General features: G+C 41.9%; 245 protein-coding genes, 22 tRNA genes, 3 rRNA genes, 5 pseudogenes and 2 riboswitches (2 of these 277 cut by a window edge). Of the genes and pseudogenes, 72 read left to right on the forward strand and 203 right to left on the reverse strand.

Annotation, left to right across the window (positions count from 1 at the left end):
- On the reverse strand, nt 1-475 hold the 5' portion of the coding sequence (ytkD, locus tag AAYR28_RS13830; RefSeq protein WP_120208859.1) for an RNA deprotection pyrophosphohydrolase. 2 nt of this gene lie to the left of the window's left edge; the window shows 475 of its 477 coding nt (coding positions 1-475); its start codon is at nt 473-475; only part of the stop codon is in view: it crosses the left edge, with 1 base visible at nt 1.
- A gap of 248 nt (nt 476-723) precedes the next feature.
- Between ytkD and AAYR28_RS13835 the strand changes: the two genes are divergently transcribed.
- Nucleotides 724-1,335: a TerD family protein gene (locus AAYR28_RS13835; RefSeq protein ID WP_046312174.1), complete on the forward strand. Its 612-nt coding sequence runs from the start codon at nt 724-726 to the stop codon at nt 1,333-1,335.
- A gap of 22 nt (nt 1,336-1,357) precedes the next feature.
- Nucleotides 1,358-2,143 (forward strand): AIM24 family protein, encoded by a 786-nt coding sequence (locus tag AAYR28_RS13840; RefSeq protein WP_120208861.1) that lies wholly within the window; start codon nt 1,358-1,360, stop codon nt 2,141-2,143.
- Nucleotides 2,144-2,171: 28 nt separating this feature from the next.
- Here the strand turns inward: AAYR28_RS13840 and AAYR28_RS13845 are convergent, their stop codons facing one another.
- From AAYR28_RS13845 to AAYR28_RS13860, 4 genes are all read right to left on the reverse strand, one after another.
- Entirely contained in the window at nt 2,172-2,480 is a 309-nt protein-coding gene (locus tag AAYR28_RS13845) for a hypothetical protein (protein WP_034279400.1), read from the reverse strand.
- A gap of 43 nt (nt 2,481-2,523) precedes the next feature.
- A complete protein-coding gene (locus AAYR28_RS13850) occupies nt 2,524-2,928 on the reverse strand; it encodes a phage holin family protein (protein WP_034279395.1) in 405 nt (134 codons plus the stop codon).
- Between the two features lie 154 nt (nt 2,929-3,082).
- On the reverse strand, nt 3,083-3,274 hold the full coding sequence (locus tag AAYR28_RS13855) for a hypothetical protein (RefSeq protein WP_024424925.1): 192 nt from the start codon (nt 3,272-3,274) through the stop codon (nt 3,083-3,085).
- Between the two features lie 126 nt (nt 3,275-3,400).
- Complete coding sequence (locus AAYR28_RS13860; RefSeq protein ID WP_024424926.1) at nt 3,401-3,838, reverse strand: Dps family protein; 438 nt, start codon at nt 3,836-3,838, stop codon at nt 3,401-3,403.
- A gap of 131 nt (nt 3,839-3,969) precedes the next feature.
- On the opposite strand from AAYR28_RS13860, the gene ytzI reads away from it, so the two are divergent.
- Nucleotides 3,970-4,116 (forward strand): YtzI protein, encoded by a 147-nt coding sequence (gene ytzI, locus AAYR28_RS13865; protein ID WP_003217544.1) that lies wholly within the window; start codon nt 3,970-3,972, stop codon nt 4,114-4,116.
- An 8-nt stretch (nt 4,117-4,124) separates the two neighbouring features.
- Here the strand turns inward: ytzI and AAYR28_RS13870 are convergent, their stop codons facing one another.
- Entirely contained in the window at nt 4,125-4,562 is a 438-nt protein-coding gene (locus AAYR28_RS13870) for a FixH family protein (protein ID WP_120208864.1), read from the reverse strand.
- Nucleotides 4,563-4,681: 119 nt separating this feature from the next.
- Nucleotides 4,682-5,155, reverse strand: coding sequence for an S-ribosylhomocysteine lyase (locus AAYR28_RS13875; protein WP_003217624.1), 474 nt, complete (start codon nt 5,153-5,155; stop codon nt 4,682-4,684).
- A gap of 126 nt (nt 5,156-5,281) precedes the next feature.
- Between AAYR28_RS13875 and yidD the strand changes: the two genes are divergently transcribed.
- Nucleotides 5,282-5,506 (forward strand): membrane protein insertion efficiency factor YidD, encoded by a 225-nt coding sequence (gene yidD / locus AAYR28_RS13880; RefSeq protein WP_041107381.1) that lies wholly within the window; start codon nt 5,282-5,284, stop codon nt 5,504-5,506.
- 1 nt (nt 5,507) lies between these two features.
- On the opposite strand, the gene AAYR28_RS13885 is transcribed toward yidD, so the two are convergent.
- Entirely contained in the window at nt 5,508-6,074 is a 567-nt protein-coding gene (locus AAYR28_RS13885) for a beta-class carbonic anhydrase (RefSeq protein ID WP_061109516.1), read from the reverse strand.
- A 214-nt stretch (nt 6,075-6,288) separates the two neighbouring features.
- On the opposite strand from AAYR28_RS13885, the gene AAYR28_RS13890 reads away from it, so the two are divergent.
- Nucleotides 6,289-7,272 (forward strand): metal ABC transporter solute-binding protein, Zn/Mn family, encoded by a 984-nt coding sequence (locus tag AAYR28_RS13890; protein WP_345808860.1) that lies wholly within the window; start codon nt 6,289-6,291, stop codon nt 7,270-7,272.
- A 77-nt stretch (nt 7,273-7,349) separates the two neighbouring features.
- Here AAYR28_RS13890 and AAYR28_RS13895 read toward each other — a convergent pair whose 3' ends face one another.
- Nucleotides 7,350-7,592 carry a type B 50S ribosomal protein L31 gene (locus AAYR28_RS13895; protein WP_024424931.1) on the reverse strand — a complete coding sequence of 81 codons (243 nt, stop codon included), beginning with the start codon at nt 7,590-7,592 and terminating at the stop codon, nt 7,350-7,352.
- Nucleotides 7,593-7,768: 176 nt separating this feature from the next.
- Between AAYR28_RS13895 and AAYR28_RS13900 the strand changes: the two genes are divergently transcribed.
- The 4 genes from AAYR28_RS13900 to AAYR28_RS13915 all read left to right on the forward strand — a co-directional run bounded on the left by AAYR28_RS13900 (nt 7,769) and on the right by AAYR28_RS13915 (nt 10,613).
- Nucleotides 7,769-9,100, forward strand: coding sequence for a cytochrome ubiquinol oxidase subunit I (locus AAYR28_RS13900; RefSeq protein WP_041116879.1), 1,332 nt, complete (start codon nt 7,769-7,771; stop codon nt 9,098-9,100).
- 22 nt (nt 9,101-9,122) lie between these two features.
- The gene (locus AAYR28_RS13905) at nt 9,123-10,169 is read left to right on the forward strand and encodes a cytochrome d ubiquinol oxidase subunit II (protein WP_170825870.1); all 1,047 of its coding nucleotides are present in this window, start codon (nt 9,123-9,125) and stop codon (nt 10,167-10,169) included.
- Nucleotides 10,170-10,237: 68 nt separating this feature from the next.
- Nucleotides 10,238-10,396 (forward strand): DUF1540 domain-containing protein, encoded by a 159-nt coding sequence (locus tag AAYR28_RS13910; RefSeq protein ID WP_008360682.1) that lies wholly within the window; start codon nt 10,238-10,240, stop codon nt 10,394-10,396.
- Between the two features lie 25 nt (nt 10,397-10,421).
- On the forward strand, nt 10,422-10,613 hold the full coding sequence (locus tag AAYR28_RS13915) for a hypothetical protein (protein ID WP_034279382.1): 192 nt from the start codon (nt 10,422-10,424) through the stop codon (nt 10,611-10,613).
- Between the two features lie 106 nt (nt 10,614-10,719).
- Here the strand turns inward: AAYR28_RS13915 and menC are convergent, their stop codons facing one another.
- The 6 genes from menC to AAYR28_RS13945 all read right to left on the reverse strand — a co-directional run bounded on the left by menC (nt 10,720) and on the right by AAYR28_RS13945 (nt 18,161).
- Entirely contained in the window at nt 10,720-11,844 is a 1,125-nt protein-coding gene (menC, locus tag AAYR28_RS13920) for an o-succinylbenzoate synthase (protein ID WP_342489576.1), read from the reverse strand.
- Nucleotides 11,831-13,291, reverse strand: a complete 1,461-nt coding sequence (locus AAYR28_RS13925) for an o-succinylbenzoate--CoA ligase (protein WP_345808861.1) — start codon at nt 13,289-13,291, stop codon at nt 11,831-11,833. The genes menC and AAYR28_RS13925 overlap by 14 nt, the downstream gene beginning before the upstream one ends.
- Before the next feature lie 71 nt (nt 13,292-13,362).
- On the reverse strand, nt 13,363-14,181 hold the full coding sequence (gene menB, locus AAYR28_RS13930; protein ID WP_024424937.1) for a 1,4-dihydroxy-2-naphthoyl-CoA synthase: 819 nt from the start codon (nt 14,179-14,181) through the stop codon (nt 13,363-13,365).
- A gap of 14 nt (nt 14,182-14,195) precedes the next feature.
- Nucleotides 14,196-15,023, reverse strand: a complete 828-nt coding sequence (gene menH / locus AAYR28_RS13935; RefSeq protein WP_034279373.1) for a 2-succinyl-6-hydroxy-2,4-cyclohexadiene-1-carboxylate synthase — start codon at nt 15,021-15,023, stop codon at nt 14,196-14,198.
- A complete protein-coding gene (gene menD / locus AAYR28_RS13940) occupies nt 15,005-16,750 on the reverse strand; it encodes a 2-succinyl-5-enolpyruvyl-6-hydroxy-3-cyclohexene-1-carboxylic-acid synthase (protein ID WP_120208877.1) in 1,746 nt (581 codons plus the stop codon). The genes menH and menD overlap by 19 nt, the downstream gene beginning before the upstream one ends.
- A complete protein-coding gene (locus AAYR28_RS13945; RefSeq protein ID WP_041116869.1) occupies nt 16,743-18,161 on the reverse strand; it encodes an isochorismate synthase in 1,419 nt (472 codons plus the stop codon). The genes menD and AAYR28_RS13945 overlap by 8 nt, the downstream gene beginning before the upstream one ends.
- 383 nt (nt 18,162-18,544) lie before the next feature.
- Here AAYR28_RS13945 and AAYR28_RS13950 point away from each other — a divergent pair, with 383 nt between their 5' ends.
- The 3 genes from AAYR28_RS13950 to AAYR28_RS13960 all read left to right on the forward strand — a co-directional run bounded on the left by AAYR28_RS13950 (nt 18,545) and on the right by AAYR28_RS13960 (nt 20,898).
- Entirely contained in the window at nt 18,545-19,483 is a 939-nt protein-coding gene (locus AAYR28_RS13950) for a 1,4-dihydroxy-2-naphthoate polyprenyltransferase (RefSeq protein WP_034279366.1), read from the forward strand.
- A 117-nt stretch (nt 19,484-19,600) separates the two neighbouring features.
- Nucleotides 19,601-20,335, forward strand: a complete 735-nt coding sequence (locus AAYR28_RS13955; protein ID WP_120208879.1) for a TraR/DksA C4-type zinc finger protein — start codon at nt 19,601-19,603, stop codon at nt 20,333-20,335.
- Between the two features lie 86 nt (nt 20,336-20,421).
- The gene (locus AAYR28_RS13960; RefSeq protein ID WP_061109521.1) at nt 20,422-20,898 is read left to right on the forward strand and encodes a TspO/MBR family protein; all 477 of its coding nucleotides are present in this window, start codon (nt 20,422-20,424) and stop codon (nt 20,896-20,898) included.
- A 75-nt stretch (nt 20,899-20,973) separates the two neighbouring features.
- On the opposite strand, the gene AAYR28_RS13965 is transcribed toward AAYR28_RS13960, so the two are convergent.
- The 24 genes from AAYR28_RS13965 to AAYR28_RS14080 form a co-directional block, all read right to left on the reverse strand.
- Nucleotides 20,974-21,045: transfer RNA gene (locus AAYR28_RS13965), tRNA-Glu, on the reverse strand.
- 7 nt (nt 21,046-21,052) lie between these two features.
- Nucleotides 21,053-21,143, reverse strand: a tRNA-Ser gene (locus AAYR28_RS13970).
- A gap of 3 nt (nt 21,144-21,146) precedes the next feature.
- Nucleotides 21,147-21,221 (reverse strand) — tRNA-Asn (locus AAYR28_RS13975).
- 6 nt (nt 21,222-21,227) lie between these two features.
- Nucleotides 21,228-21,304, reverse strand: a tRNA-Ile gene (locus AAYR28_RS13980).
- Between the two features lie 17 nt (nt 21,305-21,321).
- Nucleotides 21,322-21,395: transfer RNA gene (locus AAYR28_RS13985), tRNA-Gly, on the reverse strand.
- A gap of 11 nt (nt 21,396-21,406) precedes the next feature.
- Nucleotides 21,407-21,482 (reverse strand) — tRNA-His (locus AAYR28_RS13990).
- Nucleotides 21,483-21,507: 25 nt separating this feature from the next.
- Nucleotides 21,508-21,580: transfer RNA gene (locus AAYR28_RS13995), tRNA-Phe, on the reverse strand.
- 18 nt (nt 21,581-21,598) lie between these two features.
- Nucleotides 21,599-21,675: transfer RNA gene (locus AAYR28_RS14000), tRNA-Asp, on the reverse strand.
- A gap of 4 nt (nt 21,676-21,679) precedes the next feature.
- Nucleotides 21,680-21,756, reverse strand: a tRNA-Met gene (locus tag AAYR28_RS14005).
- Between the two features lie 22 nt (nt 21,757-21,778).
- A tRNA-Ser gene (locus tag AAYR28_RS14010) sits at nt 21,779-21,871 on the reverse strand.
- Between the two features lie 7 nt (nt 21,872-21,878).
- Nucleotides 21,879-21,955 (reverse strand) — tRNA-Ile (locus AAYR28_RS14015).
- Between the two features lie 4 nt (nt 21,956-21,959).
- Nucleotides 21,960-22,033 (reverse strand) — tRNA-Met (locus AAYR28_RS14020).
- Nucleotides 22,034-22,058: 25 nt separating this feature from the next.
- A tRNA-Ala gene (locus AAYR28_RS14025) sits at nt 22,059-22,131 on the reverse strand.
- Nucleotides 22,132-22,139: 8 nt separating this feature from the next.
- Nucleotides 22,140-22,216, reverse strand: a tRNA-Pro gene (locus tag AAYR28_RS14030).
- Nucleotides 22,217-22,223: 7 nt separating this feature from the next.
- Nucleotides 22,224-22,300: transfer RNA gene (locus AAYR28_RS14035), tRNA-Arg, on the reverse strand.
- Between the two features lie 10 nt (nt 22,301-22,310).
- A tRNA-Leu gene (locus AAYR28_RS14040) sits at nt 22,311-22,396 on the reverse strand.
- A 12-nt stretch (nt 22,397-22,408) separates the two neighbouring features.
- Nucleotides 22,409-22,480 (reverse strand) — tRNA-Gly (locus AAYR28_RS14045).
- 30 nt (nt 22,481-22,510) lie between these two features.
- Nucleotides 22,511-22,593: transfer RNA gene (locus AAYR28_RS14050), tRNA-Leu, on the reverse strand.
- Nucleotides 22,594-22,601: 8 nt separating this feature from the next.
- Nucleotides 22,602-22,677 (reverse strand) — tRNA-Lys (locus tag AAYR28_RS14055).
- A 37-nt stretch (nt 22,678-22,714) separates the two neighbouring features.
- A tRNA-Thr gene (locus tag AAYR28_RS14060) sits at nt 22,715-22,790 on the reverse strand.
- A gap of 33 nt (nt 22,791-22,823) precedes the next feature.
- Nucleotides 22,824-22,899: transfer RNA gene (locus AAYR28_RS14065), tRNA-Val, on the reverse strand.
- 521 nt (nt 22,900-23,420) lie between these two features.
- Nucleotides 23,421-23,536: ribosomal RNA gene (gene rrf / locus AAYR28_RS14070) — 5S ribosomal RNA — on the reverse strand.
- Nucleotides 23,537-23,597: 61 nt separating this feature from the next.
- A 23S ribosomal RNA gene (locus AAYR28_RS14075) occupies nt 23,598-26,528 on the reverse strand.
- A 182-nt stretch (nt 26,529-26,710) separates the two neighbouring features.
- A 16S ribosomal RNA gene (locus tag AAYR28_RS14080) occupies nt 26,711-28,259 on the reverse strand.
- Together the 16S, 23S and 5S rRNA genes form the textbook arrangement of a ribosomal RNA operon.
- A 435-nt stretch (nt 28,260-28,694) precedes the next feature.
- A riboswitch (TPP riboswitch) is annotated at nt 28,695-28,796 on the forward strand.
- Nucleotides 28,797-28,894: 98 nt separating this feature from the next.
- On the opposite strand from AAYR28_RS14080, the gene thiT reads away from it, so the two are divergent.
- Nucleotides 28,895-29,470 (forward strand): energy-coupled thiamine transporter ThiT, encoded by a 576-nt coding sequence (gene thiT / locus AAYR28_RS14085; RefSeq protein ID WP_098677641.1) that lies wholly within the window; start codon nt 28,895-28,897, stop codon nt 29,468-29,470.
- A 92-nt stretch (nt 29,471-29,562) separates the two neighbouring features.
- The gene (locus AAYR28_RS14090; protein ID WP_024423229.1) at nt 29,563-29,751 is read left to right on the forward strand and encodes a hypothetical protein; all 189 of its coding nucleotides are present in this window, start codon (nt 29,563-29,565) and stop codon (nt 29,749-29,751) included.
- Here the strand turns inward: AAYR28_RS14090 and AAYR28_RS14095 are convergent.
- The 3 genes from AAYR28_RS14095 to AAYR28_RS14105 form a co-directional block, all read right to left on the reverse strand.
- Entirely contained in the window at nt 29,711-30,265 is a 555-nt protein-coding gene (locus tag AAYR28_RS14095; protein WP_034284309.1) for a GNAT family N-acetyltransferase, read from the reverse strand. The two genes, AAYR28_RS14090 and AAYR28_RS14095, sit on opposite strands and share 41 nt — an antisense overlap.
- 142 nt (nt 30,266-30,407) lie before the next feature.
- On the reverse strand, nt 30,408-31,955 hold the full coding sequence (locus tag AAYR28_RS14100) for a flotillin family protein (RefSeq protein ID WP_034284308.1): 1,548 nt from the start codon (nt 31,953-31,955) through the stop codon (nt 30,408-30,410).
- Nucleotides 31,956-31,966: 11 nt separating this feature from the next.
- The gene (locus AAYR28_RS14105; RefSeq protein WP_034284306.1) at nt 31,967-32,497 is read right to left on the reverse strand and encodes a hypothetical protein; all 531 of its coding nucleotides are present in this window, start codon (nt 32,495-32,497) and stop codon (nt 31,967-31,969) included.
- A gap of 206 nt (nt 32,498-32,703) precedes the next feature.
- Here AAYR28_RS14105 and AAYR28_RS14110 point away from each other — a divergent pair, with 206 nt between their 5' ends.
- Complete coding sequence (locus tag AAYR28_RS14110) at nt 32,704-33,183, forward strand: DinB family protein (protein ID WP_024425883.1); 480 nt, start codon at nt 32,704-32,706, stop codon at nt 33,181-33,183.
- 39 nt (nt 33,184-33,222) lie between these two features.
- Here the strand turns inward: AAYR28_RS14110 and AAYR28_RS14115 are convergent, their stop codons facing one another.
- Nucleotides 33,223-34,431: an iron-containing alcohol dehydrogenase gene (locus tag AAYR28_RS14115; RefSeq protein WP_025094230.1), complete on the reverse strand. Its 1,209-nt coding sequence runs from the start codon at nt 34,429-34,431 to the stop codon at nt 33,223-33,225.
- 27 nt (nt 34,432-34,458) lie between these two features.
- Nucleotides 34,459-35,928, reverse strand: coding sequence for a betaine-aldehyde dehydrogenase (betB, locus tag AAYR28_RS14120; protein WP_120207570.1), 1,470 nt, complete (start codon nt 35,926-35,928; stop codon nt 34,459-34,461).
- 206 nt (nt 35,929-36,134) lie between these two features.
- Between betB and cudC the strand changes: the two genes are divergently transcribed.
- Together cudC and AAYR28_RS14130 are read left to right on the forward strand one after the other, a co-directional pair.
- The gene (cudC, locus tag AAYR28_RS14125; RefSeq protein WP_034284303.1) at nt 36,135-36,692 is read left to right on the forward strand and encodes a choline uptake/conversion transcriptional regulator CudC; all 558 of its coding nucleotides are present in this window, start codon (nt 36,135-36,137) and stop codon (nt 36,690-36,692) included.
- 72 nt (nt 36,693-36,764) lie between these two features.
- Nucleotides 36,765-36,837 (forward strand) — tRNA-Ala (locus AAYR28_RS14130).
- A 53-nt stretch (nt 36,838-36,890) separates the two neighbouring features.
- Here AAYR28_RS14130 and AAYR28_RS14135 read toward each other — a convergent pair.
- From AAYR28_RS14135 to AAYR28_RS14210, 16 genes are all read right to left on the reverse strand, one after another.
- Entirely contained in the window at nt 36,891-37,073 is a 183-nt protein-coding gene (locus AAYR28_RS14135) for a hypothetical protein (protein ID WP_120207572.1), read from the reverse strand.
- A gap of 117 nt (nt 37,074-37,190) precedes the next feature.
- Nucleotides 37,191-37,994: a peptidoglycan recognition protein family protein gene (locus tag AAYR28_RS14140; RefSeq protein WP_120207574.1), complete on the reverse strand. Its 804-nt coding sequence runs from the start codon at nt 37,992-37,994 to the stop codon at nt 37,191-37,193.
- A 19-nt stretch (nt 37,995-38,013) separates the two neighbouring features.
- Nucleotides 38,014-38,277, reverse strand: coding sequence for a phage holin (locus tag AAYR28_RS14145; RefSeq protein ID WP_120207577.1), 264 nt, complete (start codon nt 38,275-38,277; stop codon nt 38,014-38,016).
- Between the two features lie 11 nt (nt 38,278-38,288).
- Nucleotides 38,289-38,501: a BhlA/UviB family holin-like peptide gene (locus tag AAYR28_RS14150; RefSeq protein ID WP_017367922.1), complete on the reverse strand. Its 213-nt coding sequence runs from the start codon at nt 38,499-38,501 to the stop codon at nt 38,289-38,291.
- Nucleotides 38,502-38,635: 134 nt separating this feature from the next.
- Nucleotides 38,636-39,721 carry a pyocin knob domain-containing protein gene (locus AAYR28_RS14155; protein ID WP_120207580.1) on the reverse strand — a complete coding sequence of 362 codons (1,086 nt, stop codon included), beginning with the start codon at nt 39,719-39,721 and terminating at the stop codon, nt 38,636-38,638.
- A 94-nt stretch (nt 39,722-39,815) separates the two neighbouring features.
- Entirely contained in the window at nt 39,816-40,973 is a 1,158-nt protein-coding gene (locus AAYR28_RS14160; RefSeq protein WP_120207582.1) for a hypothetical protein, read from the reverse strand.
- A gap of 15 nt (nt 40,974-40,988) precedes the next feature.
- The gene (locus tag AAYR28_RS14165; protein WP_024423249.1) at nt 40,989-41,372 is read right to left on the reverse strand and encodes a phage tail protein; all 384 of its coding nucleotides are present in this window, start codon (nt 41,370-41,372) and stop codon (nt 40,989-40,991) included.
- 11 nt (nt 41,373-41,383) lie between these two features.
- Nucleotides 41,384-42,307 (reverse strand): YmfQ family protein, encoded by a 924-nt coding sequence (locus tag AAYR28_RS14170; RefSeq protein ID WP_025094225.1) that lies wholly within the window; start codon nt 42,305-42,307, stop codon nt 41,384-41,386.
- Nucleotides 42,291-43,340 (reverse strand): baseplate J/gp47 family protein, encoded by a 1,050-nt coding sequence (locus AAYR28_RS14175; protein WP_025094224.1) that lies wholly within the window; start codon nt 43,338-43,340, stop codon nt 42,291-42,293. Before AAYR28_RS14175 ends, AAYR28_RS14170 begins: the two co-directional genes overlap by 17 nt.
- Nucleotides 43,333-43,755, reverse strand: a complete 423-nt coding sequence (locus AAYR28_RS14180; protein ID WP_024423252.1) for a DUF2634 domain-containing protein — start codon at nt 43,753-43,755, stop codon at nt 43,333-43,335. The genes AAYR28_RS14175 and AAYR28_RS14180 overlap by 8 nt, the downstream gene beginning before the upstream one ends.
- Nucleotides 43,756-43,769: 14 nt before the next feature.
- Complete coding sequence (locus tag AAYR28_RS14185) at nt 43,770-44,036, reverse strand: DUF2577 family protein (protein WP_024423253.1); 267 nt, start codon at nt 44,034-44,036, stop codon at nt 43,770-43,772.
- Complete coding sequence (locus AAYR28_RS14190; protein WP_120207584.1) at nt 44,033-45,043, reverse strand: XkdQ/YqbQ family protein; 1,011 nt, start codon at nt 45,041-45,043, stop codon at nt 44,033-44,035. The genes AAYR28_RS14185 and AAYR28_RS14190 overlap by 4 nt, the downstream gene beginning before the upstream one ends.
- A gap of 12 nt (nt 45,044-45,055) precedes the next feature.
- Nucleotides 45,056-45,724, reverse strand: coding sequence for a LysM peptidoglycan-binding domain-containing protein (locus tag AAYR28_RS14195; protein WP_025094222.1), 669 nt, complete (start codon nt 45,722-45,724; stop codon nt 45,056-45,058).
- Nucleotides 45,717-49,799: a transglycosylase SLT domain-containing protein gene (locus tag AAYR28_RS14200; protein ID WP_183002018.1), complete on the reverse strand. Its 4,083-nt coding sequence runs from the start codon at nt 49,797-49,799 to the stop codon at nt 45,717-45,719. Before AAYR28_RS14200 ends, AAYR28_RS14195 begins: the two co-directional genes overlap by 8 nt.
- Nucleotides 49,800-49,937, reverse strand: coding sequence for a hypothetical protein (locus tag AAYR28_RS14205; protein ID WP_095357030.1), 138 nt, complete (start codon nt 49,935-49,937; stop codon nt 49,800-49,802). It abuts the gene before it with no gap.
- Between the two features lie 41 nt (nt 49,938-49,978).
- Nucleotides 49,979-50,419, reverse strand: coding sequence for a phage tail assembly chaperone (locus tag AAYR28_RS14210; RefSeq protein WP_012011040.1), 441 nt, complete (start codon nt 50,417-50,419; stop codon nt 49,979-49,981).
- Nucleotides 50,420-50,604: 185 nt separating this feature from the next.
- On the opposite strand from AAYR28_RS14210, the gene AAYR28_RS19070 reads away from it, so the two are divergent.
- Nucleotides 50,605-50,661, forward strand: a complete 57-nt coding sequence (locus AAYR28_RS19070) for a putative holin-like toxin (RefSeq protein ID WP_350223447.1) — start codon at nt 50,605-50,607, stop codon at nt 50,659-50,661.
- 283 nt (nt 50,662-50,944) lie between these two features.
- Here AAYR28_RS19070 and AAYR28_RS14215 read toward each other — a convergent pair whose 3' ends face one another.
- The 18 genes from AAYR28_RS14215 to AAYR28_RS14300 form a co-directional block, all read right to left on the reverse strand.
- On the reverse strand, nt 50,945-51,388 hold the full coding sequence (locus tag AAYR28_RS14215) for a phage tail tube protein (RefSeq protein ID WP_024423257.1): 444 nt from the start codon (nt 51,386-51,388) through the stop codon (nt 50,945-50,947).
- 1 nt (nt 51,389) lies between these two features.
- Nucleotides 51,390-52,736, reverse strand: a complete 1,347-nt coding sequence (locus tag AAYR28_RS14220; protein WP_120207586.1) for a phage tail sheath family protein — start codon at nt 52,734-52,736, stop codon at nt 51,390-51,392.
- Between the two features lie 3 nt (nt 52,737-52,739).
- Entirely contained in the window at nt 52,740-52,952 is a 213-nt protein-coding gene (locus AAYR28_RS14225) for a hypothetical protein (RefSeq protein WP_041115867.1), read from the reverse strand.
- Nucleotides 52,939-53,394, reverse strand: coding sequence for a phage tail terminator family protein (locus tag AAYR28_RS14230; protein ID WP_039180991.1), 456 nt, complete (start codon nt 53,392-53,394; stop codon nt 52,939-52,941). The genes AAYR28_RS14225 and AAYR28_RS14230 overlap by 14 nt, the downstream gene beginning before the upstream one ends.
- A 4-nt stretch (nt 53,395-53,398) precedes the next feature.
- A complete protein-coding gene (locus tag AAYR28_RS14235) occupies nt 53,399-53,896 on the reverse strand; it encodes an HK97 gp10 family phage protein (protein WP_024423260.1) in 498 nt (165 codons plus the stop codon).
- The gene (locus AAYR28_RS14240) at nt 53,893-54,249 is read right to left on the reverse strand and encodes a YqbH/XkdH family protein (RefSeq protein ID WP_024425903.1); all 357 of its coding nucleotides are present in this window, start codon (nt 54,247-54,249) and stop codon (nt 53,893-53,895) included. The genes AAYR28_RS14235 and AAYR28_RS14240 overlap by 4 nt, the downstream gene beginning before the upstream one ends.
- Nucleotides 54,246-54,629 (reverse strand): protein YqbG, encoded by a 384-nt coding sequence (gene yqbG / locus AAYR28_RS14245; RefSeq protein WP_024423261.1) that lies wholly within the window; start codon nt 54,627-54,629, stop codon nt 54,246-54,248. Before yqbG ends, AAYR28_RS14240 begins: the two co-directional genes overlap by 4 nt.
- Before the next feature lie 13 nt (nt 54,630-54,642).
- The gene (locus AAYR28_RS14250; protein WP_024425904.1) at nt 54,643-55,566 is read right to left on the reverse strand and encodes a phage major capsid protein; all 924 of its coding nucleotides are present in this window, start codon (nt 55,564-55,566) and stop codon (nt 54,643-54,645) included.
- A 22-nt stretch (nt 55,567-55,588) separates the two neighbouring features.
- A complete protein-coding gene (locus AAYR28_RS14255) occupies nt 55,589-56,677 on the reverse strand; it encodes an XkdF-like putative serine protease domain-containing protein (protein ID WP_034624551.1) in 1,089 nt (362 codons plus the stop codon).
- Between the two features lie 38 nt (nt 56,678-56,715).
- Entirely contained in the window at nt 56,716-58,173 is a 1,458-nt protein-coding gene (locus AAYR28_RS14260; RefSeq protein WP_345808862.1) for a phage portal protein, read from the reverse strand.
- Nucleotides 58,170-59,483, reverse strand: a complete 1,314-nt coding sequence (locus tag AAYR28_RS14265) for a PBSX family phage terminase large subunit (protein ID WP_412056638.1) — start codon at nt 59,481-59,483, stop codon at nt 58,170-58,172. The genes AAYR28_RS14260 and AAYR28_RS14265 overlap by 4 nt, the downstream gene beginning before the upstream one ends.
- Complete coding sequence (gene terS, locus AAYR28_RS14270; RefSeq protein ID WP_024425907.1) at nt 59,480-60,124, reverse strand: phage terminase small subunit; 645 nt, start codon at nt 60,122-60,124, stop codon at nt 59,480-59,482. Before terS ends, AAYR28_RS14265 begins: the two co-directional genes overlap by 4 nt.
- A 152-nt stretch (nt 60,125-60,276) precedes the next feature.
- The gene (locus AAYR28_RS14275; protein ID WP_024423267.1) at nt 60,277-60,795 is read right to left on the reverse strand and encodes a sigma-70 family RNA polymerase sigma factor; all 519 of its coding nucleotides are present in this window, start codon (nt 60,793-60,795) and stop codon (nt 60,277-60,279) included.
- A 131-nt stretch (nt 60,796-60,926) separates the two neighbouring features.
- Complete coding sequence (locus AAYR28_RS14280; RefSeq protein WP_024423268.1) at nt 60,927-61,133, reverse strand: XtrA/YqaO family protein; 207 nt, start codon at nt 61,131-61,133, stop codon at nt 60,927-60,929.
- Nucleotides 61,130-61,531: a holliday junction resolvase gene (locus AAYR28_RS14285; protein WP_345808863.1), complete on the reverse strand. Its 402-nt coding sequence runs from the start codon at nt 61,529-61,531 to the stop codon at nt 61,130-61,132. Before AAYR28_RS14285 ends, AAYR28_RS14280 begins: the two co-directional genes overlap by 4 nt.
- 50 nt (nt 61,532-61,581) lie before the next feature.
- The gene (locus AAYR28_RS14290; RefSeq protein WP_345808864.1) at nt 61,582-61,824 is read right to left on the reverse strand and encodes a hypothetical protein; all 243 of its coding nucleotides are present in this window, start codon (nt 61,822-61,824) and stop codon (nt 61,582-61,584) included.
- Nucleotides 61,802-61,954, reverse strand: a complete 153-nt coding sequence (locus AAYR28_RS14295; protein WP_162860191.1) for a hypothetical protein — start codon at nt 61,952-61,954, stop codon at nt 61,802-61,804. The genes AAYR28_RS14290 and AAYR28_RS14295 overlap by 23 nt, the downstream gene beginning before the upstream one ends.
- A 45-nt stretch (nt 61,955-61,999) precedes the next feature.
- Entirely contained in the window at nt 62,000-62,215 is a 216-nt protein-coding gene (locus tag AAYR28_RS14300; protein WP_259455901.1) for a helix-turn-helix transcriptional regulator, read from the reverse strand.
- Between the two features lie 159 nt (nt 62,216-62,374).
- On the opposite strand from AAYR28_RS14300, the gene AAYR28_RS14305 reads away from it, so the two are divergent.
- The 3 genes from AAYR28_RS14305 to bioB all read left to right on the forward strand — a co-directional run bounded on the left by AAYR28_RS14305 (nt 62,375) and on the right by bioB (nt 64,467).
- Complete coding sequence (locus AAYR28_RS14305) at nt 62,375-62,752, forward strand: helix-turn-helix domain-containing protein (RefSeq protein WP_024425910.1); 378 nt, start codon at nt 62,375-62,377, stop codon at nt 62,750-62,752.
- 217 nt (nt 62,753-62,969) lie between these two features.
- Nucleotides 62,970-63,320 carry a hypothetical protein gene (locus tag AAYR28_RS14310; protein WP_120207590.1) on the forward strand — a complete coding sequence of 117 codons (351 nt, stop codon included), beginning with the start codon at nt 62,970-62,972 and terminating at the stop codon, nt 63,318-63,320.
- Between the two features lie 151 nt (nt 63,321-63,471).
- Complete coding sequence (gene bioB, locus AAYR28_RS14315) at nt 63,472-64,467, forward strand: biotin synthase BioB (protein WP_024425912.1); 996 nt, start codon at nt 63,472-63,474, stop codon at nt 64,465-64,467.
- Nucleotides 64,468-64,502: 35 nt separating this feature from the next.
- On the opposite strand, the gene AAYR28_RS14320 is transcribed toward bioB, so the two are convergent.
- The 4 genes from AAYR28_RS14320 to AAYR28_RS14335 all read right to left on the reverse strand — a co-directional run bounded on the left by AAYR28_RS14320 (nt 64,503) and on the right by AAYR28_RS14335 (nt 67,912).
- Entirely contained in the window at nt 64,503-64,976 is a 474-nt protein-coding gene (locus tag AAYR28_RS14320) for a hypothetical protein (RefSeq protein ID WP_024423274.1), read from the reverse strand.
- Between the two features lie 374 nt (nt 64,977-65,350).
- Entirely contained in the window at nt 65,351-66,184 is an 834-nt protein-coding gene (locus AAYR28_RS14325; protein ID WP_025094210.1) for an undecaprenyl-diphosphate phosphatase, read from the reverse strand.
- Nucleotides 66,185-66,311: 127 nt separating this feature from the next.
- Entirely contained in the window at nt 66,312-67,454 is a 1,143-nt protein-coding gene (locus AAYR28_RS14330; protein WP_024423275.1) for an AI-2E family transporter, read from the reverse strand.
- A gap of 65 nt (nt 67,455-67,519) precedes the next feature.
- On the reverse strand, nt 67,520-67,912 hold the full coding sequence (locus tag AAYR28_RS14335) for a DoxX family protein (protein ID WP_120207592.1): 393 nt from the start codon (nt 67,910-67,912) through the stop codon (nt 67,520-67,522).
- 197 nt (nt 67,913-68,109) lie between these two features.
- Here AAYR28_RS14335 and AAYR28_RS14340 point away from each other — a divergent pair, with 197 nt between their 5' ends.
- Nucleotides 68,110-69,102: a Gfo/Idh/MocA family protein gene (locus AAYR28_RS14340; RefSeq protein ID WP_120207594.1), complete on the forward strand. Its 993-nt coding sequence runs from the start codon at nt 68,110-68,112 to the stop codon at nt 69,100-69,102.
- Between the two features lie 84 nt (nt 69,103-69,186).
- Here AAYR28_RS14340 and AAYR28_RS14345 read toward each other — a convergent pair whose 3' ends face one another.
- The 9 genes and pseudogenes from AAYR28_RS14345 to AAYR28_RS19110 all read right to left on the reverse strand — a co-directional run.
- Nucleotides 69,187-69,711, reverse strand: coding sequence for a type 1 glutamine amidotransferase domain-containing protein (locus AAYR28_RS14345; RefSeq protein WP_024423278.1), 525 nt, complete (start codon nt 69,709-69,711; stop codon nt 69,187-69,189).
- 90 nt (nt 69,712-69,801) lie between these two features.
- Nucleotides 69,802-70,755: a methyl-accepting chemotaxis protein gene (locus AAYR28_RS19075; protein WP_369877314.1), complete on the reverse strand. Its 954-nt coding sequence runs from the start codon at nt 70,753-70,755 to the stop codon at nt 69,802-69,804.
- Nucleotides 70,747-71,793, reverse strand: a pseudogene (locus tag AAYR28_RS19080) (HAMP domain-containing protein); the annotation flags it as partial. The gene AAYR28_RS19075 and the pseudogene AAYR28_RS19080, both read right to left, overlap by 9 nt.
- Before the next feature lie 167 nt (nt 71,794-71,960).
- A complete protein-coding gene (locus AAYR28_RS19085; RefSeq protein ID WP_369877313.1) occupies nt 71,961-72,908 on the reverse strand; it encodes a methyl-accepting chemotaxis protein in 948 nt (315 codons plus the stop codon).
- Nucleotides 72,900-73,937, reverse strand: a pseudogene (locus AAYR28_RS19090) (HAMP domain-containing protein); the annotation flags it as partial. The pseudogene AAYR28_RS19090 and the gene AAYR28_RS19085, both read right to left, overlap by 9 nt.
- Nucleotides 73,938-74,110: 173 nt before the next feature.
- On the reverse strand, nt 74,111-75,061 hold the full coding sequence (locus AAYR28_RS19095; RefSeq protein WP_369810484.1) for a methyl-accepting chemotaxis protein: 951 nt from the start codon (nt 75,059-75,061) through the stop codon (nt 74,111-74,113).
- Nucleotides 75,056-76,102 (reverse strand): annotated as a pseudogene (locus tag AAYR28_RS19100) (HAMP domain-containing protein); the annotation flags it as partial. The pseudogene AAYR28_RS19100 and the gene AAYR28_RS19095, both read right to left, overlap by 6 nt.
- Nucleotides 76,103-76,227: 125 nt before the next feature.
- Nucleotides 76,228-77,178 (reverse strand): methyl-accepting chemotaxis protein, encoded by a 951-nt coding sequence (locus tag AAYR28_RS19105; RefSeq protein ID WP_375153290.1) that lies wholly within the window; start codon nt 77,176-77,178, stop codon nt 76,228-76,230.
- Nucleotides 77,170-78,219: pseudogene (locus AAYR28_RS19110) on the reverse strand (cache domain-containing protein); the annotation flags it as partial. The gene AAYR28_RS19105 and the pseudogene AAYR28_RS19110, both read right to left, overlap by 9 nt.
- Before the next feature lie 156 nt (nt 78,220-78,375).
- Here AAYR28_RS19110 and AAYR28_RS14370 point away from each other — a divergent pair.
- A complete protein-coding gene (locus AAYR28_RS14370; protein WP_041115839.1) occupies nt 78,376-79,116 on the forward strand; it encodes a protein-glutamine gamma-glutamyltransferase in 741 nt (246 codons plus the stop codon).
- Between the two features lie 21 nt (nt 79,117-79,137).
- On the opposite strand, the gene AAYR28_RS14375 is transcribed toward AAYR28_RS14370, so the two are convergent.
- From AAYR28_RS14375 to AAYR28_RS14400, 6 genes are all read right to left on the reverse strand, one after another.
- On the reverse strand, nt 79,138-79,386 hold the full coding sequence (locus AAYR28_RS14375; RefSeq protein WP_034282525.1) for a hypothetical protein: 249 nt from the start codon (nt 79,384-79,386) through the stop codon (nt 79,138-79,140).
- 24 nt (nt 79,387-79,410) lie between these two features.
- The gene (locus tag AAYR28_RS14380) at nt 79,411-80,442 is read right to left on the reverse strand and encodes an NAD(P)H-dependent flavin oxidoreductase (protein ID WP_254001422.1); all 1,032 of its coding nucleotides are present in this window, start codon (nt 80,440-80,442) and stop codon (nt 79,411-79,413) included.
- A gap of 16 nt (nt 80,443-80,458) precedes the next feature.
- The gene (locus tag AAYR28_RS14385) at nt 80,459-80,860 is read right to left on the reverse strand and encodes a secondary thiamine-phosphate synthase enzyme YjbQ (protein ID WP_034282527.1); all 402 of its coding nucleotides are present in this window, start codon (nt 80,858-80,860) and stop codon (nt 80,459-80,461) included.
- A gap of 113 nt (nt 80,861-80,973) precedes the next feature.
- The gene (locus tag AAYR28_RS14390; protein WP_024423287.1) at nt 80,974-82,266 is read right to left on the reverse strand and encodes a hemolysin family protein; all 1,293 of its coding nucleotides are present in this window, start codon (nt 82,264-82,266) and stop codon (nt 80,974-80,976) included.
- Nucleotides 82,267-82,314: 48 nt separating this feature from the next.
- Nucleotides 82,315-82,989 carry a zinc metallopeptidase gene (locus AAYR28_RS14395; protein ID WP_024423288.1) on the reverse strand — a complete coding sequence of 225 codons (675 nt, stop codon included), beginning with the start codon at nt 82,987-82,989 and terminating at the stop codon, nt 82,315-82,317.
- Between the two features lie 80 nt (nt 82,990-83,069).
- Complete coding sequence (locus tag AAYR28_RS14400) at nt 83,070-83,294, reverse strand: hypothetical protein (protein ID WP_070325959.1); 225 nt, start codon at nt 83,292-83,294, stop codon at nt 83,070-83,072.
- A gap of 126 nt (nt 83,295-83,420) precedes the next feature.
- Here AAYR28_RS14400 and AAYR28_RS14405 point away from each other — a divergent pair, with 126 nt between their 5' ends.
- The gene (locus AAYR28_RS14405) at nt 83,421-84,407 is read left to right on the forward strand and encodes a potassium channel family protein (RefSeq protein WP_034282528.1); all 987 of its coding nucleotides are present in this window, start codon (nt 83,421-83,423) and stop codon (nt 84,405-84,407) included.
- Here the strand turns inward: AAYR28_RS14405 and AAYR28_RS14410 are convergent.
- The 5 genes from AAYR28_RS14410 to AAYR28_RS14430 all read right to left on the reverse strand — a co-directional run bounded on the left by AAYR28_RS14410 (nt 84,404) and on the right by AAYR28_RS14430 (nt 89,103).
- Complete coding sequence (locus AAYR28_RS14410) at nt 84,404-84,805, reverse strand: YugN-like family protein (protein WP_024423291.1); 402 nt, start codon at nt 84,803-84,805, stop codon at nt 84,404-84,406. The genes AAYR28_RS14405 and AAYR28_RS14410 overlap by 4 nt on opposite strands.
- Nucleotides 84,806-84,834: 29 nt before the next feature.
- Entirely contained in the window at nt 84,835-85,053 is a 219-nt protein-coding gene (locus tag AAYR28_RS14415; protein WP_046313371.1) for a spore germination protein, read from the reverse strand.
- A gap of 111 nt (nt 85,054-85,164) precedes the next feature.
- A complete protein-coding gene (locus AAYR28_RS14420; protein ID WP_081124733.1) occupies nt 85,165-86,520 on the reverse strand; it encodes a glucose-6-phosphate isomerase in 1,356 nt (451 codons plus the stop codon).
- A gap of 126 nt (nt 86,521-86,646) precedes the next feature.
- Complete coding sequence (locus AAYR28_RS14425; RefSeq protein WP_047203925.1) at nt 86,647-87,819, reverse strand: iron-containing alcohol dehydrogenase; 1,173 nt, start codon at nt 87,817-87,819, stop codon at nt 86,647-86,649.
- Nucleotides 87,820-87,939: 120 nt separating this feature from the next.
- Entirely contained in the window at nt 87,940-89,103 is a 1,164-nt protein-coding gene (locus AAYR28_RS14430; RefSeq protein ID WP_034282535.1) for an iron-containing alcohol dehydrogenase, read from the reverse strand.
- A gap of 144 nt (nt 89,104-89,247) precedes the next feature.
- On the opposite strand from AAYR28_RS14430, the gene AAYR28_RS14435 reads away from it, so the two are divergent.
- The gene (locus tag AAYR28_RS14435) at nt 89,248-89,484 is read left to right on the forward strand and encodes a DUF378 domain-containing protein (protein ID WP_151284668.1); all 237 of its coding nucleotides are present in this window, start codon (nt 89,248-89,250) and stop codon (nt 89,482-89,484) included.
- A gap of 234 nt (nt 89,485-89,718) precedes the next feature.
- Here AAYR28_RS14435 and yugI read toward each other — a convergent pair whose 3' ends face one another.
- The 3 genes from yugI to AAYR28_RS14450 form a co-directional block, all read right to left on the reverse strand.
- Entirely contained in the window at nt 89,719-90,111 is a 393-nt protein-coding gene (yugI, locus tag AAYR28_RS14440) for a S1 domain-containing post-transcriptional regulator GSP13 (RefSeq protein WP_007500519.1), read from the reverse strand.
- A 198-nt stretch (nt 90,112-90,309) separates the two neighbouring features.
- Nucleotides 90,310-91,503, reverse strand: a complete 1,194-nt coding sequence (locus AAYR28_RS14445) for an aminotransferase (RefSeq protein ID WP_034282537.1) — start codon at nt 91,501-91,503, stop codon at nt 90,310-90,312.
- Entirely contained in the window at nt 91,504-92,004 is a 501-nt protein-coding gene (locus AAYR28_RS14450) for an Lrp/AsnC family transcriptional regulator (protein ID WP_003213765.1), read from the reverse strand.
- A gap of 175 nt (nt 92,005-92,179) precedes the next feature.
- On the opposite strand from AAYR28_RS14450, the gene AAYR28_RS14455 reads away from it, so the two are divergent.
- A complete protein-coding gene (locus tag AAYR28_RS14455) occupies nt 92,180-93,004 on the forward strand; it encodes an alpha/beta fold hydrolase (RefSeq protein ID WP_098677619.1) in 825 nt (274 codons plus the stop codon).
- Here AAYR28_RS14455 and AAYR28_RS14460 read toward each other — a convergent pair.
- Entirely contained in the window at nt 93,001-93,261 is a 261-nt protein-coding gene (locus AAYR28_RS14460; protein ID WP_034282542.1) for a DUF1871 family protein, read from the reverse strand. The two genes, AAYR28_RS14455 and AAYR28_RS14460, sit on opposite strands and share 4 nt — an antisense overlap.
- Before the next feature lie 83 nt (nt 93,262-93,344).
- Here AAYR28_RS14460 and AAYR28_RS14465 point away from each other — a divergent pair, with 83 nt between their 5' ends.
- Both AAYR28_RS14465 and AAYR28_RS14470 read left to right on the forward strand, forming a co-directional pair.
- Complete coding sequence (locus AAYR28_RS14465) at nt 93,345-94,520, forward strand: MalY/PatB family protein (protein ID WP_254001426.1); 1,176 nt, start codon at nt 93,345-93,347, stop codon at nt 94,518-94,520.
- A 330-nt stretch (nt 94,521-94,850) separates the two neighbouring features.
- Nucleotides 94,851-96,143: a sensor histidine kinase gene (locus AAYR28_RS14470; protein ID WP_034622120.1), complete on the forward strand. Its 1,293-nt coding sequence runs from the start codon at nt 94,851-94,853 to the stop codon at nt 96,141-96,143.
- On the opposite strand, the gene AAYR28_RS14475 is transcribed toward AAYR28_RS14470, so the two are convergent.
- Nucleotides 96,144-96,320 (reverse strand): hypothetical protein, encoded by a 177-nt coding sequence (locus tag AAYR28_RS14475; protein ID WP_162860193.1) that lies wholly within the window; start codon nt 96,318-96,320, stop codon nt 96,144-96,146. It lies immediately after the preceding gene.
- A gap of 91 nt (nt 96,321-96,411) precedes the next feature.
- Here AAYR28_RS14475 and AAYR28_RS14480 point away from each other — a divergent pair, with 91 nt between their 5' ends.
- The gene (locus tag AAYR28_RS14480) at nt 96,412-96,804 is read left to right on the forward strand and encodes a kinase-associated lipoprotein B (RefSeq protein WP_025094193.1); all 393 of its coding nucleotides are present in this window, start codon (nt 96,412-96,414) and stop codon (nt 96,802-96,804) included.
- Here the strand turns inward: AAYR28_RS14480 and kapD are convergent.
- On the reverse strand, nt 96,801-97,418 hold the full coding sequence (kapD, locus tag AAYR28_RS14485; protein ID WP_103131550.1) for a 3'-5' exonuclease KapD: 618 nt from the start codon (nt 97,416-97,418) through the stop codon (nt 96,801-96,803). The two genes, AAYR28_RS14480 and kapD, sit on opposite strands and share 4 nt — an antisense overlap.
- 218 nt (nt 97,419-97,636) lie before the next feature.
- Between kapD and AAYR28_RS14490 the strand changes: the two genes are divergently transcribed.
- The 3 genes from AAYR28_RS14490 to AAYR28_RS14500 all read left to right on the forward strand — a co-directional run bounded on the left by AAYR28_RS14490 (nt 97,637) and on the right by AAYR28_RS14500 (nt 101,253).
- Nucleotides 97,637-98,815: an MFS transporter gene (locus AAYR28_RS14490; protein WP_220396324.1), complete on the forward strand. Its 1,179-nt coding sequence runs from the start codon at nt 97,637-97,639 to the stop codon at nt 98,813-98,815.
- A 107-nt stretch (nt 98,816-98,922) separates the two neighbouring features.
- Nucleotides 98,923-100,824, forward strand: a complete 1,902-nt coding sequence (locus tag AAYR28_RS14495; protein WP_046313357.1) for a transglycosylase domain-containing protein — start codon at nt 98,923-98,925, stop codon at nt 100,822-100,824.
- Nucleotides 100,825-100,842: 18 nt separating this feature from the next.
- Nucleotides 100,843-101,253: a thiol-disulfide oxidoreductase DCC family protein gene (locus AAYR28_RS14500; RefSeq protein ID WP_024425932.1), complete on the forward strand. Its 411-nt coding sequence runs from the start codon at nt 100,843-100,845 to the stop codon at nt 101,251-101,253.
- A 41-nt stretch (nt 101,254-101,294) separates the two neighbouring features.
- On the opposite strand, the gene AAYR28_RS14505 is transcribed toward AAYR28_RS14500, so the two are convergent.
- A complete protein-coding gene (locus AAYR28_RS14505) occupies nt 101,295-101,852 on the reverse strand; it encodes a YufK family protein (protein WP_024423305.1) in 558 nt (185 codons plus the stop codon).
- Nucleotides 101,853-102,038: 186 nt separating this feature from the next.
- On the opposite strand from AAYR28_RS14505, the gene malK reads away from it, so the two are divergent.
- From malK to AAYR28_RS14540, 7 genes are all read left to right on the forward strand, one after another.
- The gene (malK, locus tag AAYR28_RS14510) at nt 102,039-103,637 is read left to right on the forward strand and encodes a malate sensor histidine kinase MalK (protein WP_024425933.1); all 1,599 of its coding nucleotides are present in this window, start codon (nt 102,039-102,041) and stop codon (nt 103,635-103,637) included.
- A complete protein-coding gene (locus AAYR28_RS14515; RefSeq protein WP_024423307.1) occupies nt 103,630-104,337 on the forward strand; it encodes a response regulator in 708 nt (235 codons plus the stop codon). Before malK ends, AAYR28_RS14515 begins: the two co-directional genes overlap by 8 nt.
- A 394-nt stretch (nt 104,338-104,731) precedes the next feature.
- A complete protein-coding gene (locus AAYR28_RS14520; RefSeq protein WP_345808865.1) occupies nt 104,732-105,814 on the forward strand; it encodes a BMP family protein in 1,083 nt (360 codons plus the stop codon).
- Nucleotides 105,815-105,973: 159 nt separating this feature from the next.
- Nucleotides 105,974-107,509 carry an ABC transporter ATP-binding protein gene (locus AAYR28_RS14525; RefSeq protein WP_046313354.1) on the forward strand — a complete coding sequence of 512 codons (1,536 nt, stop codon included), beginning with the start codon at nt 105,974-105,976 and terminating at the stop codon, nt 107,507-107,509.
- Nucleotides 107,502-108,548, forward strand: a complete 1,047-nt coding sequence (locus tag AAYR28_RS14530; RefSeq protein ID WP_061110016.1) for an ABC transporter permease — start codon at nt 107,502-107,504, stop codon at nt 108,546-108,548. Before AAYR28_RS14525 ends, AAYR28_RS14530 begins: the two co-directional genes overlap by 8 nt.
- Nucleotides 108,549-109,508, forward strand: coding sequence for an ABC transporter permease (locus AAYR28_RS14535; protein ID WP_024423311.1), 960 nt, complete (start codon nt 108,549-108,551; stop codon nt 109,506-109,508).
- A gap of 176 nt (nt 109,509-109,684) precedes the next feature.
- Nucleotides 109,685-111,022, forward strand: coding sequence for a 2-hydroxycarboxylate transporter family protein (locus tag AAYR28_RS14540; RefSeq protein ID WP_046313348.1), 1,338 nt, complete (start codon nt 109,685-109,687; stop codon nt 111,020-111,022).
- A 74-nt stretch (nt 111,023-111,096) separates the two neighbouring features.
- On the opposite strand, the gene AAYR28_RS14545 is transcribed toward AAYR28_RS14540, so the two are convergent.
- Nucleotides 111,097-111,306, reverse strand: coding sequence for a hypothetical protein (locus AAYR28_RS14545; RefSeq protein ID WP_024423313.1), 210 nt, complete (start codon nt 111,304-111,306; stop codon nt 111,097-111,099).
- 218 nt (nt 111,307-111,524) lie between these two features.
- Here AAYR28_RS14545 and AAYR28_RS14550 point away from each other — a divergent pair, with 218 nt between their 5' ends.
- The 7 genes from AAYR28_RS14550 to mnhG are packed head-to-tail and all read left to right on the forward strand — an operon-like array spanning nt 111,525 to nt 117,295.
- Nucleotides 111,525-113,930 carry a Na+/H+ antiporter subunit A gene (locus tag AAYR28_RS14550; protein WP_254001428.1) on the forward strand — a complete coding sequence of 802 codons (2,406 nt, stop codon included), beginning with the start codon at nt 111,525-111,527 and terminating at the stop codon, nt 113,928-113,930.
- The gene (locus AAYR28_RS14555; protein WP_024423315.1) at nt 113,927-114,358 is read left to right on the forward strand and encodes a Na(+)/H(+) antiporter subunit B; all 432 of its coding nucleotides are present in this window, start codon (nt 113,927-113,929) and stop codon (nt 114,356-114,358) included. Before AAYR28_RS14550 ends, AAYR28_RS14555 begins: the two co-directional genes overlap by 4 nt.
- The gene (locus tag AAYR28_RS14560) at nt 114,358-114,699 is read left to right on the forward strand and encodes a Na(+)/H(+) antiporter subunit C (RefSeq protein WP_024423316.1); all 342 of its coding nucleotides are present in this window, start codon (nt 114,358-114,360) and stop codon (nt 114,697-114,699) included. The genes AAYR28_RS14555 and AAYR28_RS14560 overlap by 1 nt, the downstream gene beginning before the upstream one ends.
- Complete coding sequence (locus AAYR28_RS14565; protein ID WP_024425940.1) at nt 114,692-116,170, forward strand: Na+/H+ antiporter subunit D; 1,479 nt, start codon at nt 114,692-114,694, stop codon at nt 116,168-116,170. Before AAYR28_RS14560 ends, AAYR28_RS14565 begins: the two co-directional genes overlap by 8 nt.
- Nucleotides 116,171-116,176: 6 nt before the next feature.
- Nucleotides 116,177-116,656 carry a Na+/H+ antiporter subunit E gene (locus tag AAYR28_RS14570; protein ID WP_024425941.1) on the forward strand — a complete coding sequence of 160 codons (480 nt, stop codon included), beginning with the start codon at nt 116,177-116,179 and terminating at the stop codon, nt 116,654-116,656.
- A complete protein-coding gene (locus AAYR28_RS14575) occupies nt 116,656-116,937 on the forward strand; it encodes a Na(+)/H(+) antiporter subunit F1 (RefSeq protein ID WP_024425942.1) in 282 nt (93 codons plus the stop codon). The genes AAYR28_RS14570 and AAYR28_RS14575 overlap by 1 nt, the downstream gene beginning before the upstream one ends.
- The gene (gene mnhG, locus AAYR28_RS14580; protein WP_024423320.1) at nt 116,921-117,295 is read left to right on the forward strand and encodes a monovalent cation/H(+) antiporter subunit G; all 375 of its coding nucleotides are present in this window, start codon (nt 116,921-116,923) and stop codon (nt 117,293-117,295) included. Before AAYR28_RS14575 ends, mnhG begins: the two co-directional genes overlap by 17 nt.
- A gap of 92 nt (nt 117,296-117,387) precedes the next feature.
- On the opposite strand, the gene AAYR28_RS14585 is transcribed toward mnhG, so the two are convergent.
- The 6 genes from AAYR28_RS14585 to degQ all read right to left on the reverse strand — a co-directional run bounded on the left by AAYR28_RS14585 (nt 117,388) and on the right by degQ (nt 122,263).
- A complete protein-coding gene (locus tag AAYR28_RS14585) occupies nt 117,388-117,777 on the reverse strand; it encodes a hotdog fold thioesterase (protein ID WP_024423321.1) in 390 nt (129 codons plus the stop codon).
- A gap of 23 nt (nt 117,778-117,800) precedes the next feature.
- Entirely contained in the window at nt 117,801-118,442 is a 642-nt protein-coding gene (locus tag AAYR28_RS14590) for a response regulator transcription factor (RefSeq protein ID WP_034282566.1), read from the reverse strand.
- Nucleotides 118,443-118,522: 80 nt separating this feature from the next.
- Nucleotides 118,523-120,835 (reverse strand): ATP-binding protein, encoded by a 2,313-nt coding sequence (locus AAYR28_RS14595; RefSeq protein ID WP_120207602.1) that lies wholly within the window; start codon nt 120,833-120,835, stop codon nt 118,523-118,525.
- Nucleotides 120,836-120,892: 57 nt separating this feature from the next.
- Nucleotides 120,893-121,060 (reverse strand): competence pheromone ComX, encoded by a 168-nt coding sequence (locus AAYR28_RS14600; RefSeq protein ID WP_080696376.1) that lies wholly within the window; start codon nt 121,058-121,060, stop codon nt 120,893-120,895.
- Nucleotides 121,057-121,971 carry a polyprenyl synthetase family protein gene (locus AAYR28_RS14605; RefSeq protein WP_034282569.1) on the reverse strand — a complete coding sequence of 305 codons (915 nt, stop codon included), beginning with the start codon at nt 121,969-121,971 and terminating at the stop codon, nt 121,057-121,059. The genes AAYR28_RS14600 and AAYR28_RS14605 overlap by 4 nt, the downstream gene beginning before the upstream one ends.
- A gap of 151 nt (nt 121,972-122,122) precedes the next feature.
- Nucleotides 122,123-122,263 carry a degradation enzyme regulation protein DegQ gene (gene degQ, locus AAYR28_RS14610; protein WP_003213123.1) on the reverse strand — a complete coding sequence of 47 codons (141 nt, stop codon included), beginning with the start codon at nt 122,261-122,263 and terminating at the stop codon, nt 122,123-122,125.
- A 505-nt stretch (nt 122,264-122,768) separates the two neighbouring features.
- Between degQ and AAYR28_RS14615 the strand changes: the two genes are divergently transcribed.
- Entirely contained in the window at nt 122,769-123,125 is a 357-nt protein-coding gene (locus tag AAYR28_RS14615) for a hypothetical protein (protein WP_034282571.1), read from the forward strand.
- Between the two features lie 35 nt (nt 123,126-123,160).
- On the opposite strand, the gene AAYR28_RS14620 is transcribed toward AAYR28_RS14615, so the two are convergent.
- The 9 genes from AAYR28_RS14620 to AAYR28_RS14660 form a co-directional block, all read right to left on the reverse strand.
- The gene (locus tag AAYR28_RS14620) at nt 123,161-124,387 is read right to left on the reverse strand and encodes an EAL and HDOD domain-containing protein (protein ID WP_061110020.1); all 1,227 of its coding nucleotides are present in this window, start codon (nt 124,385-124,387) and stop codon (nt 123,161-123,163) included.
- Between the two features lie 137 nt (nt 124,388-124,524).
- Entirely contained in the window at nt 124,525-125,997 is a 1,473-nt protein-coding gene (locus AAYR28_RS14625) for a nicotinate phosphoribosyltransferase (RefSeq protein ID WP_041115814.1), read from the reverse strand.
- Between the two features lie 17 nt (nt 125,998-126,014).
- Nucleotides 126,015-126,566 (reverse strand): cysteine hydrolase family protein, encoded by a 552-nt coding sequence (locus AAYR28_RS14630; RefSeq protein ID WP_024425949.1) that lies wholly within the window; start codon nt 126,564-126,566, stop codon nt 126,015-126,017.
- A 60-nt stretch (nt 126,567-126,626) separates the two neighbouring features.
- Nucleotides 126,627-127,034, reverse strand: coding sequence for a YueI family protein (locus tag AAYR28_RS14635; protein ID WP_034282575.1), 408 nt, complete (start codon nt 127,032-127,034; stop codon nt 126,627-126,629).
- Between the two features lie 27 nt (nt 127,035-127,061).
- Nucleotides 127,062-127,310, reverse strand: a complete 249-nt coding sequence (locus tag AAYR28_RS14640) for a YueH family protein (RefSeq protein ID WP_061110359.1) — start codon at nt 127,308-127,310, stop codon at nt 127,062-127,064.
- 96 nt (nt 127,311-127,406) lie between these two features.
- Nucleotides 127,407-127,628: a spore germination protein gene (locus AAYR28_RS14645; RefSeq protein WP_024425952.1), complete on the reverse strand. Its 222-nt coding sequence runs from the start codon at nt 127,626-127,628 to the stop codon at nt 127,407-127,409.
- Nucleotides 127,629-127,726: 98 nt separating this feature from the next.
- Nucleotides 127,727-127,948: a spore germination protein gene (locus tag AAYR28_RS14650; RefSeq protein ID WP_003213446.1), complete on the reverse strand. Its 222-nt coding sequence runs from the start codon at nt 127,946-127,948 to the stop codon at nt 127,727-127,729.
- A 66-nt stretch (nt 127,949-128,014) separates the two neighbouring features.
- The gene (locus AAYR28_RS14655) at nt 128,015-129,118 is read right to left on the reverse strand and encodes an AI-2E family transporter (protein WP_034282578.1); all 1,104 of its coding nucleotides are present in this window, start codon (nt 129,116-129,118) and stop codon (nt 128,015-128,017) included.
- A 183-nt stretch (nt 129,119-129,301) separates the two neighbouring features.
- On the reverse strand, nt 129,302-129,538 hold the full coding sequence (locus tag AAYR28_RS14660; protein WP_034282580.1) for a YuzF family protein: 237 nt from the start codon (nt 129,536-129,538) through the stop codon (nt 129,302-129,304).
- 175 nt (nt 129,539-129,713) lie between these two features.
- On the opposite strand from AAYR28_RS14660, the gene AAYR28_RS14665 reads away from it, so the two are divergent.
- The gene (locus AAYR28_RS14665; protein WP_242025997.1) at nt 129,714-131,201 is read left to right on the forward strand and encodes an esterase/lipase family protein; all 1,488 of its coding nucleotides are present in this window, start codon (nt 129,714-129,716) and stop codon (nt 131,199-131,201) included.
- Here the strand turns inward: AAYR28_RS14665 and AAYR28_RS14670 are convergent.
- From AAYR28_RS14670 to AAYR28_RS14705, 8 genes are all read right to left on the reverse strand, one after another.
- Complete coding sequence (locus AAYR28_RS14670; RefSeq protein WP_024423336.1) at nt 131,198-131,731, reverse strand: HD domain-containing protein; 534 nt, start codon at nt 131,729-131,731, stop codon at nt 131,198-131,200. The two genes, AAYR28_RS14665 and AAYR28_RS14670, sit on opposite strands and share 4 nt — an antisense overlap.
- Before the next feature lie 144 nt (nt 131,732-131,875).
- Nucleotides 131,876-132,619: a (S)-benzoin forming benzil reductase gene (locus AAYR28_RS14675; RefSeq protein WP_254001746.1), complete on the reverse strand. Its 744-nt coding sequence runs from the start codon at nt 132,617-132,619 to the stop codon at nt 131,876-131,878.
- A 99-nt stretch (nt 132,620-132,718) separates the two neighbouring features.
- Nucleotides 132,719-133,204 (reverse strand): type VII secretion protein EssA, encoded by a 486-nt coding sequence (gene essA, locus AAYR28_RS14680; RefSeq protein WP_041115809.1) that lies wholly within the window; start codon nt 133,202-133,204, stop codon nt 132,719-132,721.
- The gene (gene esaA, locus AAYR28_RS14685; RefSeq protein WP_120207608.1) at nt 133,194-136,079 is read right to left on the reverse strand and encodes a type VII secretion protein EsaA; all 2,886 of its coding nucleotides are present in this window, start codon (nt 136,077-136,079) and stop codon (nt 133,194-133,196) included. Before esaA ends, essA begins: the two co-directional genes overlap by 11 nt.
- Entirely contained in the window at nt 136,076-140,551 is a 4,476-nt protein-coding gene (essC, locus tag AAYR28_RS14690; RefSeq protein ID WP_070325972.1) for a type VII secretion protein EssC, read from the reverse strand. The genes esaA and essC overlap by 4 nt, the downstream gene beginning before the upstream one ends.
- A gap of 51 nt (nt 140,552-140,602) precedes the next feature.
- Nucleotides 140,603-141,913, reverse strand: coding sequence for a type VII secretion protein EssB (gene essB / locus AAYR28_RS14695; protein WP_041115803.1), 1,311 nt, complete (start codon nt 141,911-141,913; stop codon nt 140,603-140,605).
- 14 nt (nt 141,914-141,927) lie between these two features.
- Nucleotides 141,928-142,167 carry an EsaB/YukD family protein gene (locus tag AAYR28_RS14700; RefSeq protein WP_003213579.1) on the reverse strand — a complete coding sequence of 80 codons (240 nt, stop codon included), beginning with the start codon at nt 142,165-142,167 and terminating at the stop codon, nt 141,928-141,930.
- A 95-nt stretch (nt 142,168-142,262) separates the two neighbouring features.
- Complete coding sequence (locus tag AAYR28_RS14705; RefSeq protein WP_003213769.1) at nt 142,263-142,556, reverse strand: WXG100 family type VII secretion target; 294 nt, start codon at nt 142,554-142,556, stop codon at nt 142,263-142,265.
- A gap of 406 nt (nt 142,557-142,962) precedes the next feature.
- Here AAYR28_RS14705 and AAYR28_RS14710 point away from each other — a divergent pair, with 406 nt between their 5' ends.
- From AAYR28_RS14710 to AAYR28_RS14720, 3 genes are all read left to right on the forward strand, one after another.
- The gene (locus AAYR28_RS14710) at nt 142,963-144,192 is read left to right on the forward strand and encodes a PucR family transcriptional regulator (RefSeq protein WP_034282592.1); all 1,230 of its coding nucleotides are present in this window, start codon (nt 142,963-142,965) and stop codon (nt 144,190-144,192) included.
- Between the two features lie 110 nt (nt 144,193-144,302).
- On the forward strand, nt 144,303-145,439 hold the full coding sequence (gene ald, locus AAYR28_RS14715; protein WP_065215222.1) for an alanine dehydrogenase: 1,137 nt from the start codon (nt 144,303-144,305) through the stop codon (nt 145,437-145,439).
- A 116-nt stretch (nt 145,440-145,555) separates the two neighbouring features.
- Nucleotides 145,556-146,152, forward strand: coding sequence for a biotin transporter BioY (locus tag AAYR28_RS14720; protein WP_345808866.1), 597 nt, complete (start codon nt 145,556-145,558; stop codon nt 146,150-146,152).
- A 38-nt stretch (nt 146,153-146,190) separates the two neighbouring features.
- On the opposite strand, the gene AAYR28_RS14725 is transcribed toward AAYR28_RS14720, so the two are convergent.
- The 3 genes from AAYR28_RS14725 to AAYR28_RS14735 form a co-directional block, all read right to left on the reverse strand.
- Nucleotides 146,191-146,967 (reverse strand): sporulation protein, encoded by a 777-nt coding sequence (locus AAYR28_RS14725; protein ID WP_101676441.1) that lies wholly within the window; start codon nt 146,965-146,967, stop codon nt 146,191-146,193.
- Nucleotides 146,968-147,126: 159 nt separating this feature from the next.
- The gene (locus AAYR28_RS14730; RefSeq protein WP_034282597.1) at nt 147,127-148,455 is read right to left on the reverse strand and encodes a Na+/H+ antiporter family protein; all 1,329 of its coding nucleotides are present in this window, start codon (nt 148,453-148,455) and stop codon (nt 147,127-147,129) included.
- 140 nt (nt 148,456-148,595) lie between these two features.
- Entirely contained in the window at nt 148,596-150,086 is a 1,491-nt protein-coding gene (locus tag AAYR28_RS14735; protein WP_345808867.1) for a leucyl aminopeptidase, read from the reverse strand.
- Nucleotides 150,087-150,410: 324 nt separating this feature from the next.
- Here AAYR28_RS14735 and AAYR28_RS14740 point away from each other — a divergent pair, with 324 nt between their 5' ends.
- Nucleotides 150,411-150,887 (forward strand): divergent PAP2 family protein, encoded by a 477-nt coding sequence (locus AAYR28_RS14740; protein WP_024423347.1) that lies wholly within the window; start codon nt 150,411-150,413, stop codon nt 150,885-150,887.
- Between the two features lie 40 nt (nt 150,888-150,927).
- On the opposite strand, the gene AAYR28_RS14745 is transcribed toward AAYR28_RS14740, so the two are convergent.
- From AAYR28_RS14745 to AAYR28_RS14760, 4 genes are all read right to left on the reverse strand, one after another.
- Complete coding sequence (locus AAYR28_RS14745; protein ID WP_034282599.1) at nt 150,928-151,572, reverse strand: 3D domain-containing protein; 645 nt, start codon at nt 151,570-151,572, stop codon at nt 150,928-150,930.
- Nucleotides 151,573-151,671: 99 nt separating this feature from the next.
- On the reverse strand, nt 151,672-151,992 hold the full coding sequence (locus tag AAYR28_RS14750; RefSeq protein WP_024423349.1) for a YuiB family protein: 321 nt from the start codon (nt 151,990-151,992) through the stop codon (nt 151,672-151,674).
- Nucleotides 151,993-152,073: 81 nt separating this feature from the next.
- Nucleotides 152,074-152,199: a YuiA family protein gene (locus AAYR28_RS14755; protein WP_157840088.1), complete on the reverse strand. Its 126-nt coding sequence runs from the start codon at nt 152,197-152,199 to the stop codon at nt 152,074-152,076.
- A gap of 135 nt (nt 152,200-152,334) precedes the next feature.
- A complete protein-coding gene (locus AAYR28_RS14760) occupies nt 152,335-153,552 on the reverse strand; it encodes an NAD(P)/FAD-dependent oxidoreductase (RefSeq protein WP_024423350.1) in 1,218 nt (405 codons plus the stop codon).
- Between the two features lie 391 nt (nt 153,553-153,943).
- Between AAYR28_RS14760 and yumC the strand changes: the two genes are divergently transcribed.
- Complete coding sequence (yumC, locus tag AAYR28_RS14765) at nt 153,944-154,942, forward strand: ferredoxin--NADP reductase 2 (protein WP_034282604.1); 999 nt, start codon at nt 153,944-153,946, stop codon at nt 154,940-154,942.
- Between the two features lie 46 nt (nt 154,943-154,988).
- Here the strand turns inward: yumC and AAYR28_RS14770 are convergent, their stop codons facing one another.
- Nucleotides 154,989-155,195 (reverse strand): hypothetical protein, encoded by a 207-nt coding sequence (locus AAYR28_RS14770; RefSeq protein ID WP_024425965.1) that lies wholly within the window; start codon nt 155,193-155,195, stop codon nt 154,989-154,991.
- Nucleotides 155,196-155,391: 196 nt separating this feature from the next.
- Between AAYR28_RS14770 and AAYR28_RS14775 the strand changes: the two genes are divergently transcribed.
- On the forward strand, nt 155,392-155,808 hold the full coding sequence (locus tag AAYR28_RS14775; protein WP_098677600.1) for a hypothetical protein: 417 nt from the start codon (nt 155,392-155,394) through the stop codon (nt 155,806-155,808).
- A gap of 121 nt (nt 155,809-155,929) precedes the next feature.
- Here the strand turns inward: AAYR28_RS14775 and AAYR28_RS14780 are convergent, their stop codons facing one another.
- The 3 genes from AAYR28_RS14780 to AAYR28_RS14790 form a co-directional block, all read right to left on the reverse strand.
- On the reverse strand, nt 155,930-156,292 hold the full coding sequence (locus AAYR28_RS14780; RefSeq protein ID WP_024423354.1) for a HesB/IscA family protein: 363 nt from the start codon (nt 156,290-156,292) through the stop codon (nt 155,930-155,932).
- 73 nt (nt 156,293-156,365) lie between these two features.
- Nucleotides 156,366-157,220: a diaminopimelate epimerase gene (gene dapF, locus AAYR28_RS14785; protein ID WP_345808868.1), complete on the reverse strand. Its 855-nt coding sequence runs from the start codon at nt 157,218-157,220 to the stop codon at nt 156,366-156,368.
- Nucleotides 157,221-157,490: 270 nt separating this feature from the next.
- Complete coding sequence (locus tag AAYR28_RS14790) at nt 157,491-157,727, reverse strand: YuzB family protein (protein WP_008346813.1); 237 nt, start codon at nt 157,725-157,727, stop codon at nt 157,491-157,493.
- Nucleotides 157,728-157,982: 255 nt separating this feature from the next.
- Between AAYR28_RS14790 and AAYR28_RS14795 the strand changes: the two genes are divergently transcribed.
- Nucleotides 157,983-159,050, forward strand: coding sequence for an NAD(P)/FAD-dependent oxidoreductase (locus AAYR28_RS14795; RefSeq protein WP_034282611.1), 1,068 nt, complete (start codon nt 157,983-157,985; stop codon nt 159,048-159,050).
- 50 nt (nt 159,051-159,100) lie between these two features.
- Here AAYR28_RS14795 and AAYR28_RS14800 read toward each other — a convergent pair whose 3' ends face one another.
- Together AAYR28_RS14800 and AAYR28_RS14805 are read right to left on the reverse strand one after the other, a co-directional pair.
- Nucleotides 159,101-159,331 carry a hypothetical protein gene (locus tag AAYR28_RS14800; RefSeq protein WP_065215216.1) on the reverse strand — a complete coding sequence of 77 codons (231 nt, stop codon included), beginning with the start codon at nt 159,329-159,331 and terminating at the stop codon, nt 159,101-159,103.
- 101 nt (nt 159,332-159,432) lie between these two features.
- Nucleotides 159,433-159,762, reverse strand: coding sequence for a YuzD family protein (locus AAYR28_RS14805; protein WP_024423358.1), 330 nt, complete (start codon nt 159,760-159,762; stop codon nt 159,433-159,435).
- A gap of 121 nt (nt 159,763-159,883) precedes the next feature.
- Here AAYR28_RS14805 and AAYR28_RS14810 point away from each other — a divergent pair.
- Nucleotides 159,884-160,183: pseudogene (locus AAYR28_RS14810) on the forward strand (NifU family protein).
- Nucleotides 160,184-160,399: 216 nt separating this feature from the next.
- Here the strand turns inward: AAYR28_RS14810 and AAYR28_RS14815 are convergent.
- The 6 genes from AAYR28_RS14815 to yutH all read right to left on the reverse strand — a co-directional run bounded on the left by AAYR28_RS14815 (nt 160,400) and on the right by yutH (nt 168,053).
- Entirely contained in the window at nt 160,400-162,370 is a 1,971-nt protein-coding gene (locus AAYR28_RS14815; protein ID WP_111926661.1) for a S9 family peptidase, read from the reverse strand.
- A 102-nt stretch (nt 162,371-162,472) separates the two neighbouring features.
- Nucleotides 162,473-163,405 carry a homoserine kinase gene (thrB, locus tag AAYR28_RS14820; protein WP_345808869.1) on the reverse strand — a complete coding sequence of 311 codons (933 nt, stop codon included), beginning with the start codon at nt 163,403-163,405 and terminating at the stop codon, nt 162,473-162,475.
- Nucleotides 163,402-164,463: a threonine synthase gene (gene thrC, locus AAYR28_RS14825; RefSeq protein ID WP_034282619.1), complete on the reverse strand. Its 1,062-nt coding sequence runs from the start codon at nt 164,461-164,463 to the stop codon at nt 163,402-163,404. The genes thrB and thrC overlap by 4 nt, the downstream gene beginning before the upstream one ends.
- Complete coding sequence (locus tag AAYR28_RS14830) at nt 164,460-165,764, reverse strand: homoserine dehydrogenase (RefSeq protein WP_041115785.1); 1,305 nt, start codon at nt 165,762-165,764, stop codon at nt 164,460-164,462. The genes thrC and AAYR28_RS14830 overlap by 4 nt, the downstream gene beginning before the upstream one ends.
- A 223-nt stretch (nt 165,765-165,987) precedes the next feature.
- Nucleotides 165,988-166,956 carry a 2-hydroxyacid dehydrogenase gene (locus tag AAYR28_RS14835; RefSeq protein ID WP_111926663.1) on the reverse strand — a complete coding sequence of 323 codons (969 nt, stop codon included), beginning with the start codon at nt 166,954-166,956 and terminating at the stop codon, nt 165,988-165,990.
- A 74-nt stretch (nt 166,957-167,030) separates the two neighbouring features.
- On the reverse strand, nt 167,031-168,053 hold the full coding sequence (gene yutH / locus AAYR28_RS14840; RefSeq protein WP_120207617.1) for a spore coat putative kinase YutH: 1,023 nt from the start codon (nt 168,051-168,053) through the stop codon (nt 167,031-167,033).
- A 132-nt stretch (nt 168,054-168,185) separates the two neighbouring features.
- Here yutH and AAYR28_RS14845 point away from each other — a divergent pair, with 132 nt between their 5' ends.
- Complete coding sequence (locus AAYR28_RS14845) at nt 168,186-168,686, forward strand: phosphatidylglycerophosphatase A family protein (protein ID WP_025094161.1); 501 nt, start codon at nt 168,186-168,188, stop codon at nt 168,684-168,686.
- Between the two features lie 39 nt (nt 168,687-168,725).
- Here AAYR28_RS14845 and AAYR28_RS14850 read toward each other — a convergent pair whose 3' ends face one another.
- Genes AAYR28_RS14850 through AAYR28_RS14860 form a run of 3 tightly spaced genes read right to left on the reverse strand, consistent with a single transcriptional unit; the run spans nt 168,726 to nt 170,247 of the window.
- Nucleotides 168,726-169,499 carry a TIGR01457 family HAD-type hydrolase gene (locus AAYR28_RS14850; protein ID WP_120208032.1) on the reverse strand — a complete coding sequence of 258 codons (774 nt, stop codon included), beginning with the start codon at nt 169,497-169,499 and terminating at the stop codon, nt 168,726-168,728.
- 18 nt (nt 169,500-169,517) lie between these two features.
- The gene (locus tag AAYR28_RS14855; protein WP_034282630.1) at nt 169,518-169,952 is read right to left on the reverse strand and encodes a DUF86 domain-containing protein; all 435 of its coding nucleotides are present in this window, start codon (nt 169,950-169,952) and stop codon (nt 169,518-169,520) included.
- Between the two features lie 19 nt (nt 169,953-169,971).
- Nucleotides 169,972-170,247: a YutD family protein gene (locus AAYR28_RS14860; protein ID WP_024423368.1), complete on the reverse strand. Its 276-nt coding sequence runs from the start codon at nt 170,245-170,247 to the stop codon at nt 169,972-169,974.
- Nucleotides 170,248-170,367: 120 nt separating this feature from the next.
- Between AAYR28_RS14860 and AAYR28_RS14865 the strand changes: the two genes are divergently transcribed.
- Nucleotides 170,368-171,003 (forward strand): YhcN/YlaJ family sporulation lipoprotein, encoded by a 636-nt coding sequence (locus AAYR28_RS14865; protein ID WP_120207619.1) that lies wholly within the window; start codon nt 170,368-170,370, stop codon nt 171,001-171,003.
- A 38-nt stretch (nt 171,004-171,041) separates the two neighbouring features.
- On the opposite strand, the gene lipA is transcribed toward AAYR28_RS14865, so the two are convergent.
- A complete protein-coding gene (lipA, locus tag AAYR28_RS14870) occupies nt 171,042-171,938 on the reverse strand; it encodes a lipoyl synthase (protein ID WP_120208034.1) in 897 nt (298 codons plus the stop codon).
- Nucleotides 171,939-172,264: 326 nt separating this feature from the next.
- Between lipA and AAYR28_RS14875 the strand changes: the two genes are divergently transcribed.
- On the forward strand, nt 172,265-173,209 hold the full coding sequence (locus AAYR28_RS14875) for a M23 family metallopeptidase (RefSeq protein ID WP_259455921.1): 945 nt from the start codon (nt 172,265-172,267) through the stop codon (nt 173,207-173,209).
- A gap of 26 nt (nt 173,210-173,235) precedes the next feature.
- On the opposite strand, the gene yunB is transcribed toward AAYR28_RS14875, so the two are convergent.
- The 4 genes from yunB to AAYR28_RS14895 form a co-directional block, all read right to left on the reverse strand.
- Nucleotides 173,236-174,000, reverse strand: coding sequence for a sporulation protein YunB (gene yunB, locus AAYR28_RS14880; protein WP_034282711.1), 765 nt, complete (start codon nt 173,998-174,000; stop codon nt 173,236-173,238).
- Between the two features lie 75 nt (nt 174,001-174,075).
- A complete protein-coding gene (locus AAYR28_RS14885; RefSeq protein ID WP_034282637.1) occupies nt 174,076-174,381 on the reverse strand; it encodes a YunC family protein in 306 nt (101 codons plus the stop codon).
- 67 nt (nt 174,382-174,448) lie between these two features.
- Nucleotides 174,449-175,822, reverse strand: a complete 1,374-nt coding sequence (locus AAYR28_RS14890) for a bifunctional metallophosphatase/5'-nucleotidase (RefSeq protein WP_061110035.1) — start codon at nt 175,820-175,822, stop codon at nt 174,449-174,451.
- A 66-nt stretch (nt 175,823-175,888) separates the two neighbouring features.
- Entirely contained in the window at nt 175,889-176,740 is an 852-nt protein-coding gene (locus AAYR28_RS14895) for a DUF72 domain-containing protein (protein ID WP_034282640.1), read from the reverse strand.
- Between the two features lie 305 nt (nt 176,741-177,045).
- On the opposite strand from AAYR28_RS14895, the gene AAYR28_RS14900 reads away from it, so the two are divergent.
- Complete coding sequence (locus AAYR28_RS14900; RefSeq protein ID WP_120207623.1) at nt 177,046-178,215, forward strand: PucR family transcriptional regulator; 1,170 nt, start codon at nt 177,046-177,048, stop codon at nt 178,213-178,215.
- A 64-nt stretch (nt 178,216-178,279) separates the two neighbouring features.
- On the forward strand, nt 178,280-179,437 hold the full coding sequence (locus AAYR28_RS14905; RefSeq protein WP_034282645.1) for an oxalate decarboxylase family bicupin: 1,158 nt from the start codon (nt 178,280-178,282) through the stop codon (nt 179,435-179,437).
- A gap of 64 nt (nt 179,438-179,501) precedes the next feature.
- On the opposite strand, the gene AAYR28_RS14910 is transcribed toward AAYR28_RS14905, so the two are convergent.
- The 3 genes from AAYR28_RS14910 to AAYR28_RS14920 all read right to left on the reverse strand — a co-directional run bounded on the left by AAYR28_RS14910 (nt 179,502) and on the right by AAYR28_RS14920 (nt 183,097).
- Nucleotides 179,502-180,230: an NPP1 family protein gene (locus tag AAYR28_RS14910; protein ID WP_345808870.1), complete on the reverse strand. Its 729-nt coding sequence runs from the start codon at nt 180,228-180,230 to the stop codon at nt 179,502-179,504.
- Between the two features lie 273 nt (nt 180,231-180,503).
- The gene (locus AAYR28_RS14915; protein WP_120207626.1) at nt 180,504-181,703 is read right to left on the reverse strand and encodes an MFS transporter; all 1,200 of its coding nucleotides are present in this window, start codon (nt 181,701-181,703) and stop codon (nt 180,504-180,506) included.
- Between the two features lie 158 nt (nt 181,704-181,861).
- Nucleotides 181,862-183,097, reverse strand: coding sequence for a pyridoxal-phosphate-dependent aminotransferase family protein (locus AAYR28_RS14920; protein ID WP_120207628.1), 1,236 nt, complete (start codon nt 183,095-183,097; stop codon nt 181,862-181,864).
- 171 nt (nt 183,098-183,268) lie between these two features.
- Here AAYR28_RS14920 and AAYR28_RS14925 point away from each other — a divergent pair, with 171 nt between their 5' ends.
- Nucleotides 183,269-184,147: an endonuclease I family protein gene (locus AAYR28_RS14925; RefSeq protein ID WP_120207631.1), complete on the forward strand. Its 879-nt coding sequence runs from the start codon at nt 183,269-183,271 to the stop codon at nt 184,145-184,147.
- 13 nt (nt 184,148-184,160) lie between these two features.
- Here AAYR28_RS14925 and AAYR28_RS14930 read toward each other — a convergent pair whose 3' ends face one another.
- The 11 genes from AAYR28_RS14930 to AAYR28_RS14980 form a co-directional block, all read right to left on the reverse strand.
- A complete protein-coding gene (locus AAYR28_RS14930) occupies nt 184,161-184,904 on the reverse strand; it encodes an IucA/IucC family C-terminal-domain containing protein (protein ID WP_034282655.1) in 744 nt (247 codons plus the stop codon).
- A gap of 21 nt (nt 184,905-184,925) precedes the next feature.
- Nucleotides 184,926-185,963 carry a FecCD family ABC transporter permease gene (locus AAYR28_RS14935; protein WP_061110041.1) on the reverse strand — a complete coding sequence of 346 codons (1,038 nt, stop codon included), beginning with the start codon at nt 185,961-185,963 and terminating at the stop codon, nt 184,926-184,928.
- Entirely contained in the window at nt 185,956-186,972 is a 1,017-nt protein-coding gene (locus AAYR28_RS14940; RefSeq protein WP_034282660.1) for a FecCD family ABC transporter permease, read from the reverse strand. The genes AAYR28_RS14935 and AAYR28_RS14940 overlap by 8 nt, the downstream gene beginning before the upstream one ends.
- A gap of 73 nt (nt 186,973-187,045) precedes the next feature.
- Nucleotides 187,046-187,999, reverse strand: coding sequence for an ABC transporter substrate-binding protein (locus tag AAYR28_RS14945; RefSeq protein WP_120207633.1), 954 nt, complete (start codon nt 187,997-187,999; stop codon nt 187,046-187,048).
- A 139-nt stretch (nt 188,000-188,138) separates the two neighbouring features.
- Nucleotides 188,139-188,624, reverse strand: a complete 486-nt coding sequence (locus AAYR28_RS14950; protein ID WP_259455904.1) for a hypothetical protein — start codon at nt 188,622-188,624, stop codon at nt 188,139-188,141.
- Nucleotides 188,605-188,898: an alpha/beta hydrolase gene (locus tag AAYR28_RS14955; protein ID WP_345808871.1), complete on the reverse strand. Its 294-nt coding sequence runs from the start codon at nt 188,896-188,898 to the stop codon at nt 188,605-188,607. Before AAYR28_RS14955 ends, AAYR28_RS14950 begins: the two co-directional genes overlap by 20 nt.
- Before the next feature lie 65 nt (nt 188,899-188,963).
- Nucleotides 188,964-189,875, reverse strand: coding sequence for an alpha/beta hydrolase (locus AAYR28_RS14960; protein ID WP_345808872.1), 912 nt, complete (start codon nt 189,873-189,875; stop codon nt 188,964-188,966).
- Between the two features lie 320 nt (nt 189,876-190,195).
- Nucleotides 190,196-190,996, reverse strand: coding sequence for an HAD family hydrolase (locus tag AAYR28_RS14965; protein ID WP_345808873.1), 801 nt, complete (start codon nt 190,994-190,996; stop codon nt 190,196-190,198).
- 195 nt (nt 190,997-191,191) lie between these two features.
- Nucleotides 191,192-191,620 carry a phosphate-starvation-inducible protein PsiE gene (psiE, locus tag AAYR28_RS14970; RefSeq protein WP_012011173.1) on the reverse strand — a complete coding sequence of 143 codons (429 nt, stop codon included), beginning with the start codon at nt 191,618-191,620 and terminating at the stop codon, nt 191,192-191,194.
- Between the two features lie 37 nt (nt 191,621-191,657).
- The gene (locus tag AAYR28_RS14975) at nt 191,658-192,965 is read right to left on the reverse strand and encodes a HAMP domain-containing sensor histidine kinase (RefSeq protein ID WP_024425993.1); all 1,308 of its coding nucleotides are present in this window, start codon (nt 192,963-192,965) and stop codon (nt 191,658-191,660) included.
- Nucleotides 192,952-193,647, reverse strand: a complete 696-nt coding sequence (locus AAYR28_RS14980) for a response regulator transcription factor (RefSeq protein ID WP_224426606.1) — start codon at nt 193,645-193,647, stop codon at nt 192,952-192,954. Before AAYR28_RS14980 ends, AAYR28_RS14975 begins: the two co-directional genes overlap by 14 nt.
- A 249-nt stretch (nt 193,648-193,896) precedes the next feature.
- Between AAYR28_RS14980 and AAYR28_RS14985 the strand changes: the two genes are divergently transcribed.
- Nucleotides 193,897-195,102 (forward strand): DUF418 domain-containing protein, encoded by a 1,206-nt coding sequence (locus tag AAYR28_RS14985; RefSeq protein ID WP_345808874.1) that lies wholly within the window; start codon nt 193,897-193,899, stop codon nt 195,100-195,102.
- A gap of 78 nt (nt 195,103-195,180) precedes the next feature.
- On the opposite strand, the gene AAYR28_RS14990 is transcribed toward AAYR28_RS14985, so the two are convergent.
- A complete protein-coding gene (locus AAYR28_RS14990; protein WP_345808875.1) occupies nt 195,181-196,113 on the reverse strand; it encodes a helix-turn-helix transcriptional regulator in 933 nt (310 codons plus the stop codon).
- A gap of 82 nt (nt 196,114-196,195) precedes the next feature.
- Here AAYR28_RS14990 and AAYR28_RS14995 point away from each other — a divergent pair, with 82 nt between their 5' ends.
- Nucleotides 196,196-196,840 (forward strand): FMN-dependent NADH-azoreductase, encoded by a 645-nt coding sequence (locus tag AAYR28_RS14995; protein WP_345808876.1) that lies wholly within the window; start codon nt 196,196-196,198, stop codon nt 196,838-196,840.
- A gap of 166 nt (nt 196,841-197,006) precedes the next feature.
- Here the strand turns inward: AAYR28_RS14995 and AAYR28_RS15000 are convergent, their stop codons facing one another.
- The 21 genes from AAYR28_RS15000 to AAYR28_RS15100 all read right to left on the reverse strand — a co-directional run bounded on the left by AAYR28_RS15000 (nt 197,007) and on the right by AAYR28_RS15100 (nt 216,822).
- Nucleotides 197,007-198,863, reverse strand: a complete 1,857-nt coding sequence (locus tag AAYR28_RS15000) for an alpha/beta fold hydrolase (protein ID WP_345808877.1) — start codon at nt 198,861-198,863, stop codon at nt 197,007-197,009.
- A 57-nt stretch (nt 198,864-198,920) separates the two neighbouring features.
- Entirely contained in the window at nt 198,921-199,487 is a 567-nt protein-coding gene (locus AAYR28_RS15005; protein ID WP_041115746.1) for a TetR/AcrR family transcriptional regulator, read from the reverse strand.
- 196 nt (nt 199,488-199,683) lie between these two features.
- On the reverse strand, nt 199,684-201,081 hold the full coding sequence (gene sufB, locus AAYR28_RS15010; RefSeq protein WP_007500362.1) for a Fe-S cluster assembly protein SufB: 1,398 nt from the start codon (nt 201,079-201,081) through the stop codon (nt 199,684-199,686).
- Nucleotides 201,082-201,098: 17 nt separating this feature from the next.
- Nucleotides 201,099-201,545 (reverse strand): Fe-S cluster assembly sulfur transfer protein SufU, encoded by a 447-nt coding sequence (sufU, locus tag AAYR28_RS15015; protein ID WP_041115744.1) that lies wholly within the window; start codon nt 201,543-201,545, stop codon nt 201,099-201,101.
- Complete coding sequence (locus tag AAYR28_RS15020) at nt 201,535-202,755, reverse strand: cysteine desulfurase (RefSeq protein WP_046313268.1); 1,221 nt, start codon at nt 202,753-202,755, stop codon at nt 201,535-201,537. The genes sufU and AAYR28_RS15020 overlap by 11 nt, the downstream gene beginning before the upstream one ends.
- Nucleotides 202,755-204,068 carry a Fe-S cluster assembly protein SufD gene (gene sufD / locus AAYR28_RS15025; protein ID WP_034280840.1) on the reverse strand — a complete coding sequence of 438 codons (1,314 nt, stop codon included), beginning with the start codon at nt 204,066-204,068 and terminating at the stop codon, nt 202,755-202,757. The genes AAYR28_RS15020 and sufD overlap by 1 nt, the downstream gene beginning before the upstream one ends.
- A gap of 18 nt (nt 204,069-204,086) precedes the next feature.
- Entirely contained in the window at nt 204,087-204,872 is a 786-nt protein-coding gene (gene sufC, locus AAYR28_RS15030; RefSeq protein ID WP_034280842.1) for a Fe-S cluster assembly ATPase SufC, read from the reverse strand.
- Nucleotides 204,873-205,085: 213 nt separating this feature from the next.
- Complete coding sequence (locus AAYR28_RS15035; protein WP_254965641.1) at nt 205,086-205,220, reverse strand: hypothetical protein; 135 nt, start codon at nt 205,218-205,220, stop codon at nt 205,086-205,088.
- Between the two features lie 215 nt (nt 205,221-205,435).
- Nucleotides 205,436-205,804: a carboxymuconolactone decarboxylase family protein gene (locus AAYR28_RS15040; RefSeq protein ID WP_003212803.1), complete on the reverse strand. Its 369-nt coding sequence runs from the start codon at nt 205,802-205,804 to the stop codon at nt 205,436-205,438.
- A gap of 307 nt (nt 205,805-206,111) precedes the next feature.
- Nucleotides 206,112-206,933 (reverse strand): methionine ABC transporter substrate-binding lipoprotein MetQ, encoded by an 822-nt coding sequence (metQ, locus tag AAYR28_RS15045; RefSeq protein ID WP_024423400.1) that lies wholly within the window; start codon nt 206,931-206,933, stop codon nt 206,112-206,114.
- Between the two features lie 14 nt (nt 206,934-206,947).
- On the reverse strand, nt 206,948-207,616 hold the full coding sequence (locus AAYR28_RS15050) for a methionine ABC transporter permease (protein WP_034280845.1): 669 nt from the start codon (nt 207,614-207,616) through the stop codon (nt 206,948-206,950).
- Nucleotides 207,609-208,634, reverse strand: coding sequence for a methionine ABC transporter ATP-binding protein (locus AAYR28_RS15055; protein ID WP_034281436.1), 1,026 nt, complete (start codon nt 208,632-208,634; stop codon nt 207,609-207,611). Before AAYR28_RS15055 ends, AAYR28_RS15050 begins: the two co-directional genes overlap by 8 nt.
- 154 nt (nt 208,635-208,788) lie before the next feature.
- A riboswitch (SAM riboswitch) is annotated at nt 208,789-208,897 on the reverse strand.
- Between the two features lie 102 nt (nt 208,898-208,999).
- Nucleotides 209,000-209,341, reverse strand: coding sequence for an SCP2 sterol-binding domain-containing protein (locus AAYR28_RS15060; protein ID WP_024423403.1), 342 nt, complete (start codon nt 209,339-209,341; stop codon nt 209,000-209,002).
- 120 nt (nt 209,342-209,461) lie between these two features.
- The gene (locus AAYR28_RS15065) at nt 209,462-209,764 is read right to left on the reverse strand and encodes a thioredoxin family protein (RefSeq protein WP_024426005.1); all 303 of its coding nucleotides are present in this window, start codon (nt 209,762-209,764) and stop codon (nt 209,462-209,464) included.
- Between the two features lie 12 nt (nt 209,765-209,776).
- Complete coding sequence (locus AAYR28_RS15070; protein WP_034281437.1) at nt 209,777-210,121, reverse strand: toprim domain-containing protein; 345 nt, start codon at nt 210,119-210,121, stop codon at nt 209,777-209,779.
- Between the two features lie 131 nt (nt 210,122-210,252).
- Complete coding sequence (locus AAYR28_RS15075; protein WP_024423405.1) at nt 210,253-210,489, reverse strand: YusG family protein; 237 nt, start codon at nt 210,487-210,489, stop codon at nt 210,253-210,255.
- A gap of 44 nt (nt 210,490-210,533) precedes the next feature.
- Complete coding sequence (gene gcvH, locus AAYR28_RS15080) at nt 210,534-210,917, reverse strand: glycine cleavage system protein GcvH (RefSeq protein ID WP_008347039.1); 384 nt, start codon at nt 210,915-210,917, stop codon at nt 210,534-210,536.
- Between the two features lie 66 nt (nt 210,918-210,983).
- On the reverse strand, nt 210,984-211,340 hold the full coding sequence (locus AAYR28_RS15085; protein WP_024423406.1) for an arsenate reductase family protein: 357 nt from the start codon (nt 211,338-211,340) through the stop codon (nt 210,984-210,986).
- A 110-nt stretch (nt 211,341-211,450) separates the two neighbouring features.
- Nucleotides 211,451-213,232, reverse strand: a complete 1,782-nt coding sequence (locus AAYR28_RS15090; RefSeq protein WP_070326002.1) for an acyl-CoA dehydrogenase family protein — start codon at nt 213,230-213,232, stop codon at nt 211,451-211,453.
- Between the two features lie 14 nt (nt 213,233-213,246).
- A complete protein-coding gene (locus AAYR28_RS15095; protein WP_024426007.1) occupies nt 213,247-214,422 on the reverse strand; it encodes an acetyl-CoA C-acetyltransferase in 1,176 nt (391 codons plus the stop codon).
- A gap of 12 nt (nt 214,423-214,434) precedes the next feature.
- Nucleotides 214,435-216,822 carry a 3-hydroxyacyl-CoA dehydrogenase/enoyl-CoA hydratase family protein gene (locus AAYR28_RS15100; protein WP_061110057.1) on the reverse strand — a complete coding sequence of 796 codons (2,388 nt, stop codon included), beginning with the start codon at nt 216,820-216,822 and terminating at the stop codon, nt 214,435-214,437.
- A 199-nt stretch (nt 216,823-217,021) separates the two neighbouring features.
- Between AAYR28_RS15100 and AAYR28_RS15105 the strand changes: the two genes are divergently transcribed.
- From AAYR28_RS15105 to AAYR28_RS15115, 3 genes are read left to right on the forward strand one after another with little or no spacing between them, the layout of a single operon-like run.
- The gene (locus tag AAYR28_RS15105; protein WP_003212904.1) at nt 217,022-217,159 is read left to right on the forward strand and encodes a YuzL family protein; all 138 of its coding nucleotides are present in this window, start codon (nt 217,022-217,024) and stop codon (nt 217,157-217,159) included.
- Nucleotides 217,160-217,203: 44 nt separating this feature from the next.
- Entirely contained in the window at nt 217,204-217,437 is a 234-nt protein-coding gene (locus tag AAYR28_RS15110; RefSeq protein WP_224426662.1) for a hypothetical protein, read from the forward strand.
- A gap of 11 nt (nt 217,438-217,448) precedes the next feature.
- Nucleotides 217,449-217,796: a spore coat protein gene (locus AAYR28_RS15115; protein WP_024423410.1), complete on the forward strand. Its 348-nt coding sequence runs from the start codon at nt 217,449-217,451 to the stop codon at nt 217,794-217,796.
- Between the two features lie 33 nt (nt 217,797-217,829).
- Here the strand turns inward: AAYR28_RS15115 and AAYR28_RS15120 are convergent, their stop codons facing one another.
- The 3 genes from AAYR28_RS15120 to AAYR28_RS15130 all read right to left on the reverse strand — a co-directional run bounded on the left by AAYR28_RS15120 (nt 217,830) and on the right by AAYR28_RS15130 (nt 219,576).
- On the reverse strand, nt 217,830-218,081 hold the full coding sequence (locus tag AAYR28_RS15120; protein WP_024423411.1) for a YusU family protein: 252 nt from the start codon (nt 218,079-218,081) through the stop codon (nt 217,830-217,832).
- A gap of 71 nt (nt 218,082-218,152) precedes the next feature.
- The gene (locus tag AAYR28_RS15125) at nt 218,153-218,983 is read right to left on the reverse strand and encodes an ABC transporter ATP-binding protein (protein WP_008347057.1); all 831 of its coding nucleotides are present in this window, start codon (nt 218,981-218,983) and stop codon (nt 218,153-218,155) included.
- A gap of 146 nt (nt 218,984-219,129) precedes the next feature.
- Complete coding sequence (locus AAYR28_RS15130) at nt 219,130-219,576, reverse strand: YusW family protein (protein ID WP_176544474.1); 447 nt, start codon at nt 219,574-219,576, stop codon at nt 219,130-219,132.
- Between the two features lie 113 nt (nt 219,577-219,689).
- On the opposite strand from AAYR28_RS15130, the gene AAYR28_RS15135 reads away from it, so the two are divergent.
- Complete coding sequence (locus AAYR28_RS15135; protein WP_101676461.1) at nt 219,690-220,532, forward strand: oxidoreductase; 843 nt, start codon at nt 219,690-219,692, stop codon at nt 220,530-220,532.
- 46 nt (nt 220,533-220,578) lie between these two features.
- On the opposite strand, the gene AAYR28_RS15140 is transcribed toward AAYR28_RS15135, so the two are convergent.
- Nucleotides 220,579-221,985, reverse strand: a complete 1,407-nt coding sequence (locus AAYR28_RS15140; RefSeq protein WP_034280859.1) for a S1C family serine protease — start codon at nt 221,983-221,985, stop codon at nt 220,579-220,581.
- Nucleotides 221,986-222,312: 327 nt separating this feature from the next.
- Here AAYR28_RS15140 and AAYR28_RS15145 point away from each other — a divergent pair, with 327 nt between their 5' ends.
- Nucleotides 222,313-222,987: a response regulator transcription factor gene (locus AAYR28_RS15145; protein WP_034280861.1), complete on the forward strand. Its 675-nt coding sequence runs from the start codon at nt 222,313-222,315 to the stop codon at nt 222,985-222,987.
- Nucleotides 222,984-224,315 (forward strand): HAMP domain-containing sensor histidine kinase, encoded by a 1,332-nt coding sequence (locus AAYR28_RS15150; RefSeq protein WP_061110059.1) that lies wholly within the window; start codon nt 222,984-222,986, stop codon nt 224,313-224,315. Before AAYR28_RS15145 ends, AAYR28_RS15150 begins: the two co-directional genes overlap by 4 nt.
- Nucleotides 224,316-224,335: 20 nt before the next feature.
- Here AAYR28_RS15150 and spxO read toward each other — a convergent pair whose 3' ends face one another.
- A complete protein-coding gene (gene spxO, locus AAYR28_RS15155; RefSeq protein ID WP_003212782.1) occupies nt 224,336-224,500 on the reverse strand; it encodes an anti-adapter protein SpxO in 165 nt (54 codons plus the stop codon).
- 192 nt (nt 224,501-224,692) lie between these two features.
- Between spxO and AAYR28_RS15160 the strand changes: the two genes are divergently transcribed.
- Nucleotides 224,693-225,571: a TetR/AcrR family transcriptional regulator gene (locus AAYR28_RS15160; protein WP_034280864.1), complete on the forward strand. Its 879-nt coding sequence runs from the start codon at nt 224,693-224,695 to the stop codon at nt 225,569-225,571.
- Nucleotides 225,572-226,052: 481 nt separating this feature from the next.
- Here AAYR28_RS15160 and fumC read toward each other — a convergent pair whose 3' ends face one another.
- Both fumC and AAYR28_RS15170 read right to left on the reverse strand, forming a co-directional pair.
- Nucleotides 226,053-227,447, reverse strand: coding sequence for a class II fumarate hydratase (fumC, locus tag AAYR28_RS15165; RefSeq protein WP_342492065.1), 1,395 nt, complete (start codon nt 227,445-227,447; stop codon nt 226,053-226,055).
- Nucleotides 227,448-227,536: 89 nt separating this feature from the next.
- Nucleotides 227,537-227,704: a YvzF family protein gene (locus AAYR28_RS15170; RefSeq protein ID WP_003213147.1), complete on the reverse strand. Its 168-nt coding sequence runs from the start codon at nt 227,702-227,704 to the stop codon at nt 227,537-227,539.
- Between the two features lie 112 nt (nt 227,705-227,816).
- Between AAYR28_RS15170 and AAYR28_RS15175 the strand changes: the two genes are divergently transcribed.
- Nucleotides 227,817-227,898, forward strand: partial view of a spore germination protein gene (locus tag AAYR28_RS15175; protein WP_070326006.1) — the 5' end (the start) only. The gene runs 1,343 nt beyond the window's last position; the window shows 82 of its 1,425 coding nt (coding positions 1-82); it begins with the start codon at nt 227,817-227,819; the stop codon falls past the right edge of the window.

Genomic DNA, 227,898 nt, shown 5'->3' on the forward strand with positions numbered 1-227,898 from the left:
AACGAATCAAACCGTTCTTTTCTAAATAAGCAAGACTTTGTCTTAACACATCATCTTTCATAATAAAACTGAAATTCTTATTTTTTGCGATGGATCTTGGCAAGTCTGCGAAAAGAACGGGTCCTTTCGTTTCAAAATACGTGTCTTGCTTCACTAGCTTTTCAATATCAGCGAAATAAATATTCTTGACAATGACCTTTTCTCTGCCCAGCACCTGATATTGACCAATATACGTTAATTCACGAACAACAGCACCCGTCTCTTCTTGAATCTCCCGTATAGCGGCTTGGTCTGCTTCTTCATCCGGCTCAACTTTCCCTCCTGGAAACTCATAGCCCCGATCCTCATGTTCAGTGAGCAGCCATTTCCCTTGGTAGCGGCAGATGGCCCAAACATGCTTAGGATGAGTTGAAAAAGGCTTCTCCTCAAAAGAGAGCTTGACCGTATTATGATAATAGTCTTTAAATACATGCATGTGAAATCCCTCATATCCTGTCCTTGCTTCTTGTAAAACATCATACCACAGATCACATTTATCTGAAGAATTTTTATCAAAAGTGAAACAAACGAGTGGTTCCAACTCGTCTGTATCTAAAATGAGGTATTGTTTCTAAAACCTTTTTATCATCTCCAACTTCACCCAATTTTAATCATGAAACCTTTTATCCCTATATGACGTAAATGAATCAGTGTTTGTCCTATGACAACGAGGAGGAAATCAGCATGAGTATAAAAAATGGGTCAAAACAAAACGCACCCCATGAGGTGATCAAGAAACACCTCGTGAAAGGGCAAAAGTTAGATTTAACAAAAGACAATCCAGCGGTCGACCAAATTCATATCGGGCTTGGCTGGGACCTTGCTGGTCAGCCAATTGATTTAGATACGCAAGTGTTTCTTTTAAATGAAGAGGACAAGCTGTTGTCTCCTAAGCATCTGATCTATTATCACCAGCAGCAAAGCTTAGATGGAGCTGTGCGTCATCTTGGGGATCATCAATTTGGCGGAGGGTATCGAGACAATGAAATGATTATTATGCAATTAAGCAGAGTCTCACCTGACATTCATAAAATTGTTGTCACAGCCACAATACATGATGCACACGAACGCCAGCATCATTTTGGACAAGTCACCAATGCCTACGTGCGACTTACGGATCAAATCTCGCAGCAAGAGATTTGTACCTTTCAGTTAACAGAGGATTATTCGTATTGTACATCCATTATATGCGCTGAACTCACGAGAGATCAGGAGGAATGGAAAATCACCGCGACCGGGCAAGGGACTACTCTAGATTTAAATGATTTATGCCGCATCTACGGATTTACATCTTGACGCAGGAAAGGAGCCGGCACCTATGGGATTTCATTTCAACACAATAGAAGAACTTACCTTACAAGCAGAAGGCAGCGGAATCTTTTTTGCCAAAAAAGGCGCCATGATTGCGGATCAAGGAAGTTTCCAATACCGCAAGCGATTACTTGGAACGAATAAAGGAAATATGGTCAGCCAAGTATTTAACCATATCAGCAGGAAATTCACAGGTGAAAACCTTGAGATGATGGAAGTGAGTGGACAAGGTACTTGCTACTTGGCGGATGCAAGCGAGCATGTAACTGTGATTAACCTTGAGCCAAGCGGACCTTGGCAGCATGTAAGTGTAGAAAGTGAAAATTTACTTGCCTTTACTGAGGAATGCCATTACGGCGTCACACCAGTAGGCGTTGGTATTTTATCACAGAAAGGTCTGTTTACATCAAAACTCTCTTATCAAGGGCACGGAGCGCAGGTCGCCATCAAAACGAATGGAAATCCGCTCATTTTAAAAGCCCCCTGCCGTGTAGACCCTGACGCAATTGTTGCTTGGACAGGCAAAGCACCGAAGGTCAAACTAGATGTGAACTGGAAGACTTTCATTGGACAAACATCTGGTGAATCCTACTTATTTGAGTTCCAGAAACAAGATCAAATCGTCATTATCCAGCCATCTGAGCGCACATCTGGGTTACGGGTGGGTTTAGATGATAATCGCTACAAACCTCAGAGCCAGAGCTCCTCTCATGAGTTCACCAATTCACAGCAGGAAAATAGAGGCGGCGGGATCAGCGATTTGATCGGAGGCATTTTACAACCGCGAAAATAAAGCATGTAGAGATTCTCTACATGCTTTTTCAATTCATCAAACCATTTGTCTCAATAAAGCTCCTTGTCTCTTCATTGCCGAGCTCATAAATCATTGTGTAAATCTCTTTACTTTTTCTATCCATTTCATCATTTGGACTATCATAATGATATTCAAGAAACGGAACATGCGCCCGAAAGAAGCCTTTCCAATCTGTCATATACTGTTCATCGAAATAGTCTCTCAGCTGCAAAATTTGATCATCATCTGCTTCTATTTGAAATTGCCAAGCCGCTGCATCTCTATGCTGCGATATCGATCCATCTTGTACGGATACATAGTACGTGTGTCTCGCCATCTGAATCATCCTTTTTCCTTTAGTATGACCAGATATGAGGAAATTACGGCTTTTTGCGCAATTTATTTTTCAACATGTCCAATACATCAATAAACAACTGTGGAATGGGAACTCCAAGGGCTCTGGCTGTCGAGACGATTTGGTAAGATTCATAAATAATATAAAAGATGATCGCTAAATCCTTAATCGTCCCATTTGTCTTCAGCATGACATCGAAGAAATGCGCCATCGATATTAAGGAAACTGTCACGATCTTTCGAACAAGCCGCGTAAAAAACCGCTTCATTGTAAGCTGCCCAGTCAAAGATTCTCTTAGGCTTGAACAAATTAATTCAATAGCCATCAACGTCACTAAAATCATCAGTAAATATCCTGCTCCACCAAACAGAAAGCCCATCGCCGACAAACTCACTGTAACCAACGAAAAGATGCCTAAATCCTTGCTCACTTGGCATCAACATCCTTTCAAAGTGGAACTCCTTACCTCAATAGTATATGCCGAATTCTCGCAATAGCTTGGACGACAAAAAATAAAGGCGCTGTTATGTCCTCAGGGAGACGAATGAAACCAAAAAAGCCGCCCCATGAGGCGGCTTCTCTTTTTAGACTCTGACATCAATAAATGAAGCATCTGAATCCTTTGGCTGAACAGCTTGAGGCTGCTGCTGCACTTGATCCAGCATCACCATAGCTTGTGCTGTATTCGTAGCAAGCTGTGAATTCAACAAACTAATATTGAGTGTCTTTTGAATGCTCGCTACTTGCTGACTCATCATTCCTGCAATAGAAGACATCTTCTTCCCTCCCTTCTCTTTTCTCTTCGGCTGAAAGCCCTATGATTTCAATGGGCTGTCTGTCCCGATTCCAATAAAAAAGAATGTCGGTCTATTTATGACCGACATTCTTTTCACATACGTGTATTATCCTAAATATGCTTTAAGCATCCAGTTGTGTTTTTCAATGGATTGATGAATCGCAAGCAGCATATCACCTGTAGTTTCATCGCCAACCTCTGCAGCCAGCTCCATTCCTTGCTTTAATTCCTCAGCGATATTGGAGAAATCATCATATAGATTTTTCACCATTTGCTCCGCTGATTCTTTGCCCTCTGCTTCTTGAATGCTGGAAATTTCTAAGCACTCTTTCATTGTCGCAACAGGCTGTCCATTTAAAGCAAGCATACGCTCAGCCAAATCATCAATATATGTAGCTGTTTCTGTATATAGTTCCTCAAATTTCTCATGGAGTGTAAAGAAATCTTTCCCCTTTACATACCAATGATAGTTATGTAATTTCACGTAAAGCACAGTCCAATCAGCTACTTGTTTATTGACGACGTTTAATAATTGTTCAGACATATTTATTCCTCCTTATGTAATTGCGTTTAGTATGAGAATACCCTTTTCTTATTATACTGAAACCTGCCGTCAATTTCTTCTATTTTGACTGCATGAAATATATGTTAATATGGAAATAAGGAGGGAGTTAGATGCTGTTACTTGGGATTATCAGCTTTATCATTATCTCAATCGTTGTCTTTTTATCATTGTGGACGACATCGAAGGCTTATGAATATAAGCATAAAGTCGATTCACCACAGGATGCAGAACCAAATCAACGTCCTAACCCAAAATAAATCCGCTTTTAATGATGTGAGGTTTCTTCTTCTTCAGTAGATGAACTCTCTTTTTTCACCTCACCTACGTGGATGTTCGTTTTCGGCATATTATGCTGCTGTTTAGCTGTCACATGGACTTGTATGATATAAAGGCCATTTTTTTTGAAGGCTGTGTGCAATTCGTATACACCCTTGTTTTCTTTCTTTGGCTGAATCATCTTGCTGTTATCCTTGTCGCCATCTTTCCACACTTCAAATTGAACATCATCTGCATCATCAACAGGCGTATCACCGTATGTGACAGCTGCTTTTACTATAACGCTTTCATTTTTCTCCACTTGCTCAGGTCCTGTGAGCTTTACTTCTAATAGCTCAGGCACTTCCCCTTTGCCGCTATTTGCTGCAGAGTTTCCACATGCACTCAATAACGTGAGCATCAGAATCATTCCCAACATTTTTCGCATCCTGCGTTTCCCCCTTCTTTTACTGACATGTCCATTTTAACAAATATCCCCTATTTTGACATCTCTGATTGAATTCAAATAAAAAAACCGGACATCTAAATGTCCGGTTCATCCTTCTATTAACCAAATACTTTTAAAAGCTCTTCTTGATCCTGAGAAAGCCAGAAACGCATTAAACGTTTTGCTCCTTCAAGATCATGAAGCTTCGCTTGTCCGCATTGCTCTTCGTTTGCAGCAGGAATTTCTGTTACTTCAACCGCATCCTTGAATGTTGCATCAAGAAGTTCAACGATCTCTTTTGGAGTTGGTGCACCACTGACAACTAAATAGTAGCCTGTCTGGCAGCCCATTGGAGAAATATCAATGATATCAAAATGATCATATTTCTCTGAGTGTGTTCTAATATTAAACGCAAGCAAATGCTCTAATGTATGAATCGTATCAGGTTTCATCGCCTGCTTGTTGGGCTGACAAAAACGAATATCAAATTTATTTACTTCCCCATCTGATCCCACTTTATGAACGCCGCAATGACGAACATATGGCGCTTTTACAGCATTATGATCAAGTTCAAAACTTTCGACTGAAGGCATAATCACCACTCCTATAATTGCAATTTCCTATATTATAACATATTTCTCCGACCAATTTAGTTTATAAAACTTTCCTTCCTTGTCCTTTTTTCTTATACTGTGGAAGACAGACAAGGAGGAACCTCTATGAAACAAATTTTTATCGGCATGATACGCTTTTATCAAAAATGTATTTCCCCTCTTACACCGCCAAGCTGCCGGTTTTATCCAACATGCTCAAACTATGGACTAGAGGCGATCAAAACGCATGGCGCGATCAAGGGCGGCTGGCTCACCATAAAACGGATTTTGAAATGTCATCCGCTTCATCCTGGCGGCATCGATCCTGTTCCGCCTAAAAAGGAAAAATAACTTACTTTTCTTCATATCCGTTGACAACTAAGTCAAGCTTCCCTGTTCCAGGATCAATGACAAGCCCGTGTACAGGTACACCTGATGGAAGAAGCGGGTGATTTCTCACTACGGACACACTGTCCTTCACGCTCTCTTCGACTGAACTAAAGCTTTTGAGCCACTGTTTAAAATCAATTCCTGAGTATTCCAGTACTTCAATACGTTTTTCTGGAATACCGCGCTCAACGGCTTTATTTAAAAGTGTCTGGCTGTCTATTTTGCTCATCCCGCAATCATGATGCCCAATGACATATACCTCGTCAGCATTTAATTCGTAAACAGCAACTAAAATGCTTCGCATAATACTTCCAAATGGATGAGAAACAAGCGCCCCAGCACTTTTGACAATCTTAATATCACCATTTTTCATGTTCATGGCACGCGGAAGCAGTTCAACAAGTCTTGTATCCATACACGATAGAATGACAGCTTTTTTCTGTGGAAACTTTGTTGTTGTAAATTCTTCGTATTTCTTTTCTTCAATAAATTGTTGATTATATTCGATGATTTCATCTAAAAGTTTCATACGTTTGTCCATTCCTTTATCTTTTTTTAAAAATAAATATAGCACAATGTAAGAAATTTCGTCACGTTTTGCAGCTTATTTTTTTAGAGGAAACATCTGCTGACGAAAATTTTTTATTTTCCTCTTTTCAAATCGTAATTATTACGATACAATAACTCAGGACATTAAATCGTAATCATTTCTATCTATTAGATTGAGAGGAGACATTTTCTACATGAAAAAAATCTTTTTTATTTTAACAGCTGCTTTATTCGCGATCGGTCTTGCCGCTTGCTCAAGCAGTGCGAGCACGAATGCTTCAAAAGGTAAGGCAGACGGGAAACTAACCATTTACACCACGATCTTCCCAATCCAAGATTTTACTGAAAAAATTGGCGGCTCTCACGTTCATGCCCAAAGCGTGTATCCTGCAAATGCAGATGCACACAGCTTTGAACCAAGTTCAAAAACAATGGTTGAAATGGCTGAAGGTGATGCCTTTATCTACAGCGGCACAGGGGCTGAAGCATTCGCAGCCAAAACAGCTGCCACTTTAAAAGACCAAGGTGTGAAAACAGTCAAAGCAGCCGAAGGCATCAAATTGTTATCGACAAATGAAGAACATGCACATGAAGAAGGCGAAGATCATGACCATGAAGGTGAAGACCATGATCATGACGGGCACGATCACGGAGATAAGGACCCTCATGCATGGTTAGACCCGGTTTATGCGCAGCAAATGGCGAAAAACATTAAAGACACACTCGTCTCATTAGATCCAGATCATAAAGATGAATACACAAAAAACTATGAACATCTAAAAAAAGATTTACAATCATTAGATCAAGAATTCAAAACAACGTTATCTAAAGCGAAACATAAAGAAATCCTTGTTTCTCACGCAGCTTATGGTTATTGGGAAAAGCGCTATGGCATTGAGCAAATCAGTGTTTTAGGATTATCCGCTTCTGAAGAGCCATCACAAAAACAGCTCGAAAACATTGTACAAAAAGCGGAAAAGCATCACATTCAATACGTTATTTTTGAAAACAACGTCAGTAGCAAAGTATCAGATACAATCCGCAGTGAAATTGGGGCAAAAAGCTTGACCCTTAAAAATCTAGAATCCATTACTGAAGATGATGCCAAAAACGGCGAAAGCTACGTCAGCTTAATGAAACAAAACTTAAAGACCTTAAACACCGCTTTAAATGATTAATGCTTTGAACCCCGGCTGATCACCCGGGGTTTTTTACTGTCAAAAAAAGCACACCGTTATCAGGCGTGCTTTTTTGATTACATTTGATATTTTTTCTTAAACTGCTCGGCTCTTCCGCCTTTTTCTCCGAATTTTTGGCGCCCTGTATAAAAAGGATGCGTATCAGAGCTTGTTTCTACTTTAATGACAGGATACGTTTTCCCATCTTCCCACTCTACTGTCTCGTTTGATGTCTTTGTTGATCTACTCAAGAAGCGGTAACCGCTGTTTACGTCCATAAATACAACTTCATGTGAGGTTGGATGAATATCTCTTTTCAATGTCAAAACTCCTTTCGTTAATAAAACGTAATGGTTACGTTTTATATTTATATTCTACTCCCTCTTTTACAACTTGTCAAAAAACAAGCTTTCTTAGTCAGGAAGAATAATCTAAAAATGGTGGAGAATAATAAGCATCATGAAAAAGAGAAGCGATAAGAAAGGCGGAGAAAAAATTGACTGATCTCGTTTTAGCTAGAAGCCTGTTCGGCACAACCATGGGCTTTCATATTATTTATGCCTCGCTTGGCGTTGGCATCCCGCTAATGATTTTGTTAGCTGAACTCATCTTTCAAAAAACGAAGGACCCTCATTATGCCATCATGGCCAAGCGGTGGACAAAAGCACAGGCTGTTCTGTTAGGGGTCGCCATTCCAACAGGTACAATTGCTGGTACGCAGCTTGCCCTTTTATGGCCAGGTTTTATGGAGGTCATCGGAAAGGTCATGTCACTGCCATTCCAGATTGAAATTTATGCGTTCTTTATAGAAGCATTATTTATGTCTATTTATGTGTACGCAGCGGATCGCCTATCAAATGCAATGCGCATCATTACCGTTATTTTTATCGTCATTGGTGCAGCTGCATCAGCGATTCTAATTACAAACGTACATGCTTTTGAAGGGACACCTGCTGGCTTTCAGATGGTGAATGGAGAAATCACAAATATCGAGCCTTGGAAGGCCTTTTTCAATCCAAGCTTTGCTGTAACTGCTACACATGTTGTGCTGTCTGCTTTTACAACAGGTGCTTTTGTGATTGCTTCAGTTGCAGCTTTTAAAATGCTCAAAACGAGAAAAAATGAGAAGCTCTATACATTTCATCGAAAAGCCCTTTTTCTTGGACTCATTGTAGGAGGACTTTTCTCCTTTCTAACAGCCTTAAATGGCCACGAATCCGCTCAGCTTCTGTATGAATATCAGCCTGAAAAGCTGGCTGGAGCTGAAGGTTTATTTGAAACGCAATCACATGCGCCTCTTGCAATAGGTGGTTTTACGGATGCTGATTCGCAGGAAATTAAAGGTGCGATCGAAATTCCTTGGGCGCTCAGTTTTCTGGCAGGAAATAGCTTTGATACAGTGGTCAAAGGCTTAAATGATTTTCCTCGTGACGAGTGGCCGCCTTTATTTATACACACATTATTTAACGGCATGGTCATTATTGGATCGGTGCTCATTCTATTTGCGGTATTAGCCCTGCTTTACCGTAAAATTTTAAAACGGGACAAATTTCCGAAGTGGCTTCTTTTTCTTTACTTATTCGGCGGGCCTCTTAGTCTTTTGGCTATTGAATTTGGCTGGATCTTTGCTTGTACAGGCCGCCAGCCATGGGTCATTTATCGAATGCTCAAAACCTCCGAGGTTGTCACATCATCTGGCTCGATCGGAACACTTTTTATCCTTTTTGCCATTGTCTATCTCATCTTAGGCATAGCAACCGTTATTGTGCTGACGTACTACTTTAGAAAAAATACGATTGAAGAAGACCTACGGTTAACAGAATCTTAAAAAAGGAGCGATCTTGATGCAAATGGATGTTACAACTGATGCGCTCATTGCAATCACCATCTTATGGGGATTCGTTTTTATCTATGCAGTGATGGCATCAATGGATTTCGGAGCAGGATTTTGGTCGATGATTTATATGAATAGAGAACAAACAAAAGCCGCTAATATCGCAAATAAGTACCTTTCTCCAACATGGGAAGTGACAAACGTCTTTATTGTCGCCATCGTTGTCGCATTGTTCAGCCTGTTTCCAGGTGCGACCTTTGTACTTGGCACCGTTTTATTAATACCCGGCAGCATCATATTATTACTTCTTGCACTGCGAAGCGGGTTTCTCGTGTTTTCTCATTCACTGCCTAAGAAATACCGAAAAGCGGTGACGTATATTTCAGGGATCAGCGGCTTTATCATTCCGTCCATCCTGATCATGGTTCTCCCAATCACCCATGGTGGCTTTATCTTTCAGGAGAACAACGCCTACTCATTAGATCTTGGACTGGTCTTTACAAGTGCAAATGTCTATTCTTTTGTCGGCTTTGCCATTTTCAGCACCCTTTTCCTTTCGTCCTTGCTTTTAGCTGATTTCTCTAATGTAGCTGATGAAGATGAAGCTTACAGCATTTATAGAAGAGGAGCGCTCATTACGGGTCCACTTTCACTTATGATGGCCTTTTTTATCATGCTGACATTACGAAGCGAGGCCAATTGGCTGTTCACAAAAATGATGCAGAACATCCCTATTCTTCTTGTATCTCTCCTAATGTTTCTGCTCGCAGGACTGGCTCTATTTTTACCAAACAGCCGGTTTAAGCACCGGAAAGGAAGACCACGCCTTGCCGTCATTGCGATTACCATTCAATATTTCTTAGCAAGCTATGTGTATGGACGTGCCCATTTGCCTTACATGGCTTATCCAGATATTACAATCATGTCTGGATTTACAGACCCTGTCACATTTAGGGCATTATTTATCACCTATATTGTAGGTTTTATCATCTTGTTTCCCGGATTTTATTTCTTCTGGAAATTATTTATGAAGGATAAGCGCTATATTCGTCAGGAAGATTAACATGAATGGACGAGCTTCATTTCGGTTACATTATAGATGAAAGACATACTCAAAAGGAGGTCATCTGTATGAGTCAAAAAATCCTTTGTGAAGTCAATAACTGTTCCTATTGGAATGCTGGAAACCGCTGTGGTGCAGATGCAATCTATGTCGTCAGCCACACAGGAAATACGGCTGAGAAAAGCGAAGAAACGGATTGTAAAACGTTTAAACCACAAGACCTTTAAGTCTCATTAAAGGAGGCGCTTCATTTTGAAACATGATCGGCTGCTTCAAACGTTTTTTGACGAAATTCATGACGCGGATGAAGACGCATTCCACCAAGCCGCTCACTCCTTTTTAAATCTTTGGGATTATGAATATGGACATGCATCAAACATGCCAAATGAAATTCATCAGTATATCGGACAGCTTGCTTATGACAGCGAGCTGGTTGAAGAGTAAGAAAGAGCGGATCATCGCTCTTTCTTTTTTGTTCAGACAGGAAGGAAAAACTTTCTCTCACTATACCTAGATTCTATTGTGGATACAAAAGGTGATTCCTTCGTTTTTATCTCACAAAATCATGTTTTGTAAACACGTCGATTTTATCTGAAAACGAACGGAGCGCTTGGTAATCAACTTCCACGCCCATTCCTGGGGAGCGAGGCACCTCAATAAACCCATTTTCAACCTTAATTTCAGGAAAAATGATATCCTGCTCCCAAAATTTTGACGAAGCTGAAATATCACCGGGAATCGTAAATTGAGGAAGCGAAGCAAGTGCCACGTTCTGCGCTCGGGAAATACCTGTTTCAATCATCCCTCCGCACCATAACGGAATTTGATTCTCCTTACTGAACGTATGAATTTTAAGAGCCTCTGTCAGTCCGCCAACTCGTGAAGGCTTCACATTAATAATTTGACAGCTGCCAAGCTCTACAGCTTTTCTAGCATCATCTAAAGAACAAATACTTTCATCTAAACAAATCGGCGTTTTTAAATGCTTTTGCAAATGGCGGTGGTCCACAATATCATCTGCAGCTAGAGGCTGTTCAATCATTAATAAACGAATATCATCGAGCTGCTTAAGCTTGCTAATATCTTTTAATTCATAAGCAGAGTTTGCATCTGCCATTAATGGCAGATCAGGAAAAGACTCTCTGATCTTTTGAAGAAGTCCAATATCTTGTCCCGGTTTAATTTTCACCTTCACCCGCTGATAGCCTTGATCAACAAATTGCTGAATTTGCTCAAGCATATCGTCAATTGGGCCTAACCCCGCCACAACACCAGATGGTATTCTATCTTTTGTACCGCCTAATACATCGCGTAAAGACTTATTCTCACGCTTCGCATAAATATCCCAAACAGCCGCTTCAATGCCTGCTTTCGCCATCCTATTGCCTTTAAAATGATACAGACTGTCAGGGATTTCTGAAGGATGTGTAAAGGTGCGCGTCAGCACGTTCGGGATAAAGAAAGCCCTCAGCATATGATAGCAAGTCTCAATTGTTTCTTCTGTATACCACGGAGAAGAAAAAGCAGATACTTCTCCCCATCCAGTCAATCCTGTCTGATCTTTTACTTCAACAATAATAAACTCACGCTCTGAAATGGTTCCAAGACTTGTTGTAAATGGCTGTTTAAGCTTCATCGTGACATGATATAAAATTACTCGTTCAATTTGAATCATTTGAAAACCCCTTTGATCTGAGTCTGTGCCTTTGCAATTTATTCGACGCATTTCTTGGCAGCTCGTCCACAAAGTGAAAAGCGGCGGGCCATTTATATTTGGCTAAATGCGACCCACATAAAGCATAGAGCTCATTCTCCGGTATCTTATCATCTGTTACAAGGAAAGCAGCAGGTACCTCTCCCCACCTATCATCATACATACCCGTTACTCCGGCTTCCTTTACATGCGGATGTGTTAGCAGAACCGCTTCAATTTCCGCAGGATAAATATTTTCTCCGCCAGAAATAATTAAATCTGAACGGCGGTCAAGCACAAATAAGAACCCTTCCTCATCCACATAGCCAATATCACCCGTTTTCAGCCAGCCCTCATCAAAGGCAGCCGCGGTCGCTTCTTCACGGTAAAGGTATCCTTTCATCACATTTGCACCTTTCACTATAATTTCGCCATGCTCAAAAGGACGGCAAATGCGATCACCATCTTGAATTTTCAGCTCACACCCAAAAAGAGGTTTTCCCGCTGAACCAAGCTTCTCTACACTAAATTCGGGCGCAAGGGTCACAATTTGTGAACAGGTTTCCGTCATCCCGTACGATTGAAAGACAGGAAAGCCCTTTTCTTTGCTTTCTTGGAGCATCGCATAAGGCGCAGGGCCTCCTCCTAATAAAAGACAGCGCAAAGAAGATGGACATTCTGCCAATCTGCTTAATAAACGAGATAACATCGTCTGCACAACGGAAATCATCGTCACACGATGCCGTTCAATAGAATCCTTTACTTCATCGACGTCAAACTTCTGATGAAGCACGACTGTCATTCCATATATCACAGACTTAAATAAAGCAGATAAGCCGCTAATATGAAAAAGAGGCAGGGCAATGAGCCAGCGGTCATCCTCTCTGAGACCCAGATTCAGTGCAGAAGAAACAGCACTATGAAAATGATTGCCATACGTTTGCTCTACCCCTTTTGGACGTCCTGTTGTCCCAGATGTATACATGATGGTCGCTGTTTCATTCAAATCAAATTCACTCTCGATCTTGTTGATATGGCCTTGCCCTGGTTCAGGTAAAGTTTCCATTGTATAAACGGGTAAATCACCCTCATGATCGCTTGCATAACTAGATTCTGTTAATAACGCCGCGGCTTTTGCATCTTCTAGCTGATAGCGCCTTTCAGCTTTTGTCAGCTTATTATTCAATAGCACAATTTTTAACCCTAATAAAAAACAGGCATGTACAAGCATCACCATATGAGGATGATTGTTCATCAAAAGCGCAACCGTTTCCCCTTTTTTCAATGATGCCTGAGCAAGTCTATTTGAAAGCACTTCCGCTTCTTGAGCTAATTCGTGAAATGTCCACTCCTTCTCTTGATAAATGAGTGCGACTCGATCTGGCGTTAAATAGGCACGGTGCAGCAGCCAATTAGGTTGCTTCATCATGACACCTCCTTTTTGTAAAAGAAAACAGCTTAGTCTGATGCACTAAGCTGTTGTTCATTGATATCATTGAATCAAGGGAAACGCGGGAACTGGCCGAAGTCCGGCTTGCGTTTTTCCTTAAAGGAATCGCGTCCTTCTTTTGCTTCATCTGTTGTGTAATAAAGAAGTGTCGCATCTCCTGCAAATTGTTGAATTCCAGCTAATCCATCCGTATCTGCGTTAAATGCAGCCTTCAAGAATCGTAAAGCAGTCGGGCTCTTTTCTAGCATCTCCTCACACCACTTCACCGTTTCCTCTTCAAGCTGATCTAATGGGACAACTGTGTTAACAAGTCCCATATCAAGCGCTTCTTGTGCATTGTATTGACGGCATAAGTACCAGATTTCTCTTGCTTTCTTATGACCAACAATACGTGCAAGGTAGCCTGAACCATAACCAGCATCAAAGCTGCCTACTTTTGGACCTGTTTGTCCAAAAATCGCATTATCTGCTGCAATCGTCAGGTCACACACAACGTGAAGAACGTGTCCTCCGCCAATCGCGTAACCTGCTACCATTGCGATAACTGGTTTTGGAATGACACGAATCAAACGCTGCAAATCTAATACATTTAGACGTGGAATTTGATCGTCTCCTACATAACCGCCATGGCCGCGAACTTTTTGGTCTCCACCAGAACAGAATGCTTTTCCGCCAGCACCTGCAAGAACAATTACACCAACTTCTGAATTATCACGAGCCCGTGAAAATGCATCAATTAATTCACTAACAGTCTTTGGGGTAAACGCGTTATGTACGTGTGGACGATTAATCGTAATCTTTGCGATCCCATTGTACGTTTCATATAAAATTTCGTCATACTGACGCTCTGTTTGCCATTCAATAGCCATCAATATTTCCTCCTCTAATCTTGCTCTAAAATAAACTCACTTACTATTTTACCAAAAAAATGTGGTTGTTCCACATGAACTGTATGCCCGGCATGCTCAGCCAAAATGAATTGACTTCCTTTCAGCTCCTGCTGCATACGTTTGCCGATATGGCAGAACTTTTCATCAAGCGTTCCGCAAATGAACAAAGCAGGCAAATGAATATGCTTTAACGCCTTCCAAACAGACGGCTGTGAACCTGTTCCAATTCCTTCTAAGCTGCGAGCCAGTCCAAGAGGATTGGCTTTGAGTCTTCCCTCTCTCAGCTCAGTCTGCCTTTCAGCTGATAAAGTTTTCTGAGACGCAAACAAAGGAATGCTTTCCCAAAAATCCACAAACTTCACTAAGCCTTCATGTCTAATCTTTTGAGCAAGCTGATGATCATGCTTTAGTCTTGCCATCCGCTCTTTAAAAGTGCGAAGCCCAGGAGACGTACTCTCAAGGATCAATTTATTGACACGATCTGGATAACGAGCGGCAAATGATAAAGCAATACGTCCTCCCATAGAATATCCGAGAATATTCACTTTGTGAAGCTTCAATTGGTTTAAAATCTCTACAAGATCTGCCAGCTGCTGAGACATTGCATATCTTCTCACACTTTCTGGCGAGTCCGTACGCCCATGTCCGAGCAAGCTGACCTGAATCAGTCTTGTATTCTCCAAATAAGCATTCAAGAACGTCCAAGACGCTGCACTTCCAGTGAATCCGTGTAAGCATAGTGTAGCATTTGCTGCCGAAGGGTTCTGGTCCACCACTTCGTACGCTACCCCATCACGCATTCTTATGATGAGAGAAGGCATTCTTTTTTCACTTCTTCCAATATGTCATCCATCATTTGACGATGCTTGTCTACACGGGAATGACGATCTGTTTCAATTTCAATTAAATGAAGACCAGGTTCATCGATATGCGCCATGTACACATCATGTAACTCTTGTTTCGTTGCCGGTTTCGAATAGGTTCCCCCATATAACTTCGATGCATACTCAAAATTCAGTCCTGTCGGCGTACCGAAGAGCTTTTCATAATACGGTTCATCAGACGCCTGCGGAAGGAAAGAAAAGATACCTCCCCCATCATTGTTTATCAAAACAACTGTCAGCGGAATGTCCATCAGCTTAGCTGCAAGCAGACCGTTCATATCATGGTAAAATGATAAATCTCCAATGACTAAAGTGACTGGCTGCTTCAATGCTGCATACGTGCCAAGTGCTGTGGACACAACGCCGTCAATGCCATTTGCTCCGCGATTGGCCATCATTCGAAAAGGCTTGGACTGAGTTTCAAAAAATGTATCTACATCACGTATCGGCATACTATTTCCGATAAAAAGGACACTCTCCTTTGGCAAGAGGTGCTGAAGCTGACGATACACATTCCCTTCAAAGGACAAATCCTCATCTGAATAGCGGGCTGCATGCGTTCTGAATGAAGAATTAACATTCTGCCAGCAGTTTAAGAAACTTGTCTCTTTACGTTGTACTGCTTGATTTAATGCTGCTTCTACAAAAGCAGACACAGTACTTTCAATGACGTATGAAGCACTTAACCCAGGATCACGAAAACCTCCGGCTGCATCTACAACAATCTGCTTCACTTCCGCATGTTTTTCCAGCCACTTGAATAAGGGCTTAGATACAGGCATCGGTCCAAAACGAATGATCATATCCGGTAATAGATGCTGCTGCAATGCTTCATCTTTCAATAAAGAATCATAAGCGTCGATAATTAGCTCTTTATTCTCATGTCCGTTGCGCAAAAGAGACAGCGGGTCAGCTAAAATAGGTAAATGCAGAGCTTTCGAAAGGCGTAAAACTGCCTCTATTTCTTCCTGTGTATGAAGTTCACCAGCCACAATCAGTCCCTTTTTGGAATGGTTCATGACGGTTACGATTTCAGACATCACTCGATCATTTGGGAATGTCTGACCTGATGCTAATACCTTTTTCGTGTCTGATTCTTCTCTCGCGAAAGGATCAATAGACAGATCAGGAAGCAATGGTTCTCTCAGAGGTACATTAATCTGAACAGGCCCCTTTGGCTCCTGCATCGACATGTGATTTGCTCTCGCAGCTGCTGTCTGAACATATCGCAGCATTGTTTGACTTTCCTCTGGCAATGCTAAGTCTGTGAACCATTTAACAAACTTACCGAATAAGAATTGCTGATCAATCGCTTGAGGTGCTCCAACTTCCCTCAATTCGTGCGGCCGATCAGCAGTTAAAACAATAAGAGGTACACGAGAATAATGCGCCTCTACAATGGCTGGATAAAAGTTAGCAGCTGCTGTACCTGATGTACAAATAAGCAGCACTGGTGATTGACTTGCTTTTGCAAGACCAAGCGCATAAAAAGCAGCAGACCGTTCGTCCACTAAAACATGGACATGGATGTCTTGATGAGCAAGAGCCAGCATCGCAAGCGGAGTTGAACGAGAACCTGGACAGACAACTGCCTCTTTCACACCACCTTGGACGAATTCATCCATCAATCTGCCTATATATGTTGTCATGATGTGATTATTCAATAGGATGACCTCCAAGAGCAGACAGCATTGGTCTTAACTTCACTTGTGTTTCCTCATACTCCTGCTTTGCAAGGGAATCCTCTACAATTCCGCAGCCAGCGAATAAACGAACATGATCTTCCTCAATAAGACCTGACCGAATGGCTACAGCAAATTCTCCATTATCCTGAGAATCAATCCAGCCTACCGGCGCTGCATACCAGCCGCGCTTAAGCGGTTCGATTTCACGAATCACTTCTATAGCCTTTTCCTTCGGATATCCGCCTAGTGCCGGCGTCGGATGAAGCTGCTCAATTAATGAAAAAAGGGAACAGCTGCTTTTAATTTCTCCCACAATCGGTGTAAACAAATGCTGAATGTTTTTTGTTTTATAAAGACTTGGTTGATTTGGTTTATGCACATGAAGGCAATTCGCTTTAAATGCTTGCTCAATCATATTGACGACAATTTGATGTTCAATCAAATTCTTCTCATCATGCAGCAGTTCCTCGCCTAATGCGTGATCCTCCGCTTCATCTTTTCCGCGAACAATGGAACCTGCTAAACAGGATGAAAAGACCTCTCCGCCGCTTTTTTTCACTAAGCGTTCCGGCGTTGCTCCGACAAATGCTTGTCTTCCCTGTTCAACTGCAAATACATAACTCGTTGTTTGATGCTTTAATAATTCTGCTAATAGTGGAGCAAGTTCAATTTGATTTTTATAGTGAAGCAAGACTTCTCTTGCTAAAACAACCTTTTCATATTCGTTTGCACGAATGTGGTCTGTCGCTTCTTGGATCGCCTTCATCCATTCGTTCACATCCAGCTCTTCCATATGAACAAGTTCAGCTTGTCCACCAGTTCGTACTGGCAATGTCTCGAAACGAGAGGCCTTTTGTTCTAATTCTTGAATAAGCTGATGAACATTCCCGTCCACCTGCTTCCACTCATTGATCGTAAGAAAGCTGCCTTCTTTTGAAACAGTCAGCATGATCGATGGCACAAAAAAATGAGCCTCGCCAAATGCTTCCCAATGACGCGCCTTCTCTTCGTGCGGATCAAACGAGAATCCTCCAAATAAAAGCGGACCAACAGCCGCTTGCTTTAACTCCTTCTCATCATGAAAATGGAACATGTGCTGCTTTAGCTGTTCCCATTCTTGATGGACTATATCGAATCGTTCCTTGCCTTGCTCAGATGATTTAATGACGGCCGCTCTGCCAAGTCCAGAAAATATCATTTGGCTTTCTGGATCAGACCAAAAAAACCGCTCGCCTAAAAAATCCGCTTCGCCGCTTTGGAAAAAGGCAAGAGGATCCAGATCGTCAACTCTTCTGGAGTAGCTTATCAAAACAGCATGGTTGACGTTATTCGCTTCTTCTAATGTCGCGAGCGCTTCCTGCCGGAAAGTACTTTGCACTGTTGTCACCATGATACATTCCTCCAAAATCCATGAAATAACATAAAAAAATAAAACCCATAATGAAAAAATACATGAACATTCGAATATGTCGAATGACCTGCTTTTCTATTATAAACCTTAACAGATGAACTTAGTAAAGAAAACAGCTTTTAAAACCTCGAATCCTTATTATATCACGCTTTCAAGATTTTTTCGCTCCTGCTTATTGAAACGAGAGCATCTAAGGTAAAATGGCAGGACCTGTTTCTAAAATCAAGCTTTCCTTCGATATGGCAACGATTAGCAAACATCTTTTTCCCGATTCATCGCATCAATATATTGACACCTTTTTGAACTTTGCTAAACTGGAATTTGGACGTGTACGTATTTTTTTATTTAAAGGAGTATATTTTATGCAGCATCAATCGATATCAGATCAGCTTTCACCAATAAAGCCTGATAAAAACTGGCGAATTTGGTGGAATTTACTACGACCGCATACACTAACAGCGGCATTTATTCCCGTTACTTTAGGAACTGTTTTAGCACTTCCAAGTGGTCAAATACATGGTGGGCTATTTTTAGCCATGCTGTTCGCATCTATGTTTATCCAAATCGCAACAAACATGTTTAATGAGTACTTTGATTATGTTCGCGGGCTGGACAACGAGAAATCTGTCGGCATCGGCGGAGCCATTGTAAGAAACGGTGTGAAGCCAAAGACAGTCCTCACCCTTGCTTATGCACTATTTGCGGTTTCTTTATTACTTGGGGTATATATTTGCATGATGTCTAGCTGGTGGATTGCACTAATAGGTCTTATTTGTATGGCAGCAGGCTATTTCTATACTGGCGGCCCTGTACCAATTGCATATACACCGTTTGGAGAACTTGTTTCAGGTGCTTTTATGGGATTAGGAATCATCCTGATTAGTTTCTATATCCAAACAGGCACACTGACGTCTAAAGCTGTTCTCGTCTCACTACCAATTTCTATTTTAGTTGGTGCCATCTTACTGTCAAACAATATCCGTGATTTAGACGGGGACAAGGAAAATGGACGAAGAACACTTGCCATTCTTGCTGGACGCAAAGCTGCAGTGAACATTTTACTTTCCATGTTTTTGGTATCATATGTACTCATTTTTGTTTATATCTTCACAGATATCGTCGGCCTTTGGAGTCTTCTTGTATTACTCAGTGTGCCAAAAGCCTATACAGCCATTAAAGAGTTTAAACAAAAAGAAAAACCGATTGAATTAATGAATGCCATGAAATCTACAGCTCAAACCAATACATTTTTTGGTTTTCTGCTGACGATCGCTTTGATCTTACAATACTATATCGCGTAACAAAGAACGCCTGCAGCCGCAGGCGTTTTTTAATAAGGAATTGCTTCAAATTGGAACTAGTCTTACATACAAAATTGCTCATACTAACAATATGTTTGATATGAAAGGATGATCGCTTTGTTGTCTAAAGACGAATTACATCATTTGAAGCAGCGCCTTCTCGATGAAAAGAAAGAACTTGAAGCCAAAAGCCATGACGATGAACAGAAAGTATCCTTTCCTTACGATTCGATCGGTGAATTGTCTGCCTATGATAACCACCCGGGTGATCAAGGGACAGAGCTGTTCGAGCGGGGGAAAGATATTGCTTTAAACAGCTTGGATCATGAACATATGTTAGACATCAATGAAGCACTCCAAGCCATTGCAGACGGCTCTTATGGTCTGTGCAAGGTCTGTAAAGCCCCTATTCCAAAGGAACGCTTAGAAGCCCTGCCTACTGCCGTCACATGCACAGAGCATTCAAAAGAACAGACCGTTTCACAAAACCGTCCGATTGAAGAGGATTTATTAAGTCCTCCCGCGGGACAATTTGAAAATGAAGAAAGTGCTGCGTACGATGGAGAGGATGCCTACCAAGACGTAGAACGCTACGGAAACTCTGAGACCCCCTCTGATATGGAATTCCCTCCTCTAACATACGATGATGTGTATACACAATCAGAAGATGAAGATTATGTGGAGGACTACGAAGGATTCGCAGCTGCTGATATTGAAGGAAAAGCCAGCAAGGTGTATCCGAACAAAGCACACGAGGCCTATGAAGAAGCATTAGACGAAGAAGGTGTCATGACGGTATTTGGTGACTTGAAACCGTACGAGGAAGAACCTTATACAGAAGAAAATCATTAGTCCCCTCATATTGGGGGCTTTATGTTTATATCATGTAATTATTGGGAAATCATTTTAAGAGTGAATTTGATTGGAGGAGATTCTTGATGGCTAGAAAAAGTATCATTTGGGCGATTGTCGTCTTCTTTATTACATACGCACTATTCTCTATTGCCGGATTCTTGTTCCCCATCGACAGAGAATGGTATGACGCATTGAATAAACCAGAATGGACGCCTGGTGGCGGTGTCATTGCTGCTGTGTGGGCTGTCTTATTTGCACTCATCTCATTGTCCGCAGCGATCATTTATGGAAAGTATGGATTTCAAAAAATTACATTACCATTTTGGATTCTTTTTCTTTTAAATTATGTATTCAATCAAGCCTTTAGCTTTTTTCAATTTACACAAAAGGATTTGTTTGCAGCTACAATCGACTGCCTGCTCGTCGCACTGACAGCACTTGCACTTGTCATCGTCTCACGTAAACTAAGCAAAGTCGTTCCAATTTTACTGATTCCTTATGTCTTATGGGGCTTCTTTGCCACATACTTGTCTTATACGATCTATTCCATGAATATGTAAAAAAAGACCGCCATGATGCGGTCTTTCGTTTGGAGAAAATAAAAAAGAGATCTTTGACAAGATCTCTTTTAAAAATGACCCGTACGGGATTCGAACCCGTGTTACCGCCGTGAAAGGGCGGTGTCTTAACCGCTTGACCAACGGGCCAGATCAATGGCGGAGAAGGAGGGATTTGAACCCTCGCGCCGCTTACGCGACCTACACCCTTAGCAGGGGCGCCTCTTCAGCCACTTGAGTACTTCTCCATTTGGCTCCGCAGGTAGGATTCGAACCTACGACCGATCGGTTAACAGCCGATAGCTCTACCACTGAGCTACTGCGGAAGGTCATGGTGGGCCTGAGTGGACTCGAACCACCGACCTCACGCTTATCAGGCGTGCGCTCTAACCAGCTGAGCTACAGGCCCATGAACAGATATACAAATGGAGCGGGTGATGGGAATCGAACCCACGACATCAGCTTGGAAGGCTGAGGTTTTACCACTAAACTACACCCGCAAAAATATGTATGGGGCGATTGATGGGAATCGAACCCACGAGTGCCAGAGCCACAATCTGGTGCGTTAACCACTTCGCCACAACCGCCATACTATGAATATTTTGATAAAAGTGGCTCGGGACGGAATCGAACCGCCGACACACGGATTTTCAGTCCGTTGCTCTACCAACTGAGCTACCGAGCCAAGTATTCTTTTGAAAAATGGCGGTCCGGACGGGACTCGAACCCGCGACCTCCTGCGTGACAGGCAGGCATTCTAACCAACTGAACTACCGGACCATTTTGGTTGCGGGGGCAGGATTTGAACCTGCGACCTTCGGGTTATGAGCCCGACGAGCTACCGAACTGCTCCACCCCGCGATGATATGGGTTTTAAAAAATATGGCGGAGGAAGAGGGATTCGAACCCCCGCGGGCTTTGACACCCCTGTCGGTTTTCAAGACCGATCCCTTCAGCCGGACTTGGGTATTCCTCCGTATAGATGGTGGACCTTGTAGGACTCGAACCTACGACCGGACGGTTATGAGCCGTCTGCTCTAACCAACTGAGCTAAAGGTCCTTTATAGCGGCGGAGGGGATCGAACCCCCGACCTCACGGGTATGAACCGTACGCTCTAGCCAGCTGAGCTACACCGCCATGATCAAAATAATCTTTTAAAAAGTGGAGCCTAGCGGGATCGAACCGCTGACCTCCTGCGTGCAAGGCAGGCGCTCTCCCAGCTGAGCTAAGGCCCCATAAAAGATGGTCGGGAAGACAGGATTCGAACCTGCGACCCCTTGGTCCCAAACCAAGTGCTCTACCAAGCTGAGCTACTTCCCGATCTTAATGGCGCGCCCGAGAGGAGTCGAACCCCTAACCTTTTGATCCGTAGTCAAACGCTCTATCCAATTGAGCTACGGGCGCTTATTTATAATGCCGAGGGCCGGACTTGAACCGGCACGGTAGTCACCTACCGCAGGATTTTAAGTCCTGTGTGTCTGCCAATTCCACCACCCCGGCGTGGATGGTATAAGCGGAAGACGGGATTCGAACCCGCGACCCCCACCTTGGCAAGGTGGTGTTCTACCACTGAACTACTTCCGCATTACAGGATTTCTTTATTTTATTTGGCAATGCGGGTGAAGGGACTTGAACCCCCACGTCATAAAGACACTAGATCCTAAGTCTAGCGCGTCTGCCAATTCCGCCACACCCGCATGAAACATGGTGAGCCATGAAGGACTCGAACCTTCGACCCTCTGATTAAAAGTCAGATGCTCTACCAACTGAGCTAATGGCTCGCTTTAAAAGCGACTTGTCTATCTTACCATATGAAAGTGGTGCCGGCAAGAGGACTTGAACCCCCAACCTACTGATTACAAGTCAGTTGCTCTACCAGTTGAGCTACACCGGCTTTATCTATCCTAACATTATGTAAGAATAAATATGGTGGAGGATGACGGGCTCGAACCGCCGACCCTCTGCTTGTAAGGCAGATGCTCTCCCAGCTGAGCTAATCCTCCACTATGTAGGAATCTCTCGATCCGACAAAGATTATTATATACAGGTTTTAATCATTTGTAAAGGCTATATTAAAAAAATTTTATTTCAATTTTCATTGCGTATTTCTTTTAACAAATGATCGTCATTTCTCCTATTCAAACAGCTGCTGTTCCACGTTTTGCAGCTGAACTTCTCTCTTCTATATTCTCTTTTAAAACGTTCGATTCCTTCAGAAATATTAGCAGTCCCTCATTTTTATACTTTAATGATATATGTATCTCTTTAGCCGTAAGCATTTATAAAAAATCATAGAGGCTTATACATTTTTAATTTCCCTATATAAGCTGATACTCTGTCTCTCTATTGTTTTTTTATAGATAATGGTTTATGCGATAGACTCTTTTTCTCTTTATATCCAAGTATTTCACACGCTGCTTGTGGACATAAAATGAAGCCACGATCTTTTATCAAACAAGTGAATGTATGTACCCTCAACTTGCACAAAAAAGACCAGTTCCGACTGGAACTGATCCTAATAGAAGCTTGGCGGCGTCCTACTCTCACAGGGGGAAACCCCCAACTACCATCGGCGCTGAAGAGCTTAACTTCCGTGTTCGGTATGGGAACGGGTGTGACCTCTTCGCTATCGCCACCAAACCTGATGGAGAGAATGTTCTCTCAAAACTAGATAACAATGTTCATGCTTCACATTAGAATATAGGTTAAGTCCTCGATCTATTAGTATCTGTCAGCTCCACGTGTCACCACGCTTCCACCTCAGACCTATCAACCTGATCATCTTTCAGGGATCTTACTTCCTTGCGGAATGGGAAATCTCATCTTGAGGGGGGCTTCATGCTTAGATGCTTTCAGCACTTATCCCGTCCGCACATAGCTACCCAGCGATGCCCTTGGCAGAACAACTGGTACACCAGCGGTGCGTCCATCCCGGTCCTCTCGTACTAAGGACAGCTCCTCTCAAATTTCCTGCGCCCGCGACGGATAGGGACCGAACTGTCTCACGACGTTCTGAACCCAGCTCGCGTACCGCTTTAATGGGCGAACAGCCCAACCCTTGGGACCGACTACAGCCCCAGGATGCGATGAGCCGACATCGAGGTGCCAAACCTCCCCGTCGATGTGGACTCTTGGGGGAGATAAGCCTGTTATCCCCGGGGTAGCTTTTATCCGTTGAGCGATGGCCCTTCCATGCGGAACCACCGGATCACTAAGCCCGACTTTCGTCCCTGCTCGACTTGTAGGTCTCGCAGTCAAGCTCCCTTGTGCCTTTACACTCTGCGAATGATTTCCAACCATTCTGAGGGAACCTTTGGGCGCCTCCGTTACATTTTAGGAGGCGACCGCCCCAGTCAAACTGCCCACCTGACACTGTCTCCCTGCCCGATAAGGGCAGCGGGTTAGAAGGTCAATACAGCCAGGGTAGTATCCCACCAATGCCTCCACCGAAGCTAGCGCTCCGGTTTCCAAGGCTCCTACCTATCCTGTACAAGCTGTACCAACATTCAATATCAGGCTGCAGTAAAGCTCCACGGGGTCTTTCCGTCCTGTCGCGGGTAACCTGCATCTTCACAGGTACTATAATTTCACCGAGTCTCTCGTTGAGACAGTGCCCAGATCGTTGCGCCTTTCGTGCGGGTCGGAACTTACCCGACAAGGAATTTCGCTACCTTAGGACCGTTATAGTTACGGCCGCCGTTTACTGGGGCTTCAATTCGCACCTTCGCTTACGCTAAGCGCTCCTCTTAACCTTCCAGCACCGGGCAGGCGTCAGCCCCTATACTTCGCCTTACGGCTTCGCAGAGACCTGTGTTTTTGCTAAACAGTCGCCTGGGCCTATTCACTGCGGCTTCTCGGGGCTTTAACACCCTAAGAAGCACCCCTTCTCCCGAAGTTACGGGGTCATTTTGCCGAGTTCCTTAACGAGAGTTCTCTCGATCACCTTAGGATTCTCTCCTCGCCTACCTGTGTCGGTTTGCGGTACGGGCACCTCTCACCTCGCTAGAGGCTTTTCTTGGCAGTGTGGAATCAGGAACTTCGCTACTAAATTTCGCTCGCCATCACAGCTCAGCCTTTACGGGAAACGGATTTGCCTATTTCCCAGCCTAACTGCTTGGACGCGGATATCCAATACCGCGCTTACCCTATCCTCCTGCGTCCCCCCATTGCTCAAATGGTGAGGAGGTGGTACAGGAATATCAACCTGTTGTCCATCGCCTACGCCTTTCGGCCTCGGCTTAGGTCCCGACTAACCCTGAGCGGACGAGCCTTCCTCAGGAAACCTTAGGCATTCGGTGGACGGGATTCTCACCCGTCTTTCGCTACTCATACCGGCATTCTCACTTCTAAGCGCTCCACCAGTCCTTCCGGTCTGGCTTCACAGCCCTTAGAACGCTCTCCTACCACTGTTCGTAAGAACAGTCCGCAGCTTCGGTGATACGTTTAGCCCCGGTACATTTTCGGCGCAGAGTCACTCGACCAGTGAGCTATTACGCACTCTTTAAATGGTGGCTGCTTCTAAGCCAACATCCTGGTTGTCTAAGCAACTCCACATCCTTTTCCACTTAACGTATACTTTGGGACCTTAGCTGGCGGTCTGGGCTGTTTCCCTTTCGACTACGGATCTTATCACTCGCAGTCTGACTCCCAAGGATAAGTCGTCGGCATTCGGAGTTTGACTGAATTCGGTAACCCGGTAGGGGCCCCTAGTCCAATCAGTGCTCTACCTCCGAGACTCTTACCTTGAGGCTAGCCCTAAAGCTATTTCGGAGAGAACCAGCTATCTCCAGGTTCGATTGGCATTTCACCCCTACCCACACCTCATCCCCGCACTTTTCAACGTGCGTGGGTTCGGGCCTCCATTCAGTGTTACCTGAACTTCACCCTGGACATGGGTAGATCACCTGGTTTCGGGTCTACGACCACGTACTCATGCGCCCTATTCAGACTCGCTTTCGCTGCGGCTCCGCATCTTCTGCTTAACCTTGCACGGGATCGTAACTCGCCGGTTCATTCTACAAAAGGCACGCCATCACCCGTTAACGGGCTCTGACTACTTGTAGGCACACGGTTTCAGGATCTATTTCACTCCCCTTCCGGGGTGCTTTTCACCTTTCCCTCACGGTACTGGTTCACTATCGGTCACTAGGGAGTATTTAGCCTTGGGAGATGGTCCTCCCGGATTCCGACGGAATTTCACGTGTTCCGCCGTACTCAGGATCCACTCTGGAGAGAACGACATTTCAGTTACAGGGCTGTTACCTTCTTTGGCGGGCCTTTCCAGACCTCTTCGCTTATATCGTTCCTTTGTAACTCCGTATAGAGTGTCCTACAACCCCAAGAGGCAAGCCTCTTGGTTTGGGCTGTTCCCGTTTCGCTCGCCGCTACTCAGGGAATCGCATTTGCTTTCTCTTCCTCCGGGTACTTAGATGTTTCAGTTCCCCGGGTATGCCTTCTCATACTCTATGTATTCAAGTATGGATACTACTCCATTACGAGCAGTGGGTTTCCCCATTCGGAAATCTCCGGATCAAAGCTTGCTTACAGCTCCCCGAAGCATATCGGTGTTCGTCCCGTCCTTCATCGGCTCCTAGTGCCAAGGCATCCACCGTGCGCCCTTTCTAACTTAACCATTTCTTACTTTAGAAAGAATCACTATGTGTGATGAACTTTGCATTGCATTCAATGTGAATGTATTACTTATTGTTATCTAGTTTTCAAAGAACAATCCTGTCTCGCTAGAGACATGTTTTGAAGGAATGATCCTTCAAAACTAAACAAGACGAAAACGTACGCTGCTCCATATATCCTTAGAAAGGAGGTGATCCAGCCGCACCTTCCGATACGGCTACCTTGTTACGACTTCACCCCAATCATCTGCCCCACCTTCGGCGGCTGGCTCCATAAAGGTTACCTCACCGACTTCGGGTGTTGCAAACTCTCGTGGTGTGACGGGCGGTGTGTACAAGGCCCGGGAACGTATTCACCGCGGCATGCTGATCCGCGATTACTAGCGATTCCAGCTTCACGCAGTCGAGTTGCAGACTGCGATCCGAACTGAGAACAGATTTATGGGATTGGCTAAACCTTGCGGTCTTGCAGCCCTTTGTTCTGTCCATTGTAGCACGTGTGTAGCCCAGGTCATAAGGGGCATGATGATTTGACGTCATCCCCACCTTCCTCCGGTTTGTCACCGGCAGTCACCTTAGAGTGCCCAACTGAATGCTGGCAACTAAGATCAAGGGTTGCGCTCGTTGCGGGACTTAACCCAACATCTCACGACACGAGCTGACGACAACCATGCACCACCTGTCACTCTGTCCCCGAAGGGAAAGCCCTATCTCTAGGGTTGTCAGAGGATGTCAAGACCTGGTAAGGTTCTTCGCGTTGCTTCGAATTAAACCACATGCTCCACCGCTTGTGCGGGCCCCCGTCAATTCCTTTGAGTTTCAGTCTTGCGACCGTACTCCCCAGGCGGAGTGCTTAATGCGTTAGCTGCAGCACTAAGGGGCGGAAACCCCCTAACACTTAGCACTCATCGTTTACGGCGTGGACTACCAGGGTATCTAATCCTGTTCGCTCCCCACGCTTTCGCTCCTCAGCGTCAGTTACAGACCAGAGAGTCGCCTTCGCCACTGGTGTTCCTCCACATCTCTACGCATTTCACCGCTACACGTGGAATTCCACTCTCCTCTTCTGCACTCAAGTTTCCCAGTTTCCAATGACCCTCCCCGGTTGAGCCGGGGGCTTTCACATCAGACTTAAGAAACCGCCTGCGAGCCCTTTACGCCCAATAATTCCGGACAACGCTTGCCACCTACGTATTACCGCGGCTGCTGGCACGTAGTTAGCCGTGGCTTTCTGGTTAGGTACCGTCAAGGTGCGAGCAGTTACTCTCGCACTTGTTCTTCCCTAACAACAGAGCTTTACGATCCGAAAACCTTCATCACTCACGCGGCGTTGCTCCGTCAGACTTTCGTCCATTGCGGAAGATTCCCTACTGCTGCCTCCCGTAGGAGTCTGGGCCGTGTCTCAGTCCCAGTGTGGCCGATCACCCTCTCAGGTCGGCTACGCATCGTCGCCTTGGTGAGCCATTACCCCACCAACTAGCTAATGCGCCGCGGGTCCATCTGTAAGTGACAGCCGAAACCGTCTTTCATCCTTGAACCATGCGGTTCAAGGAACTATCCGGTATTAGCTCCGGTTTCCCGGAGTTATCCCAGTCTTACAGGCAGGTTACCCACGTGTTACTCACCCGTCCGCCGCTAACATCCGGGAGCAAGCTCCCTTCTGTCCGCTCGACTTGCATGTATTAGGCACGCCGCCAGCGTTCGTCCTGAGCCAGGATCAAACTCTCCGAGGTATGCAGGATGCATATCACACATGCGTTGCTACACGATGTAGCGAACTTAGCATGTGATCATTTCCTGCCTCGCCAGTTTGACTGACTACCTATGAAGTTTCATAGGATTTTTTTATAAAAACTCGAATTAACAGGTACGTTTTGTCTTGTTTAGTTTTCAAAGATCATCTTCGTCGTCTCTCAGAGGCGACTTTATTAATATAACATTCTATCAAGATAAAGTCAACAACTTTTTTCTTAATGTTATTTATCAACCGCGCTGTTTCAGCGGCGAATACAAATATAACACCTTTTGAAAGAAGAAACAAGTATTTTTTCTAAATAATTTATTTTTCCTTATCTCTTCCTATATATTGATACAAATGCTGCTTATCTCGGGAATTGTCTATTGTTGATCCTGCAGGTCTTTAGTATATTTATAATAGATTGAAACTAAATAACCGCAGGGGGAGCTTTGTGCTGAGAGTGAACATTCGTTGTTCTGACCCTTTGAACCTGTCAGTTAATACTGAAGTAGGAATGTGGAATCACTTGAATACATACGGTGTATTCAAATCGATATGTTTTTCTATGAATAACATACTCATCCTTACACGGTCTCTCCTTGCTCAATTCATGAAAAAGGAGATTTTTTTATGCAGCAATCAAATCAATTGGTACGACTGATGGAAATCGCGATTATGACTTCACTTGCTCTTGTATTAGATTACTTATCAGGTCTCTTTTTAAGAATGCCCAATGGCGGTTCTCTTGCGCTGATTATGATTCCCGTTATTCTCATGTCTATTAGATGGGGAATATCTACCGGATTTATCATCGGTGTGTTAATCGCAGGTCTTCAGCTGATGAATAGCCCGATCATCGCTACACCTGTTCAAGGATTCCTCGATTACTTCGTTGCATCCGTTGTCATTTCTTTAAGCGGCCTGTTTTCTGGACTGATCAAAAAAGCCATTCAGGATCAAAAGCGAAAACAGCAATTCTTCTATATTACCTTAGCTGTTTTTGTTGCTAGTTTATTCAGACTGCTGACGTTCTTTATTTCTGGCGTCGTTTTCTTCTCTCAATATGCACCGAAAGGAACACCAGGATGGGTCTACTCTTTAATTTATAACAGCACATATATGGTTCCTTCATTTATTATTTGCAGTATCGTTCTTTGTATACTCATCCCAAGTGCATCTCGTTTGGTTTTTCCTCGTCAAAAATAACCGGCTGATTTCAGCTGGTTATTTTTTTATGCATAATTTGCTGCTCTATGGAATCTATTAATAATAGAAGATTTCATGCTGGAGGTACGACAATGAGCCCTTACTCCATTATGCTGTGCTGCTATATTCTCAGTCTTGCTTATTTTTTGGCAGGTTTCTATGAAGCTTTAAAAATAGCAGGCGTGAAAGGAAAAGTAGAAGCTTCACCGTTTATTTCTTACATGCTGCTTGCTGTGCTCTTCACTTTTTTCTCTCATTATTACTGGAAGCTGACGATTTAATCCGCTGTACATGGTTATTCAATATAGAGAGCTCCCATCCATACCCTATTTCATTATGGTTCTCGCCAGCCAGCTCGAACTGGCTGGTAACGACAAAACTAGGTTGAAGTTTTTGATAAAATTGTTTTGCCGAATTTTGCTCAAACACCCATAGCATCAACCTCTGATACCCTTTTTCTATTAAATAATCGACACCTTTAGCAATTAAAGCAATACCCGCACCTGATTTCTGTTTCTGTTGTAATAAATAGATGGCATACAGCTCTCCATCATATGTAGAATAACGTTCGTCACGTTGTTTTCCGAAAGAAGCAAAACCAAATACGCCATCCGCATCTTCTGCGACAAACGTGCCTTCAAGCGATCTTTTTCTCCAGCTCTCTTTCCGATCTTTTATATTTAAACCATCCAAATAATCCTGATTAATAATGCCTTGATAAGTCGTTTGCCAGCTCTTCACATGTATTTCGGCGATTTTAGGAATATCTTGATGTACAGCATGTCTCACCTTCATCCGCACCACTCCTTTTAGTTTTTTACACCCTATCTTCATTATCATAAATTCCTATTACGTAGAATTCAATGGTCTGTATTTCAATGGTTAAAACTTCTTCTATAAAAAATAGACACCTTCTGCTGGAAGGTGTCTATTGATTTTATTCTTCTATTTGAGTATCAGCGATCTCTTTTTTTCTTGGCTGTTTGATTTCGTTTGTCAGCTCTTGAATGCTTTGCTTCACATTTCCTTTGCCGGAAAAGTTCTCAATAATTTCTTTCACATCTATTCCAGAGGATGCTTTCAGACTTTCTTGCAGACTGGACATGAGGTTTGTGGCATAGCCTGTAACTTTATTGGCACCGCTGCCTTCCCCGTTACCGCCCGTATCCACAACAGTAATTTTATCAATGTTAGAAAGTGGTGCAGATACTTGCTTCGCATATTCAGGTAGCATTTTCACAATCATATCAAGGATCGCTGCCTGACCATACTGTTCGAATGCTTCAGCGATTTTCTCTTTCGCTTCCGCTTCTGCAAGTCCTTTTAGTCTAATGACTTCTGCTTCTGTTTCCCCTTTTGCACGATCCGCTTCCGCTTTGGCAAGTCCGTCAATACGAACTTTCTCAGCTTCTGCTTTGGCCATTGCTTCAATGCTGTATTTCTTCGCATCTGCTTCAGCAAGGCGTTTCGCTTTTTCCGCAGCAGCCGACTGCTCAACAGCATAACGGTCCGCATCTGCTTTCTTTTTCACTTCAGAATCGTATTGACGTTCACGACGCTGAATCTCTTTTTCTTCTAATTCAATTTGTTTCTGACGCTCAATGATTTTGACTTGCATTTCTTGTTCAGTTACGTGCTGACGGTTACGAGCTGTTTCTAGATCGTACGCTTGGTCAGCACTTGCTTTCGCCGTATCCTGTTCACGTCTAAATTCTGCTCTTTTCAGCTCATTGATCTTTTCTGCTTCAGCGATTTCAGTAGCACGCTCAAGCTCAGATTTCTTCGCATCTTTATCTGCTTCGGCACGTTTGATACGTGTTTCTTTATCTGCTTCAGCTGTTGCAATATCTGCATCGCGTTTTACTTGGGCAATTCTTGGTTTACCTAGAGATTCTAAATAGCCATTTTTATCACGAACATCTTTAATCGTAAACGATACAATGACAAGACCCATTTTCGCTAAATCTTGAGAAGCGACACGTTGTACTTCTTGAGAAAATTTCTCTCTGTTTTTATAAATCTCTTCAACTGTCATTGATCCTAAGATGGAACGAAGGTGACCTTCTAATACTTCTCTCGCTTCGTTTTCGCGGTCTTCTTTTGTTTTCCCTAAAAATTGCTCTGCAGCAGTCGCGATTTCTTCAATCGATCCGCCAATTTTTATGATGGCCGTTCCATCCGCCATGACTGGTACACCTTGTTCGGTATAGACTTCAGGTGTTGAAACATCTAGCTTGCTAGATAGTAAGCTGAGCGGCTCTGCTTGTTGAAAGACTGGAAGTACAAAGGTACCGCCGCCTCTTACAATCTTAATCTTGTTTCCACCTTCATCCACGTGGACATTTTTACTTCCTAGGTAACTTCCTGTAACAATTAATGCTTCATCTGGACCTGCTGTCCGGTATTTAGAAACAAATACACCAATAAGTGCAATAAGAATCACAAGCACAATTCCAATGATCACTAAAATAGTTGTTCCTGGCATAGCATTCCCTCCTAGATTTCTTCATTTGGTATAACAGATAAGACGCCTTTGTTCACTTCGACAACTAGCACACGGGTTCCATATGGAATCTCCTCTTGGTCGAAACTGACAGCTGGCTTTGAGATTTTCCCGCTATTACTGATTAACAGCACTTCTCCAAATCCGTCTTTTGGAACAGATACAATGATCTCCCCAGTTCTTCCTTTTAAATCGGCCTCCGTATAAGAGAGAGATTCTTCAGCAGAGGAAAGCGGGACTAATACAAATACATTTAAACAGGTCACAAGAATCACTGCGAGGATGGCAGATAATACTGCGCCAAGTCCACTTCCTACAATTGCTGTTTTTTCAGAGATAAACCCTCCAGCTGAGAAAAAGGTAAGAAATGCGAGGATCAATGTTGGTTGAAGGAATGGAACAGGGATCGCTTCAAATAATCCATCAAATACATCGCCGAAAAAGACGAAAACAAGTGTCAGGATTCCTGATATCATTAATATGTATAAATACAGCGTCTGAAGAGGCAGCCCGAACACATCCATCTTCCTCATCCTTTCTTCATGAAATGAACATCTTTTGTTTCATTTAGACCACACCCACCTCCAATGTATTCCTTCTAACAGGTAATACGAACCACTTTTGTAAAGGTTTCATATTTCATCACAATTCTTCAAAGGGATTTTCGGATAGCTCAAGAATGATTGTCATGTACCATTATGTTAAAATTTGATCTTGAGGTGATGAGAAAATGAGTATATTACATGAAGCGAGACAAGAATTGTGGCACGAGCTGCAAGGTTTGAGCGAAGAACAATTGAACCAAAAATTATCTGATGATACTTGGAGTATTCAAGAGGTAGCAGATCATTTAAAGAAAATGGACCTAGTTGCAGCAAAACATCTAGCTGCTGAGGGTAAAAAAGCACCGATTAAAGAATATGAACCAAAGCCGGTAGAAATGGCAGAGGACCGTTCGAAAAAAGCCACTGCGCCTAGTATTGTTGAGCCTGAACGCAAGCATGTAACACCTACACATTTAAAGGATGAGCTCGATACTGCACGTGAGCAGCTCAATCAAATTTTATCCACATTTACTGAGGAAGATTTCAAACGCGTCATTGCACATCCTGTGTTTAAAGAGCTATCCCTTAAGCAATACCTTGATTTTATCGGCGCACACGAAAAACGCCATATTCATCAAATCAAAGAAATTAAAGAACAACTATAGGCATAAAAAAGACTCCCTTTTGGGAGCCTTTTTTCATTGTTACACCGTTTTAGGTGTTAACTCAAAGCAGCGAGCATAAATCCATTTGTACGCTTTTTCGTTTAAATCTCTTGGGTTTCCAACTGTTTGCGGATCTTTCATTGCTTCTTTAGATAAACGATCAATCATATCTTTTGATACACCTTGTTCTTCTAATGAAGGAACTTCTAAATCCTCTACTAAATCATACATCCAGTTCACAGCTGCTTTGGCTGCTTCCTCTGTTGTCATTCTGCTTGTATCAATCCCAAACGCTTGCGCAATTCGAGCGAATTTTTCCGGATACCCTTTCCAGTTATACTCCATCACTGGTCCCATCATCGCTGCAACACACTGACCGTGAGCGACAGGAATAATACCTCCGAGTGTTTGACTCATCGCATGTGCAGCTCCAGCTGATTCACTTCCATAAGAAAGCCCGGCAAGCATCGCAGCTTGTGCCATTCCATATCTTGCTTCTAAGTCCTCGCCATCAGCAAAGGCACGGCGAATATAATGAGCTGCATATTCAATTGCCATGAGCGCTACCGCATCTGTAATCGGCTGAGCAAATTTCATCGTATAGCATTCAATCGCGTGAGCAAGCGCGTCAATTCCAGTCATTGCTGTCACATGAGGCGGCATGGACACATGAAGCTCTGGATCAATGACTGTTAGATGAGCTGCAATGAGAGGTCCACCAGTATTGAATTTGAATTCTCTTTCTTCATCAGTAATGACCGCCCACTGCGTTACCTCTGAACCTGTACCAGCTGTTGTCGGAATAGTGGTTAAAGGAGGGATTCTGTTTTCTAGCGGTTTTTTTCCCTCTGCCGCTTCGTAATCAAGGACTGAGCCTTCATGAGTCGCCTCTACTCCGATTGCCTTTGCTGTATCCATTGAACTGCCGCCGCCTACTGCGACTAATCCATTACAGCCTTCTTTTTCATATAAAGCAGATCCTTCGTTCACTAGACGGACTGGCGGATTTGGCTCTACTTTATCAAATAGAACGACATCGATTTGTGCTTCTTTTAATGAAGCAATTACTGGGTCCACCACGCCGGCTTGATAAATACCAGGGTCTGTTACAAGCAATACCTTTGAAACGCCGTATGCTTTTACTTCTTCCCCAACATGTTTCACTGCACCAATGCCGTGTTTGATAACAGTCGGAATTTCAAATGTGTGGAATTTCTGCATGCTTTCAATTTTCATATTTAGTGTCATAAAGAATCTCCTCCAAATGCTTAATTTTTATTTAAACCAATGAACCGCTTCAGGTTTTGTATTTCGATATAAATGCTTCAGTTCGGTATATTCTTCAAGCCCCGTGCGTCCTAATTCGCGCCCAATGCCTGATTGCTTGTAGCCACCCCAAGGTGCTTGAGCGAAATAAGGATGGAAGTCATTGATCCAAACCGTGCCCAATCTTAATTGTCGAGCCACTCTTTCGGCCTTGCTGATATCAGAAGACCACACAGCTCCTGCTAATCCATAAATCGTATCATTTGCCAGCTTGATGACTTCTTCCTCTGTACGGAAGGATTCGACTGTCAGGACAGGTCCAAAGACTTCTTCCTGTACAATCCGCATATCTGACGTGCAGCCTGAGAAAATGGTCGGCAAGTAGAAGAACCCATTTTGCAGCGCCTCTGCGTCAGGTCTTTTTCCGCCTGTCTCTAACTTAGCGCCTTCTTCTAAACCGATGCTGACGTATTTTTCTACTTTTTCTCGATGCTCAGCTGAGATGAGCGGCCCGCTCTGGGTGTGTTCATCAAAGCCGCTACCTAGCTTGATTTTTTTCGTACGCTTCACCAGTTCTTCTAAAAATTCATCATGAATGGATTCTTCCACCAGCAAACGTGAACCTGCTGAACACACTTGCCCTGCATGGAAAAATACAGCATTCATTGCCTGGTCAACCGCTACGTCTAAATCAGCATCTTGAAACACAATATTCGGATTCTTTCCACCAAGCTCAAGGGCTATTTTTTTCACATTCCCGCTGGCTCCCTGCATAATTTTCTTCCCTGTTTCAATACCGCCTGTAAATGAAATCAAATCTACTTGATCATTTACAGCAAGCTCATCACCAACGGTTGCCCCAGGTCCAAGCACTAGGTTTGCAACGCCTGCTGGAACGCCCGCTTCTTCCATGAGTTTAAATATTTTTATTGTGGTGAGTGGTGTGATTTCACTTGGCTTTAGAACGATTGTATTTCCCGCCGCAAGTGCAGGAGCGATTTTCCAGCTTGCTTGAAGCAATGGATAGTTCCAAGGAGTGATTTGTCCGCATACACCGACAGGCTCTCTGACTAATTCACTTTTCGAGTTTGGAATTGGTGATGCAATGATTTCCCCGCCATCTTTATCAGCCAGACCTGCGTAATATTGGAACACGTTCGCAATATCGTCCATATCTGCCTTGCTTTCCTCTAATGTTTTGCCTGTATCAAGCGATTCCAATTTGGCTAGTTCATCAAGATCACGTCTAATCAATTCAGCTATCTTAAACACAATATTTCCTCTTTCAAGTCCAGGCAGGTTTGCCCAGTCCCCTTGATCGAAGGCTTTTCTCGCTGCTTTAATGGCTAGCTGCGCGTCATTTCTAGATCCTTCGCTGACTGTCGCGATCACTTCTTGATTGAACGGATTGATGATATCCCGTGTGTCGCTACTTTTAGCGCCAACCCATTGTCCGTCTATAAATAGCGTTTGACTCATAGAAGGAACCTCCTCTGATTCTCTTTGGTAAGTTTGTTAAATAAAAATTTAACGTTTTGAACATAATTAACTTATCATGTTCAAATTTTTCTGTCAAAGGGAGATATGCTTCATTTATTTTGACATTTTGTATTCTTTCGTTAACATATAGTCCATAAAGATTTTTTTGAACGGATTGAATTTTCTTAATAGAAAGCAGGGACAAAATGAAAAAGCAGGAAAAGCCGCAAGCAGAAGATCGTATATTAGCTGCTAAAGATCTAGTCATTGATTCCATAGCTGAAACGATGGATCTCTATGGCATTACAAGAAGTGCAGGTATTCTATATGGAACGATGTATTTAAATGAGGAAATGACACTGGATGAAATGCGTGAAGAGCTGCAAATGAGTAAGCCGAGTATGAGTACGGGTGTGAAAAAGCTGCAAGACATGAATATTGTCAAAAAGACGTTTCACCGTGGCCGAAGAAAACACAGCTTTGTTGCGGAAAAAGACTTTTTTAAGTTTTTCACGAACTTCTTTCCGCAAAAATGGGAACGTGAGGTCGAGGTCAATTTAGCGGCAATTGAAGAAGCGCAAGAGCGGCTTCAAGAGGTGTCGCGTGATGATCAGCTGGAGGAACATGTAAGAGAGGAAGCGCAGCAGCTCATTGAGCAGCTTGAAAGCTCAAAAGCCTATTATGACTGGCTGAGACGATTAGCCCATTCTGTTCATTCTGGCGAAATTTTTGACTATATTCCAATTGAGCAGAAAGAAAAATAGACGATGTGTTTACGTTTTACAGCTTGAATTTCAGAGGAGGATTGATTATAATAAATTATGTCGTCATACATCGGGGCATTAGCTCAGCTGGGAGAGCGCTACGCTGGCAGCGTAGAGGTCAGCGGTTCGATCCCGCTATGCTCCATACGAAAAACCATTCTTGTAAAATCAAGGATGGTTTTTTTATGTACATATCTCTTACAGTTCTGTTTGTTCATTGTTTTTTCTTAATAACCTTATGATGCGATATGTAATCACAGAAAGATAAGTTAGGATGAGAATGATTGTGTAGGACACAGGGAAATCGCTCGTCATTCCGTGATAAATGAAATAGATGAGCAGCACTGACAGCATGATGATCTGGAACAGTCCTTTTTTCATTTTTCTCCCCTCTTATGATATTGATTTGGTTGATTATATCACAAAAGATGTTATTTTTTGTTAGCTATCAGCAAGGTGGCATTTCCTCACTTGCTGATAGCTCTTTTTACCAAATCATTACTTCTTCAGCAATTGTTCGATTTTGTTCTTCGTCTTCGGTCCGTAAATTCCGTCTGCAGTTAAGCCATTCATGAGCTGGAACCGCTTGACCGCATTCGCCGTTTTCGGTCCATAATAGCCGTCAATCCCGTTGTTTTTTGCCCCTTTGTCTGGGTAAAAATAGAGAGAAGATAAGGCTTTTTGCACAGCTGTGACTTGAGGGCCTTTTGTTAAGGGCTTGGAGACTTTTAAAATGCCAGATGGCAGATTTGACGATTTCTGTTTTGAAACGGGTGCTTTGTGGTTCAAGTTTTCTGCCTGAACTGTTTTTCTTGTACTTTTGCTGCCGGTATGCGCTGTGGCTATTCCAGCTTTAAACTGATCCCACCGTCCGAGAAGTTTCCTTGGACATTCTTTCCCGCTCCAATGTTTATGAGGCACTACATTTGATAAAGGAATTCCGAAATCTCCTATCAGCTTGCGAATGAGCCATTGGGCATTTTCGACTGCTTGTTCAAAATTACCGTCTGCATTTTCACAAATTTCAATTCCAATTGACTTCATATTGCCGGTGCCTCTGCCATCCCCTGCGTGCCAGCCGTTTTCGTTTAACGGTAAATGCTGATAAATCACCTGATCATCAACAGTGTAATGCCAGCTGACACCGGTACTTGAACGTGCAACAAACGCTGCATGACTGGCCGCATTAGCACCTTTTGCACTGTTTGACGTATTATGCACTGTAATATAGAGCGGCTTCATCGTGTTTCCTGGTCTGTTGCGATGTTGTTTTGGAATCAATGCTTGAATGATTTTTACCATGTCGTTTCTCCTTCAAGTATTATTTTGTTAGCCCTCTTTGTTTCAGAGCATCTTTTTGTAATTTGCCTTTGTAGGTCACATAATTGTTTTTAAACCAAGCTATTACCGCTGTGACCATAGTGAAAATTGTAGAACCTGCCACATATAGTGCCTCACCTGCGGTTTGTACTTGCTCCTCACTAATCGGAAGCACCGTCTGTCCAAACATGATAAACGTTTGATTGATCAGAGCAATAAAAAGAAGCACTGTGCGAATCACAGTGCCTTTGTCGAATGTTTTCATGAGTTTTCCTCCTATTTTAAATTTCGTTCTATTTTGTCGAGTTTGTCGATCACGACGTCATACTTTTCACTAAACTTGGCTAGCACATCATTTTGCGCCTCGATTTGCTCATTGAGTTTGTTTTCTCGTTCTTTTGTTGTGTTGAGAACATAGAACAGAATCCAGCAAAAGAGAACGGCAAATGGGCCTTGGGTCATTAAGTTTTGAACAACATCTACTTCCATTGGAATCACCTTCTTTCCGGCAAAAAAATAAAGCCATTAGGCTTCGTATTTGTCTCCTGTTATGTCTTGGTAGTGATCTGTGAGTATCCATATTAACTACACAAAAAAGCTTTAGTAGTTTCATTATATGATGACTACCATAGTGGAATTTCCTCATTAATTTCAATACGTGTTACCTTTGACGGATCGTTTGCAATTAATCCATCAAATTTTAGACTACCATCTTTAGATAAAGACATCCTTGCAGACCCGTATGAACCAACCGTCGCACAAGTGAAAACAGTTAAAGAGGAAGGTACATGCGTTAAACGTGCAATTTCTGTTTCATTAGCCGAAACTATTTCAAATGATCCTCTCAAATATAAAATATTTTGTCTGACAGAATATTTCAATGGGTTGGCTGAATATTGTTTTATATTACTATTGAGATTTACATTATACCAGGCAGCATTTAAATCTGAAGACGTGAGATGTTTTTCCCATTCAGTCCATGTATAGTCAGTCTTCCTAATTCTATAAAAAGAGTTCAGACCATTCACTGCATCATATATAGTTTGTAACAGGGTATTCCCATAACTGATAACAATCATAAATGCCCTTTTGATCTCTTTTGGACCATTAAGGCCCGCATTATAAATGAGATACATTCCTGTTTCTATAATTTCGTTATAGTCGGTGGTCTCACCTATACTTTTATAAAAGGGTTGACCGTTATCCCTTGTTATTTTATGAATCTGACTGTTATTCCACTTATCTTTTTCAGCTGCTGTCGGAAGCTGCGTCCAAGTGATAGATATGTGACTAGAATAATAGTAGAAGTAATATGCATTTCCGAATGTATCTATTGCAAAACCTGTTCCAATATTATTTTGTCCCACTGTCTGTATCCCTCTAATGGCATATTGTGAAGGGCTATCCTCTATTCCACTGGGAGCATAGAATGTACATGTCCCTTTGTCTTTAATTGAGTCATAAATTTTTGTGCCGGCAGGAATATTTATAAGATGTACTCCGTCATCACCTGTAATTTTATACAGCTGCGACTCATTCCATTTCTTTTTTTCTACTTCTGAAGAGTGCTGTCTCGAATCATCGATATGATTAGTTAATTGTTCTGATATACCAGTGTCGTTATGAATCAGTATTTTCAACATATCGTTGAATAGATCAGCATGAGCTTTATCACTCGTTTCAAAAGAACGAGGAGTTTTTATATCCAATGTGTTCTCTCCTTTGTACCATTACGTAAGCTGTTTCAACTAGATTGACGAGGCTTTATAGACTTAAAAGTTTTTTAACGTTTTAAAATCTTTGTTATCTTGTTCTAAATCTGAAACCAAACGTGATAAATTCATTAGGGTTCAGATCATTAGAACAATATTGAACGCAGACTTTTCCATCAGTACCTATATATGTTCTATGAATTTGTGGCGTGTTACCTTTTCCCATGCTTGATGCTACACCAATAAAGTGAGTCGATTGCATTGGTCTGAATCCTTCTTTTAAGGTAAAAACAACAGAGTCAAAACCAACCTTACCACCGGCAATTGATCCAATAATTTCAACAACACCAAATGAATCTATACTATATTGCAAGGTATGGGGGTTACCATCAACAGAATTATATATTTTCCAACCATTTTCGAGTTGCGAAAGGTCTACCTTGTTCCACTTCACCTCTGCATCTGCATCGGACAGTAATCTACGCCAGCCTTGCCAGCCCAAATTTAAATCAAGATAATTTGTAAAGACGTTATTACGATAATCCACAGCAATCACCCATCCAAAAGTTCCCTTGTTATTATTATCAGCAGATGTAAAGTGATAAAAACCGCGTGCAGATAAAGCAGAAGGATTGTCTAGTACTCCAACTGGTGAATAAAATGTACCGAATGTTTTCCCTGCTTGAATAATTTTATCGAGTAAGCTTTCTGTAGCTGCTACAGATACACGAACGCCACCCGTATCATTTGTAATTTTAATGAGCTGACTGCCATTCCATTTATTTTGATCAGACATGTTTGGCAGAGGCGTCCACGTTATAGAAAGATCACTGGAACCATATAGAAAAGTATAAGCATTTCCCGCTGTATCGATCGCTAAGCCTGTTCCTGCATTCGCTTGGCCAACCGTTTGGATACCTCTTAATGCATTGGTTGTTGGACTATCTTCCGTGCCACGAGGAGCGTAAAATGTACATGTTCCTTTATCCTTAATAGCATCATAGATCTTACTAGCAGCTGGGATGCTGATTAAATGTGTGCCGTTGTCTGCCGTTATTTTATAACTTTGAGAATCATTCCATTTTTGTCTCTCTGCTTCAGTTACATGTTGTTTCGTATCATTTTTATGGCGAGTGAACTGTTCCAACAGTTCAGTGTCATTTTCAAGTAAGACTTTAACCATTTCATTAAACAGGTCCGCATGGGCCTTATCACTAATTTCAAATGTTTTCGGTGTTTTCAAATCCATTTTGGACTCCCTCCATTAATAAATATCATCAATCTCAAAAACAAATTCGATGTCGCCATCTTTTTGTTTGTCTGTCATGGTGCGGATGGCGGTGAATTTACCGTCTTCGTCGACAAGTGCTAGTTCGTTGATCACTTCTCCTGCCAGTTCTCCCTCGGCGATCGTGCAGGTGTAGCGGATTTTTGCTGGTTCCATGAAAGTAAACGAATCAATATTTTTTTGAACTAGTTCTTTTTTGAGTTTTTGTTCAGTGCCGTCTAGAGAGATCGGTTTTCCATCCTTCGTTCCCCCATTTCCAAAGGCCATTTTGACGACTTTTGTGAGTTTTGTTCCTTCGGCTCTTGCCTTTGCCATTTGTTGACGTGCATACAGTGTTGTTACGGTTAATTGATCAGCCATTGTGATCCTCCTTATAACTCTATTTTTTTAGAAGTTGCTGCTAGCATTTTTGATCCGTCCAGCGGAACAGATCCATCGAGAATCCAGTAATGATCCTTGATCAGTAAGCTTCCACCCTGCTCAGTTTGGACATGTACTGGCAGACGGAACGTCATCTTCTTCTTGGTTTGATGCTGGAGCTGATTTTTTGTGCGTAAAGTTAATGCCGCTCCTTGCTTCGTTTCATGTACCGCTCCAGTCATGACATAGTTCATGCGATGTGCTGTTTCTGAATGATGTTGGAGCCGCATTCTCATGTTTAATGAATGCCGAAAACGAGCAGGCACATCCGTTGTACCTCGTGTTCCGCTGAGATAGAACGTACCATTTAAAACAAACTCACCATTGAGTAAAATCGGAATATGATCGAAAAAACCCACCCTGCTTCGCAGTGTGAGCCTTTGATGATGTTCATTTTTTTCATGTACATCAGTATGATGCAAAGCCGTAAACGTATAAACCAAGTGTGCAGGTTTTAACGTTTCAAGTATTTCTACAATATATCTCGTGTTTTGCAGATCATCTAAGTTCACACGTAAGGCGAAATGATAGCGATTGGTTGTGAGACGGATGATAGCACTTGGATTTTTGAGAAAGCGATTGACTGATTTCTCTAATGAAAGATACGTGATTGGCGGAATATTTGACATCATATTGAGTAAGCGTGCCCTGCGCAGTTCAATTGAATCATCTGATTCCCGCTGCACCTTCAGCATTCTTTCCCATCTGTTTAATCCCCATGTCGCAGTTAAAGGAAAGAACTGATCCGTTAAGTCGAAAATGGATTCGTCCAATTCCTCAAATTCCGGTGCCTCTGTCTTGAGTAGATGATCCACTTCATAAATCTCTGTAAAATATGGCGGCAGGTAGTTTTTCATTTCATCCTGTTTGCTCAATAACCTTCACCTGCCTAAGACGCGGAATCTCAATGTCCTGTAATACTAAGTTTTTCGACTCTCCATTCAATAACACATCTGCATAATCTGACACACTTTCTGAATGGTACAGAATATCATTTAAGGCGGACATTCGAATGGTACTCTTTTCAAATGCGATTGATTTCAACAGTGTCTTGACCTTTTCTTCTATTTCTTTCTGAGCGCCTTCAAGGGTCCAGTCCATTTGAAGTTCGACAGCCACTTCTATGTCGATATCCAGCCATTTGGCGCTTTCAACGGTTGCTTTCGAGCCTATAGGCGCTTGTCCTTCTCCTTCACCTGGCACTGGGTCGATATATTCCTGTACTCTTTTGACAAGAAGGTCTGATGCAACATCTAGATTGCCATCTGTGATGACAATTTTGACTGTCCCTTCTCCGTTCCAAAGCGGGAACACTTTTGCTCTGCCAACACCGGGCACTTCCTCAGCCCATTTTTTATAATGCGCCCTGTTGGCACTGACAGCCTCCCGCCTCGCACGTATTAAATATCGATCATATAAAGAAGCGTCATCTTCCTCCTCTTGACCTGGTATCACCAGTTCTTTCATCTTAATCGATTCAAGTCCTGGAATTGTATCAAGTGACAGCAGCGGCTGATCTGTTAATTGAACATTGCCGGCTTTACCAGGTGTCTCGCATTCTAGCGTACCATCCTTCGAATACTGGAAATAAACGTCTTCAATAAAAAAACGTGAGCCAGCTGGAATGTTGATATTGTTTGGCTGAATGACCGCTGACCAAACCGCTTTAGTGGCTGGTTTTCTTTCAATTCCTACTTCAGCAGCCCGCCGATCTAGAAACTCTCCTTGTGCTGTATCTGCAAAGACCAGCTCAAACACTTGGTCAAGCCAAATATAGGACTGGGCCAGTTCAGCGGCAGCAGGTGCCAAGGCATTCCAAATGACGCTGTTTTCTCTTTTATCTATATCATCTGGCAGTCTGTCCAGCATTCTTTCCATTAATGCTTCGTACGTCTGTTCCTCAAACATCGCCCTCCATCACCTCCTCTATTTCTAATGTGCCCTCATCTGTGACAATCGCTAGTTTGACATGAAACGAGTCATTTTGTTTTGTGACCTCTAACTCTTCAATATGATCAATCCGTTCGTCAACGAGCAGTGCTTCCTCTAGCAGCCTTGGAATCTCCATTTCTTTGTATTCATCCGTAGCTTCTGTATCCGTCAACAGCTCCTGAATTTCAGTGCCAATGTCGTGACTGTAGATAGGATGTGCATACCGCTCTGTCCTAAGTGTCATATAAATGAATTGCCGGATTGCCTCAATACCTGAAATGGTTTCGCCTGTCAGTCTGCCAGTTTCAAAATCTATTCGATACGTCGTTGAGGTTTCGACCTCTTCATCTTCTTCTATTTCCTCGATTTCTTCCTCTGGTGAAAGTGCCACGTTCATCACCTCCCTTACAATTTGTCGATGATGTAAAAGGACTGGCCTCCTGCCATTGCAAGCACCATAATACTGTCTCCCCTTTTCAGCTCATCATCCTCACCCTTATTTAAGCGCTTCGGCCAAATCAGTAATTCTTCTGGAATGATCAGCTTATGATTTTCATTTAATCGGATGCTCAGAGGGGAAACTGCCGTGACTTCTCCGATGACAAGATCAATTGGCGATTCTGCGTCTACTGCATTCACTGCTAATCGTTTAATCGCTTCACTTAATCTCACGCTTGATCACCCTTTGGCATGGAATTTTTCTCAACAACATCAATGGTCATGGTGTGTTTCACCCCACTGAATTCATGTTTGTCTTGATCGATCCAGTAAGTTTTTTTTACGTTGATTTCAGGAATTTTCAAATAGATCGGGAGACCGCTTTGCAGCTCAGGAATTCCTAGGGCTTGTATGCTTTTGACTTCTTGTTTGACGCCTTTTTTCTCTGCCAGCCGTACTTTGGCTCTTTTTTGCAATTGCGGCTGGTTGATTTGCCCAGTGACTGTCTCAACATGCTGTAAAATACCGTATTTATTCTGACTGGCTTTATCCTGTTCAATCACCACAATCTCGGATTTACTGCCTTTTTTCTTATTCTTCCCCTGTTCATCAGCAGACGTACGCATCTTGACACGAGTGGCTGTCCCTTCGATCGAGGTGCTGTATTGATAGCTGATGAGATTGACGCCTGATTCAATGACCCAGACGTCCTCTGGATCAGGCCAGGCTCTCAGCCCCATCTTGCCTTTAGCAGAATAGATTTGATAGTTTCTTCCTGTTTGCCGCTTCGTTTCTTTCAATGCTTTCAATATCATGTCATACAAGCTTGTATCATTTTTAAACACTAGTGATTTTATGACATGTCCTGTATTGGAGATGGAGGTCATTGGAATTTGAAAGTCAGCTCCAATCCGCCTTAAGATTTGATCTGCTCTTTGATTTGAAAAAACATAGACATCTTGGTTTTTCACCAAATATTGAAGCATATCGTATGCAGTAAAGGTCAGCTTTCCTTCAACCGGCGTCCGGGAAAAAACGATACCCCTGAACAGCTCTTTCCCTTTCCATTTAAAAAGAACCGTGTCCCCTTCTGAGACACGGTAATATGTTTGACTGCCTTGCTTTGTGATAATATTTGCCTGAATTGAGCGAGGGGCTTGATACCTTTGCCCCTGAAGTGTCACACTCTCTGTGACAAGCTCATACATGGTGCCGCTTCTGATGGCAAAAAGCTCAATCAATGCCAGCCCCCCTTATTGTGGTATTTTTAATTTTTGTCCAGGAAAAATCCAATGCCCTGGCTGCTTAATATTGCGTTTACTTCGTTTAATCATCGCTGCTTTATTGGCATTCCAAATACGCCGCCATTTTGTACTGTCACCATAAAATCGGCCTGAAATGGCCCACAACGTATCACCTTTTTTGACGGTATACAATTTTGGTGGTGTTTTTGATGGCCGTTTCTTTTTCGTTTGTTTTGCTTTTTTCTTTCGCTTGATTTTCCTAGGCGATGCGGTTTTATATTCCTTTAACTCGATCGTAAATTCACGATCTCCAATATCATATGACCCTTCCTTGTGGGTAAAGCTTTCAATGCTGCACGTCATATTGATTTTTGTTCCAGTTACAATCAACCGCACGGATTTCTTTGAACGCATCATTCGTTCAATTTTCGCGATCGCATTCTCTGGTGATGGAATGCTTTTATATTCAGCAATCGGCGAATATTTCTTAGGAAATAATGAGGTGAATGATACTTGTTTCGCCGATGGTACGTCAATAAAGGTCAGTTCTCCAAAAGAGGCGACCTTTACCGTTTCATTTTGTACGTTATTTGTGATTTCGAGTTCGGATGGAAGGACAGGGAATCGCAACTTGTCCTTTCCTTGGGAAATCCACAATTGATACACTGATTTACCCATCAATTACGACCCCCTTCGTTCCTGTATGAATCTCTACTTCTAGTTCATCAACAAGCATTTGTTTAATTTTTTCGACTAGCGATTGCTGATCTTGTCCATTATGGAAATGCTGATCTCCATTGAATTGAATCGTGATTTGTTTATTACCTGGCGATGTTGTACTGCCAGTAGACTGAACTGAGGTAACTTGCTGCATCTGTGCTTCTGGTAAAGGAGCAGATGCATTTGATGGATCATATACTTGCATCCCAAGTGCTTTAGCTGCCTGCGTCAATAAATACCTTCCGCGAATGCCTCTTTCCTCAGGAATAATCCATTCGCGCTTGTTTCCTTCACCGACTCTAGCAACCTGCTCTTGAGTAATCAATCCGCCATTTGCATAGCCTTTATAAGGGCCGCCTCTTCTCATACTTCGTAATCCCGGTGTGTTGAAGACTGTTCCATATCTTCCCTTAATGTAGTTAATGGCTGCTACGGCATTATGAATTGGGTTCCAAATGTCATTCATGCCTTTGCCTTTATTGGCGTTAAACGTCGTTCCAATGGTTTGCATTAAGCCTTTAGAAGGGGTTCCCTTTTTGGCGTTGGAATCCCATAAGTTGATCGCTCTCGGATTTCCATTTGATTCATGCTGCGCGATGGTCATCAGACCTGGAAGCCAGTTCATAGATGTGCCAGTTGCCATCAGAGCTGCCATCAGCCATTGCTGAACACTAAGACCTGAAGCCCCCATCCCGCTGAAGGCACCAATCAATGAACCAGCCTGATTTTCAGCAAATTTTTTCACATCAACTGAGTCAAGCCCTTTGACGACACCGATTGATGCAAATTTCCCAAGACTCATCATGACGCGTGAAGGGGAATGAATGTCTAATTCCTCTCTAAACGCCTGTTCTACTTTCTTCGCCATTTCTTTGGCCGCTTGCGTGACTTCGCTTCCTTTGGAACGCATGCCGCTGTTAAAGGCGTCAATCATTCCAGAACCCCAGCCTGGTGATTCTTGTTTTGCTTGCAGGAATGGTTGTTTGATGTTTTGATCTACGTATTGGCTCGTGCCAATTGATGTGGCATTTTGGCCTGCTGCAAAACCACTAACCGTTCCAGAACCCCAAGTGGGTGATGCTGTCATCACTTGTTGGTAGGGTGCTTTTACACGACTTTGTAAAAAGCTATCTGTTCCAGTTGGTGTCATCTGCTGACCGTTTGCAAAGGCAGAAACCGTTTGCTGACCATACTTTCCTGAGTCTGATGTCAATTGACCAAAAGGCTGCTGAATATTCTTTTGTTTCCATTGATCAAGAGAGATGACTTTACGATTTAATCCTTGTTCAAAATCGTTATTAAATTGCTCGCCAATGCTAGAGGCTTGAATGTTCGCATTCAATGAGACTGATCCGCCTCCGCTCATTGAACCTACAGAAGATGATGGAGTTGTAGGATCTGGGGAGCTTGAAACTTGAGTTCCTGCCGCTCCGCTCGGTACAACAGACATTCCAAGTTGAGAAGCAGCCTGAGCAAGCAGCATCTTTCCGCGTCCTCGGTTATTTTGAGTTGGAATAACAAATTCGTTACCTGCTTCACCGACCCATGATAAGGTTGGCTGGGTGATATAGCCGCCTGTGGCTTTTTTACCAGGTTTAAAATCCTTTTTCCCGTTTTCTCGACCTTTTTCAAATTTCACAATATGCCTACCAACGAGTTTTGCGCCTTCACTTTTGAGTAAATCCCATGAATCTCCTAAAATATTTTTACCCCAAGATTGAACATTACTCCACTTACTTGACCACCAGTCTTTATTAAATAAAGTTGAAGAAATAGTTGTTTTTGCAGTTGACCAAATTGTTTTTGATTGTTCCCATTTACTTTTTGACCAACTTTTTACGTTATCCCACTTTTCCCCCCACCAATCTTTGTTAAAGACCGTTTCACGAATTTTCCCTTTAATTGAATTCCATATGTCGACTGCGCCATCCCATTTTTCTCTGGTCCATTTTTTTACATTATCCCACTTCTCTCCCCACCAATCTCCGTTAAAAACAGTCTCACTAAGTTTCCCCTTAATAGAATCCCATATTTCGACTGCACCATCCCATTTTTCTTTGGTCCATTCCTTTACATTATCCCACTTCTCTCCCCACCAATCTCCGTTGAAAACGGTCTCACTAAGTTTCCCCTTAATAGAATCCCATATTTCGACTGCACTATCCCACTTTTCTTGAGTCCAGTCTTTGATAGCATCCCATTTTTCACTCCACCATTCGCCATTAAAGACAGTAGATTCTAAAACTCCTGTAACGTATCCAGCTTGTTCTGCCCACCATTCTGAATTGAACAGTGTATTCGATGCTGTAGTTTTTATATCTTCCCATTTCTCACTTAAGTTTCCTAAAGACGTTTCTGCAGAAGTTTTAACACTCCCCCACTTTTCACTCCACCATTCGCCATTAAATAAAGTGTTTGAAATATTCTCTTTAAGTTTTGAAGTATCAAATATCTCCCCTAATTTTGATCCACCATAAGTGCCAGCCATGCTTCCAGCAACACCACCAATTGCAGCTCCTACAAATGGTATTGGAATTAGAGCCTGACCAATTGCAGCTCCACTAACTCCTCCTGCAAGACCTCCAGAGAAACCACCTACTTTTTCCCCAACGTTTTCTTTGGTTGTTCCTATTAAATCTGTTGCACTTAATAAGTTCCCCAATACAGGCACTCTTTTTAATAACTTACTACTTCCTCTACCTATATTTTTTAATGAATCGCCTAAACTACTTAACCCGCCGCTACCTTTCATCAGTCCAGCAAGTCCCGCAACTGAGGCTACTATGCCTGTAGTTTTCTTCAATCCACTAGGGATTTTTTCAAAAATCTTACCTGCATTTGTTTTCAGTTTTCCTAGTCTACCTGAAGGTCTTCTATTTCTTTCAGCTCTAGAAATGGCGGTAGGATTTGTGGGCTGCCTTTGAGCACGGCCATTTCTATTTCTAGTTCTATTAGAACCACGCCTGCTTAACCCTCGAGCACAACAAGGGCAACAGCTATTACGAAACAAACCTTTTCCTTTTTGTTTATTTTGCTGCGTATTAGGAGTTGGATTTGTTGATGCTTCAGTCGTTGGACTTTGAGCTGAAGAGTTACTGTTGTTCTCGCTTGATGGATTTTTCGGGCCAAGGATCAAATCTAAGCCTTTGTTAAACCATTTATCTAAATACTCCTCAGGATTGATTTTAATCTTCTCACTAATTCGTCCGATCACTTCTTGTTTGTAAGCGTCGATTTTCGTTTCAATCCAAGGGAGTGCATTATTATCCCAAAAGTTTCTAGGACTCAATTTTTCTTTCAATTTATCTGAAACGTCACCTGCATATTTTTCAATTTCTTTTAGGGCCTTATTTCCCAAATTACCTAACCAGCTCTGTTTGTTTTCATTCGTTTTTGTAGCAGCAGTTGCATTAGGTTGCTTTTTTACTTTCTTTTCTTTCACAACAGACTCTGCCTGATCTCGTTTTTTCAGCTTACTTTTTGCATTGTCTTGAACAGACACTCTGATTTCGTGTTTGGACATCGTCAAGCTTTTGAGTGTCTTTTTGATTCGTTGAATTGCAGCGGTGGCTTGGTCAACCATGTTTAATCTCATATAGTACGTTCTGTTGATGAGCTGAAGGATTGATTTTTTGATCGATGACATTTTCGCTGACAATTGATCGTTTAGTTTAAACGTCAGCATAATGGGACTTGTCCCCATTTGTTTCAAACGATCTATGTTGGATTTAATGACATTCAGCCCCTTCGCTTGAAAGGATATGACCAGATGATTTGGAATCATATTTAACTGATTGTTCAATGCTTTTAGATCCCGATAGATTCCTTGATCCAGCCTCATAGAAAATACTGAAACTTTCCGCAGCGATAAAGTGAGGTTTCTTAATTTCTTTTCATCCATTTCCAGACTTATTTTCACTGGTTTTCTAAATGGTTTGAGCTGCTTCTCAAACGTTTGAAATCGTTTTTGAATGCGTAATAACTTCTTCGACACCCGGTCTTCTAATTCAAATCGTGCTGTAAGTTTCGCCAATTATTTACCTCCTTTCTTTGCTTCTTTTTCTAGCATGTCTAGCTTGTAGCTGATGAGTCCGAAAAGGAATGCTTTGAACGGTCTTGGGGATTCGTATAATTCCAGGAGTTCAGATGGGGAGTAGTGAAGCTCGTGCATTGCGTAATATAAAAACACCGCTTCTTTATCCCCATCTTTTATTAGTTTTTTGCTGCTTCTTCTAAATCTTCAATTTCATCTTCGAATCCGTTGATTTCGATCGCTTTGTTTAACCAGTTCGCATATTCACCGCCGACTGACAGGACCCGTTTTGCTACTTCAACTGGATCTTGTGTGCTGTAGGCTTCTCTTAATTCCTTTGAGCGGAAATCTGGGTAAATCGTCGATTCAATCGCAATACGTGCGTAGAAGCGCTGGCTGTCTAAGTCTTTCACACGTCCTCTGCCTTTGACATTTTTGAAGGTTGTGTTTTCTTTTTCCAATTCATCAATACGTTCAGTTGTAATGGCTTTAAAGACAAAAGGAATGACATTCCCTTTTTTATCAACAAAACGCTTAGAAATCGGTACTTTGACTTCTTCCGCTTCTACTGTTTGTCCTGGCATAAAAAATGAAAGATCAAATGTTTGTTTTTCACTCATGTTTAAAAACTCCCTTTGTTATGTTTTTTTGAATGCAAAAAAGCACATCCATTTTTTGAATGTGCTTTCCAATCTTTTCATGTATAATTTAAATTGTACAATTGAACGGCTTGCTCAAGGGCGTCTGGCTCATCCCCGATAGGAAGGGGGTGATGCATATGTCAACATTTGAAGCGATTTCCCTTATGCTTTTATTCGGGATGTTTATCTTTACTTTGTTGACGTATATAGACAAAAAATAGACTCCCCTTGAGCTGTGGAAGGTTAAAGGGAAGTCTACCTAAAGAACCTATTCGAAAAGCCAGCCCCTTGAAGGGCCTCATTGTACATTGCCGGGATGTTAGAGCATCCTGGCTTCTTTTTATTTTATGCAAATCGCTTTGCATGTAAACATATTTTAATGAATCGAATACAAGACGTCACCAGACGAAATTTAGACGGCTTCAAGACGGTTGTATTACAACTGCATTATAGCATATTCAGTTATTATTTTGCTAATTAATTAGCTAATTTCCTCCACTTTTCTTAGAATGTATTCTTCAGCTTTTCAGGCAGATCAAAGTCCTCGAATGTGAAAGGAACTTCTTCTTCAAGCGCCTCTGAATCAACATCCAATCCAGCGATTTTAGCAGAATCAAAGTTGACATCAAATAATGTGACACGCTCAGTGCCACGGCCTGATGATTTATCGTCAATGACAGCTTGAAGAGTGAAATATGGATCTTCTCCTTTTTTCACATAATTGAGCATTAATTGAACGAAACGGGACGTAACTTTATAGAATGTTGCCGTTCCTGTTCCGTTTGCTCCCGTTGTTTTATGTCCAGTCATTCGGCGGCCCATGACGTTGACTTCTGATTTGTTTTTCTCCACGTTTGCTTCGAAGGTTTTGATAAATGCAAGCTCCTCACCTTCTAAGAAAAGACGACCTTCTTTACCTGAAATTGTATTTTGCGCTTTAAAAGCCATCTTACTTCACCTCCACATTGAAATAGAATTTTTCTGCTGCATCTACTGGTTGAACCGCTAAATCGATGATAAATCCATCACGATCTTCATTGAGCCCGATTACGATATCTGTTTCTGAATTAAAGCCTGTAATGCCGCTGCCATCTTGAAGCTGTGTGAGATACTGGGTAATCAGTGTTTTCACAAGCTGTACTCCATCATCTGATGCTGGAATGTCATTGCCATTGGCTTTGCGTAATTTAATCAGATTTTTTAATTCGAATGTTAAATCATTGTTGATCGCATCAAGCACACGAATGATTTTGTTTTTCGCCATTTGCTGGTTCTTTTCAGCTGTGAAGCTTGTCAAGGAGTTAATATCTTTTTCAACACTCACGGTACGATCTCTCGCATCAAAGGTGAAAAGGAACTCCCCTTGCGATAATCGGTATTCTACTTGATCATTGTCAAGACGTTCTAATGTATCGACCGCTCCTTCGTATTCAACAAAGGTCAGTGACTGATTGAAATTTGCTCCGGCACTTGCACCTGCGACCCATGCTGTTGTTTGAGCAGGTGTTAGTTCGGTTCCATCTTCGAGTACAACGCCGCTTGTCACATTGATGATTCCTTCTTGGTCCGCTGCATAATTCGCCACAACTCCTTGCACCTTACGTCCTTGCTTATCACGTAAACGTTCGATAAATGAAGCGAAGGTTGCTTTTAATTGCTCACTATTATCGACTGGAAGGGCAATGACATCGAAGTATTCTGTTTCTGCTGCTTCTAGGAAAGCTGTATAATCTGCGACACTTGCCACCCCGTTTTTACCGCCGCTTAGTGCCACACCAGCTGTGATGACAGCTTCACCTTCACCAGAAAATTGAACGTATTTGTTTTTCACAAGATCTTTGACATCAGTGACAACCTGTTTATCCACAATGTCTGTTCCAAGATAAGTGATCACATCGCGTTTTGTGCTATCAAGTACATTTTCGGCGACTTGTACTGTGATCTCATTTCCTTTTTGGCCGCCATAATTTGCTGTGACGACAAAATTTTCAGCAATTTCGACTTTGGCCGGCTCTCCTTCATTGAGGCGGTAAAGCAAGACTGTTTGCGCTTTTTTCTTTGCTTCACGGAAAAGAAGAAGTGACTTATCATCAATGTTGAGTCCAACCTTTTTATTTAAATCTTCCATATTTGAAACGGAAATAAAGGTTTTTGGTTCTCCCCAGCTCATCACAAGGGGAAGTGCCACCGTACCTCGATCGCCTAAAGTAATTCGCTGCTCTGCTGTTGTTTTAAAATTAAAGTAAATACCAGGACGCTTTTTCTCTGTACCTGGTGTAAAAGTGCCTCCGTTCATCCTTTAAACCTCCTTGGACAAAAAAGCATTAATGTGCTTTTTCGCTTCTGTTTTTGTAATTGGTTGATGTTTGATATAAAAAAGAGCACCTTCAAGGATTTCTGGTTTGACCCCAAAAAGATCCTTACTGTGCTCCTTTAAGGCTTCAAATGAAAAGCCAAATTCTTTTTCTTCGCCGGCTGTTTGAGCGGGCTGTGCATGTTTAGTCTTGCTCACGTTTGATCACCCCATCTGAAAAGTTGATATCTTCAAGGCTTGCCTGTTTGTCACGGTTGTACCAATAGCTGCTATCCCACGTCAGGACAATCGCTGCTACGCCTTGATCTATCATTCTTGTTTCCACTCTCTTTATGCGGACATAATCATCAAGCACCTCTCCGTCTTCACTCATCATCTGAATGATTTGACGATCAGCAAGCAATGCATCAACGATTGTTTCTGCCGCATCATGTGCTTTTTCTGTATCAATATGAAAGACTTTCACTTGCAGCGAATAAGATTTCATAAAGGTAGAGACCGTATCTGGACCACTGATTACTGTCACAGGTGGCACATAAACGGATGGCACTTGAAAGCGTTCTGGCAAAAGACGATCATACATTGTCACAGGAAAGTGTGTGTAGATATAATGCATGATTGCCCCGACTTCTTGATTCATTCCATCACCTCCCAAAATGTCGATCGAACCAGCTTTGGAGCTTTCGATCCAGCGACTGTTCAAACATTTGCTCATAGAGCATGACAGCATGATCCCAGTAGCCATTGCCATCAATCCATTGAGAGGCAAGCATCATTCCGGTACTTGCATTCGGATCATATTCAAATCGGCTGCCAGTCCATCTGCCAGGCACCCATCTTCGCTCTCCACTTGAAGAAGTGGCATGTCCGTCATTGACATAGGAGGCATATTCAAGCTGCGTTCCCACTTCAAGTGTGAGACCGCCTTTTGAAATGAGAAAATGATTCTCCTTATCGCCTTGTGTAAAGGATCTAAGAAGCCGGCCTGTATCGACAGCATTCTCCTTGATTAATTCATCCTGAATGATGTCTAAAAACTGCAGGCCCATGTCCTCCAGCCAATCTTGATATTCTGCCTTTAAGCCGCCATCACCCGCTGTCTGCAGCTGTGAAATCAGCCGGTCAAGTCCATCAATTTTCATAGATTTTCCTTCCTGACTGCTATCACTTCGATGTGATGATTTTTCACTTTTTTAGGCTGCTGTAATTTGAGTGACACGCCATTCCACACCATTTTGTCATGCAAGCGAATATCACTTCCTAAAGGAAAATGAACAAGATAGGATTGATAAATGACTGTATTCGGCTCTTCTTGCACAAGTGACTGGTTCTTTTCTATGACATAACAAGCTAGATCAGTCAGGCTGGGAGCATCGGGATAGGAAAGTGTTATTTGTAAATCATCAGCTGGAATTCCAAATTTCCCGCGGGCGGACTCCTGCTGTTCAAGGTGAAAAAGATCACAGCGGTCTGTTAATAGAGATTGATAGCTCATAATGACCTCACCTTTAACTTGGCACTGCCGCCGGTCAATGTTGGTTCAATGTAATCTACAAGCAGGGCATATACATAGGGTCTGCCTTTGACTTGATCAGCTGCCTTCGCATATGAATAATCGCCCATTTTCTCTGACGTAAAGCCTTTCATCATAGATTCATCATCATTCAGCATGGCAAAATATTGGGCCATTTTTAATAATGCGATTCTTGCTTTTTCAGGGAGGGGCTGATATTTTTCGCTTGAGAAATCGTGACCTACGATCTGAAATACCGCAGCTTCTGCTTCGATAATATCTGCTGTCAGTCTTTCCACAGATCGATTTTTCACACGATCAAAGACAGAATAGGCTTGCAGTTCTTCAGCAGAAATGATCATGGCCTGCCGTCACCTACTCTTTCACTTTCATCACTTTTGCTACAGCATCCTCTTCCTCAAATTTGCTGTCTAGCTTCGCTGTGAGGACAATAATAAATTTACGGCTGCGAATATCTTTTTCTACTTCAATTCGAATATTACGAGAGAAACCTACGATAATATTTTTAGGGTGTGTCAACAAAATATCTGATACGTCTGTTCCCGCTTCGTCATATGGCTGCATATTGGCAAGACCTTTGACCGGCACACCAAATGCAGAAGAGAGTCCGCCTTGAATGGCCGCATCTCCAAGGCCTGTCTGGCGGTTTGCTACTTGATCCTTCCATTCAACTTCTAAGCTTGGGGATGTGTAGAAACGGAAATCCTGAGGTACACGTAAATATTTTGACGGCATCGCTTTATAGGCTTGCTTAAACATTTGGCGGCTGATTTCCGCTCCGTTTGCATCTACGATATGAGAGACTGCTTGTTTTCTCACGCCATCCATTTGAGCTAAAAATGGATCTGCTGAAGTCGTATCGCCATTGACGATGAGCTCTTCAATGTCAACGGCTGCTCGTTCAGCGAGCATTTGCATAATCGTCTGCTGAATTCCGTCTTTCTCAATATTGTTTTCAATGCTGTCATAGGTCATATGAATCTCTGCGATGACCTCTTTCGCATTTAGCTGGACAGTGCTTGTCGCTGGGACAACACGGTCTTTCGCATCAAGTGCTTTGCCTTCTTCTGCTGGGCGCAAAATACGCTGGCCAAAGCCAATTTTTTCGATTTTTTGTGAATCACTTTCCATTGGAATGATACGTGCATCATTTAAAACGGTTGGTGTATTTTGCATCATTCTAATGAATGTGTTGGATTGGGTTGCGTTCATGAGACCGCCGGTTTTTAAGCTGGCAAGTGTCATTTCGGCCTTGCGAATCAACTCTTGATTTCTCACACTGTTTCCTCCTTATTTAGGCTTATAGTAAGCCATCCCATATGGGCTTTGTACTGTCGTTTTGTGTATCGTGGATTGTTTGTTTTGACATACCGCGCGCTTTTTCAAGCATGTGAATCCGCTCTGAAATAGGCAAAAGCTGCTGCTGAAGCACTTGCTCAAGCGCTGCTTTTTCTCTGCTGGCTGATTTCTCTAAGGAAGAAAGCTGATGACGAATCGGTGCAACGACTTGCTCAAGCACCTTTTGGACAGGTTCTTCCTCTGTTTGATCTGTTTCCTGCTGTTCTGCCTGCTGTAAGACGTGTTCAATGGCCATTTTTGCTTTTTCAAGCTCTTGTACTTGCTCCGTTGTCAGAGCGGCATCTTGTTTTTGTACGGAGGCTGGCCTTTCACCAATCGTTTGAAGCACATCCTCTGTCTTCAAAATGTCCTGCACGATTGGCAGCAATTGCTCAAGCGCTGATCTTACACCCGCCTCATCACCATCACTTGACTGTAAGGCTTCCAGCAGATGGTCTAAAACGCTCCAAAATTGTTGTGACATGTTTGCACCTTCCTCTTTCAAAAAGAAATTTTTCAGCAAAGAAAAAAGCCCTCTCTCATTTGTGCTTTGAGATAGGAGCTGATCTTGTTCTTCTATTGCTACGATGTCCGCCGTTCCAGCCATTGAATACCCTGTAATGTGGCCTTTCTGAATTTGATCCCAAATCTCTTGGGAAGCCTTTGTTACAAGTACCCAAGATCCTTTTCGAATCAGCTCACCGCCTACCTCAAAATCAGCGGGGGCAATGTATGATTCAACAACCTCGCCCACACCATGTTGAAAATCATGCTGCTTGTCAATGTGGCGGGCATCCTTCATAAAACCATGTGCCGCTCTTTCAATTTCTTTGGCAGACATAAAGTCTTGATGTGCATCAGGTGTATTCGGTTCATACACGACACCATACACAAGGCGATGAGCATCTTCTGCCTTTGTCAGCACACTAACCTCCTTTTGAAAGTCAGGCTGGCTTTTCTTTGCCTTCATCAAAAAGAATTTCTTTTTGTTTGCGGCTCTGTCCACATAGGAAACATGCGTAATTTTTGCGTTTTTTAATTCTCTTGGCATATGTTCACCCCCTTTCAAAAAAGCGCATGCGCTTCGGTTTATTTCTTCAACTGATTGGCCTCTCGTTGAGGCTCTTGTTCGGCTGATGTCATGCGGCTTTCTAAAGGTCTGTGATAGAGATCCTCCGGCCATTCCTCTAACGTTTTCCCAAGGATACGTCCTGCTAGATCTCGCAAATCGTTTGGTGACACTGCCCCAGCCTGAATAAACGGTGTCAGAACCTTGGCAATCTCTAATGGATCTCTAAAGTCAGGACCATTTAATAGGAAACGAACATGCCAAATATCAAGATCCGGCAAGAAAAGGGTATTGAGCTTTCCTGTGATGAGATGCCGTTCAGGCTGAAATACCTGTTCTTCTGTTGTTTTTCGCGCCGTATCGGCTGTCGCTTTGTTATAGTCTTGAGACTCACCTGTGTAAATAGGCGGCAGGCGAAAAGCAGATCGGATTTTGTTTCTTGTTTTTTCATCGTATTCTAAAAAGAGTGCATCTTCTTGCAAGATCTCTGCTAGGGATTTGAAGTTCACTTTGACATTTGAGACATCTTCTTCTCCAGTTAACCCTTTTTCCGTCGGGAGACCTTCGACTTCAAGCAATAGAAATTTATGTGCATGATCAGAGCCTTCAATATCGTCCATATAATCCTGAAGCTGCTGATAGGAAGACTCAGACAGCATTCCATTTTCGACAATGATGGCACCAGGTACATGCCGCCCTTGTTTAAAATAAAGATAGTTCAATTCTTCTGCCTTGCGTGCCCCATACATATTGACGATGTTGCCAATCCAGCGGGGAATCCCATACGTTCCACTGCCTATTTTAAAATGAATCACTTCTGTTGCGCGCAGCGGCTCTGGGGTGGTGTCATCGTATTTGCCTGTTTCACAATGTAAAATGCGCGGATCACCATACTCCTTGAAGAAGACTTTCTTTTCATTGATCACCTGCACATATTTACGGAATCGTTTCTTTCGATTCATTGTTTTCAATTCGCCGTTTTCTGTATGCCGGAATTCAACGTCAACTGGCTCACTAAGCTTGCAAATACGGATATGGAGCGCATCTAAATACTCGATTCCTGCCGGCTTTCCCTGACCATCTCGGAGAACCTCTAAAAAACCATTCCCCGTTTTCTCCCGGTCTTCGATGACATAGCCAAGCACCACATCAGCAGACTCATCATAGTTCATGTATTTCGTAAACTCTTCAAGCCTTGTCCATTCCTTCTCTGCTGCTTTCTTTTTTGCCGGTTTCACACCTTCTGCATTAAAGTCAAAGGCATATTCTACACCAAAACCAAAGCCTAAAATATTGGTCTTATACGCATCAATACATTGCTGAAGAATGGTTGAATATTCTGCCATGCTTTTTAATTCATTGATATTGTAAGGCGGGGGAACAATGTCATCTTTTTCGTAGGAAAATTCATCTGCATACATTTGTTTTGTATGATCAGACATGTTTGCCTTCATAATGGTTGCTTTCAATTGTTTCATTGTATGGACCTCCTCTCTCTGTGTGGACGGACACGCTCTGAGGCGGTCTGCTTCAAATCTGTCACTTCATAATCATCCAGCGCATACCAGATGGCTGATAAAGTGTGCGGATCGATTTGAAATTCATCTTCCTCTAGACGTCCATCCTTATCTGCCTTATAGGTTAGTGATTGAAGTTCATAGATGGTATATGGACAAGCATCAGAACAAATAATTTTCTTAAACCGTTTGATTTTTTTTGTATACTGCAAACGTGAGCCTTGGAACTTATGTGCCGCTACCATTTGAAAGCCGCGCTGCCGAAAATAGTGAATGGTTTTAGGTTCGGCTGCGTCGGCTTTAATCAGTTCCTTTGATTCAATGAACTCTTTCAAGTCAGTGGCTGTTTCATCATCTGTTTTCCCGCGGTCGTAATATTCCCAATAAATATATAAGTACTTTTTTTCATGATCGACAGCTAACCGAATGAGCGCATTGTATGATTCAACAAATCCAAAATCCATGCCTGCTCGTTTCAGCGGTCTGTCAATCTGCTGAATGGCTTCTAATACATCAGAATGGCTTCTCACCTCAAATTGAGGAAAAACCTTTGTGCCATTAATGCCGAAATACCCCTTCCTCGCAATGCGATAGAGATCTGGATCATACTCTTTCAGCTCATCCAGCTGCTTCACGTAGCTTTTAGGAAGGAATAGGTTATCTTCCGCCGTGGAGTGATGGTAATACGTATCCTTGATGACAACGGTTCGCTTTTTGTATAATGTTTCGTCATCTAAAACAAATCGCTTCAGCTGTTCATCTCGAAAAAAATGTCTGTACGTCCAATTATCCTGACCAACAGGATTCGTCGATAACATCATATAAAGCGGTAAGGATGGATGCCTCAGCCTTCCAAGCAGCTCTTTAAAGCCTTCATAAGAAACCTCTGAACATTCCTCAATCCAAATGATCGAAATGTTGTTGATCGATTTCAATTTTTCAGGCTTGTCCAGTCCTTTAAATAGGATGCTGCTGCCGTTTCGAAATGTTAGTGCAAGCGGCGAACTTCGGCACTTTACCACGTGGTCGATGCCGAGGTCGCTGACGATCTCTTGTAATAAAGAAAAGGTTGATTCGCGGTGCGTATCATACACCTCTCGAATGACAAGTGCTGTCCGCTTTTCTTCCAGCAGTTTTAAGACAAGCTTTAAAGCAATGTGATAGCTTTTGGATGAGCCATAGCCTCCTACTAAAAATTGAAACTTTTGATTCCAATCGAATAGAAAGTGTTCAAAATGAGGATTGACTTCTTTTTCAATCAATGGCGTCATGAGTCGTCCTCTTTTCGCTTGATCATGATTTGAAGATCTTCCTCTTTTTCTTCACGCACTGCTTTTTTCGTTTTTTCGATTGTCAGTTCAATTTGCTTCAGCCTTAATCTTCGTTCATCCTTCGCATGTGCGAGCTCTTCAAACTGTTTTATTAAACGCCTGAGTTCACCCATTGCACGGGATTGTGCATTTAAAAACGTCGCATGCCGATCCCATGAAAATTGAAACGAATATTCTTCTGAGGTGATGTCTAGTTCTGTCTGAATGCCTTCTCCTGTTTCTTCTAATGAAGAAGGCATGTATGCCGCCTTTTTCAGCTCTTTGATCATGTCCTCTTGATCTGCTACATACATGATTCGCTGCGCCCGAATAATGGCTGCATATTGAATTTGAATTTGATCCCAGATTAAATCAAGCGATGTGCGTCCATCCATTTTCTCCATGATTTCAATCGTTTCATCTGAAAGAAATTGATTGAAAATCGAGTGTGCTTGCTTTGACGAAGTTTTTTGTCTTTGCCATCCGTATCGCCTTTTCCACGATTTGACGGTATGGATCGAGACATTGTAATGATCAGCAATTTGCTGGTACGTCATCCCCTTCATATAATCCTGCTTGGCCTCTATCCGTTTATCTTTCATTTACATTCACCTGCCGCCTCCTTTTAATTCGAATGATTCCCTCTGAAGGAATCATTTGTGTAGGGCTAGCAAACATTCGTTTGGTCTTTCTAACTATAGGTGGCAACTGTAAGACAAGCTTTCACTGATTTATTTTCGGATAGAAAAAACGCCTATTCAGCAGCTCTGAATAGGCGTTCTTGTACTTTTTTGGACATCTTCGTCCGCGCTCTTTCCATATGTTTTTGGACAGTTCCTTTTTTGACATCCAGCATAACCGCAATCTCGCTAAACGATAACCCTTGTGTTGTGTGCATAAAGAATACGTCCTTTTCTCGATCTGTTAAAACAGACAAAGCTTCATCAATTCGTCTTTTGTCTCTCTCACTGACTTCTCTTTCTTTCTCTTGAATAAGGGTATATTCATGTGATAAAGCCTCTAACACTTCTGGATTTGCGAGAATGGTACGCTGATAGACTGAACGTCTGTCTAATCCTCTGCGCGCACCTGGCTCTCTTCCGATTTGAAGCCATTCTACTACGTATTCCAGATCGCTTACCATACTGGCGATCATTTTTTTATCATGCTTGTCTTGAACGGACAGCTGATGTTCTTCTTTTTCTTTAAATGGTTCATATTGTTTTCTAGCATTCTTTAAAGCTCTTTTATATTCAATGAGTAAATCTTGCATATTGGCTCTCTCCCTTTTTTTAAGAAAATAAAAAACGGACACCAATCAGGCCCCCTTTTAGCAGGGTCTTGATCAGTGTCCGCAGGCTTTCCGTCTTGGACATAATATTGTGCTTTGATGTGTTCAGTCAGTTAGCTGATTTTAAAACCAATCTCGTGATCTACTCTTGCAAAATGACCTTTTGCCGTTTGAATAATGGTTTTTCCATGTTCAGGTACATCCATTTTATAAGCCGTTCCTACATTCCCATCTAACACGATGACTTGAATTTTTCCTTTTTCCATCTCACCGACAAATGTTTGGTTTTCTTGAATGAATAGTTGTTTTGGCTCGTTCATCTGCTTGTCTCCTTTTTTGGTGATGGCCTCGTGCCACCACCTACCGTATTGATAATGATTTCAACTCTTGGACACATACTATAAAACTGGGAAACTCTTAAATCGACCATCTGCAGAGGGACTTCATCAGCTATAGAATGAAGTGCTTCTTGAATATGCTGTAGATTCGGCTGAAAGATGCTGACGTGTACTGGGCGTATCAACCCTTTTTCTGCGTATGTACGCTTTTTTTGGCAGTCAGCTATGTCAAATGGCATGTGATCAAATAAACGAATTTCAAGTGATAGTGCGCCTTTTAATTTTTGCGGGCATTGCCCTTTTGCAGCTGATCGTAATCTTTTCATCAATGTCTCTTTTGTTAACAAATGCTCATGTTCAATAATTAAATGGATGACCATGTTATGATCTCCCGTCATCCTTTGACCACTGGCGGATGTCTTGTTCGTTTTTACTCGCTTTGAGCAAGCATTTCAAAAATGTCATGATTTGCTTCCATCGTTTCACGTTGCCCTGATTCCTCCTTTTTTGTATCATCGACCTTAGCCTCCAGGAGGGTCATATATGTCTCTTTCTCTTCTGCTGTGGCAAAAACAAACATTGGTTTCTGACGATGAAAGGCGATACAGCCGCCAGCTTGGTCTAAACAAAGCTGCGCTTCTTTTCTAGCATCAAACGTCAGCTGATGTCTCATCTTCTTCAGCTCCCTCCAAGCTGTCCTCAATTTCTGTTTGGTATCCATATCGTTTCATGTCATATAACCAATAGCTTTTTGGATAACCAAAGTCACTCATCTGAGTCACCATTGGATGTTCAATATTCATTCTGCTCGTCTCCCCTTTTCTAAGAACCGATCTTCTTTTAAAGGATTACTCTTTTCGTGTAACTTTTGGCCAAAAAAAAAGCTCTTGAACCCCGGTATTCAGCAGATCTGCAATATGCTTTGCTATTTCTAAGCTAGGCTTCGTTCTGCCCATTTCGATATTCGCATAGCCGCTTGTGTACTTATATCCCAATTTTTTCGCCATATAGGTTTGTGTTTTTCCTTGCAATATGCGCTCTTCTCGTAAATTTTCAAGTTTCATCTTTCCACCTCTTACTCAATATGTGTAAGTTATATTCATTATGATAATATACACGAAACGAGTAAGTCAACCGCATTTTTATTCTTTTTGTGTATTTATTTATCTTTTCCGTGTAATTCATGATAAAATTTATTCATAACATGAAAAAAGGTGTTTCTGATGGATAATTTGACTGGGAAGATTCTAACTGAATTAAGAGAGAAGCATGGATGGAGCAAGTCAACAGTTGCTAAAAAACTCGGATTAAAGGCAATGTCCACTTATGCAAACTGGGAATACGGCTTGAGAAAACCCGACGGTGAAATGATTGTGAAAATTGCCGAGTTATATGGGGTCTCAACCGATTATCTTCTCACAGGTAAGGACAAAGGCAGACCCGATGACGATCTTGCAGACGATCCTGATTTGCAAATTGCGTTTAAAGCAGCCTCAGATTTTTCCGAAGAAGCACGAAGACAAACCATCGATTTTATTAACTACATTAGAGAGAAAGAGAAGCAAAAAGGTCGTCAGCCAAAAAAGCGTGACGACAATTGATCATCTCTTTTCATCTGCTTTACGCTGGGACAAACCCAGCTTTTTTTATACCTCTTTTTCCCTTAAAAAAGAAATAGCATATGAATAAAAAATCATGTCTTTTCCAACAAATATGTGACAATTTTCACCATAATTACTCTTTTTTTCATATATATTAATTGACAAATAATTCTATTATTATTAATATATGTATATACCAAAAAAAGGAGTGTTACCGATGAAAAAATTCATGAAAATCTGTACATTGTCTTTAGCTGCTGTAGGTGCTCTTACGTTCTCTCAAACTGAAGGTGCTCATGCAGCTGCACAGCCAAAAGAACCAGTCATAGCAAAAGCTCCTATTATGAATAAAGTAATTACGGTGAACCGTACACTTTCTGTAGGTTCTTCAATCGCCGTCTCTCTTCCAGCAAACCAAATTTCTGTGTCGGGTGCAACGTATGCGATTCAATTAGATCAAACAGCTCCAAACTTCACTTGGATTCGCGCTGTACAACGCGGTTCTGTAACAGTTTCCTACTATAATTCACTAGGCGAGCTTGTGATTAACTATATTACTGTTCGATAAACAATCTAGCTTTACATATCTAAAGGCGATGACATGAAGTCATCGCCTTTTGGTGTTTAGAGTTGGTTTCATCTGAATCATGATTGCCAACATCCGCCCAATATGTTAACTTTTAATAAATATAAGTTAACATATTAAGGGGGCATTCATGATGAGAGAGCAGCTGTCTTTGTCTTGGGAAGCAATAGCGGAGAAGGCGATGAAAAATGAACCGATCACGGCGCAAGAGGGTCTAGACATTCTTGAAGCTGACGATAGAGAATTGTTACCTATTATGCATGCAGCCTATCAAGTGCGATTTCATTTTTTTCAAAAAAAGGTGAAATTAAATATGATTTTTAACGCGAAAAGTGGATATTGCCCTGAGAACTGTGGATATTGTTCACAGTCGATGATTTCAAAAGCACCAGTTGAAAGATATACAATGCTTGATCAAAAGACCATTGTAGCTGGTGCGCGTGAAGCTCTCAAAAGAAAAGCCGGGACTTATTGTATTGTGGCAAGCGGGAGAGCGCCTTCTCATAGGGAATTAGATGAAGTCACAGCAGCAGTCAAGGAGATCACTGAAACAATGCCTTTGAAGGTGTGTGCCTGTCTTGGGTTATTAAATGAAGAAAAAGCGAAGCGGCTGAAGGAAGCGGGTGTTCATCGGTATAATCACAATATCAATACACATCATGATCATCATGCTCACATTACGACAACTCATACATACGATGACCGCGTGTCGACCATTGAGCAGGTCAAACAATCTGGCATGTCACCTTGCTCAGGGGTCATTATTGGAATGGGTGAAACCAATCAGCAAATTGTTGAAATGGCTTTTGCGCTCAGAGCACTTGATGCGGATTCAATTCCAGTCAACTTTCTTCATGCCATCGAAGGAACACCGCTTGAGCATCAAAAACGAACACACCCGATCAAAGCATTGAAAGTGCTGGCAATGATGAGATTTGTCAACCCAACAAAAGAAATTCGGGTATCCGGAGGCAGAGAGTTTAATTTACGGACACTCCAGCCGCTCGCACTGTATGCCGCAAATTCCATTTTTGTTGGTGATTATTTAACAACAAAAGGCCAGCAAGTCCAAACGGATCATCACATCATTGAGGATTTAGGGTTTGAAATAGAAGAATGTGCGTTATAAAAGAAGTCTGCCGATTCACCGGCAGACTTTTAAGATTAGAATCTTTTATGAAAATCGACAGTTCCGCTTCCATCTTCTCGGTCAAAGCTGCCAACAAACGTCCAGTTAATATATCCACCGTCACCATTGTTGACAAACGTACCATCTTCAAATACCCAAATACCAAACGTAATACCGTCATATTCAACACTATCATAGTAGACAACATTGTTCAGACCGCTAAAGTCGTGGTCTTGGCTTAAGTTTTGGACAACTACGTTGTAGTTTTGACCTGCTTCATAGAACGCACTGTATGCCGCATTTTTTACGAATCCATCACGATTTTGAGATGATTTTACTGCTTGTTCAATTTTATCGGCAATGGCTACTGGATCAATTGAGACACTTCCATCAACACCTGTTGTTGTAGCAGCTTCAGCCGTTTGACCAAAAGTCGTAAGAGATAGAGGGGCAGCAATCATTGACGTAGCGATGACAGAACCAACAAACATTTTGCTTGTTTTTCTCATTATTTCTAACTCCTCCTTTAATTGGTATGTTTATGTACTACCCCCTCATCTGTCTCTTAAACACTAATTTATGAAAAAAATTCTTATTCTACCAATTAAGAGGGTATTTTTACTGTTTAATTAGGCGAAATCACAAAAAAACTACTCTTATAAAAGAGTAGTTTTTTCAGATTGTTGACAAAGGGCTAAAATGATGTTTATTTTAGCTCTTTGTCTTTTTTTCAGCATGATAGAAAACCTTTGCAGTCTAGGAAGGATGAGCACTGGCGCGGAGCGAATTTGACATTCGTGAGCACCAGCGCGCAGGACTGACAAAGAATGCGAGGGTTTGTCTACACGCTGAAACTACTCTTATAAAAGAGTAGTTTACAGTATTACATGAACAGGATAAATAAAATCACACCTAGGATAATTCGGTATATCGCAAAAGGCACCAGTTTGATTTTATTGATCAGTTTTAGGAAGAATCGAACAACAAAGAGAGCCACAACAAACGCACTCACAAAGCCGACGATAAAGAATGGCAGCATATCCGGTGTTAAATATTCGGCATTTTTCACAAGGGTTAACAAGCTTGCTCCTGCCATAATCGGCATCGCCATGATAAATGTAAAGTCTGCCGCAGCACGGTGATTCAAACCAAGAATAACCCCGCCTGCGATCGTTGAACCTGAGCGCGAAAATCCTGGCCATAATGCTAAACATTGAAACAGTCCAATATAAAGCGCCTGTCTGTAAGTCATGTTATCGACAGAGCTTGTTTCTGTTTTCCGTTTATTGATCCAGTCAGCGACAAGCATCAGAACTGCCCCTAAAATCAAACCGACAGCGACTGTTCTGACGTCAAATAAGTATTTATCAATATAATCTTCAAATAAGAATCCTAAAATGACGGCTGGAACAAGTCCAACTGCAATTTGGGCGATAGTCAGTTTATGCCCGCTGCGCTTTTGCTCTTCGGTGATATTTTTCTTTAAGCCCAATAAGTTTAAAATACGATCTTTAAACACGATCATGACAGCTAAAATTGAGCCTAACTGAATCACGACTTTAAATGTGTTGGCCGCTTCTGGCGTAATAATTTCCTTTGATTTTAACCAAAGATCATCGACAATGATCATGTGACCTGTAGATGAAACAGGTGCGTACTCTGTTAATCCTTCGACAATTCCTAAAACCAGTGCCACGAATAAATCCCATAGATTCATGATTTTCTTTCCTTTCAATTCTGATCTTTTGAACACGCCAAACATCTATGTCCACATAAAGACAAGCTTCCTTCATCGAAAGCTCGTCTTTATGATACTATATTTTTTTCAAAAAAAGATTATGACATCAAACCTTTTCTTCTTTATACAAATTAGACCGCATTTTGAACCAATCAAATAAGTGAGTCGTGATGACCTTCAGAACGGCATACGTCGGAATAGCGACAATGATGCCGACCACGTTGAACAATTTACCAGCTGTTAATATAACAAAAATAATCGTAATGGGATGAATATGAAGGTTTTTCCCCATCACCTGAGGAGAAATGAATTTCCCTTCAACGAGCTGAACCACTGTCCAGACTATAATGAGTTTTAGCAGCATTACTGGTGACGTCACAAGTGCAATCACAATCGCTGGTGTAATCGCAATTGTTGGACCAAGGTAAGGCACTATGCTTGTACATGCAGCAATGATAGCGAGCAGCAGCGCATAGTCAAGTCCAATGATCATATAACCGATTAACAGAAGAACACCGATACAGAAGCTGACAATGATCTGTCCGCGAATATACGAGCTTAGACGGTGGTTCATTTCGTGAAGCATGATATGTGTATGTTCCCTCATTTTACTTGGGAAAAATTTCAATAGATAGTCAGGCAGCTTTTTACCGTCTTTTAATAGATAAAACAGAATAAACGGCACAGTCACGATCGAGATGATGACTTCTGTGAGCGCCCCTAAGAATGTTCCTACACCGGTAAAGGTGCTTTCCAAAATCTTCGTCGCTTGACTGGATGCTTTACTTACTAATTCAGACACGTTAAAGTTCATCGAGTTTTGCACTTGATTAATAAAGTTACTTCCTGTTAATTGTCTAATTTGATCTTCTACTGTATCGACGTATTTCGGAAGATTATGAAAGAGACTCATGGTTTGAGCTTGTAAAAAAGGAATAATGGACACGATGGTCACTGTAATAATCCCAATAATGACAATATATAAAAGCAAAATGGAATAGATCCGCTTGATTCTTGCTTTCTCTAGCAAGTTGACAATTGGATTTAATAAATAATACACGACCCCCGTTAAAATAATCGGTAAGGCAATGGTTTTGACGAGTACAATGAGCGGTGTGAAAATAAATGATGTTTTCATGAAAACAAGGATATTCAATCCAATTAATAACAGGACGAGTAAAAAGAGAACAAACTTGTTATCAAGAAAAAATTTTCTAAATCGACTGCTCCACATTTGCATAGAGTTCATATCGTTCCTCCAAACACGGGCTATTTTATGAGTAAATTGTACACTACTTGATCATGATATGGTGGTCATTGTTTCAGCTTTTTTTCCCATTTTGCAATAGACATCACCCATACAATGAGAATCGGCTGTCCAACAAGCCTTATCCATAGCAAGGCTTGTTCTGTATTTTCTTGACCTGGAAATGGTATTCCCTCACGAGCAGCAAATAAGTTTGCAGGGAAAATGAGTACAAGATAGACAGCAATGGATTTTGCCGCTGTAATCCTGACATTTGGCAAAAGCAGCAGCACGGCCAGCAGCCATTCAAAACATGCAGTCGCATAGACCATTACATATGGAAATGGCCAGCCTGGCATCATGCGGGCAAAGCCGCTCGGCTCTATCACATGAAAAATACCAGCCGCTATGAATAAAAGCGCAAAGATGTATGTACTTCCTATATGCAGGACGCGCTTCATGTTTCCTTCTCTCCCTTCTATCCTGAGTATTACCCGAAGAAGGAAGAAACTACCCACTTTTCGTACATTTATATCCTTTATGTAAGACGTTTCAGCCTATATAAAGGTTTCATCCGCTTATCAATAAAAAGAATATTCTTTCATACAAACGCTTTCAAAGCATGTATAATCAGAGAAAAGCAGAAGGAGGGAATCACATGATTCGATTTGCTGTCATCGGAACGAACTGGATTACAGATCGGTTCTTACAAGCTGGTGAAGAACTAGCTGATTTTACATGTACAGCCGTCTATTCACGGTCCGCTGAAAAAGGACAGGCCTTTGCCGAAAAATATGGGATTGATACGGTTTTTACGAACTTACAACAAATGGCGGAAAGTGATACGTTTGATGCCGTGTATATTGCGAGTCCAAATGCCCTTCATAAAGAGCAAGCCATGTTGATGATGGAGCATCAAAAGCATGTTTTATGCGAAAAACCATTCGCCTCTCATCGAAAAGAAGTGGAAGAAATGATTGCCACAGCGAAAAAACATCACGTTTGTTTGATGGAAGCGATGAAAACGACATTTCTGCCTAACTTCCTTCAAATCAAACAGCATCTTGATCAGCTTGGACCTATCAGGCAAGTGGTCGCGCATTACTGTAAATATTCTTCAAGATACGATGCCTATCGAAGCGGCGAGCTTCCAAATGCCTTTAAGCCTGAGCTATCCAATGGTTCTTTAATGGATATCGGGGTGTACCTCGTTTACCCAGTCATATCCTTATTTGGTCTGCCGAATCAAATCACCGCGAGAGGCTATAAGCTTTCTTCTGGTGTGGATGGGAACGGTTCAGTCCTTTTACAGTATGACGGGCATCAAGCACTTCTTTTTCATTCTAAGATTTCAACGTCTCATTTATCGGCTGAAATTCAAGGCGAGGATGCTACAATGGTGATTGATCAATTCCACCGTCCTTCACAAATTACGATATATGACCGTGACGGACATCAAACTGACATCTCTCTCAAAGATGATCAGCCAGCTATGTCTTATGAAATGAATCATTTTATTGAGTGTATTCAGCAGGGAATGGGGCAGTCTCCGGTCAATACATTTGCCTTATCTGTTCAAACCATGTCCGTCATGGACGAAGCGAGAAGACAAATGGGCGTGATGTATCCTGCCGACAGACAAAATGTATAGGGCATGGTAGGGCATGAAATGATGAACAAAGGGCGAATGATTGATTTGTTCGCCCTTTGTTTTTTTACGTTTTGTGTCAGTTATTTATTTTGCCGCTAACACATCCGCAAATGCTTTCACATACGGCGGAAGGTCAGGAGGGCGTCTGCTGGAGATGAGGTGGCCATCTGTGACGACTGCCTCATCGAACCAGTCCGCACCAGCATTTGTCATATCATCTTTAATACCAGGTGTACTTGTCACTTGTCTGCCTTTCAGGATTCCTGCTGATATCAGCACCCAGCCGGCATGACAAATCTGACCGATTGGTTTTGCCTTCGCATCAAATGTACGGACGATGTCTAATACTTCTGGATAACGGCGCAGTTTATCAGGCGCCCATCCACCAGGGACAAGCACAGCATCATAATCATCAGCTTGAATGGAATAAAAATCTGCATCGGATACCGCCGGCACACCATACTTCCCGATGTACTCATGATTTGCTTTTTCACCTACAAGATGGACAGTTGCTCCCTCTTCTCTTAATCGCAGAACCGGATACCACAGCTCTAAATCTTCAAAATCATCGCTGACAAACGCAATGACCTTCTTATCTGATAAACGCATACTATCTCTCCTCTTCTTTCGATTTCCTCTATTGTACGAGATGTCCTGTTAAAAAGAAAAGCGGTTCCCCTTGAGGAGAACCACTTAACCTTATTCACTAATCTTGAATTTTTTAATTAAATCACGTAATTCTTCCGCCATTTGGGAAAGAGTCGTAGATGAAGAACTAATCTCTTCCATAGAAGCAAGCTGCTCTTCAGCAGATGCTGCGATATCTTGGATGCTTGCTGAACTCTCTCTTGATACATCTGCAATTTCATTCACTGCTTTAGAAATTTGCTCAGATCCTTTCGACAGCTCGCGCACCGTTGTATTCATTTCATTCATTCTTGCTGCGATTTCCGCTGTTTGTTCATTTATTTGTGAGAAGCTTTCTTTCGTTTGATCTGTAATTGTAAGACCATTCTTCACTTCTTCATTCACTGCTTTGAACATATTTTGAGATGTTTCAATTTCAGTGACGATTTCATTTACAAGCTTTTCAATTTCTTTTGCTGAATCCGATGATTGAACCGCTAGTTTACGCACTTCTTCGGCAACAACAGAGAATCCTCTGCCTGACTCGCCTGCGCGTGCTGCTTCAATGGCGGCATTTAGTGCAAGTAAATTCGTTTGATCCGCAATACCGTTAATCACGCCTAAGATGTTTGTGATATCTTTTGATTTATGCTCTAGCCCGTTGATCACGCCTTCAGCTTCTTTCACTGAATGGTCAATCGTCTTCATTTGGCCAACAGTTTGCTCCACAAGCTGTCCGCCTGTTTCCGCAACTGTTTTTGATTGAATAGATGACGATGTGATAACATCAGACGTTTCGGCAACTTCGTTCAGACCCTCATTCATTTGTTTTAAATGAGCCGCGCTTTGCTCCACCATTTCGCTTTGATTTTCGTTGCCGTTTGAGAATGTTTCAATAGATGATGTAATATGTTCGGTTGCTTTTGTTGTTTGACCTGCGCTCGCCGTCAGTTCTTCAGATGATGAAGCGACATTCTCAACAGATGTTTGTACAGCTTGAATGACATCTCTTAGGGACTCACTCATTTCATTAAAGCTTGTGCCAAGCTGTCCAATTTCATCTTTTGAGCGAACATCAATTTTTTCTGTCAAATCTCCCTGACTGATCTTCTTCGAAGAAGAGACAAGAGTGGAAAGTGGTTTTGTAATGGAACGGATGATAAAGAAGATTAGAATCCCGCCAATGATAAGCGCGCCTGTTAAAATAATAGCGGCCATGTTAAAGACTGGCTGTGCAGCTTCTTCTACTTCACTGACAAACATCGTCCCGACAATCTTCCAGCCAGTCGCCTTGTTTGTGGTGAACTCCATTTGCTTTTCTTTTCCTTCAAACATGTAGCTCATAGCTCCGTTATCTTGTGAATACAGTTTTTCTAACCATTCACCACCAGATATTTTTGTTCCTGCTTTTTTCTTTGGATGCGCCACATATGTGCGATCTGGACTTCCAATAAAGGCAAAGCCTTGTTTCCCAATGTTAATGCTATTGGACTCTTTAACTAGATTCGCAATGTCTAGGTTCATCGCGATGACGCCTGATCCATCCTCTAATTTTTTAGAGATGGTCACCACAAGTGTACCGGTTGAAGCCGTTGCATATGGTGCTGAAACAGACAGCTCACCGTTTTTCGCCCAGCCGTCTTTATACCAATCACGCTCAGTTGCGACATAATCGGCAGGCATTTTTTGATTAGGATATCTTGAAAACACTTTACCGTCACTTGAAGCGACAAAAATGCCTTCTGTGTCATCATTCATGCTCATGAACTGCTCAAAGCGTCCTTGAATATCGGTCGTTCCTTTTTGCTTGAGCTTTTTCTCCGTGATCCATTTGCTAAAGAAATCGGCTGCGTCTGTTTTCACTTTTACAACCTTCGTAATATTTTTATCTAGCTGCTCTACGTTTTCCTTAGCGCTTTGCATAATTTGATCATTTAAGGAGGTGCTTGCCGTATGGTATGAAGAGAATGCCAATACGATGATTGGGCATAAAAGAATAAATAAGAAAGAGAATACGAGCTTTTTTGAAATAGATGGCTTTCTGAAATACTGTATGAATTTCATAAAAAAGAAAACTCCTTTTAGTAAGATAGTATATATATCGGAAGTACTACTAGGTTCTTTACTTTTTTAACTTATTAAAGTCTAAATAAGTCCAAATTACCCAATTTATATGCATCGAATGGAAAAACACCTGACGTTTTGACGTCAGGTGTTTCGCTACTCTCCTCTTACATTTTAAATTGTTTAATGAGCTCCCTTAGTTCTTCTGCCATCTGAGATAAAGTGGCAGAGGATGAGCTGATCTCTTCCATAGATGCAAGCTGTTCTTCTGCTGATGCCGCGATATCTTGGAAGCCTGCTGAGCTTTCTCTTGAGAGCTCTTTGATTTGATTCACCGCATGAGAAATATCATTTGAGCCATGCGATAGCTCTTTGGCTGATCCGTTCATTTGTTTCATTTGTTCTGTCATTTCTGATGTTTTATCAGTGATTTTCTCAAAACTCACTTTCGTTTCATCTGTAATGTTTAATCCAGATTGTACTTCACCTGCTACTTGTTTAAACATTTTCTGCGATTTTTCTATTTCCTCCACAATTTCGTTCGTCAGGCTTTCAATTTCTTTTGAAGAGCTTCCTGACTGCTCTGCCAATTTGCGGACTTCTTCTGCGACAACAGAGAAACCTCTGCCTGCTTCACCTGCTCGTGCGGCTTCGATCGCAGCGTTTAAAGCAAGGAGATTCGTTTGATCCGCAATACCGTTGATGACCCCAAGAATGTTTGTAATATCCTTTGATTTCTGCTCCAAGCCTGCAATGACAAGCTCTGCTTCTTTTACTGCCTGCTCTATGGTTTGCATTTGACCTGCTGTTTTTTGAACGAGTTCTCCTCCAGCCTGAGCGGTTCTGCTCGATTCGATCGACGATTCCATCATATGAGAGGTTGTGTCGACCATATGCGATAAGCTCCGATCCATTTCGTTTAACTGGACTGAGCTTTTTTCGATCATATCATTTTGATGTTCAGTGCTGTTTGAGAACTGTTCAATAGATGATGTGATATGCTCAGTCGCTTGAGCTGTCTGTCCTGCACTTGCCGTTAACTCTTCAGACGAAGCAGCCACATTTTCAATGGAATTTTGGACAGCTTGAATGACTTGCTTCAGCTTTGCTGACATGTCGTTAAAGCTCTGCGCTAGCTTACCAATTTCATCGTGCGTACGAACTTCAATATGCTGGGTCAAATCACCTTGACTGATTTTCTCAGCCGATTCAGAGAGCTCTATCAGTGGCTTTCGAATCGATTTAATAATAAAATAAATCGCGATTCCGCCAATGGCAATCGCAGCCGCAAGGATAATCATTGTTAAGTCGAGCACTGGCTGTGCGGCTTCTTTTACTTCATTCACATACATCGTTCCAGCTAGCTTCCAGCCGGTTGCTTCATTTGTGGCAAAAAACATTTGCTTCGGCTGGCCATTGTATTCATATTCAAAGCTGCCTTCTTTTTTATCATATAGTTTTGAGATGAAGTCACCAGTCAGCTTTGTCCCCGCCTTATCGGTTTTATGGGCCACATAACGCTGATCTGATGTGGCGATAAACGCATAGCCTTCTTGGCCAATTTTGATGCTGTTTGTATCTTTTACAACCGTATTTAAGCGTACATTCACCCCGATCACACCAGATCCATCTGCTAGCTGTTCTGATATTGTGATGAACAGGTCATCTGATGACTTATCGGCAAAAGGATCTGAAATGATGAGTTTCTTCTCTTCCATCGATTTCTGAAACCAAGTTTCATTTTTTGCGCTCTTTGCATTACCTTTGTGAATCTCCGAATATTCAGTTAGTTTACCATTTTGATCTGCAACAAATACTTCTACTACATCGTCATCTGTTTCCGATAATTGCTCTAATTTCACTTTGAGTAAATCTTTGTTTTTAGCAGTCAATTCACCCTTTTTGATCGATTTAGATAAGTATGAAACCATGTCAATTTTAGGCTGTATATCTTTATTAATGAGTTCGTTTAATTGTTGAACACCATTTGCAGCACTAGACATAATCTCATCATTAAGAGACTTTGATGCCACTTCATAAGAAAATGCAGCCAATACGAGAATTGGCACTAGGAGAATCGCTAAGAATGCAGTAATTAATTTCTTCGACATCGTAAAGTGCTTAAAAAAGTTGATTTTTTTCATGACTCTACTCCTTTTGATTTATGATTTGTGGTCTTCCTCTTCTATTCTTAGGTAATATGAATTATTTTTCAAGGAATAATGTTCAAAAAATCCAAAAAATAAGTATAATTACCCATTTCTTTTGATTTACTCAATGAAAAAGAGCCTCTATCTGGAGGCTCTTTTCTTCCTGTCTATTCAACCTTAAATTTGCTAATTAAATCGCGTAATTCTTCTGCCATAGAAGAGAGTGTGGCAGAGGACGAGCTGATTTCTTCCATTGATGCCAGCTGTTCTTCTGCTGAAGCAGCAATGTCTTGAATATTTGCCGAGCTTTCACGTGATACGTCTGCGATCTCACGAACAGCCTCTGACACATGTGCCGAGCCTTTTGAAAGCTGAACAACGGTTTGATTCATTGTTTGAAGCTGGTCAGAAATTTCTTTTGTCATTTCGAAAATATTGTGGAAGCTTACTTTCGTTTGTTCAGTGAAGCTTAGGCCTGATTGAACTTCTCGATTCACCGCAGTGAATACTTCCTGTGATACGTCGATGTCTTGCACGATTTCTTTAATCAAATTCTCAATTTCTTTTGCCGAGTTGGCAGATTGAACCGCCAGTTTTCTTACTTCTTCTGCTACAACGGAGAAGCCTCTGCCAGATTCACCAGCTCTTGCTGCCTCAATCGCTGCATTTAGCGCAAGTAAATTCGTTTGATCGGCAATTCCATTGATGACACCCAGAATTTGGGTAATGTCTTTCGATTTACTTTCAAGTGCACTGATGACATTTTCTGCTTTTTTCACGGACTGATCAATGACATTCATTTGAGAAGCGGTTTTTTCAACAAGCTGGCCGCCTTCCCCTGCGATATCTGTTGATTTGATCGATGAAGCAGTAATGGATTCAGCCGATTCATTCATATTCTGAAGACCGCGGTTCATTTCCTCTAACTCTTCTGAGCTCAATTCGACTTTATCATTTTGGCTTTCATTTCCGCTGGAGAATTGTTCAATGGCTAGTGTAATATGCTCTGTTGCTTTACTTGTTTGTCCTGCGCTGGCAGTCAGTTCTTCTGATGAAGATGCGACATTCTCGACTGAAGTTTGAACGGCTCCAATGAGAGATCGCAATGAGTCAATCATCGTATTAAAGCCTTTACCAACTTGTCCAATTTCGTCATCTGACTGGATCTGAAGCTTATCGCGTAAATCACCTTCGCTGACTTTTTTCGAGAAGCGGGCAAGATTGGATAATCTTTTTGAAATAGAGCGGACGATAAAGAAAATGAGGGTTCCTGCAACAATGAGTGTGACACTGAATACGATAATGGCTGTATTGAAAACGGGCTTTGCCGCTTCTTCTACTTCAGATACGAGCATCGTTCCACCAATTTTCCAGCCAGTTAATTCATTGGTGACATATGCAACCTTTTTATCTGTTCCTTTGAGGGTATAGCTGCCGCTTCCTTCTTTATTTTTAAAAATAATACTGGCTAGATTTTCATTGACTTGACTTCCTGGCTTTTGGGTTGGATCTGCTAAAACTGTTTTATCTTTCTCCATGATGAAAGCATAGCCTTTTTGCCCAATTTTGATTTCTTTTAGTTTTTGGAGCAGGCTGTCAATTTCCATATCAAGACCAATGACACCTGAACCATCTTTCATTTTTTGGGCAATTGTGATAACCATTTTGCCTGTGGATGCTGCTACATATGGTTTTGTGATGACTTGTTTGCCGTTTTCTGCTTTCAATGCCTCTTGATACCATGGACGTTCTCTTGGATCGTAGCCATCTGGCATCTTTTGAACTGGATATTGCATAAACAATCCCTTTTCAGAGCCTGCATAGATTGCGGATACATCTTTTTCATTAATTTTTCCAAATTGCTGTAATTCTTTAATGGTCGCATTTCTATTTTTTTCTTGAAGATTAGACGCTTTGAGCGAGTCTGAAAACAGTGTCACAGCATCTGATTTGTTGCCAATATTCTCATTGATTAAGGTATCAAATGCATTAACCTGACTCATCGCACTGCCCATAATCTGTTTGTCTAGCTCTGTCTTTGATGTAAAAAACGCACTAATTGTCAGTGCCACAGTTGGCAGAATAAGGACGACCAAAAAGGCAATGATTAATTTCTTTGAAATGGATGGTTTTTTGAACCATTGGATCATTTTTCCCATTTTAACTTTCCCCCTTTACTTCTCTAAAGTTATTATCGGATGAAAGGTGTATTTTTAGAGGCTGGAAATGACGTTTAAAAATAAAAAAAATACCCAGACAATTCTGGATACTTTTTCATCATTATTTAATTAATTTTAAATTGATTTGTGAGCTCTTTTAGTTCCTCTGCCATGTTGGCAAGTGTCACAGAAGAAGACGTAATTTCTTCCATAGATGCTAGCTGCTCTTCTGCAGAAGCCGCAATGTCCTGAATGTTTGCTGCGCTTTCTCTCGAGACTTGGCGCATCTCCTGCATCGCTTGTGAAACAAGCTTTGAACCGCTTGATAGGTCAATGGCTGTATCGTTTAATTGCGACAGTTTTTTCGACATTCCTTCTGCTGCCTCATAAATGTGCTGGAAGCTTTCTTTTGCTTCCTCTGTCATACCGAGTCCTGCGTTTACTTCTCGATTGACTGCTTTGAACATATCTTGAGATTTAGCAATTTCTAGTACAATTTCTTGGATGAGCTTCTCAATTTCTTTCGCTGAATCTGCGGATTGGACTGCTAGTTTTCTCACTTCTTCTGCAACGACGGAGAATCCGCGTCCTGATTCACCTGCTCTTGCTGCTTCAATTGCTGCATTAAGCGCAAGTAAATTCGTTTGATCCGCGATGCCATTAATGACATTTAAAATACTCGTAATATCTTTAGACTTGTATTCTAATTCTTTCATGACCTGCTCTGCTTCTTGTACAGATGTATCAATATGTTTCATTTGGCTTGCTGTGCTTTCAACAATTCGGCCGCCTTGACCAGCAGCTTCTGTTGATTGAATAGAGACAGCAGCCACTTCAGATGAGGTTTGTGACATATCTTGTAATCCTTCGTTCATTGCCACAAGCTGATTCGTACTAGATTCGACTTTCTCGTTTTGTGCTTCATTTCCATTTGAAAATTGTTCAATTGACATCGTGATATGCTCTGTTGCTTGACTCGTTTGGCTGGCACTTGCCGTCAGCTCCTCTGAAGCCGAAGCCACGTTGTCGACAGATTGCTGTACAGCGCGAATGACGTCACGAAGAGATTCACTCATCTTGCTGAAGCTTCTTGTGAGATCTCCTATTTCATCCTTCGATTTGGTTTCGAGGGTTTCTGTTAAATCCCCTTCACTCACTTTTTCTGAGAAATCAACAAGCCTTCTCAGTCCAATGGTAATCGAGCGAACAATGAAGAAGATAGCGACACCGCCAAAGATAAATGAAGAAATTAAAAGAATAATGGCAGAATTCCAAACTGGCTGTGCTGCTTCTTCTGTTTCTGATACAAACATCGTTCCAGCAATTTTCCAACCTGTTAAATCATTTGTGACAAAAACGATACGTTTTTGTTCTCCTTTATTCTCATAAGTTGATGTTCCTTCTTTGCCGCTGTAAAGGATTGATGAAATATTTCCTGTGACCTCAGATCCTGACTTTTCTTCTGGATGGGCTACAATTTGTTTGCTTTTATTTGCAATAATTGGATATCCTTCTCGTCCAATTTTAATTTCTTTGATTTTATCAACAATGTCTTGCACATCAATGTCGATTCCGATCGCTCCCGACCCGTCCTTCAGGCGCTGGGCAATCGTGACCACCATGCCGTTTGTTGTAGCAGAAATGTATGGATTGGTGACAACTGGCTCACCTTTTTCATCCTGCATCGCTTGCTGATACCAATCGCGTGTTGTTGGGTCGTAGCCTTTTGGCATGTCTACTTTAGGAAACTGAATGAAATCACGATTTTTACTTGCTGCATAAAATCCAACTACATCATCTTCGTTGATTTTGCTGTATATTTCAAAATGCTCATACAGTTCGTCCTGGTTTTTCTTTTTAAAGTCTGCAGCAGTAGTTGTTTGAGTAAAAAGTTTCACCGCGTTTTCTTTATTCAAAAGCTTTTGCTCGATCATGTCATTCATATCATTGACTCTTGCTTTTGCTCCGTACATGATTTCATGATCTAATTCTTCTTTGGCAATCTGATATGAAATCGTACTGAGTGTAATGATTGGCAAGACGAGAACAAGTGTGAATGAAATAATCAGTCTTTTGGAAATCGATGGTTTTTTCAACCATTTTATTGCACTTTTCATGTTTTTCCTCCTTTTAAACGATATGTTTTATATCGGACATCTTCATAGTATTTTCATGTTTTTCAAATAAAAAGGATGCTATTTTGTTTATTTTCACAAATTGATTCCTTGCCCAAGCACCCTGCATACGCTAATACAAAAGGGGGCGCTTTTCATATGATTATCCTTTCAGGACAGCCAGTGACAAATGAGCAGCTGGCATCGTTTCAGCTAGAGGGACAAAAGCGGATCATTTTGATGCAGTTACAGGCCTCGAATGATACGTTCCGCTATAGGCAAGCATCTGATTTGTTATTTGAGGTCACTTTAAGATCGAACATTATGAATGCTGCAAGAGATTTGAATAAAAGCGGTGCCTCATTCGCCATCTTTCAAAGGTCGCGTGCAAATGATGCGTTTTGGCGTGTGTCGGAAGCAGGAGCACTAGAGCTGCGTTATCAAGTGGAGCCATCAAGAGGTATTCAAGACATTTTTGAAAATGGTTCAAAATATGCATTTGAATGCGCAACAGCGATTGTCATTGTGTTTTATATGGGAGTTTTGCAAACAGTAGGAGAGGAGAAGTTTAATCGAAGACTTCGCAGTTTAACACTGTATGACTGGCACTATGATACTTTGTCGATTTATACAGAGCGCGGGAATGATTTTATCTATGGGGATTGTTTATATTTCGAAAATCCAGAGTTTAGCTATCAGCAGTCGCAATGGCGCGGGGAAAATGTGATTTACTTAGGAGAAGATCAATATTACGGTCATGGACTTGGAATTTTAACAGCAGCAGAAATTATCGACAAACTGAATAAGAGAAGACGGCCAGGTGCGGTTCAATCCGCTTATTTATTACCGCAGACTACCCGGATGGATGTAATTTATCTCAGGCAAATGTTTGGCAGCTAAAAAAAGCCTCTTGTCTATTGGTTATGACAAGGGGCTTCTGTATGCCTTGCGTTTACGATAATTTTGGAGTGTGCCAAGCATCGTGTTCGCAAGGACCTCCATTTCTTCTAAATCTTTTCTTGTGACCGGCGAGTCGTGCCGGCTCCATTTCACGTATCGAACAAAATAGTAATGACGAATGGGCGTAAGGACAGCAGGAGAATGAGGGAAATCATCAAACCAAAATTCAATCTGGCCTTTTTTTCGGTAGGAATGTTTTAAGATGTCCATCCTGTCACACCACCCATCATGATTTTATGTCTGCGTCAGTTCGTGCATGATGTCTTCAACGCTTAAAATCGAGTGAATACGTCCAACGCCCTGTCCTGCCCACAGAGCCATTTGATCAGGGTTACCTCCGGCAGCAGCTGCTTTTCGCATCGGTGTTGTGCATACATGCTGAACTGGGTAAGGAAGAACCCTATCTTCATGCAGACTTTCATCCTCCATCCACTGATTCACAATACCTCTCGCTCTTTTCCCAGAAAAAAGCCTTGTCACCCTCGTTTCACTGCCTTCTGCCTGTAAAATGGCTTTCTTGTATACCTCTGCCGCAGCACTTTCCTGGCTGGCTAAAAATCGTGTGCCGATTTGAACCGCATCCGCTCCAAGCGCTAGCGCTGCTTTCATACCTAATCGGTCCGTGATGCCTCCTGCTGCTATCAAAGGCACACGGCAGAGCGGTTTGACGTCAGAGATCAGACTGATCAGCCCCACCAAGGCGTCTCCTTTTGCATGTAAAAATGTGCCGCGATGTCCCCCTGCTTCACTTCCTTGCAGCACAATGGCATCCATTCCTTTTTCCTCTAGAAGCAGTGCTTCCTCTTTTGTTGTCGCCGTTCCGATTAAAAAGATTCCCTTTTGTTTTAGGTGGTGAATCGTTTGTTCATTTGGACAGGCGAATGTAAAGGAAACGATCGGAACGTCTTCTTCCAGAAGAATGTTGATTTTCCGTTCAAAATCATCCCACAACTCTTCTTCGCTTGGCATCCTATGAGCTTCGGGCCATACAGGCAGTCTCTTCTCCCAAAACGCCACATCCTCTTTTTTCACATCTGGAATTGGCTCTGGTACAAACACATTGACCTGAAACAGGCGAGATGTCAGCTGTTTGACCTGTCTAATCTGCTGTCTCAAATCGTCAGGCTGCACATATCCACTTGCCAAGCTGCCAAGCCCTCCGTAATTTGAAACAGCGGCTGCCAGCTGCGGTGTCACAGCTCCTCCTGCCATTGGTGCTTGGATGATTCCATGTTCGATTTGCAGTAACTTTTTGATGTCCCCCATTTATTTCCCCCATCTCTTACTCGTTTGACGACACTTGTACATAAAAATGACGATGCCTCGGCCCGTCAAACTCACAGAAATAGATTCCCTGCCACGTGCCAAGCACAAGATCTCCATCATGAATGAGAACATGCTGAGACGCCCCCATATAACTCGCTTTCATATGTGCAGCCGTATTTCCTTCCATATGGCGATCCTTTGGATGTTCCCACGGAAAAACTTCATCAAGCCGGCGAAGCATATCTCGTTTCACATCTGGATCCGCATTTTCATTAATGGTGATCCCTGCTGTCGTATGTGGACAATAGACGATGACAGTTCCGTTTTGTATGCCTGTTTCCCTGACATATTGGAGAACCTCATGTGTGACGTCGATCATATCATCGCGTCTGTCTGTTTGTAGATTGATTTTTTTCATATGAGCTGCTCCTTTTTCACGTTTCTATAAAAACCTTACCCTTTTTATGTGAAACAAATCTTCTTATCTAAAGTTTACCAAGCAAAAAAACCTCGTCAAGCAATGCGAGGTTTTTAAGAAAAGTGAACCTTTTTGACTTCAATGGTTCGAATATGGTGGTCTTCAGCATCAATGATCGTAAATTCACAGCCTTCTGCTTCAATCGTATCCCCAATGTCAAAATCAAATTTATGCGTCATCATCCAGCCAGCAATTGTATCAACATCATCATTCTCAATGGCTAAATCCAATAAATCATTTACTTCATCAATCAATGCTTTCCCATCCATCACATAATGAAAATCACCTTTTTTAACGATGTGAGGTGTTTCATCCTGATCATATTCATCTCGAATCTCTCCGACAATTTCCTCTAATATGTCCTCCACTGTGACAAGTCCCGCTGTACCTCCGTATTCGTCTACGAGCACTGACATATGAATCCGTTCCTTTTGCATCAAAATGAGCAATTCTTGAACAGGGGTGCTTTCAATCACTCGGATCACCGGACGCATTAAGTCTTCAATCGATACATCTTGATTTAGAAAGCTGGCCTTAAATACATCTTTGCTGTTAATAACACCAATCACATGATCTTTGTCTTCTTTAATAACAGGGTAGCGTGTGTACCTTTCGTTCAGCATATAATGGGTCACGTCTTCTAATGTCTGTTCAATCTCTATAGCTGAAATTTCTGTACGCGGAATCATGATCTCTCTTGCCACTCGGTTATCAAATTCAAAGATTTTATTCACATATTTGTACTCAGATTGGTTAATCTCACCCTTCTCATAGCTTTCAGATAAAATGAGACGCAATTCTTCCTCACTGATCGCCACTTCATGTTCTTTGACAGAATGATAACCAAATAATTTCACGATGCTTCGTGCAGCCCCATTTAATGCCTTAATAAACGGGTACATGACTTTATAGAAAAAGATGAGTGGTTTTGCTGTCACAAGGCTGACCGCCTCTGCCTTTTGAATGGCAATTGTTTTAGGCGCGAGTTCTCCCACAACGACATGTAAAAATGTAATGATCACAAATGCGATGATAAACGAAAGGATGTCAGTCAATGCAGAATGAAGCCCGATTTTTTCAAACAGCGGATGCAGAAAATGCTCCACCGTCGGCTCACCCAGCCACCCTAGACCTAAAGCCGTGATGGTAATGCCAAGTTGGCAGGCGGATAAATACTCGTCAAGATTTGATATCAGCTTTTGAACATGAATGGCTCTCTTATCCCCGCTTTCGATCAGCTGGTTGATTTTAGAGCCTCTAATTTTCACAATCGCAAATTCAGTGACAACAAAAAATGCTGTCGCAGCAATGAGTAATATGACTAAAAATACGTTTAAAATGTACAAAAAAACCCTTACCTAACAATGGTAAGGGCTCACCTCCTCTGGCATCAATTAATCATTACGGCCATTTAGGAAGATCATTACAAAACGGAGCAATTCAAACAGGGAGACAAGGGCCGCTGCTACGTATGTCAGAGCTGCAGCATTTAACACCTTGTTCACGCCTCTTTCTTCACTGCTTCTAATGATTCCTTCTGAAACAATGATATCTTTTGCACGAGAACTTGCATTAAACTCGACAGGCAATGTCACAAGCTGAAAGAATACAGCTGCTGAGAACAAAATGATCCCAAGCCCGATTAAGTTAAGGCTGCTGAGCAAAATTCCACCAAGGAAAAGAAGCGGAGCAACACCAGATGCAAAGTTCACGACAGGAAAGATCTTATGTCTCAAAACAAGCGCACCATAGGATTCCTGATGCTGCAAGGCATGTCCAACCTCGTGTGATGCGACTGAAATGGCCGAAATGGAGTGGCCGTAGTACACAGGTTCAGATAAACGAACCACACGCTGCGTCGGGTCGTAATGATCAGTCAAAGTTCCTCTTACCGGTTCAACGGGCACGTCATATAACCCGTTGCGATCTAAAATATATCGAGCGGTTTCAGCACCTGTTTTCATACTGGATGCTTCCACCTTTGAATACTTTTCAAAATTATTCTTCACTTTAAATTGTGCCCAAAATGATAATCCCAATGCGGCAAACGTTAAAAAATAAAAAAACAGCATGCTCATCAGCTTCCTTTTATTTTATATATTTATTTACAATTTTAATGACTTTTATGTACCATGTACAGCAAAAAGCACTAGGTCTTTTTCAGGGGGATAACCGCACCAACGAAAAAGAAGAACACACCTAAGCAAGCTGTATAAAAGGTTCCCGTACCATAAAGGTCTTGAAAAAAGTGCAGCCATGAAAAATCATTCATAAAATGATTCACAGCATTTAAATCAAACACGAGTAAGATGACAGCTGATGATAAAAAGTGCACACCAATAAAAAGAAGTACGGTCTTTTGAACAAACGACATTCGAATTCCCTCCTTCTTCTCCCTTATTTTAAGATATGGGTTCTATTTCAATACATGACGAAGATGAAAAAATGTTTCCTCAATCGGGCATACTGACATTAGCAGCCTCCTGAAAGGAAGAGTCCGATGAAATCAAACCGTATCTTTATCGCTTGGCTAAGGTGGCCACTTTATCTTCGAATTGCCATTATCATCTGTTTCTTGCTTCTCTTTTTTGGACAATTAATCGTTTTACTTGAACCGAAGCAATATCATACGATCTTTGATGGGATCTGGTGGGCGCTTATTACAGTCTCTACGGTTGGTTACGGTGATTTTGTGCCGCAAACCATGCCAGGGCAGGTGGCAGGTATGGCGCTCATTTTTATCGGAGCCAGCTTTGTCACCGCTTATTTCGCCACACTTGCCGCCGCTGTATTCAGCAAGCAGCACCATTATGTTGAGGGCAAGGTAGCCTTTAAGGGGAATGGACACCTCATTATCGTCGGCTGGAATGAGAAGACAAACAAACTGCTTCAGTCGTTTCAAACGATTGATCCAGCCATGCCGATTGTGCTGATTGATGACTCCTTGAAAGAAGGGCCTCTTTTGGAAAATGTTCATTTTATTAAAGGACATGGGACCGAAGATGTCACACTTCGTAAAGCCAACATTACCGGTGCAGATGCAATCATGATTACCGCGGATCAGCATGAAAATGAAGTGACAGCCGATATGCAGAGTGTTTTAACCTTACTTGCAGCAAAAGGATTAAACCCTTCTCTATATTGTTTAATTGAAATCTTAACAGATCGTTACGTGAAGAATGCCGAGCGTGCTGGCGCCAACCAAGTCATTCATACCTCTGATGCTGTCAATCATTTAATGGTTGAACATTTTCTGATAAAGGAACAGCTTACGGCGTTTAAGAAAAAACGACATATGACGCTGCATAAACACGTCACCATCATACCTGTACCGGCTTCATTGGCTGGAGAAACATTCTTAACGGCGCTCCATCACTTTCTAGAGCATCATGTAATTATCGTTGGCGTACAAAAAAAAGAAGGACCCATGATGAATCCTCCCTTTGGCTATGAGCTTCATCCAGAGGATGAATTGATCAGCCTTTAAAGCAGTGCGTCTTCTAATTCCTTGACGAGCGAAAAGCCAATCTCAGCATAAGCCTTTGATACATCCCCATCTTTCTCTTTTGGTTCTTGGAATTGATTAAAGGATGCACCCACATTTCCAACCATCGCATGATCATCTAACTTATCTTGATAGACATGCTTTAAGAGAAATGGATGTCCCATTTTCACCACAACACCTGGCTGATCGAGCTGGCCTTTCTCGGCTGTAAAAGGAACTCTGAGAAAGGTATAGCCATCACGGTTATCAATTTTATAATCAAAATACCCGTGATCATAATCCCAGTTGCCATTAATGACATAACCGAGCGGCTTCATCGTTTCTTCTAAATGGTAAAGTGAAAAGCTTTCACCAGGCAACCTGGATGGTACATGAATCATACGAAACCCTCCTTTTTGTATAGGGTTCGTTAAAGAGAGGAATTCATACATTTCCCCCTCGTGATTTGTACATTGTTTGTAAAAGCGGCATCAAACAGGCTTTGATTGGATGATTGATTCGTCTCGTTATCACTGCCGGAACCCGCTGTTTCCTTCGTAGCACTCTTAGAACAAATGCGTCCGACATTGCCAAAGTTAACGATCGCCTGCCCAGAAATATCATGAATATATATATGATTCGTCCTCATTTTTCACCCTCCTCCATTCATTATTCTATGTACAGCACACAGGAAAGCTTGCACAGGAACCTGAAGAAAACAAAAAAGGCACACCTTTATGAAAAGGTGTGCTTTTTGTTCTTATGATTGTTTTAAACGGCTTTCAAGCTCTGCTTTTTTCTCTTCGAAGCCTGGTTTTCCTAGTAAAGCAAACATATTCACTTTATAAGCTTCTACTCCAGGCTGATCAAATGGATTGACGCCTAGTAAATATCCTGACATCGCACATGCTTTCTCAAAGAAGTACACGAGGTATCCGAATGTATAAGCATCCATCTCAGGAATTGTCACGATAAGGTTCGGTACTTTTCCATCTGTATGGGCAAGCATCGTTCCTTCAAATGCTTTTTTATTGACGAAATCAACCGTTTTTCCTGACAGATAGTTCAAGCCATCAAGGTCTTGTTCTTCTGCTTCAATTACAAGCTCATGTCGAGGCTTGTCTACACTCACGATTGTTTCAAACAAGTCTCTTCTTCCTTCTTGAACATATTGGCCAAGTGAATGAAGATCTGTTGAGAAGTTAGCAGATGAAGGATAGATTCCTTTTTCATCTTTCCCTTCACTTTCACCGAATAATTGCTTCCACCATTCTGCGAAATATTGCAGACCTGGCTCATAGTTAATCAGCATTTCAATCGTTCTGCCTTTATTGTAAAGGACATTGCGGACGACAGCATATTGGTAAGCCGCATTTTCAGAAAGCTCCGATGAAGCGAAGTCTTCGCTTGCTTTTGCTGCACCTTCCATCATCTGATCAATATCTGCACCGCTCACAGCGATTGGCAAAAGACCGACTGCTGTTAATACTGAATAGCGTCCACCAACATCATCCGGGATGATAAATGATTCGTAGCCTTCTTCAGTTGCTAATGTTTTAAGTGCACCGCGTGCCTTGTCAGTTGTCGCATAAATACGTTTTTTCGCTTCTTCAGCACCGTATTTTTCAATGAGGAGCTTTTTAAAGATGCGGAACGCAATGGCTGGCTCTGTTGTTGTACCAGATTTTGAAATCACGTTAATGGAGAAATCTGCATCTTCCAATAGATCCATTACATCTGTTAAATAAGAAGAACTGATGTTGTTTCCAATAAAAATGATTTGCGGTGTCTTGCGCTTGCCTTTTGGCAAAGTGTTATAGAAAGAATGGTTCAAAAATTCAATCGCGGCACGTGCCCCTAGATATGACCCGCCGATTCCGACAACGAGCAGGACGTCAGAGTCAGATTTAATTTTGTCTGCACTTTTTTTAATGCGGGCAAATTCTTCGCGGTCATATTGCTTCGGCAAGTCCACCCAGCCTAAATAGTCACTGCCTGCACCCGTTTGTTCATGAATATTATGATGGGCTACCTTCACAAAATCTTTTAAATATGTAAGCTCATGTTCTTGAAAGAAAGGTAACGCTTTCGAGTAGTCAAATTGAATATGTGTCATCGCTTGTAAGCCCTCCATTACGTTAGTTCTGTCCCTTTCACTTTAGCGGAACTAGCTTTTGAAATCAAGTGATCGTCACTGGCATGGCAAAAAGCCGCTTCTCTTGATGAGAAGCGGCAATCTGGATTATAAAGAAGCTTTCAAAATCGATAGAATATCATCACGGTTAAGTTTCATAAAGTTACCAAAACCACCGTATTCCATTTCTTTTGCTGCAATGTCGGCAATTTTGTCCAGCTGATCTTCACCAATATCATAATCCGCTAAACGGCTTGGTGCACCGAGACTTGTCCAGAACGCTGACAGTTTGTCGATCCCTTCTAATGCGATGTCACGATCTGACTTTCCTTCTGTTTCGATGTCAAACATGTTCAGCATAAGGTTTTTAAAACGTTCTACATTATGATCGAGCGTGTGGCGCATCCAGTTTGGGAAGAGGATAGCAAGCCCGCCTGCATGCGGAATGTCATAGACAGCCGATACAGCATGCTCAATCGTATGAGACGCCCAGTCGCCAAAGTAACCCATTTGCAGCGTGCCATTTAAAGCAATCGTTCCTGCATATAGAATCGTTTCACGATGCTCATAGTTTTGTAAGTCTTCCAGCAGTTTTGGTGCTGTCTCGATGACTGTTTGAAGAACAGCAAAACACATCCGGTCCTGTAAAGGCGTGTTTTTCACATTATGGAAGTATTGCTCAAAAACGTGGCTCATCATATCGACCATACCATACACCGTCTGGTTTTCTGGCACAGAATACGTATGCTCAGGGTCTAGAATTGAAAAAGCTGGGTGAGTGACAGAGCTGCCCCACACATATTTTTCATTCGTTTCCCAGTTTGTGATGACAGAGTCTGGATTCATTTCTGAACCAGTTGCTGCAAGTGTCAGTACTGTGCCAAACGGCAATGCTTTTTGAGCGGTTGTTTTCTTTGAAATAATATCCCACACATCACCGTCATACTCTGCTCCGGCTGCAATCGCTTTTGTACAGTCGATCACACTTCCGCCGCCGACGGCTAATAAGAAATCAATGTTCTCCTTTTGGCAGATATCGATTCCCTTTTTCACTGTTGTGAGGCGCGGGTTTGGTTCAACGCCAGACAGCTCAAACACTTCAGCATCTGCTTCATTTAACGCTCTGATGACATTGTCATAAAGACCATTTTTCTTAATACTGCCTCCGCCATATACAAGTAACACTCGTTTTCCATAACGAGCGAGTTCGCTTTTGAGTCCTTCTAGCTGTCCTTTTCCAAACATCAATTTTGTTGGATTATAGTAAATAAAATTTTCCATCTGTTCTACATCTCCTTAAAACATTTATATCCAAAAACATGAAAGACTACTGTAACATATGTACACGATGAACTCAAAAAAAGATAACTGCCCGCAAGCAGCTATCCCTTTGGTGTTCAATTATAAAGAAGCGTTTAAAATAGCTAATACATCTTCTTTGTTTAGCTTTTTAAATTGACCAAATTCACCGCGTGCCATTGCACGGTCTGCAATTAAATCAATTTTCTCATCGTTGATGTCATAATCCGCTAAACGGCTTGGTGCACCAAGACTTGTCCAGAAAGCTGACAGCTTGTCGATTCCTTCTAAGCCAACTTCTTCGTCTGTTTTGCCCGCAGGGTCTACATCGAATACACGCACCGCTAATTGTTTAAAACGGCCTGGGTTTTCTTGAATCACATGTTTCATCCAGTTCGGGAACAAGATCGCAAGTCCGCCTGCATGAGGAATATCATAGACAGCAGATACTGCATGCTCAATGTTATGGGAAGCCCAGTCACCACGTGCCCCCATTGAAAGCATTCCATTAAGCGCAATTGTGCCAGTGAATAAAATCGTTTCACGGAGCTCATAGTTCTCTAGATCGTTGATCAACTTCGGTGCCGTTTCAATGACAGTGCGAAGAAGTCCTTCACACATACGATCTTGGTAAGGTGTATTTTCTGTGTGATGGAAATATTGTTCGAACACATGTGACATCATGTCAACCATACCATAAATCGTATGGTTTTTAGGCACAGTGAATGTGTTGACTGGATCAAGAATAGAGAATTTCGGGAAAACTGCTGGACTTCCCCAGCCATACTTCTCATTTGTTTCCCAGTTTGTGATGACTGATCCAGAGTTCATTTCAGAGCCTGTTGCGGCAAGTGTTAACACAGTACCGAACGGAATAGCTTCCATTGGGACGTGCTTGCGTGTCACGATATCCCAAGCATCTCCATCGTACTTCGCACCAGCTGCGATTGCTTTCGTCGCATCAATGACACTGCCGCCGCCAACTGCCAAAATAAAATCAATGTCGTTCTCTTTGCAAAGTTCGACCCCTTTTCTTACTGTTGTTAAGCGCGGGTTAGGCTCCACACCAGCAAGTTCAGTGATTGCAGCTCCTGATTCTTTTAGGATGCTGACAACTTGGTCATAAAGGCCGTTTCGTTTAATACTGCCTCCACCATATACAAGTAATACGTTTTTTCCGTAGTGTTTGAGTTCATCTGAAAGGGCTGATACTTCTCCCTTTCCAAAAATTAATTTCGTTGGGTTCCAATAAGTAAATCGATCCATGTGATCTCCTCCTCGCGCTACATTATGCGCCTCATTCATTCCAAAAGTAAAGTAATTTGCTTTCATCCATTTTCTTACGCATAGTTTGGCTAAAAATCTGCAAAATATAAATGTATTGATGCTGTAGCGAAAGGAGGAATCACGATGAGTGCTATTCAGCGTATTGCCCTCGTGCTCACGATTATCGGTGCTATTAACTGGGGACTAATCGGCTTTTTTCAATTTGACTTAGTAGCAGCGATCTTTGGCGGACAAGGTTCTGCATTATCACGTATTATTTATGGTCTTGTTGGAATTGCAGGTCTTGTCAACCTTGGTCTGTTGTTCAAACCAAACGAAGAAGCTGTTCGCCGTGACGAGCCGAACCCAGAAGTTCGTTAAATAAAAAGACATAAAAAAGGCTGCCTACATGAGGCAGCCTCAGCATGTAGACAAACCCTCGCATTCTTTGTCAGGTCTGCGCGCTGGTGCTCACGAATTCTAAATTCGTCCGCAAAAGTAGCCGCTCTTCCTTGACTTCAAAGGTTTTCTATCACGCTGAAAAAGAAGACAAAGGGCTAAAATTTTAGCCCTTTGTCAACAATCTAAGGCACCGTTTGAAGCGGTGCTTTTTTATTATTTCTTGATAAGGTCTTTACGGTTTGATTGCTCAATCCACTCTTCAAGTTTATCTTTAAGCGTATTGAAACCTTGTGGTGCAGCAGCTTCTTCTTTCACTTGCTGTGGTCTTTGTTTCTTTGGTTTGCTTTCTTTTCTTTCAGGTGCATCTTGTGTCGCACGGATAGAAAGGCTGATTTTACCTGCATTTTCATCAACAGAAAGAACTTTTACTTGTACTTCGTCACCAATTGAAAGGTGCTCGTTGATGTCTTTTACAAAGCCATGTGTTACTTCAGAAATATGCACAAGTCCTTGAGTTTCTTCATCTAATGCAACAAACGCACCATACGCTTGTAATCCTGTTACTTTACCAGTGTAAACACTGCCTACTTCAAACTTTGTCGCCATGATAACAACTCCTAAATAAATGTTTTAATATTCGTTTATACGCAATTAAAAACTATATCACAGAACAGGCAGTTACGCAAAATATTTTTTAAATGGGTTTAAATGAGATCAAAAGGGGGAATACCTGAAAACAAGAATGCTTTCTAGTATTCCCCCCTAATTTGTGAGGCATGAGTCCATTTGGATTGATGCCTTTTTTTATTTTAAGATGGCTGATGCTTCTTCCTTTACTTGTCGAGCCTGTAAAAAGCGCTGAATTCTTGAAAGTGATTCCTGAAGATGATCAAGTGACGAAGCATATGAACAGCGTATATGACCTTCACCGCTCGGTCCGAATACATTCCCAGGAACAACGGCCACTTTTTCGCTTAGGAGCAGCTCCTCAGCAAATTGTTCTGACGTCATGCCTGTGCTTTTAATCGATGGGAACGCGTAAAACGCTCCATTTGGCTGATGGCATGTAAGTCCTAGTTCATTAAGGGAGCCGACAAACAAATTACGGCGTCTTCTATAGCTTTTCTTCATTTTCTCTACATCTTCAAGCCCATTTTTTAATGCTTCTTCTGCCGCATATTGTGCCATCGCCGGCGCGCACATCATAGAATATTGATGTATTTTCAGCATGGCATCGCGCAGTACAGGTGGTGCTGCCACATATCCTAAACGCCAACCCGTCATGGCAAACCCTTTAGAAAAGCCTGAGATCAAGATCGTTCTTTCCTTCATATCTTGAATAGCCGCCACGCTTGTAAAAGCTTCATCGTATGTCAGCTCTGCATAAATCTCATCCGTAATAATGAGCAGGTCATGCTCTTTCGCAAATTGAGCAATATCTTCAAGCTCTTCCTTTGAATAAACAGACCCAGTCGGATTTGATGGCGAGCAAAGCAAAATGGCTTTTGTCTTCGGCGTCAGCTTTGTGCGAAGATCAGCAGAATCTGCTTTGAAATCTTTTTCAGCGGTTGTACTTAAATAGACAGGCACGCCGCCTGCAAGTGTCGTAAGTGCCCCGTATGCTACGAAACAAGGCTCTGGAATGATCACTTCATCCCCGCTGTTTAAAATCGCACGAAAGGCCAAATCAAGTGCCTGGCTTCCGCCAACTGTGATAATGAGTTCTTCTTCTGGACTGTAGTTAATGTGAAACCGCTTATATAAATAGTGGCTCAGTTCTTTTCGCAAAGAAATTAAACCTGCATTCGCCGTATAAGAGGTCAGCCCTTGTTCTAATGACATAATACTTGCCTCTCTGACATTCCAAGCTGTCACGAAATCTGGCTCGCCGACACCAAGGGAGATTACCCCCTCCATTGTGGCAGCCAAATCAAAGAATTTCCGAATACCTGACGGCTGAATGCTTTGTACCGTTTCAGATAAATAAGACTTTTTCATTTAAGGAGACACCACGATTCTTTTGTCATCGTCTCCTGTTTCAAACACTTTCCCATCATGTTTATATCTTTTCAAAATAAAGTGGGTAGTTGTTGAAACAACGGAATCAAGTGTCGATAATTTTTCAGATACGAAGCGGGCAATATCAGACATTGATCTTCCGCGGATCACAACGGAAAGATCGTAAACACCTGACATGAGATAGACAGACTCCACTTCCTGAAACCGATAAATCCGTTCAGCAATTTCATCAAATCCGACGCCTCTTTTTGGTGTCACTTTTACATCAATCATTGCTGTAACGCCTTCATGACCATCCACTTTTCGCCAGTCAATCATGGTTGAATAATCAATAATGACTTTTTGATCTTCAAGTTTTTGAATGATGGCTTCGGCTTCTTCTGTTGTCACGCCTGCCATTTTTGCAATTGTATTTAAATCGGCGCGGCTGTTTTCATCTAAAATCTCTAATATTTCAGTTTCTTTTTCTGTTAGTTTCATTTGATTTCACACCTCAGATTATAAAAGCTAGTTTTAAAAAATCTTCTGAACATTATAGCACGTTTTTCCCATTATGCTAAGCAGGGAAAAGATTCTATTAATAGCTTAAAATCCACTTTTTAGGGTACAATACAGTCACCTAACAGAGAGAGTATCAAGTATCGGAGTGAAGAATGTGGACATTGTTCAGCCAGCTTATATGAAAAGTACATTCGGTTTAGATATCTATTACGAGCACTATCCAAATGAAGGCAAAAAGACATTGATCTTAATTCACGGTCTCTTCTCTTCTACCTTCAGCTATCGAAAGCTCATCCCGCTTCTGAAACAGGATTTCAATTTAATTGCAATGGATCTGCCGCCATTTGGACAGTCCGAGAAGTCGAATACGTTTATTTACAGCTATCGCAACATGGGAAAAATTATTATAGAGCTAGCTGGTTATTTACAGATTCGGCATGCGATTCTAGTGGGTCATTCAATGGGTGGACAAATCGCCTTATACGCTGCATCTGAACGGCCGGACCTATTTGAAAAGGCGGTTCTATTGTGCAGCTCTGGCTATTTGAATAAGTCAAAAAGATCACTTGTTTACAGCACATATATTCCTTATTTTTATCTGTATCTAAAAAGAAAGCTTTTAAAACAGGGCATTATGAAAAATTTAACGGCTGTTGTGCATGATCATTCCATCATTGATCAAGAGATGGTCGACGGCTATTTAAAGCCGTTTTCAGATGATCAAATCTTTCGGGGGATATTTCGTTTGATTCGGCACCGGGAAGGAGATTTGACCTCGGACGTTTTAAAGAAAATGGAAACACCCGTGCTGCTCATTTGGGGCGAGGAAGATCGAATCGTTCCCATTCAAATAGGCGAAAGACTGCACAAAGATCTGCCAAATTCAACCTTGCATGCATTAAAAAAAACCGGGCACCTCATTCCTGAGGAAAATCCGGTCCTTGTGTCTGATCAAATCGGACAGTTCAGCCTGTCTTAGCGTGAACAGGAGCTGCTGTCTCTTATGGCAAAAAGCTGATTCGCTGTATGCTGACAGCTCTCTAGCGGAAGAAGCTGTTCAAATGAGTGATGGTAGATGGCTTGAATCTCTTTTGCTAAAGATAACGGGTCTTCTGCGTCGTATAATGCACTGATGACGTCAGCAGGCTCCGTTTCATAAAAATCCTCTCCATAATGAAAAGGGTCCCATGCCTTAATGAATTGAATCATCTCTTCTACAGCTTGACTATCTTTCATCGGTATCACCGCTTATAATAAATTTTGTGATGTTTATTTTAGCACAACCAAGAATGGTTGAAAAACAGCTAGAGGTGGGTTTCATGAATTTCGACGAACAGATCATACGTAAAGGTTCAAAATCAGTGAAATGGGATCAAGCAGAGTCTTTGTTCCTGACAACAGATGCCCTCCCGATGTGGGTGGCTGATATGGATTTTAAAGCGCCGCAGGTCGTCCTTGATGCATTGAAAGAGCGATTAGACCACGGTGTATTTGGCTATGCATTTCAAGATCAGGATACGCAGCAGGCAGTCGCTGGCTGGCTCAAAAGAAGACATGGATGGACAATTCAGACAGATGCCGTCACCTTCACACCAGGAATTGTAACGGCACTTAGTTTTGCTGTTCAAGCCTTTACAGCACCGCACGACGAAGTAGTTATACAGTCACCAGTGTATACACCTTTTTATCAAATGATTGAACGAAATGGACGTACAGTCTCAACCAATCCTTTAAAAATAGAAAACAACCGCTATATGATGGATTTTGATGATTTAGAGAAAAAACTGAGCAGACCACAAGCAAAGCTCATGTTCCTTTGCCATCCGCATAATCCGTCCGGAAGAGCATGGTCAAAAGAGGAATTAAAGCGAGTCGGAGACCTATGTGTGAAGCATGGAGTCACAGTCGTTTCAGATGAGATTCACTCGGATTTGATGCTTTACGGGAAGCAGCATGTGCCCTTCGCCAGCCTTTCTGACGACATTGCACATATCACGGTAACGTGTATTGCGCCGAGTAAAACCTTTAATCTAGCAGGGCTCCAGGCATCTGCTATTATCATTTCAGATGAAGAAAAAAGAACCCTTTTCACGAATGAAGTGCAAAGAAACGGACTGTCCAAACTGAATGCCTTTGCGATTCCAGCGATGGAAGCAGCATACCGCCACGGGGATGAGTGGCTTGATGCCCTTGTTCTTTATCTCGAAGGCAATATGAAAACGGCGATGGACTATATCGACGAAAATCTTCCAAATATGCGTTATATGAAACCAGATGCTTCGTATTTATTGTGGCTGGACATTCGGAATTATCAATTCAGTCAAGCGGAATTGAAACGGAATCTGCTAAAAAAAGGGAAAGTGATCCTAGAGCTTGGCCACGTGTACGGACACGTAGGAGACGGCTTTATTCGGATGAATCTCGGCTGTCCTGCTGAAACAGTCAAAGAAGGACTGAAACGTCTCCACCAAGCGTTCACGCTATCAGCTGAATAAGACCTATACGATAGAAAGAACATCCTAACGGGTGTTCTCAGCGCGTAGACAACCCCTCGCATTCTTTGTCAGTCCTGCGTGCTGGTGCCCACGAATGTCAAATTCGCTCCGCGCCAGTACTCGTCCTTCCTAGACTTCAAAGGTTTTCTATCACGCTGAAAAGAAGACAAAGGGCTAAAATCAAGATCATTTTAGCCCTTTGTCAACAATCTGAGAACATCCTAACGGGTGTTCTTTTTAAAGAAAAAAACCCTTCTTTTATCATATCTACTTTGTACATGAAATGATATAATGAGAGGAATTACAATTATTTACGAGGAGAGCATTTAAATGGAAATGTTCAAGGATTTTCTGCTCCATGTATCTTTTATTCTATTTCCAATCTTTTTATATCATGCGCTATGGTTAAGCCGGACCCCTGCTCATTTCCCAAAAACGAATAAACTGCTCATCACAGTATTCGCATCCATCTCTTCAGCACTATGTATTATGTATCCAGTTGGTTCGATTTTAGATTTGCAGACTGGGCTTCAATCCATTCCCCTTGTACTTGCTATTTTATACGGAGGATATATGGCGGGGATCGTTGCCATCTTGATAAGCATCATTGTCAAATTCGTGATGTACGGCTCTTTCTTATGGATTGGACTCATCGTTGTCCCAATTTACTTTTTTATCCCATTCCTGTTCTACCGAAAATGGCATCAATATTCGAAGCCAAATAAGCTGTTTTACGGAGTGCTTATCGGTTTATCCAAAGGATTCTTTATTTACATTGGACTTTTTGTGGTCAGCTTAATGGCATACAGCCCAGCTTTTATTATGCAGCAAAAGCTCCTTGAGTTATTTTTCTCAACTCTTTACTACATATTCTTTCTTGTGCTCAGTATCTATTCCATTGAATTCGTTAAGGAAAATGCGGAAATGAGATCACAGCTTGTCCAGTCAGAAAAACTGACCATTGTAAGTGAACTTGCTGCAAGCGTTGCCCATGAAGTACGCAATCCGCTGACAGTTGTGAGAGGCTTTATTCAATTGCTCTTTTCGAATGATAATACAAAAGAGCCACCTGCCAATAAAGATTATAAAAATCTTGTTCTGTCCGAGTTAGACCGGGCGCAGGACATTATCACGAGCTATCTTGACATTGCAAAACAAAACTATTATCAAATTGAATCTCTTAATCTCTCTAAATTACTTGAGGAATGTGCATCACTGATGACATCCTATGCGAATTTTAAATCGGTCACGATTCATCAATCCATTGAACCTGACTTATACATTCAAGGTGACGTAACGAAGATCAAGCAAGTCATGATTAATTTAATCAAAAATGCAATTGAAGCAGCTCCTGAACATGAAGGGAAAATTGAACTTTTTGCTTCAAAAGAAAATCATAAAATCTGCCTTTATTTCGTTGATAACGGTGTAGGTATGACAGAAAGTCAGATGAAAAAACTTGGCGAACCCTATTACACCTTGAAAAATAAAGGGACTGGACTTGGGCTGACAGTGACTTTTTCAATTATTGAAAATCACCATGGAACGATTCGTTTCAAAAGCTCGCTGCAGTCTGGAACAACCGTCACCGTGAAATTTCCTGAAGATACAAGAAGAAAATGATTAATCCATTTTTTTTGTTCTTTTTTCATCTATCCGCTCCTGCTTCTTAGACGCACGAACGATGAGACGAAAACAAATAAACGCAGCAATAAAGAAAATCACCGTGGTGATAGCCGCTGGGATGTACTCCCTTTTATCTTCAGGAAAATATAGTAGAAAAAGTACGATGAATGACATCTCGCCATTCCCCCTTTTGCTCGTTTACTTCACTATATTGGCTAAAAGAAATGAAATACCTTCCTATGAGAAGGAAATGGAGGAATTTCACATGACAGACATTCAAATTGGACAAGTTGTGAAAGGTTTTTATAAAACAGGTGTATACGTTGGGGAAGTGACAGCAGTGAAACCATCGACCTATCTCGTTCAAGTAAAAGCCGTTCTGACACATCCCACTCAAGGCGACCTGCATCATCCGAAAGAAGCAGACGTGCCTTTTTTCCAAGAGAGGCGGGCTTTGGCCTATAGAGAACAGACAAATATCCCTCATCATATGGTGAAGCCTTATGATGGCGATATCCCTGATTATGAAGAGTCACTGAAAGAAGCTGTAGATAAATTGAAACAAGCACTCCGTGCGGATGATTCCAAATGGGCTGAAAAATCAAGAGCGTGCCTATCTTCTCTTGAGAAAGATTATTTTCCAGAAGACGTCCGCTAATCAGCCGAATCAAAAAAATGTGAGAAATCGATCAGCTCACCAATTTTGGTTGTTTGCGGATTTTCCACATAGGCTCTGTCTTTTTCAAAAAGGGTTAACAGCTGATAAGTCGTCATGGCATCATCGAGTGCTTTATGATGCTTACCAGCTCCTTCACTGCCGTATTCCTTTGCTGCTTTTCGAAGCCCTGTCAGTGTGCGGTCACCAAAAAAGGTTTTATATTCAAAGGCCAGGTCCCTCAGCTTCCCCTTAAAAGGAAAGGCAATGTGATTGAGCATACAATTTTGCTTCAATACCTTCATGTCCATGTTGCCCCACGTAATAATTGCACAATTCTCTCCCCCATCAAGTGACACGAGCTTCTCGATAAATTCCTCAAATGAAATTCCGCTCTCTACATCCTCCTGCGTAATTCCGAGGAAAGATTTACAGCGCTTCGTCAGCTTCGGGAACTTTTTCGGTTTGACGTAGCTAGAGAATGTGTCTATGATCGTTTCATCTGCTGCTTTCACTACCCCAGCTTCAATAATTTCAGGAAAAAAATTTTGCGGATGATATTTTCCATCAGGCATCGTAAATTCAAAATCGACCACAAGCACCGTCTTCTGTTCCACCAGTTTCACCTCACTTTTTCGTCAGCTTTTCATTCTCATACCATTATATTAAGACGGACCTTGAAATCACTTCATTTTCGTGAAAATAATGCAGATTCACTATGCCCAACCTATTCATCTGATGAAAGATCGTTTATTTTCCTTTATAATTATTAAGGAACACGAAATAAATAAAGAAGGTGGTCTCTATCACAAACAGGAAGAAAAACTTGTACATCATGTGGTTTGTGAACTTTTTTGTATCTGCGAGCATTACAATGATCGTCCCTTTTTTATCACTTTACATAGAATCTCTTGATAGCAGCTATTCAAATGAATTTGTTCAAAGATGGAGCGGCTATGTCTTTGGGGTCACGTTTTTAACGGCCTTCCTGATTTCTCCGATTTGGGGGCGGATTGGCGACCGGCATGGCTATAAAAAGATTTTATTAATTAACGGAATTGGCATCGCCACAAGTATTCTATTAATGGGGCTTGTGCACACTGTGTATCAGCTATTCGCACTAAGGCTCTTCATGGGGCTTGTCACAGGCTTTATCTCGACTTCAATGGCACTGATTTCTGCACAGACCGAAAAGGCAACTGCCGGTAAAACCCTTGGAACGATGCAGATGAGTAATGTTGCCGGAGGATTGTTTGGTCCATTAATGGGTGGATTCATGGCAGACAGCGTCGGATTTATTTATACGTTTTTCCTGACAGCGGCTGTCATTTATGTGTCAGCTATTGTGATTATCTTCGGAGTGAAAGAACAGCCGATCCGGTCAAAAGAAGCAAAGCGTGTTTCTTACTCACGGAAGGATGTACTCTTTCACATTTTCAAACAGCCTTTGCTTGTCGTCACGATGCTTTTAACGTTTATTACACAAGTAGGGAACTTTAGCATTCAGCCGCTTTTGGCTTTATACATTCATGATTTACATGGTCCTGTCAATCTCGCTTTTTATGCGGGGCTTGCTTTTTCTGCAACTGGACTTGGCAATTTGCTGTTTACGCGAAAATGGGGAGATCTCGGAGATCGAATTGGTCATGACAAGGTGCTCCTTGCCCTTCTCATCCTCTCCTCTATTTTATTCATCCCGCAAGCGATGGCGGATTCGTACGTCATGTTAGTCATTTTCCGTTTCCTATACGGGATGGCACTTGGCGGAATTATTCCGTGTACGACGGCGTATATCCGGATTAAAGCACCTGCTTCTATGCAAGGAGAAGTGCTCGGATACAATGTCAGCTTCCGCTTTCTTGGAAATGTCGTCGGTCCGGTGATCGGCGGCATTGTGGCGAGTCATTACGGGATTCCAGCTGTCTTTTATGTCACTGCCGGCATTTTTCTGTTTGGCGCATTATTCTTATGGGCGGTGCGCTCGCATGCGAAGACAAAGGAAAGGAGTGTCTGATCATCTTCAGATACTCTTTTTTCTTGCGTAAAAGCCTTATTCACTAGACTTCACGCCCATTCTTTTCTAAAAATAACCTTCTCGTATTCGCAAAAGAATGGTACGATATGGCTAGAAAATTGAAGAAAGTGAGTGACCTCATGTTTCGTGCAATTATTGGTTGGTTATTACTTGCTGCCCTCATCCCATTATTTGTTCTGACTTTTTATCTATCAAAGGAAGAAGCTGCAAGTGTAAAGCCTGTTAACGAAGTGCTTGATCAAAAAATCAAGCTGGAAAAGATAGATTTTTCCCAAAACAGTTATATGTATGACCGGGATGGTTCTCTTATCTCCGAGATCGTCTCAAATGATGAGAACCGGGTGTTCGTGAAATACGATAAAATCCCTGAACCTGTGAAGGAGCTGTTCCTTCGTTCAGAGGACCGCAACTTTTATGACCATAAGGGAATTGACTTTATGGGGGTTGTTCGTGCCCTTGCTGCAAACGTCAAAAACCATGGCATCAGCCAAGGAGCGAGTACGATCACACAGCAGCTGTCCCGCAACTTATATTTAAGCCATGAACGTTCATTCAGCCGAAAGTTTACAGAGCTGCTCTATTCCTATGAACTTGAGCGGAAATTCTCGAAGGATGAAATTCTCGAAAGCTATTTAAATACGATTTATTTCAGTAATGGTGTTTACGGTGTCGGTTCTGCGGCTAATTACTATTTTGATAAGCCGCTTAGTTCTTTAACACTTGCACAAATGGCATTTATCTCTGCTATTCCAAACAACCCAACACTGTATGACCCATTAAAGCAGTTCAAGCACACAAAGAAACGCCAAGAACGACTGCTTGGTATTTTGAAGAAAGATGGCGTCATCACCAAAAAGCAATACAAAAAAGCCGTCAAAGAAAAAATCAGCCTTTCTTTAAGTGAAAAGAAAAACCTATACCCTGACTATGTGACATATGCCAATGAAGAGTTTACCGATCTTGTGTCTGATCAGGAGGGCTTTACAAAACGATTGAAGAAAGCCAAAACAACTGAAGCGAAAAAGGCGATTCAAAAGGAATTATCTGAAAAGGTCAGTGCCCTGCTCCAGGATGGTGTGAAAATTTATACGGCGCTTGATCCTTCCTTACAGCAAAGAGCCGTCTATCAGCTCAATGCTCAATTGCCTTACCAAGGTGTGGAAGGCGGATCAGCCGTCATTAATCATGAAACGCATCAAATTGTTGCACTTGCTGGCGGGAAAAACTATAAGAAATTTGATTTTAACTACGCTTATCAAGCGCAAAGACAGCCTGGTTCTGCAATTAAACCGCTTTTAGACTATGCACCTTATATTGATCAAACCGGCGCAACGGCTTCAAGCACCATCAGTGCCGGCAAGTTTTGCAGCAGCGGATACTGTCCTCAGAACTATAATCATAAAACGTATGGAACAGTCACACTTGAAACAGCCTTTAAACATTCTTACAATACCCCTGCGATCCGAATGCTGGATACAGTAGGTGTCAAAAAAGGCTTCAGCTATTTAGAGAAGTTCTCATTTGAGCATATTGTAGCGGATGATTACCGCCTTCCTTCTGCACTTGGCGGATTTACGAAAGGCTTCTCACCGCTAGAAATAACAGATGCATATACCGTCTTTGGCAACCAAGGAGCCTACACACAAAGTCATTCGATCACAAAAGTGACAGACTTAAACGGTAAGACCCTTTACAAGTGGAAAGAGTCGCCAAAGCAAGTATATTCTCAGCGTACAAATGAAACGATGCGTAAGCTGCTTACCTCCGTTGTGAAAAGTGGGACAGGGAAAAAAGCGAATTTCAATGCCCCTTACATCGGTGGTAAAACAGGGACATCCAATGACTACAAAGATATTTGGTTTGTGGGACTGACAGATCAGTACACAATGGGTGTCTGGGTCGGAAGAGATAGAGGAACGGTCGAATCGATTTACAATTCAAGCCCGCACTTACGTATTTGGAAAAATACGATGCAATACGCCAGATAAACAGGAGGTTTGATTGCGATGCATTCAACACATCCACCCCATTTAATTTTATTTGACGGTGTCTGCAACGTGTGCAGCGGCGCTGTTCAGTTTGTGATTAAGCGCGATCCGAATGAACGGATGATGTTCGCTTCATTACAATCAGATACAGGGCAGCGTATTTTAAAGGAAAACGGTTTGCCTTTAGATGAGTTCAATTCATTCATTTATATCGAAAAAGGGACCCTTTATACGAAATCGACAGGCATCTTAAAAGCCGCGCGGCATTTAAAAGGAATCTACAGATGGAGCTTTTTACTCCTTGCCATACCTCGCCCAATCCGTGATTGGTTTTATCAGCTGATGGCAAAAAATCGCTATAAATGGTTTGGTCAAAAAACATCTTGTATGATGCCTACACCCGATATTCAAAAGCGGTTTCTTTCATAAAAAAAGCATCCTCATCATTGGAGGATGCTTTCTTTGTCTGCTTATGAAGGCAGACTTGCCATCACACTGTTATAAAGCTTAATAAATAAGTACAAAATACCGATCAAAAACGTCGCCCAAAACAGCAGAATAAACATCATAAACCCAATCAAATTCAGCATAGAAAGCGATTGATAAATGCGAACCACAACCCAGATAAAATAGACAAGACTTGCTAATGCAAAAAGTCCAACAAGCAGAATGAGCTGCTGCGTCAACAGAAATGCTAGCAAGCTGGCAAATAAATAAACAACGGATGCAATCCGAATTTTCTTTAAGTTCTCCCCTTCAGGGTCCTTAGCGAAAAAGAGCAGCGCCAGCTCTAATACCGTATCTGCAATCAGTTTTAAGGCAGATAAGATCATAAAATAAACAAGTGCAAAAGCAGCAAAGAGAGCAAGACGAATGCCCTGTTCAGAGAAAAATTCCAGCATTCCTTTTAAAATACCTGCTTGAGTCAAGAAATCAGTCGTGATACCTACTGTGAAAATCGAAAAAGCAGAGCTGAATAGTAAAATTGAAATCAGCGGAAAATATCCAGTCAAATATGTATTTTTCATAAATAGATCCTTTCTCATAAGCTCACATTTATTATGGCTCACTTAAAACGGATTGACAAGATGCTTTCAAAGTAAACTGACAGCAAAATCAAATTTATGATTTTGCACGTACATTCCTTCACAAACTTACATTTTCCCGTTAAAGTATTACTGTTACGAAAAAAATCGTGCGTTAGGGGTATACTCGTGAAAAAAACTTTAAGACTGCAAACACGGCTGACGATCTTTGTGTGCATCGTTGTCCTGATCTCCCTTTGTATCACATTCTTTACGATATGGTCGGAAACAGCCAAGAACATCCATCAGCAGGAACGTGACATTGCTCTCTCTACTGCCAAAATGGTCGCAGAGGCACCGATCACCGCACAATCATTAGAAAATCATTCATATTCCGCATTACGAAAATATACAACAAGTGTTCAGCAAATCACCAAAACCGAATTCGTTGTCGTCATGGATATGAACGGTATCCGCAAAACACACCCGAATCCGCAGAAGATTGGAAAGCGGTTTGCCGGCGGTGATGAAAAAGCAGCATTACAGGGGAAAGAACATATAAGTACGGCTTCTGGAACACTCGGCAGATCCATGCGTGCTTTTGTTCCTGTTTATGATCAAAATGGAAAGCAGCTTGGGGCTGTGGCCGTCGGGATTACGTTAAAGGAAATTGACTTGATTATTCATCAAAGCTTACTTCCACTCTACTTCGTCACATCACTCAGCCTTCTATCTGGCATCATTGGAGCACTCATTGTGGCAAGAAAAGTGAAGAAGATTATGTTTGGACTTGAGCCGGATGAGATCGCCACATTGTTAAAAGAACGAAGCGCCATGCTAGAATCAACAAAAGAAGGGATTCTTGCCGTCGATCAGCACGGTAAAATCAAACTGGCCAATGCAGAGGCAAAACGGCTCTTTCATAATATGGGCATTATGGTTGATCCTAGAGAACAAGATGTTCAAACTCTCCTCCCTTCAAGCGGCTTAAAACAGGTCATTGAAACACGCAAGCCGCTGCTTGATCGTGACGTGAGAATGAATGGACTGGAGCTCGTCTTTAATGAAGTGCCAATTACGGTAAAAGGTGAAATTGTCGGAGCCATCGCCACCTTCCGTGACAAAACAGAAGTGAAACATCTGGCTGAACAGCTTAGCGGGGTCAAAATGTATGCGAATGCGCTCCGTGCCCAGTCACATGAATTTATGAACAAGCTGCATGTCATTTTAGGATTGGTTCAGCTCAAAAACTACGATGATCTTGGCACCTATATCAAAGATATTGCGATCTATCAGCAAACGGAAACAAATGAAATCATCAACCATGTGAAAAACTCTGTTTTAGCAGGATTTTTACTAGGAAAACAAAGCTATATCAGGGAACAAGGCGCTGCCTTGGAGGTTATTTGCAGCACACAAGTGCCAAATACGGAGGACCCGGCAGTGACGCATGATCTCATTACCGTGATTGGCAACTTGTTAAATAACGCACTCGATGCTGTTTCACATACTGACACGAAAAACATCTCGATCTCCTTCAGATACGTCCATGAGCAGCTTCACATTGAAATCACGGACACAGGTGTTGGTCTCACGAAAGAAGAACAAGACATCATGTTTGATCAAGGCTTTTCAACTAAAGGAGAAGACCGAGGGTTCGGACTCTACTTCGTTGACCAAAGCATCAAGAAATTGAACGGACATATGATTGTCACGAGTGAAAAAGGAGAAGGAACGACCTTTAGTCTCCGCATTCCATATAAACAAAAGGAGGATTCACATGATTAATGTGTTAATAGTAGAAGATGATCCAATGGTTGGGGAGCTGAACAAACGCTACCTGACCCAAATCGACGGTTTTGAGTTAAAGGGGATTGCCACCTCCTTTCAGCAGGCACTTGAAGTGTTAAAAACAGAAGTCATACACCTCGTCCTGCTCGATATTTATATGCCTGGTCAAAATGGACTGGCATTACTAACAGAAATTCGCCAGCAAAATCATGCCGTTGATGTCATTGTCATTTCGGCTGCAAATGAAGTCGATGTTGTACAGCAAACGATGCGAAACGGAGCAGTTGATTATTTAATTAAGCCTTTTGAGTTCGAACGATTCCAATCAGCACTGGCAGAGTACAAACGGAAACACGCCCTGTATCAATCCATGAACAGCATTTCGCAAAATGATTTAGATGCGAAGCTTTTTCATAAAAAAGCAGAGGCGGAAAAAGTCCTCTTGCCAAAAGGACTGACCAAAAGCACACTTAAACTCATCTGGACAAGCATTCAATCATTTGGCCAGCAGGCTTTCACAACTGAAGACCTAGCCAATCATACAGAAATCTCTCAAGTCTCCATTAGAAAATACTTGAAGTTCCTTGAGGATATCGAAGTGGTGGATGTTGAAATGGCATATGGGACAATTGGACGTCCTGTTTTCCAATATAAACTGAACACGAGCAATATGAATTTGATTCAGCAATATCTTTAAAATACTACATCTGACCTTTCACAAAGGCCAGATGTTTTTTTATGGCATACGATGTAACAAACCCCTTGATATCAGTAGTTCTGCTGTAGCGGAGCACATCACAAAAGCGGCATTATATCATATTTCAGCAGATAAAAAGACATCAAATAAAGCCATTTAACATTTTTTTAAAAATAAAACAAATTTCTATTTATTTATTCGATCGGAAATGATAAATTATGATTGATTAGTTCAACGAGATATAAGTCTGATGTCTTACATCTTCTCTCCTGCCCTCCATAAGTTTCATGAGAAAGCAGGATAAAATACCCTCTTCAGAAGGGTGAGAAGAGATAGAACGGTCTTTTTTCGCGAGACTTTTCTGAAACTTTTAAATTTTATAGGGGGTTATGTTTTGAAGAAGCGGAAAATTGGACTAGCATTGTCCTTAGTCGTAGCAGCAGGAACCATCCTTGGAGCATGCGGCAACTCTGGCTCAAACAGCGGTGAAAGCAAAAAAGATAAAGATCAATTCACTGTTGCAATGGTAACTGATGTCGGTGGTGTCGATGACAAATCGTTTAACCAATCAGCTTGGGAAGGTTTACAAGCATTTGGGAAAGACAACAATCTAAAAAAAGGTAAAAACGGCTTTGATTATCTACTGTCCAAAACCGATGCGGATTATCCAACAAATTTAAATACACTTGTTAGGCAAAAATTTAACCTCATTTATGGTATCGGTTATAAAATGGAGAGCGCCATTTCAAAAATAGCCGATCAACGTAACAAAAACCACTTTGCGATCGTTGATGCAGTCGTGAAAAAAGACAATGTAGCAAGCATTATGTTTAACGAAAACGAAGGATCATTCCTTGTGGGTGTTGCGGCTGCTCTTACAACAAAATCGAACAAAATTGGTTTTGTTGGCGGAGTTGATTCTGAATTAGTCAGAAAATTCGAAGTTGGTTTCCGCGCAGGCGTTGAAGCAACTAATCCGAAAGCAAAAGTTGAAGTCAAATATGCTGGAGCATTCGATAAGGCTGACATCGGAAAAGCAACAGCTGAAAGTATGTACAAATCCGGCGTCGACATCATCTATCATGCTGCTGGGGGCACTGGAAATGGCGTCTTCACAGAAGCAACTAATTTAAAAAAGGCAGATCCAAATCGAAATGTCTGGGTCATCGGTGTTGATAAAGATCAGTATGACGAAGGAAAAGTATCTGGAACAAAACAAAGTGTCACCCTTACCTCTATGATTAAGAAAGTTGACACAGCAGTACAAGACTTAACAACGAAAGCAAAAGAAGGTAAATTCCCTGGCGGTGAAGTGATCACATACGGTCTGAAAGAAGGCGGCGTTGACATCTCTCCATCTCAGGACAACCTTAATAAAGATGTATTAAAGAAAATTGAAGAATGGAAACAAAAAATCATCAAGGGAGAAGTGAAAATCCCTGCAACACTTGATGAACTAAAAGATTTTAAAGCTTAATTTGAGCAGCGGGATAAGCGCACCTTATCCCCTTGCCTCTCCTTTACCTCCTCTTTATTTGTAAAAGGTGGTAAAAGAAAAGCTGCAGCCTCGTTTTGCAGCTTTTCTTTTGCTAGTTTTTATCTTCATCAGCACCCTAAAAAAGGAGCGGTTAAACCTGTGGATTATGTCATTGAAATGTTGAATATACGCAAAGAATTCCCTGGCATTGTAGCAAACGACAACATTACGCTGCAGCTAAAAAAGGGCGAAATTCATGCGCTGCTTGGTGAAAACGGCGCTGGAAAATCAACGCTCATGAACGTGCTTTTCGGACTGTACCAGCCTGAAAAAGGTGAAATCAAGGTACACGGAAAACCTGTGACCATCTCTAGTCCAAATGATGCTAGTGATTTAGGCATCGGAATGGTGCATCAGCACTTTATGCTGGTCGATACCTTCACTGTCGCTGAAAACATCATTTTAGGTAAAGAGCCCAAGAAGTTTGGAAAGATTGACAAAGAACAAGCCATACAGCAAGTACAAGAGCTTTCTGACCGCTATGGTTTGAAAATAGATCCTGCCGCAAAAGTATCTGACATCTCTGTCGGCATGCAGCAGCGTGCAGAAATCTTAAAAACACTTTACCGCGGCGCTGACATTTTGATCTTCGACGAACCAACGGCCGTTTTAACACCTCAAGAAATCAAAGAACTCATACAAATTATGAAAAACTTAATCAATGAAGGCAAATCCATTATTTTAATCACCCATAAGCTGAAAGAAATTATGGATGCCTGTCATCGCGTGACCATTATCCGAAAAGGCCAAGGCATTCGTACACTTGATGTGGCAAGCACCAATAAAGACGAACTTGCAAGCCTCATGGTTGGCCGTGAAGTGTCATTTAAAACAGATAAAAAAGCTGCTTCTCCAGCTGAGGAAGTTCTTCAAATTCAAGACCTCACAGTAAAAGACGCCAGAGGAATTGAAGCGGTCAAACAGTTGAACCTCTCAGTGAAGGCTGGCGAAATTGTCGGAATTGCTGGGGTAGATGGCAATGGCCAGTCTGAATTAATTGAAGCCATTACCGGTCTAAAAAAATCAGAATCTGGCACAATCATGCTAAACGGGAAAGCCATTCAAAATCTCCCGCCTCGTAAAGTGACCGAATCTGGGATTGGACATATTCCTCAGGATCGTCATAAACATGGACTTGTACTCGATTTTTCAATTGGAGAAAACATTTCCTTACAAACGTATTATCAGCGTCCTTATTCAAAATTCGGCTTATTGAATATGAAAAATATTTATCAAAAAGCAAAACGAATCATTGCGGAATATGACGTCAGAACACCGAGTGAATATACAGAAGCGCGCGCTCTGTCAGGCGGTAACCAGCAAAAAGCCATTATCGGCCGTGAAGTTGACCGCAATCCTGATTTATTAATTGCCGCTCAGCCGACACGAGGACTTGATGTTGGTGCGATTGAATTTGTTCATAAACGTCTAATTGAGCAAAGAGACACAGGTAAAGCTGTTTTGCTCATCTCCTTTGAGCTTGATGAAATTATCAATGTCAGTGATAAGATCGCTGTTATTTTCGAAGGCAGCATTGTCGCCATTGTTGATCCAAAAGAAACAACAGAGCAAGAGCTTGGTCTATTAATGGCTGGAAGTACGCAACAGGAAGTGGGGAAAGAAGCAAATGTCTAATCGCTTAACAAATCTGCTGATTCCGCTTATAGCCATTGTACTTGGTCTTTTGGTTGGGGCCATTATTATGCTGGCAAGCGGTTATAGTGTCATCGAAGGCTATAGCGCCCTTTGGAATGGCGTTTTCGGTGAAACTTATTATATGGGAGAAACCATCAGGCAAGTGACACCTTATATATTATCAGGTCTTGCTGTTGCCTTTGCATTTCGGACAGGCCTGTTTAATATCGGTGTAGAAGGTCAAATGCTTGTTGGCTGGGTAGCTGCTGTATGGATTGGAACAACTGTCCATGCACCTCTATATATTCATCTGCCGCTTGCACTCATCACCGCAGCTGCTGCTGGTGCATTATGGGGCTTTATTCCTGGTTTTTTAAAAGCTCGTTTTTATGTTCATGAAGTAATTGTCACCATTATGATGAACTATATTGCCCTTCATGTGACAAATTTTATTATTACAAATGTTCTTACAGATCATAAAGATAAAACAGATAATATCAAATCCACAGCCTCTTTGCACTCTGACTTCTTTGAAAAAATAACGGATTTTTCAAGCATGCATAACGGCATTATTGTAGCCATTATATCTGCCGTTATTATGTGGATCATTATTCAAAAAACTTCTAAAGGTTTTGAATTGCGAGCTGTTGGTATGAATCAACACGCCTCCCATTATGCAGGAATGAATGTGAGAAAAAATATTATATATTCAATGCTAATTTCTGGTGCTTTTGCAGGTTTAGCAGGGGCAATGGAGGGATTAGGAACCTTCGAATATGCTTCAATAAAAGATGCCTTCACAGGCGTAGGTTTTGATGGAATTGCCGTCGCTTTATTAGGTGGAAATACGGCTGTTGGTGTTGTCCTTGCTGCATTATTGCTTGGTGGATTGAAGGTCGGTGCATTAAATATGCCGCTTGAATCAGGCGTACCGACTGAGGTTGTTGATATTGTCATTGCGATCATCATTCTTTTCGTCGCCTCAAGCTATATTATCCGTCTTGTGATTCAACAAATGAAGAAAAAGGGGGGAAAATAAGTGGGATTTCTGCAAATACTTGAAATCATCGTCCCAGCTACACTTGTTTATGCTGCACCACTTATTTTAACCGCTCTTGGAGGCGTCTTTTCAGAAAGATCAGGTGTTGTCAATATCGGTCTTGAAGGGTTGATGGTCGTCGGAGCATTTTCCAGTATTATCTTTAACTTATTTTTTGCTGATACGTTTGGAGCCTTGACCCCGTGGCTTGGGCTTCTCGTCGGAATGGCCGTTGGCGGTTTGTTCTCACTGATTCATGCAGTGGCGACCATTACCTTCCGAGCTGATCAAACGGTCAGTGGTGTGGCGATTAACATGCTGGCACTTGGCGCAACATTGTTTGTCGTCAAACTGATTTATGGGAAAGCACAAACTGATAAAATTACAGAGCCTTTCTATAAAGGAGATATCCCCCTTTTAAGTGACATTCCGATCATTGGTGATATTTTCTTTAAAGATGTTTATTATACGTCTATACTCGCCTTAGCTCTTGCGGTTGTTGCTTGGTTTGTTTTATTTAAAATGCCGTTTGGTCTTCGTCTTCGTGCAGTCGGAGAGCACCCAATGGCAGCTGATACAATGGGTATCAAAGTGTATCGGATGCGTTATATCGCTGTTTTCATTAGTGGACTGTTTGGCGGTCTTGGCGGAGCTGTTTATGCCTCAACGATCGCGCTTGATTTCTCACATGCCACCATTACTGGACAAGGCTTCATCGCACTAGCTGCGCTTGTATTCGGTAAATGGCATCCATTTGGCGCAATGGGCGCCGCTTTATTCTTTGGATTTGCTCAAAGTTTAAGCATCATTGGCTCTCTCCTGCCGCTGTTCCAAGATATACCGAATGTGTATATGCTCATAGCACCATATGTGCTCACCATTTTAGCACTTACTGGCTTCATCGGACGTGCCGATGCACCGAAAGCACTTGGTACGCCTTATCTAAAAGGAAAACGATAAATACGATGTATGATCAATCCCCTGAAGGACAAACTACCTTCAGGGGATTTTTGTATGATAAAAAACTCAAAAACCCCTGTTTATTTTACTTTTATTACACTTATTTTAGTTTAATAAATAGAAGAGTGTCATTGAATCTTCTACAATTGAGACAAATAGCATTTGGGGGTGTTTATGTGGCTAATGCACAACAATTGAAATCGATTACAGACGATTCTGACAATAATAAAAGCGTTTTCCGTAAGATCATGTCTTGGAAAATTGGTGTTATTGATCTACCTGTGTATTTAGTACTTGCAGCGATTATTTTAACTGCCGCTTATTTTAATAAAATTCCAGCAAATATGCTTGGTGGTTTCGCTGTTATTATGATTTTGGGGATTTTCCTTGGAGATGTAGGACAACGTATTCCAATCTTAAAAGATATTGGTGGACCGGCGATTCTTTCTTTATTCGTACCATCGTTCCTGGTCTTTTTTAATGTTCTGAATCCGAACTCATTGGAAGCGGTTACGTCTCTTATGAAAACGTCGAACTTCCTTTACTTCTATATTTCTGCTCTTGTAGTAGGTAGTATTCTTGGGATGCAGCGAACTGTTTTAGTACAAGGCCTTATTCGTATGTTTGTTCCTCTAGTTGCAGGTACAATTGCAGCTGTGAGTGCTGGTATCCTTGTTGGCCTTTTAGTTGGTTACACACCGCATCATTCATTCTTCTTTATTATTGTACCGATTATTGCCGGTGGTGTTGGTGAAGGGATTTTGCCATTATCTATCGCTTATTCACAAATTCTTGATGTGTCAGCAGAGTCATTAATTTCTCAATTAATTCCTGCAGCTGTCATTGGGAACGTCATTGCCATTATCTGTGCTGGCGCAATGAAGAAGCTTGGTGAGAAACGTCCTGAACTAAACGGAAATGGCCGTCTTGTGAAATCAAAAGAAGCAAACGAAATATTTGAACAGCCAGATCTGGATGCAAAAGTTGATTTCGGGTTAATGGGTGCTGGTGTACTCGTTGCTTGTACAACCTTCATCTTTGGTGGTTTGTTAGAAAGCTTTGTTCATATTCCAGGTCCAATCTTGATGATTGTTCTTGCCGCTTTAATCAAATACTTAAACGTGATGCCTCAGCATCTTCAAAATGGCTCACAGCAGTTCTACAAGTTTGTATCAAGAAGCTTTACATGGCCGCTAATGGTTGGTCTTGGTATTCTGTACATTCCACTTGATGATGTAGCAACTGTCATCTCCATTCCATTCGTATGCGTATGTATCGCTGTTGTACTCGCAATGGTTGGTTCTGGTTACTTCGTTGGAAAACTAATGAACATGTATCCAGTAGAATCAGCTATTGTCACTGGCTGTCACAGCGGACTTGGCGGTACTGGTGACGTTGCCATTCTTTCAGCTTCTGGAAGAATGGGTCTTATGCCTTTCGCACAAGTATCTACACGACTTGGCGGAGCAGCAACAGTCATCTGTGCAACGATCTTACTCAGAATGTTTAGTTAAACATTCACACATAAAAAGCATGGGCTCTCACATGGACCCATGCTTTTTTTATATTTCTTTTCTCCTATAGGATCTTATTCATCAGCTAATACAATTCGTAAATATTCCCTGGGCTGAAAAGGATACAGCTTGGTTTCTTGATAGCTCATGTGAAGAAGATGCTCAGAAAACAGCGGCCATTCACTCCCGGCCTGCCACCTTTTTTGATCATTTCGGTCGATCAAGAATGCTCCTCCTAAAATCGTGCAGAATAGGCTTAAGCTGATGGCGATCTTTCGTTTCATTTGATCAGCTCCTTTAAGAAAAGCATGTACGAAAAACAAAACAATATACAATGAGTATCATTTTTGATAAAATTATTTTGTGGTCAAAAGAACCTAAAACAAATACAGTTTGCTTGAAATCGTTTCAAACCAATGCACTATGGCTGTATTTACGCTATAATTTTAATTACCAGTTCTTTAGAACGTGAATTTATATTGATCAAAGGAGGTTCATTTTCTTGCAGCTTATTCACTTCGCCATCCTATCACCTTTTTTACTCGCTTTTGTTGTACCTTTCCTTTACAAATATGTGAGACGTATACATACAGGATGGTTTGTTCTCATCTTGCCGATTCTTTTATTTACCTATTTCATCCAAATGTTACACATCACTTCGAATGGACGAACGCTTTTCTCACAGGCTGAATGGATTCCATCTTTAGGGATGAATTTCACTGTGTATGTCGATGGTCTCAGCCTGTTATTTGCTTTATTAATTACAGGTATCGGCTCACTAGTGGTGCTGTACAGTATTTTCTACTTATCAAAGGAAAAAGAACAGCTTGGCTCTTTCTACACGTATTTGCTCATGTTTATGACCGCGATGCTGGGTGTCGTTCTTTCTGACAACATGGTCGTTCTATACTTGTTTTGGGAGTTAACGAGTATCTCTTCCTTCCTCTTAATTGGGTATTGGTATAAGCGGGACCGCTCTAGGTATGGAGCAACAAAATCACTGCTTATTACTGTTTTTGGCGGATTAGCTATGCTTGGCGGCTTCATCCTCATTTACCTGATTACTGATTCATTCAGTATTCGTGAAGCAGTGAATCAGCTTCAGCTCATTATGGCATCACCTTACTTTATCCCTGCCATGATCCTAATCTTACTAGGTGCCTTTACGAAATCAGCGCAGTTCCCATTCTATATCTGGCTGCCTGATGCAATGGAAGCACCGACCCCTGTGAGCAGTTATCTGCATTCTGCTACGATGGTGAAAGCCGGTATTTATCTTGTTGCCCGCTTCAGTCCAATCTTTGCTATATCAGAGGTATGGTTCTGGACCATTTCCATCGTGGGACTTGTCACATTATTCTGGGGATCATTCCACGCCGTCCGGCAAAACGATTTGAAAGCCATTCTGGCCTATTCGACAGTGAGTCAGCTCGGCATGATTATGCTCATGCTTGGTGTCGGCGCAGCTGCGATTCATGAAAACAATCCTGCCTTTTTTGGTGCAGCGGTTCTTGCAGCTATTTTTCACCTCATTAACCATGCTACGTTTAAAGGCAGTCTCTTTATGGCAGCTGGTATTATCGATCATGAAACAGGAACTCGTGACATTCGGAAATTAGGCGGATTAATGACGATCATGCCGATTACCTTCACCATTACGTTAATCGGTACATTTTCAATGGCCGGATTACCGCCATTTAACGGTTTCTTAAGTAAAGAGCTATTTTTCACAAGTATGATACGGATTTCCGATATCAGCTTTACGGACGTTTCAACATGGGGTGCCATCTTCCCAGCACTCGCTTGGCTCGCTAGTGTCTTTACGTTCATTTATAGTATGATGCTCCTCTTTAAAACTTTTAGAGGCCGTCTGAATATAGACCAATTGGAGAAAAAACCGCATGAAGCACCGATCGGCATGCTCATTCCGCCCATCATTCTAGCTGCACTTGTGGTCACCTTCTTCTTTTTCCCTAATATTCTTGCCTATTCTGTCATTGAACCTGCAATTGCGGCGATCATTCCTGAAGCGATTGAAACAGGAAGCCGTTTTTCTGTGAAAATTGAAGCATGGCATGGCTTCCAGCCAGAACTCTATATGACAATAGGTGTTGTTGTACTCGGCACAATCGGCTACTTGACGCTTGCAAAATGGCGTCCAATGTACAACATCTTTAAGGAAAAGTGGTCATTTAACGCTTTATACGACCGCTCTCTTATCGGTTTAGAAAAAGGTTCATACCGCCTGACAAACAGTTATATGACTGGTTTTCTTCGTGACTATCTTGTCTATGTGTTTGGGTTCATGATTATCGTTATTGGCGGCGTGATGTTTTATCAGCAGGCCTTTTCATTTCAAACTGATCAGGCTGCCTCAATTGGCACGTATGAGGTGATTCTTTCACTTGTGATGGTGGCGGCGACGATTGCCACAGTATTCGCAAGTTCACGATTAACAGCTATTATTGCACTAGGTGTCATGGGCTACACGCTGTCATTATTCTTCGTGATTTTCAGAGCACCTGACCTTGCGCTGACGCAGCTGATTATTGAAACGATTTCTGTCGCACTGTTTTTGCTTTGCTTCTATCATTTGCCGAAGCTGAGCTTAAAGCAAAAAACAAGAAGATTCAAAATGACCAATTTCATCATTTCATTAGGCGTTGGGGTTGTTGTCACTTGTCTAGCTTTCGCTTCCACAAGTCAGCAGTCACTTGACACCATCTCAACTTACTTTATTGAAAACAGCTACAAACTTGCTGGCGGTGACAATATTGTCAATGTCATTCTAGTAGATTTCAGGGGCTTTGATACCCTTTTTGAAATTACCGTGCTCGCCATTGCGGCACTTGGTATTTATGGGTTATTAAAAACGCAGGCAAAACGGAAGAGAGGTGTGCGGCGATGAGAAAGATTGATACGAATGATATGCTTTTGCAAGTCACAACAAAAATCACAGCATTCATCATCTTGCTTTTCTCCCTTCACCTATTTCTTGCGGGACATAACAATCCTGGCGGCGGATTCATTGGCGGCCTGATGAGTGCTGCGGCTGTCGTTCTTCTACTTTTAGCCTATGATCTGAAGACAGTAAGACGCATTTTGCCATTTGACTTTATTTATGTAACTGGAGCCGGTTTGCTCGTTGCGATCCTGACAGGTATGGGATCCTTTCTATTCGGTGCACCTTTTCTATCCCATGCATTTGATTATTTTCAATTACCGTTTTTAGGGAAAACAGAACTGGCGACAGCTGTCCTGTTTGATATCGGTGTGTATTTGGTTGTTGTCGGTGTCACCATGACCATTATTCAAATGATTGGAGAGAAGGAATAATGGAATTTCTAATGTCTATTATCGTCGGAATTATTTTTATGGCGGCGACCTATTTGATGCTGTCAAAGAGCCTTCTGCGGGTCATCGTCGGTACTGCTGTTTTGAGTCACGGCGTCCACTTGCTTCTTTTAACAATGGGCGGTTTAAAAAAAGGAGCGCCTCCCGTTCTAAAAGAGGGGCTCACATCCTATGTGGATCCATTGCCACAAGCATTAATTTTAACAGCCATTGTCATTGCTTTTGGTGTGACATCCTTATTACTTGTCATGGCCTTCCGTGCCTTCCAAGAGCTGCGAACAGATGACATGGATCAAATGAGAGGAAATGATCAGCATGAATAATCTCGTGATCCTGCCTATATTAATTCCATTACTAGCTGCTACACTGTTGATCTTTATGAATAAAAACATCATGCTGTCAAGAGTCTTTAGTGTCTTGGCATCTCTTTCAGCCATTATATGTAATGCATATTTGGTTCAAACGATTTTCACAAATGGGATACAAACCCTTTATTTGGGCGGCTGGAAAGCGCCATTTGGGATTGCCCTTGTGGCCGATCAATTTGCTGCACTCCTTGTGCTGACCGCTTCCGTTGTCGGGCTTGTGACAGTCCTCTTCTCCTTTCAAACGATTGGGAAAGAAAGAGAGCGGCTCTTCTATTATTCTGGCGTACAGTTTTTGTTAGCTGGCGTGAGCGGAGCCTTTTTAACGGGAGATATTTTCAACCTGTTTGTATTCTTTGAATTACTGCTGATGGCATCTTATATGCTTATTGTATTAGGCGGATCAAAGCCTCAGCTTCGTGAATCACTCAAATATATTGTGTTTAATATCATCTCGTCGGCATTATTTATTGTCGGAGTCGCCTGTTTATATGCAGTGACGGGTACGCTCAATATGGCTGATTTAAGTGTGAAAATAGCTGAATCAGGGCAAACAGGATTAATCACTGTTATTTCCATCCTGTTCCTCATTGTATTCGGCTTAAAAGCTGGGATCTTCCCGCTTTATTTCTGGCTGCCAGGATCGTATCATGCGCCGCCAGCAGCGATTTCAGCTCTATTTGGGGCTTTGCTGACAAAGGTTGGCTTATATGCGATTGCAAGAGTCTTTACATTAATTTTTATACACGATACAGGCTTCACCCATACACTCATGGCGTGGCTTGCCGCACTGACGGTGATATTCGGTGTGATAGGCTCGATCGCCTATTCTGATGTGCAGAAGATCGTGATTTATAACATTGTCACAGCTGTTGGGGTCATTTTGTTTGGATTTGCAGCCAACACACCTGCATCACTCCAAGGGGCCATTTATTATCTCATTCACGACATGGTGATCAAAGGGGCTTTATTTATGCTGGCAGGTGCCCTCTTTGTGTATGCTGGTACAAATCAACTGAAAAAAATGGGCGGACTGATTCAATCCCAGCCTCTATTAGGATGGATGTTCTTCATATCGGCTTTATCGCTTGCAGGAATTCCGCCGCTGAGCGGCTTTGTTGGAAAACTAAAAATTGTGGAAGGTGGATTTTCTGCTGGACACATGACGTTTTCTATCCTGGTCTTACTGTCCAGTCTTCTTGTCCTCTACTCTATTATGAAGATTTTCATGTCCGCATTTTGGGGCGAGGAACAGGATATGCGAAGAAGAAAGCCGTCAATTAAAGGAATGGTGTACCCTGGCGTACTGCTTGTCGTCTTATCGCTTGCCATTGGGTTAGGGACAGAGTTCATTGCCCCTTATATCAATCAAGCAGCGGAAATGCTTTCTACACCAGAAAAATATATTCAAGCTGTGCTGAAGGAGTAGATGAACATGGCCTTTCAAATATTACTAAACGCACTCCTCGCCTTTACATGGATGTTTATGAATGATACATACAGAGCCGCAGACTTTGTATCAGGTTTTGCATTAGGGATGATCGCCATTTTTATGCTGCGTCGATTTTTCCCGCAGCGTTTTTACGGCTATGCCCTTTATGCGATTTTCAAGCTGATCATCATTTTTATTCGCGAGCTGCTTCTTGCCAATTTAAGTGTATTAAAGACCGTATTATCTCCAAAGCTCACGATTAAGCCCGGTATTTTCGCCTTTCGTACGGACTTGAAAACAGATTGGGAAATCACCATACTGGCAAATATGATTACATTGACACCAGGTACACTAGTGATTGATATTTCCGATGATCGGTCCATTTTATACATTCATGCGATGGATATTGAAGATGCTGAAAAAGCCATTCACGATATCCGGGTTTCATTTGAAAAAGCGATTCAGGAGGTGAGCGGTAAGTAATGGAACTCATTTTGCAAATGTCACTTGGCATTCTTGCGCTGTCTACTTTGCTTTTTGTGATACGAGTGATCAAAGGTCCCTCTATTCCTGATCGCGTGAGTGCACTTGATGCGATAGGAATCAATTTAATTGGGATGACAGCCATCGTTTCAATTTTACTGAAAACCACTGCATTCTTTGAGATTATTTTACTGCTCGGCATCCTTGCCTTTATCGGTACTGTCGCTTTTTCCAAATTCCTTGAGAAAGGGGAAGTGATTGAAAATGATCGTCATCGCTAAAGCCATCGTGATTTTCTTTATCCTGCTAGGCGCTATCCTCTGTTTGATTTCAGCCATTGGTGTCCTTCGCCTGCCGGATGTTTACACACGTATGCATGCTGCATCAAAAGCATCGACCCTTGGCGTTGTTCTGATTTTAGTAGGTGTGTTTTTTCACGAATGGTTTCTTGCAGGCGTTATTTCTGCAAAAATCCTTCTCGGGATCGTATTCATCTTCCTGACAGCACCAGTCGGCGCGCACTTGATCGGAAGAGCCGCGTACAATACTGGTGTTAAGCTCGACAAGCGCAGTGTCCAAGATGATTATGGCGGTTTCCGTAACTTTGTGATTAAGCGAAAAGAAGATTCTTATTTATAAAAAGTAAAAAAGAATGGCCTGCCATGTTGGGCCATTCTTTTTTTATCGCGCAACAGCATACAAAAAAAGCTTCCGCTGCACCGGGAGCTTTTTTATATGCGATCAATGACAGCAAGTGTGCATCTTGACGTACAAATGTGCCGGTCTCGATCATCTTTTATATCGATTTGAAATACCATTGTACGCCGTCCTACATGTACTGGAACAGCTGTCGCTGTCACCACTCCATCGCGTACAGATTTTAAATGATTGGCATTGATTTCAATACCTGAGCAAACTTGCTGCGTTAAGTCCAAATGAGCAGCAGCCCCCATGCTCGCCACTGTTTCTGCTAGAGCAGCAGATGCTCCCCCGTGCAGCAGTCCAAATGGCTGTTTTGTTCTGTGATCGACTGGCATTGTTGCAACGCATCGTGATTTATTGCACTCTACAATCTCAATGCCTAGTGCCTCAAGCAGTGTATTTGATCCGCTCACATCCATTAAGGCCCTCTCCCTTCACACGTTTACAGCACACTTTCAGACTTGGCAATTAACACCGCTTCTGTACGAGATCCAACATTCAGTTTATTAAAGATGGATGTCAAACTGTACTCAATTGACCGTTTGCTCAAATGAAGCACATCGGCAATCTCCTGGTTCGTGTATCCTTTTTCCACTTCTCTAAGGATCAAACACTCCCGTTCGGTTAAGAGCTCGTGATCAGTCTGCTGCGCCTGTTCTGGCTTTTCTTGCTGCTGTGAAATTAATTTCTTTAAATAGGACAGCTGAATGACAACTTCCCCTTGCAATGTGCGGTGTATGTATTCAATAATTTTGTCTTTCGTCTCTGTTTTACTAATTGCACCGTGTAATCCAGCCCGAATAGCCTCTTCAAAATAATCATCTACTTCATACCCTGTATAAATGATAATTTTCACTTGATGGTTGGTTTCTAAAATTTGTTTCGCAATGTCCATTCCATTGATATCCCCGAGATTTAAATCCATTAAAATCACATCATAGATGGAAAAGTCATGCGTCTTTAAAAAGGCGGCTTCTGCATCAGGACTTAAACAATCGACTGATAGCTGCTGGTCTGATTCTAATATGCTTTTTGTCCCTTCCATGACAGCCGGATGATCATCAATGACCAATATCTTCTTCATGTCTTCCTCCCTTTAAATCACTCACTTCCATTTTATATAAAAGACTTGGCTGATGCCAAGTCTTAATCCTTAATAAATCGTTACAATTCCATTTCAATTTTCACCTTGAGCCCTTTTTCCGGGGCTGTGTGAATTTGAAGCTTTCCATTTAACGCTTTCACTCGTTCTCTAATTCCCGACAGACCCATGCTCATTGTATGCTGATCAAGATGACTGGCATCAAAACCGACTCCATCATCCTCATAGTGAAGAACAACCTGATCTTTAATACAAATCAGCATCACTAACACTTGAGTGGCTTTTGAGTGCTTCAGGGCGTTGGATAACAGCTCCTGAACAATTCGGTAAATATTCAGCTGTGAATCAATATCAATGTCCAATTCTTTATCAAAGCGTGTCGTATTCAGCCTAATATGAAACGGTGCTTCCTCCTGGATTTGAGAAGTCAGCTTCGATATCGCCTTTACTAAACCTAAATCATACAGCAGCTGCGGCCGAAGCTCATGACACGTTTCTCTCGTCGTTTGAATCACTTTGGACATTTGATCATTCCATGAGATAAGCGAATTTTCAATAGATGTCGGGCATTGGTTGTTTTGGAAATTCGTTAAAAACATCTCCGACTGCCTTTTTAGTGATATCAAGTCCTGCAGCACGGAATCATGAAGATCTCTCGCTAAATCTGAACGCTGCTTTTCTTCCATAGCAAACATGATTTTCTTCAGCCAGGCAGGATTGGCCTCACGCTGTTTCAAATCGTCAAGGTGCTCCATCAATTCTTCGATTTTAACGACATTTTCCAAACTGACACTTGTATAAAAGGCCAATGTTTTCAGCCAAGAAATCTCATCGCGCGACAATTTCGGTGTCCGTAAATTAGATAAACAGCAAATCACAAAAGAGTGACCGCCCCGCTCACCAATTTTCATCATGAACCCTTTATCAAGCGCAATGATTTTCCCGACTTCATCTAATATATCTTGAAATTGATCCACATACTCTTTCCATAGCTCGCTATCTCCTGTTGACTCATCAATTTCAACAATTTGCCCATCAGCCTTCACCTCAAGTACAAAGGCTTTATTAACAACAAGCACTTCTAAAATGGTGTATTTCAAATGGTATAACACTTGGTGAAGTGATGACGCCTCACGAATGAGCTGCGTGAATTTAAACACACTGTCCTGGTAATTATGCTTCTCTGAAAAACGCTTCAGACGAAAACGGAAATCTAGAATTTCTTTGAAATAAAAAACAGCCAGCATGAGAGTATAAGTGATTAATGCGAGCTTCAATGTGTACTTCAAATCTTCTGGTTTCTGCAAAATGTAAAACGTGACTACAACGAAAATGGTTGGTGTGATGGCTAGAAAGCCATAGTATCTCAGTCTACTAATTAGAAAATCCATATTGTAAAGTTTGTTCGTCATAAATTGGTACACGAGTGAAAAAGGAATTAACAAAACGATAGATGTCAGGATAAAAGGATTAATCAAATACTTATCAAAAAATACATAGGGAATAACGAAAAATAAAATAAATGGACTGAACGACAAAACATTTATAATAGCAAAAAACTTTAAAACTGAACCATGTGCTGTTTTTTTATATCTCTTCATCCCTCTGACTATTAAATAAAGTGCTACTAAAACTGTTCCGAAAAAAAACAGCAAACTGATGCTTGGAACATATTTTCTCAATTCAGATGACACCGAAACTCCACTATGTACTGCAAGATTAAAAATAGGTATCAAGTATAAGCATCTGATTAGTTTTGGGTTCGTTAAGTGCACATCAAATTCTTTGAAGTATTGATAGATAAAATGAATATATAAGATGGATACACTCGATAAACACAATAAGAGAACATAATGGCTAAATCTATCACCAATTCCTGAAGTACCTGCACTCAGATATCCAACACAAATTGACAATAAGAATAAAATTAATAAAAATGCAGATTTTCGTTGCGGCTCTTTGTTGATTTTAATAATAAAAAAGATACAGAATAAGCATATTGAATATAGAAGAAGAGGGATTAAATAGATAAATAAGCTTTCTCGACCAATCAATGTTTTATTTTTAAGTGATATAATTTGGTTTCCTCTTTGAATATCAATTCTTTGTACATTTCTAAGCTTACCATTAATCATATGATCTTGAATTAAATTAGATTGTCCGTTTATTTTTAAAATAATATCTCCTTCTTTTAACCCTGACGAATAAGCTAAAGAAAGATATTCAACGTCAACAACTTCCGTTTGACCATTTTCATTCTTTTCTACACGTGCACCATTAAAAATATCAAATACATAGATATATGAAATATAGATCACAAATAAAAAAGACAAAAACACAAGAAATGTGGACAATTTTGTATAGGTAAGCTTCATGTTTAAAACATCCTTAAGAAAAGATCATTAAATAATCATACAGGTTGGATCTTAAAATTAATACTCCCAGATGTATTTCGCACTCATGTATCCTTTTTCTACACCTTTTATAATGGCTGCGGTTGTTTGTGCATCTGCATGAATTAAACTTGCATTTCCAGATTTCAATTCATCGATCACAACTGGGTTCTTCATTAGATGTGCAATGATATTTTGAATGTTCAATCATTGCCCTCCTTTGTCATAAATGCATATAATTGTTCCTTCTTCGTTTTAGGTAAATCAAGTTGTTCAATTCCTCGCTTCATTTTTAACAGCATAATCTCTCTCATCGATACCATGTACTGAGTCAAACCAGCTTCAAGTAACTTCTGCTTCAATTGAAACGACTTTTGCTCTGACTCATCCAGCCGCTTAGAAAAGAAGGAAAGAAGCTCTTGACTGGCATCGTTAAAACGTCTTTGTAAATAACTGAATGCCAGCGTTTGTTTTTTTTGAAAATCTCCGTTTGATTTTGAAAATAACGCAAAAAAATCGTTACTGATCTGTTCAGCAACACCATAATATATCGAATAAGATTCCACAGTAGCGTTTATTTTTCCTGTCGCTAAATAAACACCCAGTACGCTAGAAAGAGCTGTTAAAGATCCTGATTTTTTCCTTAAAACCTCTACACACTCTTCTTCTGTTCCATGCAAATGTCGCAAATCCTCATGCTGACCTTCCATTGACATTTTGATGAAATGGAACAGTTTCTCTACTAGTTGAGAATTATTTTCACATATTGACGTGATGAATTGAATACTCACCGTATACAAATACGTAGAAGCATTGATGGCCACTCCTTGGTCGACGTTCATCCAAGGATACGAATCATTGTCCTGATCTTCAATATCATCTAATATATCGGCAGCTAAGATGAGAAGTTCAATCCCTGCTGCCAGTTTTGTAATCGCTTGCTTGTCTTGTCCGTCAAATGCCTCATAATGCTGATAAGCTAATTGACCAAGAGGAAATTCTTTTTTTCTATCTGTAAATTTCAAAAGCAGCTTTTGTAAATCATTCTGCCTGACTGCATGTTGAATAAAATCAGACATATTCTGCTTGATTTTTGTATTCTCTAGATAGTTTAGCATACTCGATCTTGTACCTCACCCTTCCGCCTTTTATTTTACTAAAAAGACATGAGCAAATGTCCACTGACATCACTATTTAACAATTATATAATAATATATCCTTTTTTTGTATGTATTTGGATAAAAAAAAGACTTGATGATTATCAAGTCTTTAAGAAATTTTCACATATTCATATTTGTCGTATTGATCAATGCTTTTGTTAATGTTATGAAGAGAAGCCGTTGTTTCTCTGATTTCGTTTTCAAGTTTCCATAATAATTGTTTAAGTTCTTCGATTTCATACTTTTCCATCGATTCCACTCTCCTTTTTTGGAAGATCAATGTATTTGTGTATGGTGATTGGGTCATAAGTATTTGATCTGTTACTAACAGTGTAAATGTAATTGAGTATTTTTTCACCGAAAAGTATACACAAAACGTGTGCGCGATACCGCAAAATTCAATAGGTCTTTTTTCATCATTTTCTGACTTTTCAAATCATACTTTTATCTCAATTTCAAAGGAATTGCGTCATTTTTGCGACAGGAATAAGCATCATTCGTCACACTTCTCTCCCGATAGAACGTACGATCCCCTCTGTATCTTCGGTTTTGCGTGTCATAGGTCAGACGACAGATGCTATTGTGGACACCGCAATTTTTTGGCGACATTCACCGAAATTGACCGCAAAAGTACCTATTTTTATGCTGGAATTACAAAGATAGAAAGATCATTTTGATTCTTTATTCTGATTTTCTACATACATTTAGAACAGATATCCGTCCAATTTCACGTCAATGAGAGAAGAGGTGACCATGTGTTTTACTATGTTCCTTATCCTGCTTTGCAGGTTCCCGCAATGAGCCGCGCATACCCGCCGCGCACGCCAATGACTTTTCCTCCAGTAGATGCCCACTCATTTCAACGAGCCGCAAAAGAATCAGCCCGCCTCGTTGCTGATGCTTCACTCATTACACAGCAAATTTCAAGCTCCCTTCCGTTTGCGCAGCGCATCATGGAGGCTGCTGAGCGCTCTGATTCAACAAGTGTCGTCCGAATGCTGAAGCAAATCGGTGTGAAAAGCGGCATTGATATCCGCTTTAGTCCAGAAGGGATTCGAATCTACTTGTCTCTTGCCTCCAGCAGACTTTTCCTTCTTTTAAAGTGGGCATGACAAAGAAAAAGCCGCTCTCACGCGAGCGGCTTTTCTTAAGATTCAAACATTTTATGGCACCATTCAATGGCTTCTATATAACAGCCATAGGCTTCCTGTTTCGGGAGATTTCCATCTAATATCTCATCATCCCATTCATTTCGTTCAATACGTTTGGCCACACCTAGTACAAAAGAATAATCATTTTCATAGCCAAGCAGTGCCTCGCCAACTTCATCAGAAAGCGGCAGTTCCTTCACAAGTTCTGTGATATCTGCCCTGACAAGCGTATCAATGAGAGAAAACATACCTGTCAGCATATAAGAGGCGGGGTGCTCTCGTTCAGTACGAGAAGCAATCAGTTCACACGTTTTGGCACGAATGAATGACATTTTGATGATTTCTTTTTGGCTTGAATTAGCTTGGACATTCAGTTCTTTAAATGAAAGGATAAAGATCCAGCGCCGAATTTCATTAAACCCAAGCAGAATAATCGCCTGCCGGATACTTTTAATTTGATAAAGACGTCTCATGCCGCCTGAATTCAGCATTTTTAATAATTGATATGATAGCGAAAGGTCACTTTCAATAAAATGGGTCACGGTCTGGATATTCGGCTGGTCCTTGCTTAACTCATTTAAAAGCTGATGGTACGCATGGAAGCTGGTCGATAATGCTCGTCCCGATATCACATGCGGCTCACTAAAGAAATACCCTTGAAACAAGTGGAAGCCCGCTTCAAGCGCCTCTTCATATTCTCTTCTCGTTTCTACCTTTTCTGCTAGGAATCGAAGGCGATACTTTTTATACGAATGCAGAATATCTCTTCGTTCTTGCGTTGTGGTTTTCAGAAAGTCAATTTTTAAAATATCTATGCAGTAGAGGAGTTCCTCAAGCAGCTTGTCACTATAATGTGTTCCGTTTAGGAAGAAATCATCGAGTGCAATCGTATATCCCCATTTTTTTAACTGCTTACATCTCATAATAAGTGCCGGGGTAATCGGTACATTTTCTAATATCTCGATCACAAGCTGATGCGGATCAAAATAGGTGAGCAGATCAGATGAAAGCAAGCTTTCGGTGAAATTAATGTAGCATCGTTTTCCTTCTGTCAGTGTTTCGATGCCGATATTTAGAAAACTGTTGATAATGAGGTCCGTTGTCGCTTGATCACCGTCTTCAGCGCTATATGTATTGGTTTCACTATCTCTATAAAGCAGCTCATATGATACGACTTGTTCTTTTCTGTTAAAAATAGGCTGTCTCGCAACAAACACCCTCAACTGCTCCAATCCTCCTTTATGCCATGACAAACAAGATGTGCTTTCAGTATACCAAATGATTGCGGTTTTAGTTCAATTTCAATCGGTCAAAATAAAAAAAAGAGACCACCTGGCTTGATGGTCTCCCTTTCTTCAAATCATTCGCTTTCATAAAGCTCTTTTTTGATTTTATTTTTCACATCATGGATAAACTGCATTTTATTATCCCAGCATTTTTGACTCAAATCGACTGGATATTCTTCTGGTTTGCTGATTCGTTTGTATTCCTCCCAGAAGAGTCCAAGACTGTCCTGCACGTAGGCTTGAATCGTTTGAATATCTGGATTGTCATAGACAAGTTTTCCTTGATCAAAAATCGGGACGTGAAGATCTTTCGCCACAAAGTTTGTCACGAATTTACTAATAAACGTATGCACAGGATGGAACATTTTTAGTTTATCCTCACTATGAACATCTTCCTCTTCAAGTGCAATGTAGTCGCCCTCAGAATGATGATTCAATTGATTGATAATCCGGTACACACGTTTACGGCCTGGTGTTGTCACTTTCTCTGGGTTGGATGAAATTTTGATGGTATCATTCATTTTGCCGTTTTCTTCAATGGACACCAGCTTATATACTGCACCTAGGGCTGGCTGATCGAATGCTGTGATCAGTTTTGTCCCAACACCCCACACATCAATTTTGGCGCCCTGTGCCTTTAAATTCATAATGGTGTGTTCATCAAGATCGCTTGATGCAATGACTTTAGCATCATGGAAACCTGCTTCATCAAGCATTGTTCTAGCTTTTTTAGACAAGTATGCAAGGTCTCCGCTATCAAGTCTGACACCAATGAAGTTGATTTTATCTCCAAATTCTTTCGCTACCTTAATCGCATTCGGAATACCTGATCTGACGGTATCATACGTATCGACTAAAAAGACGCAGTCTGTATGTGTTTCAGCATATTTTTTAAATGCCGTATATTCATCGCGGTATGCTTGTACAAGTGCGTGGGCATGCGTTCCTGATACTGGTATGTTGAAGCGTTTCCCAGCACGAACATTACTTGTCGCCTGAAAGCCGCCGATGAGTGCCGCTCTTGCTCCCCACATCGCTGCATCCATTTCATGCGCACGTCTTGTTCCGAATTCTAATGCTGTCTCATCTTCTATGATTCCTTTAATCCGGGCCGCTTTTGTTGCAATCAGCGTCTGGAAATTCACGATATTGAGCAATGCCGTTTCGATTAACTGAGCTTCAACAAGCGTTGCCTCGATGCGCATAATCGGTTCATTCGCAAAGACAATTTCCCCTTCTCGCATTGAATGAAGTGTACCTGTAAAGGACAATCCGCTTAAATAGTCAATGAAATCGCTTTTATAACCGAGTTCATCTTTTAAATACGCTAGATCGCTTTCGGTGAAGGAAAAGTCCGATAAATATTCAATCGCTTTCTCTAAGCCAGCAAATACAGCGAAGCCATTGTCAAATGGAAGCTTTCTAAAGAAGAGTTCAAAGACTGCCTTCTTCTCATGAATGCCGTCTCTCCAATACGTTTCTGCCATGTTAATTTGATAAAGATCTGTATGTAGTGATAAACTGTCGTCATTAAACCGATGCTCCAACTTCCATTCTCCTTCCCTTACTTAACCACTTTCGCACCAAGCGACTGCTCAAAGTGAGAAAGTGCCCACTCGTGCCCCGCTTCATTAAAACTCGCCACAGCATTTTGGTGAATCACAAGTTCAAAGCCTTTATTGTACGCATCAACAGCTGTATGAAGTACACAAATATCGGTACATACGCCGGCTAAGTGAAGTTCCGTGATGCCGCGCTCGCGCAGTTTCATTTCTAATTGAGTGCCTGCAAAAGCAGAGTATCTTGTTTTTTCCATATAGTAGACATGTTTTAAATGTTTTGACGTGTGAAATAGTGAACTTAGTTGTCCATAAAGTTCAATACCCTCTGTTCCGCGAATATTATGGGGCGGAAATAACTTTGTCTCTGGATGATAAGGGTCCTCTTCTTCATGATGATCGACAGCAAAGACGACAAAGTGGCCTTCATCAATAAATGAAGAAGTGATTTCTGTGATCTTAGACTCAATCGCCTGTCCAGGCTTTCCGCATGTCAGTTTTCCATCGTCTGCAACAAAATCAACTGTATAATCTATACAAATCAACGCTTTGCCCATCCGCATCTCTCCCATATGCTCTTTTGAATCATTATAGCTTATTCATTTCACTAGGGAAACCTATTCAACAGATTCATGAGAAAAAGCTTTTTGAAACAGCTCATCCTCTATATAGATATGCTCCTGATTGACCGCATCAGGCATCTCTATGACAAGACCAAAAGGAGAGTGCGCTTCGTGATGATTCACCACTTTAAAGGAACATCCAGCGGCATTTGCCATTTTGACATATTGAGAATAAGAAGCATAGGAAAGTTCACCATTTAATAGAACTGTGGCCTGGCGATTGGCCTTCAATATTTGTTCGACTTCTTGATACGGTTTATTTCTTGATACTTGTCCCTTTGTCAGGGCGAGAAGCGCTCGTTCCCTTAATGAACCAAGAAACATTCTTCGTTCATCAGGTTTTGTTTCAGCATGTCCAAATATCCCTTGCTGCAAATAAAAGTCTACGGATTCTTCTTTCATCGCTGTGTTCACTCCTGGTTTCTAAATTTACATTTCTGTGACCCAGTGCACAATCTTGAGTGCGAGGTCACGGGCTTCGTCTGTTTCTACTCTTTCCATTAAGGATTGTTCAAGCGTATGGTTGAGCTGCTCCTTTTCGTCCTCATACGCAATGGACATACTCCATTCAATGTCAGGTACGGCTACAAGCGTTTTATATTCTTTTTTATTTTCATGTAAATATACATTGTAGGTCTTTGGTTGTCCGCTTGTGATGTGTGCTTTTCTAATTTTCATTTGACTCAGTTCACACCTCTTTTTTCTTCTTACATCCATATCCATTGTACCATAAAAAAAGACAGCTTCTGAAAAGGAATTCTCTTTCAAAGCTGGCTATGCATTAAAGCTCTTTTGCTGGCTGATCAGGTCTATATCCCACATAAACGTAACGTTTGGACTGCTAAAAAATTGGACAAAGTCCCCTGCATTATAGGTACCTGATCCACCGGCGGAGTGATCGACACTTTTTGGCGAAATGGCAAAAACATCACCGAAATGTGCAGAACCATTTCCAATCACACGGTCAATATGAATAGGCCCAACAATCGCTGGCATCTTTCCACCACCTTTTCTCCCCACATCATATGCCCAGCTCAAAAATACGTGTATGAAAAATAAAAAAGACAGCTGATCTGTGACCATCAGCTGCCTTTCTATGCGTTAAATGATTGAGGCTGGCCAAACAATGTAAAGTCCCAAAGCATCGTGGCATTCGGATCACTTGTAAGTGACATATAATCACCTGAATTAAAGGCTCCCGCACCGCCAGTAGAGTGGTCTACAGCCAAAGGAGCAATGGCCAGGACATCACCGAAAGTAGCTGCACCGTTTCCTCCTAACGACTCGATATGAATAGGTCCAACGATTGCAGGCATCAGAATCTCCCCCTATCTGCTTATCTCAATCATCTTATGCAAGAAGGGAAAAGGTGTGCATCTGTCCTAGACGTTTAAATGCTGTTCTTTGCGAGATCGCTGACGCAGCTGCACCAATCTGACAATATTCAAGGTGATGGCTTTGAGCAGTGCATAGACAGGGACCGCAAAAATCATGCCAAGGATTCCGCCAAAGCTTCCTGCCCCAATTAATAGCAGGATGATGGTCAAAGGATGTGTGTTGAGGCGTTTCCCAATGATCAATGGAGAAATGACATTTCCGTCAATTTGCTGAACGACAAGAATGACAATGACTGTCACCACCGCTTTTCCAGGCGAATCAAGAAACGCAATAAGCACAGCTGGTGCCGCGCCAAGATATGGCCCAAGGTACGGAATCACATTTGTGACCGCAATGATAATGCCGAGAATGAGCGCATATTTCACACCGATTAATAAGTATCCGATAAAACAAGCCACTCCAACAAACAAACAGACAACAATCTGCCCTTGTATGTAAGCTGCAAGCGTATCGTTTAATTCTTTAAAGATTTTCAATCCTTCCTTACGGTAAGGCATTGGCAAAAATTGAACGAGCTTGTCCGGAAACTTATGTCCGTCTTTCAACATATAAAACAAAATGAACGGAACTGTGATCACAGCTAAAGCAATATTGGCAATCACACCAAACACAGCAGACATACTTGAAGCAATATTTTCCGGCAAACCTTTTAATGTCGAAACAATTGTCTGTTCAAACTTCGAGACGGAGACATAATCTTGGTTCATCATCCAAGTAAATGTTTTAGAATGCGAGAAGTCGTTGATAAATTTCTGCATATCCGTCACATAACCAGGGAAGCTTTTGACAAGTCCACCAACCTGCGTGACAATAACCGGTCCCGCAGCATTCACAATGAACGTGATGAGTCCGATGAACAAAAGATAAATGATCAGGATAGCAAGTGTCCTAGGAATTTTCCTGGACAAAAATCGAACAATTGGATTAAAGATGAAAAAGAGAATTCCAGCCAGCAAGATGGGAACAAACAAGGTAGATGCAAATAAAATAATTGGCTGAAATAAAAACGAAACCTTTGTAGATACATAAACAATGAGTAAAACAAGTAATATTTGGAATGTCCAAAAATGAACTTTAGATTTTAACAAAGATGCTCCTCCTGTTACGTATTGATCTTATTAAAAAACTACTATTCCACCCACCTTCTGTCAACTGCTTCTTGTTTTAGAACCTTATTTTTTGTAAAAAAAAGAACAATTGGTATATCATGCACTTTTTCCAGATATACATTCTATAAGCGTGAAAAAAGCAGACACCTTTGCGTCTGCTTGTTACACTCTTTCACTGTGATCAGGCATCACCGATACAATTTGCTGGATCCGCACATAAAAAACTGATTTTGTCCCCGCCTCAATGACAATATGATCCGGCATGACTTCCTTCAATTTTCCGCGCACTGTATCTTTCACTGTTTGAACAATCAATCTCATACCGATCACTTTCTGCAATGTTTGATAAACATATGGATCAACTAATGAAACAAGCTGCGGACTTCCTTGTTGTGCCATCCTACCTGCCCCTTTACTTGTGTATTTACCCACATCGTATGCAATGACCCATGTGAATGTCACTCAGGCAAACCTACAACTCAAATACCATATTTTAACATTTTATTTAATCTTACATCTTTTGGAAGTATAATAGATTGGTGCTGCCAACAACTTAAATCATTTGAAGAGGTGAATGATCTTGAAAAAACTCATCTGTCTCGCTGCTGTCATGCTCTTTTTTTCCTTTGCAAGTTATGCGTATGCAGGATCAATTGGAGATGAACCTGGGACACCAGGAAAGTGGTTTAAAGGAGAAGAGCCGGTTCAAAAAGACGAGTCAAAACCACCACTTGTTTTTGTTCACGGCATTAACAGCTCCTCCTCCACATGGTTCGACCGAAACGACATGGCAAAGCAAGCTGTTCTGAACGGATACGAAAGCGCATTCATAGATTTGTATCCAGATCAGGATACGAAAAAGAATGGCAAACTATTAGCAGAAAAGCTAAAAGAAATTTATGATGTGTTCGGTCGAAAACTTATTGTGATTGGTCATAGTAAAGGCGGGGTGGATACCCAGTCCGCACTCGTGTATCACGATGCCCATCCATATGTAGAGAAAGTCATCACACTCGGCTCCCCTCATTACGGGACGCCGCTGGCAGATTTAGCGTATAGCAAGGGCGGAAGCTGGCTCGCAGAAATTCTTGGACAAAAAAGCGACGCGCTCTATTCTTTGCAAACGGGGCTCATGGCGGCTTTTCGAAGTGAAACCGACAAGCTGGAGAAGTTTCCTCAAAAATACATCACGTATTCGGGATCGGAATGGGGAACATTTGGCGGGGTGCTGTACTTAGGCGGCATGTATTTAAAGAGCTTTGGCGCAAACGATGGCGCCGTCACAGTAAGCAGCACAAGACTATCATATGCAAACAATATTTTAACAGGGAAATGGGATCACAACTCCATTAAAAACGGCACAAGCATGTTCCCTGTGTTTCAGCATCAGCTGCTGGCAAATGCCGCAAGCGCTGAAAAAGAAAATAAAGAGAGCCCGAACTCTACTGAGCTGAATACAGATGTTTATGTGAAAGGCGGTGAAAGTGAAAAGGATAAAACAGAAGCGTTCTATGTAGAGGAAGGAACGAATGGCTTATCGATTCAGTGGTTAAATGAAAGGCATGAGGCGCGGCCGGAAATCATCGCCCCAAATGGAGACGTCTTAACAAATCTGAAGACATCGGAAGCATCTTTCCCATATGAAGGCGCATTTTCGCACCATGTGCAAATCAATAAACCCGTTCCTGGAAAATGGACGATTCGATCAAATTCAGGAAAAAAGGCTCCTTATTTGCTGCTCGTATCCTTTGATTCACCATTAAATGACGAAATCAAAGCAGAGGCAGCGAAATCAGGGGATGATGCATCGACCCATTCAAGCGGTCTGATTAAACGATTAAGCAAGAAAGTAGAAACCTTTTACTTTAAGGATGCCCAAAAAGATCATCCACTCAAAACAACTGCTTCATCCGCTGTTGAATTGAAAAAAGAAGGTGCTTATTCTGTCACGGTTCATTACACCGGACTCACTGCATCAGGTACATCTGCATTTAACCGTACCGTTATTCGCACATTGTATGTCGATCAGGATGGAAATATTCATGGAGACATTCCATACTAAACAGAGCGTTTCATAGGCTGAAGTGCCTGCTGCACTTTTTGATCCAATTCCGTGATTTTTTTCATTGCAAGTGACTCGTCTATTTGTCTGTAATGGTGATGTCCGCCAGGCTCTTCATCCATTTCATCTGCCTTCTTGACGATTTGCTGAAGTGTGTCTTTATGAAGGTCGCCCTCTGGCAAATATGAATCTGTATGAAGCAGAATCGCAAGCGCAATATCTTTGGCTGCCTTTGGTTCCTCACCGAGGCGTATGAGCAGTTTGTGAGCCCGCTCTGCGCCTTTAATGGCATGGATATCATTCCGTCTATATGTCTCGTAATCCCATTCTCCGCCAGCTGTATACCATTCATAGTGGCCGATGTCATGCAAGAGGGCTGCTTTCACAGCGAGATCTGGATTAATCCCAGCCTGCACCGCCAGTTTGAATGCGTGATAAGCACAAGCAATCGCATGGGCTTTTCCTGAACGATTTAAATATTTTTGAGCGACTGGATGGGTGTAAACATCCATTAATGTAACCTTTCTCATGGAAACCCCTCCTTATCTATATTTTTAGCATCCTAACATATTCTGAAAAGAAACTCAAATGTTCTGTTATATTTTCTATGAGTCTCAAGAACAGCTTATGTCAAATGAGCTGTTTTTGCTTGTACAATACGAAAAAAGCAGTCGTTATGACTGCTTTTTCACATACTCACGTGCATCGTAGACACATCCGCCAGCTGGATCATCCGCTAAAAGTTCGAGCAAAATACCTGCGACTTCATCTGGGCTCTTCAGCGTGCCTGTTTCATATAATTGCTGAAAACGGTCTATTTGTTCAAAGTCTTGTTTTGATGACTTCCGAATTTCCCCCTGCATATCTGTATCGATCGTGCCGGGTGAAAAGGAAAACGTGTTGATCGGATGCGCCTCGTCCTGCTGTTCCTCATGAAAAGTCCTCATAAACATATCGAGTCCTGCCTTTGAACTGCAATACGCACTCCAGCCTTTATATGGGTTTTTCGCCGCTCCAGAAGAAAGATGAACGATCGTTTTCTTTCCGTTAAATGATTGAGTCTGCTTAGCAAACATATGGCTCAGTAAAATAGGAATGACAAGATTCAGCTTGTAATGCTGATGAAGCGTATCCTGTCCGCCTTGTCCAACGCGCTTGATAGGTGTGACCATTCCTGCATTGTTGACAAGTAAGATGTCATCAGCATCTGCCAGAGTTTGCGGCGTGAGACTATCTTGAATCCATTTGGCCGCTGCTTCTTCATCGGTCAGATCAACCTGGGTATGTGTAAGCTTCGGATGGGATATCGGCGATGCACTTCTTGCTGCTGTGTACACATGATCCCCGCGTGAAAGCAGCCTGTTCACAAGTGCTAAGCCAAAGCCTTTTGATCCGCCTGTAACGATTGAAATTCGAATGACAATCTCCTCCCTTGATATCACTATTTTACGTAGTGAAACGGTATGACATCAAGCAATCTGCATAAAGAAAAGCCTGCCTCTATTAAAAGAGACAGACTATTTCTTTTCAGCCTTCACATTCACCTTTGGAATCAGGATAATCATCACAACGAGACCAAGGGCTATCAAGAAACCAAAGATCATCGGAAGCAGTGCCGATGTCTGCTTCTCATGATCATCCTCAGAAGGTGCTGATACAGCCGAATCACTAAAAGAGATATTCATCTCTTTCATCATACGAGCCGGTGTTTTGGGCGGGTTCTCCTTTAGATCACTAAAAAGCTGCGGAGAAAGAGATCCCCCCGGGGCTTTGGGCGGTTCAGCAAAATGAATGTCTGTTTTGATTTTTGACGTCGTTTTGCTTTGTTCGTATTTTGTTTGATCCCTCAATATACTCGAGTTAATATTAAGTTCCTTTTCCTGATATTCATTCGGCTTGACATTCGTATCCGTATCTTCACCAGCAGCGAAAGCAGCAGGGATGAGGAGAAAAAGGGAAACGGCAACGAGTGCCGCCCCTTTCACGAATAGATTAAGCTTCATGAGTCACATCACGTTCCTCTGTTTTATCTTTCCATAGCTTTTTCACAAGCGGTACGACCATGAAAAGGACAGTTAAAATCACTAACCCTGTGACGCCCATTCCAAAGGTGTCTCCATTTCCATATTGGATCGACAGGTACACGTCTGTCACTGGATTGGTAAAGTGGAAATTCGGCATCACCAAATCAATTAACGGTGCGACAAAGAAGAAAATCAGTGCCGTTGCTGCCATCCATCCGGCAATGGAACCGAAAAGGAAGGCCGTGCGAATAAAGGCAGAGCACGCCACTAACAACAAAATGGTGAAGATCGACCATTGAATGGCTTGATCATCTGCAAGTTTGTAAATGTTCAGTCCAAACAAGCTGATCATGAGTCCGACTAATAGATTCAAGATGCCAAACAGTGCACCTTTGACCAGCATCGGAGCTGACGCATAATACGAGCTGAAAAAGCCAATTAACAAACTGCTGATCATCACAATGACCAAAATGACGACCGGCGGTACAGTCTGCGTTTTTTCTTCCGGCACATCGCCGCTGATTTTCAGCGGATTGGCTAAATGGTTATACACATAGTTGCTGTTGCCTTGATCACTTAATGTATTTCCTAAAATACCCTTTAAATCTTGCTGAACAAGTTTCGTAGAATCGACATTCTTGCTCCAGTTTTCATTCAGCGTATCTGCTTTATCTTGAACTGTTGTGACACTCTCTTCAATGTTATTCGTATAATCCGCCACCCCTTTTTGGCGGTCGGTTAACGAACTCATATTTTCAGAAAGACGAAGCACTTCCTGACCAATTGAATCCTGTGCACTGACAACAATTGAACTGCCTGCAAGGTCTGCTGTATACACCGCATCTCCTTGATCAGCCATTTGCTCAGCTACATTGTCCGCACTTTCAGAAATTGTTTGTAATTCCTGTTCCATGCTTGCCTGCTGAGTCGTAATGTACTCCGCATAACCATCTGAAAATTTCTGCATCTCATCAATAAAAGTAGACACATCATCGTTTGATGTCAGCATTTGGTTTTTGAGCTTATCCCAGTTTTCTGTTTCTTCTTTTTTGATGGAGAGGATGGATTTAATCTCATCTCCTTTTGTGTCTATTAGAGAAGAGTTATTTGGTGGTTCGTATAAGTCACCAAGCATCATTTCTAGTTGAGAGAGTTGATTGGAATACTCCATTAAATTCTTAGTGTTTATTGTCTTCACTTCAAATTTCTTCTTAAAAAGATCATCATCTAAGAGATTACTAATCGGTGAATTTCTTTGCTGCAGATTTTTCACTTTGCTTAAAATAGCCGCTTCCTGATTTTTGATTTCGTTCGGCATCACATTATATCGATTTATGATCTTTTCAAGTTTATCTATTTTATCAGAAAGGTCCTTAAGCTCTTTATTTATCTGACTCACTTTGTCTTTCAATTCGTCATTATGAGCGGCAGCTTTTTCTTGAATTTTCTTTTTCACTTCATCTAAACGAGTCGAGAGTGCTTTTAGATCTTCTTGCGACTGATTCGTGTTTCCGGAATCCGGCTGAGCAGGATTTTCACCGTTGTCCACCTCTTTATCACCTTCAATAGAAGGTGGCGTCTCCTGATCTGCTAATTGATCGGCGAGATCGTTCATTTCTGTTGAAATTTGCGAGAGTTCATTTGTTTCTTCATCTAAATTAATCCCAATCTCTTCAGGGTTTTCCTTATCTTGATCTGATGGTCCGTCATTGCTGGAGTCATCTGGCTTTTCAGTTTCAGCTAAAATCTGCTCCCTTTTTTCTTTTAAATTATTTTGCAAGGTTTTCATCTTATTTTTATAGTAGTCCAGATACCGCTCTTCATAGTTTTTAATCAGTTCCTTCTGAGACGCTATCACAAGTTCCTTTAACCCCGTGGATTGCTTAGGAATAACGTCTTCTCTCGACTTTTGAACAGATTGGATGGCGCTGTCCGTTGTTTTCAGCTGACTTTGTACCCCGTTGATGTCTGTTTTGAGTCCGCCCATTTGATCACTAAAGCTGCGGGCATTTTGGTTTTGAATGTCAGCGAGCTGTTTGAGCCCTTGCTGGATTTGCTTTTGGCTTGCTGATTGCGCTTTGATCAAGAGATCCTTTTGTTTATCTTGATACTGCTGGTATTGATCGACTGCTTTCACAAAGTCCTTTAATTGGTTCTTTGCTTCTTCTGTTGTACTCAAGCCGTCTTTATATTGTTTCTGTGAATCGGCCATCGCATTTTTTAATTCTTCTATTTGTTTCTTCTGCTGCTGGACGGCATCTGATAGTTTGTTTGAGTTCGGTTTATAGAAGTTGTACATCGTGTTTTGGAATTCGACTTCTTTGCCGACAATATGCTCAAACTCTTCTCTTACATTGCCGATTTCCTGTGATACAAAACTCCAGTATAGCGTCGACATCTGTTCATTCATTTTCTTTTGTGCATTTTCCAGCTCTCTTTGCACTTTCTCTTTATTGACTGCATTGAGCTGGTCTTGAATTGAAAATTGAATGGACGCCTTTTCAGGATGGTCTTTATCATAGCTCAGCACATTTTTAGAGAAATCAGACGGAATATAAAGGACAGCGTCATATTTTCTGTTTTTCAGTCCATTTTCCGCCGCACTGCGATTCACTACAGTCCATGTATAATCAGGACGCTCTGACAATGCTGCCACAACATCCTGTCCGAAACGAGCCGTGTTTTCACTTTCGCTCGCTCCCATATCCTCATTGACCACTGCAATATTTCGTGTGGCATTCTTCTTCTGTTTTGCCGGGTCATCTCCAATCAGATGGAAAAATAAAACCGGCAGCACAAGAATCAATATCATGGTGGATACGATTTTGATGGAGCTTTTTAGCTGCTCTGTCATTGAACACTCTTCCTTTCTACCGCACATAAAGGAACCTGGATTTTCTTCTCTTTTCCGTTTTCAACCAAATACCCGAAGCCTGGCTGAATCTCTGGTTCTTGTCTTGCATACGGAAGCGGTATGATGTTTTGCTCTGATTTTTTCATGAGTAACATAGCATGACGAACTTGTTTGATTTCGTTTGTGAGTGCATCATAGCCCTTACTGAACTCGGTATGATTCCCTGATGCAATCAGGCTGAAGCCTAAGTGTGCATATGACTTCATGAAATCAGCTAATTGATCTTGAAGACGCGGATCGATCGTCTGCTGAAAACGCGTAATGCCATCAATCACAAGCACAATTTGAGGAAATGACAGCTGATCGGTCTCCCCTTGGCGCACAGCTTCGACATACATTTCTTCCCGCACCTTGAATATGCGGTCCATTTCTTCTGCCCATTCGGTGATATCATCTTTTGTTTCAAGGTAATCAATGTTCTCTTCTTTTGCATAATGGGATAGACCTCGATCAATTGAATCAAAGACAGCCAGCTTTTCAGGCTTTGCCACTAAAAGCTGATCGAGCATCAGTTTTGTCACATTTGTTTTCCCGCGCTGCGTTTGACCGATGATGAGACAATGTTTATTCTTTTTCAAGTCAAAATAAACAGGTGCCACAGATTCCTCATCTAATCCGACTGGAATGTCATAAGGCGGTTTTTGTTCATCTAAACGACTCTCAAGCTCCCAAACTGTCAGCTTATCAGGAAGCATTGGCACAGGCTTTGGTTTTTCGGATGCTTCAAAGCGGTCATGAAGAAGCTGTATCTCTTGTTTCAAATGCTCAAACAATTCGAGATCGTTCTCTCCTTCAACTGGCAGAAACATTTGCGCAAAATAAAGCTCTTCTTTGTTAATAATGACTCGTCCTGGGATCGGCTCTAAGCTGAATTTCGGTCTGCCAATAATCGAGTACGCCTCTCCTTGATCCATTAAGTAATGGACAATCTTTGTTTTCAAATTGTTCATCAGCGATTGACGCACTGCATTTACCCGGGTTGCTGTAATCAAGAAGTATATACCTAGTGATTGTCCGTCACGGCTCAGCTGAATAAATTCAGATTCGAGATCATGCATTTCGTCTTTGACAATGTCAAAGTTGTCAATCACGATAAAAATGAATGGAAGCTTTTTCTCATTTAAGGCGTTGTACATTTTGATATGACTCATTTCTTGCTGTCTAAATAACCGCTTGCGATATTCAACCTCTTCCCGCAGACGCTTCATTGATTTTTGGATCTTTCTCATCTGATCCATTAAGAAATAATCCGCCGTATGCGGCAGTTTGGCTAACGGAAGCAATGTTCCGTTTCCGAAATCATAAATATATGCGTGCCATTCTTCAGGTGAATACCTCTCCGCAAAGCTCATCAGCAGTGTTGTAGCAGCAAGTGATTTGCCGTAGCCGGAGGAACCGAAGATGCCAATGTTCCCATCTTCCATCATTTGATAAGAAAGTGGATGCTGGCTTTGCTGATCTGGTTCATCAACAAGCGCAAAATGGAAGACATGCTCTTCACTCGACGCATAACGCGTTTTTGGAATCCGTTCTTCAAGCGGTGGAAGCCATGGACTTGGCAGCTTCTCAATTCCAAGCTCCTGCTGCATACGTTCAATTTCATCCACGACAGCGGAAATCTCCGTCACTGTCTCTTTTTTCACTGCTGGCTCTGTGCTTACCCCTGATAACGGAATAAGACCAGTATCTGTCACAATGGCAATGTCATCTTCTGAGCCGTAGCCATCTTCCATATATGGTGCACCGCTCCAAGCCGATTGGAACAATTCATAAATTTCATTGTTGCCCACTTGTAAATAACCGCGGCCTGTGACCGTAATGGACGCTGCATCACTATTTTTCAAAATTTCCTTACTGTCTGACGCATCTTGTACTTTTAGTGCGACCTTAAAACGGGAGTTACTCCAAATCTGGTCATCAATGACCCCGCCTGGCTTTTGGGTAGCCAAAATGAGATGGACCCCAAGGCTTCGGCCGATACGTGCAGCGCTGACAAGCTCCCTAATAAAGTCTGGCTCTTCACTTTTTAATTCAGCAAACTCATCAGAGATTAAGAACAAGTGAGGCATTGCCTGCTCAGCCTTTTTCTCCTTGTAGAGCTTCGTATAATCATTGATGTGATTCACATGATACTGATCAAACAGCCGCTGCCTTTTCTTCAATTCACTTTTAATTGAGGCAAGCGCTCTTTCACTAAAGTTCTTGCTGCCTTCAATATTGGTGATCGTTCCAAGTAAATGAGGAATATTTCGAAACGGCTGCGCCATTCCGCCTCCTTTATAGTCAATCAACAGAAAAGCAACTTCATGCGGGTGAAAATGTACAGCGAGCGATAAAATATACGTCTGTAAAAATTCACTTTTCCCTGATCCCGTTGTCCCCGCCAACAGTCCGTGCGGGCCGTGCGCTTTTTCATGCAGGTTCAGATCGACAATGTCGTTTTTCCCCTTATAACCAATTGGCACTGATAATGATTTGGCCGTTTCTGAAGTCAGCCATTTTTCACGAATGCCAATGTCATCTACCTGTTTAGCATGGAAAAGATCAAGGAATGAGACCGTCTCAGGAATCGAATTGGTCATACCAACTTGATGATCCAATGTTCTCAGTGTTCTGGCAAACAGTTCATTGTCGCCGCGCTGATGTGTATCAAGCTGAAACGGAATTCGTACTGCCTTCTTGTGCTGAATGAGAATATCTCCTTCTTCTTCGTTAATATAACGGACAAGCGTCGAAATATTTTCAGCTAAGCTTTCCTTTGTTTCTGCTGCAAAGATGATGGAGATACCAAGATCTGTCCGGCTGCCTTCTAGGTATTCTAAAATCACATGCTCGGCAATGAGCTCATGATTTGTCACAATGAACACAAAATGAGGCGTAAAGATTTTCTTCTCTTTTTCTTCTTCTAAATCACGCTCGCGTAAAATTTCATAAATCGAGGACAACAGCTGATCGCGTGTTTGTTCGTTGTAAATAAACCCTTTGCCATATGTATGAGGCAGCTGGAAGTGCGGAAGCCATTTCATCCATTCCCAATTCTCATACTCCTGCTCATGAAAGATAAAGACAAATCTTAAATCGTGATAGCTGTGCGAGAAAGCAAGCTGTCCGACAAGCTGATGAAGCTCATTTTTCACAATCGCAGGCTTCCCAATTAATCCTGTTGGACCATCCGCAAGACCGAATGTAATTGGGACATTCTTCACTTCACGATATACTTTTTGCATGTGCTGCGTTTGTTCCATTAAGTCATCAACATCTCGATTGGCCATATCGCCGCCGCTCATCGATAATTCATAGCTTGATGGGACTGCGCCTGTTCCAAGACGCAGGTGCAAGAAGTCGTCACTCACAAGCGTCTTTTCCCAAATGCGTCCGCTGATTTCTGATGTTAAATACTTCATTTGTTCAAATGACGGATAATGATACGTCAAAATATATTGCTGGCGGTCATACAGCTCCTGCAGCTCTTTCCGCTTATTTTCTAAATAAAGAGAGTAGACTCGCTGCCGCTTCTCTTCTCGTCTTTTGCGCTGTGATTTTTCCTTAAAGTATTGAACGGACGATGTAATTAACGTCATGATAAACATCGCCATCGACACGATAATAAAGATTCCGCGCGGCTGGATTAGGGCAACAATCCCCATCACAAGGAGCATCACAAGCGGCGGAAGGACAACAAGCCAAAGCCCTCTGCTGTTATTTTCACTCTCCTGCGAAGGAAAGCTAAAGGATACCCTGTCATCTGGCAAATCATAAATCAAACGCGGTGTACGTCTGTATGAAGGGTATTTTTGTTTTGTTTCCGTACTTGGCGGTCTTGTTTTTTCCAAACGTGTATGAAAAGGTTCGTAAGCTGTCACCTGTAATAAATCATCGTCTTTAAATGTCACCGTCAGAAAGTTCCAGAACAGCTCATCTCCTGCATATACCTTCTCTGGACCGTGAATTTTCTTTCCGTTCACGTAAATCTTCTCGTCTTGAGGCATGACATACCATGTTCCTTCAATTTTCTCTAAAGTGAACTGGCTGGCATCTTGAAACATGGAATGGGCTTGTTCTTTCCACACATCTATCTCATCTTTCTCTTCACGTGAAAAAGACAGCTCCACTCTATTTCCTAGGTAATAAATATGTTGATCATGATGTGCATCCATTAAAATAAGTGTAAGTGAACCAAGCTGATATGGTTCATGTGGAAGTAATTTGCCCTTTTTCTCATCTCCCTGATAAATATAAAAACCATCATTCGGTTCTTCAGGAGATAAACGAATGACCCCTTCATCAAACGAAAGTGAAGGGATTGTCACCGTATGCTCTATTTCAGGTCCTATCAGAGCTTCTCGATTGAACTGCTCATCTAAACGGACAGTTTGATAATCCTCCTCATAAAAAACCCAAAGAAGACTCAAACGCTCCACCTCCTCATGGGACAGCACCAACTGTCAGTTGTATCGAAAGAATTATTTTTTCTCATCTTTTTTCGTCTGAGAGGTTTTCTTTTTCGCTTCAGATTCTTTCTCTTTTTTCTCTTGATCGGCTTTTGACTCTTTTTGTTCAGCTGTTTCATCTGTTTGGCTTGCGTCTGAGGAGTCACTTGTGCTTGTCTCGGTTGTTTCTTTTTCTTCATATTTCGCCATTTCCTTAATGATCGGATCTAGCTGTTTTTGTTTTTCTTCAGCAGAAAGGCTGTCATCGTTTTGAATTTCATTGCGGTAGGCGACAAGTGCCGTAAATATGTACCTGTCGTCTCCAAGTACCCGTGCAATATCAAGTGCTTCCTTGCTATTCCCTTGTCCAATATGAATCCAAAAAAGGAAATATTGCGGATCTGTCTGCAATGTGTACGTTTCTGTGATTTCTTTTTTATGCTGATCAAGCAACAGACTGCCTTGGTTCGTTTGTACATACGAAATGGCCAGTTCATATTGAAGAGAGACTGGCATTTGATTGGCTGGATATTTCTCTAACGTATCCACCACTTGACTGTACTGCTTGTTGAGATAATATTTGTTTGCCTCGACGTACGCTTCTTGTTTTGGCATGGCAAAAAAGAAGGTGTAAATGGTGTACACCAATGCAGGGATTAACAGGACAAGCAGACCTAGTCCGATGTATCGCTCGATCTTCCATTTCTTTTTAGGTATGGTTAAGAGCGTTTTTTCTTTCGCATCGATTGCTTTGATCTTTTGCTCAATCAAAGCTGACAATTCTTCCAGCGACTTCGTTTCACTAATTTCTTTTGCCAGCTCAGATAATTTCAACGTTTCATTGTAAGCCGCATATTCTTGAAATTGATATTCATGGTCGACCACTCGAAGAACAACAGCCTTGACCTCTTTTAACAGGCGATACTCATCGGTTTCATATGGCGGAATGCTTTCTTTAACCCCATAATGCAAAAATGCAGGAGCTAAGCCTTGATGAAAAACAATGTTTTCAGGAGAAACAATAGGATGCAGCCGTTTCACATCGTGTTTAAGAACTGCATCGACAAGCTGGTATGAAAAAATCCATTTGCTTTTTTCATCCTTTGCATGGATGAAACGAAATTCCTGATAGGCAGGAGGCGGTTGTATAGAAATGATGACCTCATCTTCAGTTAATTGAATCTCTTTCTGAAATGAAGGATTGATGTCTTTGATCGGTGCCGCTTCTAAACCGTCTAAGAGTTTAATCGTCTCTTTTTGAAAAATAAAGGTATAGGTGCCTCCCTCTTTTTTCATGACTGCTTCTAATTGTTCTTCTAAATAGGAACTCTTTTTATCTGCCATTTACAAAAGTCCTTTCATAGTATTTCCAGCCTGTCTCCTGTGGTAATTCCACAGTCTGACAGCTTATATTCGCCTGAAAACACAGCTTTCTTATTGACTACTCGCACCCATCCGCCTTCCCTCTTTGGAAGTGAGATTTGTTTTGCCTGCCAGGCGATATGGATGACTTGTTTAATATGTAAATAATTTGATAGTCTCAAATCAAACACACTGCCATCATAATTTTTTAAGTCGATGGTAATATCGATATACACAAATTTCCACCTCACAAAATAGAAAGAGCGCCGGCATCCATTGACAGACTCGGCGCTTTTTCTGCATTTCACACTTAGAAAGGAAATCCCTTTGATTAGCCGCGGATTTGGCTTGCGATGTCTTGGTCAGTGCTTTCAAGTGTATTTGCCGTTTGATCAAGCTGATTGCTGACATCTGTTAATAGATCAGACATTTTGATAAATGAAGGCTTAAGCTGCTCGTACTGATCAGCAAATGCTTCACTAGAAGCACCTTCCCACATTCCTTTTAAATCAGAGATCATTCTATTTAGACGATCAACTTGGTTTAACACTTCTTGACTTTCAACACCATATTGCTTAGCGGTCGCTCTTAGTTCTTCTGGGGTTACGCGAATAATTCCTGACATATTCCTCATTACCTCCCGTGCATAGCCGCCATATAATGGGCTAATCCACTTATTTTTTGACGTTATTATTATAAAAACAGAAATGATACACAGTCAAACAAATCTGTTTTTATTTTACAAAATGAGTCTATAGAATTACTGTTTTTTCGCTTTTTATCTAGTATTTAACAGTTTTTTGGTCATATATTCTTAATAAGTATGCACCTGCTTCGGTGGACCTTTCCGCCTATTGATTTTTTACTACGTTATTATTGTACTATTTCTTTTTCAGCGTGCTTCAACATCCATTTGCTTGCTTCTCACACTTTTTGTTTTTTTAAGTTTATGGCAGTTTTTTGTTGATTTACGTACCTCATTCTCTTCATAATGTAAGTACGTGAAATATTCGAAAAAGCAGGGGTTTTTTATGACAAAAAAGACAGATCCGTTTAAGTATAGTCTTGATCGTTTAGAGGATGTGGCAGACCAAATTAGTGATGTGCTCAATTGCCCTATTACTATAGAAGATACTCATCATCGATTATTGGCATATAGCACACACAATGATTTTACTGATCCCGCCAGAACTTCAACCATTATCTCCCGCCGAGTACCGGAAAAAGTCATTAATCGGCTTTGGAAGGACGGCATCATTCCTACACTCCTTAAAACAGACGAACCGCTTCGTGTCCCTCAAATTGCAGAGGTGGGTTTATCTAGCAGGGTCGCCATTTCGATCTGGAAGGACAAAGAAGTGCTCGGATTTATTTGGGCGATTGAATCCGCACAGCCTTTTTCAGAAGAAGAAATGGACCTTCTCAAAATGGCAGCGCATGCCGTGAAAAACAAATTACTCAATTTACAAATTCGAAAAACGAAAACAGAAGAACGTAATCAGGAGCTTTTCTGGAAGATGCTCACGGGTCATATTCATGAAAAGGATGAGATGCTTGACCTATTTTTAAGGCTTGGCATCAGATGTCCAGACACATATGCCATCATCATCTTCCGTCTTCGTGACGAACTCACAGAGGAGACAGAAAAAAAGCTGTCCTATCTGCTTGAAACAACACAGCAAGTACAGGTACTGTTAACGACTGTTGATTTTCACGAATTCATTATTCTTGTCTCACCAAAAACAGAACATCCGCTTCAAGATATTAAGCAATTCACAAGCGGCATGCTGCAGCAGCTTGCGGACCGGTATCATATTCAGCATGTTCAGGCAGCAATTGGAGGAATTTACGATAACATCTCTCATATTCAGCCTTCCTATAAAGAAGCACTGGCTGTATTAAAAACGAAAGAACGCTTTCCAGTTGAAACAGAACGTTTAAACAGCTTTTCTGAACTAGGCATTTATCAATATCTTGATGTGCTTGCTGAGAAGCGAAAGGGATCTTCTTACTCTAGTTACTCTTTATCAAAGCTGGAGGATTACGACCTAAGGCATCATTCCAACCTTGTCGAAACCCTTGAGCGGTTTATTGACTGTGACAGCAATGCCAATATTGCCGCAAAGCAATTAAACATCCACATCAATACCTTAAATTATCGATTAAAACGGATTACAGACATCGCAGAAATTGATTTAAAAAACATGAATGAGAAAATGACCATCTACCTTGATATGAAGCTAAAAAACGTCCATTTGTGAAATTTCACAAAGAGGCGTTTTTTTATTTTTTATTTCAACCGAAGAATTTTCTAAACTTTCCGGATACACTAGACATACAATATCAATAGATAAGCATAGGAGGAATAAACATGATCATCGGCATTCCGAAAGAAATTAAGAACAATGAAAACCGAGTGGCTTTAACACCAGGAGCAGCTTCTCAATTGCTTTCAGCTGGACATCAGATTTTAATTGAAACAAACGCTGGTTTTGGAAGCGGATTCACTGATGACGATTATGTATCTGTTGGTGCAGAGATTCTTGATCAAGCGAAAGATGTATGGGCATCTTCTGATATGATCATGAAAGTAAAAGAACCATTACCTGAGGAATATCCTTATTTCAGAGAAGGACTCATCTTATTTACGTACCTGCATCTAGCCGCAGAGCCCTCCTTGGCTGAAGCATTAAAACAAAAAGGCGTTACAGCCATTGCTTACGAAACAGTAACGGACGGAAAATCACTCCCTCTTCTCACACCTATGTCTGAAGTAGCAGGCAGAATGGCCGCTCAAATTGGTGCACAATTTTTAGAAAAGCCAAAAGGCGGAAAAGGTATTTTACTTGCAGGGGTACCAGGGGTATCAAGAGGAAAGGTCACCATTATTGGCGGCGGTGTTGTTGGAACAAACGCAGCGAAAATGGCGATCGGACTTGGCGCAGATGTCACCCTGATTGATGTAAACGCAGAACGCCTGCGTCAGCTGGACGACCAATTTGGCCATCAAATGAAAACGTTAATGTCCAATCCTGTCAACATTGCAGATTCAGTCAGTGAAGCTGATCTTCTCATTTGTGCTGTGCTGATTCCTGGTGCCAAAGCACCGACGCTAGTGACAGAAGAAATGGTGAAACAAATGAAGCCTGGTTCTGTCATTGTGGATGTAGCGATTGATCAAGGCGGCATTGTCGAAACCATTGATCATATCACAACCCATGACCAGCCTACTTATGAAAAACATGGCATATTACACTATGCTGTCGCCAACATGCCAGGCGCCGTTCCGCGGACATCAACTGTTGCGTTAACGAATGTCACTGTTCCATATGCGCTGCAAATTGCGAATAAAGGCGCTGCAAAAGCCATTAGAGAAAACAATGCCATCGCAGAAGGTGTCAATGTCATGAACGGACATATCACGTACGAAGCGGTCGCTCGTGATCTCGGCTATAATTACGTACCTGTCAGCAAAGCCATCGATGCCACTTTTATGACCGAAGCTTAATCAGCTACCCGCCCTATTGATGGGCGGGTTTTATTGTTAACCTAAAATAAAAACAAGTTGACAAAAATCCTTCTTCCCCTTAATCTATTTGTACAGATAAGACAGGGGGAAACATCATGCAAAAGAAGACAAGAACTGCTGACTTTGTGCTAGTGGGAATGTTTGCTGCACTCATGGCTATCGGAGCCAATATCACATCCATTGTGCCGTTTTTACAGGTCGGCGGAATTCCACTTACGATGCAACCGTTTTTTTGTGTGCTTGCTGGTCTCTTACTCGGCAGACGGCTTGGCGCATTAGCTATGATTGTCTATGCCTTGGTCGGAATTGCTGGTGCACCTGTATTCGCCCAGTTCTCTGCGGGCTTTGGGGTCATTTTAGGCAAAAGCGGCGGCTTTGTATTATCGTACATCCCTGCTGCCTGGCTTGCTGGATTCATTCTAGAGAAAAGAAAAAACCCTGGCTTTGGCCGCTTTTTGCTTGCAGGCATTGCTGGTACGACCGTGATGTATGTGATCGGAACCACCTATACATACCTCGCATTAAATGTATGGCTCAATGCACCGATTTCCTATCAAACCACGTGGTTCTTTATGATCTGGTTTATGGTAAAAGACTACGCATTGACGATATTACTTGCGATGCTGGCACCTAAAATTTATCGCTCTGTATCCAAAGCCACATCCTTTCGAAAACAAGAAGCTGTATCATAGAAAAAAGAGCCTGTCTTCATTCAGGCTCTTTTTCATCATTACTCAGCGTATTGGTCTATGATTTCTTCCAGCATTCCTTCAAGCACTTCTACATTTTCAAGATCTGATGGACTGAAGCGGTAGCGTACAAGCTGTTCTCCATCATTATACATCTCCTCAAGCCAGCCTCGCAGGCCTCTTGCTCTACGGTCGACTTCGAAAACAATGTCTAATCCGCCTTCATCTATCAGAAAAATCAGTTCTAACTCATCAAGCATATAGCGATAGTAGTCTGATGTCGGAATGAACTCGAATTCTTGGACGAATGGCAGGCGCCGCTGGAAGTAAGGTGCTTGCTCACAGTCTGCTTCGTTCAGGTGGAAACCTAGATTGCTAGTGGCTTCCAGCACATTTTTCACCCAAGGATGTGCTTCAACGAAAATGCGGTCATAGTCAGATTTATCGATTCCGCCTTGGATATCAAGGTCTGTCATTACTGCAATTTCTACTTTTCCGATCGTCATCGGGGTATCAATAGGAAGAATAAATGAAAACGGAAATTCATGCTTTTCTCCAGGCTGGATGGTAAAAGAATCCGTCACCCGTAAAGTAAAGATATTCACATATTTTCTATGCTCTTCATCATCTTTCACAATCACATACTGTGTTTGAATCTTGACATTGATATAACGGATGTCCTGAGCAATTTTTCCGCCCTTTACATGGACAGTTCCCGTTACTTCTTGTCCTGGATAATAAGCGTTTTTCTCTAAAATGGTATCTACTTTTGCCGCACCAATTCCTGCACTTGCCGCTAGCTTTTTAAAAAATGACATGTCCCATCTTCCCCTTTTCATTTTTATCAGCATATATACGTAAGATAGAGGAAGAAAGATTCATTTAATTCATACTTTTGTCCTAATTATTTTTTCATCTGCGAACAACAAAAAAGCTTATAGAAAAAACATCATCGTTTTCTCTACAAGCTTTTCATCTTACAGAATAATCGCCGCCAGCCAGCCGAACAGAACAAGCGGAATATTATAATAGATAAAAGTTGGGACACAAGTTCCCCAAATGTGGTGATGCTGTCCATCCATATTCAATCCAGATGTTGGTCCAAGTGTACTGTCACTTGCAGGTGAACCTGCATCTCCAACAGCCGCAGCAGAGCCAATAATGGCAATGGTGGCCATTGGACTAAATCCTAAGTGTAAGCAAAGTGGAACAAAGATGGTTGTAATAATCGGAATCGTTGCAAATGATGATCCGATTCCCATTGTCACAAGCAGACCAACGAGCAGCATTAAAATCGCCGCAAGACTCTGGCTGTTTCCGATAAATTGGGAAGATGCTTTGACAAGGGATTCAATGTCTCCTGTTTTTGTTAACACGTTGGCAAATCCAGCCGCAACAAGCATGACAAAACCGATAAATGCCATCATATTCATTCCAGATGTAATCAGTTCATCTGCTTCATCACGTTTCATCATTCCTGTCACAAACAAGACAAGCAGTCCTGAGAGTGCACCGAAGATCATTCCTTCCACACCAAGGCTTTGCGATAGATAAAGCTGGACAATCAACGAAACAAGAATAGCAAGACCGGCAAAGAATAAGCTTTTTTTCGTATAAGCCGATTTTTCTACATCTGTAATTTCACGGTCCTCATATACCTTCGGCTTTCGATACACAAAAATGGAAACGATCAAACCAAGAACCATACCCGCAACAGGAATCAGCATGGCATATGGAATATCTGCTAAGTTTACAGTCAGCCCCGCTTCCTTCATATTGTCACGAAGCATTCCGTGGAAAATCTGTCCGAAACCGACTGGAAGTAATATATATGGTGCAGTGAGTCCGAAGGTCATGACACACGCTAGCAGTCTGCGGTCAATCTGAAGCTCGTTAAACACCTTTAATAACGGCGGAATTAAGACTGGGATAAAGGCAATATGAACAGGGACGACGTTCTGTGAAAAACAGGACACGATCAAAATGACAAGAACGATGAGCACTTTTGATAGTGTTTTCCGTCTTGAATCGCCTTCTTTTCCTAGAAGTTTCACTGCTCCTTCAACCATAGCATCTGGTAGACCTGTTTTCGTCAGTGCCGCAGCAAATGCCCCTAATAACGCATAACTAATCGCCACTGTTGCATTTCCTCCGAGTCCGTCCGTAAAGGCGTCCACTGTTCCTCCCAAGCCTAATCCACCTGCAAGTCCGCCAGCTAAAGCGCCTATAGCCAGCGCAATCACGACATTGACCCGCAGCAAGCTTAATATCAACATTAAAACAACCGCTAAAACAACTGCATTCATGGTGAAACCCCCGAAATCCTTTAGTTTACTAATGTAGTAGATAATTAAAGTACCAACGTATGTTACCATAGAAAAAAAACTTCGTCAAATGGCGTATGTCCTACATAAAAAAGCTCTGCCACTTGGCAGAGCCTTCTCCTTTATTTCTTTCCTTCAAATCGTTCCACAAATGTTGCGAGTGATCTTACCATTACACCTGTTGCCCCTGTTGGTCCAAAGCATGAAGGTTTTTCTGTTGTAGCTGTTCCTGCAATATCTAAGTGAACCCAAGGGGTATCCTCTGAGAATTCGCCAATGAAAGCACCTGCCATGATCGCATGACCATCACGGCCTGGCGAGTTATTGAGATCCGCCATTTTGCTGTTTCGTACTCGTTTCTTATCTTTTTCCGTGATGGGCAGCTGCCAGATCATTTCACCGCATTCTTCTGATGCTTCTTTAAACTGAGCGTACAGCTCATCGTTATTGGTCATCGCGCCTGTTGTCTCATTTCCAAGCGCCACAATGACACCGCCTGTTAATGTGGCCACATCTACAAGGACAGAGGCACCGTGCTGCTTCGCATATGTCACCCCATCTGCTAAAACAAGACGGCCTTCTGCATCCGTATTGAGCACTTCGATTGTTTTACCGCTTAGTGACACAATCACGTCGTCCGGCTTCATAGCGTCTGCCGAAATCATATTATCGGTTGAGGCAATGACCGCAATGACATTTTGCTCTGGACGAAGTTCGCCGATGATTTCCATTGCACCTAAAACAGACGCTGAGCCGCCCATATCTGTTTTCATGCCAACCATACTCGCTCTTGGCTTTAAAGAATAGCCGCCGGTATCATACGTGATGCCTTTACCGACAAGGCCGATGACGTCTGTCCATTCTTCCTTGCCTTGATATTTCAATACGATGAGTTTTGGCGGTTCTGTTGAGCCTCTATTGACGGCTAAAATACCGCCCATTCCGAGCTCTTCCATTTGTTCTTTATCTAAGATTTCAATCTCAAATTCATATTTATATGCAAGCTCTGCCGCATACGAAGCCAGATCAGAGGATGTGAGCATGTTTGGCGGCATATTCACAAGGGTACGAGCTGAATTGACTGACTGTCCGTACACTTCGCCGACTTTCAAACTTGCCTGAATTTCAGCTTGATCATGCTCTGTCGTTGCATAAACAAACTCGATAAAACGATCCGGTTCATTTGTTTTATGTTTAAAATCCTGTAATTCATATGTAGCTAAAAGGCAGCTTTCAGAAAGGGCATGAGCTGCATCTTGAGCAGGCAGATCCTTTCCAATAAACGTATCCAGCAAGACAGAAACCGCTTGCTTTTTATCTTGATGAAGCTTTTTGAATAAATGGGCAAACACTTCTTTTGCCTCTTCAAACGTGTAATCTGATTCCTTCCCAAGCCCGACAAAATAAATGCGTTTGATGCCTGTTTCAGGGGATGGGAAAAATTTCGAAAGCTGATTTCGTTTGGATGAAATGTCGCCTTCTTTTAATAATTCAGTGATTCTTCCTTCAAGTAATTCATCCATTTCTTTTGCTTTTCCTGATAATTGGCTCTTTTGAAAAAGTCCGATCGCCAGTGTATCTTTATGCTGCAATTCATTTGTCGAGAAAAACATATTTATCACACGCTCCTTAATGAACTCCATTTTTCACATTGGAACTTCTATTATATCAAAATTTGCGTTCCTATACGATCATTGCCAGTCTGTCTTTACTTGATGAACATTTATATTTTCACACGCGGAAGGGCATCATGAAAAAGCGGCGAAAACCTGAGCAGCCTGTCCGTGTTCTCCTCGTTCCACATCTACTTTCTTTAATGTTATAATGAACATGGACTTGGCAGCTTTTTTTACTGCTATCATTTTTTCATCATACTAGGATTTTTAGTTCATCATTTCGCACGATATTTTTTCTTAAAGAGAGGATGTTTCTTGTTCATGAGCGTACTGACGAATTTTCCGCTGCTTGCCAGCCTAGCAGCCATCTTTTTTGCACAATTTGTAAAAGTACCGATTCAATTTATCATTTCTAGACGACTAGATTGGTCGCTCATTACAAGCACAGGCGGAATGCCAAGTTCACACTCCGCAGCAGTAACAGCACTCTCCACAGCAGTGGCTTTAGAGCACGGGCTAGATACATCGATCTTTGCCATTTCCGCCATCTTTGCCATTATTACCATGTTTGATGCGACAGGCGTTCGCAGACAGGCAGGAGAACAGGCGACTGTTCTCAACAAGCTCGTAACAGATTTTAACCGATTTGTTTCCGAAGCAAAGAATTTCCCAAATGCGGAAGAAAAAGAAAAGCAAAAGAAATTAAAAGAGCTTCTTGGTCATAAGCCGATTGAAGTCTTCTTCGGCGGCTTAACAGGGATCTTGCTGACACTCATCTTAGATTATTACTTTATGTAGAAGCGAAAAAGCTTTGGACCTTAAACGGCCCAAAGCTTTTTTATTCTTTATTGGCTTGAAACTGCTGACGGAATACTTGCATCGATTCTGCTTCATTGAGCTGATTTAAGTCTTTTTCCGTTAACGTCCCTTCACCCTTTTTGATGATATACACATCGAGCACTTTTTTACCCCATTCTCTATACACATCATCAACGGTTTCATAGTATAAATCAAGCTTATGACCTTTAATGGCTTTCCCGGTATCTGCAACCACACCGTAGCCATAGTTCGGGATAAACAGCACCGTTCCAATCGGAAAAACAGATGGGTCGGCTGCCACTGTTGAATATAAATCACGTTTCACTTTAACGCCTGAATATGTAATGCCATATGCATGATGTTCCTTCGTTTTGCCTGTTGATTCCACACCTGCTGTATAGCCGGTTGCCACAACCTTCTGTTTCGGGTAATCGTTCCAATTAAACGCCTCTTCGAGAGAAACAGACCTCGCATCTTCACTTTTGAGTGCCATCGTTTCCCTTTTTGGTTGCTGAAAAAAAGAAGATACTTGCCTGCCCGCATCGGTCTCTTTCACCCACGCAGCTAAATCACTTGGTTCGACTCCAGATATGCCCGTAAAGCTTGTCAAAAGTGCAAGCATGAATAGGGCTGTCATGAACAATCGTTTCATCCATGTTTTCATCTCTATTTGTCACTCCTCTACCCATCTATTTGTTTCCAAACAAAATGGAAACTATGCAAAGGAGAAACAAAAAAACCCACTTGCGTGTCCACAAGTGAGTTAAAACATTTGATACCCTCTTTTTCGAAGTGCATTAATGACAAAACCTGATGTGATTGCACCGATCAGGCCGCTTAATAAGATGATGATATCTGCCGCAGCGAGTGAGACGATCCGGTCTCCTATTCCTGAAAAAGCGGTGCCAGGCTCTCTTACATAAGCGATCATCTTTTGATTGTTGATAATGAAAAGGCATACAATTGGATATAAAATAGCCATAATCCATGACATTCTCAGCAGCATATTGAGCAAAAAGCCAATGCCGAAGAATAACACGAAAAATAAAATAACTGAAATGATAACGACTGGTAAACTGATCACTTCATCTCCACCCCCAAATATCCCATCATTAGTTTAACTTGGAAATAGAGATGAAGTCAATCAATGGAAAAAGCAGATCGATTAACGCTTCTTTCCTGTCCCTTTACATTCCTCACACGTTTCAGATCCGCCGAGCAATAGCTGAAAGTACCCTTTTCCTGAACAATATTGACAGGTTGATGTTTTTTCCTTTGTTTGTGCATTCATATTGCTCACCCCTTAATCTAAATTTTCTGATAATTTATCATAACATATTTTGCTGCCGATGACCAAGTGAGAAAATATACCACAACTTATAAAAAAACGTGTATCACGAGGATACACGTTTTTGTCTATAATGGTTTAGAAGAACTTGAATTTTCCTTTTTTCAGAACAAGTCCTGGTCCGCCAACCATGAATAAAGAACGGTTGTCGATGATTTTCTTCATTGCAGAAGCTTTTGTTCCTTGAAGTTTTTTACCAAACGCAACACCTACAGCGTCGTGTTCACCAAGAGAAGCAACTGTTCCTTTGATGTCTGGCTTAAAGCTTTCAAGAGAACCGCCTTTTACTAGTGCTGCAAGGTTTTTCGCTACTGTTTCACCTTGCTGCATAGCGATTTGTGCAGTTGGTGGGTATGGACGGTTGATTTCTTCATTGATAATCAATGAACAGTCACCAATGATGAAGACATCATCATTTTCTGGTACACGAAGATCTGGAGACACTTTTACGCGGCCGCGCATGTTTTCAAAACCGGCTTCTTCAACGATTGGGTTACCGCGTACACCTGCAGCCCAAACAACAGTTGCAGCTTTGATTTCTTCTGTATCATCGTCTTTTCCAACAATGATCCCCTCAGGCGTACATTCTTTGATCGCTGTACCGATTTTGAACTCAACACCTTTACCTTGAAGGTAGTTCATCGCATAGTCGATCAATTCTGGATCGAATCCAGGAAGAGCTGTTGGCGCAGCTTCTACACAGATGATACGCACGTCTTTTTGATCAATGTCATACTCTTTGCAAAGCTCAGGCACACGGTTTCCAAGCTCACCAAGGAACTCAATACCTGTGAATCCTGCGCCGCCGACAACGATTGTCAAACGCTCTGGACGTTTTTCAGCATCCGTATTATACGTCGCAAATTGAAGCTCAATGTGCTCACGAAGCTGACGAGCAGAGTTGATGTTAGAGATTGAGAATGCGTATTCTTTCAGTCCTGCAATACCAAATGTTTCAGGAACAGCACCAAGTGCAACAACAAGGTAGTCATAAGAAAGTTCGCCATCTGATGTCACAACTTTCTTCGCTTCCTTATCAATGCTTTCAACTGTTGCTTGTACAAAGTTGACACGGGAACTGTTAATCACATCTTTGATTTGATAACGACAGCGGTCATGATGAAGAGTACCTGCACTTGCTTCATGAAGCCATGTTGTTTCGTAATGATAATTATGCTTGTTCACAAGAGTAATGTCCGCATCATTTGTGCCAAGCTGTTTTGTTAATCTTGTTACAGTCATTAATCCGCCATAACCTGCACCTAATACAACGATTTTCGGTTTATTCACTGGAATCACATCCACCTTTTTTAAATTTGCTGTAAAACGGATAAAGAATTACATATCGTTATTCTCAACCGCTTTGCGGCATTTTATGAAATTTAAACAAAAAAATAAGTATGTGAAAATCTGAACTTTCACCTACATAAAACGAAAGCATTTGACCGTATCCGACAAAAATTCATAAAAAATTAATATTTAGTTCCCTTAACAATAATAGCGAGTTCTGCTCCAATTTTCAAGGCTTTAAACTGAAAATCCTTATGATAAACGGTCTTTCTCACTTTTTCCTCCTTTTCAAAGCTTCAGCATCAAAAAACGACAAGTTTTTCAAAACAAGTCAAACGACGATATGTGGTATGATATGATATAGTGATAACAATTTTCATTTGGGAGGATTAAAGGAATGCAAGAAGATTCTAAGGTATATGACATTACCGTTATCGGGGGCGGCCCAGTTGGATTGTTTACTGCGTTTTACGGAGGCATGAGACAGGCAAGTGTGAAAATCATTGAAAGCCTTCCTCAGCTCGGCGGTCAACTATCCGCTCTTTACCCTGAAAAATATATTTATGATGTGGCTGGATTCCCAAAAATCCGCGCACAAGAATTAGTTGATAACTTAAAGGAACAAATGGATAAATTTGATCAAACCATTTGCTTAGAGCAGGCAGTTGAAACGGTTGAAAAACAGGCAGATGGGATCTTTAAACTTGTGACAAATCAAGAGATTCATTATTCTAAAACAATCATCATCACAGCTGGTAACGGTGCATTCCAACCGAGAAAGCTTGAACTAGATGCAGCAGAATCATTTGAAGGAAGCAACCTGCATTACTTCATTAATGACTTGAACCAATTTGCCGGCAGACGTGTTGCCGTTCTTGGGGGCGGAGACTCTGCGGTGGACTGGGCACTTATGCTTGAACCAATCGCAAAAGAAGTATCCATTATTCACCGCCGCGATAAATTCCGCGCGCATGAGCACAGTGTAGAAAACCTGCACAACTCGAAAGTCAATGTACTGACACCATTTGTACCAACTGAGCTCATTGGTGAAGACCGCATTGAACAAATCGTGCTCGAAGAAGTCAAAGGCGACAAAAAACAAGTGCTTGATGTGGACGACGTGATCGTCAACTTCGGTTTTGTTTCCTCCCTTGGACCAATCAAACAATGGGGCCTTGAAATCGAAAAGAACTCCATCGTGGTGAAATCTACAATGGAAACAAACATTGAAGGCTTCTATGCGGCAGGAGACATCTGTACGTATGAAGGAAAAGTCAAATTGATTGCAAGCGGATTTGGTGAAGCACCAACTGCTGTCAACAATGCGAAAGCTTACATGGACCCGAAAGCCCGTGTACAGCCTCTCCATTCCACAAGCTTATTTGAAAACAAATAAGAGCGGATCAAAAAAGGAGTTCCCACTCGCGGAACTCCTTTTTCGTTTATTTAAAAATCCCAATATAGGCATTTGCCATCCCAAGTACCATTGCAGCAAGCAGCACCACAACAATCCCTGCCACAACCAAAATCACCCGATCCTTCACACGTTCCTTTTTCGGAAGCGGCTTCTCAATCCCGCAAGACGGACACGTTTTGGAACGATACGGAATCAGTTCATGACAGTTCCTGCAATTGATTTGTTCACTCAAACCTCAGCAACCTCTTTTCTGACTACAGTTTATGTTTGGTTCTCATGATACTCTTTTCGAGGTGAAATAGCCAGTTGTTCGGCCAAGCTGTAACAAAATTGAGCGATTTATACATTGTTGAAGAGAAAATGAAGATTTCATCTGATCAACCCGATATAGGAAATGAAGAAGTTCATAATGAAGGATAGGTGTAAAGATGTTAAAGCGTTTAATGATCAGTTTGAGCTTATTACTGATGATTGGAGGCTCAGTTGAACTGTTTGCAAAGGACTTTAACAAACGTAATGCTGAGTTCGCAGCAGGGTTGAATATTGATATTAATCAATTAGAACCTTTTTTAAGACATGTCTCCTCTTCGATTTTGGATTCTGGTTTGAATGATCAAGACATCAAACAGATACAGTCTGAAATAAAGAAAATGCAAAAGGACAATGAAACGAAAGAAATCGGTACGTTTGAAGTCATGTATCGCGGAGAACCAGCAAAGATTCGAGTTGAGGTTGAAGTACATGTGGAAGATGTCAATAAAGAAGTCTTGATCTATTTGTTTAGTACACGTGAGTTGATCTATGTCCTCGACAAAGAACTGTTAAAAATCGAAGAAGAAATATGAGAAAAAGATGCTGAGTGAGTGTCTTTTATCTTTGCTCTCAGTTCGATTAAAAAAGCCTGCTTGATCGTGTTGTTTACAAAACAAACGAACAAGCAGGCTTATCTTTATCCATGATCAGTTGTTAACACTCTTCCGGCGTACCGGTATTCGTCGCTGTTCTGAAAGAAGAACCGCATCCGCATGATGCAATGGCGTTCGGATTGTCAATCGTGAAACCGCCGCCCATGAGTGATTGTTTGAAATCAATGATGGTTCCGTTCATGATATCAAGGCTTTCGGAATCGACAAGGACATTGATGCCGTGCTGTTCGAACTGCGTGTCTTTCTCTGAGACTTCATGGTCAAAGCCCATGCCGTATGAGAGACCGCTGCAGCCGCCGCCTTTTACGCCCACTCGAAGGAACGCATTTTCTTCTTCATGTTCTTTCATCATATCTTTAATCTGCAGTGCAGCAGCTTCTGTAATGGTTACTGGTGTACTCATGATCATCCCTCCTTTTGACTGGATGTTTCTTTTCAATTATAAACGTGATGATGCCTTTTCTCAAATAAATGGTTTAGAGATAAAATGTGCCGTCACAAATCGTTTCAGCAGGTCCTGTCATGAACACGTGGTCATTGTCTTTCCAGCGAATGATGAGGTCTCCGCCTGCTAAATGAACGGTCATGTCTGTTTCTTTTTTCGCCTGACCATTCACAATTGTGGATACAGCCGCAGCACAGGCCCCTGTTCCGCAGGCCTGTGTAATCCCTGAACCTCTTTCCCACACACGAAAATGCAGTTCTGTTTCACTGACAACTTCAACAAATTCTACATTGACGCCTTCTGGGAACATGTGGTGTTTTTCGATGATTGGTCCAAGTGTATGAAGCGGTGCTTTTTCAATGTCCTCTAAATAAAAAACGATGTGCGGGTTTCCCATTGAAACGGCCGTTCCATTTAAAACTGCCTTGCCAAAATCAAGTGCCTCATTAATCGTTGTGCTGTCCGGTTCACCAAGCATTGGCATCGCTTCTTTTTCAAAACGTGGTTTTCCCATATCTACTGTGACTAGCTGAACGTGACCATCCTGAGCGTGAACGGTCGCTTCAACGAGTCCTGACAATGTCTCAATCTGGAACGTTGTGTCCGTCACAATTTGATGCTCATACACATACTTTGCAACGCAGCGCAGCCCGTTACCGCAGTTTTTGCCCTCTGATCCATCATTGTTGAAAATGCGCATCTTCACAGGTGCAACATCTGATGGACAAATAAGGATCATCCCGTCAGAACCGATTCCTGTATAAACAGAAGAAACGCGGATCGCTATCTCTGATAGCTGCTCTTCTGGAAGCTGTTCCTTCATCTGATTGACGTAAATATAATTATTTCCTAATCCGTGCATTTTCGTGAATTGAAATGATGTCATGAGCTTCCTCCAAAAATGTTGTTTCTTTATAGTATAAAAGGAGTCGATTCAGGAGACAATCTTATCATCCCCCGTTTTTCATACATAGAAGCTCTTTGCTGTCATGGCAAAGGGCTTTTATTATGCATATGCCTCTTTTTCTCTCGTGTGATGCTTCATATTGATGATATTTTATTAGCATAACATATTGGATGCGCTTTCTATTAATTCTCCTTAAAAATGGAAGATGAAAATGTGAAAAAAATGCACCTCATGACCCATGTGGTGCATTTAAAACATGTCGTTTTCCTCTATAAAAGCATAAATACGCTCGACTAGCTGCTCTGCATTTTCTCCTGAAACAAATTCTCCATTCACAAGTGCAAATGGGGAGTCCATACATTTGCCGCAATAGCTTAAACAGCCGTATTCCATTACGTCTAGGTTTGGGTCTTTTTCAAGCTTCTCTTTTGCTTCTTGAGACCCTTGTGCAAGATTACTTACACAAAATTCGATCAGTGGAAACACTGTGCTTCACCTCACATTGCCTTACCATCCTACCGAAATTCCTTGTATTAGTCAAAATATGAGCTTCATCTGTATCGTTACGCCTATTCCTCGTAAAATGTTTTACTATTTAGGATTAACTGATGAATATGTAGGTTATTTTGAAACAATTATTGTGGTTTCACAGTAAATTCGATATAATTTTATTTGGTATTTTAACTTAAAGTTTTTTAGTATAAGTGTTTTTCAATGTCTACGGGGAAAAGGAGAATCGTCATGAAAAATTTAGTCTTGATCGGCGGAGGTTACGGGAATATGCGGGTTCTCCACCGCTTATTGCCAAATCAATTACCTGATGATGTCACTATCACATTAATTGATCGAAATCCTTACCACTGTTTAAAAACAGAATATTATGCACTTGCTGCTGGAACGATCTCTGATCATCACATTCGAGTATCTTTTCCAGAGCATCCGAAGCTGGATATTCAATACGGGGAAGTAGAAAAAATTGATATTGAAAACAAACAGATTTTATTCAGCGACCGTGAACCGATTCCGTATGATGACACGGTGATTGGACTCGGCTGTGAGGACAAGTATCATAATGTCCCTGGTGCGAAAGAACATACATACAGCATTCAAACCATTGATCAGTCAAGACATGCGTATAACAAATTAAACAATTTGAGCGCAGGTGCAACGGTTGGCATCGTCGGTGCTGGACTTAGCGGGGTAGAGCTGGCCAGTGAACTAAGAGAAAGCCGCGCTGATTTAAACATTATTCTTTTCGACCGCGGAGAGCTGATTCTATCGAGCTTTCCAAAAAGATTAAGTTTGTATGTGCAAAAGTGGTTTGAAGAAAATGACGTAAAGATCATTAACTGTGCCAATATTACAAAGGTTGAAGAAGGTGTCGTTTACAACCATGATGACGCGATTGAAGCAGATGTCATCGTGTGGACAGCAGGAATACAGCCAAGCAAAGTGGTACGTGAGATGGATGTTGAAAAAGACGCACAAGGCCGCGTCGTATTAACTCCTCATCACAACCTCCCAGGGGATGAGCATGTATATGTTGTAGGTGACTGCGCAAGTCTGCCGCATGCCCCAAGTGCACAGCTTGCTGAGGCGCAGGCAGAACAAATTGTCCAATCGCTGCAAAAACGCTGGAAAAATGAGCCGCTTCCTGAGGCTTATCCACAGTTTAAGCTAAAAGGTGTTTTAGGTTCTTTAGGGAAAAAAGCCGGCTTTGGCTTAGTGGCTGATCGTCCGCTTGTTGGGCGGGTGCCAAGACTTCTGAAATCTGGACTCCTTTGGATGTACAAACATCACAACGGCTAAAATTATGTGAATTTTTTCTCAAAGCTCCTTCGTGACGAGGGAGCTTTTTTCTATGAAACGGCATGTGCCGATGAGTTGGTCCATTTGATCGGAGCAAGGGCAAGAATGCAGTCTTTACGAAAGGTTCTCATCGTCTTTTTCGATAAACAATATGCTTGGATGAGCTGATCCGTTTGACGGTGGACAATGATTTTTCTCTTTGTGCACTCTCCATTTTTCTTCATATAAATCATCTCAATCGGTATTTGCTGATGAAGAGATTGTTTCAGTAAATAATTCATGATGCTCACGCTCCTTTCATTTCATTATAAACGAACAAACGTTCTTTTTCAACCTAAAAGAGGAACGCTTGTTCGTTTATATTTCTCAAAAAAAGAACAGCTTATTCACTGCTCTCCCTGTACCCGTATTTCTCCATTTCTTGATAAATGTCTTTTAATTTTGGATTGCCCTCTCCAACGATTTGATCCTCTACTAAGACAAGCGGATAAAAGAATTCATCATCAAGAATTCGTTCAGACAATTCCTTTTGTTGTTCATTTTCTGGCGGGTGCTCAATATCAATATATGTGATGCGAAATGGCTGATTCGGATATTTTCGTTTTAATGCTGCATCTAACCATTCAAACGTATCTTTTGAAGAAGGCAGATTCACGCAGCTGGCGCACAGTACATCTCTTCCATAAACATAAAGATCGACGGTTTTGTTCATTTGACAAGCCCCCTATTCTTACTTCATTTTAGCTGAATTTTCTGGATGAAAAAAGCAAAAATCACTTTTTGTTTCAAGATGAGATTGTGCTATAATGAAAAGGAAACTTTGAAACCAATCAATAGATTTTTATCGTCCAGATGAATATAATGGTGATATGTTGTGAAAGGAGCGATTATATCTAATGACTGAAGTCGAAATGAAAGACCAAGTACAGGAAGTACTGGACAAACTTCGTCCATTTCTATTACGTGATGGTGGAGACTGTGAGCTTGTAGACATTGAAGATGGCATTGTGAAATTACGTCTTCTTGGTGCATGCGGCAGCTGCCCAAGTTCAACCATTACATTGAAAGCCGGTATTGAGCGCGCATTATTAGAAGAAGTGCCTGGCGTTGTAGAAGTTGAACAGGTTTTCTAATTCATATATGACATGAAAACGACCCGATTTGGGTCGTTTTTTTCATGATTGACAAAGGCTTTAGCCCTTTGTCTTCTTTTCAGCGTGATATGAAAACCCTTGAAGTCTAGGAAGGACGAGTACTGGTGCGGAGCGAATTTTCTATTCGTGAGCTCCAGCACGCAGGACTGACACCGAATGCGAGGGTTTGTCAGCACGCTGAAGGGTCGTTTTTTATTAGGCTAGCTTTTCTCTAAACCATTCCTTTATAAAAGTCAGTCTTTGAATACGCTGCCCCGGGTGGCCGCTTCTGGATAAATCATGAGATGCCTTCGGGAATTTGACCAATCTTGTGTCTTTCCCAAGCTCCTTCAAGGCCACAAAAAGCTGCTCTGCTTGATCAACTGGACAGCGATAATCTTCATCACTGTGCAAGATGAGCAGCGGCGTGTTCATCTGCTTCACATATTTTAGCGGCGAACGATCCCATAGCTTATCGACGGAATCATAAATATCCCCATCAATCTGCCACCTTGTAAAGAAATAACCGATATCACTGATGCCGTAAAAGCTAATCCAGTTTGAAATGGAGCGCTGTGTGACAGCTGCGCGAAAGCGGTCGGTCTGACCGACAATCCAGTTGGTCATAAATCCCCCATAGCTGCCGCCTGTCACGCCAAGTCTTGTTTCATCAAGGAAATCATAGACTGTGAGCACATGATCAACAGCCTGCATGACATCGTCATAATCAACGTCACCATAGCTTCCTCTCACGCGATCGGTAAACATCTGTCCATACCCATGACTGCCGTGCGGATTGATATACACGATGGCATAGCCTTCAGAAGCGAGCATTTGAAATTCATGAAAATACGTATGACCATACATCGCATGCGGTCCGCCATGAACCTCTAGAATGAGCGGATATTTCTTTCCCTCTTCCATCTTGGAAGGCTTCATAAACCAGCCATGCACCTCGTCTCCATCTTTTGACTGAAAAGAAAATGGTTCAGGTTCCGATACGATATGCTCCTTTAGAAAATCATGATGCTCGAATGTGATTTGCTTTAGTTCTGTCTCCCCTAATGTCATCTCATACAGCTCACTTGGTGAGACAGGTGAAAGCCGGCTGAGCAGCAGTTTGGATTCATCTGGATGAAGGCTGAAATTGGTGATATGTTCCGCCTCTAGTCGAACAGGATAGGCTAAACCTTCAATAGAGAAATAATAAATCCCTGTACTGCCTTGATCAGAAACAAGCGCATAAAACCCTTGGCTGTCCTTTGTCCACTGCGGAAGCTGATAGACCTCTCCCATCACGCTATCTCCTGCCATACAGTTTCCAACATACATATCGAGCATTTCTGACAGCTGAACCGCCTTGTCTTCCTTCAGATCATACAGCCATAATGATGGAAAGGTGGCATTTTGAAATTCGCGCTCATGTCCAATATACAAAAGGCTCTCTCCATTTGGAGAAAAAGATACGGTGGAATAAGCGCCGTTTGCTTGTGTGATCTTTTTTGTCTGACCATCTTCTAATGACAGAAGACACACGTCACTTATGTAAGGTATCTGTGGATTTAATTGAATAAAGGCAAGCCATTTGCCGCAAGGAGAAATCGTATGATTCATATGATGAACCTGCTCGCTCGTGACAGGCTCTATCTCTCCTGAATCGATATCCACCTTCACGATCTGCGTGACACGCCCATCTAAAAAGCCTCTTCCATCTGCTTTATAGGTCAAATCATCATATACCGCTGGAGCAAAGTCATCTTGCTCTTCCTTTTTTTCATCATGAACAGATTCTGATTGTTTCAATGACACAGCCGCATAAAGAAAAGCACCATCTGGAGAAAAGACAGGATGAGATACTCCGTAAGGAATCGTCGTTAAAGTTCGCACGCCGCCTCCTTCGCTCTTCATGAGCGCCAGCTGAGGAACTTCCTTTGGCTTTTGTAAAATAAAAGCAAGCTGCCTGCCGTCTTTTGACCAAACTGGCTGATGATGCTTTCCATCCTCAAATGTCCATTGTGCCAGCTCCTCTGTCTCTTCATCTCGAACCCATAAGTGGATGTTGTAATCGTCTTTTTTCTCATTCACAGTGACTTTTGTAAAGACTGCCTTTTTTCCATCTGGTGAATAAACCGGATGGGAAACAGAAACAATCTTCGTTAAATCTTCTGCCGTCATCAATTTCTTCATGAACGTATCTCCCCCTTTTATGCTTAAAAAATAGTTCGATCCTCTAAATAATAATCCCTGCTTCTTCCCATAAAAACAAGCATAAAAAAAGAACGTGCAGATTCACAGCACGTTCTTTACTTGATTAACAGGATAATGCTGCACGACAACACCTTCTACTGGCACCGTCAGCAAATCGACTTCGCAATGCGGGAAGTTTTGGGCAAGCTGCTCTTTCAGCGATTCTCCCTTCCCTTTTTCCACTAAGGTGAGGATCGTCGGACCAGCACCGCTCAAAGCCGTACCATACGCTCCTTTTAGAGAAGCGACATGCTCTACCTTCGACAGCTCTGGAACGAGCATTGTGCGGTAAGGCTGATGAAATAAATCCTTATTCATCATTTCTCCAACAAGCGGCCAGTTTTGCGTCATTAAGGCGGCCACAAGGACGTTGCTCACAGCACTCGCACTGACGGCATGCTTATAGGAGAAATCCTCTGGCAGGACATCGCGGGCATCCTTTGTCAGCACTTCATAAAAAGGAATCACCACGACGACATCTACATCCACATGCTGCACTTTCACGGCATGTGTTTTGTCTTCTTCATGGAGTCCAATTAGTAAACCACCAAATAAAGAAGCACCCGCATTATCTGGATGACCTTCTACCTCACTTGCATAAAAGAGCTTCTGATCATCTGTCATATTTAATTCAAGAAGCTGATTGGCGAGTTCAATGGCGGCCACGATGGCAGCAGCACTGCTGCCAAGCCCCCGTGCCAATGGAATGTCACTCCACACTTTGACATGAACAGGCGGGAGTGTTTTTCCAAAGTCATCTGCGACCTTTTTGGCTGTTTGATAAATCAGGTTGTCGGTGCCTGATGGAATCCCAGACACGACATCTGTTTCTGCTTCAAACAGCCAGCTATCATGGTCATAGACCGATAGCTTTAAATAGCGACTGAGCGCCATTCCAACTGAATCAAAGCCTGGTCCTAAATTGGCAGTGCTTCCCGGTACTGTGATTGAAAAAAGCATGGAGGCTTCACTCATACGCGTGCGGCCTTTTCTAAGTGTTCAAGAATTTGATCTTCATCTGCATCGAGTGTGACCGGCTTGATTTGTGAAATATCGATAGCCGTATTTGGATCTTTCAGCCCATTGCCTGTTAGTACCGCAACAACTTTACTGCCTGGCTTGATTTCTCCAGATTTCACCTGCTTTAGAACGCCCGCAATCGACGCACATGAGCCCGGCTCTGCAAACACACCTTCTTCACGTGCAATCAATTGATATGCATGAAGAATTTCTTCATCAGTCACTTCATCAATCTTTCCGTTTGATTCATCTGCGGCTGCCACAGCTTGTTTCCAGCTCGCTGGATTTCCGATACGGATAGCCGTTGCCACTGTTTCTGGCTGCTCAATCACTTCATTTCGAACGATTGCCGCTGCACCTTCTGCTTCAAAACCGCGCATGACAGGCAGTCCTGTTCCCTTTTTCTCATGATATTCCTTGAAGCCTTTCCAGTAGGCCGTGATGTTCCCGGCATTTCCAACAGGAATCGCCAGTACATCCGGGGCAGAGCCTAGCTGCTCACAGATTTCAAATGCCGCTGTCTTTTGTCCTTCAATTCTATAAGGGTTGACCGAGTTCACAAGGGCAATCGGCGCTTTTTCACAGATGCTGCGGACGATTTTCAGTGCATCATCAAAGTTGCCGTCAATGGCAATGATTTCTGCTCCGTACATGACGGCCTGTGCAAGCTTACCGAAGGCAATTTTCCCGTCTGGAATGATGACAATACATTTCATATCAGCACGAGCTGCATAAGCCGCTGCTGCTGCAGAGGTATTCCCTGTTGAGGCGCACATGATCGTATCATTGCCTTCTTCTTTCGCCTTTGCAACGGCCATGACCATTCCTCGATCCTTGAAAGAGCCTGTTGGATTGACGCCTTCTGTTTTCACATGAAGCTCAATCCCCAGCTTTTCTGAAAGCTTGGCGAGGTGGACCAGCGGTGTATTCCCTTCATTTAATGTTAGTTTAGGTGTAGATTCGTTTACTGGTAAGAATTCTTGAAATTCTTCAATGAGTCCATTCCATTTCATCGGCTTAAACCGTTCCCTTCTACTCGGTACGTGCTCTTCACTTGAACCACCACGTCGAGGTCGTTTAATTTTTGCAGGATATTTGAGAAATCTTCTTCTGAGGTCTGATGTGTAATAATCACAATTTCAGCCAGCTCATCATGTCCTTTCACAGGAAGCTGAAGGATCTTTTCAAAGCTGATGCCTCTTTCAGAAAAAATAGATGTAATGCGGGAGAATGCCCCGACTTGATCTCTAACATGAATTCTTAAAAATTGCTGAGCAAATATTTCTGATGAGGATTTGATCTTCTTCTCAAACTGCGGTGCGATAAATCCGCTTCCGTTCACGCCAAGGCGCATGTTTTTCATTACTGCGACTAAGTCTGATACAACAGCTGTTGCCGTTGGCAGACTTCCTGCTCCAGGTCCGTAAAACATCGTTTCTCCTACAGCACTTCCGTAGACATACACCGCATTGAATTCATTGTTGACAGATGATAATGGATGATGATCAGGAAGTAAGGTTGGCTGAACGCTGACCTCTACTTTCTCTCCGTCCCGCTGAGCAATTCCGATCAGCTTCATTGTATAGCCAAACCGCTTACTGAAATTAATATCCTCATCAGAGATATCAGAAATACCTTTCACCTTGACATCCTCTAAATCTACATTCATGGAAAAGCCGAGCCTTGCAAGAATCGCCATTTTCCTTGCTGCATCCAGTCCTTCTACATCAGCTGTCGGATCTGCTTCTGCAAAGCCTAGATCCTGTGCTTCTTTTAAGACATCCTCATATGCGCTTTTATCGACATTCATTTTCGTTAAAATAAAATTCGTTGTACCGTTCACAATCCCCATCATCTTCGTGATTCGGTCAGAGGCCAGCCCTTCCTCCAGCGTACGCAGAATCGGAATTCCTCCGGCGACACTTGCTTCATAATAAAGATCACAGCCATTTTCTTTCGCTACATGTAAAAGCTCCGTACCGTAAAGCGCCATTAAATCTTTATTGGCTGTAATGACATGCTTCTTCTCATTCAACGCATCTATTAAATATTGTTTTGTCTCTTCAATGCCGCCCATCACTTCAATGATGACGTCGACCTCTGGATCTCTAATCACATCGTATACTTCAGTTGTGAAGACCTCTCTTGCGACATCCACATCTCTTTTTTTATCGGGATTGCTCACAAGCACTTTTTGTATTAATACCGGACAGCCGATTTGGTGCATTAATTTATCCTGATGGTCTTGGATAATTTTTACGACACCGCTTCCCACTGTTCCTAATCCTAATAGCCCAACTCGAATTGCCTTCACCTGAAATTCCACCTTTCTACGTAAATGTCCTCTCTAAAAAGACATTTGTTAACCTTACACAGACATTCAATGTACACACATTATAAAGGGGTATCCTCATTTTGACAAGGTAATAAAATAAGAGATTGTCAGAATGAAACCGCTTAACAGCTATTTATATCAAGATTCTATATTTTCGAAATATTTTTGTTAGAAAAGCTCCCGAACACCGGGAAGCCTTATATTATAAACGAACCGGCGTTTTGGCTGGCTCGTCTTGTAAGACAAGCGCAATATTTTCAGCACATAAACGCATCATTGTTTTTCTTGTTTCGACACTAGCACTTCCAATATGAGGAAGTACTGTGACGTTAGGTAATGTCGTTAACGGATGAGACGGACTGACAGGTTCCTGTCTAAATACATCCAGACCAGCGCCGGCAATTTTTCCTGTTGTGACAGCCTCGTATAAAGCATCCTCATCCACAGTCTGTCCTCTTGATACGTTAATGAAATAAGCAGAGTTCTTCATCAGATCAAATGCTTTTTCATTAAACATGTCTTTCGTTTCCGGGGTTAACGGCGTCAGACAGACGATGAAATCAGACTGCTTGAGCAGTTCCTCAAAAGCCGCATAGGTCACGCCAAGCTGCGCTTCTGCTTCGGGTTTTCTTGAACGATTATGATAAAGGACATTCATATTAAAGCCTTTGGCCCGCTTGGCAAGTGCTGTTCCAATGCTGCCCATTCCGACAATCCCGAGCGTTTTGTGATGAACATCAGCACCGGCAAGAAGAAGCGGCCCCCAGCCTGTCCAGTTTCCATCCTTAATCCAATCACTCGCCTCGACAATGCGTCTAGCTGACGCCATCAGAAGAGCAAAGGCTAAATCCGCCGTCGATTCTGTTAAGACGTCTGGTGTATGACATACGGTGATTCCGTGCTTTTTGGCTGCTTCAAGATCAATATTGTCATAGCCAACAGCAAGGTTTGCGACCACCTTGATATTTGGAGCCTTTGATATTAGCGGCTCATCTATTTGATCTGACAGCATGGTGAGAAGCGCATCCGCTTTAGCAGCTTGTGTTTCTAACTCTTCTCTTGGACACGGCTCATCCTCGCTTTGCCACATCTCAACATGAGCGACTTCTTTTAATGGTGTAAGTGATGCTTCATCCAGCTTTCTTGTGATATAGACATAAGGTTTTGGCAAGAAGAACACTCCTTTAATTGATTTCTTTAAGCATAACGAAAAACGCCTCAAGAGAAAAGAGACGTTTCGTCTGTTCACTGAAACTTCAAATCAGCTGCAGGCTGAATCCAGCCAACAGCCGGAATGGGGCTCCCGCCGCTTCGCATGGCACTCATTTCTTGAAAGACCTTTAGAAAGTATTCATAGCGATTGGCATCATTTAAGACGTAATCTAACCGCTCTTCATAGTATGACTTTTCATTTTCTCCTGACATATAGTAGCCTTCCACAATTTCAAAGTAATGAAGCGGAAACAGCAGGCGGCTGTATAACAAACGCTTTGAAAAGGAGGAAAGAGGTGTCACCTCCTCATATTGCTGAAGAAAGGAAAAGCCTTCTTCAATTAAATCTTCCTTATGCTGTACAAAGGTCTCTCTTAAGTATTCGGCAATATCACGGGTTGGATGATCAAAGACCCAATCCACAGGTAAACGCAGCGGCTGCTCATGCGGCCATGTCATACGTGAAAAGCGCTGATGACAGACAGTGCCTGAGTCACCTTCTTTCGGTTCATCATCAAGCTCAGTATCGACTAAATATTGAATGGCATTTTCCGTTAATCCAAGATAATACGGAAACGATTCAATGAATTTTTGTTCAAACCGTTCCAGCGGTTTTTGATGCATTTGCTGCATCCAAAAGCCTTCGAGCTGATCTAATCGTTTTGCCCATAATTCCTTCCAGGCACCGACACGTTTTGTTTCGGATACTTCATATGGAAAGCCTCTTCCCCTGACATGAAAGGCTGCCAGCTCTGACGCTTGCTGAAACGAGCGGCTTGAGATCGGTGGCGCCGCTTTTAATAAAGCGTACTGCTCCTTTCCATGAGTAAAGGTGGGCTTCTCTTCATTTGTTAATTCAAACACAGCGACGTATGGGTCTCCAGCATTCAGTAAATACTGACTGATATGATACAACTCCGAGAGTTCTTCTTCTCGCAAATGAGACACAGGAACAATGAGGAAGAGAGCCTCCGCCGTTTGAAAGCTCTGATAACTGCCATATGGCGTAAATTGACGAACATCAATACCAAATGTGTGATAAATGGTTTCTTTCATGTTTTCACCTGCGTTCCTATGATCAATCTCTTATCATATCGTAGTCGCAGGTTGAGGGATTTATGAATACTATTTACTATCCGAAGCTTTTTACACGTTGTGGACAAATTACGAGGATTGGGTGAGGAATACATGCCGCATCATCATGAGATGAACGAAGTAGAAAAAACAGCAAGACGCCGTTTACAAGAACGAGGCGTAACCATTCAAGATATAGCAGACCTTGTCTACTTTTTACAGGAAAAATATCATCCTGGCTTAGACATGACAGAGTGCATCCACAATGTGGAGCGTGTCATCGCAAAACGTGAAGTCCAAAATGCGATATTAACGGGCGTTGAACTAGACGTACTCGCCGAACAAAAAAAGCTGACTGAGCCGCTTCAATCAATACTTGAAACGGACGAAAGCTTGTATGGCGTTGATGAAATTTTATCCTTTGCTATCGTCAATATTTATGGTTCAATCGGCTTTACAAATTACGGATATATCGATAAAGAAAAACCAGGTATTCTGGGGAAACTCAACGATAAATCCACAGGCGAATGCCACACCTTTTTAGATGACATTGTTGGCGCTATTGCTGCTGCCGCATCAAGCAGGTTGGCACATAGTGCAAGAAATGCGGAATAAAGAAAAAGAGGACGCGCGCATAACGCTTGTCCTCTTTTTTTATGATAATCGCTCAATCCACTCGGATAATGAATCAATGACAAAGGTTGGCTGCTTTTCATACTTCTGAAGCAGCTCTTTTGTTGTCACACCTGTATGGACGAGTAATGTGTCCATTCCTGCATTCATTCCTGCCATAATATCCGTATCATAGTTATCACCCACCATGAGCGTCTCAGATACATCTGTCCCAAGTACACGCATCGCTTGTTCCATAATAATGGATTCCGGCTTTCCGATAAATGTTGGCTGAACCGTTGTCGTCACGGTCAGTACGGATGTTAACGAGCCGTTCCCTGGCAAAAGCCCTCTTTCTGTTGGAATAGCTATATCTCCATTTGTTGAGACAAATTGTGCGCCTTGACGAATGGCAATCGCACCTACTGCTAATTTTTCATATGTAATGCCTCGATCAATTCCAACAACAACGAAATCTGCGTCTTCCTGACCAAACGTCAGCCCCTTTTCTTCAATGGCCTGCTTGATTCCTTCTTCACCGATCACGTAAACTGACGCATCTTTCTTTTGTTCAGCAATATAATTGGCCGTCGCCATACTTGTTGTAAACACTTGTTCTTCTGTTGCTGGGATATCAAATGAAACGAGTTTTTCCGCTACCTGCTTTGGCGTACGTGATGAGTTATTCGTGACAAACAAGTAAGGGATGTTCAACTCATTTAACTTTTGAACAAATTGACCTGCTTCCTCGATCTTTTCTGTTCCTTTATACATGGTCCCGTCTAAATCAATTAAATAGCCTTTGTATTTCATGATGCTCACAACTCCAATGGTTTATTTAAACGCTGATACTGGGCCAAGCTCCTGTTCCAAGTAGGTACGGATGCGGCTTGGAAAGACCTCTAGCGCCTGCTCTACTTCGCTGATCACCTGCAATAAGTCATGATGAACCACTTCCTGATATTGCTGCACAAGTGTTTTGCGGGATGAGACAAGCTTTTTCAGCTGACTTCCTTCCACTTCTGGTACAACCTTTTCATCAACAAGTATATCCATGATGTCATCATAGCTTCCTGGGTCACGCATAATAAAGCCATCAATCATGTCATTTCCAGTATCAAGAATACATTCGACGAGCAAATGAACAATTCGTTCCAGCGCTTTTTTCTCTAGAGGACTTGTCCATGTTTGATGACTCTGCATCAATCCATATTGCTCCTCGAAAAAACGTAATGTCTCTTCAATCTTTTTTCTGTCTACGAAATACATTATGACGCTCCCCTTTGCGTTATTTTCTGATTCGCTTTAAGACAAAATAGGCACAGCCAAAATTACAGTATTCATAAATGTATTCATCGAGTGTGCTGATTTTAGTATCAAATGTGGCCTTTTGGTTTTGGTCATCAAAGAACCCTTTCAGCCTGAGCTGATTATAGCCCCAGTCCCCCACAATATAATCATACTTATTTAAAATATCTGAGTACCTTGCTTTAAACGCTTCTTCATTAAAGCCGTCTTTGATATCTCTTACAAGATCAAAGGTAGCATTCTGAACGACGATCATCTTCTCACCTCTTTTTAAACGATCCATCTTTAATGATAATTCATTGGAAGAACTCCATCAATTGCTAAAGCATGTTTTTTCCGATTTAGACGAAGCTAAAGGAAAAAGGAGGTCACATTTATGAAGAAACAACTAACAGCCGCGATTCTCCTCAGCATGCTTTTAGGCGGGTGCGGCTTTCAATCAGGTATGAACCGGCAAGTGGATGAAGATTCTTCAAGTAAAACCATCCGTCTGTCGGATCGTCATGAAGGAAATAATTCCAACATGCCAGAAGCAGATACAAACAGAGCAGGATATGTTCGTTATCAGCGCCAGCAAGTAACGGATCAAAAAGAAAGAACCCCTGCTTTAAATCGTGAGCATCTTGCCCACGTGATTACAAGTTTAACGGTGCAGCTGCCAAACATCAAAGATGCAGCCACACTTGTGACAGATGAGGATGCACTCATCGTGTATCGAACAGGAAACAAAAACCGTGATGAATCTGCCGATCAAGTAAAGAAAACGGCGGTTTCTGTTCTCCCTCGTTATTATCATGTATACGTCTCTGATAATCCAGAGCACTTTCAATCCATTGCCAATTTTTCACGTCTTCAAACCAATTCACGTGATTTTGACCAAATTTTAACCAAAACGATTCAGCAAATGAAGTATTCCCCTCAAGGCGGGAACATATCGAATCAAGAAGATGCAAATGGGATGACGAATTCCGACCGTACGATGAGAAGAGACGCCCCTTACGGCCAAAATTAATACGAGAAAAACGCCAGAGAGCTCTGGCGTTTTCTTTGTTATGCTTGCGCCTGACGTTTTTTAGACGCTTCGTTTACTTGTTCATCTGCATGGTAGGAAGAGCGCACAAGCGGCCCAGCTTCACAGTGGCTAAAACCTTTTGACATCGCAATTTCCTTCAGCTCTGCAAACTCATCCGGATGGTAGTATTTTTGAACTTTCAAATGCTTTTTCGAAGGCTGTAAATACTGGCCAATCGCCATAATATCCACATTATTGGCAAGAAGATCATCCATGACTTCAATGATTTCTTCCTTCGTTTCACCGAGTCCAATCATAATGCTTGATTTTGTTGGAATGTCGGGCTGCATTTCTTTTGCACGACGCAAGAATTCTAATGAACGTTCATATGTAGCACGCGCACGAACTCTTGGCGTTAATCTGCGAACTGTTTCAATGTTGTGATTTAAAATGTCAGGACGAGTGTCCATTAACGTCTTCAAGTTATCATAATTACCGCCCATATCTGAAGGGAGAACTTCAATGGTCGTGAATGGGCTTTTTCTTCTAATCGCACGAACGGTTTCAGCGAACACACCTGCTCCGCCATCCTTTTGATCATCCCTTGCAACCGCTGTTATGACAGCGTGCTTTAAATTCATTAAGGCTACTGAATCTGCCACGCGTTCTGGCTCTTGCAGGTCAAGCTCAGTCGGAAGTCCAGTTTTCACCGCACAGAAACGGCATGCGCGCGTACAAACAGATCCAAGGATCATAAATGTAGCGGTTCTTCTCACTGCCCAGCATTCATGAATATTCGGACATTTTGCTTCCTCACAAACGGTATGCAGGTTGTTTTCCCGCATCATTTTCTTTAAACCGGTATAGTTTTCATTCGTATTCAGCTTAATTTTAAGCCAGTCCGGTTTTTTTACGTGCTCTTCCTTCTTTGCCAATTCCATCATCTCCATATGAATTCGTTAAAGGTGCATCTACAAAAATCTTCCTGCTATATACGATGGATGCAGCCAAGAAGCTGCAAAAAATTGAATCTTCGGCCTAAAGCCTTTTCTTTAGACACTTTAACATAGTACAGATTGAACAACAAGGGAATGAGCTGCAAAAATACCCAAAAGCCTCCTAAAAAAACAGAAGAAAATTACTAACATTTTCTTCTTATGAAATAGAGTGATCTAACCACACTAAACGGTAGAAGACAATGCTCGATGAAAGGAGATGAACGTTTGTGAAAGTGGTCTTAGCCATCATGATTGCTCTTTCAATGCTCCCTTTACCTGTTCATGCAAAAGGGACGGGCAAGCAGCCAGATGAATTGAAGCAAAGAATGGCCCTATATGAAAAAGTCTCCATCACAACACAGGTTCCATGGTATGTACTTGCTGCAGTTGATCAGTATGAACACAATATTCGAAAAAGCAGAAGAGATTTACCGAAACAAAAAGGCGTCATTGGCATCTACATCCCCCGGGAAATGTGGATTGGACCAGAAAACCCGAATAAACAGGATACCTCTCCTTTAAGCATTAAAGTGTTTGACGGAATTGGTCTTGATGGAAATGGGGATGGCAAAGCAAGCAGCGATGACGATGAGGATGTATTGTTCACGTTTGCTCAATACTTGCTTCACTACGGCAGCAGCATTGATCAATTAAAAATTGGCTTATGGGACTATTATGGACGTGATCAAACCGTTGGAATCATTTCATCTTTTATGAAGCTATATAAGCACTACGGCCATCTTGATCTTGGAAAGCATGCTTTTCCTCTTCCAGTTGGAGCTGACTACAGCTACCGAAGTACATGGGGAGATGCGAGAGGGTTTGGAGGCAGAAGAATTCATGAGGGAACCGATTTATTTGCCCATTATGGACTTCCCGTTCGTGCGACATCGTATGGCGTGATTGAAATGAAAGGCTGGAACCGTTTTGGCGGCTGGCGGATAGGTATTCGAGATATTCATAATCATTATCATTACTTCGCTCACTTAAATGGCTTTGCGAAAGGACTCAAGACAGGTCAAATTGTTGAACCTGGCCAGGTGATTGGGTCTGTCGGAAGCTCCGGTTACGGCCCTCCTGGCACTGCAGGAAAGTTTCCGCCGCATCTTCACTATGGCATGTACAAAGACAACGGCAGAACGGAATGGTCATTTGATCCATATCCTTATTTGAGGGCGTGGGAAAGAGCTGAACGGAAACGAAAGTAAATAACAGCCCAATCTTTGTTGGGCTGTTATTCCTTTTTCTCCTTTTTCTCTGGGAGAACAATTGATGGAGCACCTGAGTTTGTTCCACTGCCATTATAATAATCTGGTACGTCTCCTTGAACGGCTTGTATGGAGACAGGAACAGAGTTTTTAACTACGATTGTTTCAGAAGCAAATGGGATAATGACTCTTACCTTGACCTCGATCAGAACACTAATATCAATCAAGGCATTGTTGATACCATAAGGCTTAATGTTTTTTTCAACGTCCGTATGCGGATCACCAATCACACTAAAGCGCACAGGCACTTTTGGTCCGAGGTTGGCGATGAGTGCATTTCCGGATGCTTGCCCAAGCGGAATGTTATATATAATGCCGTCATGTCCATCTGTTTGATCCTTTAATGCTTCTTTTGCCTCTTTTTGAAAGTTCCCCTTTTCAATGTCCTCTAAATTTTTTTGAAGATGACGCGAGAGGTCAGCCATTGCTTTCGATGTTGCTTGCGCATTAAAATCGATGGTCGTCACTTTTCCGTTCTCACTTGTATTCATGACCACCATATCCTTCATATTCTCCTGATCATCTGCAAAGTCTTGCACTGAATATTGTATGAGGTGATTGGCGATGCGCTCTGTTTCGAGTTCAGCAATGTGAATAAGGGTAGGTTTAATGGATCGGTTGATAAAAAATAAACTAATCACGGTTGAGAGCACAAAGAATAAGATCGCAAGCAGCATGACGTAACGAAATGGCAAAGGGCCCTTCTTGTAGGGGCGATAACGGCGGTTCATTCTCAATAAAAAATCCCCCCTTCTCCATTACATGTGTATGCAGACAGGCGGGGGGATAGGAATCATCTCTCTATTTTATTTCACCATTTTTAATAATGCATCTCTTCCAATTGTTCCAGCTGAGATGCCCAGCGCTTCTGCGGCGTATGTCACAGATTCTAAAGGAGCATCGAGCAATTGCTCAATGGTTCTTACACCAACTGCTCTTCCTGCAATAATTCCTCTATCTGCAAGCTTTTCATTCAAGAGCCCGACATCCAGTGCACCGCACATAATATACCCATGTTCATTTGATACTGCCATAAAATTTGTCTTCGGCAGCTTGACGGTGACCGCTGTAAAGGAATGGCCATCAATTGTAATAGGTGTTAAATTCACCAAATCCCTTCACTCCTCTCATCACAATCTATGTGAAAAGAGGGCGCGTGTTGTTAGGCTGAAGCGGATTTCAAGTGGCTTCCTTCAAGCGCCATGTCAGAACATCACGTAAAAATTCAGGCATGAAATATTCAATGTGTTCGTGATCACGGATATGAGGAAAAAGAGAGCCTAATGTATACATATCGACTGTGCCAACTGTATAGGAGGCGTCTTTTTTGATCAATTGACCATGTACAAAGACATCCTTCACCCGTTTGGCATCGCCTTCCTCTAACGTATAGCTGAGTCCGCTATATAGCATTTTCCCCATTAGCTCACCTCTAAATCCGAAGCCTTTGATGCGCAGCTGTTCCATTTTTTCTTCACAGCCCCGTCGAACTGTTTCGATCAGCTGTTGACCGGTAAGCGTCACCCGAATGGGATTAATGGGATGCGGACATATCCGGTGGATTTCTTCTCTTGTGACGATCCCTGCCTCTAATGAATCAAGCACCATTCCTGCATTCATCATGCCAATATCTGCTCCGCACCAATCTTTAATGGCATCTGTTAAGAGCTGCGGAAGCGGAGATTCGTCGAACCACTTCGTTTCTAGCTTCGACTCAATCGTTGTCACTTTTTCCTGCATGAGTGCTTTCGCTCTTCTTTCTGCTTGCTGTAAGGTGGTGATGGCTTCATCTGATTCACTGATGAGCTGATCTACTGACTGTACTGTCGCTTTTTTCTCTATCAGCTCTTTGCGCGCTGTATCGATCGTCAGCTCAACACAGCCAATATAATGCCCATACTTTTCAGCGCATGCAAGCAGCACACCATTGTCCATTTCACCTTGTTCTAACAGATGATGCGTGTGTGACCCTAGGATGATGTCGATGTCAGGGAAATCACGGGCGACCTCTCGATCATGGATGATACCGAGATGGGATAAAAGCACAATGACATCTGCCTGTCCCTTCACTTCCTGCAGCATGTCCCGTATGCTGTCAAACGGATCAGTAATGTTCCAGCCCAGCTTTTCATATACAGGTGTATACGCAATGGTCACGCCTAAGAGACATATCTTCAGTCCGTTTTCCATTGTGATCATATGATAGGGCTTTGCCCATGATGGCCTTTTGCCTTTCTCAAATAAATTAGACAGGACCACTGGAAATTGTGCATTCTCATACAAGTGATCCAGCTGATCATGGGGCAGCGTAATGCCTTCATTATTCCCGATCGTGACTCCATCATAGCCAAGCTGATTGAGGAGCTTGACGTTTACCTTTCCATAATCCGCTTCGGATACGAGGTTCACTCGATCCATATGGTCGCCAATATCAAACAAGAGCATCTGATCGTGAACTTGACGCTTTTCTTCAATATAAGCTGCAATTTTTGGCCAGTTCTCAAAGTGGCTGTGCAAGTCGTTTGTATGATATAACCATAGCTTCTGCAGCATGTTGATCTCTCCCTCAAGTTGTCACTGACCGTCTCATTCAGGTTGAAAGCTTCAGTCAGCTCTCGGTTAACTAAATAAATCTAACTGCTTCGGAGACAGGTTTGAATAGGTGATATCCAGCAAATCAATCATCTGCTGGCCATTCGCCGCTGCATCTCCGCCAGAGTTATTATTAAACACGACATAGACATCTTTCGATTGCTGATGCAGGATGTCGAGATTCTTTTTCCACTCTTTTAATTCAGCTTCATTATATAAATATAAGTATCTTACTTCACGCCAATTCTCATGGTCTGCCGGGTGAAGCCAGCCCTGTTTATTCCTCCCGTGAAATCGGACCAAGGTTTTATCACGGTGTGTAGCTTGTATGACTGGCGGAATGGAGCCTTCTCCGACTTGCGGTTCATCACAGACGGAATGAATCCATCCTTCCTTTTCCATAAAGGACAAAGTCTGCTCATAGAATTCCTCTGAAAACCATGTACGGTTTCGGAATTCGAGTGCACATGGAATATCGCCCATCTTCTCCTTACACCATCTTAAATAGTGAACGTGCTCTTTTTTGCAATCAAACCAAGGTGGAAATTGAAAGAGCACCATGGCCAGTTTCCCTTCACGAATGAGCGGAGTCAGCGAAAGAATAAATGCATCAAACATGTCCTCCTTCGAAGCAAACGGAATCTCGCCCCTTTGATGTCCAGTCATTCCTTGGTATGCTTTCACAACAAATTGAAAGTCATCTGGCGTATCCTTTATCCACTTTTCATGATTACGCTCAGGCTGAACCGCATAAAAGCTGGCATCCAGTTCCACAATCGGAAACGTTGATGCGTAGTGAAACAGCTTTTGCGCGCTGCCGATTCTCGGCGGATAAAGACTGTCATGATCTCCCCAGCCAGTTAATCCGATATAAATCATGTTTCTCACCTCTTGCCACTCTCATGTATAGACGGCTTCCTCACATCAAAGCCTTTATTCCTTGTGATACCCATATTTCTGAAAGAAATTCTTCTGTCTACAACATATCATATTTGCTCGTAATTCTGAATGAAGATGACTGGCGGCACGTGATTTTGTCCTGACGCTCTGTTTGTTTGTTATATGAATTGACAACTTTCTATCTAAAATGATTTTAGCTGATAACATAAAATGCATATCAGAGATGTTGACAGTGATTGTCCATTTTTTTATTCATCTTCACCAATAAAGGAGACCCAGTGGATATGAACATAGACGATAATCAGTTTGAAATTTTACAAGAATTGGCCAAAAAGATTCACAAGCCCATCTATTTGTTTAACCAGCATGGACGTATTCTCTATACCTCGCACCCCATGATCACGAGCCCAGAATGGATGCACATTCTCCCCTTTTTCCAAAGCAGGACAACTCATTCTTTTTCAATGATACATGCAAAACAAACCTTTTCCATCTTTCCAATTGATCTAAACGAACAAACATGTGATTATCTGGTCATCCCTTCTTTCATTCACCCGCAGAATAAAACTTTGCATGGGATCATTGCAAAAGCAGTAAACGAAATGTCAATTGCACGTATGAGACAATATGCCGCCGTGCAAACGGCCAAGCGTGCTAGAAATGAGGGCTTTCGTAGATGGATAGAGAGGACACCGTCTTCTCAGCAAGATCCCTTACATTTCGCTCAGACGTTTGAATTAAACGCCGAATGCCGCTATCTATGTATGATCTGTCAGCTTGACGAGCGCAGTGATTCCACATGTTTTATGAAGCAGCAAATGGTTTTAGATCAAATGGTTGATCTGCTCGAAAGTGCACTTCCAAGCTGCCCATTTCCTGCCTTTCTGTTTTTAAAAGGTGATATGGGTGTTGTATTGATGGAGGAGACTGGCAGTTGGCCGGAGGTTAGCGGCAGGCTCAGCTCTTTTTTAAAACAGTTGCAGATGCTTGTTAAACTGCAAGTGAATCATACTATTTCTTTTGGGGTGAGCTTGACAGGCTGCCTCATCTCCCATCTGTCTGAAGGCTACAATGAAGCATTAGAGGCTCTTCAAACAGGACATCTCTCATCGCGTACTGAATATATTCAATTTTATCAAGCGAAGGATGTGCCAGATTTACTAAGGCTCATTCCAAGAAAGGATATGATCACGTTTCACCAGCTCCACCTTCACCCGTTATCTGAACCATCACAAGTCGATCAAAGCCTTCTTCACACCTTATCTGTCTATTTAGAAACCCATTGCCACATTTCAGAAACAGCCAAACGATTGTCCATTCATCGCAACACGGTCATTTATCGCCTCGAGAAGTGTGAAGAATTGCTTCGAATCAGCTTAAAAGATTCTGACGCAACATTGCGGCTGCGCTTAGCATTCCGTATTCAAATGTTTCTCTCATCCCATCCTGATTGAATTTTTTCTTCTGAAACTTCATATAGTTTGGAGGAGAAAAATGAGACTCAAGGAGGGATGATAAATGGATGATGAGCTCCGTCACATCCCGCAGCCCATTCGAAAGGATGGCGCGGGTGCCACCGACTTAGGCCCGCGCGATGTCCTTCGAGATATAGAGAACCCAGATATGCTCGTTCCCCCTAAAACCGATGCCGGAACAATCCCCAATTTAAAATTTTCATTTTCTGATACACACATGCATTTGAATCACGGCGGCTGGTCGAGGGAAATTACAAAGCGGGAGCTGCCGGTTTCAACAACGATTGCAGGTGTCAACATGCGGCTCACACGCGGAGGTGTTCGTGAGCTTCATTGGCATAAGCAGGCGGAATGGGCGTATATGATTTTAGGCAAAGCCCGCATCACATCTGTAGATGCAGAAGGGCGAAATATGATCGCTGATATAGAAGAAGGTGATTTGTGGTATTTTCCACCTGGTATCCCGCACTCTATTCAAGGACTTGAGGATGGTTGTGAGTTCCTTCTTGTATTTGATGATGGCGATTTTTCTGAATTTGATACATTCACGATCACAGACTGGTTTGCCCATACACCGAAAGAGATTCTCTCCGCCAATTTTGGTGTTCCTAAGAAATTGTTTGACCATATTCCGAAAAAGCAGCGCTATATGTTTCAAGGCTCGCCGCCGTCATCCTTAGAAAGCCAAATGGTATCTGACCCATACGGCAGCATTAAGCCGCCATTTACGCACCAGCTTCTTCGTCAAAAACCGATAACGACCTCTGGCGGAACCGTCCGAATTGTCGATTCACGGAATTTCCCGATTTCAAAAACTATTGCGGCTGCACTTGTTGAAGTAAAACCTGGCGGCATGAGAGAAATGCACTGGCACCCTAATAATGATGAGTGGCAATACTATTTAACAGGTACAGCTAAAATGACGGTCTTTGGAGCAGGAGGTACTGCCCGCACCTTTAATTACAGAGCAGGTGATGTTGGATATGTTCCTTTTGGCATGGGGCATTACATCCAAAATATCGGCCAAACGAGCCTTTGGTTTTTAGAGATTTTTAAAAGTGACCGGTTTGCAGATATTTCGTTGAATCAGTGGATGGCCTTAACCCCGCCTCAATTAGTGAAAGAGCATTTACACGTAGATGAAGCGATGATTCGTGCGCTTCATAAAGAAAAATCACCTGTCGTGAAATATGAGAGATGAAGCGATTTTGTTTATAAAAAAACCGATCATTTTTAGATGATCGGTTTTTAATCATGGTTAACCCTTATCGATACCACGCTTTTGCTAAATTGTTTTTAAAGTTACTATCTTTGAAAGGTACGTTTGCACTACCAAAGTCTGTTGTATTCAGTGCATGTCTTGCAGCCGGCGTTAGATCATCCCAGCCAATTATAGGCTGCATTCCTTTTCCGCTCACATTGCCGCTTACATTCAACTCATGATTTAATGGCCAGTTGCTATCATAACCTACTAAAGGATTTGTCCCTAAAATACTTGCTGCACTCGGTGCTACTTTCTTATATTGTCCATGACCTGAGTAAGCAATCGATTGAACACGCGGATTGACTACAGCTGGATTGTCAATCCAAACGACAATGGATTCCCAATCATGACGATGACCTAAGCCTGGTGAAGGATTATCTTTTGGGAAATACCAAGCATACATAATCGCCCAGCTGCCATTGTACCAATCTGAACGTGAATATACTTGACCGATATTACTGCTGCATCCACCATTATGTGAACCGCTCGTTTTTAACCCTCTGCTTGTGTTTCCAGCAGCATCTACAGCTGGGAATGGTACACATCCATGCCATACTTTCAAATAAGGCTGAAATTTTTTCGCCGCTTTTTGTGTAACAGTTGTTGGGTTGACTTCTCTAAAACCAACTACCTTGTCATGATCAATTTCTGCCGCATGAACTGCTGAAGGCACGGCTGTACTAGACATGGTGACGATAAAAAATATAATGGCAAACATAAAATTCTTCATTTTCTATCCCCTTTTCTCTTGATTATCTCAGTTACCTCATGCTGTCGAGATTGATGTTACCATTGCGGAAAAAACCAATCAATCACTTTTTACACAAAATGTATAATTTAGTATTTTATTAACAAGTTTTTATTGATCTCAAAGACCTAAATATATGGATTCCCTCTTAGAAATATTGATAAACTCTACTATTCATTTAGATAAAATATATACTATTTCTAATTGAAATTTTTCTAAATACATTTCATTCAATAAAAAAAGACTGTAGATCAACTACAATCTTCCTTGCGCTGCATGAGCATGCTGCACTTTTTTCCCCCACATGATGGATGCAGCGAAGCTTACGCAAAGCACCAGTGTTCCAAACATAAAAGGAAACTCAATATTCATATCAAATAATATACCCGCAAGACTCGGTCCGATGATATTGGCAAGGCTCATAAAGGATGTATTGAGACCGCCTGCTACCCCTTGCTGATTGCCTGCCATCTTGGACAGCAATGTATTGAGGGCTGGACGGACGAATGACGTAGCCGATAAAAATAAAATCGAACCTGTAAAAATCAACCAAAAGGACGGCGCAAAACGGCAGGCGATCAGCATGAAAGCCGCACCTAACAGCGCATAACGCACGACTCTCATCTCCCCAAATCGTTTCACACAAACATTCACTAACGCACCCTGGACAAGCACCCCGGCAAGACCTGCAACCGTAATCACAAACGCAATATCTTTAGGTGAAAATCCGTGTTTTTGGTCTACATATAAGCCGAAAATCGATTCAAAATGAATGATTCCGAAATTGAGGACAAAGGCCAAGATAAACAAAAAGCCGTACGATGTCCTTAGAGCCTCGATCATTTGTACAAAAGGATTGAAATGAATATCCTTGTTGAGCCGCGCCTCTTCCTGTTTTTCCTTTGTTAATGTTTCAGGTAAGAAGAGGATGGATAACAAAGTAGAAAGAGCAGCCAAGGAACCGGCAATCAGAAATGGAAATGCGATCCCGTACTCAACCAAATAGCCGCCTACGCCCGGTCCAATGACAAAACCTAGTGTCATCGCTGCACTGAATAGACCCATTCCTTTCCCTCGATCCTTTTCACTTGTGATATCAGCGATGTATGCAAACATGGCCGGCATAAGCAAAGCCCCAGCAGCACCGCCTAAAAACCGAGACACGAACAGCATCCAAAGCTGATCAGCAAAAGCAAAAATAAACTGAGCAATCGTAAAACCCGCAATCCCCGCAATGATCAATTTTCTTCGTCCAAATCGATCGGTCAGTGCCCCGGCAACCGGCGATAACGCAAATTGTGTAAAACCTGTTGCAGCGACAAGAAAACCGAGTGTTTTCCCTGTTGCACCAAAGGCTTCGATGTAACTCGGCATAACAGGTACAATGAGGCCAAAGCCAAGCATGGCAATAAAAATATTGAGCATCAAAATGTATAATCTGCCCATCTTCTTCATATAAAAACCTCTTTCTGCAAAATAAATGAAAATGATGACAAAAATGGTGAGAACTTCTCCAGTATAGCGATAACCTCATCTATAAGTCTAGTTTTTCAAAAATTAGCGTTCTTTTCCAAAATAAAAATACCCGCCAATGGCGGGTATTTTAGATATCGTTATTCAGCTTGTTCATAGATAGAAAGAGCCGCCTGAAGCCCTGCTCCGCAATGGATAGACGCACCATGTTTGATGAGGATCGCTTCAAGCCCTGCTAACACAAACAGCACATTTTCCTTTCGGCAGCTGTAGCCCATTGTCCCAATTCTCCATATACGGCCGGCAAGCGGTCCAAAGGAGCTTGCAATCTCAACCCCAAAATGATGGAGCAGGTCGGTACGGACCGCTTCTCCGTCAATACCACTTGGAATGACAATACAAGTCACAACCGGCATTTTACAATCTGGATCACCAAATAATTCAAGCCCCATTGCTTCAAGACCTTTCATCAAGGCTTTCTCATGAAATGCGTGCCTTTGAAAACGTTCAGACAGCCCTTCTTCCAGCACAAGACGAACCCCTTCTCGCAGTGCATAGAGCATCGTTGTCGCTTCTGTATGATGATTTAATCGTCTTGGGCTCCAATAATCCTGAAGCTGGCTTAAATCAAAATAATTGCTTTTGATTGGAGAAATGTCCATTTGTTTTTGTAATTCATCCTGTGTCGCAATGCCTTTTTCTACTTTCTTTCTCGATTCAATGACAGCTGCGACCCGGTCATTATACGTAATAGGTGACATACCTGATGGAACAGATAAACATTTCTGCGTGCCGCCAACCGCCGCATCAATTTTCCATTCATCCACTTTTACCTCGACACCGCCAATGGTTGCCACAGCGTCTACAATGAACAGCGCATCAAGAGCCCGGCATGCTTGCCCGATTTGCTTGAGCGGCTGTAATCGCCCGGTGGATGTTTCCCCATGAACCATGGCAACGATTTTAGGCTTGACCTGCTTTATTTCTTTGATGATGTCGTCAGGATCAAAAACCGTCCCCCATTCACATTCCATTGTATGTACCTCAGCACCGTAGCGCTGTCCTATTTCAATGAGCAGGTGACCGAAACGGCCAAAGACAGGCACAAGCATTGAATCTCCCGGCTCAATCATACTGGCGAGCACAGCTTCAAGCCCTGAACGTGACGTACCGTCGATTGGATAAGCCCATTTGTTTTCTGTTTGGAAAAGTGACCGCAATAAGGTCATTGTTTCATTCATAATGTGTGTAAATGCTGGATCAAATTGACCGAGAATAGGCGTGCTCATTACACGGAGTACTCTCGGGTCTACTTCTACGGGTCCCGGTGTCATAATCGTTCTTGAAGGTGTTTGCAGTTCTTTCACGTGATCCATCCTCTCCCTTGCTGTCCATTCTTATAAGCCCACTTATACAGGAATGCGCTTAAAATAGCAATCTCTTTTCCTACGAACTTATTACATAAAATTTACGAGGAATCCATTTATTTCTTCATGGTAATATGATAGAAATAAAGAGAATACATTCCCTATCAAGGAGGAAATCGAATGAAAAGAACTTTATTTGGAACTGTGGCCGCCGGAATCATGATATTCGGCACATTCGCCGCCCCGCTGCCTCCAGCTGCTAATGCTCAAGGTTTCAATCTGAGTGAACCTAGTCAAACGATCACCTTTTCCCCGTTACAGCTTCAAAACGAAACATCTGCACAACAAACGCAAACTGCCGCCACAAGTCAAATCGATTCCTATTACCAATCTGCTGCTGGCAAGTCAGGACCCGCTCTTAAGAAAGCCTTACACGATATCATTGATGATCATACGCAGCTCTCCTACAGCCAGGTTTGGAATGCATTAAAGGAAACAGATGAAGACCCCAATAACCCAAACAATGTGCTGCTGCTTTATAGTGGTGCCTCCCGCTCAAAGCAGTCGAATGGCGGAAATGTGGGCCAGTGGAACCGGGAGCATGTCTGGGCCAAGTCTCACGGCAATTTCGGGACAAGCCAAGGGCCTGGGACAGATCTCCATCACCTTCGTGCGACAGATGTGCAAACGAACAGCACACGCGGAAATTTAGATTTTGACACGGGTGGTAATGAATACAAAGGAGCGCCGGGCAACTTCTACGACAGCGACTCATTCGAACCTCACAGCCGGGTCAAAGGAGATGTCGCGAGAATGCTCTTTTATATGGCGGTTCGCTACGAAGGCGATGACCGCTTTCCAGATTTAGAATTGAACGACAAAGTGAATAATGGAAGCTCTCCCCTTCACGGCAAAATGTCTGTACTTCTCAAATGGCACAAGCAGGACCCAGTCGATCAAATCGAACGGAACCGCAATGAGATTATCTATCAAACGTATCAGCACAACCGCAACCCTTTTATTGATCATCCTGAATGGGCAGGCGAGATTTGGGAATAAAAAAAGGGCACTGCTACGAGCAAGCAGTGCCTTTCTTTTGTTCAAGCGGACAAACAAGACAATAATCGAGACTCTCCGATTTTTTCTCAAGCTTATAATACATACAGCAGGTCTTCCGGTTGGATGTTTCTAGTAAACTGTCGTCTAGGTTTAGGCTGTGCTGAAATGGATTTTGCTGAGCTCCGAATACATCACCAGCCGCTTGCTTCAGATACAGATAATCCTCCCGCACACGCTGCTTCACCGCAGGTTCTTCCGCTTCCCGCATCATGCTTCGATAAAGAGAGTTGATTCGAACCGCTACATTTTCCCATAAAATACGATAAGAGAGTTTTGATGTGCGGTTCAGCACGTCTAAAAGAGGCGTGACACACTCCGTAAACAGTGCACGCACGACCTTCTCTCTCCACTCATGCCTGTCTCCTTCTAGTGGAACAAACGAAGACGCCGTCTCATCCAATTCAATTTTCCGATCCTCTCTAAATGCACATGCTGCTGGTGGAAACTGATAGACACCGTCATACAGCGTCATCAAGTATAAAGAGGAACTGACAGCTAAGTAGGCGTACCGCTTTGAAAACATAGAGGCTGCTACCGCCAGATTCGGTGCATGCATCGCTTCCTTTTCAGCTTCTAATAAACGCATGACGGCTGCTTCTGAAAAAAGCGCAGCAAGTGTGCGATCAGATGTCATTGGTCCATTTGTGATGTGTACCCCAAAATCAAGTAATTCTCTCTCAACCCACTCTGGCCTCATATCAAAACCCCCATCTTCTGTTTATCGATTTCGCTGTTGATATAACAAATAAATAAAGAATGGTGCACCAATGGCCGCCGTAAATACACCTGCTGGGACGTCTAACGGTAGAAATGCGGTTCTAGCCACAAGATCAGCCAGCATCACGAGAATACTTCCAACAAGCGCAGATGCTGGGACAAGTGCTATGAAAGAACGGCCAATAATCATCCGTGCAACGTGCGGCGCCATGAGTCCAACAAATTCAATGCCTCCTGCAAATGCGACTGCAACACCAGCCAATGTCACACTCATCAGGAGAAAGAATAATCGTTTCGCCTGCACTTTTACCCCGAGACCTGTTGCAAGATCATCGCCAAGTTCTTTTACATTCATCGTTCTTGCTAACACCATGACAATCGGTAAAATGATCATCACCCAAGGAAGCATCGCAGTGACGTCTTTCATCGTAGAACCATATAAGCTGCCCGTCAGCCAGATGTATGACTTTGTCGTTGTCATCGTATCACTAAGTACAAGCGTAAACGTCACACATGCCTTCATAATGGCAGAAATCCCGATTCCCATCAGGACAAGTGTGATCGGCTTGACCCCTTTTTTCCATGAAAGCAAATAGATCAGGCACGATACTGCAAAAGCACCCGCAATCGCCCATAAGGATTGATAAGCAATGGGCACAGTGCCCATCCAAAAGACGATGAACATAATCGCACCAAACGAAGCACCACTTGTAATTCCAATGATATCAGGTGATGCCAGCGGGTTGCGGATCAATCCTTGCAAAATAAGCCCTGATACCGCAAGCGCGGCTCCGACTAAGACAGCCAGCAGCGTTCGTGGAATCCTCAGCGTATTTAACACAAAGGAATTCCCCTCTCCCTGACCGATTAAATGAAGCAGCACATCGACCGGCTGAATGAACCGGCTTCCCATACTGAGACTGAGAATAAATAAGCCAAAGGCAATGGCCGTCAATAAAAGTAAAATCAAAAACGTCCGCTTTGAAAATTGAAATGAAATGCGCCCGCCTTTAGAACGCACTGTATATGTTTTAGCCACCTGTCTTCAACCCCTTGCGCACGAGATAAACAAATAGAGGCGCTCCTGCTACCGCCGTCATGACACCAATCGGCACTTCCTGCGGCATGATCAGAAAACGAGCCGCCAGATCCGCGGCAAGTAAAAGCGACGCCCCCACTACGGCACAATACGGCAGTACCCAGCGGTGGTCAGGCCCGACAAGCTTTTTCACAATATGCGGCACAAGAAAACCAACAAAACCAATTGAACCAGCAACAGCGACAGAACCACCTGCTAAAAAGACAACGAGTACACCCATCGTTATTTTCAGCAGCAGTGTACGCTGGCCAAGTCCTTTGGCAATATCGTCTCCCGACAAAAGAACATTAATAGAACGTCCCAGAAGCAGCGCCACAATAGTCGCACCTAAAATATAAGGCAAAACAGGGATTAACATATCAATGCTTCTTCCAGACACTGAACCAGCCATCCAGAACAGAATACTTTGAATCGACTGTTCATTCACGATTAAAAGACCTTGTGTAAAAGACGCAAACAGTGCAGATATTGCCGCACCTGCAAGGACAATTTTGACCGGCGTCAATCCATCTCTTCCAATGGAGCCCAATAGAAAAACGAGCATCCCAGCAATCGCTGCGCCTAGAAAGGCTGTCCACATATAGCCTGTTAACGACTCTGTTGAAAAGAAAACAATCGAAATCACGATAAAAAATAGCCCGCCTGCATTAATTCCTAATAAATCAGGCGCCGCAAGCGGATTTCTTGTCAATGCCTGCATGAGTGCACCTGAAATCGCCAGGCTAGATCCAACGACCGTTGCGATTAAAGCTCTTGATAATCTGGATGTCATGACAATGACACTGTTTGGATCCGATTCATCAAATTGAAGAAAAGCATGGATGGTGGCTTTGAGGGAAATAGAGGTTTGCCCAAGGGAAATACTGAGCATAAAAAAGACCAACATCAACACAATGAATCCAGCAAAAAGCAGTGCCTTGCTTGAATCCTTTTTTAATAAACTTCTCATCTGATTCCCGCTTTCAATCTGTTATGGAAAAAAGGAGAAAATGGTATGTTCACATTTTCTCCTCTGTTATGTCTTATTTATCAATTACTAGACGATCGTAAATATCATCAAGCATCATGTTTGCTGCGATAATACCGCCGCCCATGTTCCAAGTGATTTCATCTACTTTATGCACTTGTTTCGCTTTCACTGCGTCAAGCTGCTTCCATAAAGGATGACTCGTCCACTCTTTATATGCTTTTTCAACTGCTTTATCCTGATCATCCATAAAGTAATAGATCACATCTGCATCCATTTGCGGAATGCTCTCTTTGTCTGTAAGTGTAATGATGTCTTGCTTTTTATCTTTGACATTCTTAGGTCCTTCAAAGCCTAGCTCTGTTAAAATGGACCCTGCGAAACCAGTTTGATAGATTCTAGCATGATCTGCACGGAAGTTCACCACAGATACACTCATCGGCCAGTTTTTGATGTCTTTTTTCGCTTTTTCTTTGAAATCAGCGACGCGGTCATCCCACTTCGTCAGCAATTCTTTTGATTTGTCTTGCTTGTTTAATGCTTCACCCATTAATTTCACTGTGTCTTTAAAGGTGAACACTGTTTCTGTTGCAACAGTTGGAGCGATTTCTTTCAGCTGATCAAAAATTTGCTCGTGGCGGATTTTCGATGCAATGATCAAATCAGGCTTGAGCTTTTCAATTTCCTCTAAGTTTGGCTGTGTTTCCTGCCCAACAATTTTAACATCCTTTAAGTCATCTCTTAAATATTTATACGTAGGTGCTTCAAGCCATGATTCAACAACACCTACTGGTTTAATGCCCATAGCGACTGCTGCATCCGTTGCTCCTTGGTACAGTGTCACCACACGTTTAGGCGATCCTTTAATTTCAGTTGAACCGATAGCGCTTTCAACAGTTCTTGTTTTCTCTTTACTATCTGACTTGCCGTTACTGCTATTGCTGCCGCAAGCTGCAAGTAAAACGATGGAGAGCACAACTAAAAGCGACCAAAAAGATTTCTTGAACATGTACCTCACCTATCCATTCTATATGTAGTCATATCGTTTGATAACGATTCTCATTATCACACTATGATTTTATCATAGAAAAGGATGGTGTCAATGTAAATTTTTAAGAAAACGGGAGAGTGTTGACTAGTTGTTCATGCTAAATAGAACGATTCCACACTTGGATAGTTCCTCCAATCTGTTTTCCCACTTCTAGTAGAATCGACAAATGAGTGTGTCCATCCAGCACTTGATAGACTGATTGTTGTTGGATCGCTTCATTTGGCAGCTCATGATAGGCAGGAAATTTTTCTATATCAAACAGTTCATCCTCGCTGCCTACTAACATCGCATATGGCCGATCCATTCTCGCAAATTGTTTTTTAGGTGCTGATGGGGTTAAGGCAAGTGATAGTTTGACGGTGATGGCTGTCAATAAAAGCGGATCCTGCTCGACTGCCCATTTTGGATAATGAAAACGTACGGCTTCAGAATGACTCATCAACATTCCTTTTGTCATGGCAGACAGAACGAATTTCCATACTTGAACGGCCGCAAAAGGAATTTGATCTGGCCTCGCAGTATCTGATTGATGGCCAAATTCAGGTGCAATAAAAAAGTAGCCATCAACCTCTCTTTTTTCCATCCGAATGGCCGTGACCTCTTAGATCGAGCAAAAACGTATTCACATGAAATTCATGCTGCAGCGTATGGGCGATATGCTCATAACCAGCCAAACTATGAGCACCACCGCCATGAATTAAGATCACATTGGCCTGCGTCTTCTTTTCTGATAAAAATGGATAATACGCAAGGCTTGTACCATCATGTGATGAAATGTATTGTCTTTCTGGAATATGTACAGGGACTGCCTGCTGCATACTTGCAAACGAGAATGGTTCGGTCTTGATATCTGTCAATTTTTTTGCTCCTTCAAACAGAAACGAGAATGGCCAGCCGCGCTAGTCATCCTCATTCTTATATCTTATTCATTGAATTCTTTCAAAGGGAAGGTATTACTTTCAATAATCGCGACAATTTGATTTAACGCTTTTTTTGCTTCTGGTATAGGGAAGACAGGAAACACGTGATTCATTTTAGGATATTCTATATAGTTTATTGGAACCCCCTGCTTATCTGCCATCTCTTTGAATTTACGAGCATCTGGGAGAAAGAATTCGTGAGTGCCTATAAAAACAGAAATTCGTCCCAATGATTTGATCTCTCCATAAATTGGACTGACTAAGTGGTGTGTTTCATCCATTTCACCCGCATATCTTTTTCCTGCTTCAATTAATAAGGCTAGATTGAGCATTGGTTCTTTTGGAACCATAGCAGCGATATCTGGGTTGCTTAATGTGACATCTAGCCATGGTGATAAAAGAATGATATTTCCTGGCTGCGGCAAGCCCTTTTTTGCCAAGTATTGAGCAAAAGCTAACGATAAACCGCCGCCAGCAGAATCGCCCATGATGACGATATTTTCAGGTGTTCCTTTCTCTAAAAGACCTTGGTACACAGGGAAGACACTCTCGATCACATCCATATACTGATGGTTCGGTGCTTTTGGATAAACCGGCACATACACCGTACTATTTAATTGCTTCGTCAATCGGTCTAAAAAACGCCAATGCCAAGTCAAAGGCTGTTCAATATAGCCGCCACCGTGTATAAACAACACTTGATGGTCATCCGGCTGGACATTTGATTTCAGCATATACGTATCGACTGGAAACGAGTGATTTTGAGTGATATTGTACTTATTCTTAAGTTTTTCAGGCAATTCATAAGGTAATTGATTTGCCCTTCTTCGTTCTTCTAGATAATCATTTACGTTGAGTTTCTTTTTCGTCAAAATAAGCAGCTGTTCTACTAAAAAACTTTGAATACTTCGCATATGATCGACCCCTGTTCATAGAATCATGATGATCGATGCCGATGGAAAGATAAGGCTTCTAAAGCATACCATATGAAGACGTACATCAGGAAAAAACCTTTTATCCAGCTGATCACTCACCACAACAAACACTTATTCATTAATGAACAACTGTTTATTTATTGTTACTCATATTCTACTTTTTAGACGCATGACAATCAATTGTCAATCTGACCCTAACCGTTCATTAATAGACAGATAACGACTAAGTGTTCATCTCGTCAATGTCCAGACATGAAAAAAGACGAACTGGACAAGTTCGTCTTCTTAATTGAGTACGATTAAGGCTGCAATCTTAGGATTTTTTGAATCGTATGCATGACCCCGCTCTCTTCATTTGAAAGCGTAATAAAATGAGCAGCATCTTTTACCTCTTGGATGGCATTTCTTACAGCAAAACTGTATTGAGCGGATTCCATCAGTTCTAGATCATTACGACCATCACCGAATGCCATCGTTTCCTCTTCTGTCACACCCAATATGTGCTGAAGCTGTTTCACGGTGGTTCCTTTGTGAACGCCAATATTGGCAATGTCGATCCACGTATCCTCTGAAGCAACAACATATACTTGTTCAAAGAATTCACTTATTCTCTCCCTTGTCTGTACGCATTTTGCCTCAGGATCATGAACGGTAATTTTCACAAAGTCATCTTGTATATCTGCAAAGTTTGATACCTTGAGTACATTTGTATAAGAGCCCGTCACAAATCTCATTTCACTCTCAGATAAATGCTCATTGACCACTGCACCATCTTTCGTACATGCAATGATCGTCTGCTCTTTGCTTATCTCCTCCAGCTTATGGATGATCGATAAACCTAGATCATTTTTTATTAATGATTCATAAACAAATTGCCCATCCTTTTTAATTCGCGTTGCACTATCCCCTGAAATCCAAAAATCCTTTGCATCATCACCAAACAATGCCTCTACTCGTTCACACTGCTTACCCGTACAAGGAGCGAACGCCACATTTTTCTCTTCCATTAATGCTTTTATTTTCTGAAATAAAGCTTGATCAAATGATCCTTGGCGGTTTAAAAAGGTGCCGTCTAAATCCGTAATTATTAATTTAATCATGTTCTTCCTCCAATTCCTTAGCTGAACAAACACTATACGATGAAAATTGTATATGTGTACGTGTCAGTAAGTAAATAAGCCAGGAACATGTTGTTTGTCATCACACATAAAGGCACTTGTTACAGGTACGTCACAAGGCGTTTCATGAATCAACATATAAAAAATAGACGAACGGTCATCGTTCGTCTTCTTCCCTCACTTCACTTCTTCATGCTCCTGAACCGCATGTCGTTTACTAGCGATAAAGAGTGCAACCGTCATGGCTAAGATAGTCAACGCCCACCAGAACGTCGATACAGCCTCCTTATGATCGATAATAATCAAACGGATGACGGCTGTGATGCCAATATATATAAAATAGCGAAGCGGAAAATGAAAGTTTGATTTAAAGTACTTAATAATTAAGGCAATAAACTCAAAGTACATAAAGAAGATTAACAGTTCACCAAGCATTTCATAGTAGCTTTCTCCTTTGTTGACCACATTCTTGTAGACAAATTGGACAATATACCAAGTTTCACTAATTAAGAGGACGCTTAAAGCAATGGCCAGAAAGAATAAACAAATATTCAGAAGGCCTTGCAAGAGATCCGGTACCTTTTGGAAGTTGTTGAATCGTTTCATTAGATTGTCTCTCCATTCCATGTTATTCATTTGCCAGCTATATTTTGATGTGCCAGAATCGCAGCACGATGTAGTAAACGCCGTTCTTTTCCATCCTTTCAAACTGCCCGTGCATGCGGGACATCATTCGTTTTATGCTTCGTTCACCAAGTCCTGTGCTTTCCTGGGTGTCATTTGTCTCGTTTATCGCATTGCTGATATGGATCTCAAAGATTTCTTGGTCGGATAGAAACGTGAGATTGATATCTTTTTTCGGGTCAGCGTATTTCAGTATGTTCGACATCAGATTATCAAACACTCGGCCAAGCTCCTCGACATTCACATTGATATAGCTGTCTGGCAGCTCTCCTAAAAGATGAACCTTAAATGTCTCTTGCTGCAAAATCGCCACCTGATCTGATAAGAGATCGTAAATGACCTCTTTGACTGCAACTGTCTCAAGCTCAGGTTCATGTTCTTTATCAAGTAGAAAATAGGCGAACAGATTATCAGATAGATTTTTCAATTGCAGTGCTTTTTCATAAGCACTTGCTATATATTGATCCTTACGGGTATCCGCTCCAGCCTCCTCTTTTTTCGCAAACTCCAAATTCATCATCAGCGACGTCAGCGGTGTCCTCATATCATGGGACATTTCAGTAACCAAGCTGCGGCTCTCTTCTTGCAGCTCATCAATGGCTTGAAGCTTGTCCAAAAAAGCTTTACGAAGGTCCTCAATACTTTTGGCAATCATCGCTAATTCGTCATGCCCTTTCACCGTCATCTCATAGTCCAGCTCTCCGCCTTCAAGAATATGTATCTCTTGGTGAATCGTTTGCAGGTAGCGCAGACTTTTGCGAATCCCGAGAAGAACAATGAGGAGAAAAATAAGCGTTGCTCCGAGCAGCTCGAGTGTAAAGGCAAGATCGTGGTAGCGAGATGAATAGAACCCGTCCACCATGACGCGGCCTTTACCGTCGCTAAACTGAACCGGATACGAATGTTGCTCAGCGTACTGAGTCATCCTTTCTTTTCCGTACGCCGATTCATCCGCAGCCGAATAGATGGAGTCATATTGTAGCACCTCATCCTTGAAGATAGTCAAATTAATGTAATTCTCTTTTTTCACCCACTCACCAAACGCTTGTCGATCCGTTGAAGACAGCTCATTCTCAGACACATAGCGGCTGAATTTTTGAATGTACTTGGCTGACTCCTGATCGTAATACTCGTCCGAACTCAAATATCCATCGATCAAATCATTGGTGATCTTTTGCAGCGTCAAAAAGACAATACCACTCACAATTGCAGCCGCCAAAATCAGCAGTGCAAGCTTTTTGGCCAGTGTATATTTACGATGTGCCAAATCGATATCCTCTTCCCCATTCAGTTTTGATATATACAGGACGCGCAGGATCATCCTCAATTTTGGCACGCAGCTTTCGAATATGCACCATCACCGTATTGTTGGAACAATAGAAATAAGGCTGTCCCCACACGCTTTCATAAATATTTTGGGCTGAAAAGATTTTGTTTCGCCTGCTCATAAGCAGTTTTAACATCCGATATTCTAGATCAGACAGCTTAATTTGCTGGTTTTCTTTCCATACTTCATTAAATTCTTCACTTACCTTCAGTTTGCCCCCAACAAGAAAGGTCTCTTCCTGTTCCTTCTTTTCCTGATAGACAGTATACCTGCGTAATTGTGCAATCACTCTAGCATGAAGCTCCTCTTGTGAAAAAGGTTTTGTCATATAATCATCCCCGCCCGCAAGTAAGCCTTCGGTTTTATCGAATGTACTTGATTTGGCTGTTAGAAATAGAATCGGGACATTAGAAGAGGCTCTTATCTGCTGGCACGTTTCGATGCCTGAGAGCCCCGGCATCATCACATCCAAAATCACCAAATCGAGCGAATCGTCCACAAACTTCAATGCTTGCTCGCCATTCATCGCTCTTAGCACCTCATATCCTGCACGTGAAAGGGATTCCTGCAGAAGGTCACCAATATCCTGATCATCTTCTACGACTAATATTCGATGGGTCATGTCTCTCACCTCATGTAATGTGTTGCTCTTTCTTTTATGTCTTTACTATATATCATCTAGTTATGTGAAAAGATACAGCATAAACCTTAACAGTTTATGAATTTGGCCATCTGCCATCAATTTGTCACATTTATTTCCAAAAAATTGGATCTTCATAAATTGTTAAGAATTGGGCCGTATATTGATTCATTGTAAGGATCGATGAATTGATCCGAATCACATTATCATAACAAGAAAAGGAGCATGGATATGAATGCAAACAAAGTAGCACACGGACAACCGATGAGTCTGCGGGAACGGGTTCATTTCTTGGACATTGTACGAGGGTTCGCCTTAATGGGGATTATTCTAGTCAATTACTTTTTGATCGTGGATTCGGCCAAGGGATTTGACATGCTGTCAAATGATGTCTTTCACAATTTGGTGAATTGGTTTGCCTCAGGGAAATTCATTACGTTGTTCTCCTTTCTATTCGGGGTTGGTTTTATGATTTTTATGGATCGAGCTGCTCAGAAGGTGGACAGTCCGAACAAGCTGTTTGCCCGCAGATTAACCATTCTCTTAGGATTTGGCCTTCTGCATTTGACCTTTGTTTGGATTGGTGACATTTTGGCCTATTATGCAGTCGCTGGCTTTTTATTGCTTTTCTTTTACAAACGCACAGCCAAAACCATCCTATACTGGCTCATCACACTTTTTGTGATTCAATTGCTCACGCCTTTTTTCACGATGCTGCTCAATACCATCAGTTCAGGATCATCAGGCAAGCCGGACTTTGCTGATTTTGAATTAATCAGCCACAACAGTCTGACTTATTTAGCATCGATTGGTGATCGGTGGACAGATATGGTGACAATGGCTTCCGGTTCTTTTTCTACTGTCTATTCTATGTTTTTCATGTTTTTACTTGGTGTGTATTTTGTGAAAATGGAGTTTTTCAAAAACATGGAGGCGAAAAAAGCGATTTGGAATCGCATTTGGATCATTTTTGCCATCGCTTTTCTCATCACCCAAGGCAGTACGATCATAACAGCGGTCAATCCTTTTGAAAATACACTCTGGATGAACATAGCCTCTGCCCTTGAACAAAACGGCGGATTAACAGGCAGTATGTTCTATATGAGTACACTTGCGATGCTGTTTCTTCACGTCCCTCAGCTGCGTGGTGCTTTGATGGTCTTTACCAAAGTTGGACGGATGTCATTGACCTGCTATTTGCTTCACTCCATCATTGGCACAATGCTATTTCTGAAATATGGAGCCGGACTTGCCGATCATCTTCAGCCGGCTGGCACGTTCATGATTGGACTCGGGGTTTATGTCTTCCTCTTGCTCTTTAGTACATTATGGTTAAAGCGGTTTAAATACGGTCCGATGGAGTTTATCTGGCGTCAGCTGACGTATGGGAAGGTTGATGATCAACCGAAAACAAATACCTTTCATGCGGCGAAGTAAAAAAAAGAGGCGAATTGCTATAATTCGCCTCTTTTAATATGTGGAGTTTTTTGTGATTCAGAGACAATTCGTTTACTTTCAATACTGATCAATCACTTCTCGTAATTGATTCAAATAACTTTCTTTCAATTCCTCTGGGTATTCAATTTTCACATGTTTCCCAAATGACATCAAATAGTGAGTCATATACGATAATTCTTCTTGGTTGTATCCACCCATAATATAAGGAATCTGATCAATGATCTCCAATCTCATATTTGGGTAATGATGCTTCAAAAACTTTTCTTTTCCTTGTTCCGTTAATCGACATTTAAATGAGATATCATGATAAGTTTTTTCGTATTCGAGCTGCAGTTCTTTTAATTCTTCCTTTGTAAATGTGTCTCTGATTTCTTCTTCAATCACCATGTCCTTCATAAAGTCACATCTATAGATGCCCCACTTTTTATTTTGAACATCATATGCTTGAGAAAACCAAATGCCATTTCGATAAAACAACTCAAGAAATTGCAGCCTGATCCATTTATTTTCATATTGAGTGTACGTCATCTTCACGATTTGATCTTTCATCATTGCCTGTAAAATCAATTCCAAATGATTTTGTTCACTAACTGGTGCGACATTATAGTAATGAATCACATCCAAAGTCTCCGTAATCATTTGCTTTTTCTCATCAGACATTGTGGCAAACAACTTTTGCCGAATTTGTGAGTAGGATTTTTTAAATGGTGTTGCTGACACCAGGTCTAGCGCTTTAAGAGCGAAAAAAATAGCTTGGACTTCTTCTATATTGAAATAAATAGGAACCAATGGAGATTGATTCACCAGTCGATATCCTCCATGTCTTCCATTTTCAACGTAAAAAGCTAAACCCATTGACTCTAGCTCTTCTATATCTCTTAAAGCCGTCCTTTTAGAAATGCCAAATTCGGATTGTAAGTCCTTTAACCGAAAAGAGTGTTTATCGCTTAAAAAAATAAGTTCTTGGTTTAATCGTTCTGATTTTTTCATTTGTTTTCCCTCTTAAAAAGGTGCCTTCTTTTGTCACCTTTATCATTTATACTCAGCTTATCAAAAGAAAAGGAGCATGTACATGCAAACATTAATCATTAACGCGCACCCAGATTTCACTCATCGAGAAAGTTATTCAAACAAACTGCAAACACTATTTTTAAAACAGTTTAAAGAAAGGTTTCCTCATGAAGAACCAACCATTTTACATTTATATGGAACTGAAATTCCTCGTATCGAAAAAGAACAGCTGCTAGGAATTTGGGATAAGCAAGCATCCGAACAAGCATTAACGGCTGACGAGGAAAAAATCGCCGCTGCTTCATCTGCTTTATTGGCCCAATTCAAAGCACATCATCGAATTGTGATCGTGTCACCTGTTCATAATTTCAATGTGACTTCACGAATGAAAGATTATATAGATAATATCTTTATTGCGAGAGAAACGTTCAAATATACAGAAAATGGTTCTGTTGGTCTGATGACTGACGATTATCGTGTACTTTTACTTCAAGCAAGCGGCTCAATTTTCACAAATAACGATCGATATACACCTCTAGAATTTTCACATTATTACCTAAAAGAAATATTTCAAAACTTGATGGGGTTTCATCAATTTCATATTGTCCGAGCACAAGGCACAGCGGTTTTACAGCAAGATGCGATCTTACAATCTGCATCTGATGATATGACGAAAACCTTAGAGGAGTTTTATGCTCCTCATTAACCTCTATTTAATCAAAAAGACCCAAAACGAAAAATCGTGCTTTTTTTAATAAAAATCACCTTTTTCGTTTTAGGGTGCTATATAATCTTTCAGTTGATGCGGGCATCGGCGGGACCACAAGCAATGCGATTTTTCAATTACGACATACTTTATTTATCCCACATTCTCAACTGCTAATAAGACTATTTTTTATAACCAATGCTGCCGTTTCACTCGGATGGCTAAGAGGGAAATGATGACCATATGGGACAACATCAACTTTTCCAAAATGCGATGGAGCAGAATATCCTCTGTCATACTCCCCCCAAATCATGTGAAGATTATCCTTTGTTATTTCATTGAAATCACCGTGATCGTTTTTCAGTAGTAAATGGTTAAGCTGAACCGTCGTATTTAAAATTCTAGGAGAAGTAAAGCTGTTTCTGATTTTTTCAATATAATGTTCAGGGATGCTCTCCATCCTTTCAAACAAACCATTACTTAATAAATAACGCTCTATCATTTTAGGAGTTGCTAATTTTAAAGACCATTTGTTCATCCATTGTGGAACATTTAGCGATTTAGCATTTTTTTTAGTAACAGGCGGCTGAAGTAAAGTGATTGAATACTTCTTATCTATGTACCCTTGTCCCAAAGCTTCTAGTAAAATAAACGCACCAAATGAATGGCCAATGAGATGTGCACCATTAGCCGCTTTCTCCAATACCTTTTTCACTACATTCAAATAGAGATCTAGAAGATGTTTCTCTCGTTTAAATGGAGAACGTCCCAAACCTGGAAGATCCAAGATCCATACCGGTTGACCCGTTTTTTCATGAAGCTCTTGTGCTAAAGGAAATAAATCCTCTCCATCACTCAATAAACCATGTAATAAAATAAATGGTTTCCCCTCTCCTTTTAGTTGGTAAAGGGTATTGTTATCGCATAATGTTCGCTCAAATACATGATGATGCTCACCATGTTGATCCATCATTCGATAATCTAGATCAGCTGCTACGGCAGGGAAAAAGTTCATGACACTCGTCTTCTTAAACCAAACGTCTCCCATTATTTTTTTCGCTGAAACATTTGAGAATGTTCGTTTTGTCATAAAATTCAGTCCGTCAGAAGGAATTTTAGTGATTTTGCTTACGCCACTATTCATAACAGCTTTCATTAGTGGCATTGGGACAGAGATTTTTGGTGCCCTCATATTCATACTTTCCGACATCACACTTAATAATTCAGCAATGTTCTGATCATGCTCTTTGTCTTCAACAAGTGTAAATGTTTGAATAGCCGGCTGCTCCATCCTGAAAACCTGCACAATAAACTTCGCAAACATATCGTTTGAAATCAGTGGCAGCCTATATCCTTTACCTCCAGGAATCACTGGCATGAGCCCTCTTCGCATACTCTTTACAAGCAAACCTAATCCTGCTATCTGCTCTGTACTCCCTGTTTTACTACTACCGACCACAGTTGGCGGATTAATGACAGACAGCGGATAACCTATTGCTGATGCCTGTTGACGGATATAAAGATCTGCTAAAAATTTTGTTCTCTCATATGGATTTTTTATTTTCAAATAGTTGTTTCCTTCTTTAAACACATCAATTGTAACCTTGCTATTTTGATCATCAAAGGGACTCATATAACCGACAACATGAATAAATTGATGCAAGCCCTTCGATTGATGAATACTTTTAGCTAATTCACTCATATGTTTAGCGCCATTTAAAAAGACGGAAGCTGCCTCATTACTTGTCGCTTGAATATCCATGGGGCCTCCTGCGTGAATGATCACATCCGTTTTCAATACCCTTTCCTTATCTTCAGCACTTAGACCTAAATCTATTTTCGTCAAATCACCTTCAACAAAGTGCATCACTGACTCTTTTAAAATGCCTCTTTCTTGAAAAATGCGTGTCGCTTTACTTTTCGACCTCACTAAAAGAAGAATGTTCACATCCTCTTTGGCTAATTCTTCGACTAATTGCTTTCCGATAAAGCCTGTTCCACCAATTAAAAATACTGTTTTCATATGAAGGCTCCTTTTTAGTACTACATAGTACTAATTTGATGTAAAAAAAATGCTTCTTTATCGAAGCAAGTTAAATAAATGATCTGCTGTTTTTGTGATGACAGTGGCATCCTTCAGTGTTTCTGAAATAAATAACGCCCCTTCAAGATTTGTAATAAAAAGTGATGCCACCTCATCAATCTGAATCGTATCTCTGAATTCCCCGTTCTCTACACCTTGTTTCAGTAATAGAGAAACTTTCTTTTGTAATCCTGTAAAAAAAAGACCTATTTTTTCTTTTATTTGCGTGGCCTGTGCAGGACTTTGAATATAAAGAGTAATAAATGGACAGCCTCCCTGATACTCTCTCGACTGAACGCCTTGTGATAATTGCTTTAAAAACATTTGGATACGATCTTCAACTGAAAATTGGGTCTGAGACATTACGTCGTCTATTGCAGCTTGATACATATCAATCCAATAATCAACGACCCCTTCTAATAATTCTTCCTTATTAGAAAAGTGATAATACACATTCGACTTTGACACTTTGCTTACACGTACCAATTCATCCATACTGGTATAAGCAAACCCTTTTTCCAAAAATAATGTTGCAGCTACTTCAAGTACACGCTTTTGATTCATTAATTTTGCCTTTGTCATAATTAGAACTATACAGTACTAATTTAAATGTTGCAAGTATTTATGTTCATTTGGAGGGATGGATCTGGCTTCTCGAACTAAAGCCATAAAAAAACACAACGCCATGAAGGATTAATTAACAAGTGGTATCACTCGAAATTAAAAGCCTTCAAAAAGCGTTGTGTATCAATGTTTTTTATTAACCAATAGAACCTTCCATTTCAAACTTAATCAAACGGTTCATTTCAACGGCGTATTCCATTGGTAGTTCTTTTGTGAATGGCTCGATGAAGCCCATGACGATCATTTCTGTTGCTTCTTCTTCAGAAATTCCGCGGCTCATCAAGTAGAATAGCTGTTCTTCTGATACTTTTGATACTTTTGCTTCGTGCTCTAATGAAATGTTGTCGTTTAAGATTTCATTGTAAGGGATCGTATCAGACGTTGATTTGTTATCCATGATGAGTGTATCACACTCGATGTTTGAGCGTGCACCTTCTGCTTTGCGTCCGAAGTGAACGATTCCTCGGTATGTGACTTTACCGCCTTGTTTGGAAATCGATTTCGATACGATCGTTGAAGATGTGTTTGGTGCAAGGTGAATCATTTTCGCACCTGCATCTTGGTGCTGACCTTTACCTGCTAGGGCAATACTTAATGTCATACCACGAGCGCCTTCACCTTTTAGGATGACTGCTGGGTATTTCATTGTCAGCTTAGAACCGATGTTTCCATCAATCCATTCCATTGTTGCATTCTCTTCACATACTGTACGTTTTGTCACAAGGTTGAAGACGTTGTTTGCCCAGTTTTGAATCGTTGTATAACGGCAGTAGCCGCCTTTTTTGACGATGATTTCAACAACCGCACTGTGAAGTGAGTTTGTTGTGTAAACTGGAGCTGTACAGCCTTCTACGTAATGCACATGTGCGCCTTCGTCAACGATGATCAGTGTACGTTCGAACTGACCCATGTTTTCAGAGTTGATACGGAAGTATGCTTGAAGTGGAGTATCTACTTTTACGCCTTTTGGTACGTAGATAAATGAACCACCAGACCATACAGCCGAGTTAAGCGCAGCAAATTTGTTGTCAGTCGGAGGAATGACTTTTGCCCAGTGCTCACGGAAGATGTCTTCGTTCTCTTTTAATGCGCTGTCTGTATCTTTAAACACAATTCCTAAATCTTCAAGGTCTTGCTTCATGTTGTGATACACAACTTCAGATTCATACTGAGCAGATACACCAGCTAAATATTTTTGCTCTGCTTCTGGGATACCAAGCTTATCAAAGGTTTGTTTGATTTCTTCTGGTACTTCATCCCAAGAACGCTCAGAGCGCTCTGATGGCTTTACGTAGTACGTAATTTCATCAAAGTTTAATGCATTTAAATCTCCGCCCCATTGTGGCATCGGCATGTTGTAAAAGTGCTCAAGAGATTTCAAACGGAAGTCGAGCATCCACTGAGGCTCTTCTTTCATACGAGAAATTTCTTCAACGATCTCTTTTGTCAGTCCGCGCTCTGAACGGAAAATGGAAACGTCTTTATCAGAAAAGCCGTATTTATATTCACCAACATCTGGCATTTTTTTAGCCATCCATTTTCACTCCAATCTTATGATTTGCCGTTATCTTCGGCAGATGCGCCTTTTTCAAGCGCCTTCCATGATAATGTTGCACATTTGATGCGGGCAGGGAATTTTGCCACTCCCTGCAGCGCCTCAATGTCACCAAGATCAATGGAATCGTCGTATTCTTTTCCTAGCATCATATCGGAGAAAATCTGAGACATTTTCAATGCTGTTTCAATATCTTTCCCTTTAATCGCCTGCGTCATCATCGAGGCAGATGCCATCGAAATCGAGCATCCTTCTCCTTCAAATTTCGCATCCGTGACTTTATCGTCTTCGATTTTCATCGTAAGACGAATGCGGTCACCACACGTTGGGTTGTTCATATCGACGACAATGCTGTCGTTTAGCACACCTTTGTTTCTCGGATTTTTATAATGATCCATAATCACTTGTCTGTACAGTGTGTCTAAGTTTACATTAAAAGACATTCGTAAAATACTCCTTTGTCTTACGGAGCGCTGCAATGAGCCTGTCAATCTCTTCTTCTGTATTATACAGATAGAAGCTTGCTCTTGCAGTCGCTGATACACCAAGCCATTTCATAAGCGGCTGTGCACAGTGGTGTCCAGCACGAATGGCGACACCTTCCGTATCCAGAACAGTTGATGCATCATGCGGATGGACATCGTCTAAGTTAAACGTCACAAGCCCAGCTCGGTGCTGCGGTCCATAAACAGTCGCACCGTCAAGCTCCTTAAAGCGCTCAAGCGCGTAAGTCGCAAGCTGATGCTCGTAACGGCTGACTTCCTCCATACCAATGTCATTTAAGAAGTCAATTGCTTTTCCTAGTCCAACTGCTCCAGCAATAATCGGTGTTCCCGCTTCAAATTTCCACGGCAGCTCTTTCCATGTGGAATCATATAGATCCACAAAGTCGATCATTTCACCGCCAAACTCAGCAGGCTCCATATTATTCAAAAGGTCCTTCTTCCCGTAAAGCACACCGATGCCAGTCGGTCCACACATTTTATGCCCAGAGAATGCGAAAAAGTCACAATCTAGATCCTGAACATCAATTTGCATGTGCGGAGTGCTTTGCGCACCGTCGACGACAATGATTGCCCCATGATCGTGGGCAATTTTGGCGATTTCTTTAATCGGGTTGATGGTTCCTAATACGTTTGAGACATGTGTGACAGCGACGATTTTCGTTTGATGTGTGATCGTTTGCTTCACATCTTCAAGCGATAGCGTGCCGTCTTCCTGTAACGGAATGTATTTCAATGTGGCGCCAGTTGCTTTTGCTGCTTGCTGCCAAGGGATGATATTCGCATGATGCTCCATATGCGTAATGACAATCTCATCGCCTTCTTTGAGGTTGGCTCTAGCATAGCTGATCGCCACTGTGTTTAGCGCAGTTGTTGTACCTCTAGTAAAAATAATCTCCTGAACAGATGAAGCACGGATGAATGCACGAACTTTCTCTCTCGCACCCTCGTATGCGTCCGTTGCTCTTGTGCCAAGGGTATGAACACCCCTGTGGACGTTCGAGTTGTAAGACCGGTAATACTCATTCATTGCATCAATGACCACTCTTGGTTTTTGAGAAGTCGCTGCACTGTCCAAATACACCAAATCATGTCCGTTCACTTGCTGATGAAGGATTGGAAATTGCTCACGAACGTCTTTGATATTCATTATTTTACTTTCCTTTCAATCACAGAAACAAGCTGCTTTTTAACTCCTTCAATCGGCAGTTCTTTTACAACTGGATTTAAGAAGCCGTAAATCACAAGTCTTTCTGCATCTTCTTTGGAAATCCCGCGGCTCATGAGGTAGTACAATTGAATTGGATCGACACGTCCAACAGAAGCGGCGTGCCCTGCTGTCACATCATCTTCATCAATTAAAAGAATGGGGTTTGCGTCACCGCGTGCTTTCTCACTCAGCATGAGGACACGTGATTCCTGCTCTGCATTTGACTTCGTTGCGCCATGCTCGATTTTACCAATTCCGTTAAAGATAGAGGATGCTTGATCCTTCATCACACCATGCTTCAAGATATATCCTTCAGAGTTTTTACCGAAGTGGATGATGCTTGTTGTGAAGTTTTCTGTTTGGTTTCCTCGGCCGACAACAACTGATTTCGTATCACCGAATGTACCGTCGCCCATCAGTTTTGTGATGTTTTCAGATACGACGTCTCCATCATTCATCAGGCCAAGCGCCCATTCGATTTTACTGTCACGACCATTTGCCATACCGCGTCTGTTTACATATACTGTGACTCCTTCTGCAAGGTTATCTACAGCACCGTATGTGACGCGGGCGTTAGCGCCTGTGAACACTTCAGAAACGATATTGAAGATCGCTTCTTCCGGTTTTGCTGTACTGATGTAGTTTTCTACATATGTCACAGCACTATGATCGTCTGCTACAACGATGACATGGTTGAACAAAGTCGTTTCGTCATTTTCATGAAGATAAACAGCTTGAATTGGTGCTTCAAGCTCTACGTTTTTCGGTACATAGAGGAAAGCTCCGCCATTCACTAAAGCAGCATGTAAAGCTGTTAGTTTATGCTCATCCACTTTCACTGCATCTGTCATGAAGTATTGTTTCACTAAATCTCCATGCTCACGAATCGCTGTATGAAGATCAGTGAAGATCACACCTTTGTCTTTTGCTTCAGCTGAAAGAGACAAATAGGCCGGCGTTTGATCACGCTGAATGTAAACTGTCTTATCTGTGTCCTCTAAATCAATCAGAGATTTCACTTCTTCTGGAAGCTCTTCTAATGATCCAAATGGCGCACTTTCGACTGTATGCTGTTTGAAATTCGTTAAATTCCATTTTGAAATATTCGTTTTGTCAGGCTTTGGCATTGGGAGGTCTTCTGCTTTTTCAAGAGCCTGTAAGCGAAGGGAGCTCATCCATGCCGGTTCCTGATGCTTCTCGGAGAAGCTTTTGACATAATCTTGATCTACTGATAATTTCGTTTCTAATGTCATCAATAATCCTCCTAACGCTTACGCTTCTTGACCAACAGTTTCGTCTTCAATTCCTAACTCTTTTTTAATCCAGTCATAGCCTTCTGCTTCTAGACGCTGCGCAAGTTCTGGTCCGCCAGATTTCACAATACGGCCTTGCATCATGACATGAACGTGATCTGGTGTGATGTAGTTCAGCAGGCGCTGATAGTGAGTGATCATTAAGCAGCCGAAGCTTTCGCCGCGCATTTTGTTAATTCCTTTAGAAACAACTTTCAGGGCATCGATATCAAGACCAGAATCGATTTCGTCAAGGATGGCGATCTTTGGTTCAATCATCATTAATTGAAGAATTTCGTTGCGTTTTTTCTCCCCGCCTGAGAAACCTTCATTTAAGTAGCGTTGTGCCATATCTGGGTCCATTTCAAGGAACTCCATGTTTTCGTCCATTTTGCGGATGAATTTCATAAGAGAGATTTCATCGCCTTCTTCTCTGCGTGCGTTAATTGCAGAACGAAGGAAGTCAGCATTTGTAACACCGCTGATTTCAGACGGGTATTGCATTGCAAGGAAAAGACCAGCTTGAGCGCGCTCATCTACTTCCATTTCAAGGACATCTTCGCCATCAAGCAAGATGCTGCCTTGTGTTACTTCATATTTTGGGTGACCCATAATGGCAGCAGATAAAGTAGATTTACCTGTTCCGTTAGGTCCCATTACTGCGTGGAATTCTCCACCTTTTATCTCGAGGTTTACACCCTTTAAGATTTCTTTCCCTTCAATCTCAACGTGCAAGTCCTTAATTGTTAATGTCGAAGCAGTCATATATCGATACCTCCAAAATAATCATTATTCTCAATTTATTCTCATTCTAATTTTATAACAAATTAAAACTGAATACAACACATTCACGATAAGCGTGAGAGGATGCTCTCAAAATTCTAACAAAAAAAGCAGGTAGATAAAAGGATTTATGTCGAAAAGACTGTTTTCATAAAGAAAGGGCGGGAAACTGTTCTCCCCGCCCCTCAGCTATTATTAGCCTCGTATATTCATTTTTGCGAGCTGTCTTTTCTCATCTCGGTAGGACTGCTCTCGTTTATATTCCACTTTCATCCGTAAGTCATGGTCTCTTTCGTACTCTGCATAGCTCATGCCATGAGCTTGATGCATGGCCTTTTCCATCTCGGCGGTATAATCCAATCCTAGTGTACTATGGTCCGAACAAATAATAAACCATTCCCTTCCTTGAGTGTAGCTTTATTGTAGCAAACGTATGCGGCTTCACTCAAAAGGGATATGACACCCTATGCTGGCATATTTTCTCACACAAACGGATGAGAAGCGCTCAACTCCCTGAGATGGAAAAATACCGTGTTATGCTTCCCTTAATGCGTCTGTCCTCCAAATTCATCAATACATTGCTGAACGACAGTGATTCCTTGGCTTAGTGCTGCTCCGCCGCCAAAAGCTGCCGCCACGCTGACAACCTCCAGCAAATTCTCTTCTGTCGCCCCTTGATCGAGCGCTCCCTTTGTATGATAAATCATGCAGTATTCATCCTGCGCATGAATACTGATACCGAGGGCAATCATTTGTTTTTCCTTTTGCGTTAATGAATCGCTTTGGAAGCACTGCTCCGTAAATTCATTGAATTTCTTTCCAAACACCGGCATTTTCTTCTGGAATTCACCCATTGCGGTTTTATAATCAGTCAGTGATTGCTGCATGGATCCGCTCATATGCTGTTCATTCATCTTGATTCCATCCCTTCAGGTCATTTGTACGTTTTTATTATGAGCGAGATTTGAAAAAATACACAAAAAACCTCGCTTTGGTAGAAGCGAGGTTGCAGATTGTTGATTAAGGGCTAAAATGATCTTTATTTTAGCCCTTTATCTTCCTTTCAGCGTGATAGAAAACCTTTGCAGCCCTAGGAAGGGCGAGTACCGGAGCGGAGCGAATTTGACATTCGTGAGCACCGGAGCGCAGAACTGACAAAGAATGCGAGGGTTTGTCTACATGCTGAAACCTCGCTTTGATAGAAGCGAGGTTGAAATGTTGTTATTCAGATACAGGCAATACTGCACCGTCATATTTTTTGTCGATGAATTCTTTGATTTTATCAGAGTGAAGAACTTCCATTAGTGCCTTGATCTTATCTGATTTTTCGTCACCTTTGCGAACCGCAACGATGTTTGCATATGGGTTGTTCTTTGTTTGCTCAAGTTCAATTGAATCTTTTTTCGGATTCAATTTATTTTGGATCGCATAGTTGACGTTGATGAATACAGCATCGCCTTCACTGTTTTCATAAGCTTTCGCAGTTAATTCAGGCGCGATTTTTTTGAATTTTAGGTTCTTTGGGTTTTCTTTAATGTTTTTTACTGTTGCGTTGATTGTATCAACCTTTGGATCAAGCTTGATGACACCAGCATTTTGCAGCAGGGCAAGCATACGGCCTTGTTCAGCTACGTTGTTTGTCATGATGATTGTGCCGCCGTTTGGAATATCTTTTACAGATTTGTATTTCTTAGAGTAGATACCGAAAGGCTCAAGGTGAACCGCACCAGCACTCACTAGGTTATAATCTTTGTTTGATTTATTTTCTTCGTTTAAGTAAGGGATATGTTGGAAAAAGTTCGCATCCACTTCTTTTTCAGCTAACGCTTTGTTGTACATTTTATAATCGCTAAGCACTTTCACTTTTAAATCGTAGCCTTTTTCTTTTAGAAGTGGTTTTGCTTCTTCAAGAATTTCGGCATGAGGCGTTTTTGAAGCGGCAACCGTAATGGTTTTGCTTTCACTTGCGTTATTTGATGAACCGCACGCAGCTAAAATACCTGCAAATGCTAGAAATAGTGCACTTAATATCAATTTCTTCATGAATAAATCCTCCCTTAACGTTTATCAATTTTATTTGTAATCAAATCACCGATTATTTGAATAATAAAGACGATGATGAGAATAAACACAGTAGCTACAAGTGTGACATCTGTATTACCAGATTGGTACCCTTCCACATAGGCGAGGTCACCAAGTCCGCCTGCTCCAATTGCACCTGCAATCGCAGTAGAGCCAATCAGAGCAATTGCTGTTACGGTAATACCTGAAATAAGGGCTGGCAATGATTCTGGCAGCAATACTTTGAAAATGATTGTCGACGTTTTCGCTCCCATTGATCGTGCTGCTTCAATGACTCCTTTGTCTACCTCACGCAGTGCAATTTCGACAAGACGTGCATAGAATGGAGCTGACCCTATGACAAGGGCAGGGAGTGCTGCATTTGGGCCTAGAATCGTATGCATTAAGAATTTCGTGAACCCTAGTAATAGAATAATTAAAATGATAAAAGGAATCGATCTGAAAATGTTGACGACAGCGCCGATGACAGCATTAATCGGTTTATTTTCCCAAAGACCGCCTTTACTCGTTAGAAAGAGTAATAGTCCAAGGATGATACCAATGGCAAAAGCAAATGCCAATGAAATGAGTGTCATATACACTGTTTCACCTGTTGCACTCCAGATGACGTCTAAATCAACGTTCGGAAACCATTTCTCAAACATGTGTCATCACCTCGATTTCAACCTGTTTGCTTTGGATATAGGCGATGGCTTTTTCTACCTCGGTCTCTTCTCCATTAATGTGGATAAAGAGTGTTCCAAACGCGCCTTCCTGCGTTTGAGAAATCTTCCCTTGAAGGATATTCACATCGACGTTGAAGGATCGAATGATTTCAGTGATCAGCGGCTGCTCGGCAGAATCTCCGATAAAGGACAATCGTACGACCTGACCTTCTTTTACTCGCTCTAGCACATGCTCAATTGTTTCTTTCGCTTCCTCTGGTTCTGCAAGCTGTTGCACAAATCGTTTCGTCATTTCTTCCTTCGGTTGTCTGAAGACGCGTAATACTTCGCCTTCTTCGACAATGCGTCCATTTTCCATGACCGCAACGCGATGACAAATTTTGCGAATGACGTGCATTTCGTGTGTAATGAGCACAATCGTGAGCCCTAATCGTTTATTGATATCCGCCAAAAGCTCAAGGATCGAATCGGTCGTTTGCGGATCTAGCGCAGATGTCGCTTCGTCACATAGAAGAACCTTTGGATCATTCGCTAATGCTCTCGCAATGCCGACACGCTGTTTTTGCCCGCCGCTCAGCTGAGACGGATACGCATTTTCTTTTCCTTCTAAACCGACCAATTTAATCAGTTCATTCGCACGCTCTCTCCGTTTTGATGTCGGTACACCTGCGATCTCAAGCGGGAACATAATATTTTGTCTCACCGTTCTTGACCAAAGCAAATTAAAGTGCTGGAAGATCATGCTGATTTCTTGTCTTGCTTTCCGAAGTTTCGCATTCGATACTTCATTGATCCGGTTGCCTGCCACTTCAACAATTCCTTCTGTTGGCAGCTCCAGACCGTTTAATAGGCGAATAAGCGAGCTTTTCCCTGCACCGCTATACCCGATAATTCCGAATATTTCACCTTTATCAATATCTAGGTTGACGTCTTTCACGGCATCAACATTTCCGCTTTTTGAATGGTACGTTTTTGATACATTCTGTAAATAAATCACAGTCTGATCACCTGCTTTCTTGCTGAATCTATAGGTTGCCATCACATACATTATTTATTCTTCTTTCTGTCATGACTCTAGCCTGACGCCAGGTCAGTAAAAAAGACCTAACTGCAACGCAAGCAGAAAGGCCTTTTATGTCAATTACGCCTTTCTCTCATCTTTCAAAGCGCTGCGGCTTTGAGTGAATTGGCACCAATTTCAGCTATGCTGACGGTTGCCGGGTTTCATAGGGCACGTCCCTCCACCTCTCTTAATAAGAGAAAATATGTTGTTTTATGTGATGTTCATGTTTTTACTAACGTAGAATATCATGCTACCCGAGATATGTCAACGCTGTAAATCGTTAATTTCCAAGTAAACAACTACGTTATCATTTTTCGGAAAAAACCGTTCGTCAGCCAAAGCACTGCCTCTAGTCTAAGGAGCGCACGGAATGACCCTTTGACTTTGACTTGTCCCCTGCTGATTAACTGCTGTAAGGACATATCTCCGTCTAATAATTGAAGAATTTCTTTCCTCTCACCATAAAAGATGAGATCCGATAACTCAATTGCAGGTAGTTTCTTCACTTCACCACGTTCATCCACAATCAATGTACAAGAGTCAGTTTCCGCCTCAAATGTAATCTTCAAGGATGATGATGAGAGCAGCGGCTTTAATAATAAACGCTGCCCTGTGTTACCATGGGCTTTCACATTTTCCACATGTATAACCTCCCTGTCATTTGGTTATACATAACATTTCTCTACAAACATCTTCTTGTCCTTTATAAATAACTCGACAAATTTTCAAATGAATTTCTTGAAATATGACAAAAAACCGCTTTATTTAGCGGTTTCAATCATTTCATGAAGATATGGAACTGAGTGAAAGGCATAGCCTTTTTGCACCAATTCACCTTTTTTAAACAGGAGAAAGCAAGGAACACTCTCAATTTCAAATGCTTTCGCAAAGCCTGGTGAATAGTTTAAATTGTTTTCGTAAAATGGTACATCCGGCTGCATGGCGTCTACGACTGCCAGCATTTTCTTTGCCAGCTGGCATGTTCCGCAAAACGGTGTATATAAGTATAAAAGAAATAAATCGTCCTCTATCTCCTTGAATTCGTGTTCTTCAATCTCTTTCATATACGTCCACCCTCATAAATATTTCGAATGAACATCAATGTTTGCAGCTAATAGGATAGATGCAATGTGGGCTGACGGTGAAGCGGCCACTTCGCGGTACGTTCTGTCGACAAAAAGATGAAGTGCTTCAGGGAATTCTTTTCGAAATTGCTTCCGCAGTTTGTCGCCTGCATCGTCACTGTCAGCTAATATGTAAACGTCTTTCCCCAATAAATCGTCCACAAGCTGATCCAGCTTCGATGTACTGATCGTGCCATTGGTGCAAATGATGGTAACAGGTTCACTTATGACTTCTTTTAACTTTTGTTTGTCTGTTTTACCTTCTACAATGATGACCTTTTCTATCTCGACATTCATCACGATCACCCGGCCCTTTTGACGTTGATTCACTTCTTCCTTAGATTACAATCTTTCATTCAGGTTGTAAAGATTGGGCGCCTCGTCATCAAAAAGACTGCAGCTTCTGTTCACTGCAGTCTCATCTGTGATTAGCACCAGCCATTTTCATCGTCACAGTCAACATATTTTTCTGTCCCATCGGTTAATGTGTCCGTTAAACGATAAAAACGATTTTGATCATAGGAATATCCCGATTTCAGCTCATATTGGTTTTCACTAATCATCGTGCCAATCTCTTCATTTTGATGATAAAGCACCATGCCGCTTTCTTTGAATCGTCCAGTGACATGCTCTGTTATATCCACGTGTTCTTTTTGAAAAGACAAATTGGACACCCCCCATAAAGGTAGAGTGTCCAATTTCTCATGAATTAGTCTTCTTTTGTCATTTCTTCATATTGCTCAGCTGTCATTAAGTTCTCAATTTCAGATGCATCAGCTGGTTCTACCACGATCATCCATGCTTTTTCGTATGGAGAGTCGTTGACGAATTCTGGGCTGTCATCCAGCTCATCGTTCACTTCAACAATTGTGCCATTGATCGGTGCATAAAGTTCAGAAACTGTTTTCACTGATTCTACACTTCCGAAAGGCTCGTCCGCTGTGATTTTGTCTCCTACTTCAGGAAGCTCAACGAACACGATATCGCCCAGCTCAGATTGAGCAAAATGCGTAATACCGATACGCACCTTATCTCCTTCTACTTTGACCCATTCATGTTCTTCTGAATAACGTAAATCTTTTGGTGTGCTCATTCAATACCCCTCCAGTCTTTTCTTACAATCTATATTGAAGATACCACAATCTGAATGAAAGTTACATCATTTCCAGACGCTTTTAAATGTATCTTCATTAAATCCTACCGTGACTCGTTTTCCGTCTGTTGTAATCGGGCGCTTGATCAGCATTCCGTTAGACGCGAGTAATTCTAGCTGCTCGTCCTCTGACATTGCAGGAAGTTGATCTTTCAGCTGCAGCTCCCGGTATTTTTGCCCGCTTGTATTAAAGAATTTCTTCAGCTCTAAACCGCTTTTTTCGTAAAGGGCTTTTAATGTTTCTTTATCAGGCGTCTCTTCGACGATATGTATGCTGTTGATGTCTTTATTGTGTGCTTCCAGCCACTTTTTTGCTTTTCGGCATGTACCACAAGATGGGTATTCGTAAAAATCTAAAGCCACCATTTTCACCTCCTGCAAATTGTGACAACATTTTATCACAAAATATTTTAAAAACCTAAATGTATGCTTACAAAAAGGTGCGGAGTGATATCCGCACCTTTAACCCGCCCTTATACGATATATTTCTCTGCTTCAAAGATTCGTTTTGCCACTTCGCGCTTTTTAGCGATGACATTGATCGGCGTAAATCTTGTCAGCTTGCGAAGGGCTGACAGGCTCATGCGGAGTGAATCTCCTTCCTCCATCGCAATCAAGGATTCTTTTGCATGGGCTTCAATCTTTAAGAAAGCTTCCTGCGTGAAAATTTGTGTGTAAGCAAGCTTTTGTTCATTCTTTTCTGCCCCTGTTGCAGCGATTGCCTTTTCTGTACGCAGAACCGCTGATTCAGCAGCAAAAATTTCATTGACGATATCGGCTATGTTCACAAGAATTTCTTGCTCTTTGTCTAAGGCTTTCCCGTATTTCATGGCTGCCATACCAGCCACCATTAAGGCGATCTTTTTCGCATGGGCGAGCAAATATTTTTCTTGATCGAGCGGCTGATCGCCTGGCTCTTCCGGCATCATCATCATTAGCTCTTCCTGTAAGGTTTGCGCTTTTTGAAGCAGCGGAAGCTCTCCTTTCATCGCTTTCTTCAAGAATGTACCTGGTACAAGCAAACGGTTGATTTCGTTTGTCCCTTCAAAAATCCGGTTAATTCGTGAGTCGCGATAGGCTCTTTCGACCTCGTATTCTTGCATGAATCCATATCCGCCGTGAATCTGCACGCCTTCATCCACAATATAATCTAACGTTTCAGAGCCGAGCACTTTACAGAGAGAACATTCAATCGCATATTCCGCAATGGATTGGGCAATTTGTTTGCCGTCTTTTTGCTCTTCATCACTTAAGAGCCCCATCCGCTGTTCAAATAATCCAACCGTACGGTAAACAGCACTTTCCATCGCATAGAGCTTTGCTGACATATTGGCTGCTTTTTCACCAATTAAGCTGAATTGAGAAATTGGTGTTTTGAACTGCTTACGCTGGTTCGCATATTCTGCCGACAATTGAATGACGCGCTTTGATGCACCGATTGTGCCGACTGCCAGCTTATAGCGCCCAATATTCAAAATGTTAAACGCAATCACATGACCTCTGCCAGCTTCACCGAGCAAATTCTCCTTCGGTACTTGGGCATCTTCAAGAATCAATGTTCTTGTCGATGATCCTTTAATACCCATTTTTTTCTCTTCAGGCCCCGTTTTGACACCTGGAAAATCCTTTTCGACGATAAAAGCAGAGAAGTGTTCACCATCAATCTTCGCATACACAACAAAGACATCGGCAAATGCGGAGTTTGTGATCCACTGCTTTTCTCCATTGAGGACATAATGGGTACCTGCTTCATTCAGAACTGCCGTTGTTTTTGCTCCAAGAGCGTCAGAGCCTGATCCTGGCTCAGTGAGTGCGTACGCTGCAATGGTTTCACCAGAGGCGAGTCCAGGCAGGTACGCTTCCTTTTGCGCTTGATTTCCGAAGAGCACGATCGGCAGAGAACCAATACCAACATGAGCGCCATAGGAAAGTGAGAAGCTTCCTGCTCTAGCGAATTTTTCAGTAATGATCGCTGAACTGATTTTATCTAATCCAAGCCCGCCGAATTCCTCAGGCACATCAGCTCCAAGCAGCCCAAGCTCACCAGCCTTTTTGAGAAGCCTGACCGAATGCTCGAACTCATGGTTTTCAATTTGATCAATATGCGGAACAACATCTTGTAAAATATAATCCTCTGTTGTTTTTCCAATCATTTGATGTTCATCAGAGAAATCCTCCGGTGTAAAAATATGCTCATAATTCGTCTCATCAATTAAAAAGCTTCCACCCTTTTTTACATCTTCCAATGCTTTCATCCTGATTTCCCCCTTTAGATCAATTCAAAAATGCCTGCTGCTCCCATGCCCCCGCCGATACACATTGTGACAATGCCAAATTGCTCGTTTCGCCGTTTCATTTCATGAATCAGTGACAGCGTTAGTTTCGTTCCTGTACAGCCGAGCGGATGTCCGAGCGCAATGGCCCCGCCATTGACATTCACCTTTTCCTCATCAATTCCTAAATGGCGAATGACTTGAATTGCCTGAGAAGCAAACGCTTCGTTTAATTCAAACAGGCCAATATCCTTCAGCTCAAGTCCAGCGATTTTCAGCGCACGCGGAATGGCTTCAACCGGACCGATTCCCATCACTTCAGGCGGTACACCGCCAACAGCAAATGCTCTGAATTTAGCGAGCGGCTGAAGAGAAAGTGAGGATGCTTTCTCGCGGTCCATCATCATCACACACGCAGCCCCGTCACTTGTCTGCGAAGAGTTCCCTGCGGTCACCGTGCCTTTTGTTGAGAAGGCTGGACGCAATGTGGAAAGAATCTCCTCCGTTGTACCTGCTCTCACACCTTCATCCTGTGAGAACGTGAATTGATGCTCTTCTAATTGATATTGCTCTCCTACTCGTCGCTCTGTTACATCAACAGGCACAATTTCATCTGAAAATTTCCCTTCTTGAAGTGCCTTTGCTGCCTTTTGATGACTCCTCACCGCAAAGGCGTCCTGATCTTGACGTGTGACCTGATACTTTTGCGCCACTTGCTCTGCCGTGTGCCCCATGCTCATGTAGTATTCAGGCGCTTGCTCTGCCAAGAGAGCATTTGGACGAATGGAATGCCCCATCATCGGCACCTGCGACATCGATTCGACTCCTCCGGCTAAAATCGTGTCTGCCTGCCCGAGCATAATACGTTCACCCGCATAAGCGATAGATTGAAGACCAGACGAGCAGTAACGGTTTATGGTGATGGCAGGTACTGTATAAGGCAGTCCCGCTAATGCTCCAATATTCCGGGCCACATTTAACCCCTGCTCTGCTTCTGGCGTTGCACAGCCAATGATTAAATCATCTATCTGTCCGTCGTATTCACCGGCACGCTTTAACGTTTCTTTTACACATAATGCGCCCATATCATCAGGCCGGACATGTTTTAACGATCCTTTTTTCGCCTTTCCTACTGGTGTTCTTGCGCCAGCGACAATGACTGCTTCTCTCATTTTGACTCCCCCTTAGTTACGTAAAGGTTTTCCTTTGACGAGCATGTGCTGCATACGTGCCTGTGATTTCACTTCTCCTACAAGACTTAAAAAGGCTTCTCTTTCAAGCTCTAATAAATATTGCTCCTCTACCTCGGTTCCAAATGGCAGTTTCCCGCCGGAAATGACATGAGCTAATTTTTTTACAATGGTCATGTCATGCTCTGAAATGTATCCAGACAGTCTCATATTTTCAGCAGCCAAAATCATCGCTGCATAGCCTGTTTCTCCCATGACCGGCACCTTTTGCTTGAGCGGCGCACGATAACCGGCTTCATCAAGAGAGAGCACCAGTTGTTTTGCATCATAGATCAGGTGATCCCCGTTCATACTGATCCGGTCGTTCACGCGGAGCATGTTCATATCCCGCGCTTCCTCAGCTGAAGTTGATACTTTTGCCATCGCAATTGTTTCAAATGTTTTCAGCGTGGCATCCTGTATAGCCGTCTGCGACGGCTTCATTGACCCTTGCAGGTGACGAAGATATAACTCTTTGTTTCCGCCGCCTCCTGGAATCAGTCCTACTCCCGCTTCCACAAGTCCCATGTACGTTTCGCTGGACGCCTGTATAGCTGCTGCCGGCAGACAAACTTCTGTTCCGCCTCCTAATGTCATCCCAAACGGTGCGGCTACGACTGGGCGCTCGCTATATTTGACCTTCATCATCGCCTGCTGGAAGCGCCTGATCACAAAGTCAATCTCAAAGAAATTATCGTCCTGTGCTTCCATTAAAATCAGGGCAAGGTTTGCGCCAACACAGAAGTTCTTCCCTTGGTTTCCGATGACAAGCCCTTTATAATTCTTTTCCGTCTCATCAACAGCGCGATTGATCATATCAATGACATCTAGTCCAATGGCATTGCTTTTAGAATGAAATTCGAGCAAGGCGACATCATCACCAATATCGATCAGGCTCGCACCAGAATTTTTGAAGATGACGTCATGTTTCTTTTTCAATCTAGCTAAAGAAATATGTTTGTCGTTTCCTTTTTCCTGTTCATAAGCCCCGTTATGATAAAACGCTCGCACTCCATCAGCATTCTCTTGATAGAATGTCTCGTGTCCTTTTGACAGCATGTCTTGCACCCATGCTGGAATAATGCGGCCTTCTGCTTCCATGCGTTCGGCGGCTTTTTTGACACCTATTGCATCCCACAGCTCAAATGGGCCGTGCTGCCAGCCGAATCCCCATTTCATGGCGTTATCGATAGACTGAATATCATCCGCAATTTCACCTTTTAGATGAGCTGAATAAAGAAGTACGGGCGCTGTCATATTCCAAAGTAGTTGCCCTGCACGACCATCCTGATAAATAAGCGCTTTCAACTTTGCTTTTGCACCCTTTTGCTGTTTCGCCATTTCAATGCCTGGATCTTTTAGCTTTGTGCGTTCACCATATGTGAGCGTCACTGGGTCAAGCTCTAAAATGACCTTCCCATTTTTTTGATAAAAACCTTGGCCTGCCTTGCTGCCAATCCATCCTTTTTCGAGCATTCTTTCAATAAACTCAGGCAGCTGAAAAATCTCTTTTTCCTTTCCTTCTACCTGTTCATATACGTTTCGTGCCACATGAGAAAACGTGTCGAGCCCCACGACATCAAGTGTACGGAAGGTCGCACTTTTCGGTCTTCCAATGAGGGGCCCTGTGACAGAATCCACTTCTCCGATGGTGTATTTGTTCTCAAGCATTTCACGCACTGTGACAAGAAGTCCATAAGTGCCAATGCGGTTTGCAATAAAGTTCGGTGTGTCTTTTGCTTCAACCACCCCTTTGCCGAGTACATCCTCGCCAAATGTTTTCATAAATGACAGTACTTCTGGATCTGTTTCTTGAATAGGAATGATTTCTAAGAGCTTTAGATAACGAGCTGGGTTAAAAAAATGTGTGCCTAAAAAGTGGCGTTTAAAATCATCTGATCGGCCTTCTGCCATTTTTTCAACTGAAATACCGGATGTATTGCTTGATACGATGCTTCCTTCTTTGCGGTGTTCGTCGATGAGAGAGAATACGTGTTGTTTGATGCTGAGCTTTTCAGTGACGACTTCAATGATCCAGTCAGCATCGTGTAATAAGGAAAGGTGGTCTGTGAGATTTCCCGGTGTGATGTATGATAGGTTTTTTGCTGAAGTAAGAGGTGCTGGCTTTTGCTTTAATAATTTTTTCATCGCTTCTTGACTTAATCGATTCCGAACACTAGGGTGATCAAGCGTCCGCTTTTTCGCCGTTTCTTCCTTTGTCAGTTCATTTGGCACAATATCTAGCAGTGTAACTGGTATCCCAATATTGGCTAAATGTGCAGCAATGCCTGAGCCCATGACACCTGAACCAATGACAGCCGCCTTGCGAATATGTTTGCCCATAAATATCCCCCTAAACATTTTGAATGAACAGTCATTCATTTTTTGTCCAAAAAAAAGCAATGCCTCTTTCTTTATCTTAAAAGATTTTCCGAAACAGTTCAATAGCAGATTTCAAAAATTTACACATTCTCGTGTGCCTCCGTTTGCGGCGTATGAATTACAGATGAGAGGGAATTGTAAGAATGGAGGTGATGTCCACATGTCTCGTTTGAAGAAAAACCCATCGAAAGCAGGCGTAAGTGCTGCAAGTGTAAAAGGAAACGCAGGTCCATCACAGGAAGCAGACCTTGGCGGGAAAAAAACCAGTCAAAATCAGCAATATAAAAAGAATCAGTAAGGAAACAAATTCGTAAGGAGGAACACAAGTTGAACAATCAGCAAATGAATATGCCCCCAGAAGTCATTTCAGTGAAGGATTCCTTGTACTTAGAGGATATGCTCAACTGGAACTTGATCGCCATGAAAAAGGCTCATTTTATGGCCGAGCATTGCCAGGACCAAACCTTGAAACAAGAATTGAATCAAGTTGGGCAAATGCATCATCAGCATTACACACAAATTCTTCAGCATTTAGGCAGCTCAGGGCAAGGCCAGTCTACTGGCTTTATGCAATAGGAGGAAAAAACATGGAACAGCAAAACCAACAAAAAATCGGGAATCCACAAACTCCCGTTCCCACAACAACCAACATGAACGATCGTGATTTTGTCACAGATCTCTTGTCGACTGAAAAATATATGACAAGTGGATACAACACAGCGCTCAATGAATTCAGTCATGAATCTCTTTATCAGGATATTCAGCGAATTGCACTGGAAACACAGAAAACACAAAGACATTTATATGATGTCATGTTCCGATATGGCTGGTATTCTGTTGAAGCCGCTGATCAGCAAAAGCTCCAGCAGGCACACCAGAAATTCCAGCAAACACTGACAGATCAATCGCCGTACGGTTCATCACAAATGTCATAAGAAAAAAACTGCCAGTCTAGTGCTGGCAGTTTTTTAACGGTCTTTATTGGCGCGATGAGCTTCGTTCAACTGTTTGATCCGTTGAATCGTGTGTTTGATTTCTTCTTTTGCTTCTGGATACGTTTCATTGAAATGCTTTGCTAGCGGCGGCATGCTTTTTGCAATATGAGAGTAGATCACCCACTGTTTCACATCTTGTTTCAGCTCGTCTGTTGATTCACCAAGCAGCAGCTCTGTATATTTATCAAGCAAGCCTTCCAGCTTTTCATCTAATTCATTTCCCATTGATATTCCGCTCCTTTTTCAGAAAAAAGCCTGACTCTGTGAGATACAGATGTCAGGCTTTTGACATACGATTATCTTGCAGCAAGAAATGTTTCAGCTTGCGCTTGCTGCACAATACAGCGTCCTCTACCGTGCGGAATACATAATGGTGTTCCAAATAAAGGATCTGTTGTCACTTGGCAATTCATATCAAAGACATTTTTCACGAGATCACAATTAATCACTGTTTCTGGTCTGCCTTCTGCATAGATTGACTTGTCTTTAATCGCCACAAGATGATGAGCATATCTGCATGCAAGATTGAGGTCATGAAGAACCATCACAATTGTGCGCTGCTCTTTCTCATTTAAATCAAACAGAAGGTCCAAAATTTCGATTTGATGTGTCATGTCTAAATATGTCGTCGGCTCATCTAACAAAATAATATCGGTCTCTTGGGCCAGCGTCATCGCAATCCATGCACGCTGCCTTTGTCCACCTGATAATGAATCAACGGTCCGATCAGCAAGGTCTTCCATCTTTGTTGACTTTAATGCGCGGTTCACTGCTTCTTCATCTTGCTTCGACCACTGCTTCAGCCAATTTTGATAAGGATATCTGCCTTGCTTCACTAACTGATGCACGGTTAATCCTTCTGGCGCTTCTGGTCCTTGTGGAAGAATGGCGAGTTGTTTTGCTACTTCTTTTGTAGGTAATTTTGCAATGGAATGACCTTCAAGCAGGACAGAACCACCCATTGGCTTCATGAGACGGGCCAAAGAGCGAAGTAGCGTGGATTTACCGCATCCATTACTGCCAATAAATACTGTGATTTCACCCTTAGGGATTGATACATTTAGTTCATCGATGATCATTGTTTCTCCGTAGCCTAAGCTTAAACCTTCAGTAGAAATGGCACTCATTCCGCTCAAACGCTCCTTTTCTCATCCAAATTTTTATATGAAATATCGTCTATGTACAGACGTAAAAGATCACTTATCTCAATTTAGTGTATCAGATTTAAGTGATCTTGAAAATCATTTTCAATTAAAAAATGAGAAACTCTCGTTTATTTCTTCCTTTGGAATGTACGTTTGGTCCCATCTTCTAGCTTCAGATCGATCTGTATCCGCTGATAATCATCATCTAAATTAAAAGCAGCTAATAGTTCCTTTACATACACTTCATTGATCTTTTCACTAGGAATCGACATATCATTCAGCTTCATCTTCATTTCGCGCAAGGCTTCTTCTCCTTCATAGCGGACCCCATTCATATGATCACGGATGATCGCTTCCTCTTTGCCTCTTGCCTGACGATAAGTCGCTTCGTATAATTCGTTTTTCTGTCCATATTGTACATGCAGATGCACATGCTGAAATGGCAGTTCCTTCATTTGAACAGCTGACAGACTTTCTGCTTCTGCTTCATGTGTTTGTTGTAACGGTTCAACTGATTGACAGCCGGACAGCATAAAGAGCAGCACTCCTATTCGTCCCGCCTTCTTCCAACACATCATGTGTTTCCTCCTATTTCACAGCATCGCTTTTTATTCTTCTCCAAGCTCCTTTTCGTTATTCAATAAAACATCGCACTATGATAAATTGAAACAAAAAGGAGAATGGGATGATGAAAAGAACAGCCATTGTAACTGGTGCCAATAGCGGCTTTGGCAAGCTCATCACGATGCGTCTCGCCAAGCGGGGCTATACAGTGATTGCCGGCGTCAGACAGGAAACCAATGCCAAAAAGCTCGCTGAAGAAATTGATCAAGACTCTTTATCTGGCATGATACATATTGAAGCGTTAGATGTGACCGATACGCAGTCGATTCAAGCATTTCAGAAGAAGCTTCATGCCTATGCACCCATTACCCTGCTTGTGAACAATGCGGGAACAGCCTTTGCTGGTTTTGCGGAGGAGGTTCCTGTCGACACGTACCGCCAGCAATTTGAAGTGAATGTCTTCGGTGTGATGGAAATGACCCAAGCAGTGCTGCCGTTTATGACGAGTGGTGCAAAGATTTTCAATATGAGCAGCATCAGCGGATTAATGGGGATGCCTGCACTTTCTCCATATGTATCGTCTAAGTTTGCGTTGGAAGGCTATACAGAAAGCTTGCGGATTGAACTGGCTTCGTTCGGTATACAGGCGGCCTTGATCGAGCCGGGCTCTTTCCAGACGAATATTTGGAACACCTCCATGAAAGAGCAAATGATTCAGCCAGCAGAAGGATCGAAATACACAAAACTCTATCAAAAGATGATGGCCCATATTGATGCCCAGAAATCCAACTATGGAGATCCTCGTGAAGTGGCAGAGCTTGTTGTACGATTAGCAGAAAAGAAGCGGCTGAAACGGCTGAGATATCTTGTTGGAAAAGGCGTACGGCTTTCATTCACAGCAAAGCAGCTTCTGCCTTGGAACATGTGGGAACGGATCATACTACGTACACTCTCTTCAAAAAAATAAGCACAAAAAAACAGGTGGATATGTTGACATCCACCTGTTTTTTTATTTATTCGCTATCTGACTGTCCAAGGGTAATATCTAGATTTTTGTTCTTTCCTTCACGGATGACAGTCATTGTGGTTTTATCGCCGACTTTTGTTTCTTTGTAAAGAATTTCTTTCAGCTGAGAGCTGTTCACTACGTCTTTCCCTTTGAACTTGATGATGACATCTCCAGATTTCAAGCCTGCTTTTTGTGCAGGTGAACCTTTTGAAACATCCTTTACGTAAATGCCTTTGCCGATTTGTTTATCAAATAAGCCGAGCGTATTTTCCTGATATGTCTCAGGCACTTGCTCAAGGTCAATCATTTGTACGCCAAGGTATGGACGTTCAACTTTTCCATTTTTCAACAGCTCATCTACAATCGGTTTGACATCGTTACTTGGGATCGCAAATCCGAGTGATTCCACACCGCTTTCGCTGATTTTCAAGCTGTTGATGCCAATGACTTGACCGTCAGTATTGATCAGTGGCCCCCCGCTGTTTCCTGGGTTAATCGCTGCATCTGTTTGCAGCACATTCATCTCCACCGTACCAGATGACGTATTTGCTTCTACAGTACGATCAAGACCACTAATAATTCCTTCTGTCACAGTACCTGAGAACTGTGCACCGAGCGGATTCCCAATGGCAATGACTTTATCTCCAGCACGAAGCTTAGAAGAATCACCAAAGCTCGCCACTTTATCAATACCGTCTGCGTTCATTTCAACAACGGCTAAATCTGTCATGACATCACTGCCGACAAGCTTTGCGTCTTTCGTTTTTCCATCATAAAGGGTGACCTTGATTTTATTGGCACCTTCGACAACATGGTTATTTGTAATAATGTACGCTTTTTTGCCATCTTTTTTGAAGATGACACCAGAGCCTGTTCCAGCTTCAGCTTCTGTTTGATCACCGCTCAGGCCAAACGAATTTTGTGTAGATTGATAGTTTGAGACCCCAACAATGGTTGGCTCTAAATCTTCTACCATATCAGCCACATTTGTGGCATTGGTGATTTGTTTTGTCGAGAAATTATCTGAGGCTGCCGGCTCGCTTGATGCTGTCTGCGTTTGCGTGTTGGCAGCTGTATCCTGTGACTGCGGCAAAAGCGGTGTAATGCCAAGTACAAGACCACCGCCAATAATTCCTCCAAGAATCGGGCTCAGCCATGCCGCCTTCCGCTTTTTCTCTTTTTTCGACGCACGGTCATCCACCATTTGAGGAGAATGATTTGTCACACTCTCCTGAGTGGCAGATGCTTCGTTTTCATGCTGGTGAAAAACAAGTTCCTTCTCTTTTTCTGGTGCGTCTATTTGTTTCTCATTCTCTGGATAGGTATCTTTTTGCTGATTCATTTCATTGTCTTGATTCGCGTTTTCATGATGATTCATCTTATTCTCTTCATCTTCTCTTCGGAAATCCATCGCTTGCACTCCTTTACATCATGTTTCATTCATATGTCTAGATAGGACTTCAGGTCCTCTTAATGGAAAGATCATTGAAAAATACTTTATGGCAATATGTCAAATTATATAATACTTATTCATAGAAAAAAAGCAAGGTGCGCACATTGATGAAAAGCACCTATTCATCCGCCTTTTGTCTATGCCCTTTTTTCCCTTGACCTTATCATAATCAAACATTATGGGATAATGATGAGAAGAATATGTGAAATTGTGAAAAAAGCGTGTGATTGTTGACATGCCGCCTTCGTATCCCGTTATAATGACGTTGAGAGGATGTGGAAGACTTTGTCGTACACCATTTATTTAGTTGAAGATGAACAAAATTTAAATGAACTGTTAACCAAATATTTAGAGAGTGAAGGTTGGAATGTCTCCTCTTTTTTAACCGGAGAAGCGGCACGCGAGGCAATGAACAAGCCGCCGCATCTATGGATTTTAGATATCATGCTGCCTGATACAGACGGCTATACCCTCATTAAAGAAATTAAAGCCGCATCACCTGACGTACCGGTCATTTTCATTTCAGCCCGGGATGCAGATATCGACCGTGTCCTCGGTTTAGAGCTGGGAAGCAGTGATTATATTGCGAAGCCGTTTCTTCCGCGTGAGCTGATCATTCGGGTTCAAAAGCTGCTGGAGCTTGTGTATAAAAACAGCGATACACCGCAGCAAAGCGTCACTTCAGTTTCTTCTTATGTCATTCATGAGGATGTAAGAGAGGTCTATGAAGAGGGACAGCTCATTAACTTAACTTCTAAGGAATTTGACTTGCTGCTTTTATTTACACATCACCAGGGACATGCTTTTTCTCGTGAAGATATCCTCGTCAAGATTTGGGGACACGATTACTTCGGGACAGATCGTGTGGTGGATGACCTTGTCAGACGGCTGCGCAAAAAAATGCCCGACTTAAAGGTCGAGACCATCTATGGATTTGGCTATAGGATGCTGAAAGGATGAAGAACAAACCGCTCGCTTTTCAAATTTGGGTCGTGATCTCTGGCATTTTGCTCACCATTTCCATTGTCCTGATTATTCTATTTTCCAATACATTACGTGACTTCTTCACAAATGAAATTTATAAAAATATCGAAAATGAACAGCAAGTGCTGACAGAATATCCATTGAACCGAGACGGCTCGCCAAAATCGACACCGGAAAACCGCTCCGTGCAGCACATTTTGATCCCATCAGATGAATTAGATCAAATGGCGCAGTTTTTTCCGCATGCTTTTATTGAGAAAATCCAATCGTTTGTGAAAAAACAGAAAAGCGCAACGAAACGGTATTCTGAAGAGGTGAACGGCCAGCATATCTTTTTTGTCATCAAAAAGGTATCATCAGGCAATACACAATATATTCTTCTGTCCTATGCACCAGATTCTTATCGAGATGACCTGTCCTTTACGCTGTTTAAACAGCTGATCTTTATCTTAGGCACCGTTATTTTACTAAGCTGGATTCCATCGATTTGGCTTGCCCGCTATTTATCCCGACCAATCGTTGCGTTTGAAAAGCACGTCAAACGGATTGCACAAGAGGACTGGGACGATCCTGTCATCGTTGACCGGCAAGATGAAATTGGCAAACTTGGTCATACCATTGAAGAAATGAGACAAAAACTCATTCAAAAAGATGAAACAGAACGGACACTTTTGCAGAATATTTCACATGACTTAAAGACACCTGTCATGGTCATCCGCGGCTACACTCAGTCCATTAAAGATGGTATTTTTCCTAAGGGAGATCTTGAACAAACGGTGGAAGTCATTGAAGGTGAAGCGGAAAAGCTTGAGAAGAAAATCAAGGATCTGCTGTACTTAACAAAGCTTGATTATTTATCAAAACAACATCCCGCACATTCTTCCTTCCTACTCAGTAATACGATGCTGGAAGTGGTCGACCGAATACGCTGGTCGAAAAATGAATTGCAGTGGAACGTGGACTTAGATGATGAGGCTGCTCTTGAAGGCGATCCAGAACAATGGAGTAAATTATTTGAGAATGTACTAGAAAATCAACTTCGGTACGCAAAAAGTAAGATTGATATTCAGATGAAACAGGAAGAGGATCAAATCCGCATTGTCATTCGTAATGACGGTCCTCCAATTGAAGAACATATGCTGTCCAACCTATACGAGCCTTTTAGTAAGGGAAAAAAGGGCGAATTCGGTATTGGATTAAGCATTGTCAAAAGAATTCTTTCAATGCATCAAGCGTCCATATTTATTGAAAATGATGATCTAGGTGTACGTTATACAATTATGGTTCCAAAGAAGAGACTGTAGGTTTTTGACCGCAGTCTTTTTTAGATGAATGAATACCCATTGAAATCACGGTATGTGGCTTTGATCTTTTTGCCAGCTTGATACATCCATTTCTTTTCAATGGTTGTCTCTTTCGGCATTTTGACTTTTTCTACTTGAATCCCTTTTGTTCGCAGGCGTCTAATCATATCATCGATTTCTCTCATGGAACATCATCCTTTCACATATTTTGACCAGTTGGTCACCTTACTTTATAATATAAAGAATTACACTGTAAAAAACAAGTTACAATCTGATTAATTTTTGAAAACTTTCGTCGTTTATGACCGATAAGTCACATCTCTTTGCGCACGTTTCCTAAGACATTTGTCTCTCGGTAAGAAAGGATGACATTCATTTTGAAAAAGAAAGAAAAAATGATCATTGAGGCTGGCATGAAATTATTTGCCAGCAAAGGCTATAACACAACGTCTGTTCAGGAAATTGCAGATGAATGCCACATGTCAAAGGGTGCTTTTTATCTTTATTTTAAATCAAAGGAAGCACTGCTCATTTCGATCCTTCATTACTATTATGATAAGGTATTTACCCGGATTCATGAGGTTCAAACAGAGGGCGGCACACCAAAAGAAGCCTACCGCAAACAGCTCACTGTCTATTACGATAATATTTTGCAGCAAAAGGATTTTATTAAAATGCAGCTGAGCGACAGGGCGCTTCCATTGAATGAAGAAACGCAGCAGCTCGCAAAACAAATTAGGCTTGCAACCATCCAGCTTCACATCGATAACATTAAACAAGTGTATGGAGACGCTGCTATTCCATATATGGCTGATTTATGTTTGACGATTGAGGGCATGAGCCACGTTTATTTCGAGCTTGCCATTTTATATGATTTTCAGCTGGAAGCAGAAGAGCTTGCCAAAACCATGATTCATCGTATCGATGATTTGATGGGCGGTATGATGAAGCGAAATGATCTTCCTCTCATTTCTGTAGATCAAGCGAGCGATTGGTTTGGCCCAATTTATGAACGGTCATTCGATCCGCTCACAGAATCTCTTTTAAAGGAATTAAGAGAGATTGCTGAAGCACACTATGAAGTGAAAGACGAGCCTGAGTTATTTGAAGCGCTTGGCATCCTGGAAAATGAATTAAACAAACAAAAACCAAGACAAGTCATCGTGAAAGGCATGCTGTACCAATTGAAATTATATGCACCGCTTCAAACCAATTCTGATTCACTTTTGCGTATTTTGAAAGAGGATCATTTGTAAAACCCAGGGGATGCCCTGGGTTTATTGTTGTGATAAAAAATCAAAATCCTTATGTGTCAGTTCAGGAAGTTTGCTGGCTTGAACTCTATTTAGTAAGTCATCTACATATCTTTGAACAGCAAGCATGTCACAAGGAAAATCAAATTCAAATTCTTCCTCTATCGACAGTGTGTCCATACAATACGAACAGGTTGGTTTAAAGCCTAGCATATCGTTATTGAAACTTAGAACATCTTCATACGACTATTCTGACAGCTCAAAATGAGAGATCAAAAATATATCAATATGATTCACACCCTCGGGCCGTCTTTGATCAATATATAACAAAAAAGCTGACTCCTCCGTATCTGGGGACATTACTTGAAAGAATTCAACATCACGTGTCCGCAGCCATCTAATAAATCTTGTCTTTATTGTTCTCACAACTATTCACCTCAAATATCTTCCCACATAAAAACCAGGGGCAGCCGCCCCTGGTTTCTTATTTTGCTTTCGGTGTCACCATTTCCTCTGGTTTCACAAATTGCTCGAATTGCTCTTCAGTTAACAGCTCTAATTGAAGTGCTGCTTCTTTTAGTGTTAATCCTTCTTTGTGCGCAAGCTTTGCAATTTTCGCTGCATTTTCATATCCGATGTGCGGGTTTAGTGCCGTCACAAGCATCAATGAATTGTTCAAGTTTTCCTCAATCGTTTCAAGGTTTGGTTCGATTCCAACTGCACACTTGTCATGGAATGAGTTCATACCGTCAGCAAGTAGTTCAACTGATTGCAGGAAGTTATAAATGATGACTGGCTTAAATACGTTCAGCTCAAAGTTTCCTTGGCTTGCCGCAAAACCGATTGTGGCATCATTCCCCATGATTTGCGCTGCAATCATAGTTAATGCTTCACTTTGGGTTGGGTTGACTTTTCCTGGCATAATGGAGCTTCCCGGCTCATTTTCAGGAATGATCAATTCGCCAATTCCGCAGCGAGGACCACTTGCAAGCCATCTTACATCATTGGCAATTTTCATTAAATCAGCTGCAAGTGCTTTTAAGGCACCGTGTGCATACGTAATTTCATCATGGCTTGTCAGCGCATGGAATTTGTTTGGTGAAGAATTGAAAGTTTGACCTGTCAGCTGGCTGATTTCCTCAGCAACATATTGACCGAACTCAGGATGTGCGTTAATTCCTGTACCAACAGCAGTTCCGCCAATGGCTAATTCTCTCATTTTTTCAGTTGATTCTAGAATCATTTCTTTTGAACGATCCAGCATGTATACCCAGCCGCTAATCTCTTGACCAACTGTCAGCGGTGTTGCATCCTGCAAGTGCGTACGGCCGATTTTCACAATCTCTTGATACGCTTTTGCTTTCTCATCAAGAGTTGTTCTTAACTGGTCAATTGCAGGCAGCAATTTTTTGTACACAGCTAAAACAGCTGCCACGTGCATAGCCGTTGGGAATGTATCATTTGAGCTTTGGCTGCGGTTAACGTCATCATTCGGGTGAATGCTGAACTCGCTATTTTTATCTTTCAAGTAAGCAGTTGCTCTGTTTGCAACGACTTCGTTCATGTTCATGTTACTTTGTGTTCCACTGCCTGTCTGCCAAACAACAAGCGGGAAATGCTCGTCATACTTTCCGCTGATGATATCATCACATACAGCAGCAATTGCTTCTGCTTTTTCGCTTTCAAGGTTGCCAAGTCGTTCGTTCGCAATCGCTGTGCTACGTTTCAAAATTGCAAACGCATTCACAACTTCCTTTGGCATTTTCTCAGAACCGATTTTGAAATTTTCTTTGCTTCGTTGTGTTTGTGCACCCCAGAACTTGTCCTTTGGCACTTTGATTTCGCCCATTGTATCTTTTTCGATTCTAAATTCTGTCATTATGTATCCCTCCATAGCTTCTCATCACTCAACTCTATTCTATACAAAAAACGAAAATCCTTTAAGCGTTTTCAATTAAAATTTTATCTTTATTTTAATTTTAGTTCAATATAAACGCGAACATCCTTCGAATATTTGTATTTTGGGTTCGTTTTTCCGTAATCCTTTGATGTATAGGTCACCTCATAATGCTTGTCAAATGACTGTAGAATACGGTCGATCTCCTCTTTTGTTCCTGCTAAACGAATCTGTGCCATCTTGTTTCCTCCAAAACCCTCATTCTTTCTTTTACCACAAAATAATGTAACACAGAATATTGTTTTTTCAAGCAGGTAATGCTAAGAAAAAGATTTGAGGCGGGTGACCAGAATGAATCAGACTCCATTAAAAGAGCACTTATACGATAATCTCTCCGTCATCCTTCCACAATTAAAAGAAATGGACGATTTGG

The sequence above is a fragment of the Bacillus safensis genome (assembly GCF_039619585.1).
Lineage (GTDB): Bacteria > Bacillota > Bacilli > Bacillales > Bacillaceae > Bacillus > Bacillus safensis.

Coding starts and splice junctions, on each gene's coding strand:
- AAYR28_RS13835 (WP_046312174.1), top strand. CDS start 724: ATGAGTATAAAAAATGGGTCAAAACAAAACGCACCCCATGAGGTGATC.
- AAYR28_RS13840 (WP_120208861.1), top strand. CDS start 1,358: ATGGGATTTCATTTCAACACAATAGAAGAACTTACCTTACAAGCAGAA.
- AAYR28_RS13845 (WP_034279400.1), bottom strand. CDS start 2,480: ATGGCGAGACACACGTACTATGTATCCGTACAAGATGGATCGATATCG.
- AAYR28_RS13855 (WP_024424925.1), bottom strand. CDS start 3,274: ATGTCTTCTATTGCAGGAATGATGAGTCAGCAAGTAGCGAGCATTCAA.
- AAYR28_RS13860 (WP_024424926.1), bottom strand. CDS start 3,838: ATGTCTGAACAATTATTAAACGTCGTCAATAAACAAGTAGCTGATTGG.
- ytzI (WP_003217544.1), top strand. CDS start 3,970: ATGCTGTTACTTGGGATTATCAGCTTTATCATTATCTCAATCGTTGTC.
- AAYR28_RS13870 (WP_120208864.1), bottom strand. CDS start 4,562: ATGCGAAAAATGTTGGGAATGATTCTGATGCTCACGTTATTGAGTGCA.
- AAYR28_RS13875 (WP_003217624.1), bottom strand. CDS start 5,155: ATGCCTTCAGTCGAAAGTTTTGAACTTGATCATAATGCTGTAAAAGCG.
- yidD (WP_041107381.1), top strand. CDS start 5,282: ATGAAACAAATTTTTATCGGCATGATACGCTTTTATCAAAAATGTATT.
- AAYR28_RS13885 (WP_061109516.1), bottom strand. CDS start 6,074: ATGAAACTTTTAGATGAAATCATCGAATATAATCAACAATTTATTGAA.
- AAYR28_RS13890 (WP_345808860.1), top strand. CDS start 6,289: ATGAAAAAAATCTTTTTTATTTTAACAGCTGCTTTATTCGCGATCGGT.
- AAYR28_RS13905 (WP_170825870.1), top strand. CDS start 9,123: ATGGATGTTACAACTGATGCGCTCATTGCAATCACCATCTTATGGGGA.
- AAYR28_RS13910 (WP_008360682.1), top strand. CDS start 10,238: ATGAGTCAAAAAATCCTTTGTGAAGTCAATAACTGTTCCTATTGGAAT.
- menC (WP_342489576.1), bottom strand. CDS start 11,844: ATGATTCAAATTGAACGAGTAATTTTATATCATGTCACGATGAAGCTT.
- AAYR28_RS13925 (WP_345808861.1), bottom strand. CDS start 13,291: ATGATGAAGCAACCTAATTGGCTGCTGCACCGTGCCTATTTAACGCCA.
- menB (WP_024424937.1), bottom strand. CDS start 14,181: ATGGCTATTGAATGGCAAACAGAGCGTCAGTATGACGAAATTTTATAT.
- menH (WP_034279373.1), bottom strand. CDS start 15,023: ATGCCTTCTCTCATCATAAGAATGCGTGATGGGGTAGCGTACGAAGTG.
- AAYR28_RS13945 (WP_041116869.1), bottom strand. CDS start 18,161: ATGGTGACAACAGTGCAAAGTACTTTCCGGCAGGAAGCGCTCGCGACA.
- AAYR28_RS13950 (WP_034279366.1), top strand. CDS start 18,545: ATGCAGCATCAATCGATATCAGATCAGCTTTCACCAATAAAGCCTGAT.
- AAYR28_RS13960 (WP_061109521.1), top strand. CDS start 20,422: ATGGCTAGAAAAAGTATCATTTGGGCGATTGTCGTCTTCTTTATTACA.
- thiT (WP_098677641.1), top strand. CDS start 28,895: ATGCAGCAATCAAATCAATTGGTACGACTGATGGAAATCGCGATTATG.
- AAYR28_RS14090 (WP_024423229.1), top strand. CDS start 29,563: ATGAGCCCTTACTCCATTATGCTGTGCTGCTATATTCTCAGTCTTGCT.
- AAYR28_RS14095 (WP_034284309.1), bottom strand. CDS start 30,265: ATGAAGGTGAGACATGCTGTACATCAAGATATTCCTAAAATCGCCGAA.
- AAYR28_RS14100 (WP_034284308.1), bottom strand. CDS start 31,955: ATGCCAGGAACAACTATTTTAGTGATCATTGGAATTGTGCTTGTGATT.
- AAYR28_RS14105 (WP_034284306.1), bottom strand. CDS start 32,497: ATGGATGTGTTCGGGCTGCCTCTTCAGACGCTGTATTTATACATATTA.
- AAYR28_RS14110 (WP_024425883.1), top strand. CDS start 32,704: ATGAGTATATTACATGAAGCGAGACAAGAATTGTGGCACGAGCTGCAA.
- AAYR28_RS14115 (WP_025094230.1), bottom strand. CDS start 34,431: ATGACACTAAATATGAAAATTGAAAGCATGCAGAAATTCCACACATTT.
- betB (WP_120207570.1), bottom strand. CDS start 35,928: ATGAGTCAAACGCTATTTATAGACGGACAATGGGTTGGCGCTAAAAGT.
- cudC (WP_034284303.1), top strand. CDS start 36,135: ATGAAAAAGCAGGAAAAGCCGCAAGCAGAAGATCGTATATTAGCTGCT.
- AAYR28_RS14135 (WP_120207572.1), bottom strand. CDS start 37,073: ATGAAAAAAGGACTGTTCCAGATCATCATGCTGTCAGTGCTGCTCATC.
- AAYR28_RS14140 (WP_120207574.1), bottom strand. CDS start 37,994: ATGGTAAAAATCATTCAAGCATTGATTCCAAAACAACATCGCAACAGA.
- AAYR28_RS14145 (WP_120207577.1), bottom strand. CDS start 38,277: ATGAAAACATTCGACAAAGGCACTGTGATTCGCACAGTGCTTCTTTTT.
- AAYR28_RS14150 (WP_017367922.1), bottom strand. CDS start 38,501: ATGGAAGTAGATGTTGTTCAAAACTTAATGACCCAAGGCCCATTTGCC.
- AAYR28_RS14160 (WP_120207582.1), bottom strand. CDS start 40,973: ATGGATTTGAAAACACCGAAAACATTTGAAATTAGTGATAAGGCCCAT.
- AAYR28_RS14165 (WP_024423249.1), bottom strand. CDS start 41,372: ATGGCTGATCAATTAACCGTAACAACACTGTATGCACGTCAACAAATG.
- AAYR28_RS14175 (WP_025094224.1), bottom strand. CDS start 43,340: ATGTTTGAGGAACAGACGTACGAAGCATTAATGGAAAGAATGCTGGAC.
- AAYR28_RS14195 (WP_025094222.1), bottom strand. CDS start 45,724: ATGGGTAAATCAGTGTATCAATTGTGGATTTCCCAAGGAAAGGACAAG.
- AAYR28_RS14205 (WP_095357030.1), bottom strand. CDS start 49,937: ATGCACGAGCTTCACTACTCCCCATCTGAACTCCTGGAATTATACGAA.
- AAYR28_RS14210 (WP_012011040.1), bottom strand. CDS start 50,419: ATGAGTGAAAAACAAACATTTGATCTTTCATTTTTTATGCCAGGACAA.
- AAYR28_RS14215 (WP_024423257.1), bottom strand. CDS start 51,388: ATGGCTTTTAAAGCGCAAAATACAATTTCAGGTAAAGAAGGTCGTCTT.
- AAYR28_RS14220 (WP_120207586.1), bottom strand. CDS start 52,736: ATGAACGGAGGCACTTTTACACCAGGTACAGAGAAAAAGCGTCCTGGT.
- AAYR28_RS14230 (WP_039180991.1), bottom strand. CDS start 53,394: ATGAATCAAGAAGTCGGGGCAATCATGCATTATATCTACACACACTTT.
- AAYR28_RS14235 (WP_024423260.1), bottom strand. CDS start 53,896: ATGAAAATTGATGGACTTGACCGGCTGATTTCACAGCTGCAGACAGCG.
- AAYR28_RS14240 (WP_024425903.1), bottom strand. CDS start 54,249: ATGAGCTATCAATCTCTATTAACAGACCGCTGTGATCTTTTTCACCTT.
- yqbG (WP_024423261.1), bottom strand. CDS start 54,629: ATGATCATTTCTGCTGAAGAACTGCAAGCCTATTCTGTCTTTGATCGT.
- AAYR28_RS14255 (WP_034624551.1), bottom strand. CDS start 56,677: ATGCCAAGAGAATTAAAAAACGCAAAAATTACGCATGTTTCCTATGTG.
- AAYR28_RS14260 (WP_345808862.1), bottom strand. CDS start 58,173: ATGAAACAATTGAAAGCAACCATTATGAAGGCAAACATGTCTGATCAT.
- AAYR28_RS14265 (WP_412056638.1), bottom strand. CDS start 59,483: ATGACGCCATTGATTGAAAAAGAAGTCAATCCTCATTTTGAACACTTT.
- terS (WP_024425907.1), bottom strand. CDS start 60,124: ATGAAAGATAAACGGATAGAGGCCAAGCAGGATTATATGAAGGGGATG.
- AAYR28_RS14275 (WP_024423267.1), bottom strand. CDS start 60,795: ATGCAAGATTTACTCATTGAATATAAAAGAGCTTTAAAGAATGCTAGA.
- AAYR28_RS14280 (WP_024423268.1), bottom strand. CDS start 61,133: ATGAACGAGCCAAAACAACTATTCATTCAAGAAAACCAAACATTTGTC.
- AAYR28_RS14285 (WP_345808863.1), bottom strand. CDS start 61,531: ATGGTCATCCATTTAATTATTGAACATGAGCATTTGTTAACAAAAGAG.
- AAYR28_RS14290 (WP_345808864.1), bottom strand. CDS start 61,824: ATGAGACATCAGCTGACGTTTGATGCTAGAAAAGAAGCGCAGCTTTGT.
- AAYR28_RS14295 (WP_162860191.1), bottom strand. CDS start 61,954: ATGAATATTGAACATCCAATGGTGACTCAGATGAGTGACTTTGGTTAT.
- AAYR28_RS14300 (WP_259455901.1), bottom strand. CDS start 62,215: ATGAAACTTGAAAATTTACGAGAAGAGCGCATATTGCAAGGAAAAACA.
- AAYR28_RS14305 (WP_024425910.1), top strand. CDS start 62,375: ATGGATAATTTGACTGGGAAGATTCTAACTGAATTAAGAGAGAAGCAT.
- AAYR28_RS14310 (WP_120207590.1), top strand. CDS start 62,970: ATGAAAAAATTCATGAAAATCTGTACATTGTCTTTAGCTGCTGTAGGT.
- bioB (WP_024425912.1), top strand. CDS start 63,472: ATGAGAGAGCAGCTGTCTTTGTCTTGGGAAGCAATAGCGGAGAAGGCG.
- AAYR28_RS14320 (WP_024423274.1), bottom strand. CDS start 64,976: ATGAGAAAAACAAGCAAAATGTTTGTTGGTTCTGTCATCGCTACGTCA.
- AAYR28_RS14325 (WP_025094210.1), bottom strand. CDS start 66,184: ATGAATCTATGGGATTTATTCGTGGCACTGGTTTTAGGAATTGTCGAA.
- AAYR28_RS14330 (WP_024423275.1), bottom strand. CDS start 67,454: ATGAACTCTATGCAAATGTGGAGCAGTCGATTTAGAAAATTTTTTCTT.
- AAYR28_RS14335 (WP_120207592.1), bottom strand. CDS start 67,912: ATGAAGCGCGTCCTGCATATAGGAAGTACATACATCTTTGCGCTTTTA.
- AAYR28_RS14340 (WP_120207594.1), top strand. CDS start 68,110: ATGATTCGATTTGCTGTCATCGGAACGAACTGGATTACAGATCGGTTC.
- AAYR28_RS14345 (WP_024423278.1), bottom strand. CDS start 69,711: ATGCGTTTATCAGATAAGAAGGTCATTGCGTTTGTCAGCGATGATTTT.
- AAYR28_RS19075 (WP_369877314.1), bottom strand. CDS start 70,755: ATGAGTGAGTCCCTAAGAGATGTCATTCAAGCTGTACAAACATCTGTT.
- AAYR28_RS19085 (WP_369877313.1), bottom strand. CDS start 72,908: ATGTCAGCAAAGCTGAAGCAAGTCATTCAAGCTGTCCAAAATTCCATT.
- AAYR28_RS19095 (WP_369810484.1), bottom strand. CDS start 75,061: ATGATTGACTCATTGCGATCTCTCATTGGAGCCGTTCAAACTTCAGTC.
- AAYR28_RS19105 (WP_375153290.1), bottom strand. CDS start 77,178: ATGAGTGAATCTCTTCGTGACGTCATTCGCGCTGTACAGCAATCTGTC.
- AAYR28_RS14370 (WP_041115839.1), top strand. CDS start 78,376: ATGATTATCCTTTCAGGACAGCCAGTGACAAATGAGCAGCTGGCATCG.
- AAYR28_RS14375 (WP_034282525.1), bottom strand. CDS start 79,386: ATGGACATCTTAAAACATTCCTACCGAAAAAAAGGCCAGATTGAATTT.
- AAYR28_RS14380 (WP_254001422.1), bottom strand. CDS start 80,442: ATGGGGGACATCAAAAAGTTACTGCAAATCGAACATGGAATCATCCAA.
- AAYR28_RS14385 (WP_034282527.1), bottom strand. CDS start 80,860: ATGAAAAAAATCAATCTACAAACAGACAGACGCGATGATATGATCGAC.
- AAYR28_RS14400 (WP_070325959.1), bottom strand. CDS start 83,294: ATGTCGTTTGTTCAAAAGACCGTACTTCTTTTTATTGGTGTGCACTTT.
- AAYR28_RS14405 (WP_034282528.1), top strand. CDS start 83,421: ATGAAATCAAACCGTATCTTTATCGCTTGGCTAAGGTGGCCACTTTAT.
- AAYR28_RS14410 (WP_024423291.1), bottom strand. CDS start 84,805: ATGATTCATGTACCATCCAGGTTGCCTGGTGAAAGCTTTTCACTTTAC.
- AAYR28_RS14415 (WP_046313371.1), bottom strand. CDS start 85,053: ATGAGGACGAATCATATATATATTCATGATATTTCTGGGCAGGCGATC.
- AAYR28_RS14420 (WP_081124733.1), bottom strand. CDS start 86,520: ATGACACATATTCAATTTGACTACTCGAAAGCGTTACCTTTCTTTCAA.
- AAYR28_RS14425 (WP_047203925.1), bottom strand. CDS start 87,819: ATGGAAAATTTTATTTACTATAATCCAACAAAATTGATGTTTGGAAAA.
- AAYR28_RS14430 (WP_034282535.1), bottom strand. CDS start 89,103: ATGGATCGATTTACTTATTGGAACCCAACGAAATTAATTTTTGGAAAG.
- AAYR28_RS14435 (WP_151284668.1), top strand. CDS start 89,248: ATGAGTGCTATTCAGCGTATTGCCCTCGTGCTCACGATTATCGGTGCT.
- yugI (WP_007500519.1), bottom strand. CDS start 90,111: ATGGCGACAAAGTTTGAAGTAGGCAGTGTTTACACTGGTAAAGTAACA.
- AAYR28_RS14445 (WP_034282537.1), bottom strand. CDS start 91,503: ATGAAAAAGTCTTATTTATCTGAAACGGTACAAAGCATTCAGCCGTCA.
- AAYR28_RS14450 (WP_003213765.1), bottom strand. CDS start 92,004: ATGAAACTAACAGAAAAAGAAACTGAAATATTAGAGATTTTAGATGAA.
- AAYR28_RS14460 (WP_034282542.1), bottom strand. CDS start 93,261: ATGAAAGATAGTCAAGCTGTAGAAGAGATGATTCAATTCATTAAGGCA.
- AAYR28_RS14465 (WP_254001426.1), top strand. CDS start 93,345: ATGAATTTCGACGAACAGATCATACGTAAAGGTTCAAAATCAGTGAAA.
- AAYR28_RS14470 (WP_034622120.1), top strand. CDS start 94,851: ATGGAAATGTTCAAGGATTTTCTGCTCCATGTATCTTTTATTCTATTT.
- AAYR28_RS14475 (WP_162860193.1), bottom strand. CDS start 96,320: ATGTCATTCATCGTACTTTTTCTACTATATTTTCCTGAAGATAAAAGG.
- AAYR28_RS14480 (WP_025094193.1), top strand. CDS start 96,412: ATGACAGACATTCAAATTGGACAAGTTGTGAAAGGTTTTTATAAAACA.
- AAYR28_RS14490 (WP_220396324.1), top strand. CDS start 97,637: ATGTGGTTTGTGAACTTTTTTGTATCTGCGAGCATTACAATGATCGTC.
- AAYR28_RS14495 (WP_046313357.1), top strand. CDS start 98,923: ATGGCTAGAAAATTGAAGAAAGTGAGTGACCTCATGTTTCGTGCAATT.
- AAYR28_RS14500 (WP_024425932.1), top strand. CDS start 100,843: ATGCATTCAACACATCCACCCCATTTAATTTTATTTGACGGTGTCTGC.
- AAYR28_RS14505 (WP_024423305.1), bottom strand. CDS start 101,852: ATGAAAAATACATATTTGACTGGATATTTTCCGCTGATTTCAATTTTA.
- AAYR28_RS14515 (WP_024423307.1), top strand. CDS start 103,630: ATGATTAATGTGTTAATAGTAGAAGATGATCCAATGGTTGGGGAGCTG.
- AAYR28_RS14530 (WP_061110016.1), top strand. CDS start 107,502: ATGTCTAATCGCTTAACAAATCTGCTGATTCCGCTTATAGCCATTGTA.
- AAYR28_RS14545 (WP_024423313.1), bottom strand. CDS start 111,306: ATGAAACGAAAGATCGCCATCAGCTTAAGCCTATTCTGCACGATTTTA.
- AAYR28_RS14555 (WP_024423315.1), top strand. CDS start 113,927: ATGAGAAAGATTGATACGAATGATATGCTTTTGCAAGTCACAACAAAA.
- AAYR28_RS14560 (WP_024423316.1), top strand. CDS start 114,358: ATGGAATTTCTAATGTCTATTATCGTCGGAATTATTTTTATGGCGGCG.
- AAYR28_RS14565 (WP_024425940.1), top strand. CDS start 114,692: ATGAATAATCTCGTGATCCTGCCTATATTAATTCCATTACTAGCTGCT.
- AAYR28_RS14570 (WP_024425941.1), top strand. CDS start 116,177: ATGGCCTTTCAAATATTACTAAACGCACTCCTCGCCTTTACATGGATG.
- AAYR28_RS14575 (WP_024425942.1), top strand. CDS start 116,656: ATGGAACTCATTTTGCAAATGTCACTTGGCATTCTTGCGCTGTCTACT.
- mnhG (WP_024423320.1), top strand. CDS start 116,921: ATGATCGTCATCGCTAAAGCCATCGTGATTTTCTTTATCCTGCTAGGC.
- AAYR28_RS14585 (WP_024423321.1), bottom strand. CDS start 117,777: ATGGATGTGAGCGGATCAAATACACTGCTTGAGGCACTAGGCATTGAG.
- AAYR28_RS14590 (WP_034282566.1), bottom strand. CDS start 118,442: ATGAAGAAGATATTGGTCATTGATGATCATCCGGCTGTCATGGAAGGG.
- AAYR28_RS14595 (WP_120207602.1), bottom strand. CDS start 120,835: ATGAAGCTTACCTATACAAAATTGTCCACATTTCTTGTGTTTTTGTCT.
- AAYR28_RS14605 (WP_034282569.1), bottom strand. CDS start 121,971: ATGCTAAACTATCTAGAGAATACAAAAATCAAGCAGAATATGTCTGAT.
- degQ (WP_003213123.1), bottom strand. CDS start 122,263: ATGGAAAAGTATGAAATCGAAGAACTTAAACAATTATTATGGAAACTT.
- AAYR28_RS14630 (WP_024425949.1), bottom strand. CDS start 126,566: ATGGGCAAAGCGTTGATTTGTATAGATTATACAGTTGATTTTGTTGCA.
- AAYR28_RS14635 (WP_034282575.1), bottom strand. CDS start 127,034: ATGAAAGAAGAATCCGTAGACTTTTATTTGCAGCAAGGGATATTTGGA.
- AAYR28_RS14640 (WP_061110359.1), bottom strand. CDS start 127,310: ATGAAAATTAGAAAAGCACACATCACAAGCGGACAACCAAAGACCTAC.
- AAYR28_RS14645 (WP_024425952.1), bottom strand. CDS start 127,628: ATGCCAGCGATTGTTGGGCCTATTCATATTGACCGTGTGATTGGAAAT.
- AAYR28_RS14650 (WP_003213446.1), bottom strand. CDS start 127,948: ATGCCTGCAATCGTTGGACCTATTCATATCGAGTCGTTAGGAGGAAAC.
- AAYR28_RS14660 (WP_034282580.1), bottom strand. CDS start 129,538: ATGGCACAACAAGGAAGTCCGCAGCTTGTTTCATTAGTTGATCCATAT.
- AAYR28_RS14665 (WP_242025997.1), top strand. CDS start 129,714: ATGATCTTGAAAAAACTCATCTGTCTCGCTGCTGTCATGCTCTTTTTT.
- AAYR28_RS14670 (WP_024423336.1), bottom strand. CDS start 131,731: ATGAGAAAGGTTACATTAATGGATGTTTACACCCATCCAGTCGCTCAA.
- essA (WP_041115809.1), bottom strand. CDS start 133,204: ATGAAGCTTAATCTATTCGTGAAAGGGGCGGCACTCGTTGCCGTTTCC.
- esaA (WP_120207608.1), bottom strand. CDS start 136,079: ATGACAGAGCAGCTAAAAAGCTCCATCAAAATCGTATCCACCATGATA.
- essB (WP_041115803.1), bottom strand. CDS start 141,913: ATGGCAGATAAAAAGAGTTCCTATTTAGAAGAACAATTAGAAGCAGTC.
- AAYR28_RS14705 (WP_003213769.1), bottom strand. CDS start 142,556: ATGTCAGGAATTATTCGCGTAACCCCAGAAGAACTAAGAGCGACCGCT.
- AAYR28_RS14710 (WP_034282592.1), top strand. CDS start 142,963: ATGACAAAAAAGACAGATCCGTTTAAGTATAGTCTTGATCGTTTAGAG.
- ald (WP_065215222.1), top strand. CDS start 144,303: ATGATCATCGGCATTCCGAAAGAAATTAAGAACAATGAAAACCGAGTG.
- AAYR28_RS14720 (WP_345808866.1), top strand. CDS start 145,556: ATGCAAAAGAAGACAAGAACTGCTGACTTTGTGCTAGTGGGAATGTTT.
- AAYR28_RS14725 (WP_101676441.1), bottom strand. CDS start 146,967: ATGTCATTTTTTAAAAAGCTAGCGGCAAGTGCAGGAATTGGTGCGGCA.
- AAYR28_RS14730 (WP_034282597.1), bottom strand. CDS start 148,455: ATGAATGCAGTTGTTTTAGCGGTTGTTTTAATGTTGATATTAAGCTTG.
- AAYR28_RS14735 (WP_345808867.1), bottom strand. CDS start 150,086: ATGTTTTTCTCGACAAATGAATTGCAGCATAAAGATACACTGGCGATC.
- AAYR28_RS14740 (WP_024423347.1), top strand. CDS start 150,411: ATGAGCGTACTGACGAATTTTCCGCTGCTTGCCAGCCTAGCAGCCATC.
- AAYR28_RS14745 (WP_034282599.1), bottom strand. CDS start 151,572: ATGAAAACATGGATGAAACGATTGTTCATGACAGCCCTATTCATGCTT.
- AAYR28_RS14755 (WP_157840088.1), bottom strand. CDS start 152,199: ATGAATGCACAAACAAAGGAAAAAACATCAACCTGTCAATATTGTTCA.
- yumC (WP_034282604.1), top strand. CDS start 153,944: ATGCAAGAAGATTCTAAGGTATATGACATTACCGTTATCGGGGGCGGC.
- AAYR28_RS14775 (WP_098677600.1), top strand. CDS start 155,392: ATGTTAAAGCGTTTAATGATCAGTTTGAGCTTATTACTGATGATTGGA.
- AAYR28_RS14780 (WP_024423354.1), bottom strand. CDS start 156,292: ATGAGTACACCAGTAACCATTACAGAAGCTGCTGCACTGCAGATTAAA.
- dapF (WP_345808868.1), bottom strand. CDS start 157,220: ATGACATCATTTCAATTCACGAAAATGCACGGATTAGGAAATAATTAT.
- AAYR28_RS14795 (WP_034282611.1), top strand. CDS start 157,983: ATGAAAAATTTAGTCTTGATCGGCGGAGGTTACGGGAATATGCGGGTT.
- AAYR28_RS14800 (WP_065215216.1), bottom strand. CDS start 159,331: ATGAATTATTTACTGAAACAATCTCTTCATCAGCAAATACCGATTGAG.
- AAYR28_RS14805 (WP_024423358.1), bottom strand. CDS start 159,762: ATGAACAAAACCGTCGATCTTTATGTTTATGGAAGAGATGTACTGTGC.
- AAYR28_RS14815 (WP_111926661.1), bottom strand. CDS start 162,370: ATGAAGAAATTGATGACGGCAGAAGATTTAACGAAGATTGTTTCTGTT.
- thrB (WP_345808869.1), bottom strand. CDS start 163,405: ATGAGTGAAGCCTCCATGCTTTTTTCAATCACAGTACCGGGAAGCACT.
- thrC (WP_034282619.1), bottom strand. CDS start 164,463: ATGAAATGGAATGGACTCATTGAAGAATTTCAAGAATTCTTACCAGTA.
- yutH (WP_120207617.1), bottom strand. CDS start 168,053: ATGAAAGAAACCATTTATCACACATTTGGTATTGATGTTCGTCAATTT.
- AAYR28_RS14845 (WP_025094161.1), top strand. CDS start 168,186: ATGCCGCATCATCATGAGATGAACGAAGTAGAAAAAACAGCAAGACGC.
- AAYR28_RS14855 (WP_034282630.1), bottom strand. CDS start 169,952: ATGTATTTCGTAGACAGAAAAAAGATTGAAGAGACATTACGTTTTTTC.
- AAYR28_RS14860 (WP_024423368.1), bottom strand. CDS start 170,247: ATGATCGTCGTTCAGAATGCTACCTTTGATCTTGTAAGAGATATCAAA.
- AAYR28_RS14865 (WP_120207619.1), top strand. CDS start 170,368: ATGAAGAAACAACTAACAGCCGCGATTCTCCTCAGCATGCTTTTAGGC.
- AAYR28_RS14875 (WP_259455921.1), top strand. CDS start 172,265: ATGCTCCCTTTACCTGTTCATGCAAAAGGGACGGGCAAGCAGCCAGAT.
- yunB (WP_034282711.1), bottom strand. CDS start 174,000: ATGAACCGCCGTTATCGCCCCTACAAGAAGGGCCCTTTGCCATTTCGT.
- AAYR28_RS14890 (WP_061110035.1), bottom strand. CDS start 175,822: ATGCTGCAGAAGCTATGGTTATATCATACAAACGACTTGCACAGCCAC.
- AAYR28_RS14895 (WP_034282640.1), bottom strand. CDS start 176,740: ATGATTTATATCGGATTAACTGGCTGGGGAGATCATGACAGTCTTTAT.
- AAYR28_RS14900 (WP_120207623.1), top strand. CDS start 177,046: ATGAACATAGACGATAATCAGTTTGAAATTTTACAAGAATTGGCCAAA.
- AAYR28_RS14905 (WP_034282645.1), top strand. CDS start 178,280: ATGGATGATGAGCTCCGTCACATCCCGCAGCCCATTCGAAAGGATGGC.
- AAYR28_RS14910 (WP_345808870.1), bottom strand. CDS start 180,230: ATGAAGAATTTTATGTTTGCCATTATATTTTTTATCGTCACCATGTCT.
- AAYR28_RS14915 (WP_120207626.1), bottom strand. CDS start 181,703: ATGAAGAAGATGGGCAGATTATACATTTTGATGCTCAATATTTTTATT.
- AAYR28_RS14920 (WP_120207628.1), bottom strand. CDS start 183,097: ATGGATCACGTGAAAGAACTGCAAACACCTTCAAGAACGATTATGACA.
- AAYR28_RS14925 (WP_120207631.1), top strand. CDS start 183,269: ATGAAAAGAACTTTATTTGGAACTGTGGCCGCCGGAATCATGATATTC.
- AAYR28_RS14930 (WP_034282655.1), bottom strand. CDS start 184,904: ATGAGGCCAGAGTGGGTTGAGAGAGAATTACTTGATTTTGGGGTACAC.
- AAYR28_RS14940 (WP_034282660.1), bottom strand. CDS start 186,972: ATGAGAAGTTTATTAAAAAAGGATTCAAGCAAGGCACTGCTTTTTGCT.
- AAYR28_RS14945 (WP_120207633.1), bottom strand. CDS start 187,999: ATGTTCAAGAAATCTTTTTGGTCGCTTTTAGTTGTGCTCTCCATCGTT.
- AAYR28_RS14950 (WP_259455904.1), bottom strand. CDS start 188,624: ATGGAAAAAAGAGAGGTTGATGGCTACTTTTTTATTGCACCTGAATTT.
- AAYR28_RS14960 (WP_345808872.1), bottom strand. CDS start 189,875: ATGCGAAGTATTCAAAGTTTTTTAGTAGAACAGCTGCTTATTTTGACG.
- AAYR28_RS14965 (WP_345808873.1), bottom strand. CDS start 190,996: ATGATTAAATTAATAATTACGGATTTAGACGGCACCTTTTTAAACCGC.
- psiE (WP_012011173.1), bottom strand. CDS start 191,620: ATGAAACGATTCAACAACTTCCAAAAGGTACCGGATCTCTTGCAAGGC.
- AAYR28_RS14980 (WP_224426606.1), bottom strand. CDS start 193,647: ATGACCCATCGAATATTAGTCGTAGAAGATGATCAGGATATTGGTGAC.
- AAYR28_RS14985 (WP_345808874.1), top strand. CDS start 193,897: ATGAATGCAAACAAAGTAGCACACGGACAACCGATGAGTCTGCGGGAA.
- AAYR28_RS14990 (WP_345808875.1), bottom strand. CDS start 196,113: ATGAAAAAATCAGAACGATTAAACCAAGAACTTATTTTTTTAAGCGAT.
- AAYR28_RS14995 (WP_345808876.1), top strand. CDS start 196,196: ATGCAAACATTAATCATTAACGCGCACCCAGATTTCACTCATCGAGAA.
- AAYR28_RS15000 (WP_345808877.1), bottom strand. CDS start 198,863: ATGAAAACAGTATTTTTAATTGGTGGAACAGGCTTTATCGGAAAGCAA.
- AAYR28_RS15005 (WP_041115746.1), bottom strand. CDS start 199,487: ATGAATCAAAAGCGTGTACTTGAAGTAGCTGCAACATTATTTTTGGAA.
- sufB (WP_007500362.1), bottom strand. CDS start 201,081: ATGGCTAAAAAAATGCCAGATGTTGGTGAATATAAATACGGCTTTTCT.
- sufU (WP_041115744.1), bottom strand. CDS start 201,545: ATGTCTTTTAATGTAAACTTAGACACACTGTACAGACAAGTGATTATG.
- AAYR28_RS15020 (WP_046313268.1), bottom strand. CDS start 202,755: ATGAATATCAAAGACGTTCGTGAGCAATTTCCAATCCTTCATCAGCAA.
- sufD (WP_034280840.1), bottom strand. CDS start 204,068: ATGACATTAGAAACGAAATTATCAGTAGATCAAGATTATGTCAAAAGC.
- sufC (WP_034280842.1), bottom strand. CDS start 204,872: ATGACTGCTTCGACATTAACAATTAAGGACTTGCACGTTGAGATTGAA.
- AAYR28_RS15035 (WP_254965641.1), bottom strand. CDS start 205,220: ATGCATCAAGCTCATGGCATGAGCTATGCAGAGTACGAAAGAGACCAT.
- AAYR28_RS15040 (WP_003212803.1), bottom strand. CDS start 205,804: ATGAATGAACAGCATATGAGCGGATCCATGCAGCAATCACTGACTGAT.
- metQ (WP_024423400.1), bottom strand. CDS start 206,933: ATGAAGAAATTGATATTAAGTGCACTATTTCTAGCATTTGCAGGTATT.
- AAYR28_RS15050 (WP_034280845.1), bottom strand. CDS start 207,616: ATGTTTGAGAAATGGTTTCCGAACGTTGATTTAGACGTCATCTGGAGT.
- AAYR28_RS15065 (WP_024426005.1), bottom strand. CDS start 209,764: ATGAAAGAGATTGAAGAACACGAATTCAAGGAGATAGAGGACGATTTA.
- AAYR28_RS15070 (WP_034281437.1), bottom strand. CDS start 210,121: ATGAATGTCGAGATAGAAAAGGTCATCATTGTAGAAGGTAAAACAGAC.
- gcvH (WP_008347039.1), bottom strand. CDS start 210,917: ATGAGCACACCAAAAGATTTACGTTATTCAGAAGAACATGAATGGGTC.
- AAYR28_RS15090 (WP_070326002.1), bottom strand. CDS start 213,232: ATGAAAGCATTGGAAGATGTAAAAAAGGGTGGAAGCTTTTTAATTGAT.
- AAYR28_RS15095 (WP_024426007.1), bottom strand. CDS start 214,422: ATGAGAGAAGCAGTCATTGTCGCTGGCGCAAGAACACCAGTAGGAAAG.
- AAYR28_RS15100 (WP_061110057.1), bottom strand. CDS start 216,822: ATGGGCAAACATATTCGCAAGGCGGCTGTCATTGGTTCAGGTGTCATG.
- AAYR28_RS15105 (WP_003212904.1), top strand. CDS start 217,022: ATGTCTCGTTTGAAGAAAAACCCATCGAAAGCAGGCGTAAGTGCTGCA.
- AAYR28_RS15110 (WP_224426662.1), top strand. CDS start 217,204: ATGAATATGCCCCCAGAAGTCATTTCAGTGAAGGATTCCTTGTACTTA.
- AAYR28_RS15115 (WP_024423410.1), top strand. CDS start 217,449: ATGGAACAGCAAAACCAACAAAAAATCGGGAATCCACAAACTCCCGTT.
- AAYR28_RS15120 (WP_024423411.1), bottom strand. CDS start 218,081: ATGGGAAATGAATTAGATGAAAAGCTGGAAGGCTTGCTTGATAAATAT.
- AAYR28_RS15125 (WP_008347057.1), bottom strand. CDS start 218,983: ATGAGTGCCATTTCTACTGAAGGTTTAAGCTTAGGCTACGGAGAAACA.
- AAYR28_RS15130 (WP_176544474.1), bottom strand. CDS start 219,576: ATGTGTTGGAAGAAGGCGGGACGAATAGGAGTGCTGCTCTTTATGCTG.
- AAYR28_RS15135 (WP_101676461.1), top strand. CDS start 219,690: ATGAAAAGAACAGCCATTGTAACTGGTGCCAATAGCGGCTTTGGCAAG.
- AAYR28_RS15140 (WP_034280859.1), bottom strand. CDS start 221,985: ATGGATTTCCGAAGAGAAGATGAAGAGAATAAGATGAATCATCATGAA.
- AAYR28_RS15150 (WP_061110059.1), top strand. CDS start 222,984: ATGAAGAACAAACCGCTCGCTTTTCAAATTTGGGTCGTGATCTCTGGC.
- spxO (WP_003212782.1), bottom strand. CDS start 224,500: ATGAGAGAAATCGATGATATGATTAGACGCCTGCGAACAAAAGGGATT.
- fumC (WP_342492065.1), bottom strand. CDS start 227,447: ATGACAGAATTTAGAATCGAAAAAGATACAATGGGCGAAATCAAAGTG.
- AAYR28_RS15170 (WP_003213147.1), bottom strand. CDS start 227,704: ATGGCACAGATTCGTTTAGCAGGAACAAAAGAGGAGATCGACCGTATT.